This is a genomic window from Pseudoalteromonas peptidolytica (genome assembly GCF_012641745.1).
Classification (GTDB): domain Bacteria; phylum Pseudomonadota; class Gammaproteobacteria; order Enterobacterales; family Alteromonadaceae; genus Pseudoalteromonas; species Pseudoalteromonas peptidolytica.
Map to the genome: position 1 here is coordinate 1 of NZ_WEHZ01000005.1, position 194,806 is coordinate 194,806.

Consider the following 194,806-nt stretch of genomic DNA (forward strand, 5'->3'; position numbering starts at 1 on the left):
CGCTAAGACTATTTAAACTGCCACCTAGAAGAGAAGATAGGCAGTATCCAAGAGCGATAAAGCCTAAGCCATCAAAGTACCCATATAAAAAAAGAAATGCCAGTCAGCTTAACTGACTGGCATTGGGCCATTTGGCCTCTTTTACTTAAATTTGAGAGTGAGTGTCATTTTTATAACACAAAGTTGGCATGCTATGTGCTAAATTTAACGTGTTCATTGTTTAAATGAACGCAGTTGGATTTTAAGCTCCTCCGCTTTATTATCCAATTCGGTGTCTAGGCAAATACCCCATTCGGCCTAGGCACCTTTACCTTCCTATATTATCCTAGAAGGCTTAAAGCCGCCTGAGGACGCTGGTTAGCCTGACTCAAGATTGTTTGGCTAGCCTGTTGAAGGATCTGCATTTTTGTTAAGTTTGCCGTTTCTTGCGCAAAGTCTGTATCTTTGATACGAGATTTAGCAGCAGATAAGTTTTCAGCAATATTCGACTGGTTACGAATTGTTGACTGGAATCGGTTTTGTACCGCACCTAGCTCAGCGCGTTTCTTATCAACTACTGCAATCAAAGCATCCATACCAGCCATTACTGCTTGCGCATTTGCTTGTGATGATACTGATATACCTGTCGCTGTGAAAACACCAGAGAAACTAGTTGCATCAGCAGATGCTCCTACTTGACTACTAATAGTGCCAGCAGTTGCACTCAATGAAGCTCCGGTTACACCACTTGCAATACCTGCGATACCTGAAAGCGTAAAGCCGCCATTTGATACTAAGCTGTTCGTCGTTGCTCCTACCGTTTGCATACTAAAGCTGATAGTCTGCACTGCATCAGCACCTACTTGGAAGTTAGCAGCATAAGAGCCGTCAAGTAGGTTTTGACCACCAAACGTTGTATCTGCTGCAACACGGTTTACTTCTTTTGATAGAGATTGGATTTCTTCTTGAATTGCCAATCTATCTTCATCAGTGTTAGAGCCGTTTGAAGCTTGTTGTGCTAGCGTACGGATACGCTGGAACATTGAGGTAACTTCGTCCATCGCACCTTCAGCAGTTTGTGCTAATGAGATACCGTCGTTTGCGTTACGATTACCTTGGTTTAGACCGTTAATTTGTGATGTTAAACGGTCTGAAATTTGTAGACCTGCCGCATCGTCAGCTGCGCTGTTAATACGGAAGCCTGAAGATAGACGCTTGAATGAGGTATCTAGTGAGTTACCAGAATTCATTAATTGTCTTTGTGCGTTCAATGAACTTACGTTAGTATTTACATAAAGTGCCATGATGGTTCTCCCACTTTAAATCGAGTCTTTCACTCTCAAACTTAGATTCTTTTCCAACCTTTGAATGTTTTTCACTCTCCGGCTTGGTTAATTAAGTTATCGGTCGGCAAAATATTTCCTTTAGTGTTTTTTTTAAAAAAAAATTATCATCATGATTAGTATAGATTTTTATCTTAAAACCAAACTATTTGACAAAGTTTTGACGGCAAGACATTACCAGCCTTAAATAATTACTAACTATATATAATTCAGACTGTTGGGTGAGAAAGGTAAAGTTTTAGTAGTTGTAGGGGAAGCAGCCTATAAAGGCTGCGTTTTAACGAATGTAGTCCAGTAAAGAAAGGTTAGTTAAACGACCAAATGTAGCTTGAGAGGCCTGCAAGGCGGTTTCATGCTTAGTAAGCTCAGAAATCGCAGAGTAAAAATCAACTTCCATCAGCGCTGCTTTATTAGCTTTGTTATCCACGTCAAGATCTGAGTTAGCCTGTTCGACCAATTTTGCAGCATTAAGTCTGCCACCAAGTCCTGCTTGAGCCTGTGATACCTTTATCTTTGCGTTATCCAAACCCGTAATGCCATCCGCAAGTGCCTGTTTGTAATCTTCACCCGTAATGCTTGGGTCTCGTAAAGAGGTGATCATAGATTCCAACGTGTTAAGAATATTTTCTTTCTGAGGCTTTTCTAAATCAAAGCTGATTTGCCCGGGTGCTGCGCCATCATACTTAAACTCCATCCCTGCTACTTTTACCGCATTACCTTCAAAGGTACCAGTCGAGATAACCGTACCGCCTTGCTCCAACTGATAGGTGTTTGGTGTGCCTGCAGCTATGACTAAATCAAAAGTATTCGCTCCTGCAGGAGCGGCAGGGTCTGCGTTGTAGTTTGCTTTGTGAAATTTATCAAATACTGCTTGCTCATCAACATAGACAGATGCCGAAGTCACCCCGCCAGATACAACCCCTGTATTTGAAGTGATATTGAGGCGTTTGTCTGCACTCTCAAAAACGTCAAAGCCATTGTCACTTGAACGAACTTCAACACTTTCTGCTATTTTTATTTTATGTTGACCTTGGTCGCCGTTGTAAACATACTCTCCGCTCGCTGAATCGAAGCTATAAGTTTGCGTATTGTCTTGATAGCCAGAAAATATAAACTTTCCATCTTCGCTTTTGGAGTTCATCAAATCCAAAATTGTGTCTTGGATTGATTCTAGCTCATCAGCAATTGACGCACGGTCAACATCCGACAGGCCACCATTACCCGCCTGAATGGATTTTGCATACGCACTATCTATCGCTGTTTTAATATTTTCCAAAACCGACTCTTGGGTATCCAACCGCGATGACAACATCGTTAAATTTTTTGTGTACTGATCGTTTGCTTGAATTCTATCGTCAAACAACATTGCTCTGGCGGTCGCGGAAGCGTCATCTGACGCACTCAATACCCGCTTTTGAGTATTAAGCTGTTGTGTGGCTTTATTAACATCTTGCTGATTACGCAAAATAGAATTGAGATTTGAATTAAAAATTTGATTTTGAGATAAACGCATAATTACCTCGCGGCACTTAATAAGGTATCAAATACAGTTCTAGCTGCAGATATCACCTGCGCTGATGCTGAATATGATTGTTGAAAACGTAATAGGTTTGCAGCTTCTTCATCCAAGTTTACGCCAGATAAAGATTCAAACCAGGCACTGGATTGGCTAGCAAGCGCCTCAAATGCTGCACTATTTGTTTTTGCCTGGTTGGTGATAACACCAACACCCGTCACAATATCGGCATACGCCTCGTTAAACGTTTTATGACTTTCGGTGCTGCCGGTAGACTCCACATTCTGTCTCACTAAATCTGACGACTTCAGGCCATCTAACGCAGCACCATTACGGTTATCATCAAAACCACCTGTATTAAAACTAATCTTGAAGCTGTCACCTGCATTCGGCGTTCCTTCAATGTCGAATGTAAATCCAAGATTATTAAACGGTGCAGGAGCTGCGCCAACTGTCGATAGTATATCTTTACCATTAGCAGGCGCGGTAAAGGTGTGATTCACCCCCGACGCACTAGTCAATGTGTACTCATCAGCATTGGCTGTCTTAGTTAACGTATACGGGCCATCATTTAATGTTGGCGGCGTTGTGGCCGTAAATGCACTCGTTGTTGGATCGGTATCCGTTACCGTGCCCGCTGATATTGTCGCCGTTCCGTTATTATCAGCGGATTTTTCAGTGCGAATAGGCGATGCCAATGCCAGCGCTTCAGGCCTTTGCGTTGCTAGTTCTAGACTTGTAGCCGCTTGTTGATTTAGTTTTACTAGAAATTTATCTCCGGTTGCCCCAGCACCAGTGACATTCATTTGCAAACCAAAATAATCCCCAGTACCCGTTATGACACCAGCAGCAATGGTACCAGTCGTTGGGTTACCAACAGGGTTACCTTTTGCGTCTACTGCGGTAATTTCTACCGTTGTCGGGCTGGTGTAAGTGACTTGGAAGTCCGTCGCAGGCAACTCATTGCCGCGGCCAGGTTCGAGCGTTGCCGTTAATGTAGCGGTACCGGTATTATCGCCATAAGCAAAACCACCTACAGTCGGGATTTTAAACAAGTCTCCACCTATATTACCGTCTAAGTCCATCCCTAACTTATTTTGTTGATTAAAGGCGTCCGCTAATGCAAGTCCTATCTGACCTAGTTGATTTTGTGCTGGAATTAATACTTCATCTCTAAAAGCAAGTAACCCACCTATTTTTCCTTTCAAACTGCCACTATCTAACTCTAACTGAACAACATTTTTATCTTTGATGTCCAGAACAAGTGATTTGTGGTTGGGGTCAGGGTCTCCTTTGTTTGCAAACAAGTTAAACGCACCTCCTTGCATAACAAGGGCATCACCCGTGCCAAGAAAAACAAGCTTTTCGCCATTTTCACCATCGAGTGTCTCAATATCTACCAGTTCAGCTAGATCTTTAATTGCTTGGTCTCGCTCGTTGAGTACACTGTGATCAACACTATTAAGATTAAGCGCTGACTGACTTGCAACTTGCTTGTTCAATTCACTGATTTTTTGTACTAAGTTGTTTGCCTCTTGCGAAAAAATATCGAGCTGGTCATTCACAATACTACTTTGATCAACCACAATACCTGACAGCCTGTCCATTTGATCAATTAATCCCTGTGCACCTGTCATAAACAAAGAGCGATTTGTGGTAGATGATGGTAAATTTACTGCGCTCTGAAGATTATTAAACATTGCGTTAATGCTTTTACTCAGGCTGTTAGACTCCTGAGCAAATAACGTATCAACACGACTGGATTCAGTCACAAACTGCTCGTAATAGGATTGGTTTGAAATATCTCGGTTCAACTGTTGCTGTGCGAACTGATTAAGTAGGCGCACGGTTTCACCACGGCCAACCATACCACCTATCATCGTACCGTGTTCTGTTCTCTCACGGATATAACCTTTGGTATTTAGGTTTGCGATGTTTTTACTGGTAGTTTGCAGTAATTCTGAGTTTGCTCTAACTCCTGCAGCTCCAATGTTTAATAGATCAAATGACATTTCATCTGACTCCCTTTGTTAACGCACCAGATACCAAATCGGATATATCTATGCGTTTTAAAACAGACTTAATTTTGTTGGCATAATTTGGGTCAGTCGCGTAACCCGCATTTTGTAGTTCATCAAGATAGGCATGACTGTCTTCGGCTTTGGCGAGCGCCTGTTGATATCTCGGGTTATCTTGGAGAAAACTGACATAATCATTAAAACTTTGCTCTAATGAATGATAAGCACGAAAATGTGCTTGCTTCTTCACAGGCAACCCGCCTTCAAACTCAAGCGTCGATTTTTTGGCACTCTCTCCATCCCAACGGCTATCAGCCTTAATATTAAAGAGATTAAAACTGCTGCTACCATCATGTTTGCTAATAATGTGTTTGCCCCACCCTGTTTCTAATGCTGCTTGTGCAACCATTACCGCAGGATTTAACCCCAGCTTTTTCGCAGCTGACTGCGCATAGTTCCAGACACTTTCGACAAATTCTTTAGGCGAACCAAACCCTATTTGTTCATCACTATTTTGTGTGCTCAAAGCATCTGACCGCTTTATTGTTGTTGGAGCTGGTTGGTTGGTCGCAATGTCAGCGTCAGCACGTAGGACAGAAGCTGGCTTATACTTCTCAGAGTTAGGCGATAGTTGTTGCACGATAAGGTCTGCAAGTCCTAAGCTACCTTTTTTAGATAAGTGCATAGAAAGTTGCTGGTCGTGCATTTCTTCAAAGAATTTCACGCCACTAGAGTTGAAAGGGCTATCTTTATCTTCCAGCGCTTCATTCGCTTTTCTCATACTTTGCAATAACATCTGTGTGAAAATCGATTCAAACTGCTGTGCAGCTTTTTTCAGTGCTTGATCTGACGCTCCCTGATCACCAGCTCCCTTGAGTGCCTCTTTACGGATCGAGTCAAGGTTCCCTAAATCGAAAAAGCTTTGATTTTTTAACTGATCGGTATTCATAACACTACGCACTATTTACAATTCTATAGTTCAAACAATGCAATATACGAGCCAAAAAAAAGCCTCACTATTGTGAGGCTAACTAATTGATTAATAATAAAACACTATATGACGACTAATTGACCATTTATAGCACCAGCCTCTTTTAATGCTTCTAGAATCGCCATTAAATCACCCGGAGCGGCCCCGACTTGATTAATCGCTCTTACTAAATCGTCAAGACTAACACCTGGGTCAAATACAAAAGCACGAGAGTCATCCTGATCCACATCAATGATACTTTGCTGTGTAACCACGGTTTCACCATTTGCGAGCTCATTCGGTTGTGAAACATTTTGCTGTTCAGCAATCGTCACTGTCAGTCCACCATGAGTAATAGCCGCTGGTTGAAGTTTGACATTTTTTCCTATCACAATAGTCCCAGTTCTTGAGTTGACAATAATTTTAGCGGCGGTGTCCGCAGGTTTAAACTCAAGGTTTTCCAATGTCGAAAGGTAGGCGACACGCTGTGATGGGTCGCGCGGTGCAATTACTCTAACAGAGGCAGCGTCCATCGGCTTTGCACTATTTGGTCCCACCAAATCGTTAATGGTATCAGCCAGACGCTTTGCAGTTGTGAAGTCAGGTCTATTAAGGTTGAAGGTAATATAATCGCCTTGTGTAAATGGACTTGGGACTGCTCGCTCAACAGTTGCTCCATTAGCCACTCGTCCAACTGTAGGCGTATTAATAACGACCCGGCTGCCATCAGCACCGTCTGCACCTAACCCGCCAACAATCAAACTTCCTTGGGCAATAGCGTATACGTTACCGTCAACCCCCTTTAGGAAGGTTTGCAATAAAGTACCGCCGCGCAAGCTACCAGCACTACCAATCGATGAAACCGTCACGTCAATGGTTTGACCAGGCTTCACAAAAGGAGGTAAATCAGCATGTACTGCCACCGCAGCCACATTCTTGATTTTCGGCTTAAGCGATGCGGGCATAGTGATCCCAAAGCTATTAAGCATTGCTTTGAAGCTTTGCTCTGTGAATCTGGTTTGCTCCCCAGTTCCAGGAAGACCAACCACTAGTCCATACCCCACTAGTTGGTTCGAACGAACACCTTCAACCATACTGACGTCTTTTACCCGCTCTGCAGCAGCGAAGGATGGATAAAGTATTAGTGATGCAGTAACGCAACTAAAGAGAAAATACTTAAGAAATTGAATCATTTTCTGCATCCTTAAAATGGCATGATGGCACTCATGAAGAAACTAGTTAACCAACCCGCACTTTGTACTTCTTGTTGATCGCCTTTACCGGAATATTGGATCCTCGCATTCGCAACTCGATTAGATTCGACCGTGTTATCGGCAGTCACATCTTGCGGTCTAACCAGCCCTTCCAGTCGAATAAACTCTTCTCCGGTATTAAGTGTTAACCACTTCTCCCCACGGATCACCAAATTTCCATTAGGTAGAACACGCGTCACATTCACAGAAATATTGCCAAACAGACTATTTGACTGATTCGACTTCGAATCGCCTGAAAATGACGAGCTAGATTTCGCACCAAACTGAATTGCTTCATTACCTATGTTTATTGCGTTGGCACCCAAACCAATAATGGGATCTAAGCTTGAGTCACTTGACTTATCTAACTCTGAATTAGCTGCTTTTGTTGCCTGAGTCGTCTCGCGCAGCACGATCGTAATAATGTCCCCGACCCTCAACGCTTTTTTATCTGCATACAAATCATTTGAAAATTGTGTATTAAACAGTGATCCTGTGGCTACTATCTGTACTTGGTTATCTTCAGGATAAATCGGTGCATAATACGGGTCATCACGCACCACACTTTTGTTTTGGGTCGTACTACATCCAGACAATGCAGCTACCGTTACTATGGCCAAATATAATGCACGCATATTACCCCCTACCCAGTTACAACTGCTGGTTAATGTAGCTCAACATCTGGTCAACAGATGAGATAACTTTAGAGTTCATTTCATAGACACGCTGCGTTTCAATCAGATTAACTAATTCTTCAGTAACGTTTACGTTCGATGTCTCGAGTGCTCCTTGAACAATTTTACCAAGCCCTTCTACACTTGGGTTACCTTGCACTGGAGCACCACTTACCGCTGTCTCTGTATATAAGTTCTGCCCTATCGGCTCTAGACCTGAAGGGTTAATGAAGTCACTAATAGTCAACTGGCCAATAACAACATTTTCAGCTTGACCAGCAACACGGACTGATACTTCACCGTCCTGCGATATAGTGATTGATTGAGCATCATCTGGCACGTTCATCTCTGGCAACACCGGGAAGCCGGCACCTGATGTGACGACGCGACCTTCTTCATCAGTGGTAAATTGTCCGTTGCGAGAATAGGCCGTCGTTCCATCCGGCATTTGTATTTCAAAAAAACCTGGGCCTTGGATCATCCAGTCTAAAGAGTTTTCTGTACTCAACATGTTGCCTTGTGAGAAATTCTTTTGGTTCGCCACCACTTTAGCACCGGCCCCAAGCATCAGACCTGAAGGCAACTCTGTATCCTGAGAGCTTCTTCCTCCTGGCTGGTTAATATTTTGGTATAACAAATCTTCAAAAATCGCACGACTCTTTTTATATCCAACAGTACTGGCGTTAGCCAAGTTGTTAGAGATAACTGAAATATCGGTTTGTTGTGCATCCAAACCGGTTTTACTTATCCACAATGCAGGATTCATAATTTCTACCTCACTCTTAAACTATGCGTAGGAGCGAAGTGTGTCGCTCATCTATTTCTTCAGCTGTTTTCATCAGCTTAATTTGCATTTCAAATTGCCTTTGATGATTGATCATATCAACCATCTCGTGAACTGGATTTACATTAGACATTTCTAGGAAGCCGCTCATCACTTTGGCGGTAGGTGATACCTCACAAAAACCGCAGAACCCATCTTCCAAAGTGTCTTCTTTGGGCCTGAATAGACCGTCATTTCCTTTTTCTAGTTTGTTGCTGTCAGCCTTTATAATCTTCAGCCTATCAACAACCTCTAGAAAATTAGCAGGCGCTCCTTGTGGACGAACTTGAATGGAGCCATCATCGCTAAACACCACTTTATCTACAGGTATGGGTAGAACAATCGGCCCACCTTCGCCAATAAGTTGACGCCCATGAGCAGTAACTAACGCACCGTCATTACGAATATTCAACGTACCAACTTTGGTATATGCTTCTTCGCCTGATGCGTCAACAACACTGATCCAAGACTTATCATCAACAGCTATATCTAGCTCCCGACCGGTTTCGACTATTGCCCCACCAGTCATATTAGTTCCTGGGCGCTCTTGCATTGCAAACACACGGGTAGGTAACCCTTCACCAAATGCCTGCATTGAACGAGCCTGTGCAAAGTCCGCTTTGAAGCCAGTCGTGTTGGCATTTGCTAGGTTATTCGCTTTTAACGCCACACCACGTAAGCTTTGCTTAGCGCCTGACATCGCGATATACACCATTTTATCCATGACGATGACCTATAAAATTCTAACTTGGTATATGTAATGCAAACTCAATGCCAAAATGGTGAAGTGTTTTTGACGGGAATAAAAAAGGCTGCTTGAGAAGCAGCCTTTGGAGGGCATAATATATTATCGTATCTGTAATATATTCTGTTGTAATGTTGAATTAACTTCGAGTGCTCGCGAGTTAGCCTGGAAATTACGCTGTGCGCTTATCAAGTCAACCAGCTCATTAGTTAAGTTTACGTTTGACTGCTCTAAGGCTGAAGAGCTAATACTGCCTAAAGTACCAGTGTTAGGTTCCCCTGCCAGTGGTTCACCAGAGGATAGACTCTTCTTCCATTCAGTATTGCCTATCGCTTGTAGGCCTTGTGAATTTGGAAAACGTACTAATGCAACTTGACCTAAATAAGTGGAGTCGCCATTAGTGTAAGATGCAACTACCTTACCATCAGAGCCAATATCAATTCCCGCCAAACGGCCAACTGTGGCACCATCTTGTTCCAATGCTTTTACTTCAAATCGACCTGACGAGTATTGAGTCGGCAGCTTTTGCGCTGTGTTTGCTTCATCGCGCCAGTTTACGACAATATCATTGGGAAAAGTCGCACCATTATCAAGCAAATTCGACATACCAATTGTCGGATCCGTTGCGTCTTGTGGGCCTGCCAGACTGAGCGGGTTAAAAGTCGAACCGGTATTATTATTAAAAACTAGCGGCGTTGCTGATGGGTCAGCAGCAGTCTGTGATGGAATACCACTGGCATCAAAGCGAAATACACTGACAGGCGTATACGGAATTGGTGGCGTTGCCGTCGGATCAATCTGTCTGGCATTATGGTTAAACGGTTTGTCATCTAACGTTGCATAGGTAGACCATTCATTGTCAGCTGTTTTTCTGAAAAATAGCTGTAGCGTATGAGACTCACCAAGCGAATCATACACGGTAATAGCCGTTCTGGAGTTATACGACGCGCGTTGCTCTGGGTCAAACGCAATCGTCGGTGGCTGAACCGTTGCATCAAGGTTGAACGACGTATAAATCTGAGATGTGGCACGAGGCGAGCCTGACGCGTCTGGGATTTGTACTGGCGACGTGGTACTCAAACTCAATGATGTGGTATCACCTGTTGAGGGGTCAACTGGGAACCCCTGCAAATAGTCACCTTTGGCGTTTACAATAAAGTTGTCTTTATTGAGTTTAAACGCGCCAGCTCTAGAATACGTGAAGTCCTGTGACTGTAATGAGTTTGACATGGCAAAATAGCCCTCACCCTCAATCGCCAAATCAAGTGAATTCTGTGTAAACTTGAGTGAACCTTGGTGAAATTGCTGCGCAACCATAGTGGTTTGCACACCATCACCATTTTTCGTTTTACCTGAACTAAAAACAGACGAAGCGTATACATCAGCAAATTCTGCTCGAGACTCTTTAAAGCCTGTGGTGTTTACGTTAGCGATGTTATTTGCCGTTACATCCAAGTCTTTTTGCGCGGCCGCAATACCTGTCAATGCTATGTTAAAACTCATACTCTCACCTCTAATTTCTTAAGGTTAATTCTCTAAAACTATTATGCTATTTCAGCAATGTCAGTTAAGCGCACCGCGCCTTCTTTCGTGTTAATAACGATGCCATTTGCACCATTAACATTCACACTATCTATATTTCTGAATGTCGCTGATGGAAGTGTCTGGTACTCACCTTCAATCATCCCTTCAGCTTTGATGGTGTACTCACCCGGAGGCATTGTTTCACCGTCTTTATTTTTACCGTCCCACGTAAACCTCACAGCACCGGCGCTTTGCTCACCGAGCTCTAATGTATTCACCAGGGCACCAGCTTCGTCATAAATTCCTACGGATAAATTCTGTACCGGCTCTTGAACAATAACAGAGCCTTTAGATAAGGAATCTCCACCATGCTCTAGTGTCGTAGACTCCAGCAACGCCTTTTTACCAATTAATGTTGACGCTTGTAATGCCGAGTTTGAAGTCATGGATGCTGCTAACGAGTCAAAGTTCTCATTAAGCTTCGAAATCCCCTCAGCCATTGTAAAACTCGTCATTTGCGCAATCATCTGGTCATTATCAGCAGGTTTACTCGGATCCTGAAAGGACAGCTGTTGAGTAAGTAGCGAGAAAAAGTCTTCTTGCGACAACTCATCTCTGGGCTTTTGCTCCTCGGCCTGCTTTTGCCTGTCCCAGTAGAGTGAATCTACACCCGTTGATGTGGCATTTACGTTATTACTCATCAGCTGTTACTCCCAATTAGCGCTGGCCTAGTTGCAGCGTTTTTGTCAGCATCTGTTTTGCTGCATCTGCAACTTGTACATTGGTTTGATATGAACGGGACGCTGAAATCATATTTGCCATCTCTTCCACCACATTCACATTCGGTTTATAAATGTAGCCATTTGCATCTGCACTGGGATGATTGGGGTTATACTCCACTTGAAGTGGCTTATCACTCTCAACTACACCCAGCACTTTAACTCCTACAGATGAACCGGCAGCATTGCTTTGAGACGCTGCGGCCTTGGTAAGTTCAGCGGCAAAAACGGGATGTCTAGCTCGATATACTTTATCTTGGCTAGAGCTAACGGAGTTTGCATTAGATATATTACTCGCGGTCGTATTCAGGCGCACATTTTGTGCACTCATGCCAGAACCTGCTATATCAAAAACGTTATATAAACTCATCGTTATGCCCCTTGACTACCTAGAGCTTTTTTAAGCCCTTTGAACTTACCAGATAGGAACTGCATACTGGCTTGGTACTCTAATGCGTTTTGTACATACAAGTTTCGTTCCACCTGTATATCAACTGAGTTACCATCACCTGTATCTGCTTGATTTGGCGAACGATATAGCTCAGATGAATTACTCATTTTAGTACCACCACTTAGGTGCTTGGCATCTGTTCTGACCATATCATTGCCGCTTCTTTGCGATGACTTTGCCGCTTTCAAGGCACTCGCAAAATCGATATCTTTCGCTTTATATCCTGGAGTATCTGCATTTGCGATATTGCTTGCTAAAATTTCAGCACGTTGAGAACGAAGTAGCATTGTGTGCTGATGTACACCCAACGCTTTATCGAAACTGATTGCCATTATCTCACTCCAAAAATTTGACTCATTAGGTAAAAGCAATATTCAGGCCAATTAGAGATTCATTTTAAATCCTTACAATTCAACAGGATAGGAGCGTATCAATAGCAGTTAATATTCTTTGCACCAGTTTACACAGTACAATATAGGGAATTTGTATCGGCATTAAAGGGATGACTTTCACGATTGTGACAATCTCAAGAGTATGCCTATGTGAATAAAATAACGGCAGAGCGTTTAAAGTAACTTGGCGGAGTGGTACTGGTTTGTACAATGCCGACTCAATTTGAAGGAGTAAATCTGATGCGAACTGCGTTAAAAGTGTCTTGTTTATTTAGAGCAACTCAATAGCGAAATTTTTGCCTGCCTACAGAGCGTAGGTACCTCAGCGTAAGCAGGGTTATTGACAAGATTTTCTCGCCTCAAAATAGACCACTTAATTAAGGTAATTGGTATTAGGGATCACAGCGGCTGGATAATAAGTTATTATTTCGAGCTCAAATTGGTTAAGTGGATTAATATTATCAGTAAGAATTTAGAGTCTAAAAATAGCTCACTAGATGAAAGAGGCTGTTACAGTTAGTGAAGTTGTTGTCAAAGTTTAAGGCACCTGCTGGGTACAGCGTTTTTGTACCGCAATAAATCAACAGGCAAGCTTCCCTGCTGCCATTATTGTGTTAAGTTTTTTTCTGATAAATGATACCAGGATTACACCTGATCATGTTGAAGTCATCGCTTAACCCGGCCATTGACTCTGAGGCTCCCAAAAACAAATACCCATTTGGATTAAGTGATTGCGCAAACTGCGAAATTATTTTTGCCTTCACCTCAGGTGCAAAGTAAATCAGCACGTTGCGACAGAATATCACATCAAACTTTCCCATCAGCGCATAAGAATCAAGTAGGTTCAAATGCCTAAAGCTCACCATTTTGCGGATTGGCTCAACCACCTTTGCCATGCCATTACCACTATCAGTGAAAAATTTCTTTCTGCGCTCTGGGGATAAGCCTCTGGCTAGTGCAAGTGCATCATATTCCGCGTTCTTGCACATATCTAACATAGTGTTAGATATGTCAGTGCCTACAATTTGTACACCCATTTTCAGCGAGCCTGGGCTCTTGCTTGTATATTCATTCGCCGACATCGCTATCGAATACGGTTCCTGTCCTGACGAACTGGCAGCAGACCAAATCTTTACCGGTCGCCTTAAGTCTTTAAACTCTGGCAAAATTTTGGTTTTGATTAGCTCAAATGGGTAAGTGTCGCGGAACCAAAGCGTTTCATTTGTGGTCATTGCATCAACCACGGCGGCACGCAGTTGCCGCTCATGTGGACTAAGCGTTTTAGCCACTAAAGATGAAAGCGTTTCCACACCGAAACGAGCCATAAGAGGGGCTAACCTACTTTTAACCAAGTATAACTTATTGTCACCCAGCACAATACCGCACTGTTGTTCCAAAAAAGTTCTAAATTGATCGTACTCTTTTTGCTCTAAATGCTTATTTTCCAAGTGCTACCACCAGCTTTAATCACAGTGAACCCATTTTTTAACCGCTGCTGCCAACTCATCAGGGTTAAACTTTGCAATAAAATCATCTGCGCCGACTTTTTCTATCATCGCTTGATTAAATACACCACTCAATGAAGTATGAAGTATTACATGCAATGGCGCTAATTTCGGATCCGCTTTTATTTCTGCTGTTAATGTATAGCCGTCCATTTCAGGCATTTCAACATCAGAAATTAATAATCCAACGCGCTCAGTGACATTATTTTGACAGTCTACTTCTGCTATCTCTCGTAATCTGATTAACGCCTCCTTACCATTTTTAGCCAGCTCGGTTTGAACACCCAGAGGCTCAAGCGCACGTTTTACCTGATTACGAGCAACAGCTGAGTCGTCAGCAATGAATACTATACGTTCACCAAGATCTTTTTGCATCTCACCATCAGATACAATATCGGCACTCACTTCTGTATTGATTGGACAGATCTCATTGAGAATCTTTTCTACATCTAAAATTTCAACTAATTCATTTTCAATTTCAGTTACCGCTGTCAGGTACGAATAACGGCCTGCACCAGACGGTGGCGGCATTATTTTTTCCCAGTTCATGTTGACGATACGCTCAACAGCGCTAACTAAAAAGCCCTGAACGGAGCGGTTGTACTCAGCAATAACAATAAAACAATTGCGAATATCCTGAATAGGTGGCCCACCTACTGCAAGTGACATGTCTATCACAGAAATAGTTTGACCACGAATATGGGCTACCCCCCTGATTAGAGGGTTTGACTTTGGCATACTCGTGAGTGCTGGGCATTGCAGCACTTCCCGGACTTTAAACACATTGATGCCGAAGCGTTGTCGACCTTGAAGCCGAAAAAGTAATAGCTCGAGACGGTTTTGACCAACCAGTTGTGTTCGTTGGTTAACCGAGTCTAAAATACCTGCCATTTCAATCTCCTACTGTATAAACCGCTAATCGGAACGATCTTTGCTTCGACTCTGATATGGTTTACCACCCTTGATTAGGTGCAGTTATTAAAGCAGAATCTTTATACCTTGTTTCACCCCATAAGCATAGTCGAAACATCATGAGTTTGTTAAAAAAAACCCGTTACATTCAACTTTTTTGTTTGTTCGCTCATTTTATAAGCATAGGATATGGCCACTGTCAGCAATATGACAACAAAGCCTTGGAACAAACTGCTGTCGATTTTGTTGCTCCACAGGTAGAACTTGACCCTGATAGCCAACTATCAATATTTGCTATACCACTTGACTCAAGAATCCCCACTAGAGTGTGTCAAGCACCACTGGTACACAGCACAGCAGCGACACCACCATTTAATACCCAAGTTACTGTTCAAATAAAATGTGATGATTTACAAGGGTGGACACAGTATGTGCATGTGCGCATTGAACACTTGTTTCCAGTGTTAGTTAGCGCGACCATGCTAGAAAAAGGTAGAGTGATAACGGAAGATGACATTAAAGTCGAAATGCAGCCTAAACGGTTTCGCCGAGTTTCATATATAGAAGATCGAACCTTATTAATTGGTAGTCGCAGTAAAAGAAACATCCGTGAAGGGCAAGCATTTACACAGTCACATATTTGTATGGTTTGCAAAGGCGACAATGTAACTATTTTTGCCAAATCAGGGGGGCTTGTTATTAAAACTCAAGGTGAGGCAATGCAAGATGGCAACAGGGGTGAACTAATTACTGTGAAAAATACTCGCTCAGGCAAAACCTTACGTGCTAGAGTAATAGAAGTGGAAACAGTAGAGGTGAATTTATGAAAAATTTGCTAAAGTAATACTGTTTCGCGCCGATATTATGGCTGAGAGTATAATATTATTGGGTCTATAATCATGGTCAATCAAGTTAACGGTCAAAATCAGTCCTCCACCGTTGCAAACAACGTTAAACAGCAAAAAGCTGAATTGCAACGAAATGAGGTCAGTGCTACAGCGGCTAAAGCGCCCGCTACCCCAAAAGCTGCGGCAGATTCCGTCAGTCTAACACCACAAGCACAGCAATTAAAAACAGTGAATGAAAAGGCACAGCAGTCTTCAGGCTTCGATGACAAGAAAGTCGAAGAGCTGAAAAAAGCGATCGCTGAAGGCAAATACCAAGTTGATGCCGAAAAACTGGCGAAGAACATAGCTGCATTTGAGTTTGAAATATATGGATGATTTGGTTCGGCTTTGCCACCACAAACTTTCTGAACAAATTGTAACGCTAGAAGCGATGACCCAGCTTCTGGCGCGTGAGCTTGATGAACTAGCCTCTCGCCGTGGCGACCACCTCAAAGAGGTTGCACGGGAAAAACTCTCTTATATATCCAAACTTCAAAAGCTCGATAAGGAGCTAGCGCAGACAGACCCTAAAGTATTTCAGCACGCTGAGATAGTGCCCTTGGTGAGTAAAGTACGCGCGTTACTTGCCGAATGTCAGACCAAAAATGAAGTTAACGCCAAAACAGCTCATCAAGCCAACGTCAGCACAAGAGAGCTAAAGAGTATTTTAATTGGTGCACCAACATCCGTCACTTATGGTCAAGATGGCAACGTCAAGAGCAGTGATGGTGAACTGGTAAGGAACCTTAAAGCTTAATTGGCACTTTTTACCTAAACATGCCTTATGCTCTAATTTAACGTCGCCCCGCTCCTATAAACAGTTGCACGCCGTATTATTAGAACCTTGTCCATGTTCTAATAAAAACAGTAAAGCACTTGGCTATAGGTAGTTAACCCGAACTTCAAACAATTAATTCGTTTCTAGCGGCTAGTTTTAGCGCTAGCTGTACGCTGAGTTCACTTCCAATAGCCAGCGATTGGTGCGTAAATTTATACCAATTTTCTTAATTAAGTAGTCTATTTTGAGGCAAGCAAATCTTGTCGATAACTAGGCGAAAATTTCTTATTTAGTTGTTCTAAATAAGAAATTTTTAAAGCTGTTAGCGTCAAATTGGTATTACCTTGCCTTCAAGACGTAGGGATCTTAGCGAGAGCAGGACACGGAAGCGATGCGTTTGCCTAGAACCCTCTGGCTAGACAAGAGAAATATTAAGTTGTGCGTTAGCAGCAACGAGTTAGAACATCCCTTATCCAAACCTCAGGGTAGTTACACGCAAATTTATGCTATTTGAAGCTATACGACACTTTTTTAATCTTTTGCGGCTTAACTTGCGTGATGTATAGATCATACACCCGCTTCATATCCAGCTCGAGTTCGGTAGCGTATGTATCTCCCACTGCGTAACTCTTCAGCACTTTTGCCCCTCTCACTAACCCATTTACTTGGCTTTTTAAGCCATCATTTTGTGCTATGGCACCTTTGACAGTCGTAGTTGATGTTAACTTTTGACCGTACAACTGTTCGGCAAGCTCTCGATATGCTTCTAGCTTTGAAACTTTAATCGCCATTAACTGTTTTTCACCAGCAGTATTCCCAGGCTGGGCACTTAACGGCGCATACCCAACAGCACGTAGCACTGGGAAAGTATCAGGCTGGACTGTCTCATATTCAATATGCTTATCGATCATGCTTGAACAACCGCCAAGCAAAACCAGAGCACAAACCATAATCCAAGCATTATTAGGACTGATGATACGCATTTTGCTTCTCTCCACTATGTATCGATGTGCTACTACTGCCCTGATACAATTCTTATTACCATCTGCTAGCATGGTAATAGTAGCAATCATTGATATGAATAATTCACTGATAAGTATTATGCACGAATCTTGCCACAATTTGGCATAGGTATTGCTGTTGTAATAAGTAGTCTTAACACTGAGTATCTGAGTATGAAAACGCAATTCGCACTGAGCCTTTCATTTATATGTATGGTATTCCACATTCCATCTCACGCAGAATGGTTTGAGGTGACTGGGGTGGCTGATATAAAAAATGGCGACCATCAGAAAGCAAAAAAGCAGGCTGTTAATGATGCCATCACCCAAGCACTACTTTTTTCTGGTGCAACCGTAAGCAGTGTGCAAACCGTCACCGACGGTGTGCTTACGCAAGATCAGTTGAAAATACGCGCTAATGGTGAAATTCAGGGTGCTAATGTAATTGCAGAATCAAGAGTGGGTGATGCTTGGCAAGTAACACTACATATAGATATCACCCCACAACAAAGTCAATGCTCTACCAGTGCATACAATAAGCAAATTGCAATAACACAAAGTCAACTCAAAAATAAGCATCAAGCTACTTTGGGTCAAATTTTTGACATTAACAAGATTGTCAGCGAGCGCCTTTATCATACCCTATCAGATCAGAATCAAAGCGTTGAACCGGTGCCCTATTTTGCTCAAAAAATAGATGTAAATCGGTTTTTTAGTCAACGATTCGATTACAACGAGCAGTTAATCGAAACAGTAACAGCAAACACAAATAGTCAGTATGTATTATTTAGTCAAATTTCAGATATTTCTAGCGTCAACAAACTCAACAACGACCTTGCATTTTGGCAAAGCGATAAGTATCTAAGGAGCTTTAAAATAGAGTTTATACTGTTTGATGCTCTTTCTCATGAAAAGGTCTGGCAACAAAGGTACGGTACTCAAGGAGTATGGCCTTTTAAAAAGACCAAATTAGTTGATGTATATAGTGAACAGTTTTGGCAAACTGATTATGCGGCTGAAATTCAAACTGTGTTGAACCAAGTCAGCGTCGATCTGAACTCGGCCATCGCCTGCTTACCCACCCATGGTAAAATACTGCATATTGATGACGAGCAAGTTGTGATTAACTTAGGCCGTATGCATGGGCTGGAAGAGGGTCAAGTGTTGAGCATTGCACATAGCAGCCCCCTTACTGACGCTGGTGGTAATGTCTTTATGCGTCAAGTTAAAACGTTGAATAAATTGCAAGTCATCCAAGTCAACGCCCAGACAGCTATTGCTGTAAACCAAGAACAGCGACCGCTTAACAATGTTCAAATTAATGATTTAGTTGAAATTCACATAGAGAAAGACGACCTGTTTGCCCTGTGATACCAATTTTTCAATTACGTGATGTACCTCCGGACAGGAAAGTAATATCAGTGATCTTAATTAAGTGGTCTATGTTGAGACAAGAGAAGCTTGTCGGTAGCCAAGAGAGTTTTTGCTATTTAGTTGCTTTAAATAAGAAATTCTTAACGCTGTTAGCGTCAGATTTACTCCTTCTAATTGAGCAAGTTTTAAGTCAAATTGGTATTATTCTGCCATAAGATATTGTTAACTCAATTAGGGTCAGATTTACCCCTTTAAATTGAGCATGTCATCCTTTTGGTTCAGACACAGAGCGGACGATAACGAGTGGAGAAAATTGTAACAGATAAGCCACTATTGAGATGGCGTCCCCAGTAGGAATCGAACCTACATCTAAGCCTTAGGAGGGCCTTGTTTTATCCATTAAACTATGGGGACAGCGAAGACTGTGGCGCAAAATGTACCAGCAAAATTCCACTGACTGAAACTTAGTATACTGATTTTTATGAACTTTTAAAGAGTAAAATCATGCAATTATGATGCACTGCTCGATAACACCTAATTTTTAATTATCACGCTTCTAGCCACACTTCAATAAACACAATCTATAATCGTATGCAATGAATAAGCTTAATTACAATGCCTTCATCTGAAGGCATTAATAATCGGAAGCTAAAAGCGGTACACCTATCTTGATGCCGTAGCCCCACCATCTAAAATAAAGTAAGGGATCGTGACTGCCGTTGTCGCTATCACTAAGTTTGTTGAAAATTCAAGAAGTCGCGCATTAACTTCTACCCCACGGGGGCGATAAATCATGGTACCAGACAGAATATGACTTGGTGCTTTGACGCTCTTTAATCTTTGCGCTTCCCGTGAAAATACTAAGTCACCACTTGGCGCTACCTCTATTTTTCCCAGTGCTTTAAAGTCCAGAGCTTGATAGCCTAATTTTTGCATCTGATGAATGAGAGATTCAGCAATTTGATTACCCAGTTGATTGGTGTCACGCAAAGACTGATTGAAATTCACAAAGCTTGCCACAGCTATCGATTCAGGTTTTTGCCCCAGAATGGTGTCTGATAATTCCAACGCAATTTGACTCGCATAGTTTGCGACAGCTTTACGATGACGATAGCTAATAAAACCCATGTCTTGTGTTACTGGCGACAGGGTCGCGTCATCATTTGACTGTTCTTCCATCAGCGCATACAAAAGCTCCATATCACTGGGCTTGGTTTCAATCGGTGCAGGAGATTGCTCTTGTGTCATTTTGCACCCACCTAGCAGTGCCAATGTGGTTGCAAAAAGTACTACATTTTTCATGTTCTGCCTCCAAATTAATTGGCTTGCTCTAAGCGAATACCATCATATGAAGCACCATCTTGCAGCGCATTTACCACACTTTGTGGTAAAAACCCTTGGGCAGAACCGACAACACTCTTACTTCTCAAACCAACAACCCTGGCGTTTACCATTACCCCACCTTGGTGATTAACTAGCGTGCCACCAAGTACATATAAAAATGGATGATCATCTGATAATTCAAGAAAGTCTCTGCTAAAGATAAAATCCCCTTCAGGTGTTACGCGAATGTAATCTGTCGTTTTAAAATCAACAACAGGGATCCCAAAAGCATGTAATTCGTGAATAAAACTCTCAGCTAACTGATTACCGAGAAGCGACCCTTTATCGAACTCTTTGTCTAAGAATACAAAACTAGTTACCGCGACAGGCGTCTTTTCATTTACATGCTTCAGGTTCGTGACCATATCTTGCATGATACTTTGGACATAATGGGTCACATTCTTCCCAGCCATTTGCTGAGATATAGAAAACTGCTTTAATCCATTTGGATTACTCTGAAACATGGACGATTGTTCAAAGCCATTTCTCACTGGCTCCGTTTGTGCTGTATCTACAGCGAAAAAGTTACTCTGAGTACAGCCAACCATCAATGAAAGAGGCAAAGCCAGACTACATATTTTTTTCATTACACTCATCTCCATTAATATTGACTGCGTATGATAAGACCATCTCGAGACGTGGCTCTCTCAGAGCCCCATAATGCCGATTTAGGAATACTAAGCGATGCCGCGGATAGAGCCCGACTGTGAAGTGTTTCTACAAGCCTAGCATTGACCAAATAGCTGTCACGGCTCTCAACTATCGTACCAACTACAACCAGGTCAATTTTCTGACGTTGATTTATCGCTTTTAACTCTCTGCTTAACATACTATCGGCAGAGTCACTCAAAGATAAAGCGCTTCTTAATCTGTACTCAACAACATCAGCTCCCATTTGGCTCAAATGGGTTATTAATGACTCTTGTAGCGCCACACCAAGTCCACTTCCTTGCCCCACTATGACGTCATTTAATTGGTTTGCCCTAAAAAAGCTAGTCACTGCTACTGTTGAGTTCGGTTTGAAAGGTCGCACATATTGCCCAAGTTCAGCCGCTAGTTGTGCACCAAAGCCATCAAAATCTGGTAATATTTCTCGCTGCTGGGTTAGTTCTCTTTTGCCTACTTGCTCACTGCTCGTGCACGCGGTAAGCCAAAATACAAAAATGAATACAAGATATTTCATTGTCGTCAGCCATCGTTGATCTTACTTACGATTAAGCAAAAATCGCGCCACATGGACGGCGAGATTTTACGAACTGTAGGAATAATTAATACCAATTTTCTTAATTAAGTGGTCTATGTTGAGGTGAGAAAATCTTGTCAATAACACCGCTTCCGCGTCCTGTTCACGCCGAGATACCTACGTCCTGTAGGCAAGGCAAAAATTTTGCTATTCAGCTGTTCTAAATAAGAAATTTTTAACGCTGTTAGCGTCAGACTTACTCCTTCAAATTGGTATAAGGATGCTGGTTGTTCATTATCGTTGGTATTTCACATAAGCTTTGTTATCGCAATTGGAACCAGCGCTTGTTTCTGGTTTTCGTGGACAAGAAAGTGGCAACTAATTACCGGCTCATTTTCAGCGACTCAAAGACGAGAAAGTTTTTCTCCACCAAATGCAGTAACAAAACATGCTCGACGATGCTGTTTAAATTTGTCGCACGCATCCAGTGCTGCCGCTTTGTTCTCGAAAGCTCCCCACTTAACTCGGTATCGCGTAACGCCTTTACCATCAACTGTCTCAATCGAAAAAGTTTCTTTGCTCTTTATCAATTCAGGGAGGGTTTGTTCTAGTGTCGACGTCAACTCTAATACTTGTGTTTTGCCGTTTAACGAAGCTAGCTGAACGGCATATTTGTATTCTACTTTTTGACTATTTGTATCAATTGAGTCGTCCACACTAACCGGTTGAGCTTGTGTTTTTATTGGTTGATAACTATTTTGTGTGATGACTTCTTCTACTGCTGCCTGAGACTTGTTGGCTTGTGTAATCAAAGGAGTCTGTTTTTTAGTGGTAGTTACTTGAGCCGGTTTTGCATTTGACACGTAACCGGACAGCGCTTGAATGAGTTTTTGCAAATCTTTTTCCGCATCCAATAGCCTAGCAATTGCTACTTTATCCTCTTGCCACTGGGCAATGGCCTCTTGCATCTGCTGATATTCTTCCACTGTAATCTTTGCATAATTAACTGTTGTTTCTTCTGGCTTTGTACTCTGACACCCAGATAGAAGTGCAAGCACGCATATTATGCTGGTGATGGAAAATACTGGTTTTATCATTTAGTGTACTACCTCTAATGCTTTAACATCACAATTAATACCCTGTTCGAGCACCTGCGAACATAATGCTGTCAAGTCTTGTTTTGGATCTGAGCTAAATGCTACCCCAAGCAGATAGTGCGCTTGATCTTGAACATAAAATGGTTGGATTGATTCTATAGCCATCAATCGTGGTTTGATAAGTTGAAGATACACTTTCAAAAAATTAAGTTCATTGAATTTACCAAGACTTGCAACCTGTAACTGCTCTGTTTCTTTTGGAATAACGTTAATATCAACACCACTGACCACATCCCCTCGTAAAGGTAAAGTCACCAACGTTTTTTGCGCACTTTTCAGGTTTCTTGCCTCTGTTATTTCTTGGTCTAGTTTTACCTCATAGTTGCCAGGCTTTACATCTGTGAATACATAAAAGCCATCAAACTGCGTTCGTGTTGTTGCAACTTCTTCTCCCTGCTCATCAATCAGCGCCACTTCAGTAAACGCAACTTCTTCTTTACCTTGTTTAAATACCTTACCTTCTACTTCACTAGAATAAACAATCGGGAAATCCAACCGCTCTATAAAACCAGCGCGAGGTACAATAGACTTGCCAGCATGCGCTGGGATCATAAAAGGATCGGGCAGTGAAGTCGATTGAAGCTCAATATCTGTGGCTCTATATTCGGTCAAGCCAGTTAGCAATGCAACGCCATTTTCGTCCGTAACAGCACGGCGATACGCGTGTACGGCCCTCACTTCGACATCAGGTAGTAATTCATCTGTACCGTCGAGTACACTGTTATTATTTTTGTCTAAAAAGACCCGAACGACTAGCGAGCCTCGATTAGATAAAGTGTTTTTAGTGGAAAATACACTGCTGGATAGACTATTGTATCCAAGACTAAACCTTCCAGCGACAGCAACTTGCCAATGTTGCTCACTTGAATAAGAAGCGGTGCTAAACAGACTAAAGCGTTCAAAGTTAAAGTTTGAACCAAACTCTATAGAGTCGCTATCGTCAAGCAATGAGTGAGCAAATCGCACCCGCGCTTCAATATCGTCATCTATTTGATGGGTAACGGTAGCATATATATCAGTGAAATCCGCTTCAGGATTAATCTGATAATCTGCACCAAGTCGATACCAAGTCTCGCCATGACTGCCACTAATTTGCGTCGCGCCGAATAGAGCTTCTGATTGCAGACTTTGTCGCCACGTAAGCTGATTACCAATATTCCAACGACCCAACCCATAATTTAATCGATTTACAACCTGCGTAAACCGGCCTGCAGCCGTGTCATTGACACTAAATTGTGTTCTGTGACGCAAACTCCCAAACGAGCTGTTATGTAGCCGGCCTGAGAGGTTTAGTTGATATACATTGTTGGAAACGCTATCCCCTTGAAAATTCGATCGCGTATTACGACTTATACTTGCAGTCAACGCTTGACCTAACACTCGAGTATTGCCTGAAATTTGACTTTTACTTTCACCTTCAGTGGTTGCTTCATGCTCGATATTCAACAGCCAGTTTCGAAATCCGTTATAGTAACTTCCAACAGAATAAGTAGCGGTATCATCATCGCTCCCCATATGAGATTCAGCGCCAATATAGGTCGATAGGCCATCAGTAATACTGGTGCGATAAGTGCCTGCAACTCGCCATCCGTTATCGCCACTATTACTTTGGTTATCTAAAAGACGCTGCCCAACTTTATTTAAAGAGAATTCATACTCACCAGAGTGGGAGGACAAGTTTGGATCAAACTGGTAGACCTGCTTGGCACGAGTTAATTGACCTTGTGGGCCATATTTAACGATTTCAAATTCATTTTCACCATATTGTAGTTCAACGTCACTAAAGTCATATACACCACTCTCAATGTCTAACTCTTGCGCAAGCAACACGCCATTTTGGTATAGTTCAACATCCCACCCTTGTTGAATTTCTCCAGTGATATTGACACTACGCTTCGCTGATGAAGCGCTCATCGGTCTATTCGATAATTTAATGCCAGCAGAGAAGCCTGCTGTACTCAAACTACTGACATTAACTGGAGTGATATCACCTACTCGCACTTCAGTTGCACCAATACCTAGGAGCTCTCCCTTTTCACTTTTACGGCTAAATGTAAGGCGGTTACGTTTAAAGTGGTCATCATATTCGCCAAAGGTATAGTAATCAGCTTTCATATACGCAAACTCATGTGAGCCAAGTACGGAATAAGTCAATTCATTCTGATTTTGATTATGCCTAAAGCTTGCTTGTATATCGGCAACTGGCGCGGATAACATTTGGTAATCCGATCCAGACCTCGGGTAAAGTATCGCTCGGTCTGATTTTTCTCTGGATAACGCCCTTGACTGGCGTGCAATCTGCGCCTCAACAGGATAGGTAAACTGACTCTGCACTTGCAAGCTTTGACGTCCATAATCTATAGTGTGTGAGAAACCAAACCATTCATTAAGTCTGTTAGACTCTATGAAAAGCTGATCTTGGTCTATATAAATATCTTCTGTCTGCAAGCTGTATTCTTGCTCATTTACAAACACAACTTGGCGAGCCAAATCAATAGCAAAGCGGTTGTCAGGATCTTTTAGCCAGCCAGATGCCCCCGCCTCATTTATTTCTATAGCAAGGCCTATCATCTGGACAAAGCTTTCCAACTCTATCCAAAAAGAGTGTTCATTTTTTATCGCGATAAGTTCGCCAATATAATGACGCTCATTTAAGTGTGTAGATAAAAATAAATATTCGCCGACAGGAATATATAGCTCAGCTTGTGCCGCCTGTACTGGTTTCTTAATATCAGACAAGGTACTTTCGAGTTGACTAAGCACCCGCACTACCGCATTGACATCAATGTCTTGCTTCGCCTGCAAGGGGGTTACAGTAGCAATACAGCACAATGCCATTACTAGCTTACTTCCGAAATGCATCGCTATTAACTTTTCATCATGTGATACAACAACTATGAATAACTGCGTTTATTTCAGTATTACTGTCTTTTCGGCAAAGACATGGCGCTTGTACTCCCCTGAACCAGTAAAACGGATCTCTAATATTCCTGGAGCATTTATTCGAGCGCGAGGTAATAGTGTTAGCTGTGCTTGAGCGCGTTCCAGTTCGGTATGTACCGTATAATCTGCAGTAATGGCCACTCGCTTTGCAGAAGCAACTCCTTGGGGCTTAAAAAATGCCTCAATGGTACCAAATGCACTTGCAACACCGGTTTTGGACAATCCAACGGTCACCTTATCGGTTACATCCACTGTGGTAATCGTTATGTTAGGTGTGTCGATTTTATGTCGGGCCATAATAGGCAAAGAATAATTTAACGCGATATCTAATTTAATTGTTCCTTGATTACCATTTCCGTCATTTCCATTTGGTAACGCTTGAAACAGTAGATGTGAGCGATACTCTCCAGCGCCAAGTGCCCTCGGCTTTCGCAGTGCAATTTTGACTACCTGTCTTTGCCCTGGTGCCAGCCTCATTTGGCTTGGGCTGACTCTCGCCATTGAACTCAGATTTATCGCATTTTCCTCTTGGATTAGCTTATAGCCACCACTGGGTAAGGCTTGTTTTTCTTCCCATGATAAACGATAACTTTGATATACACTGGAGTTATTGAGTACGACGATTTCGGCTGTACGAGTACGCTCGTCAAATACCACTCTTGTTGGAGAAATTAATAAGTTAGCGTAAGAGAAAGTGCTAAATACAGACACAAAAACACTGAACAAAAAAACGATATACTTCATGATATTCTTTTATTTAAAACCAAATTATTAAGTAATGTATGCGTTGTATAGCTGATGCCAAAATGGCATCCATTTTAGATACGCGCTACCTTGTGTTCACCATTAAGCCCATATTATTGGCACATTACCTCTGTAGTATACCTATTCGCCTAATTAACTGTTCTTCATGTAGGCGATAAAACCTTCCCCATGGCTAAGCAGAAATTTTCAACACAGCTATCGCAAGATTTTCCCTTTTAAGTCAGCGACATACATAGTTCGTTAATACTCAATTACTATACTCACTTTACCGGTATAGCTTCCATCTACATAAGGTTGGCCATTGCCAGACGTTGCGAGTATTGCGCCTATTTTTATTTCCGCTTCCCCATATACATCGGTGAAAGCCTTATCAACTAAATTCAGACGCTTTATCAAAAAGAAGTTACTACTGTGCTGGTTTTGTATTTTTACTTCACAACGACAGTCAGAGATATAAATTTGCTTATTGGCTGGAAAGCCTTTGAGTTGCACAACCGCAGGTTCACCACGCTTGAAAATATACAACTCATTGGTGCTCGACACTTCTCCATAAGGGGTCATATTGAGTATGCTTTCCCGCGAATTTTCATAAGCAACAATAATGCCAAAATTAAGATTCTGAAGAACCTCAATTGAGCTTGCATGGCTCATACCTGAGAGCATTGTAGCAAACGCGAAAAACTTTAATCCTTTCATACCACTCAAAAAAGGCGATAAACATCATCGCCTATATCATAACTTAGTAAGATACTGTAATGGCTACCGTAGCTGAATATGTATCATCTAAATAGCTTCCACCATCTTTATCAGTGCCAATAGATGCACCAACGTTGAAAGTAGCTTTACCTTCATTATTCGCTGCAATCACATATTCGTCGTCACCATTTTTTTCAATCGCCGCGTTTGGTGTCTGGCCCTCAACCGCATATAAGGATAAGCTTAAAAGCTCAAATTTAGCCGTGTCACTCGGGCCTTCAGCTGAAACAAGCTCAATTGCTGCTACTTCTGGTGTTCCTGCATCACCATCATGGTCAACCGTTAAGGTTGGTAGTGATATTTTCATGTTGGCATAGCGAGTTACACCTGAAATTGTAAACTGCGCTGGAGAAGAGTCATCTGTTAAAATACCAATTTGAGCACCATCTTGAGAGGTTGCAGCTAGTGCTTCTGTAGAATCTGCTGGACGCGTTAAAGTTGCTTGTTTGGTGCTTTCAGCCATCGCTCGAATCGTACCAAACTTAAGATCGTTTACTTTTTCCAGTGTAAACGCATTCTGAACCGTAACACTGGCATTAAACGTTTTGTTTTGAGACGCAACAGCAACGGAAGTCACACTTAGCAAAGATAGCGTGATTAAACTAACCTTAATTTTATTTATCATTTACCTTTCCTTTACCTTCAGGTTTATTATTAGGATTTCCATTATATTTATCGGTACGATACTAAGAAACTTTAGTTATTTTTATATATATTTTACGACCCATCTAACCAACGGATAAATAAAGAACAAAAAGTTCAAGATTTAATCACGCGACATTTTTCATTATACTTTTCTAAGATTTTACAAAGCATGCTCGCAGCCCTATTTGATTCCAACGGTCCCATTTGAACAAAAAAACGCTCCCCAAATGCCTTTTGCTCTGCTTTAACACTAACACCTGTAATTGTATTTAACGAGGGTAATAATCGATTTAACTTTAATACAATTTTCTCAGCAGCAGTTCGCGTAAGCCTTGGTGTTAACTCCGCATAAAAGCGCAGCATTGTGCTATCTTCAGCATGATGAGAAACCACCGATGGGTTGCCATTCAATAGCGCATCCGAAGATGGGAGCGGCTGTTGTGCAGCTAATAGTGTAATGAGTTTATTTAAGTCGTTTTCAGACTGTAATAAGCGTTTAATTTGCTCTTTCGATTCATTCCATTCCTTGATGACTTGCTCAATTTCTTCCTGTGAATATTCAGAGGTTTTTTTGCCGATGGTTAACTCACTACTTTGTGAGCTGCAACCCAAAATCAGAAGAAAAAAAAAGCGAGCACTGAGTGTTTTTTAACCATTAATATCTCATAAAATAAAAAAGGGAGCAAAGCTCCCATAATTAACTCACTATATAAAAGAGTATTAATTTCACACTCATTTTGCAAGCTTTGTTATAAATTGCATCAGTTCATTGGAAAATTCATCTCGACGAACAGCATGCTCTATAATCGCTTTCAAATAACCAATCTTGCTGCCACAATCATGGCTTTTACCACAAAGCGCATACGCTTGTACTTGCTCAGTTTCCATCATCATTGCTATCGCATCGGTCAATTGGATTTCTCCTCCTGCCCCTTCTGGCGTTTTTGCCAACAATGGCCAAATAGACTTGTTTAAAACATAGCGGCCAACGATGGCAAGGTTTGAAGGTGCCGTGCCAGGTTTGGGTTTTTCAACCATGTTGTGCATAGGTTTAGATTCACCAGCAGCCAACATTTCACCGCCGATATCTACAATACCAAATTGCGACACAACCTCTTCCGCCACAGGCTCAACCATAACTTGGCTACAACCTTGCTGCTCAAAACGTGCAATCATCTGGGCCAGATTTTCCTGTCTTAGATCAGCAGTAGCAGCATCTATTAACACATCAGGTAGCATGACAACAAAAGGTTCATCGCCAATAACCGGTGCTGCACAATTGATAGCATGTCCAAGCCCTTTGGCTTCACCTTGACGGACCTGTATCATCGTTATTCCTTTTGGACAGATAGATTGCACTTCTTCTAATAACTGTCTCTTTACCCGTTGTTCTAGCGTCGCTTCAAGTTCAAAACTAGTATCGAAATGGTTTTCAATCGAGTTTTTACTGGAGTGAGTAACCAAAACGATCTCTTTGATCCCTGCTGCTGCGGCTTCGTCAACCACATATTGAATAAGTGGCTTATCCACTATGGGTAGCATTTCTTTTGGTATTGCTTTTGTTGCAGGCAACATTCTAGTGCCTAAGCCTGCGACTGGAATAACGGCTTTCATGTTAACTCCTAAATAGCGACTGGTGCTTTAATATGAGGATGGCACTGATAATCAACTAGCTCAAAATCCTCAAATTTAAAGTCGAAAATATCCTTAACTTCAGGGTTAATTCTCATTGTTGGTTTAGGGAACGGCTTTCGGTTTAACTGCTCGTCTACCTGATCCATGTGATTCAAGTATAGGTGAGCATCGCCAAAGGTGTGAATAAAATCACCGACCTCTAGCTCGCACACTTGCGCTATCATCATAGTCAACAGCGCATAGCTCGCAATATTGAAAGGCACACCAAGGAAAATATCTGCGCTACGCTGATATAATTGACAGGATAGCTTGCCATCTAGAACATAAAATTGAAATAACGTATGACAAGGTGGTAACGCCTGCTTGCCCATAGCAGCATTATCTTTTGGTGAGTATTGTGTGTCGGGTAACAACGCTGGGTTCCAAGCACTCACAATTAAGCGCCTAGAGTCCGGGTTGGTTTTTATTTGCTCAACCACATCTTTGATTTGATCTACAACCTCTCCGTTTGGTCCTACCCATGAGCGCCATTGACTACCATATACTGGCCCTAAGTCACCTTCATCTGTGGCCCAACCGTCCCATATTCTTACCCCATTATCGTTTAGGTATTTTATATTCGTATCACCGTTTAAAAACCATAGTAACTCATGAATAATTGAGCGTAGATGACACTTTTTGGTAGTAACTAATGGGAAGCCTTCTTGTAAGTTAAAGCGCATTTGATAACCAAACACACTGACTGTGCCAGTGCCTGTTCTGTCTTCTTTTTTAGTGCCATTGTCACACACATGGCGCATCAGTTCTAAATATTGTTTCATTATTGCTACTCTTTAACTTTTTGCTTGTCCGGTAGGTGTCATTTTACTGTCGCGCTTGTATGCCCACACCATGAGAATGGTACCAGCTATTACCATAGGTAGTGATAGGATTTGGCCCTGCGAAATTATGCCGCCATATAAGCCAATATGGGCATCCGGCTCTCGGAAGTACTCAATAGCAAAACGAAATACACCGTATCCGGCTAAAAATAATCCTGCAACGCTGCCTGCTGGGCGAGGTTTTTTTCTGAACCAAACTAGCATAATAAATAACACTAACCCTTCAAAAAACGCTTCATATAACTGTGATGGGTGGCGCGGTTGTGGTCCACCGGTTGGAAATACAAACGCCCACGGCACGTCTGTAACTCGCCCCCATAATTCACCATTAATAAAGTTACCAATACGCCCTGCTAAGAGTCCAACCGGTACCATAGGTACCACAAAGTCACCAACTGACAAAATAGAGCGATTATGTTTAACTGCATAAATAACAATAGCTGTAATTACACCAAGCGCGCCGCCGTGGAATGACATACCACCTTGGTCAACTCGAAATAGATAAAGCGGATTCTCTATAAAGTGAGAAAATTGATAAAATAATACATAGCCGATACGACCACCTAAAATAACCCCAAGCATAGAATAAAAGACAAGATCACCAACTTGGTCTTTGTTCCAGCCAGAATTCGGCTTTTTCGCCTCTTTTGCCGCCCACCACATAGCGAACATAAAGCCGATTAAATACATTAGTCCATACCAGCGCACACTCAGCGGTCCGATGGAAAAAATCACAGGGTCTATCTGTGGAAACTGCAAAGCCATAGCCTTTCCTTAATTTATTAACATATTGCCAGCGATAATAATCAGTAACGCCGCAAACACTTTTTTAATCGTTGCCACTGGTAAATGATGCGTTGCTTTTGCACCAATAGGCGCCATAAACCAAGACGTGGCTACTATACCGACTAAAGCGGGTAAGTAGACAAAGCCTAAAAAGCCGTGTTCAATATCCACATGTTTTGCACCAGAGGCAATATAACCAAAAGAGCCGAAAATTGCGATGACGATGCCGCTCGCTGAAGCGCACCCAATCGCTTTTTTCATATCAAGTGAAAAAAAAGTCAATAGTGGAACAATCAACGCTCCCCCACCAATACCTATCATAGCGGATAGTGCCCCCGTTACAGAGGTTAACACCGAAAGGATTGGCCCTTTTGGCATTACTCTGGTTGATTGTGCCGGTTTCCTGGAGCTCCAAGCCATTTTCATCGCAATACCGATAACACTAACCACAAAAATGATTCTAACGATTTTTTCTGGTAACAATACCGCCGCAAAACCACTTCCCAGCGCGCCGAATGCAACTCCCAACATCACCCAAGGCGCAATATGCCATGGCACATTGTCATTTTTATGATGGGCCTTTGCAGAAGATGTCGAAGTAAAAATAATTGATGCAAGTGACGTCGCCACCGCGACTATGACAACTTGCTCATTGGGAATGATTGCGAACTTAGTAAGTATGACTGATAAAATCGGAACAATTAGCAAGCCTCCGCCAATTCCAAGGAGACCTGCAAGAAAACCAACGGCACAGCCAAGTAAAGCGCATAGTAAAACGATGAGTAAAATAGTGTCCATCAAAAGCTCTTCTTCTTATTGCGCGCTAATGGTAGCGTAAATAGCGTTAAGAAGCACCCTTTGCTTGATGACTGGTGTAGAGTAATTCTGCAAAGCTATGTTCAATCATAAACTCCTTTATCACTCGACGAACTTGCTTTGAAGAAGACTGTGTCAAACAGGTCTGCAACAGCGTTTCCATATCTGTTACATTGAGCCGGCGAAGTACCCACTTCACTTTGTTCAAAGATGAAATATTCATACTTAAACGGCGATATCCCATCGCTACCAGTAATATCGCACCTTCAGGCTCACCGCCGAGTTCGCCACATAAACTAAACGGCAGCTCGTGCGCTTCACATTCCTGAGCAATATGATTCAGCACTCTAAGTACGCTAGGGTGATATGGGTCAAAAAGATCTGCCACTTGAGCATTTGTCCTATCGACGGCTAGCAGGTATTGAGTTAGGTCATTACTACCAACAGAACAGAAGTCAATTTTTGTTGCCCAGTCAGGTAATAAGTATATACTTGAGGGCACTTCGAGCATTACACCAACTTCTGGTCTATCGATTGTGTAAAATGGATCTGCCCATTCATCTTGTAGCTCAAAGCAGGCTTGGTCAATTAATGCTATCGCTTCATCAATTTCTTCACTGTGGCCCACCATAGGCAGCATAATTTGCAAATTCCCAAGACCGGCATTGGCTTTTATCATGGCTTTGATTTGGTCTAAAAATAATTCGGGATGATCGAGGGATACGCGAATACCTCGCCAACCCAGAAATGGGTTATCTTCACGTATATCGAAATAATCTAAAACTTTATCACCACCAATATCCAGCGTTCTCATCACGACAGGCTCAGGATGGTAACGCGTTAGTACCTCACGATACCAAACTTCTTGTTCTGCTTGAGTAGGAAACTGCCCTTTTTGCATAAACCACGACTCGGTTCGATATAACCCTACTCCATCACAATAGCTTGCGCTCATGGTTTCTGTAGAGAGATCAAGGCCCGCGTTTAAGAGCAGGTTAATACGCTCTCCGTCAAGTGTAATTGGCGGTAAATCATGCTCCGCTTCAAACTTATCATGGAGCATATTGTCTTTACGCTTTATTTCCACATATTCATTAACAAGCATTTGAGAAGGTGAGATATAAAGACGGCCGGAGTACGCATCCATAATCATGGACTTACCATCAAACTGTAGTAAGGGAATGTCTTCGATCCCCCAAATAGCAGGCACTCCCATGGCACGAGTTAAAATAGACGCATGTGAATTGACTGAACCGTGAACACTCACCACGCCTTTTAGTTTTTCTTTTGGTACTTGGGCCAGCATTGTTGGTGTTAAAGTGTGTGCAATTATAATCGTATTGTCTGGATACTGCTTGATGACTTGTTCTGTTGACACCAAATGTTGAAGTACCCGTAAACCAATATCTTTTACATCTATCGCGCGCTCTTTGATATAAGGGTCGCTCATCCTATCAAACTGTGCTACCAGTTTTTCAATCACTATTTTTAGCGCTGTTTTGGCATTCCAACCTCGCTCAATCTCGGACTCAACCTGTGTCCCTAAACTTCTCGCGTCTAACAGTTGTTGGTACACTTCAAAGACAGCGACAGCTTCTTTGGGGATATCGTCGCTCAGTGTTTTCGCTAAAATATGAAATTCTTGACGAGTAGCCGCTACAGCTTGATGAAATAACTGAATTTGCTGTTGGCTATTATCACAATGCTGCGCTTCGATACTTTTGAAGTCTATGTGAGGCAACACAACATAACCTGACCCCAGAGCAATGCCCGGGGCACTAGAAACCCCTTTCAAGACAGATGTTCGATGACTACTTGCATCTTGCTGTAATAACGTCTGAATTTCTGCGTTTGCGAGCACAGAGGCCAATTGTGCTGAGAGCGTGATCAAAAAAGACTCTTCGTCGTGGCTAAATACGCGAGCGATTTTCTGCTGCACCACAATGACTCCAAGCACTTTACGTTGATGAACCACAGGAACAGACAAAAAAGCGTTGTAGCCTTCTTCATTTACTTCGGGGGAGAGTTTAAATCTCGGGTGAGATTGAGCATGCGCAACATTGATAGGTTCTTCACGCTGAGCAACAAGGCCAACCAGGCCTTCTGTAAATCCCATTCGGAATTGCCCGATTGCTTCAGGATTTAACCCATCTGTAGCCATCAAGATAAAATTGTCTTGACTATAATCTGCAAAATAAACTGAGCAGCACTCAGTGTGCATAGCCTCTTTAACCATAGTAACAAAGCAATTTAACGCGCTTTGTAGGTCACTTTGCTGTGCCACTGATTCAGCAATCGATCTCAACGTTGCTAACACTTGCTGCTCCTTAAGTTTACCGCTTATTGCGCCAGAACTCTTTTTGCCCATGTGATTCACGCTTGCCAAATGGCATTGCGAATGGAGCAAACTCTTTCATAACACGTCGATAAACATCACGTTTAAACGATACTACTTGGCGGACTGGGTACCAATAGCTCACCCAGCGCCAGTCATCGAACTCAGGATGATGGGTTCGTAATAAATCTACATCCTCATCCTTGCACCTCAGCTTCAACAAAAACCACTTTTGCTTTTGCCCAATGCAGACCGGACTTGAATCTCTTCTAATTAACCTTTTCGGTAGTTTGTAACGTAACCAATGTTTAGAACTTGCTACAATTTCAACATCTTCTGGCCTAAGCCCAACTTCTTCATGATGTTCACGATACATCGTTTGCTCAGGCGTTTCCCCTTGATCTATTCCACCTTGAGGAAATTGCCAAGAGTGTTGTCCGTAACGACGGGCCCAAAATACCTGCCCCTGATTATTACAAATCACTATTCCGACATTGGCACGAAACCCTTCGGCATCAATCACCTTAGTGCCTCATTTATAAGTCGATTTCTAATGATTGTTCCACAACTCCTGCGTCACGGCAAATTTAATTCCTTACTATACCTAAATTATCTCAGCATATTCTCAACTTACCCACAACTTGTGCATAACCCAATCAATTATCGTTTAAATTACCAACAAAAACATAGTTACACACTTTAAATCTTATGTTTTCCACATATTCTGTGGATAATTATGTTTATAGCCCTGTATTTATCCAAAGAACTGACAATTCTACTAAGTTGACAACCTACAACTTTAAAAATAATCCTATATTTATCATGGTGATAGCTATTATACACACAGAAGTTCATGCGACTATTTAAATCCACAATCAAATTGAGTGTAAATTGACCAACTTACTTCGTCTTATGATTTCATTTATAATGATGCTTTCACCACATATTGGAGAATCACTTGTCATTCGTTACGCCACCGCACTCTGTAGCGGAGCTTATGCAGCGTGTTGATAACATCGCTGGCTTAACATTAGGTGAGCTTGCTGAGCAATTATCCTTTAAAACACCTCAAGACTTACTTAGAGAAAAAGGATGGGTTGGGCAACTGGTTGAAGCCGCCTTGGGTGCCAGCGCTGGCTCCAAACCTATTCCCGATTTTGAATATATTGGTGTCGAGCTGAAGACATTACCAATTAGTTATCACGGTAAACCTCTAGAGACAACCTACGTCTCCGTTGTACCACTCACTCAGTTAACCGGGCTAACATGGTACAACTCAACAGTAAAAAAGAAGCTTTCTCACGTCCTTTGGTTACCTATATTAGCTGAGAGAGATATTCCTGTGGTGGAACGAGTTATCGGGCAAGGTTTTTTGTGGCAACCAAGTCCAGTTCAAGAACAGCAGATTCGTAGAGACTGGGAAGAGCAAATTGAATTAATCGCAACGGGCAACGTAGATCAAATATCTGGACACCTGGGCGAAGTCATGCAAATAAGGCCAAAGGCAGCGAACGCAAAAGCACTTACAGATGCTATTGGTCCGAATGGAAAGTGCATCCAAACACTCCCTAGAGGATTTTACTTAAAAACTAATTTTACCCAATCAATACTCGCTCAAGAGTTTAGTGCTTAAGCAGCTGCATTTGCTGACCGTTCAGATTATACCAATTTTCTTACTTAAGTAGTCTATTTTGAGGCGAGAAAATCTTGTCGATAACCAGACAAAAATTTTGCTATTTAGTTGTTCTAAATAAGAAATTTTAACGCGGTTAGCGTCAGATTTACTCCTTCAAATTGAACAAGTACTAAGTCAAATTAGTATTATGCTCGAGCGCCTCAAGTCAAAATAGTAATAGACTACCTGAAACTCATATCGAGCATACGACTGTTGACTTTTCGAACAAAAAATGAAAGTGTAAAAATTAATCGAGCCTTGATCGCTAACCTGTAAATTAAAATAGCATTACAGCCTCGATTGACGCTTATATTTTTATTGAAGGAAAACGATAATGAAATTAAAGTTCAACAAGAAATCAATTAAAGAACTCAGTGTAACTGGCACAATGTCAAAAAAAATGACACCTATGGTCGCAGGAGGTAATGATCTCGGGATGACAGATGGCGCCTGCAACTCAGACCAAATATGTTGGACGTTTAGAAACGGTCAAGCAAATTGTCAAATTTGGAATGACGAGCGTTAGAAATAAAAACGCCAGTCCTGTGACTGGCGTTTTTAAAATTAACAGAGCAGTTGCTACTTACTGCCCTTTGATTTCACTACGACCTTTATAAATGGCTTTTTCACCTAGTGCTTCTTCAATACGTAGTAACTGGTTGTATTTCGCTACGCGATCTGAACGACAAAGTGAACCCGTCTTGATTTGACCAGCCGCTGTAGCTACCGCTAAATCTGCAATCGTCGCATCCTCTGTCTCACCAGAGCGGTGTGAAATGACAGCAGTAAAGCCTGCATCTTGTGCCATTTTGATAGCATCAAGCGTTTCAGACAGCGAACCGATCTGGTTAAATTTGATCAAGATTGAGTTACCAATACTTTCTTCAATACCACGCTTTAGGATCTTAGTGTTAGTAACAAAGAGGTCATCACCTACTAGCTGGACTTTATCACCAATTTTATCCGTGAGAATTTTCCAACCAGCCCAATCGCTTTCATCGAGGCCATCTTCGATTGATACAATTGGGTAGCGTGCAGCAAGATCAGCCAAGAAGCCAGCAAAACCTTCTGAGTCGAATGTTTTACCTTCGCCTTTTAAGTCATACTTGCCATCTACATAAAACTCAGATGCAGCACAGTCAAGTGCTAGCGTGACGTCTTTGTTCATTTCATAGCCAGCCGCAGCAACCGCTTCAACAATCACTTCCAGCGCTTCTTCGTTTGATTTAAGATCTGGTGCAAAACCACCTTCATCACCAACCGCTGTGTTTAGACCACGAGACTTAAGTACTTTTTTCAGGCTGTGGAAAATTTCGGCGCCCATGCGTAACGCTTCACGAAAGCTTTTTGCACCGACAGGTTGAACCATAAACTCTTGAATATCAACGTTGTTATCCGCATGCTCACCACCATTGATGATATTCATCATAGGAACTGGCATTGAGTATTGGCCTGCTGTACCGTTAATGTCTGCAATATGCTCGTATAGTGCAACACCTTTATCTTGTGCTGCAGCTTTTGCTGTTGCTAGAGATACTGCAAGAATGGCGTTAGCACCTAGTTTTTCTTTGTTTTCAGTGCCATCTAAATCTAACATAATTTGGTCGATTGCACGTTGCTCAAGCGCATTTTGACCTTCAAGTGCTGCCGCGATTTCGTTATTTACGTAGTTTACCGCAGTTAAGACACCTTTACCTAAGTAACGAGTTTTATCTCCGTCACGTAGCTCTAGTGCTTCACGGGTACCCGTAGATGCACCTGATGGCGCACATGCACGACCCCATGCACCTGATTCTAGGTGTACGTCCGCTTCTACTGTTGGGTTACCGCGTGAGTCCATAACTTCACGGCCAATCACTCTAACGATTTTTGACATCTTGATTCCTCTTATTCCCAAAGTGGTGTGTGTTGCACTGCTTTGTTGCAGGCGAATATTAGGGTCAATAAACCCACTTTACAGTTTGCCCTATCTCTGCTGCGTCGCAAAGTGAAGAATTTACACGTATCACATTGAGGCGCGGGCAGATAAGAAAAGGCTTGGCGACAAACACTTAATTAGTGCCTGTGGCAAAACCTTCTGCTACAAAAAAGCCGTGCAAGAGCACGGCTTTTTCTTAGTTATGAAGACGCCTTTTGGTGGCTGTGTGCCGCCGCTACAAAGCCTTCAAATAATGGGTGACCATCTCGAGGCGTTGATGTGAACTCAGGGTGGAACTGAGCTGCAATAAACCAAGGGTGATCTTTATTTTCGATGATTTCAACTAGCTTTTTGTCTTCTGAAAGACCGGTGAATTGCAAACCTGCTTTTTCAAGTTCGCTAACATAGTTGTTGTTCACTTCATAGCGGTGACGGTGACGTTCAACGATTTCAGCATTACCGTAAACTTCGCGCACTTTAGAGCCTTCTTTCAAGTGACAAAGTTGTGCACCAAGACGCATTGTACCGCCCAAGTCAGAGTTTTCGGTACGCACTTCAATCTTACCATCAGCATCTAACCACTCAGTAATAAGGCCAACAACTGGGTGCGGACTTTCCAGATCAAACTCTGTCGAGTTAGCACCGGTAAGACCCGCAACGTTGCGCGCATATTCAATCAGCGCAACCTGCATACCTAAACAAATACCTAAATATGGTACGCTGTTCTCACGGGCATATTTAGCAGCTAAAATCTTACCTTCTACACCACGGTTGCCAAACCCACCAGGGACTAAAATGGCATCAAGGTGCTCAAGTAATTCAGTACCTTTGCTTTCGATATCCTGTGAATCAACATATTCAATGTTAACCGTTAAACGGTTTTTCAAACCCGCATGCTTTAATGCTTCGTTTACAGATTTATAAGCATCTGGCAATTCGATGTATTTTCCTACCATTCCGATAGTCACTTCACCGGTTGGGTTAGACTCTTGATATAATACTTGTTCCCACTCAGATAAATCCGCCTCTGGACACTCAAGATAGAAACGACGGCAGATAATATCATCTAGCTCTTGCGACTTTAAGAGCGCTGGGATCTTATAGATACTGTCAACGTCTTGCAGAGAAATAACTGCCTTTTCTTCAACGTTCGTGAACAGTGCAATCTTCGCACGCTCATTCGCAGGTAATTTACGGTCTGAACGACAGATCAAAATATCAGGTTGAATACCAATTGAGCGAAGCTCTTTTACAGAATGCTGTGTAGGCTTAGTTTTTACTTCGCCCGCAGGGCCTAAGAAAGGCACTAACGTTAAGTGCATAAACAAAGCACTTTCACGACCAAGCTCAGTCCCTAATTGGCGAATTGCTTCTAGGAAAGGTTGTGATTCAATATCACCAACTGTGCCACCGATCTCAACAATAGCAACATCATGGCCTTCTGCACCTTCAAGTACACGGCGTTTAATGTCGTTTGTGATGTGAGGAATAACCTGAATAGTAGCACCTAGGTACTCACCTCTGCGCTCTTTACGTAACACATCTTCAAATACACGGCCTTGTGTAAAGTTGTTACGCTTGGTCATTTTGGTACGAATAAAACGCTCATAGTGGCCAAGGTCAAGGTCTGTTTCCGCGCCGTCCTCGGTTACGAATACTTCACCGTGCTGGATAGGGCTCATTGTCCCAGGGTCAACATTGATGTAAGGATCTAACTTTAAAATCGTTACTTTTAAGCCACGTGCTTCTAAAATAGCGGCCAAAGAAGCAGCTGCAATACCTTTACCCAAGGAGGATACTACTCCGCCCGTTACGAAGATAAATTTTGTACTCATGCGAACCCTAGAAATTTCAGGAAAATTGGAATTTAAATAAGAATCAAGACGGGGCGATAGTATAGCAAAAGGCCCCAAGTCATTCCAGCTAAAAATGACTCAGGTCTACAATATATTTAGCCAAAGGTACTACGACTCTGCGATCGACATCCTATTTACAACCGCGTTGACGGCGCTTCACCGTTTCCCATGCAGCATCCATTTGTGCTAAATTCGCTTCTTCTAGTGTAAGTGATGACTCATTAAGCACCGATTCTATTTGCACAAAACGGTGTTTAAATTTTTCATTTGCTTGGCGCAGTAATTGTTCAGGGTCTCTCTTAATGTGGCGGCTTACGTTTACGGTAGCAAACAGCAAATCCCCTATTTCTTCAGCCGTATGTTCAGACAATGGGTCAACCTGCAGAGCTTCATTTACTTCAGCAATTTCTTCTTGCACTTTGTCCCACGCACCGTGATAACTCGGCCAATCAAATCCAAGCTTAGCAGCTCGTTTTTGGGTTTTATAAGCTTTGGTTAATGCCGGCAGGCTACTTGGAATATCAGCCGCAAATTCATCAGTTGGTCGCCTTGATTTCTCTTGCTGCTTTATTTTGTGCCATTGCTCCTCAAGTTCCGCATCTGTGAGCTTTTCTTTTTTTGTAAACACGTGAGGATGACGTCTGACTAACTTTTCATTCAGCGTCTGCACTATATCTGCAAAATCAAATAGCCCCTGTTCTTTACCCAACTGCGCATAGAATATGACTTGAAATAGTAAATCACCCAGCTCTTCTTTTAGGTGAACAAAATCATCACGCTCAATAGCATCAGCAACCTCATGTGCTTCTTCTAATGTATGAGGCACAATAGAGTTAAACGTTTGCTGTTTATCCCAGTCACAACCTGTGTCAGAGTCGCGCAGCTGCGTCATAATCTGCAACAGTTTCTCAATATCAGGGACAACATTGGATTTAGAGTCGCTTGGCATCGAATACCCCTTCAATCTGCATCAACTTGGTCAGCAACCGGTGCATCGCGGACAAATCATCTACTTCAACTTTCATCATAAACACAGCAACATTCTTATCATCTTGTGTTTGTACATTCATGTTAAGTACGTTAACTTTTTCATTTGCAAGCACTGAGCTGATATCTCTGATCAATCCTTGGCGATCATGTGCTTCTATCTTCAAAGTAATAGAATAAGCGGCTTTAACATTATCAGACCAACTTACTGCGATCTCTCGCTCAGGATGCTTATCACTAATATGCGCGAATGACTCACAATCTGAACGATGTACCGCGATGCCGCGACCTTGAGTAATGTACCCAACAATGTCATCTCCTGGAACCGGCTCACAACACTTAGCCATATGACTCATCAAACTTCCCACACCATCAACTACGACCGCATTTTTGTCACCTTTGCTTTGCTTTGGTGAGGAAATTTTTAATTTAGGAGTATCTTCAGGTTTGTCCTGTACATAATTAAGAAATTGATTGATCCGAACGTCACCTGCACCAATCGCTACCATCAAGTCATCTAATTCTTTAAAATTAAAACGTGCAATAGCAGGTTCTAAGTCTTTATAAGTAATATCTAACTTTTGTAGGTGACTATCTAAAAGCTCTTTGCCCGCTTGAAGGTTTTTATCTCGATCTTGCTGTTTAAACCAATGATGAATTTTACTGCGTGCTCTTGAAGAATGAATATAACCTAGCGATGGGTTTAACCAATCTCGACTTGGTGACGCATTCTTTTGAGTGAGGATCTCGACTTGATCGCCAGTACGTAGGGTGTAAGTGAAAGGTACGATTTTGCCAAATACTTTTGCTCCAATACAGCGGTGCCCCACATTTGAGTGAATATAATACGCAAAATCAAGAGGCGTCGCCCCCAGTGGTAAATCAAAGATATCGCCTTTTGGCGTAAAGACATAAACACGGTCTTCAACAACCTGGTTTTTCAATTCATCCGCAATTTCACTGCCATCAACCACCTCTTCTTGCCACTGCAACAATTTGCGTAGCCAGCTGATCTTCTGCTCATATCCTGAATTTCGACCTGGCAACGCGCCTTCTTTATACATCCAGTGCGCTGCAACCCCAAGCTCAGCATCTCGATGCATGGCTTCAGTTCTAATTTGAATTTCTACAGTTTTGCCTTCTGGCCCAAACACGACGGTATGGATTGATTGATAACCATTTTGCTTTGGTGTCGCAATATAATCATCAAACTCTTTGTTTAAATGCCGCCAACTGGTATGAACAATGCCCAGTGCTGCATAACAGTCTTGGATCTCATCAACCACGACACGCATTGCTCTGATGTCAAACAGCTGCTCAAATTCGTAGCTCTTTTGTACCATTTTTTTATAGATACTATAAATATGCTTCGGACGACCATACACCTGCGCTTTAACACCGGCATCCGCAAGCTTTTGCGCCACCGAGCTGACCATATTTTCCATATAGGCTTCACGGTCTAAGCGCTTGTCCGAGAGCTTTTTGGCGATCGATTTATAAGTATCAGGGTGCAGGTATCTGAAAGATAAGTCTTCGAGTTCCCACTTCAGCTGTCCAATCCCTAACCGGTTAGCGAGAGGCGCAAAAATATTAGCAGCTGCTTTGGCTGCAACCACTCGCTCTTCTTCAGATGCTTTTTTTACCGCACGTAAATGACAGATTTGCTCCGCGAGCTTGATGACCACCGCTCTGACATCTTCAACCATAGAAAGTAACATACGACGAATGTTATCTACTTGCACTTTCCCTGAGCTTTGATGCGCAAGCGTACTAATGGTTTCCATATTTTCGACTCCCTTTAACAGGAGGGAAATATTATTTCCTAATTCTTCTTCAACCTGCTCAACAGAGAGCGTACCTGCAACAAAATAGGGAGTTAAAAACGCAGTTGCTAAAGATTCACTATCAAAGTTTAAATCAGCGAGGATCTCAACCATTTCAATGGCATTATTGAGATCCTCATTAGATTCATCAGTGGGGCATAGCTCATAAGCTCTTTGTAACCATGCTCGTTGATCCGATGATAAATTTAAGATAGTGAGTCGTGCATCAAACTCCAGTGGTAGCGTGGTTTGATGCGACTGCCGAGTAGCAACCATGTTTTGATACCTCCTTAAAATTTCTTACCCATGTGATAAAACCATCACTGAGGGTATCGCCGTACCCATTTCATTTTTAGGTACTCATGTCATTGCGATTACATTCTCTTTTTCGACCATACGCTTATTCGCGAGCGAATAAAAACGTTTACTAAGAGCCTAAACCCAATTGCCATCACTTAATCTATGTATCATGATGATTCAAGCTATTTTTGCTGTTTTACAAACAGTGCCATGGTTTCAATATGTCCTGTGTGGACAAACATATTCATTAAGCCCAGCTTTTCTAGCGTAAACCCAGCACGATGGATCACTTGCGCGTCACGAGCTAAGGTAACCGGATCGCATGAGACATATAAGATCCGTGAAAACTGTCCTAACGGTAATTGCTCTAACACTTCAAGTGCCCCAGTCCTGGAAGGGTCAAGTAGTAATACGTCTACACTTGGATCAAACCAAGTGGCTTCACTGATAGCGCGAGTTAAGTCAAAACAATGAAACTGAACATTATGGATTTGGTTAGTTTGCGCATTTTGTCTTGCCATTGCAACTGATTGCGCTTCGCCTTCAACACCAATCACTGCATTTGCATATTTTGCGAGCACTAAGGAAAAATTTCCCACGCCACAGAAAAGGTCAAGTACCTTCTCATCAGCACGTGGTTTTAACCAAGTAACTGCTTGATGCAACATAGCATCATTGACGGCTTGATTAACTTGGATAAAGTTATTTAGCTGAAATTCTAATACGAGGCCAAATTCAGGGAGTCGATAATTTGGTAGTTGCTGATATTCAACCGCATTTTCCCCATCGTCAAACACCACTTGATAATTCTCAAGACCAGCTCTAATTGCTTGATAAGTCGTTTGCGAAAGCGCCTTGGTGTGTCGAAATAGCACATAGTTATGATTGTCCGCTTGGCATAACTGAACGTGGCTGATGAACTTAAATTCATTGAGCGCTTGAGACAGCGCATTTAACGTGATGAAAATATCAGCAAAAGGAGCAGCCAACACATTACACTGTTCAATATCCACTATCTGTTTTGACTGACTGGCTCTAAAGCCCAGTTTTACCGTGTTACGTTTCTTATCATAAATACTGGCTATGCGAGCGGCACGACGATAATGAAGTGGTGCAGAGGTAATAGCAGCTTGCCATGGTAACTGTGTTATTTTAGCAAAGCGCGCAAACAGTTTTTCTACGGCTTGTTGCTTTTCGATGAGCTGATTGTCGACGCTTTGATGTTGCAAATTACAACCACCACACTGTTCATAATGCTCACAAAACGGCTGAGTGCGATACTCAGAGGCCGTCATTACTTTGATAAGTTTTGCCTCAAGTAATTTAGACTTTGCTTGAGTTACTTGCGCAGTAACATGTTCATTGGTCAATGCACCAGCTACAAAACATACTTTACCATCGTGACGCGCAACTCCCCTGCCTTGGTGATCCATAGATTCTATTTGAAGGGCAAGGTGTTTTGACGGTTTGGTTGCTTTTTTAGCACGAAAAATCTGTGCCATTGGGTTCCTCATTTGTTTGCTTATCACGTCGGTAAAAGATAATCTTAGTTACAGATTTCTCTGCACTTTTTTGACCCTATGACAAAATTAAACCTGCGTGACAGTATTTTACTACTCACTCTTTTGCCAACCCTACTCGGTGGCTATTTTACTATAAATCGCTACGTAGAGCTTGAGGAAATTCTGATTAGTCAGGGGAATCGTATTTCAGAATCACTAGCCATGTCGGTAGAGTACCCGATAAAAAAACAGGATAAGTCCCATCTGCACAGGATCTTAAGCCAAGCTCACAATAAGCATGCACCTTTGGTAAAAAGTATTGCTCTATTTGACGAGCAAAACCAGCTTATCCTAACCAGCAATTACCATAGTGAATTTGACAAGCTGCACTATTTTGGCGAAGTGCAAGCATTGCAAACGACGGTTGTGACGACTCTTAAAAATACATTTGTCTTTTACTCACCAGTAAAAAATCACCTAGCTAAAAAAACAGACTGGCATAGTGCCGAACCTGCAACGCTAGCAATCTTGGTCGTCGAGATCAGTAAAGACCAAGCACTCATTTCTCAGCAGCGGGCATTAATTTTAAGTGCAATTGTTATTATTTTCTCTTTTTTACTCAGTATCATGTTAGCTATGCGTTTATCTCGTATGCTTACCAAGCCCATTGCCAGCTTAATATTAGCCACTGATAAACTCAATGAGGGTAAGCAAGACATCGCTATTAACGAGCCAATGCGAGGTGAGTTTGAGCTACTACGCCAGGGGCTAATTGTCATTGGTAAAAAAATGGCGAATCAAAAAGACGAAATGCAAAAGCACATTGACCAAGCAACCAGTGACTACCGAGAAACATTAGAGCAATACGAAACACAAAATATTCAGCTCAACATTGCTAAGAAAGAAGCGCAAGATGCCAACCGTGTAAAATCTGACTTTTTAGCGAAGATGAGTCATGAACTTAGAACGCCACTTAATGGCGTCATCGGCTTTACTCGTCAGCTCTATAAAACACCTTTAAATAAACACCAAAAAGATTATTTAGATACCATAGAATTGTCGGCAAACAGTCTGCTTACAATCATCAGCGATATTCTCGACTTCTCAAAGTTAGAAGCCGGAGCAATGGAGCTTGAAAATATTCAGTTTGAGCTGCGTGATGCCGTCAATGAAGTAATGACATTATTGGCTCCAAGTGCCCATGACAAGCACTTAGAGTTTTCTATTTCGGTGAACAGACAAGTACCAGATAATTTGATTGGCGATCCAACACGTTTTAAGCAAGTACTTACCAACCTAATCAGCAATGCCATTAAATTCACTGAAAAAGGGGCAATTAAAGTTGATATTAATCATCGATTAATAGATGAATCTCAATCTTCATTACTGGTGTCAGTCAGCGATACCGGCGTGGGTATCGCACAGGATAAGCAAGACGCCTTATTTACCCCATTTGCTCAAGCGGATACCAGTATTACAAGAAAATTTGGAGGCACAGGACTCGGTTTAATCATTACCAAACACATAGTCGAGGCAATGAATGGCCGTATTACGCTCAACTCAGCACCAGGTCATGGTACATGCTTCTCCTTTAATGCCGTATTTGCATTACCCAATCGGCTTTATAACGATGACTTACCAAGTAAACCTCTTGAGAATAAGCGAGTACTGTATTTTGAACCACAAGAACATACTCACTATGCGGTTGTTTCGCAGTTACAGGCTTGGGATATGCAGGTGACACGCTGTCTCAGTGAAGAGGACTTTGATGACGCACTAGCAAAAGATTTTAATTATGATATTTGTTTAATCGGCTCAATGGCCAGCGTTGATCAAATGCAAACTGTAAAAAGCTACATCAAACAAGCAAGGCAGTCCGCTGATTATTTATACCTAATGGTGAACACGATTTCTCACAACATGCGTGAAGCACTCATTGGTAGCGGTGCCGACGCTTGCCTAAGTAAACCATTAAACCACAGAAAATTGTGTGAAATGTTAGCTGCTCCTTATCGCCTAGACCATCCCGATATGAGCGCCAACGAAATTGAAACTACCAACCTACCATTGAAAGTGCTAGTGGCAGATGACAATGACGCAAACTTAAAGCTGATATGTACGCTCTTAGACGAGCAAGTAGAAGCTATAGACACTGCCCACAATGGTGCTCAAGCCGTGAGTCTATGTAAATCAAGAAAATATGATCTGATATTTATGGATATTCAGATGCCGATTATGGATGGGATCAGTGCTTGCAAAAGTATTCGTGAATCATCTCTCAATGAAGATACTCCCATTATTGCAGTCACGGCTCATGCCTTAGCAGGTGAAAAAGAAGAGTTACTAAAAAATGGTTTTAGTAACTACATGACCAAGCCAATTGATGAAGATATGTTAAAGCAGATCATCTGCGACCATAGCACCTCATCTCCCATTGCAAGGCAAAAAAATAATGAACATGAACGGCACAGCGTCCCTCCTTTTGAAAGCCAAGTACTAGACTGGGGGTTAGCATTACAACGCGCTGGCAACAAACCAGATCTGGCGCTTGAGATGTTGAATATGCTGCTCTCTAGTGTTCCCGAGACACTTCAACAACTAGAATCTGCGCAACAGGCTGAAGATGGTGCGACACTACTCAAGGTCATACATAAGTTTCATGGTGCATGCTGTTATACCGGTGTACCAGCGCTTAAAAAGTTAGCTGAAACCATAGAAACAAGTTTAAAACAGGCTAAACCTCTCAATGATATTGAGCCTGAGCTATATGAATTAGTAGACAGTTTAACAATGCTATTAAACGATGCTAAGCCTAATCAAGTACTATCTTAATGAGGCTGAAGTGAGTGGCATTTGCACCAACCAGCTAGCTAAGTACTTAATTTTTTAAGAGAAGAGCATGACGATAACACCACCTACTCTGCTATCGTCATGGTATGTACATGCAAACTTTGCTATCGAGTCGTTATAGATAAGAAATTTTTAACGCAGTTAGCATCAAGTTTACTCCTCTAAATTGAGCAAGCATTAAGGCTAATTGGTAAAACACGAAAAAGCCCAAGTATCACTTGGGCTTTTTTACGTTAACGCTGATGGCTGAACATCCAGCGCATTTGGGAGTAAGTTTACTACTCGCCTTCTGTGCTTTCAGTTTCTTGATTATGTAACTCAAGACTTGCGGACATAGCTGCTTCACGCGTTGACTTGGCAGAATCATTACGAAGCTCATCGATATGATTCAAATAGTTTTGGTCAACATCTCCGGTGATATATTGGCCATCGAATACTGACGTCTCAAACCTTGATACTTCTGGGTTTTCTTGGCGAACCGCCGCAATCAAATCACTCAATGATTGATAAATAAGACCATCAGAGCCGATGCTTGCATTAATATCTTCCACTTCTCGACCATGTGCAATTAACTCAGAAGCAGATGGCATGTCGATACCATACACATTTGGAAATCTCACTTCAGGTGCCGCTGAGGCGAAGTAGACGTTTTTAGCGCCAGCTTCACGCGCCATTTCAACGATTTGTGCTGAAGTTGTACCGCGTACGATAGAGTCATCTACCAACAGCACATTTTTACCAACGAATTCGCGGTCTATTGCGTTCAGTTTACGACGCACTGACTTTTTACGCATTTCTTGACCAGGCATGATGAATGTCCGACCAATATAACGGTTTTTTACAAAACCTTGGCGATATGGCAAACCTAAAACAGAAGCAATTTCTAGGGCAATGTCACACGAAGTTTCTGGGATAGGAATAACCACATCAATGTCTTTATCGCCCCATTCACTGGCAATTTTCTCTCCAAGCTTAGTGCCCATGTTAACGCGCGTTGCATAAACTGACATCTTATCGATATTCGAATCTGGACGAGCAAAGTATACAAACTCAAAAATACACGGTGCTAGAGTCGTTTTCGCAGCGCAGATCTGTGAGAAGAATTCGCCGTTTTCAGTGACATAAATTGCTTCGCCAGGGGCAACGTCGCGGACAAACTCAAATCCGTCAATCGACAATGCCACACTCTCAGAGGCAAACATATACTCTGTGCCACGCTCGGTTTCCTTCTTACCAAACACCAGCGGTCGAATACCATGAGGGTCTCTGAATGCCAAAATACCGTGTCCAATAATCATCGCGATACTTGCGTAACCACCAGATACAACAGACACCACCTCTGTTACCGCGGTAAACATATCTTCCGCATCTAGCTTCATTTTGTCTGTTTTACCGAGCTCATGGGCTAGGATATTCAGCAAAATCTCTGAATCAGAAGTCGTGTTGACGTGACGGCGAGCTTGAGTAAACAAACGCTCTTTTAGCTTTTCAGCATTGGTTAAGTTGCCGTTATGAGCAAGCGCAATACCAAATGGAGAGTTGACGTAAAAAGGTTGTGCCTCTGCTGAGCTTGAAGAACCCGCTGTAGGATAACGTACATGACCAAGGCCGATGTTGCCTTGAAGTCGTTTCATGTGTCTAGTATGAAATACGTCCTTCACTAGACCGTTTGCTTTTCTCAAGCTAAACGTATTGTTGTCAATGGTAATAATGCCAGCCGCATCTTGGCCACGGTGTTGCAAAACAGTTAAGCCATCATAAATCGCCTGATTAACAGGTGATGTTCCGACTATCCCAACGATACCACACATTAAAAATTTCCTCGCCGATTAACGGTTTACCGAATTTAAAAAACTGGAACTATGCTCAAGGTAGGAAAAAAACCACTCGATCACAAAACCAAATTCAGGAATTAAGTTTGATGATTTCCACCATTGCGTACTTGGCGCGTTGGTAAAAGCATCAAGGAAGAAGAGTAAGGCGCTAACGACTAACACGCCTCGAAGTGCACCGAATACGATCCCGATGATCCTATCGGTACCCGAGAGACCAGTTCTTTGAACCAGTTCACTCAAGACATAGTTAACAAGCCCACCTAGCATCAAGGTCGCAATAAAAAGTATGGCAATTGCGGCTGCATTTCTTAAAAGGGGTTCTGAAATGAATGTTAGGAAGGTTGAGAGATATTGATAGAACATGCTGGAGATGAAAAATGCGCCGATCCAAACAACAAGTGACATCGCTTCTTTGACGAAGCCTCGAAGCAAGCCAAAAAGTGTCGATAAACCAACAATGCCTGCAATGGCGTAATCAACCCAGATCATAGTAACCAATAAGTCGTTAATGTGGGGCGCATTCTAAAAGGTTTGGCAGCTAAATACCAGATCATTTTGTTACTTCAAATTGCGTTAAGCGGCCATTTAATTTAGTTAATTTCTTTAGTTCTGGTAACTTAGCTTCAAGTTCTGCTTTATTTAAAGAAGGGCCTACAAACACTTTTGTTAGTGTTCCATTTGGTGTTTTGACTGGTTTTGTAAACGCTTTAAAACCATTTCCGCGTAATTTGTTAGTTAACGCATCTACATTCGATTTGTGAGAAAAACTACCTAACTGAATTACGTACGCCATCCTTGAAAAGTTCGATGTCTCTGGTCGGGTAAGTTTAGCCACTTCTATTTTATCATTGCTAAGCACTCGTTGTGGCTCACTTTGCTTCAGAGTATTATCCGCTTGCAGCTCTTCTGCGCGCTCTTTCGCGCCACTACTCTCAAGCTTTTCATCATCTGCAGGAACATTCTCAATATGCTCCTCAGTTAGCTCAGGTGCTAGTGCGGCTTGCATATCGAGCTTTTCTTGTAAATCTATGGTTTTGAACTCAGGCCTGTCAGGGATCGCTTGAAAGCCCTCTTTATAATGGACTTTTTCGCCGTCTAGAATATTTGGAATAAATATTATCGCCGCAACCACAACAATACTCGTCCCTACCAAGCGATTTATAAATACTGAGTTCACTACTATACTCTCTACTAAGTGTTAATTCTCGAATGTTATTTCAAGTTGTTTTGCCAATATGTCATTGCCTGAGCAACGGTCAAGAAGGAACCAAATATGACTAAAGCTTGATCCTGTTTTAGGCCGTGAATTTGCGCGTTCAATGCACCTTCCACATCATCATATATTGTAATTTGCTTATCCGTATCAAGTAATGGCTTAAGGTTTTCTGCGCGCTCCCCTCTGGGACCGTGCAACGACGCTAGACTCCACCTGTCGACATAGGGGGTTAGCGTTTTTAACACACTGGCTTTATCTTTATCCGCAAGCATAGCCGCTAAGGCATGAATTTTAAACCCTTTTTGCCGAAGATGTTGTAACTTAGTCGCTAAATACCTAGCCGATTCAGGGTTATGTGCGACATCGACGTACACTAAAGGAAAAGTACTAAGCTGTTGAAAGCGCCCTTCAACCTGAATTTCACTAAGACAACATTGCACAGATTCAAAACTGGGTAGTAAATCAAGTGTCGCTAAGACAGTGAGCGCAGTTGCCACATTCTGGGCGGGAATATTGGGGTTATCAAAGTACCAATCATTGTCAAAATATTGCCACCTAAATTGCGACTCTAGCTGCGTAAAGTGAAAGTCTTTGTTCGCAAGTACCATTTTGGCTGCTATTTCTGTACCGTAGTCAGTAACCGAATCAGGTATATTAAAATCACCAACGATAGCTGGCGTATTGGCACGAAAGATCCCTGCTTTATGGTAACCAACAGACTCTCGGGTGTCCCCTAAAAATGCTTTATGGTCTAAGTCAATGGTGGTAATGACCGATGCAACAGGCATCACGATATTTGTAGCATCATTGCGCCCACCTAACCCTACCTCTAACAGTATATAATCAACATTACAACGCTTAAAAATACTTAACGCACCCAAGGTGCCAAACTCAAACTGAGTGAGCGAAGTATCGCCACGCGTATCGTCAATTTGCTTAAAGGCATCGATATGATATTGCTCGTCGAGCTCGACACCATTAACTCTGACACATTCTGTATATCGAATTAAATGAGGAGAAGAGTAAGTTCCAACAGAAAAGCCTTGATTAAGCAACAAAGCTTCCAAACAACGCGCTGTGGTACCTTTACCGTTTGTACCACCAATCAAAATGATTTTACTGAATGATTCAAGCAGACCGACTTGCTCAGCAACTTGAGTAATTCGCTCAAGTCCCATGTCAATCGTGGCGGGGTGAATAGCTTCTAAATAACAAAGCCAATCATCAAGGCATGATGATTGGCTAGGCTGTTTAACTGTCATGGTTTGAATAGCTCAATCTGAAAAATTTACGCTACTCTATGCTCTTGTTCAGTAGAAGGCAAGTCCATAAACTTAGCTAAGATACGCGCTAACGTATCACGCATTTCACGACGGTCAACAATCATGTCGATGGCACCGTGCTCAAGTAAAAACTCACTACGTTGGAAACCTTCTGGTAGCGTTTCTCGAACCGTTTGCTCAATAACGCGAGGGCCTGCAAATCCTATCAATGCCTTAGGCTCTGCAACGTTAATATCCCCAAGCATAGCAAGTGATGCAGAGACTCCACCCATTGTAGGGTCTGTCAATACAGATATGAATGGCAACCCACGTTCACTCATCTTAGCCAATGCAGCACTCGTTTTAGCCATTTGCATAAGCGACATCAACGCCTCTTGCATTCGAGCACCACCTGAGGCTGAAAAGCAAATTAACGGCATATTGTGTTCAAGACAAACGTTAACTGCGTCAACGAATCGAGCACCTACCACCGATGCCATAGAGCCACCCATAAATGAGAACTCAAAAGCAACCGCTGCTACAGGAATACCTTTAACTCGACCTTTCATCGCCACAAGTGCATCTTTTTCGCCACTGGCTTTTTGCGCTTGAACAATTCGATCTGAATACTTTTTGGAATCTTTAAACTTGAGCACATCTTTTGGTTCATGCTCTATTCCCAACTCTTGACGATCTGCATCATCTAAAAAGCTTTCAAGGCGCTTACGTGCTGTGATACGCATATGATGATCACACTTAGGACACACACTTAACGACTTTTCTAATTCTGCTTTGTATAGGATTGAATCACAATCTGTACACTTCGCCCAAACCCCTTCTGGGATCTCTTTTTTACCAGAAGATTTCGTGGTTTTAGGTAAGATCTTTTCTAACCAACTCATTTGCAACTCTCTATCGTGCTTTATTCTGTTCCGTCAGCAAAGACAGACATCTTTTCCCAATTAAATCATGATTTAGCTATAGGTGATATAAAAAACTGGTCTTAAGAGTATAAGGTAGTACCTAAATATGACCGTTATACTAGCGCTTCCGGCAAAAATAGAGGCCCTAAAGGCATTTTTTCTATCTGCCACTGCTCAGGGTAATCTACGTCAACCAAATAAAGACCATTAGGTTTTGCCGTCGCACTTGCTAGCGTACGATCTTTTGCAGCCAATAATTCAGCCATCCAACCTGGCTCTTGCTTGCCAACACCAATATCCAGCAAACACCCTGTTATATTACGCACCATATGGTGTAAAAACGCATTGGCTTTAATGTCAATAACGATATATTTACCTACGCGTTCCACTTCTAAGTGATGGATATTACGAAATGGCGTATTAGATTGGCAATGTACTGCCCTGAAGGATGTGAAGTCTTGTTCTCCAATCATGGCAGGACATGCCGCTTTCATTCTTTCTACATCAAGTTCATGATGGAAGTGCGTTACACCGCTGCGTAAAATACCTGGTCGATATGTATGATTATAAATGACATAACGATAACGACGAGCAGTTGCAGAAAAGCGTGCATGGAACTCTGGGTGTACCTCTTTAGCAAACCGAACGGCAATATCATCAGGGAGCTGTGAGTTCATACCCAATGTGAATGCACTCATGTCTCGAGCCGACTCAGTATCGAAATGAATGATCTGCCCAGTAGCATGAACACCAGCATCTGTGCGCCCTGCGCAAGTGATCTCAACCGGATGATTACAAATATTCGAGAGCGCTTTTTCTATTTCTTCTTGGACACTGCTAACGTGGCTTTGTCGTTGCCACCCACTGTAATTTGCCCCATTGTATTCAATGCCTAACGCTACTCGCATACTATTTCTATCGCAACCTATAACAAAAACACCATTTTATGCGATTGCTGGCTTTAATTAAAGCGCTGAAGTGAAAACCAGTACCTGCCAAAAACACATCTTGTTATTTGGCAGGCCTTAAGGTGGCAGCCTAATCACCGTTTCCGCTAACTAGTAAGGCTAGATTTAAGCGCTTTAGCTTCTGCTTGAACAGAGTCAGGACCATTGTCTATCACGTCGTCCAGCGTAGAGATTGCAGAATCATAATCTTGGATCTCAATATATGCTTTGGCTAAGTCCAGTTTGGCAGAAAAGCCCTCGTCTTCTAAATCAACATCAGTGGTGTTTTCACCCGCCAGTAACTCATCAAAGTCACCTAGCCCAACATCCATATTCGCACCAACATAAGGCTCTTCATCTGAGACTAAATCATCGCTTTGCTCCAGCAACTCCTCTATTTCCAAGTAGTCACCCTCACCAATCTCTTCCGTAGGGGCGTCTTGAGGGTCATGGGCTTCGAGTTCATCTTGCAATAAGCTATCAAAATCAACTTCAAAATCTTCACTATCATTGGTGTCGAAGGTAGCTGGTTCATCAAGTTCACTCAATAGTGCATCAAAGTCCTGTTGAGTAAAATCGGCCATAAATTCTTTTTCAATTTCGGCTTCATCAACCTGCGGCACTTCAACTTCCGAGTCAGACTCACTTAGCAATGTATCAAGTTCGTCCCCATCAGCCAGTTCAGTGATCACCTCTTCAAACGGAGCAGTTTCGTCATTTATGAGGTCTTCTTCGTCAAGCGTGTCTGACGCTAACTCAACTTCGTCTTCAAGTAACGTGTCTTCATCAAAGTCAGCTTCTAGCTCTGGGAGTAGCTCCGCCTCATCGTGCGCTGCGTCTTCGTCAAGTGCAGTTGGCACGTCAGGTGCTGGTGCTTCTTCGGCTTCGTCCTCAAGTAAAGTATTTTCATCAAAGTCAGCTTCTAACTCTGGGAGTAGCTCCGCGTCATCTTGCGCTGCCTCTTCGTCAAGTGCAGTTGGCACGTCAGGTGCTGGTGCTTCTTCGGCTTCGTCCTCAAGTAACGCCTCGTCTTCAAGTAAAGTATCTTCATCAAAGTCAGCTTCTAACTCTGGGAGTAGCTCCGCGTCATCTTGCGCTGCCTCTTCGTCAAGTGCAGTTGGCACGTCAGGTGCTGGTGCTTCTTCGGCTTCGTCCTCAAGTAACGCCTCGTCTTCAAGTAAAGTATCTGCATCAAAGTCAGCTTCTAACTCTGGGAGTAGCTCCGCGTCATCTTGCACTGCGTCTTCGTCAAGTACAGTTGGCACGTCAGGTGCAGGTGCTTCTTCGGCTTCGTCCTCAAGTAACGCCTCGTCTTCAAGTAAAGTATCTGCATCAAAGTCAGCTTCTAACTCTGGGAGTAGCTCCGCGTCATCTTGCGCTGCGTCTTCGTCAAGCGCAGTTGGCACGTCAGGTGCTGGTGCTTCTGCGGCTTCGTCCTCAAGTAACGTTTCGTCTTCAAGTAAAGTATCTTCATCAAAGTCAACTTCTAACTCTGGGAGTAGCTCCGCGTCATCTTGCGCTGCGTCTTCTTCAAGTGCAGTAGGTACATCAGGTGCTGGTGTTTCTTCAGCTTCGTCCTCAAGTAACGTCTCGTCTTCAAGTAAAGTATCTTCATCAAAGTCAGCTTCTAACTCTGGGAGTAGCTCCGCGTCATCTTGCGCTGCGTCTTCGTCAAGTACAGTTGGCACGTCAGGTGCTGGTGCTTCTTCGGCTTCGTCCTCAAGTAACGCCTCGTCTTCAAGTAACGTGTCTTTGTCGAAGTCAGCTTCCTGATCTGATAATGGTTCAGCTTCACCCGGTGAGGTCACTTCTTCAAGCTCTGGAAATGCGTCTTCGATTTCAAGATCTGCATCACTCGTTAGCTCATCATCAAGGTTTCCCTCAATATCAAAGTTTGAATCGCGTTGCAGCGCTTCAGAGAGCGCTCTTTCAGTCTCTGTTTCAATATCTGTTGTAGCATCTTCCCCAAGCTCTAACTCAGGATAGCTATCTAACTCAACGCTTGCTTCGAATTCCTCTTCTGAGAGATCTTCATCTTCATTCAAATCAACTTCATCAGAAAGCGGATCATCACCAAGTTCGATTTCTACTTCATTATCAACAAGTTCATCATCAGCGCTTGGATCTAGATCTAATTGTTCCTCGGCTTGAAGCTCTTGAAGTAATTCGTCAACGCTCTTTAGCTCTGGATCTTCAAATTCACTGTTGTCATCAGCTTCAGCGTTTTCTTCATTAAACGCCTCTTCGTTAGCCAAATCAGATAGCAAATTATCTTCGCTTTCTTCAGGAGACTCGGGAATTACTTCTTCATCATCAAGTATACCACTTAAGTGACCTTCCTCTGTCCTGTCAACAGGCTCATCTAGTAAGTCGTCGATGTCATCGTTTGCATCAACCTCTGATTCATCTTCAAGCTCAGGTTGAGGCTCTGCTAATGGCTCGTCCAACAAGTCGTCGATATCATCGTCTGCATCAACCTCTAATTCATCTTCAAACTCAGGTTGAGGCTCTGCTAATGGCTCGTCCAACAAGTCGTCGATGTCATCGTTTGCATCAACCTCTAATTCATCTTCAAGCTCAGGCTGAGGCTCTGCTATAGACTCGTCCAACAAGTCGTCGATATTATCGTTTGCATCAACCTCTAATTCATCTTCAAGCTCAGGCTGAGGCTCTGCTAATGGTTCGTCCAACAAGTCGTCGATATCATCGTTTGCCTCAACCTCTAATTCATCTTCAAGCTCAGATTGAGGGTCTACTGATGGCTCGTCCAACAAGTCATCGATATCATCGTTTGCATCAACCTCTAACTCATCTTCAAGCTCAGGTTGAGGTTCTACTGATGGCTCGCCCAACAAGTCGTCGATATCATCGTTTGCTTCAACTTCAAGTTCATCTTCAAGCTCAGGTTGAGGTTCTTCTATAGGCTCGTCCAACAAGTCGTCGATATCATCGTTTGCTTCAACTTCAAGTTCATCTTCAAGCTCAGGTTGAGGTTCTTCTATAGGCTCGTCCAACAAGTCGTCGATATCATCGTTTGCAAGTATATCCGGTTCTTCTTCTAGCTCTGGTTGTGATTCATCTTGTGCTTCGTCCAACAAAGCATCAATGTCATCGCCTGCGAGCATATCTAGCTCTTCTTCCAGCTCTGGTTGTGATTCATCTTGTGCTTCGTCCAACAAAGCATCAATATCATCGCCTGCAAGTATATCCGGCTCTTCTTCTAGCTCTGGTTGTGATTCATCTTGTGCTTCGTCCAACAAAGCATCAATATCATCCCCTGCAAGTATATCCGTTTCTTCTTCTAGCTCTGGTTGTGATTCATCTTGTGCTTCGTCCAACAAAGCATCAATGTCATCCCCTGCAAGTATATCCGGCTCTTCTTCCAGCTCTGGTTGCGATTCATCTTGTGCTTCGTTCAACAAAGCATCAATATCATCAGCATTGATTAAACTTTCGTTTTCAAGGTCACCATTGAATTCAGGCTCTTCATCCAATGCACCATCTAAAATGGAGTCAATGTCATCGTTAGTTTCTGCACTGACTTGTTCATCAGCTAGTTCTTCACTCAATGCAGCCAGCGCATCATCACTAACGTCGACCTCCTCATCCTGAGGCTCATTAAAGAGATCGTCTAAATCACCGTCACTCAAGATATCGTTGCTATCGTCAACATCTAGAGGGATCTCATCGCTAGAGTCCTCGAAGCTTTGCTGCATAAAGTCTTCTTCATGACTGTCGTCAAACGAAATGTCTTCATTTAGTAAGCTATCAAGTTCATCTTGATCTAGTGTATCGTTGCCATCTTCAAAATCATCGTCGAGAGAGTCAAATGTGATCTCATCATCCTCTGGCAGTATGTCATCATCGAGTTGTACACTACTTCCTAAAGTATCCTCATCACCGACACCAATATCTAGCGGATCCGGCTCTGCTGCAAATGTCGCAGCAGTTGCTGCGGCTGTGGCTCCTGCCGCAGCAGGTGTGCTTGGTAAAAACTCATCATCATCTTCAGCTTGAGGTGCTTGATTTTTTCTGCGCATAAACATGATGAACCCAGCAAGCGCCAGTAGTGCTGGTAAAGTCGCTAACAACGCAATACCTGGCATAGAACTGAAGAAATCTCCCAAACCGTCGCTTTCCTCAGCTTTTGCCTGCGCGGCCTGTTGTTCAATCATTTCATTTTGCAGGTCGATTACCGCTTTAAGTTGTTGTTGTATTTCACTATCTTTACCAAGCTGAGTTCGTACTGTTTGAAGTTCTGTGGAAATCGCACCAAGTTGCTGCTTCAACTTATTATTTTCTGACAGGATCTCTTCTACATTGCGCACTGAAGATTTGAACTCTTTTTGTAAGTCCATCAACCGCATATCTTGCTCCATTTTTAAAGAGCGTAATTGGTTGGTTAGGTCTTCTTTTGCTTCTTCAACGTCGACTTTGCGCGCTTGTGTGACTTTTTTATCCGCTTGCTCTATCGCATTAGGGTTTAGCAGCCCTTTGCGTTTCATGTCCCACAGCCTATCGTCCTGATCGGATTTTTGCTTGGCAAGCGTAGGATCTACGCTGCGGATTTCATTAATGGTTGGAATGCGCAGGTAGGTACCGTACTGCATGTGGTTGAGGTTTTTATCTAAAAATGAGTTCGGATTCTTGTCATAGAGGGCCTTCATCACTTGATAAATAGTGACTGAATCGTCCGGACGCACTTTTTGTGCTATTCGCCATAGTGTATCCGTGGGTCTGATAGGCCCTATAGATCGACCTTGAGCCCCGTAATCAACCCCTTTAGGGCCCTTTAACACTACCCCCTCTTGGGTGTATACCGGTGTTGCAAGTAGTGCGAATACAAAGATACTAAAAAAGGCTAAACCGCGCATGCCGATCCTTTACTCAAATGTTTAACACTCGTTAAACGACATTTTATTATTATGGCTTTGAAGCAAGCTCTATTCCAAATGCAAACTATAAACCAGTTACACCTGAATATCCATTGCAACGTATTGAAAGTTAACATGGTTGTAATGCTTTTTGCTGATGTAGAAAAAGCATGATATAGAAGAAGAATAGTCAACTAATTGACTTTTCGGCAAACTTATTGGCATAAGTTTGCCGCAATGGTCAGCTATTTTTAAAACTTTAAGGGGGGACCGGCTTAACAAAGCACCTTAAAGATAACTTTCAATCAATGCTTCAGCTATTTGAATACTATTGGTTGCCGCACCTTTTCTAGTATTGTCAGAAACAACCCATAGATTAAGCCCTAGAGGATGCGAAATATCTTGTCTTACTCGACCCACGTATACAGTATCATTACCGCTTGCGTCGCTGACCGGTGTTGGGTAATCGGTTTCATCTTCAATTAACTCAACACCAGGTGCATCCGCCAGTAACTGCTTTACATGCTCTAGATCAAAAGGCATACGTGTTTCAAGGTGAATAGCCTCGGCGTGACCAAAAAATACAGGGACACGAACTGCTGTTGGGTTTACCAACACGCTAGAGTCACCTAAGATCTTTTGAGTTTCCCACACCATTTTCATTTCTTCTTTGGTGTAGCCATTTTCTTGGAAAGCATCAATCTGTGGAATAACGTTAAACGCAATTTGTTTCGTGAAAACTTCATTTTCCATTGGTCTTGCGTTCATTAAGTTAGCTGTTTGCTTGGCTAACTCATCAACAGCTTCTTTACCTGCCCCTGATACCGCTTGGTACGTTGACACATTTATTCTATCGATGCCATACGCATCATAAATTGGTTTGAGTGCAACCAACATCTGAATTGTAGAGCAATTTGGATTAGCGATGATGTTACGATTTCTAAAGTCAGCTAAGCTTTCCTTATTAACCTCGGGAACAACTAATGGTACGTCAAAGTCATATCTAAAGTGAGAAGTATTGTCTATCACAACACACCCAGCTTCCGCTGCAATCGGCGCGTACTTTTCTGATACCGAACCTCCGGCAGAAAACAGTCCAATATGCGCATTCGCGAAATCAAAAGTTTCAACATCAATGACTTCTACTTTTTCACCTTTAAAGTCAATCTCTTCACCCGCACTGCGACTGCTCGCCAACGGATAAAGTGTATCCACTGGAAACTTTCGCTCTGCTAATAGTTCTATAATCTGCTTACCAACAAGACCTGTTGCCCCAAGCACCGCAACATTAAATTTTTGCGACATTGTTCTTCCTCAATTCTGTAATATACCAATCAAGTTATTAGCTGCTGCACTTTGAAAAGCCAAGCTGATAAAGCTTGTCACTGATTGGAGAGTCATCATTTAATTCAATTGTACTAAATTCTCGGCGCACAGGATATGCTTTACGCAAAGCATCAAACCCTTGTGAAGTTAAGTTAGCTCTCATGATGCCATCATCGCGACGGACGTCATACACCAGATGTACCAAATTTAGTAAGTCGTTCTCGTTTGCTGTATCTTGCAGCTTACATGCAGTAACACTAGGCTTAGGTAAAAAGTCAGTTATCGTTTTTTGTGGTTTAAGATTTAGCGTATTACAAACCGCTTCATATAGCATTTGTGTACCACGCGCTTTGCCTTCGAGTGTATGGCCAGCAATATGTACAGTGGCAAAACGTACGTATGGTAGTAGTGATTGCAAAATATTAGGCTCATTCTCCCACACGTCCAGTACCAACTCTAACGCCTGCCCGCCTTCTAGCGCCCTTAATAAAGCTTGGTTATCAATAACATCACCACGACTTGCATTGATTAACACCATACCAGGCTTTAATGACGCAATTCGTGCTTCATTCAATAAATGTATGGTTTTATGCTCACCATTTTTTACAAGTGGAACGTGAAATGAAACAAAATCTGCGGCCTTGAGTGCATCATCAAGCTCGATATGAGAGTCCAAACTGCCGTCTTGGTATCTTAGCGGGTCGCACAGCAATACTTTGAGGCCCAACGCGCCAATTTTTGCAGCTAAACATTTACCAATATTCCCAACCCCGACAATAGCAATGGTTTTCCCTTGCAAGGAAGTGCCGCTTTCTTGTGCATAGGCCATGATAGCGCTAATCACATATTCTGCCACTGCAATCGCGTTACACCCAGGTGCACTACTAAATGCGATACCTGAGCTTGCCAGTAATTGTGTGTCGATGTGGTCAATACCGATAGTTGCTGTACCAACAAACTTAAGTTGCTTGGCCTTTGCCAACAAGGCTTCATTCACCTTAGTCACTGAACGAGTAAGGAGAATATCTGCATCGCTTAATTCTTCTGGGCGCAGGTTGCGGCCGTCAAAACGGATAACTTCACCAATATCTGAGAAAAAAGACTCTACCAGGGGCATATTTTGATCGGCTAATATACGCATCGGGGTTCCCTATAACCAATTTTATCAAGTTCAAGTGCGAAAACTGTTCACTGACGGAAGTCTAACATGGCAAGGTAGGTAACTAATAATAAAACCTTTTATTCTGAGCTACTTCCTTATTGCATCCAAATGCGATCGCAAAAAACATCACACAACATACAAACACCACCGCACCTTTAAGACTTAACCAACCACCAGAGTCAAGTAAGGGACAAAAGGTCATCGCGAGTACATTGATACAGCATAACAAAAGTGCCCATCGAGTGTATGAACGATAGCCAATCAAGGCTGCAAATAAGCTACTAAAAACATTAAAAATTACAGCTTCTGGAAGTAAATGAAAAGCCGCTAACATCGCAACGAAGGCTAAAATAATAATGAGGCAAAATATACTTTGTTGCATCTTGTTTCTCCTTAACATAGACAACAACTATTACCACTTTACGCGAGAAATCAGTGGCAAAATGAAAGATAAATCAGTTACCAACTGCTCTAGCAAAAGTGAGCATGTAATACCAACACCGAAAGAGTAGATGACACTATTTTGCTGTTCCTTTGCAGTCCATCAATACATTACTTTTCAGATAAGGCACTCCAAAGTGTAGAAGCTTTATAATAGATTTCAATATCAACCTTAGATGAAGTTTTGGCAATTATAGTGGACAGAACTAGGGATTTTTTAAAAGAAAATTCATGTGCATTTTCGCCACATTGCACTACGTTACTTACACTTTTAAGGTATCTAACACCACTGAAGTTACAAATACTGCTGGTTTCACGGTGATTTTCAATTATGTGTGGCACACGTAAATAAATTGTCACAAACAGACTGCAATTAATTAATCGTGATGATATCAAGACGCTTGAAATATCAGCGTTAACCAGCTAGTCTAACTGGGTGGTCAGACCTCTTATAAGGAAGAACAACATGACACTTATATTTGTTCTCGCTTTGATTGTCTTGCTCAGTGCAGCAAGTTATCATCGCGCAAGCTGGAATACCGCTATCGGGATTGCAGCAGTTACTATGCTCGTTGGCACCTTTGCGGGTGCATTCGGCATTATCTCTTGGTTAATTTTCTTAGCGATTGTTATTCCGCTTTCAGTAACGAATCTGCGTCAGCAGTACATCGTGGCTCCGGCATTTAAAGCGTTCAAAAAAGTTACGCCAACAATGTCAGAAACGGAAAAGTCGGCGATTGATGCTGGTACTACGTGGTGGGAAGCCGACCTATTTTGTGGTAACCCAAACTGGGATAAACTTCATCAGTTTCCAAAGCCACGCTTGAGCGTTGAAGAGCAAGCGTTTTTGGATGGCCCAGTTGAAGAAGTGTGTGCCATGCTTAACGATTGGGAAGCTACGCACGAGCTGACGGACTTACCGCAAGACGTGTGGCAATACTTAAAAGACAACAAGTTCTTTGCGATGATCATCAAAAAGCAATACGGTGGTCTTGAGTTTTCAGCTTACGCGCAATCTTGTGTATTACAAAAGCTTACTAGTAAATCAACTTTACTATCGTCTATCGTGGGCGTACCTAACTCGTTAGGCCCAGGAGAACTACTTCAGCACTATGGTACTGACGAGCAAAAAGAGCATTACTTACCTCGCCTAGCAGTGGGTGATGAAATCCCTTGTTTTGCATTAACCTCACCGGAAGCAGGCTCTGATGCTTCATCTATCCCTGACTTTGGTGTTGTGTGTAAAGGTGAATGGGAAGGCAAAGAAGTGCTGGGTATTAGCTTAACGTGGAATAAGCGTTATATTACCTTAGCGCCCGTTGCGACTGTACTTGGTCTGGCGTTTAAAATGCGTGACCCGGACGGCTTACTAGGCGATAAAGAAGAGCTAGGTATTACTTGTGCCCTGATTCCTACTAACACACCAGGTGTAAAAATTGGTCGTCGCCACTTCCCTCTAAATGTGCCATTCCAAAATGGTCCAACACAAGGTGAGAACGTATTTGTACCACTCGATTTCATTATCGGTGGTGCAAAAATGGCAGGACAAGGCTGGCGCATGCTAGTTGAGTGTTTGTCAGTTGGTCGTGTTATTACGCTTCCTTCAAACTCTGCCGGTGGTATTAAATCTCTTGCAGTGGCAAGTGGTGCGTATAGTCGTATTCGTCGTCAATTCAAACTGCCTATTGGTAAAATGGAAGGGATTGAAGAGGCACTTGCGAAACTGGGTGGCTACGCGTATAGCTCTGATGCTGCGGTTACCATGTCAACTGGCGCGGTAGATTTAGGTGAAAAACCTTCAGTAGTTTCTGCCATTTTGAAGTACCACTTAACCGAGCAAATGCGTGCTTCGACTATCCATGCTATGGATATTCATGGTGGTAAAGGGATTTGTCTAGGTCCGAATAACTATGTTGGCCGTGGTTACCAAGGTGCACCAATTGCGATTACGGTAGAAGGTGCAAACATCCTAACCCGTAACATGATCATCTACGGTCAAGGCGCTATTCGTTGCCATCCATTTGTACTGGCTGAACTTGAAGCTTGCTCTATCAAGGATAAACAAGAAGCGCTTGACAGCTTCGACAAATCCCTGATGGGTCACATCGGTTTCACCATTTCGAACTTGGTAAGAACTAAATGGCTAGCACTGACCGGTGCACGTTTCACCAAAGTACCGTTTAACGATGAAACCGCAGTTTATTACCGTAATGCTGCCCGTTACAGTGCATCTTTGGCATTAATGTCTGATATTTGTATGGCTGTATTTGGTGGTTCACTTAAGCGCAAAGAGCGTATATCTGCACGTTTAGGCGACTTATTAAGCTACCTATACTTAGTTTCAGCAACGCTTAAGCGCTATAACGATGAAGGTCGTCGTAAAGAAGACTTACCGTTTGTGCAATGGTCTTGTCAAGAGCACCTATATCTTTGCCAACGTGCCCTTGCTGACTTAATTAATAACATGCCTTCTGCTGCATTACGTGGCTTATTGAAAGTGGTATTGTTCCCATTTGGTCGTCCGGTTCGTAAACCAACCGACAAAATGGAGCATAAACTTGCTCAGCTACTTCAAGTACCTAGCGAAACCCGTGACCGTCTTGCAACACACATCTACTTAAAAGACGAGCCTCTGTGCTTGCTTGGTAAGCAAGAACAAACGCTAAAAGACATTCTTGCCGTAGAGCCTTTATTTGAAAAAGTATGCCGTGGTACTGGTAAAAAGTTACCGTTTATGCAGCTTGATAAAGTGGCAGCAATGGGGCTTGAAGCTGGCGTACTAAGCGAAGACGAAGCAGCGAAATTAACTGCCGTTGAAGCAAAACGTCTTGCCGTTATCAACGTTGATGACTTTGACCCTGAAGAATTACTTGCTGGTAAAGCGAGAACCAAAGAGTCAGCTAAGGCAGACGCAGCATAACTATTTTTGTTTAGGTAGTGTTACCCATACTACCTTAGCAATTAGCGTGGATATAAAGGTCAGAGTTTTCTGACCTTTTTTCTTGGCAGATTAGAGCTGGGGGAACACAGCTCTAGTGATTTAGCGTTAGTGTTTTAAAATAAATATCGCACCTTAAACGTCACTAAGTCTTGCGCTGGCTGTTGCCATAAATCGGCAACACTACCAAACCAATCTCTGCGCCCGACCTGCGACTTTTCAAATGTCGAAAAGTTTGCTCCTCCTCGTTGATACACTAAAAAAATGTCTGAATATGCACCCATGCGATAACGCAGTTTTATCTGGCTCGCCAAGCGCCTATCGTCAAAACTCGTGTCACCATGAACTTCGCGAAGATCACCATTGGTTAGTTGATAAATCGTCTTACTTCGCGCTTCAAGTACCGTCCACTGTAGTGAACCACTGAGTTCAAGGTTGTCAGTGATCCGGCCATTAAATTCAAATTTATTGGAAAACTCATCCCTGTCGTATTCACTCAAGCGGTTTTGCCCGTTTGCCATTAGCCAGCCATCACCGCTTCTAAAGAAATTACTCAACTTAAGGTTCCAGTTATAATGTGGCATCCACGTCAAATCCACGGCGTACTGCTGTGCTGAGCCTGATATTCCTTCTTGGTCAAGCTCTATACTTGCAGCCCAAGAAAAATCTCCCACATAAGGGCTTTGATAAAATACCCGAGACTCCACGCGGCTTGGCATCTCAAACATCTCTGTGCCTCGCCCTAAATTATCTTGTTTACCGCTGGTGTAATAATCTAGACCGAGATTGAGCTGACCACCATTTGCCAGCAAAAACTGCGCTAAATATGCTTGTCTGGCCGCTAAGCCTGTTCCTGCATTATTTTGCTCATGTCTTAATGTGAGTGACTGCTTTAATCTGGTAAACCAGCTGTCTTTTGGGTGCATTGAGTATTCACCATAAAGCTCACTCACCTGCCAGTCGTTTCGTTTCATATAGCCGAGATCACGATTATCAAATTCGTCATCCACTGCAAAGTAGCGCGCAGCGAACTTTGTCTGTAACGACTGTTGATACTCCGCCTCTAGCGATACACCTTCACCTGTAACACGTTGCTTTTGTGTTTCTACCTCAGTTTGTAATAGCGCACCTTTGAAAGACCAAGTATCACTACGATACTGGCCATCAAGGGCATAACTTGTGGCATCACGCTCAAGAAACGGTCTGTCTGTTTTGGTTGCAAGCACACCAGCTTGCCAATCTTGCGTGCGATAATTAGCTCTTGCGGCAAAAAACTGCTTACCGATATCATCCGAAAAGTCCGACTCAGACACAGCAAAAGTACCAAATTGTACCGACTTACCTTTATGTACAAATCGTAGCGCCGCATCTATGGGGGTGATTGTACGTGTACCATCATCACTTGAAGCCCCTATACGACGAGTATGAATAAGCTTAGTGCTTTCAAGTGCAGCAACTTCAAACAGGCTGATATCTTGGGTGAAAAATGGACGTTTATCGGTGCGAAGCGTTTCCACGGCCGAATAATTCACATCAACATCATCGATATCCACCTGCCCAAAATCAGGATTCACAGCAAGACTTACCTTCTGATGATGAGAAGGTTTGTAGAATAAATCAAACCCAACATCGGACTGGTGCTGGCGCTCGGAAGGCGACGTGCTTAGAGGTGCAAATTGAGCTTGATGCGCAAAATAAGGCACAAATGCCAATTGAGAATGCGCGGGAATGTGTGCTGCGATCTTTGGCATAGACAAGAAAAAGTCGTTATTTGCTGTTGTATCCTCATGGTTTGCATAGATAAAATTACTTTTAAGCTCATACAACTGTACCGAAACCCCAATGTTTTTAAGCCCCTGCTCATCTCCCGGTTGAAACGATACAGTATGCCAAGGGATCAGTAATTCTGTGGTCCAATACGTATGGTCAATGTGATTGGCATAGTGCCAATCCCCATCCCAATCGTAATCCACGTTTAAGCTCGGAGTTACAACACCATCTTGCGATCCGCCACCTAATGTCACCGAGAATTGATATGCGCTGCTGCCGTCCCCTGAAAAGTCCACAACTACCCGATTGAAGTCAGCTTGCATAAAGCGGTCATGGATATTGAATTGTCGCTTACGCTCGGCTTTATGCTGGAAGTTTTTAATACCAATATAAACACCGTCGGTGGTTGCAAAGGCTTTTGCTGTAATTTTGTCATTGGCAGATGCCAAAGTTACAGGCACAACCTGAACAAATTGTTCAAAGTGCGTAGCAGAGCCCCACTGCGCTTCATTTAACTTACCATCAATCACAATAGGGTCCGCAAGTACAGCTCCTGCCATCATGGGATAACTTAAACCAAGCCAAAATTTATTGCTTTTATTCATACATACTTTCCTCAGAGTTATGCCTGCTATTGCAACAAACTTTGCCGTAAAAAGTTCTTAACTTTTTCTGAAGAAAGCTGACTTAACCTTTATAAACATTGACTTAATCTTAAGAAACGCTAACGTTATAGGAACAATTGGCTTTGATTATTGAAATTGGTACTCAGCGTGCAGGCACAGGAAGTAGAGATGGTTTGTTTTGGACATTGGCAGTTTGATCTCCAGCAAGACTGCCTAACACATAGGCAAAGCCAAGAAACCGTAAAACTTGAACCACAAATGGCAAGGTTACTCGCACTTTTTATTGAGCATCATAACGAAGTACTAGAGAAATATTGGCTTACTGAGAAGCTATGGCAACACGCGGTTGTCGAACCTAATAGCCTTTATCAGCTACTGACTAAACTGCGAAAAGTGCTTGGGGATGACCCTAAAAATCCGATTTATATCAAAACTATCCCCAAACGGGGTTATCGCTTTATCGCGCCACTTACAAGCCATGATAAGGTGTCTCAGCATACGATAAAACCCGTAAAAACAATAACCAAGTCCCGTTTTTTCTCTTTTAGCGCCGTCGTTATGGCAGTGTTATGCTTTGGCGCAATCGCCTTTTTTAATCAAACACCGACTGAAAAAACACCATCACGCTACGAAACCTCGAGCCTTAGCCATGATCTAGGCCTTGAATTTGACGTTGATGCACACCAAAGCCAAGATCTCATCGCCTACATTAAAGATTTTACTCACCTTGTGATTGCCAACAAGCAAGGTTATCAATTAAATGCACATCATTTCGACTCTCGTATTAGTTTTCCAAGTTGGAGCCCCGACTCAGATAAGCTGGCGTTCTGGCAATATCAAGGTAGAGGCTGTCAACTTCACGTGATGACTGCTGCGGGGCAATTTTTCCACAGCTCTCAAATTATCCCCTGCCAGGTTGGTACTAAACCTGTTTGGAAAAATGATAAGGAACTTATTTTAACGTTCGGCCAATACAATGCCAAAGCAGCGCACCTTTACCGGCTAGAGTCCCATCAAATGGTCAAACTGCCACTCGCTTTGGCAGCCAATGAGCAGTTAAAAATGGCAATTCGAGGTTGGGGAGGCAAAACCTATTATTTAGTGCAAAATAAACAGAGGCTGGCAAGACTTCAAACACTCGATGGCACGGTTCATATAAAATGGCAAACCCCTGTGACTTCCGTGGCATTTGATATTTATCATCAAGCCGTGATTGCGAGTCAATATGGTAGCCTGTCACGACACTTTAGAGACGGTGACATTCAAGCGATAAAAGAAACGGAGATTGGCCTTTATACAAGCTTTTCAAGCGATCAACATGGGGATATTTTTGCCGCATTAGAAAGCTTCCAAGTTAATATTAAAGACCGAGACAACCTCCCTTTATTTTCAAGCTCAAGCATCGATTACCTGCCACTGACAAACAGCTTGGGGGAAACCGCATTTATGTCTAGGCGCAGCGGCGTATGCGAGGTGTATCTTTATCGCGATGATAAAATCAGCCAGCTTTCTTTTCATCAGGGACATGAGTACGTTGGCTTTTTAGTATGGAGCCCAGAGCTAAACTATTTGGCCTCAAACCGTGATAACGATTTAGTGATATACGACCGAAAACGTCCACTCACCCAGTTCGACTCTCAACTGAGTCAGCCTGTCAAAAGCATGGGCTGGATTGATGAACAGACACTATGGGCTTATGACGGTGAAACTTTAAATCAATACAGTTTGTCTGGGGCGCTTATCAGTAGCCATCAAAGCGCAGCGGATTTTGTCTTTTATCACCCCACAAGACAAACTTGGTTTGTGCTACAACAGCCCCTACTGCTTGAGTACGAGACGCTCTTCGAAAGCGACTCAGAAGCAATAAATAAATACTCGCTAAGTCAAAAACAAACTAATCAATTTAGTAACTTAAGAATTCGTGACAACGACATCTATTGGCAATCTGCTTGGTCAAAAGAGGACTACATTTGGCAACTCACATTGATGCCAGCGCAACAGCCTACACTTAAAAAAGTAGGCCACCTGATCTGGCACTACGATATCGACGCCCTTGGCAATCTGCTCATCGCGAAAATGGAGAGTATCGAAGGCGATATCAAAAAACTGACTCGCCTTTCTGAAGCTGCAAATTAGCAGTTGGTATTATACCAATTTGACTTAATACATACTCAATTTAAAGGAGTAAACCTGACGCTAACAGCGTTAAAAATTTCTTATTTAGAACAACTAAATAGCAAAATTTTGCCTTGCCTACAGGACGTAGGTACCTCGGCGTGAGCAGGACGCGGAAGCGGTGTTATCGACAAGATTTTCTCGCCTCAAAATAGACCACTTAATTAAGAAAATTGGTATTAAAAAAGCACAAACGCTGTATAGCTAAGTACTAAAGTACTGAGCCAAGTCATGGCTAAATGTTGTGGACCTTTTAATGCACTTAAAACCAAAAGTGGTAGAAAAACGTAAGGCAATAAACTGACTACAGTCATCCCTAACAAAATATAAACCGGTACGGAAAAGCCAATGGCTGCCGTCAGGACAATTATCCAAACGCTCTGCTTAGCCGATTGCAGTTTATCGAGACTCAACCAATATGACACACGACCGTATATCTCAGGTTTTAGATCGATAGCCAGGCTCGACCACCACAATAAAATTAAAGTCACAAGCCCCGGCACATAATTGGCAACTAAATCTGGACGTTCAGTTTCTAAAATTACACCAAACCACAGCACCAGAGCACTCAACACAATCCGCCAAAGCAGCACAAAGTAGTGGTTATAGGCAAAACTTAGCCAAAATGTCGCTAACCCCGTAACGGATATTGACCTCAAGAGTGTGCGTGGCAGCAGCGTTGAACATCCCAGTATAATTAGGTTTAAAGCAACCAAATACCACGTAATGTTAGTCGCATATAGCGCTATGGCCGCCGCAAGTAACAACCCACTTCCAGTACCAAGCGGACGATAAATAAAACAAAGTGCGACAAAAAACTGCGTTACGACAAACAATATTAGCTGCCATGCTTGTGTCAGTTTCTCAAGTCCCATCGAATAACAAATAATCAAACTCATCAATAATAAAGGATGAACAATAAGTAGAGATACGCCATCGGCTAGCTTTTGATGAATCGTTTGGGTCAATATGGTGTGATGATAGCGACGATGTGTCGAGTCCAGCACGGCATCTCGAAATACCAACAAAATAAAGCTCTGCGCTGCAAGTAATCCCCACGCAATTTGCACCTGTGTCGCGGGACTATCGCTTTCAACTATTTTACCTATCCCCATAAATAATATCGCAATAAAGCCTAGTAAATAGATTTGGAACAGCGCCGCAATCATAAGACCAAATTGTTGTATCTGTTGGCCAATCCCTTGGAGAGATAAAACAAAAGATGCTTTTCTGTAACGGTAATAATAAAGCATATCAGTTGCTCGGTTTTGGAATTAGCGGCACGCAGTGAAAACCTACTTGTAGAAATGGCTCTGGTTCGTGACTTGTCATCAGCACCATGCCTTCATAATTGCTGACCACTTCGACGATATATTCGCAACCTGCTGCATCCAAAGCTGCCGTGGGTTCATCCAATAGTAGATAAGGTGTATTACGCATCAACGCATTTATAAGCTGAAGCTTCTTTTTGTTACCAGAGGATAGGTCTTCGTAACGCGTGTTTAAAAATGGGTCAAATTGAAAGTCGTGAATAAGCTCGGCTGGAAAGTCACATTGCCATGCTGTCGACGTGAGATTTAGTAACTCTTTAGCAGGTAAGAAACTAGGATAAGGAATATTATCCGAAGCTAACGCGACACAGTTTTGTCGTTTTTTCACTTCTTTATTTTGCAACAAGATCTGTCCGCTGAACGCAATGTCTACTCCTGCAATCATACATAACAATGTTGTTTTACCAATACCATTAGGCGCAGACAGGCAGGTTTTATCATGAGTAAATTTCTGAGAGTAGTTTTTAAATAAAGCATTTTTAGAAAAATACTTATCAATATTATTAATTTCTATCATGTTACCTTTTATTCCATTAAAAATTTGGAATTTATTATTTTGTTTAAATTTGTAGCAAATTAAAAATCTAACATATAACAAATCTCAATAATAATCACTGAGTTAAAAGCGTATCTCGCAAATACAACGTACCACTTTTTGTTACAAAGTCTTTCTACTTACAGTTTTTAACATATTCCGAACATCATTAAGCAACGTTTCATTTGGCCATCTTATATTCTTTCTTCGCAATCTGATTAAGTTCGTAATTCAACACATTGATTAAGGAGATCAATAATGAATTTTCGCCCGCTTGCTATTACTACACTTAGTATTTTAGCTGTTGCCTGTTCATCAGAAGATATTGAGACTGCCAACTTTGGTTCTGATCTATACAAGAATGAATACAATTTAGTGAATGCCACCGATTATGAAATTGCATTCCACCTTGCTAATACAAAATTAGATGGCGATGAGCGTAATGCCGCAGATGAAAAATATCGAGTCAAAGTCTTACCCTCCAACTCTGCGCCGACCCGCATTACACATGAGCACAATGTTAATAGAGAAATTAGCTTCTATGCCGAGTCTATTAATAAGCTGGGAATGATAGAACAAAAGAAGGTCAAAGTAAGCAATAACAAAGATTATCATTTTGTAGTCATGCAGCAGGCTAATGAAACTTTGGATATCCAACTAGTACGCAAATCTAAAGAGGATCATGATAATCAATTTACCGTTCGTATCTTAGCCACATCATCAATGAAGCTGAGCATAAATGAGCAGGAAGTGGAAGTAACAAAAGGTGAAGTAACTGGTTGGTATCAAGTCAATGACTGTAACGAAGATATAATGATGGGCGACAAAGTACTGAGTCTATGTAACGCCTCTTTAGATCGCTCATACCTTTTAGTGGTTGGAGAAGCTGGTCTAATAAGTACGGTACTAGAGTATTAAAAAAGTCTAACGCTTTTGGTTGCTGGATACGGGTACGCTTCTCAGCGCGGTATAACTTCAATCCATGCAACCTCAATAATCACAGAATAAATCATACCTTTTTACGGGACTCTACATCCATAAAAAATTCACTTTTTTGACCACTTTCATCAATTTTATCTATTCCCTCATCCGACCATTGAAAATAGTGACATTTGTCATAAGTCAGTTTTATTAAACTTTTTACCCCTTCAAAAAATAGAGCATTCACTTTAATAATAAATTAATTCTTTATATCTCATTAAGATATAAAATAGTGATTAACAACTCTTCCCTGCCACCAAAACTTAACATTTCAATTATCTTAATGTTAGGTTTAATTAACATTAAAATGGCAAATTTTCAGTGTTGACACCCCAAAATCTCAGACTTAACCTAGCCGCCATTCTTAAAACACAACAATCAAAAAATCACATTTAATAATTTTTATTTACAAACAAAATAATTATGTAACAAAAATAGTGACAATAGTATCGCGATAGAATTGAACATATAAACAGGTTTAGAACTCACGGGACGTTGGTTAAGTAGTACTCGCCTATAACAGGGTGTAACTCACATTCATAGGTATGTCAGTTACAGCAAAAATAAACATTGTGCACAACACAATCAGAATCATTATTTTAGTCAGAGTAGGAAAGTCATGAACCAGTACAACACAGAAAAGGAAACAATTCAGGTCGAGAAGCAGCTCGGTAGTATTGTTTTTATCTCGCAAGATCAATCACTTTCTCTAGAGTCAGTACAAGAGTATGCAGGTCAACCAACTTCTAAAGTTAAACTAGATGAGTTAGCACTTAAGGCAAGAATCGATCAGAATCGTCAATACCTTGATAACAAACTAACCAATCAAGAAGACATTTATGGTGTAACAACTGGTTTCGGTAACTCAGCAAGCAACCGAATTTCAACTTCACTTTCCGAAGAGTTGCAACAAAACCTTATCGCTTATCATGGCTGTGGTGTAGGCGATTATCTGTCAGAATCTGACTGTGCGGCCACATTGTTAATTCGCATGAATTGTAATGCCAAAGGGTTTTCAGGAGTAAGCTGGGCACTGCTATCTCAAATGGAAACCTTTTTAAACAACCGTATTATTCCTGCGATTCCTGCAATGGGTTCTGTTGGTGCTAGCGGCGACTTAACACCACTTTCATATATCGGTGCTGCACTTGGCGGCAAGCGCAAAGTCTATTATCAAGGACAAATTCGTGATACCGCTGAGGTGTTGGAAGAACTCAATATAACGCCTTATAAACTCAAGCCTAAGGAAGGCCTTGCAATTATGAATGGCACCTCTGTGATGTCAGCCATCGCAACCAATGCACTCAAAGACATTCAGCGTGCAATTGACCTTAGCTGTAAGCTAATTGCCCTGTATGTAGAACTGATAGAAGGTCGTGCTTCTCCGTTCCATAAACGTGTACACGAATTAAAACCACACCGTGGCCAACAAATTTGTGCCGCAAAAATACTCGAGCGCCTAACCAATGTTGATCAACGTTTAGGGCGCAGAAATCGTACCGACGACAATATCGAGTTTGGTAAACAGGAAACTTTCAGACTACAAGATAGCTACTCAATTCGTTGCTCACCACAAGTATTGGGGCCATTAATTGACGCGCAAATGTGGGCCTCACAAATTCTCACCACAGAGATCAACTCAGTAAATGACAACCCACTTTTTGATGATGAAAATGACCTTATCCTCAATGCCGGACATTTTTACGGCGGCCACGTTGCAGCGGTATGCGATACCTTAAAGCCACTGGTTGCAAACATGGGGGCATTACTTGAGCGCGAGCTGGGCATTTTAGTTGACGATCGTCTAAATGGCGGCATTTCTAACAACTTAGTGGCCCGCGATGACTTAGGCGACAAAGCATGGGTACATCACGGCTTCAAGGCAATGCAAATCACCTCCTCTTCGCTTGTTGCTGAAGCGCTAAAAAATGCAGGCCCAATGTCAGTATTTTCACGCACAACAGAAGCACTAAACCAAGATATTGTGAGCATGGGAACCATTGCTGCACGAGATCTGCGCCGTATTACCGACCTTATCAAGCCAGTTATTGCCATTCAGGCAATGGCAATCAGACAGGCATTTTATGTTGATGGAAAAGATGCGAAAGCGGAAAAACTCAACCAGCTTTCTCGTGAGTTTTTCGACGAAATTAGCAGCAACTTCCAGCCTGTAATCGAAGACAGACCGATGGATGCTGAAATCAACAACATGGTTAATGCCCTTTTTAACGAGCAATAAACCTCTCTGAGCCGTTTTTTGAGCTGACAGACTTACTTGGCTGACGTGTGAATACGTCAGCCACAGGTTGCTGTTGCTCCAAAACTCTCAAAGAGTCGCTTAACACACACCGCACAAAAATCAAAAAGGATATAAAAATGAGCAACTTAGAGTCAATAACACAATTTATTAAGCAAGATATCATTGTTGATAATTTGGAAGTAGTAGACAGCATTGAAGAAATCGAGGATGACGCCCCGCTTATCGGTGATGGCTTAGATTTAGATAGCATTGAAGTGCTAGACCTTGTGGTATCGATTGAGAAGCAATACAGCCTCAAGTTTAAAGATTACCCAGAACAAACCATTCAGGAAAAAATGAAAAATGTCGCTACATTAGCTCAATTTGTGCACGAGCAAGTTGCAGCTAAAGCGACTGCCGAAGCTTGTTGATCTACTAGTAACCATTTCGCTTGGAAGGACACCATGCAAACAAACAGTGCCATTCGTTCAACACTCATACAGCTGATTGAAGCTGAGTTAGAAGTAGATATAGAACAATTAAACCTATTAGATGATGATGCCAACTTGCTAGAGGCGCCACTATTTCTCGATTCGGTCGACCTCATGCAGTTATCCGCAGCATGTAAGAAAGCATTCAAGCTCAGTGACTTGGGCGAATTGAGCACTGTTACTCTGAACACACTAGCAGAACAAATCATCACCAAGCTTACACAGCAAAAGCACGCTAGCCTGTTAGATACTTGGACAGATCAACATTCCGCACTAGGTGAACAGGCACTATTAACACTTATTCAGGCAAGCAAAGATACTGAGATTACCGGCACAGTAAGAGTAATAAAAGATAGTGCACCATGCGATATTATTAAAAGTGTGATGATCTTACTTGCACATAACATCACACCTGTACTCTGTGCCACCGCTACAACCTCACAAGATGCTTTTAGTTGGAAAGACTTAGTCATCACACCTCAACATGAGGTAGTACAACCAGGCTCCATTACCCAATTCTTACAACAATATAGCGATAAAACCATTGGCTTTGAAACCTCGGGTAGTACTGGTAAACCGCAAATTTGGCAAAAGTCCATCGCTTCTCTTCATGCTGAGGCTGTTACCTTTGCCGATACCTTTGGCTTTGGCGACGTCGATTACTTTTGTGCGTGTGTCGATATTCGCCATATGTTTGGGTTTATTTGGGCATTTATGCTCCCACTCCAGCTTGGTAAGCCTGTTTGCTATGAGCTGGGATCGACACCGGACTTACAACCTATCAAAAACAAGCATATTGCCGTGATATTAACACCAACCATGTTTGATTTTGTTGCAGATCAAATCAGTTACCAACACCATTACTTGATTAGCTCTGGTGCCCCCTTCAAAGGTGAGAAGGAGCAAAAGCTAACTCAATTGACTGAGCAAAAAGCGTTATCAATCCGTGCTTTTGAGGTACTAGGAAGTACTGAAACTGGCGGTATTGGGTATCGGCCACTTGCTTGTAACGAAACCTTATTTACCAAATTTAGTGTCGTCGACATCTATCAAAATGCTGAGCAAAAAACGATGCTCCGCTCCCCATTTTTAGTGGTTGATTGTGAAGCATTTGAACTCAAAGACAAACTGGTCTTTAGCAGCCACCAACAGTTTTCTCACGCGGGTCGAGCTGATCAGATTTTTAAATATGCCGGTAAGCGTTTCTCATTACAAAGTATCGAAAAAGTCCTCACGGAGCATTTTGCCGGGCTGCGCCACAAGGTCTTTTTTATTGAAGATAGTAATAACAATAAAGGAGGCGAGCTAGTCGCCTTTGTCGAAGGATTGTCACACACACCAGCACTTCAAGATATTAGGAGTTGGTTTAAAGACTTACCCACGCCACAAGTTCATTTTCTCGCGCAGTTTCCTGAAAACGAACTCGGCAAAATCACCCTCTCGGCACTACAGGAAAGCGTACATGAATAATAAACAAGAAACTTTCATCACTGGATATGGCGTACTCTGTGCTGCTGGCGAAAATCGCCAAGCGATGCTGACTTGCATCAAACAAAACCGTACGGGGATCGGCCGTATTCACCGTTTTGACACTCAGGGGCTTGCACATAATGTGGGAGCGCTCGCCGTCAATTTTGAAGCATATGTTGCGGATAATTATGAAATGGATCTGGCAAGTCAGTATGCCATCCATGCTGTAGAAGAAGCACTAACACATGCAGATTTAGTATTAGGCGAGGTCGACAACACTAGGGTTGCTTTTATTTTAGGTAATGCTAACTGTGGCATGTTTTCATTAATAGAGAGCATAAAAGGTAAACATCAAAAAGGATTTAAGTTTTACCCTCCACATCAGATAGCAACTGATGTAAGCCGTCACTTTGGTATTCAGGGGCCGATAATGACGTTTACCTCGGCCTGTACAGCAAGCAGCAGCGCCATAGCTTTTGCCAAACAACTTATTGAGAACGACCAAGCTGATGTAGTGATTGCAGGTGGCGCCGACGCGCTAAGTGAGCTGGTCTATGGTGGCTTTCAATCGGTGCAATCACTGAGTCCTGAACCTTGTGCCCCGTACAGTGAAAAAATGGGCTTGAGCCTTGGTGAAGGCGCTGGTTTCTTAGTCTTCGAGTCAGCACAACATATCAACAAACGCGGGGGGGCGGCACGCTATCAATTGCTGGCTACAGGTTCTAGTTTAGATGCGCACCACGCCACCGCTCCCAACCCTGAAGGCGACGGTGTGCGCCGAGCGCTATTACAAACACTCTCTTTTGCGCCTGTTACAGCCAGCAATATTGAATACGTCAATAGTCATGGTACCGGTACTCCTGCAAACGATGGCGCAGAGCTCAATGGCATTCAGACGGCAATTGGCACTCAGGCAATGCAAAAAACATGGGTTTCCAGCAGCAAGTCTTATTTTGGCCATACTCTAGGCGCAGCCGGTGCGGTAGAGCTTATCTCAACACTTGTTAGCCAAGATGACGGACTATTACCCGCAACACTTGGGGTTGATTCAGTTAGACCATGCTGCAAAGAATATCAATTAGTCACTAACCAGCCAAGACCTCACGTTGTTGACGTCTTTGCCGTGACTAACTCAGCATTTGGTGGTCATAACACTAGCATGCTGCTTAGTCACCAAGAAAAGCCCATACCCAGTCAATCGCTACAACCAGTTTATTTACTAACCGCCACCAGCCTCTGTGATGAAAAAGTCTACCTCGCCAGAGAAAACAAAACCGATGGCTTTAGTGAGTTTAACTTGAAAAAGCAATTCCCATCGCTATTTCAGCGTCGTACGCCAAATGTAACCCAATTTGCCTTGGGCGCCTGCCAGTTTGCATTGCAAGACAGTGAACTTGACCTAACTCAATTACCACTTGCCGAGTTCGCCGCGTACTACGCTAACCCCATAGGCTCGTCAGAAACACTCAATAAAAACTTAGCGTCGTTCTGTGAAGGTATTGCAGAGCTTAAAAGCACGCATTTTCCAAACACAGTCGTCAATGCCACTTTGGGGCAGCTAGCTTTGGGGTTTGGTTTCAAAAACTCCGCTACGTGCGTGAGTGACTTAGGTAACGATTTTTTACATGCTTTATGGAGTGCAACGCTTGATATGCGTGAAGGCCGTAGCCGTTACGCAATGGTATGTGGGTCACAAGATGACACAGCACTGTCAAAGCAAGTGTGGGCTGCCCATCAGTTCAATGCGGATATTGGCCATTTTGCTAGCGCAGCACTACTTGCCACCAGCGCAGTATTGCCTGCAGGTTACCAACCCCTTGCTGAAATAATCGAGTTTATTCAAATCAATGATACACAACAGCCTAATTCACTAGATAAGCTGCTGAAAGCTCACGCTAGGAAACTGAGTCGAGTCGGCAATATCGTGTTAAGTGCCCATCACGACAGCGCCTTTGGTGCAATCGCAGCCAGCTTAGATTGTCATTTACCACAAGCGCAACTTATCAAGTATCAACCTCAATGCGTACCACGACATAGTACTGAGTTAGCGGTGCAAGCTTTAATGCACGCGCTAAATACACCAACGAATAATACCGAGTTAGATCAAACCCTTCTCCTGAGCGTTAATCTCGCGGGAAGTATGACGGGATGTATTTTACGAACAGTAAGGAAATAAGATGACAACCGTGATTGAAGTGAAAAACTTAAGGAAGGTCTATAAAAGAACACGCAAAGTCGCTGTAGACGATGTGTCGTTCAGCGTGAGCGAAGGAGAATGCTTTGGACTGCTTGGCCCCAATGGCGCAGGTAAAACAACCACGCTGGAAATACTTCAAGGGCTACGCAGTGCCACCGCTGGTGAGGTGACCTTGTTTGGCCTCAATTGGAAGCAGGATGAAACGAAATTACGCGGCCTGATGGGTGGTGTGATGCAGCACAATAACCTCTACGAAAAGCTCAAAGTAAAAGAATGCGTTGAGTTATTTGCTAGCTTTTACCCAAGTTACACACCAATTGACACTCTGTTAGCGCGCTTCAATTTGAGCGAGAAAAAAGATGCTTGGCTGAGCGAGCTCAGCGGCGGGCAAAAGCAACGAGTATTTCTCGCCATGGCTGTTGTGGGTAACCCAAAACTGGTGTTTTTAGATGAACCAACCACAGGACTTGACCCCACCAGCCGCCAAGAGTTTTGGCATATCATCAAAGATCTTAAAGCAGCAGGAACCTGCGTGATGTTAACCACCCATTACATGGATGAAGCTGAGTTTTTATGCGACAACTTGGCCATTATCAACTCAGGACAAATTATTGAGTCAGGTACACCAAGCGCCATCATTAATCGCACCTTTAAAACACCAGTGCTCAAAGAGCCCAGAAAAGCCACGCTCAACGACGTATTTTTAAAACTTACAGGTTCCACAATGGAGGCGCAAAGCTATGCCTGAGTTAAGTCAGACTAAGTTAAACCAAACGCAGCCAAGTCAAACAAAGCTATATCCTTTTTGGCAATTAATGATGGTCAATATTCGGCCTTTCTTCCGTGATAAAGCGGTATTGCTATGGACGTTCGGCCTGCCTATTTTCATCGCTTTATTGCTCATTCAGGCCTTCTCTGGCGGACCAAAAATGTCACCAATGAATGTGGTCGTAATACATGGTGAACAAATTGAACAAAAGTGGTTAAAAGCCATGGAGGAAGACCCACTGATCACCGTTACCCGCCTGTCGCAAACGGACTCAATTGTACTCGAAGACAGTTTTGCATCGGCACAATTGGCTGAAGTGATTAGCTCTCCTGGATCCGTGTTGCGTAAATTGCAAAATGAGATAAGCCCTGAAGTATATCTCGCACCAAATGCGATGTTTTCTACCCATAACTCCGATGAGTCATTAATGGCACGTAATTATTTATTGCGCCTAAAAGAGCAAGCTAACGGTCAAGTGATGCAAAGTAATGTGGTTAGCGTCAAAGGCTACCGTTATACAGATTGGTTGATCCCTGGGATCATCGTTTTGCAGGTTCTGGGTCTGGCACTAGTATCGATTGCCAATAGCCTAGTATCTGATAGGCAGAACGGCTTTTTCAAACGCCTTCGCCTCTCCCCTTTTAAGCGTCGCGATTACATTATTGGGATCGTGCTTGCACGTTTGTTCTTGCTGGTATTTCAAATGGCTATCTTGTTTGTGGCATTTCACTTTTTATTTGGCTACACGCTACAGGGCAATGTTGTCGACATCATTTTAGTCATGGCGTTAGGCTCATTTTGTATCTGTATGCTCGGTGTTTTAGTTGGCGCACGCAGCCAACGCGTCGAAGTATCTTCTGGTATTGCCAACCTACTTTATTTTCCATTGATGTTTTTATCAGGCATTTACTTCGACACCGTCAACTTCCCTACTGTGTTACGGGAAATTGTGTCGCTCCTGCCCACTACTGCTTTTTTGGATGCCCTGCGCTTAGTAGCCAACCAAGGTGTTGAGCTTGTGGCTGTCAGTCGACAATTGATTATTTTAGGTGTCACCAGCGTGGTGTTTTTTCTCATTGTTTACTTTTGCTTTGACTGGGGAGATGAAAAATCATGATCACCGACAACTTGCCACATCAGGCACCATTTAAATTCGCCGACAAGATCATTGAACACTCACCAGGTGAGATGATTGTTGGGCTTAAGTTTATCTCACATAACGAGCCGGGGCTTCAAGGGCACTTTCCCGATGAGCCTATTTTCCCTGGGGTACTCATTATTGAAACCATGGCGCAAATAAGTGGCCTTTGCTGCAACAATTCCCATACAGGAGGCATGCTGTCTTCAATTGAGAAGGCTAAGTTTAACCGCCCTGTACGCCCGGGCGAGATCATAAAAGTGACTGCGAAATTAGAGACCGAGTTTGGCGCGCTGGCTCGATTCAAAGCGCAGGCACATGTTGAAGATGAGTTGGTCGCCAAAGCCGAACTCACCATTGTTTACACGGATTAAGGAATTAGCTTGTGTTTACTGGAAAAACAGTCGTAGTAACTGGCGTATCCAAAGGGATAGGCAAAGGCATTGCACTGGCCTTTTTACAAGGGGGTGCTCGCGTATACGGTCTTTGCCGCACACAAACCCCGATTACAGAATTACATCAGCCTGAGTATGAAGCTCGCTTTGTCCAGCAAAGTGGCAATATTATTGATTGTGAATTTGTAAATGCAGCTATTCGCCGAGCAGTTAACGACACAGGTCGAGTCGACGTGCTGGTGAATAATGCTGGCGTCACCCAAGATAGTTTGTTTTCGCAAATGTCTTACGACGCATTTCACGACGTGTTAGACATAAACTTTAAAGGCACGTTACAGTGCTGCCAGGCCGTGTTGCCTGTAATGACAAAACAAAGCGCTGGCAAAATTATCAACATGGTGTCGCAAAGCGGGATCAGCGGCCGTGAAGGACAAGCCAACTACGCCACTTCAAAAGGCGCAATCATTGGGTTAACTCGGACAATTGCTCGCCAATATGGGCACTGTGGCATTTATTGTAATGCCCTCGCGCCAACCTTTATCGCCACCGATATGATTGATGATATTCCTGCCAGTATTATCAACCCGGTGTTAAAACACACCGCCCTTGGCCGCGTTGGGAGCGTAAAGGAAATCGCGGATGCCACGCTTTATCTCGCTTCAAGTGCGTCAAATTATCAAACTGGAAATGTCCTCCGGCTAGACGGAGGGCTTGCGGTATGAATGCTCAAGCGTTTATTTTGCTCTATCCAACTGGTGAGTTTGATAACCACTTTATTGCCCATTTATTATCACAAAAACACCCGATACTGCTGATTAATGCCAGCCCTTTGGTTGTTGCACAAAACCCAGAAGCTACATATCTATCTTTAGATGCGCCGCTCAGTACATCTGACACCGCAGTACTATTAGACTGGTTTGAAACCCACAACAAACAACAAGAAGTGATGGTGTTACATTGTGCCAATCGCCTCGATGAGAGCAAGTTGCTTGAAGACATCAGCGTCGGTGAGCAAGTGATAGCTCGGCTGGAAAATGCCTTTGTTGTGCTTAGAGTAATCGCCGATAGCTTACGGATGAGTGGTGGTAATCTGGTGTTTTTGACCCAATCAGACACGCTAAATTACGAATTAGAAGCCACTGCTAGTGTCTGTAATCACGCCCATAATGCGCTGATGATGACACTCGCTCGAGAGTATCAAGGCAGTAAGCTTGCGGTAAATAGTTTTGTGCTCCCATTGCTTGCAACTGATAGCAAAGCCGCAAGAATGCAAAAGCGCAATCTTAAAGGCGGTGTACTTGGGGCCCGCCCTGCGGTGTTTAGCCATCAAGATCTCGTTGAATACCTTGTCAACTTTATGAGAACCAACACCATGCTAACCGGCCAGTCGATAGCATTTACCCCTACGTTGGAGCTCAAGCTATGATGCCAGTTGATCTCTATTGCTTTCATCACGCTGGCGGCTCATCACTGTTTTTTCGAAAGTGGGCACAATATTTACCTGACCATTGGCAGCTGCACGGTATCGACTTACCCGGTCGCGGTACTAAAGCAGGGGTACAATCTCAGCAGGATTGGCAAGAAGTACTTGATCACTTAAGTAGAAATATGCAAATTCAGTCACGCAGTGAGCGGCTTTGCGTATTCTTTGGTCATAGCCTCGGTGGCATGGTGGCGTATAAGCTCGCTGATCACCTCCGTAAACATGCCTTGGCAACCCCAGATTTAGTGTGTCTATCAGCCTGTCGTGCTCCTTGTATTCCATCAGTGACACAGTACGCGAAACTGAGTGATAGCGACCTACTCGCTACTTTGTATCAGCTTGATATGCTGCCAGCGCACCGCCTAAGCCAAGAAGTGGAAACCGTAATCACAGGTATGTTTAAGGATGATTTTACCCTCGCCGAGCAAACCGTAAGCACAGATATTACCCTTACCATGCCTGTAGAGCTTATTTTGGCAACACAGGATCATTTAGTAAGCCCCGAGTCTTATCGCGCTTGGTATCCCTACTGTGAGAACCATTTTCAGCACCATCATGTTGTGGGCGATCACATGTATTTACAACCTCATCCAACGCTTGCATGTGAGGTGATCACCCGTGCAGTAACACGGCATCTAACCCGCATACAACAAACCAAATACCACAAAGTAAATTGGCAAAAGCCGCTGTGTTAGAGCGAAAAAAGGATAACGTAATGAACTCACTGTCTATTAACGCCAACTTCAAGCCTCTTTCAACAAGACAGCTTCACGTATGGCAAGCGCAACAACTTGATTTGGCCAACCCGGTTTATAATATCGCTTGTGCCGTGACATTTACCGGCGAGCTTAACAAGCCGGTATTACAACAAGCTCTCGATCTTTTATTTTTACGCCACCCTATCTTGTCAAGCTGCATCAATGACACAAAAAATGAGCCGCAACTGGAGTTACTCACCACGCCACCTTTATTACTTGATATTGCGCCAGAATTCATTTCACACACTGATGCTGACACCGCTAAGACAATAATTGAACAGGCTATCAATATCGAAAAAGAAACCTTTCAGTTTTATGTTTGTGGATCTGACACTAGACTGTTACTGATCATTAAAGGTCATCACATCAATTGTGACCAGTGGGCGCTGCAAGTGCTCATGAGTGACTTACTCGCTTGTATTGAGGCGGTGCTTGATAACACGGAGCTTAACCTTGCACCACTTGATTACAACGTGATGTTTGAAAAGAAGCCATCCCGCGACAGCAAATCAGAAAACCAAGCGCTCTATCCAATCGACTTTTATCAAAGTAATACCGAGGCACTCAAACACCATTACGACGGTATTGCCTTTCGCGAAGAAAATCCGCAGGCATTGAAACAAGTAAAGCAGGCCGCCGCTCAAGCTGGCGTGACCAGCTTTAGCGTGGTGCTCGCCAGTGTCTTTTTGACTTTATTTCATACTACCGGACAAACCGACTTAACCATTGGTATTCCAATGGCTCGTCGTACCCGAAAAACGCGAGCAATTTTGGGTCACTACTCTGACGTGGAAACGGTTTCTATTTGCGATATTGAGCAATACAGTGGCGCGTCGCTTATCAATGAAGTCAGTAACCAGCTGACGCAGTTATTACTCTCTGGTAACAGCAATAAAGACGCTGCAAAACATATTAATGTCACCTGTAACTACTTAGCCAGACTAAAAAGCAATGGTATTCGTCCGGGGATCACCCCGTTGATGATTGGTCGTCAGGGGTATGAACTGACTCTAGGTGCGACAGGTAACACTCTCGTTAAAGGCGTATCTATTGAGCCTGGTGTTTCTCAATTTGATATCGAGTTTACCCACTTTGAAACAGAAGGCGGCCTGTGCCGCAAAGTGGTCGCGGCAAAATCTGTGTTCTCTCGTGTCGCCATGACACGGATCACCGATATTCAAGCACGCTTTATTGAATTACTTACCCACTCAAGTGATATAAATGTGGCCGAACTTCCCGTACTTGATGAGGCAGAGCAACAGCTTATTTTGGCACGCAGCAACCAAGAAAATAAAACCTTCTTCTCAGATATCACCCTAAATCAATGGTTTGAGAAAGCGGCAATCGAGCACCCGCATCGGATTGCACTACGAACCCAAACGCAGTCTATTGATTATCAAACCCTGAACGCCAGAGCCAATGCCCTTGCTCTGTATTTACGAGACCAATACCAGTCTGAGTATCAACAACCACTTAGCGCAGATACGTTAATTGCGCTGTATATGCAGCCTTCTATTGAGATGCTAATTGCAATTATCGCGGTGACTAAAGCGGGTGCGGCTTATGTGCCAATATCTCCTGATCATGCCAGCGAGCGAACAACCTTTATTTTGAGCGATACCAACCCAAGTCTATTACTAGTCGATGAACAGCAGTACGCGGCAGCGCAAGATAAATGTCATGTGGCGCAGGTGACTTGTCCATTAGTTACACCACTTGCTCCCCAGCAACAGTGCAATGAAGCGCCAAAAATCAATCAGTCGCCGAAAGATTTGGTCTATATCATTTATACCTCGGGTACGACAGGCAAACCAAAAGGCGTAATGCAAACCCACGAAAATGTTGCCAGGTTGTTTAGTGCAACCGCAAAAGACTATGGCTTTAACCACCAAGACGTATGGGTCTTATATCATGCCTATACCTTCGACTTTAGTGTTTGGGAAATGTGGGGGGCACTACTGTATGGCGGCCAACTGTGTATTCCTGACAACCGCCTTATTCGTGATTTTGAAGCATTTGCACAGTATTGCTCAACCAATCACATTACCGTACTCAATCAAACGCCTGCAGCCTTTTACGAATTTAGTGCCGCCGCCCTTCGTGCCAAATTAAACTTTAACCAATTGAGATATGTGATTTTTGGTGGCGACAAGCTTAACCCTGAAATGCTCAACCCATGGTGGCATCACTATGGCGATGAACAGCCTCTACTAGTCAATATGTATGGGATCACAGAAACCACCGTCCATGTAACTTATAAAGCATTGCAACAGCACTCTAGCTCTAAGGCGTCACACATTGGCAGACCGATTGCTGATATGAAAGCCTACGTATTAAACAGCAAATTGCAATTAGTCGAACCCGGCGCAAGCGGAGAGTTATATATTGGCGGAGCCGGTCTAGCTCGGGGATATTTAAACCGTGAAGAGTTAACCCAAACACGCTTTATTAGCAACCCATATGCAACCGAGCAAGATGTTCAACAAAACCGTGCCAGACTCTATAAAACAGGCGATTTGGCACGGCGCTTACCGGATGGAGAACTGGAGTATATTGGTCGCAACGACAACCAAGTGAAGATCCGAGGCTATCGCATCGAGCTTGGTGAAATCGAAGGCGTACTCAACCAACTGCCTGAAGTCGCCCAAGCTGTAGTTATTGACCGCACCTTACAAAACATCCCATACCTGGCCGCTTACTTGAAGTTTAACCCTGAATTTATCGGCCAAATTGAGCAAGTCAAAGCACAAGTATCACAAGCGCTTCCTAATTACATGCTACCGAAAACTTGGACAGAACTGGCTGAAATTCCACTAACCGGTAACGGTAAGTTAGACCGCAAAGCCTTGCCTGAGCCCGTGCTTACAAGCCAAAACGAATACGTTGCGCCAGAGGATGAAACCCAAGCCCTGCTATGCGAGGCATTTAAATCATTACTGGGGATTGAAAAGGTCAGTACCAAAGACGACTTTTTTGCCATCGGCGGCGACTCAATTTTGACAATTCAGCTCGTTGCCTCACTCCGAAAGCAAGGTATTGAGCTACAAGTTAAAGATATTTTTGACTGTCCAACAGCATACACGCTGAGTAAACGCATTCTCAGTGTGCAGGCAACTCAACGCGAAGTCATACAAGAACAGGGGCTATTAACTGGGCGTTTTGATTTACTGCCAATACAACAGTGGTTTTTCAATAAGGAATTACCTGATGAAAACCACTGGAACCAAGCCTTCGCCATTCGAATCCCAACTGGTTATAGCCACGCTCAACTGCAAGAAGCATTACATAGTTTGAGTGAACAACACGATATGTTGCGCACAACTTTTATGGAATTTGAAGGCCATATTAGCCAAGAATATCGCGATACTAGCACGATGGCAGCGCTTGATACCCTGGGTGGCCAGTCTCCTATACTTGTTACCGAACTAAACAAACGACAAAGTCAGTTTGATATTTGTCACGGCCCGCTTTGGCACGTCACGCATATCCAAGCATTTTGTGAAGAATATGACCTACTTCACTTTGCGCTGCATCACTTAATTATAGATGCCGTTTCTTGGCGGATCATTGCCCAAGATCTGCAAACACTGCTAGAGCGTGGAGAGCTGCTCGCTAAACGTACCAGTTATCGTCAATGGGTTGAGATGATGCAGTCTTATCCTGCGGCACACCCTCAAGAAATGACATTTTGGCAACGTGTAGCAACCAACTTGCCTAGCTATCCACCAGTTATGGCAGCCACTCCTTCAACAGTTTGGTTGGAATTAGACGCAAAAGCTACGACTCACTTACTGCGTAACGCCAACGCTGGGTTTAATACCCAAAGTGAAGAGTTACTACTAGCGGCATTATGCCAAGCGTTGAGTAAAACATTTAGACAAACTCAGCACGCCGTTACCCTTGAAAGCCATGGCCGTGAAATGTGGCGCGATGATGTTGACATTAACCAAACTCTCGGTTGGTTCACCTGTTTATATCCACTACGGCTGACACAACAGCGCACCCTGGGCGACACCATTATTGATGTCAAAGAGGCCCTGCGCCAAATCCCGAACAAAGGACTTGGTTTTGGTTGTGCACAACTGCAAGACACCAGCTTAACATTGCCAAGCATCAGTTTTAATTACCTAGGTCAAATGGGCAGGCAAAGTGATGCGCTATGGCAGATAGACAACCAGCTACAAACTGAGACAAGTTCAGCTCAGAACAGCTCAAATTTACTTCTCGATATCAATGCACTAGTTCAAGGGGAACTGCTGAGAATAAAGGTAGATTCCTTGCTTGATGGCAATCTTACCGAGGCATTTTCACGTCATTTAACACACGCATTACATGAAGTGATTGAGGTAGCGCTTGAGGCTAAAGCCCACGGTGGAGTAAGTACACCGAGTGACTTTGGTGCCGAGTCCCTTTCACAGGAGCAACTCACCGCATTGCAATCTCAGCTACATGAAACACCACAAGAACACACCTCAACTCAGTCTGAAAAAACACAAGAATTAGAGATATAAACCATGTTGAATTTATGCCAATCACTTGCAAAGGATAATATTGCGCTTTGGGCCAACGTAGACAAGTTGAAGATTGTCCACGGTGAACAAGGACTCAGCCAACAGTGGGTTGACTACCTCAAAGCAAATAAGACCGTATTACTTGACTATCTTAAGTCGCAGCAGGTTTTTTCCGAGCAGGACTTTGAACAACTCCTCGCGACAGAGCGCAAAAGAGCCTCTGAGATCCGTGCTATTTATGATGCCAACAGCATGCAAAAAGGCTTTGTTTATCATCACCTTGCCCAGCCTAACGACGATGCTTATCGCGTCCAATTAGTGATTGATTACCATCAAGCGCTCGACATTGATGCTTACCAACAAGCTTGGATACTGGCTTCAATGCGCTACCCAGCACTACGTACCGCATTTAACTGGGATAATGAAATTATTCAAGTGATCAAAGGAGGAGCTGGGTTCACTCCAGATCACTTTGGCTTTTACGACTTCAGTACATTAGGCCAAATCGAGCAACAAGCACGTATAGATAAATTAATACACGATGATCGCCATACGCCATTTGACCTCACTAAACCTGGATTAATGCGCTTTGCTATCGTTAAACGCAGCGCTACACACTTCACCTTGATTAAAGCAGAGCACCATAGTATCAGCGATGGTTGGAGCTTTCCGGTAATGTTACAAACCGTGCACCAAAACTATGGCAAGCTCGTTAACGGCGAGCCGGTGATAGTAGAAGAAGAAACTGCGTACCTACAAACGCAGGCGCTGTACCAGCAAAACCAAAAATCTAGCGACGCGTATTGGCAGACTCAAAAAGCAAAATTTGCTGAGCCCAATGATATCAATCGATTATTAAGCAAAAATATTGACCAATCCGGCTCTTCACAAATCAAACAAGCAGCGGCAAGGGAGTTAAAGCTCTCCTCAGAGCGTTATCAGCAACTTAAATCGTTTGCTAAGCAACAAGGACTAACATTGAATGTATTGATGCAGTTTGCTTGGCATAAATTATTGCAATACTACTGCGATGCTGAGCAAACCATTGTCGGTACGACAGTTTCTGGTCGTGAGTTACCGGTTGATGGGATCCATGCCAGTGTTGGCTTATACATCAACACCTTGCCACTGGCACTGGAATGGCAAGAAGACGCCAGTATTACCACCCAGCTGAGCGCTTTGAAAGACAAAATTGCTGAGCTTAACGGCCACAGTAGCGTTTCACTGTCACAGCTACAGGAGCCAAATACTCGCCTGTTCAACAGTCTATTTGTATTTGAAAACTACCCAACGCCAGCGGGGCAAGATGTACTCAAGTGGTCATTCGATAAAATGATTGAGAAAGTAGACTACCCGCTCACCATCAGTGTCGTTGAACAGCAAGACATTTTATTACTCAAATTAAGCTTTTGCGAAACCATGCTAGCACCGAGTAAAGCACAGCGATTGCTCTGCCAGATGACATTGGTGTTAGATGCCATGATTGCTGATGAACACCAGCCGCATAGTCAAATTTCTTTGTTAAGTGCTGATGAGCGAGTGCCAATGGTTGAAGTAGATGAGCATGCGGATTATTTGCACGCGACAATCCATGAATTGGTTACTCAGCAAGCACAAAAAACACCGATGCGAATCGCGCTGGTTGAGAACGAAACACAGCTGACATATCAAGAATTAGAACAAAATGCGAATAGGCTTGCCGCCTACATTAAAGATCATGTAGACCTTAGTGCTAGCCAGCGCTTTGTTGGGCTATTCTGTCAGCGCTCTGTCGATATGGTTGTGGCGAAGCTCGCGATTTTAAAGGCCGGATGTGCATATGTGCCGCTGAACCCTGATTACCCAGATCAGCGCATCGAATATATGCTCAGCGATACTCAACTCGGCCTTATCTTGACCCAAAGTGAACTGCGCCCACGCATTGCGGCGCTGGTTTCAAGTTGTCAAGCTCACCCACAAATCACCTGTTTGGATAGCCTAGTGCTCGCTGACGCACAACCTGTATTAACAGATGCAAACGCACACACTGAAGCTTATGTGATCTACACATCGGGCACAACGGGCGAACCAAAAGGTGTGGTCGTACCCCATCGTGGTGTTGTTTCTTTGGTGCAAAATACCGACTTACTAAATACCTCTGAAGACGATGTATTTATTCATCTATCTAATCCAAATTTTGATGCCGCCACGTTTGAAATCTGGACACCGCTGATAAACGGCTGCAAATTGGTCGTAGCAGGTGCACAACAAGGTGCTGAGCCTGACAGCCTATCGAGATTAATCAAACAGCACAGCGTAAGTGTGCTTTGGTTAACGCGAACATTATTTGATTCACTGTATTTACAACAGCCAACTATCTATGACCATGTGCGCTGTGTTATCACAGGCGGTGAAGCTATCACTCCAAGCATAGTGAAGAGTATTCTTGCCAGAAGCGCTCGACCAGAGCTGATTGTTAATGGTTATGGGCCAACTGAAAGCACCACATTTACTGCGTTTTATCCGTGTGCCGAGGTTGACGGTCCAGTCCCCATTGGTCAAGCCATCAATCATCGCCAAGTACTGTTGTTAGACAAATACCAAAACCCTGTACCTCATGGAGCTACAGGCGAGATATTTATCGCAGGTGCCGGACTTGCGTGCGGTTATCTGAATAAACCAGAGATGACGGCGTCGCGCTTTATCGATAATCCATTTGCAAGCGAAAAGGCCAAACAACTTGGGCTGGATAAACTTTATAAAACAGGGGATTTAGCACGTTGGTCTGAATCAGGGGCGTTAGAGTTTTTAGGCCGTAATGACCACCAAGTGAAGATCCGCGGGTTTAGAATTGAGCTTTCTGAAATAGAAGCACAACTGAATGAATTGGCACAAATCAAAGTGGCTGCCGTGGTGGTATTCGAGCAAGCTGGCAACAAGCAGCTTGCCGCTTATATCGTGCCGGAGAACGGCGAACTAGACTTAACTGCCGTAAAGCAGGAGCTGGCTCAGGTTTTACCAAGCTATATGATCCCAAGCTACTTTGAAATCATGTCGGCATTACCGGTTAATAACAATGGTAAGCTTGATCACAAAAAACTGCCTACTCCCACCGTAGTGGATGAAGACAATTATCAAGCACCCAGCAGCGAATTAGAAAAGCAACTATGCAGTATTTGGCAGTCAGTACTGGGATTAGAACAGGTGGGTGTCAACGATGACTTCTTTAGAGTCGGTGGCGACTCTATTGTCAGTATTCAACTTGTGTCTGCGCTACGTAAAGCTGGTTTTAACCTCCAGGTTAAAGACATCATTGATGCCCCAAATATCGCAGCGCAAGCTTATCTCATTCAACATGTTAGTAACGACACCATTGAGCTACGTACAGAGCAAGGCGCGTTAAGTGGCGAGTTTGCACTACTGCCAATCCAACAGTGGTTTTTTGATTTGGCGCTACCAGATCCAAATCATTGGAACCAAGCATTTACTCTTAACTTGCCGAAGCACATTGAACATTATGCACTGACACAAGCAATTCAAGCGCTGAGCGCACATCATGACATGCTACGTTGTCACTTTGTTCAGACCAGCAACGGGATAAAACAAGCGTACCAAGAGGCAATTGAGTTTGAAGTGCCATTACTTGATGCAACCGAGCTAAGTAACAGTGTATTGTTTGACGAACTGACCAAACTGCAAAGCCACTTTGATTTATTTAATGGCCCATTGTGGCAAGCAGCGTTAGTAAAAACTGCACTGGGCAATCAGGTGTTTTTTGCCTTCCACCACGTCATTATTGATGTCGTATCGTGGCGCGTGCTAAGCCAAGACTTACAAACCTTATTGAGTGGCAAAGCACTAACAGACAAGCTTACCAGTTACCGTCAATGGGTAGATGCCATTGCCGCCTACCCTGCAACTCACCCAGAGCAGGCGTATTACTGGCAACAAGTACAACAAGGATTTACCAGCCAACCTACTTACTCAGCACACTCACAGCACAGCATCATGTTAGAACAAGAAACAACCGCTAAGCTGCTACGAGAGGCCAATCTGGGTTTAAACACTGAGATAAACGACTTGCTGCTGGCTGCCCTCAATATTGCTCTGTGCAGCACATTTGAAAGTAGCGTCAATCACATTCAACTTGAGGGCCATGGCCGAGAAAATATCGACCCCTGCTTGGATGTGTCACAAACCTTAGGTTGGTTTACCAGTATGTATCCAGTGCGTCTTGAACACCACAGCGACGTTATTACAACCATCGCAAACACCAAAGAAATACTGCGCCATATTCCAGATAAAGGCGTAGGCTATGGCGCTTTTGTACAAGCAGATAAAGTCAGTGCAATCCGCCCGCAAGTGAGCTTTAACTACTTAGGTCAATTGAATCAGCAGCAGCAAAACCAAGACTGGCAGCTCGATGATACTCATGCAGGTTATGTGATGACTAAGGCGAACGCTCAGGCTGATAACACACTACTACTCAACATCAATGGTGCAGTTCGCGGTACTGCGCTTCACTTTGATGTAGTTTCAAGGTTAACCCCATCGCAGTCGTTGGCATTTGTTGAGCACTTTGAAATGGCGCTTCGCCAGGTCATCAATGCAAGCTGTGAACTAGCCGCGCAAGCGCCGCAGCAAACCCCAAGCGACTTGGGGTTAAATGATTTGTCTTATGACCATTATCAAGCGCTGAGCAAGCGCTATAATATTGAAGCGCTTTACCCTGCTAATAGTTTACAGCAAGGCTTTATCTATCATGCCGTAAACTTCCCAACGGATGACGCCTATCGGGTGCAACTCGTCATGGATATTGAGCAAGCACTAGAGGTTGAGCATTTTATTCATGCTTGGCGCTTAGCGTCGGTTCGCTTTCCAATTCTTCGCACCGCTTTTGATTGGCAAGAGTGCCTACTTCAAGTGGTGTGTCGCGATGCCAGTATTGACGACAGTCACTTTACCATCACAGATCTGTCATCTCTTGACGAGCACAGCCAACAGCAAGCTATTCAAGAGGCACAAGCCGCAGACAGACAAATACCGTTTGACCTAAGCCAACCGGGGCTTATTCGCTTTAGCTTATTTAAGCGTGGTGAAAACCTCTACACGCTTATCAAAACCGAGCACCATGTCATTAATGACGGCTGGAGTGGACCGTTAATGCTGCAAGCGGTTGCGGGATATTATCGCCAACTTTGTGATGGCAACACGCCTGAGGTGCAAACGCAGCAAACCTATTTAGAAGCGCAAGCTTATTATCTTAAAAATGCAAAGAAAACGCAGGCTTACTGGCAGCAGCAACAAGCTGACTTTAATACCGCAAACGATATAAACTTGTTGCTTGGTGGCCAGTATGACTTGTCGCAAAGTCGAATTGTTGAGCAAGTGCAATCGGTACAGTTTAGCCTTCAAGGTGAGGCATTTAGGTCACTACAACATACTTGTCAGCAAGCTGGCGTCACCCTCAACGTGGCACTGCAATTTGCTTGGCATAAGTTACTGCAAACCTATTCTGGTGATAACCAAACGATTGTTGGCAGCACCGTATCTGGCCGTGAAATTCCAGTCAATGGGATTGAACAAGCAGTCGGTTTATTCATCAACACCTTACCTTTAGTGGTGAATTGGCAAGCAGACGCAAGCTGCAATGACATCCTCAAAGCGATTCAAAAAGGCGTGGCTGCACTCAATAGCCACAGCGACATGAGCTTGTCGAAATTACAGCGTGATGGTCAGCGCTTGTTCCATACCCTCTTTGTATTTGAAAACTACCCGACTCCAGAAAATACTGGCAGCTGGAAGTTCAGAGAATCAATAGAAAAAGGTGACTATCCACTTTCTGTGGTGGCTCAAAGCGAGTCAGACCGCTTAGACTTTGTAATGCACTACAACGCTGAGTGGTTAAGCGCGGCGCGGGCAGAATGGATCCTTGACCAAGTGCAAGCCATTTTGATTCAGCTGGGGGAGCGGCTAACACAACGCCATCAAAGCATTAGCTTGGTTAATAAGCAAATGCAGGCAACGCTCAGTCAATGGCACGACAACGCCGAGTTATTTGCCACCGATACAGATCTGGCAAGCATCGTGGAGCAGCACGCCGCGAGTCACCCTGAACACACAGCCATATTAACCAGCAGCGGTGACGCGCTGTCTTATGCCGAGCTAAACGGTAAAGCCAATGCCCTTGCCAACCACATCATTGCTCAGCATCCCAAAGCCCAAGCTGGCCTATTGCCTGCCGATACCCCTATCGCGCTTTACTTTTCTCGCAGCAGCGAGATGCTCATTGCTATGTTGGCTGTGCTCAAAGCCGGTGGTGCCTATGTCCCTGTTTCACCAGACTACCCCGAAGCTCGGGTTGAATTTATTTTAACCGACACCAATACCGACTTAGTGCTAACGCAGGAAAGTCACTTACCCTCGCTTAACCCTATGCTTGGAAAAGCAGCGGTGCTCGACGCGAAGGCGCTGTGCGTAAACACCCATGCGCTGGCAGTGGAGCATGAGAATTTAGTGCGTCCAACGGCTTTGGCTAACTTGGCTTATATCATCTACACCTCAGGAACAACCGGACAACCAAAAGGCGTGATGCTTACTCAGCACAATGTGCTTTATTACCTTCATGCCTTAACCCGCCAGTTAGGGGATAAGTATCGCAACATCGACTTTTCGTCTAACTACTGTTTTGACCTGTCAGTCACGACTACCTTATGTCCGCTCCTCGCGGGGCAAACCGTGTGTGTCTATGAAGGCGATATTCTTGATGCTGCCGCCTTTAGAGCTCATCTCAGCGCCGCGAATATTGGTTTTGTAAAAACCACACCGAGTCTTGCCATGGCACTCTTACCTGGTAGCGATGCTCACGTTGATACCCTAATGCTTGGTGGTGAAGCACTGACTGAGCAGGCCATTGACGCCTTGAGCGGCCATGTTAATGCTATCTTCGACGAATATGGCCCCACGGAAACCACTGTCGGTGCGATGCTAGCACAGGCGTACCCTCGCCTTCATCAAGGCATAGGTAAAGCCTATCCTAACGTTAATCTTCATGTATTATCTGAGTCGCTCCAGCCCATGCCTATTGGCGCACCGGGTGAGTTGTATATTTCAGGTCTTGGGGTTGCCCGTGGTTACTTAAATCGCCCTGAGCTTAATGCCGAGCGCTTTATTGATAACCCGTTTAGTCATGACCCCGGCCATAACAAACTCTACAAAACCGGTGACCTTGCCCGCTTCCTAGACAACGGCGACTTGGCGTATCTCGGTCGTAACGATGAGCAGGTAAAAATCCGTGGTTATCGCGTTGAATTAGGCGAAATTGCCGCTGCTATTGCCAATCAGCAAGGCGTACAAAACGCCGTGGTGATTGATGTGCCTGCACCGCAAGGCAAAGCATTGGCTGCTTACCTTGTTGCAGAGCCTACTCTTGAAATTACCGAGTTAAAGCTTGCCCTAAGTGCTGCGTTACCTGAGTACATGGTACCCAGTCACTTTATCCTAGTTGAACATATTCCACTCACCGGTAACGGCAAGCTTGACCGTAAGGCTCTGCCCGCACCAGAGCTTCAAGCCGATAACCTCTATGTGGCACCGCGCAGTGCTTTAGAAACCCAGCTTTGTGAGATTTGGCAGCAGGTACTTGGTCTTGAGCAAGTCGGCATTGAGGATAATTTCTTCCAAATCGGCGGTGACTCTATCTCGGCTATCCGGTTGATGAATGCGTGTAATAAGGAGCTGGATTTAAACATCCCAATTTCGGCTTTGTTTGAGCATACCCATATTGCCGCAATCGTCGACAACCTAGAAACACTGAGCGCCGATATCGAGATCAAAGCAGGCTCGGGATCACAACAAGAACAAACTAATAGCATGAGGATTTAGCCATGTTGTCATTGCTCGCTGAACTCAAAGATCACAATCTCTCAATCTGGTTGCAAGATGGTGGACTAGAGCTGTCATTTGGCGCGCAAGCGCCAGATGCAGCGCTTATTGCAAAGTTAAAATCAAACAAAACGCAGTTAATGGATTACCTTGAAGCAAAAGCAGTTTTTTCAAAGGATGCGTTTAACACATTACCAGAATTAAACCGCTATCCGCTTTCGTTTGCGCAAGAGCGGTTACTCTTTATCGAACGCTTAGAAAGTGGCACCAGCGCTTATCATATTCCCTTTTTGGTGAGACTCTCTGAGCACACCGAACTGACACATTTAGCAAACGCGCTAAGTATCGTGTTAGATAGACATCAAGTACTTCGTAGTGTCTATCGTCAAGATGAGCAAGGCCATGACTATCAAGAGGTATTGAGCGCCAGTATTGATATTGCGCCGAGCTCAGTGGCTGACTTAGCGGCGCTTAATTCGGCTGTGAAAAAAGCGATCAGTACACCATTTAACTTAGCTGATGAGCCTATGTTCAAGGTTTGCTGTTGGACGTTGGGCGCTGAACGTTACGTGCTATTTATGTGGCATCACATTGCGTTTGATGGTTGGTCTACAGAAATTTTTATGCGTGAACTACATCAAGCCTATTTTATGTTAGCTTCAGGCAAAACGCCTGAGCTACCAACGCTTGAGTTACAGTACAAGGATTACGCCAAATGGCAGCGCGAGTACCTCAGCGGCGATACCTTAACTACGCTTTTAGCGCACTGGACTGAGGCGCTCTCAGGCGCTGAGCAGCTCGAATTACACTCACCCCTACCACGGCCAAAGGAATACCAATATCGCGGTGCCGATCATCGTATTCATTTGGGTAAGGAAAGAAGCGAAGCCTTAAAGACCATAGCCAAAAAGCAGCAAACTAGCCTTTATGTTGTGCTGCTTAGCAGCTGGGCACTGACCTTACAGGCGACCAGTGGTCAGTCAGACTTAGTCATCGGCACCCCATCTGACAACCGCCATCTAAGTCAGACGCAAAATCTTATTGGCTTTTTGGTCAATAGCTTAGCCCTGCCAGTTCATATTGATAACGCACTCGACTTTAATGCCTTAGTGCAACAAGTGCACCAAACTCTAAAAGCGGCCAAAGCACACCAAGATTTACCATTTGATAAATTGGTCGACGCTCTGAAATTACAACGAGATCCGTCTCGCCATCCGCTATTTCAGATGATGTTTTCACTTGAGCAGTTTAAAAATAATAGTGATGACAACAGTCAACAGCTATTTACGCCTGTGGATGAGTCACAAATAAAAGCGCTCCATAAAGTCGCGAAGTTCGACATTAGTTTACTGCTACAAAATGGTGACGAAGAAGTATTTGGTGATATTAACTACGCCACCGCACTATTTCCCAGTGACTGGATCGCAACCCTTGCTGAGCGCTTTATTAATATTATCGATCAGGTAATCGCCAGAACCGCACAGCCACTTGCAAAAGTAGCGCTACAAAATAAATTGGAGACTGACACACTTCGTACTTGGCACGACAACGCCGAGTTATTTGCCAGCGATACAGATCTGGCAAGCATCGTGGAGCAGCATGTCGCGAGTCACCCTGAACACACAGCCATATTAACCAGCAGCGGTGACGCGCTGTCTTATGCCGAGCTAAACGGTAAAGCCAATGCCCTTGCCAACCACATCATTGCTCTGCACCCCAAAGCCCAAGCTGGCCTATTGCCTGCCGATACCCCTATCGCGCTTTACTTTTCTCGCAGCAGCGAGATGCTCATTGCTATGTTGGCTGTGCTCAAAGCCGGTGGTGCCTATGTCCCTGTTTCACCAGACTACCCCGAAGCTCGGATTGAATTTATTTTAACCGACACCAATACCGACTTGGTGCTAACGCAGGAAAGTCACTTACCCTCACTTAATCCTGTGCTTAGAAAAGCAGCGGTGCTCGGCGCGAAGGCGCTGTGCGTAAACACCCATTCATTGGCGGTAGAGCACAAGAACTTAGTGCGTCCAACGGCGTTGGCTAACTTGGCTTATATCATCTACACCTCAGGAACAACCGGACAACCCAAAGGCGTGATGCTCACTCAGTACAATGTGCTTTATTATCTTCATGCCTTAACCCACCAGTTAGGGGATAAGTATCGTAACATCGACTTTTCGTCTAACTACTGTTTTGACCTGTCAGTCACGACCACCTTATGTCCGCTCCTCGCGGGGCAAACCGTGTGTGTCTATGAGGGAGATATTCTTGATGCTGCCGCCTTTAGAGTTCACCTCAGCGCCGCGAATATTGGTTTTGTAAAAACCACACCGAGTCTTGCCATGGCGCTATTGCCTGGCAGCGATGCTCACGTTGATACCCTAATGCTTGGCGGTGAAGCACTGACTGAGCAGGCCATTGACGCCTTAAGCGGCCATGTTAATGCTATCTTCGACGAATATGGCCCCACGGAAACCACTGTCGGTGCGATGCTGGCACAAGCGTACCCTCGCCTTCATCAAGGCATAGGTAAAGCCTATCCTAACGTTAATCTTCATGTATTATCTGAGTCGCTCCAGCCCATGCCTATTGGCGCACCGGGTGAGTTGTATATTTCAGGTCTTGGGGTTGCCCGCGGTTACTTAAATCGCCCTGAGCTTAATGCCGAGCGCTTTATTGATAACCCGTTTAGTCATGACCCCGCCCATAGCAAACTCTACAAAACCGGTGATCTAGCCCGTTTCCTAGACAACGGCGACTTGGTGTATCTCGGTCGTAACGATGAGCAGGTAAAAATCCGTGGTTATCGCGTTGAATTAGGTGAAATTGCCGCTGCCATTGCCAATCAGCAAGGCGTACAAAACGCCGTGGTGATTGATGTACCTGCACCGCAAGGCAAAGCATTGGCCGCCTACCTTGTTGCAGAGTCTACTCTTGAAATTACCGAGTTAAAGCTTGCCCTGAGTGCTGCATTACCAGAGTACATGGTGCCCAGTCACTTTACCCTAGTTGAACATATTCCACTCACCGGTAACGGCAAGCTTGACCGTAAGGCTCTGCCTGCACCAGAGCTTCAAGCCGATAACAACTATGTGGCACCGCGCAATGCTTTAGAAACCCAGCTTTGTGAAATTTGGCAGCAGGTACTTGGTCTTGAGCAAGTCGGCATTGAGGATAACTTCTTCCAAATCGGCGGCGACTCTATTGTCAGTATTCAGCTGGTTTCACGCTTAAGAGAAGCTGGATTAACGGTACAAGTTAAAGAGATATTTGCCGCCCCAACTCCGGCGCGGCTGGCAAAACTTATCAATGCCAATGGCGATAAGCAGGTTGAGATAAAAACCGAACAAGGCCAGCTTGAAGGCGAGTTCGATCTGCTGCCTATCCAGCAGTGGTTCTTTGCCAATCAGTTTGCTCATCCCGCACATTTTGCCCAAACTTTTGCCACTGTAATGCCAAATACAATCAGTGACGAGCAATTAGTCGAACTCTTGTCCGCATTGGCTGAGCAACACGATGTGCTTCGCCTAGTGTTCAATCAAAAGACAGCGCACTTTACCCAACAGTACCAACAAAATAGCACCATGGCGCCTTTGGCTAGGCTCGATGCAGATACACTCAGTGACGATGAACTTGCCAAACAGTTAACCCGTTTGCAATCACAGTTTGCGTTAAATTCAGGCCCGTTATGGCAGCCAATTCGCGTCAAACGCCAAGGCCAAGATGTATTGGTACTGGCCTTCCATCACTTGATCATTGATTTTGTCTCTTGGCGGATCCTAATTGAGGATTTAAATAGCCTTTATCAAGGCAAAAAATTAGCACAAAAAACCTCAAGTTATCGCCAGTGGGTTGAGACCTTAGCCCAATATGCACAGGTTCAATCTGAACAAATTAACTACTGGCAGGAAGTACTTGATACTTGCCAAACGCACTTAACAGCCAAGAGCACACCGAAAAACCGAGTGATTAAACTAGATTCTGCATTCACGCAACCGTTGCTATTTGAGGCTAATCAGGGTTATCACACCGAGCCTAGGGATCTTGTTGTTGCCGCGCTATCACTGACACTTGCTCATATTACTGGTAGTAACAATCAGGTTATTGCCCTTGAAGGGCATGGTCGTGAGCACATTGCAGAAGACATTGACCATTCACGCACTGTTGGTTGGTTTACATCATTATATCCACTGGCACTCCATGCAGGTGAAAGCCTCGAAAACGCTATCGTCAATGCTAAGGAGCAGCTGCGTTACTTACCAGATAACGGCGTTGCTTTTGGTCAGTTTTATTTTGCCAAACAGGTAACCGGTGCTTTGCCAAGCGTTGCATTCAACTATTTAGGCCAAATCGGTGGCACAAAAGCGCAACAACCTAGTGGCGACTTCTACTTAACCGAGGCCATTACTGGTCAACAAGTCGCCGCCGAGAATAACGGTCATTATGTGTTGGATATCAACGCAGCTATTATTCATGGTCAACTTGTGTTGAATTGCACCACAGCATTATCAGATGAACAATTTGCTCTGTTCCAAAGCCAATTCACCGCCAGCCTTAAAGCGGTGATCGATAAAGCATTGAGCACCAAAGCGCTTGGTGCCAAACACACACCGAGCGACTATAACCTGACGGGTATCAGCTTCAGCCATTTAGATGCACTTTGCACACGCTACGACCTAGCCGCAGTTTATCCTGCAACAAACTTGCAGCAAGGCTTTATCTTCCACCAGCTTAACAACCCCGCAGACACCGCTTATCGCGTGCAGTCACAGATGCAGTATTTCGACAAAATTGACTCCTCACTCTACTTACGAGCATGGCAGCTAACCTCACTACAATATCCAGCACTGCGCTGCGCCTTTGATGTTGAAGAAACCATGCTACAGCTTATCGTTAATCACACTTGTGTTGATGATGATAACTTTAGTGTGATTGATATGAGTCAATATGCTCAGGATGAACAAGAGCAGCACATCGCAGCGCTGGCAAAAGAAACGCTCGCCCAGCCGTTTAATTTTGCAAGACCGGGACTATTTAACCTGCATTTGGTCAAACGCGGTGAAACCCATTATCACTTAATAAAGACTGAGCATCACAGCATTTGTGATGGCTGGAGCGGCCCACTCGTTATGCAGACCGTTCACCAGAACTACACGCAATTACTACAAGGTCGAGCCCCTGTTTTTCAGGTGGATAATGCTTATTTAGATGCCCATGCTTACCTAAGAGACAACCAAGCCGCCACCAAAGCTTTTTGGCAAAATCATGTCGCTGATTTATCACAGGCAAACGATCTGAATACCTTGTTTAGTCACTCAACAGATTTAGAAACACTGCGTCATAACCACGACCCACAGACACGACATTTTACTTTGCCAAACGAAATGTTAAGTAAGTTGCAACAAGTGTGTCAACAACACTCGGTCACACTCAATGCTGCGGTTCAATTTGCTTGGCATAAGCTTATCCAAATTTATACGCGCGACGAATTTACGCTGGTAGGTACAACTATCGCAGGCCGTGACTTACCAATTGACGGGATCGCGCAAAGTGTTGGTGCTTATATTAATACGTTACCGCTTTATCTTGATTGGCCTACCGATACCACCATCGCGCAACAACTTGAGAAGATCCAAACGGCCATTTTAGACTTAAATAGTCATGCGAATGTGTCACTCGCGTCGCTACAACAAGGCGGAAACCGCCTATTCCAAAGCTTGGTCGTTTTCGAAAATTACCCCAGTCTTGAAAACGAACAAGCTGAGGCACAGCAAGCTCGCTGGCAGTTTGACGCTGCGCCAGAACACGTTGAGTACCCATTGGCGTTAATCGCAAAAGAGCAAGGCACCTTACAACTTGAACTAATGTATGACGCCAATTTTCTCAGCGCTCAGCGCATAGAGCAATTACAAAACCAACTACTGCTTATCCTTGAGCAGATTGCTGTAGATCCTCACCTACTACACAATCATATTGAAATAATTACTGCTGAAGAAAAAGCTCGTATTCTTAATGAATGGAACCACACTGAGCGTGCACTATGCAAGTTCAATAGTTTCAATGATTTACTGCGCAATCAGGTCGAGAATACCCCCGATACAGTCGCTGTAGTTTGCCACGATAAACACTTAAGTTATGAAGCGCTCAATCAGCAAGCTTGTCAGCTGGCGCAGCAGCTGTTGCACTACAAGGCTGAGATATATGGTCATGAGTACCAAGGGGATTTTCCAGTATTGTTGATGCACGAAAAACAGCTGGACTCGATTGTCGCTATCCTCGCTATTCTCAAAGCTGGCGGTGGTTACGTTCCAATCTCACCGGAGTTTCCTGACTCAAGAATTGACTATATTGCCAAAGACTGTAATGCAAAAATCGTGATCACTCAGTCTCAGTGGCTAAATAAACTAGCAAGCTCACCATTAGCTGCTCTGGACTATCTAGTCAGTGACACGCCATTACATGAAGCCACCGTAGAGCCCAATATACCTGTTCAACCATCTGATCTGGCATATATTATTTATACCTCAGGAACCACTGGCAATCCAAAAGGCGTAGAGATAAGCCACGAAGCATTGTTAAATTATGCTACTGATGACCACTTTATCGACGCTACCTTGCTAAACAATGTGCTTAGCCTGTCAAGCATTACCTTTGATGCCTTCATTTTTGATTGCTTTGTAACGCTTTGTCATGGAGCAACGTTACATCTGATAGACAAACATACCCAACTTGATCCAACCAAACTCGTAAACTATTGCCTGCAAAATCAAGTTGATACCTGCTTCGTCACAACTGCACTATTCAACCGTTTAGCCAACGAAGATTTTTTTGTGCACGCAGGACTGAAACAAATTAACTTTGGGGGTGAAGCTGCTGACTTGACTATGGTTGAGCAAGTAAAAAGTCAAGCCCCCAATCTCAGTCTCTATCACGCTTATGGCCCTACGGAAACAACCGTCTATGCAACATGCTGTTTACTCAATGACACCACTCAAGGCGCGCCTATCGGCCGTGCTACAGCTAATAAATCTGCTTACGTGTTGTCACCTACAGGTAAATTACTGCCGCCAGGTGTCGCAGGAGAGCTGTATATTGGCGGTGCAGGTATGGCGAGGCGCTATTTACACCGCCCAGATTTAACTGAACGAGCATTCTTAATTAACCCATTCGCATCGACTAAGTATCTCGCAAATGGTTGGAACAAAATGTATAAAACGGGCGACTTGGTTAAGTGGCGGGAAGATGGCCAACTTAACTACGTTGGCCGAAGCGATTTTCAGGTTAAAATTCGCGGCTACCGTATTGAGCTTGGGGAAATTGAAGCTGCCATTAAACAGCATCCACAGGTAAAAACAACCTTTATAAAGGTAAACGAGCAAGATGGAATTAAACGTATTGTCGCTTACTTAGTACTCGCAAACACTGAGTCATTCAATGAAGCTGCACTGGAGCAATCGCTGTGTCAACTATTGCCAAGTTATATGCTACCCAGCGCCTATATGGTGTTAGATGCGCTACCTGTAACAATGAATGGTAAAATTGATGCTCGTGCGCTGCCAGAGCCAGAGTTTTCTCACGCACAGCACCGCCGAATACCACACACAGCACAAGCAAAACAGATTGCACAGATTTGGTGTGCGGTACTTGGACTCAAGCAAGTGGGGCTGGATGATAACTTTTTCCATATTGGTGGCGATTCCATTATTAGTATTCAGTTGATGTCCGCGCTAAAGCGCGCAGGTTATGCCTTATCCACCAAAGACATCTTTACTTATCCCACACTCGACGCACTATGTCAGTTTTTAGCAACGAGTGAACAGGTAATAATCAATGCAGAGCAAGGCGAACTTGAGGGTAAGATCCCTCTTCTGCCAATTCAGCAGTGGTTTCTTACCTCTCATTACCAACATAAAGCGCATTTTAATCAATCTATAATGCTGGCGCTGCCACATGATATTACACTAGATGCACTAGAAAATGCCCTTGCTCAGCTTCATTGTCACCATGACATATTACGAGCACAGTTTAGCCAAGGTGAAACATGGCAATCTCAGTATCAAAGCACCAAAAGCTGCCCTGTGCCAAAGCTGATCCACTTAGATACGACTTCCCTTGATGCTGAGCAAACGGCACAAGCACTGACCAATATACACGGGCGCTTTGAATTAGGGAGTGGCGCCCTTTGGCAGCCTGTCCTGCTGAACAGTGAAACCTGTGCGCCTAGACTGGCCATAATTGTCCATCACTTAATCATCGATGGTGTTTCATGGCGGGTGTTTGTTGAAGATCTCAACAATTTGCTCCAAGGAGGCATGCTTGCAGATAAAACAAGTAGCTATCGTCAGTGGTCAGAAGTATTAGCCCAACATCCGTTTGAGCCACAAATCCCATACTGGAAAAATGTGCTACATACCCACCAGCCACTCAATGCAACAGCTCCACAGCAACACTTTACACATCGCTTCGATAGGCATTTTACCGAGCAGCTTTTACGCCATGCGCCTGCTGGTTTCAATACTGAAATCAATGACTTGTTACTGAGTGCATTTGCCAAAGCATGGTGTCACAGCTTCACCACAGACTATTGTCACCTGACATTAGAAGGCCACGGCCGCGAACATTTGAGCAATGAGATTGATACTTCCAGAACACTTGGCTGGTTTACCAGTATGTTCCCCGTTGCGTTAAAAAATGAGGACGACTTGTCTACCTTGATTATTAGTAGCAAAGAAACGCTTCGGGCTATTCCAGACAAAGGGCTTGGCTTTAGTGAGCTGGTAAGACGTGGCGAGTTTGCTTTTAGCCAACTGCCCAAAGTAAGCTTCAATTATTTGGGACAGCTTGACAACAATAGCGATACTCAGGGTAATGGTATAAGTATGCTAAGCGCTGACTCTGGTAAAGCAAGCAGTGAAGAAAACCGAGACGAGATGGCATTAATAGTCAATGCGCAAGTGCGTCAAATGCAGCTGCAACTTACCTTTGCAAGTCAGTTAGGTGACAACCAAACGCAAAAATTTATCACTGCATTTGCAGCGGCGCTAACACAAATTGTTGAACATTCACTTGGCGCGTGTGAACAAGGTAGTCTAAAAACCCTAAGCGATATAGAAGTCGGTGCATTAGTGAATGGCACGGATACCCCTATTGAGTGGTTTTTATTTCCACCTGGAGGTGGAGGCGCTGAGAGTTACTTACAATCGCTTGCCCCGAAACTTTCGTCACCCTGTTATTGCTTCAACAACATTTATGCTGCGCAAGACAAGTGCGAAGGCTCATTGGCTTATGAATACTACCAGTTCCAAACGCTAGCCCTGCAATATGTTATCCACCTTAAAAAGTTAAAACCAAGTGGCCCTTACCGACTTTTTGGTTGGAGCTTTGGGGCAACACTGGTACTAGAGGTCGCAAAGTTATTACAGAAAAACGGCGACACGATTGAGCACATTGTGTTTGTTGACCCATGTTTTGACTACGCAAAAGTTAATGATGAAGCTTTTACTTTATACCCCGAATTTGCAGCGCTAGCACCTGATAGTATTAATTACAATTACTGTGCTGAACCTCGATTTGTATGCGATGCAAAAGTGACCCTGTTTAGTGCCGGATCAGAGGTAGAGATCTCCCCCTCGGACAGTTTAGAACTACAACTATCCAATCGTATTATCAACTTATATCTCAACAAAAAACATAATCTTATTAATACAGTCATGGATATTAAACAGCTCCAAGAAATCGTGATGACAGGCTCTCACAATAGCTGGATTAAAACCCCTGATGACTTAATAAAAATGTCAGAAATTATGAACACTATTTAACAATTTCACTGTTAATATAATGTTAAATTAAAATCCTAGTGTGATGCTTAAGTGTATCACTCTAGGACTAACTCAATGCCACATTTCTCACAATATATGATTAAGGAATTACAAAATGGCTAAGGAAAATGTAGATGTACTTATTATCGGTGCTGGACCCGCCGGCACCATGACCGCAGCAAAACTTATCAAAGCTGGACTCACGGTAAAAATTGTTGAGCGTAGCCACTTCCCTCGCTATGTCATCGGTGAAAGTCTTCTACCACAAAGTATGCAGCACTTAGAAGATGCGGGATTTATGGAAGCCCTTGTCGCACGCAATTACCAGAAAAAAATTGGTGCCAATTTTAAGCAAGATGATTTCCACGAATTTTTCGACTTTTCAAAAAATTATACTGATGGCTGGACTTGGACTTGGCAAGTACCTAGAGACGATTTTGATAATGTACTTGCAGAAGAAGTACAAAAAATGGGCGCACCTATTGCGTTCGGTACATCAGTTGTTGATGCTAATATGGAGCTTGAATCACCTATTGTTAAAGTAGTAAACGAGGCCGGTGAGCAACAAGAAATCCAAGCAAAATTCGTAGTTGACTCCAGTGGTTATGGCCGTGTGCTAGCTAACTTATTGGACTTAAACGAGCCTTCTTCTTTACCTACACGTGCAACACTGTTCGCACAATTTAAACCAGCAAACGGTGTCAATACAGGCGCTGAAAACAATAAAGTCACTATTTTAGTTCACGAAGAAGAAGTTTGGGCGTGGCTGATCCCTTTCTCAGATGGCCGCGTTTCCGTTGGTTTTGTTGGTGATCCGGTTTATTTAGAGAGCGCAGAAGGTGATACCAAAACACGCTTTTTAACTTATCTTGCTCGTGATAAACATGCCTCCGCGATGCTAGAGGGAATGGAGCTTTGCATGGAGCCTAAGGAGATTAAAGGTTATTCCAAAGGGATTAAGCAGCTTTATGGCAAAAACTTCGTGCTAACTGGTAACGCTAGCGAGTTTATTGATCCTGTTTTTTCAGCGGGAGTTATGTTTGCGATTGAGTCCGGAGCTAGAGCCGCAGACTTAATAGTCAAGCAACTTGAGGGTAAAGCCGCAGACTGGCAACAAGAGTATGAACAGCACATGCTTGATGGTATCGCAGTGATGCGTACCTATATTGAAGGCTGGTATGACGGTCGTCTGCGCCGTTTATTCTTTTCAAATAACAAGCCGGAAAAAATAAAAAGCCAAATCACTTCTGTTTTGGCTGGTTATGTTTGGGACGACACCAACCCATTTGTGAAACGTAGTGAAAAAACATTAAATTTACTTTCGGATCTTCACAACAACCCAGAGGTAGCGTAAGTTAACCTGACGTGAATATAATGATGCACGTCAAATTATACTAATAAGATGCGTTTCAGTAGTAGTGAAAGTAGTTGTGCGAACTCTAAGAGCTCACGAGATTAATACTCGGTCTTAGGCTCGTTATAGATGTGTCACTTGGCGCTTTAAAGGACGAAGACAATGAAAACTAACTTTGTATACACTGCTGTTATTTCAGCGTTATTATCCGGCGTGGCACTTAGCACTCCGGTGCAGGCCGCAGACTATAAAACCATTCTTATCCATGGCTTTCAAGCGGATCAACTAAACCGCCCAACTAGCACGAATGTTGAGCTTGAAGGTCAAGAGTACTGGTCATCTTTTTGGATAAACCATGCTGATGCTCGCATCGATTGGCCTTCTTATGAGCGCCTAGAAGGTAAAATTGCCACTGACTTTATTTGGCCAAAATTAAAGTCATTTGCCGAGAATGGCACCTGTGATCCAGGGTGTGTGTTTGTGACTCACTCAACAGGTGATCTAGTCGCACGTTATATCTTAGATAACCAAGCAACTTGGTTGCAAAATGCAGGCCTTTCTCCTTTGAATATTGTCGCTACCTTTGATTTAGCAGGTGCCGGTGGGGGCAGTGAATTAGCTGACACCGCAATTAACGCGGCAACTTCTGGTGGCATAGTCGGTGGACTAACACGTCAAGCTATTGAAGCGTGGCTAGGCAGTATGCCCGAAGAGTTTGGGATAATGTGGGATTTAAAGGTAAATAATGCCAGACAAGTCTCGCAATACCCGAGTGACAATGCGCCACGCCTGCGATTTGTTGCTGATGCAAGTGACTATTTTGGTCTCACGTCAGGCTTTTTACCTGGCAATGACGATGGTGTGGTATCTACTCATTCCTCTTGCGGTGCGTCGGCAAAAGGCAGTTTTGGAAGCTGCAGTAGCAGTGTTGCTATCAATGGTCAGCTCACCGCACAAGATGATGCAGTAACAAGCTTTATGCCCTATCACTACCCACTTCTCATGAGTGCTGAGTATAGTCACGGCAATCTTCCTGATAGAGACTATCAAGGCAAAGTAACCGCAGCACGCACCCAGTTCAATGCTGGATATAAGACTATTCGCTTCAACACTTACGAAGAAACAACTGGCAGTTGGTTTTGGAAAAAAACCTATCGCTACGTAAGCGAGTCTGACTCTCAAAGCTTTTCACAATTGATTTTAAGTTCACTGTGATCACAGTGTCACTTTGCTAATTTCTATGTTGAGGAACTGACTTGCGCAGTTCCTTGTATTAACAGAGTAAGTTTATGAAAAAGTTTTTCTTAATCAGCACGCTTTTAGTCATCGTCTGTATTGCGGCAGTTTTTTTTGCCTTGCAGCGCCCAATGCCTCCCTCACCTACACCCGCCTTGCTGGCAACTCCTCCCCTTAATGCAAGTGCGATAACACCAACTCCGAAGGCGGCTACAGCGCAAGCCACAGCGTCAAAAAAACAACCTCTCATCGATGCCCTGCCCCTTGCACAAGCAGCGCAATCTGCGGCAGCACATTATGAGTACAGCATCTCCTTGCCACCCTATTCACAACCACTTGGGAAAGGGGATTTTGACAGACTCAACCCCAACCATTTTTACGCCGTTACTATGTTATTAGAAGATACCAACCAACAGGTGTCTTTGGCATTAAATCAATATCGCTTTATTCATCCAGCAACCATCGAAGTTAGTTTATCTGGCAGTCAGTTTTCCAGTGCGGTTGCTACAGTCGTTGATCCAATGACACAACAGGCCATCGCAACCTCTCGATTAATAAAAAAAACAGAGGTTTGGCAAGGAGAAATTGCAGGACAAGCAGACTGGCCACCTGAGTTAAATATCCAAGTTAGAGCAAACCCAACTAATGCAAAGCCCGTAGCACTGACCGCCAATGCTCGTTACTATCAACCCAGCGCAACTTTACTAACGATTGCGCAGCCATATCCCCATAAAAGCGATTTAGTCATTCCGCTTCAACTTGAGGTAAAACAAAGCGGTAGCTATCGGATCCGCGCAAACCTGTTCACACCTGATGGCACTCCCGTAAGTCATCTAGTAGAAAAGCAAAAGCTCAGCGAGGGTAAACAGGTCTTTCATTTAAAAGCTCATCACTCAGTGCTTGAGCCATTTTCAGCGAAGTCAGGCCCTTCACGATTTACACTAAAAACCTTTGTTATTGAGAAAATGTCACCCATGCCAGGAAAACGGGCACAATTTGGCGACAGTAAAGTCTCTGAGTATGAGATCACCGATTTTTACTTTGACGCATTGGAGCGTCAGCCATATCAGCCAAGCGCAGCGGAGCAACAGCGCCTTAGCTACTTACAGAAAATGGCTGGTAATTAATACCAGTTAAAAAGGTAAGCGGTGATACAGGTTCGAACACCGCATATATTGTGAGCGCGAGATATTTAAGAAGCTTCAGCGGCCACGCTTGGTTTTACCTGAGCAATACGATAAAAACCAAGCGCCGTGATTGATACTAATGTCATTACTATAAACAACATCATCCCTGAGTGCAGATCCAAGATAAGTCCACCTATTACTGGTGCCACAGCATATCCTAAGGAACAAAGTCCAGCGGCACCAAAGTAACTAGCTTTTAAATTATCAGGAGCTAACCTATCGATGTACACATTGATATTTGTGAACATAATCGCCTCGCTTAAACTCAACACCATCATTGCTGCTATCCAACCCCAGACATTTTGTACATCATTGATAGCCATCATCAATTGAGATATCACCAAAACTATCCCGCCTGCATATAGTCGATGTTCAATTCGCCAATTTTTCATCAAATGGAGTAGCGGAAACTGGCAGATAATAATGACACTTGAGTTCGCTATTATGAGGCTTGAGATCAACCATGCTAATTCAGGTACTTGAGCACGGGTAAGGTATTGAACTAAGCTCGAATCACACTGAGCATATACTAAGTACACCAAAGTCGTGGCGACAAGCACTATCAGAAATACTTTATCTTTACGTAAAATCCCAAGCCACTTTGAAAACTTTGGTACAGATTTAGCTGCTGACTGAGCAGTTGCAAGCTGTGCTTCACTCAACTTAGGTCGAAAATAAAGCAGAGCAAATAGTAGACCAATATAAGATATACCGGTGTAGATAAAACTAAATTGCTCCCCATTGAGCCCCGCCCATAACCCATAAAGAGGCCCAAGCGCTGCTCCCACATTGACTAAGAAATAGAGAAGGTGAAGCGCTAGTTCTCTGTCTTTTACATCTGCCAGTTCTTCGGTAAGTAACGCCTTACTAGGTGCATCCCAAAGCGTTCTGGGCAAACAGGCCAAAAATACCGATGTTGCGAATAGCCATAATGACTCTGCCACCGCTAGCATAGAAAAAGAAATCGCACCTATGCTGACAGCAATGTATAACATTTTGGTGCGACCAAAACGATCAGCCAAATTACCGGTGTAAAAGCCTAAAAAGACTGCGACCGTCGCAGATACCGTCAGCAGCAAGCCTACCTCAGTAGCGCTCAGCCCATAGTTTTCATACAGTATTACGGCTAAAAATGGCCACACCATGTAATAGCTGGCACGAACAAAAAAGTTGCCAATTAGCATCACCCAAACTAATGGGGTGAAACGCGTTAATCGTGTAGTTACAGAGCTTATTTCCATGGTTCTTCCTTCTTTATTATTGTTTGGAAAAAGACCTTAATTCCTAAACCTAAGTTTAGGTCAAACTTTTGTTCGCAGTATTCCACCTGAACTCAAGGTAAAAGGTTATAAAATACCCAAGCTCAAAAGGCATAATATAACGCTAGTCAGAAGTTATTTGTCGATACAGCTGAACACTGCGGCCAAAACATCCCTAAAGCAGCAACATCAGCTGGTAGATTCTAACGCGTTACGAAAGGAAAATAATCGTGAAATAAGTAAGAAAAGATTTCATCCTTGAAATCATAAAAGGGAGAAAAAACCGTTGTGCAAACCGGATCCGACCTGTTTGCAAAATCACGCTAAGGTTGAGCAATAACAGCCAACCTACTGTTTGAATACGAAAGTTGGTTTAGTAAACCGTATTAGAACCGCCTAACGTAAAATAAGTTAAAGAAATCCAGACCTGGATTATGATCACTTAGACCAGCATTTGAGTAATGTAAGTACCTCATTCCCACTCTGCTATATGGTGTTACGCTTAAATTGATACCAATTCGGTCTTCAAATTGATAATGCACACCAATATCTTTACCGGCAAAACGTGTGTCACTGACGTATGACATGCCAATACCAAATTCAAAATTAACAGGCATCGTGCCGAGTTTGGTTATTGGCACATTGAGCACAGGCGATAAAGCAATTGCAAAACTAGTGTCTGAACGTTTTGGGTCGCCATACTCCCAATAGTTCGTACTCAACTCAAAGTAAATGTACGAACCTTCACTGAACCCATATTCTGAAATACTAAAGTATGCTGGCCGATAACCAAGCCTTAAGCCTTTAACGTCACCCTCTCCCATCACATAATCCAGTGCAACTTCACTACTATATGAAGGGATAGACACCAATAAGAAACCTAGCCAGACCACTATCAATGAAACAAAACGCATAACAACTCCTCAACCACGGAGACTAGTTTACGTCATTATTTAATTCTATAAATACACCAAAATGCACTTTAATGATGCCATAATGACACCAAACGAAAATTATCAAGGCACAAGTAAAACCAATACCAAATTATGAGTTATACTACCTAAAACAACCTTGAGAACGTTATATGCAGTATTTCATTGGGAGCGTTATCGCTATATTCAGTGCTTTTTATACACACGCTGGCATACCAAAGAAAATAGATATCTACACCGAGCATCTTCCTCCTTATCAAGTCAAACAAAAAAATGGCGCCATCGGCGGTTTTGCTAGCGAAATTGTCAGACTCATTATGTGGGAAGCCGATTTAGGCTATCAAATCTATATGTTGCCATGGGCACGAGCCAAGTCATATGCCAGTAAATCGCCTTACGCATTGCTGTACTCATTAGCCAAGACCAGTGATCGAGAAGCGAATTACACTTGGATTGCACCGCTGTGTGAATTGAACGTCGCGTTTTATAAGCGTGCCGATGTAAACACCCACTCTCAGTGGAGTATAGAAAAAATAAAACAACATGTTGTTGCCGTTGGTGCCGACCAACTCTCAGAGAATTACCTGAAACAGCACGGTTTTAATCCTGACAATAATCTTCGGTGCGGAGAATTTTGTTGAAAGAATGGCAACTAGAATGGGCGCTCGTGCGCAATGGGATAAAGTCTTAGAAGTCCCCAACTTGAGTAAAACACTTTACCTCACTGCTCGTAAAAATGCGCCAGAAGCTTACGTACAAAAATTAAAAAAAGCAGCAGCTCAAGTACTTGAAAAACGTCATATGACTGACGTTGGCTGTCAAGTTAGGCCGTAACACCCAGCTGATCATTTTACTCGCAATCTCGATATGATAAGTCTACAGTACAGACTGGAGGTATTAATACCAGTTTGACTTAAAACTTGCTCAATTTGAAGGAGTAAATCTGACGCTAACAGTGTTAAAAATTTCTTATTTAGAACAACTAAATAGCAAAATTTTTGCCTAGTTATCGACAAGATTTTCTCGCCTCAAAATAGACCTCTTAATTAAGAAAATTGGTATAACCTTACAAATTTTACCGCGATTTAATTGGTATTGGGCTGTAGTCTGCGTCATACAGCTAACACAGCCTTACAATGCTTCATCTTACCAATTTCGCGCTCTTATTCTCAGTTATAGGTAGGTAACTATGAATTGGTTCTATCGCATTTACCATTTTGCACTCAAATGTATTGTGATTTTTATTGGTATTCCAAGCCCCAAACTACATCAGGGTAAACAAGGATTAGACAGTGCGATACAAGCACTGGGATTGCAAAAAGGGGACAACGTTCTGGTTGTCACAGATAACGTCCTATTACAGCTAAACCTCCATAACATCGTTGCAGAGGCATTAGAAAAAGCCAATCTGGTCGCGCATTATTACAGTGAGGTATTACCCAACCCTACCATAGACAACATTGAAAATGGTGTCGCGACATATCATCAAAAACACTGTAAAGCTATTATTTCTCTTGGCGGTGGCTCGGTATTAGACAGCGGCAAACTCATTGGTGCAAGAATTGTCAGGCCTCACAAGCAAGTTACCCAGCTAAAAGGCCTGTTTAAAGTACTCAAGCGCTTGCCTGCCAATATTGCTATTCCAACCACCGCAGGAACTGGATCAGAGACTACCGTTGCAGCTGTGGTAAACGACCCACAGAGCAATACAAAATACGCTGCAACAGACTTCTGCTTGGTGCCCCATCACGCTGTGTTGTTGCCAGAATTAACCACCAGCATGCCTGCACATATTAGCGCAACCACTGCGATTGATGCCTTAACTCACGCAATTGAAGCGCTCCTCAGTATCAACTGTTTGAAATTCAGTCAAGAGCGCGCGCTTTGCGCATGTAAAGCCATTTTTGAGTTTTTACCTAAAGTGCAACAGACCCCTAATGATTTAAACGCAAGAGCGCAGTTGCTACTCGCTTCTCATTACGCTGGTCAAGCCTTTACCAGAACATCTGTAGGTTATGTACATGCTATTTCGCATCAATTAAGTGCGCAGTATGGCACGCCTCACGGCCTTGCCAACGCAGTGTTATTGCTACCTGTACTCAAATGGTATGGTGATAGAATAAACCAGCAGCTAGCCTTAATCGCCAGATACTGTGGCCTTACTTCGTTGGACTACCCAATAGAACGACAAGCAGACGACTTGCTTAACCACATAGAAAACTTGCTGCGCGAGCTAAATATTCAAACCAAGCTTCATGAAGTTCTACAAAGCGACGTGGCATATTTAGCAGAGCTTGCATTAAAAGAAGCCCACCCAGATTATCCGGTACCACACTTTATGGATCCTTGCGCATGTCAGGGAATTATAAAAGACATTGCTTGTTAGCTGAATACGGTAACGATGACACTGCACTTCGTAATGGGCGTTGTCATCATCACTGATATTACAATTTAAATCGCTCAACTAGTGTAGCAAGGCGATGCGAGAAACTACTTAAAGACTCGCTGCCCCTTGCTAAACTTTGCATAGCTTGAGCGTTCTCGCTTGCAGTGCTCTGTGCGTCTAGCATCACTTGCTCTATTTGTTGACAGTCTGTCGCTTGATGTCCCGCAGCTTGATTTACTTCTTCACTTAGCGTAGTCACTTGTGCAATCGCGGTAGCTATCTCATCCATTGCCAGTGCAAGCGCTTCGCTTTGTTGGACACTGAATTCAACATCTCGTTGGCCAGAGTTAATCGCCTCGGCGGCAGTATGTGTATCTTGTCGCAGTGCAACAATTTTTTGATTGATTTCATTAGTTGATTCTTGCGTGCGAGACGCAAGTGTTCTTACTTCATCAGCAACCACTGCAAAGCCCCGCCCCTGCTCTCCAGCACGCGCAGCTTCAATAGCAGCATTTAACGCCAGTAGGTTAGTTTGTTCAGCAATAGAGACGATAGTATCTAAAATACTGCCAATACTTTCACTGTGTGAGGTCAGCTTGGCCATACTCTCGACCGCCTCTGACATACGTGTACTCAAAGACAAGATATGCTGCTTATTTTCTTGTGCATTTTTGCTCACTTCGGTTTTGTGTTGGTTGGCAGTGTGAATGCTTGCAAGACTCTCAGAAGAGCGCTCAGACACAGATAAGGCACTGGCTGAAATACTTTGTGATAGCCGGTTTGCATTGTCCATTCGTCGCATCTGCTCTGTGGCATTCCCTGCTATTTGCTTACTTTCCCGCAGTGAAGCTTGTGATAATGCTTCGAGCTCATGTACCTGCTTGTTAATCGACTCTAACAACTCCCTTAAGTTGTCTTTTACTTGGTTGATGTTATCAATTAACTGTCCAAACTCATCGTCATTACGTTTGCTCATTTTTTTTGAAAAGTCACCAGCCGCTAAGTGCCTCAACATTTTATTTACCGCAGCCAAAGGCCCTAACATCGCACGGCTGGTTGATACAGAAATAAACGCCCCCAACACAATAAACACCACAACCAGAATCATGGTCACATTTTGTGCCCGCTCGATTAGTACACTCACCTCGCTTTGTGCACGATTAAAAGCAGCATTGGCATTTTGCTGCATTTTTTCAAGCTCAGCTAAAATAGTAAAACCATGTTCCTCAGATTGTTTATATAGTGTAGCTGCCTGCTGTTGCTTATTGAGCTTCTCTTTTACTGCGCTATAAAGGTAACCCGGCGCTTCTAGCTTTTCCCTCAGCCTGCCCATTCCCTCACCAAACTGCGCCAGCAGCGGCTCTGCATTCATTCCTATAGCTTGGCGCTGTAAAAATGCCACGTTATTATCAATATTATCCAGTAAAAACAGCATATCTTGTTGATGGGGTGTCAGCTGTTGAAGAGATAGCCCACTGATCCTCTCACTGTTATTCTCAAGGGTAAAAAGCATGTCATCAATACGGACACCTGTACCTATCATTTCCTCTAGTTGTCTCGTATTGCTGGTTTCTAATAACTCAAGATCCAGCATCGCATTACTGGCCAGTTCTTTATCTTTTTGCAATGTTTGATATTGCTCATGAATACGTTGTTGTGCTTCTACAGCATCGGCTTTAGCCTGTAGCATTTGCTCTGCTGCAAGACTTAGTTTACGGCCAAGGTTAAGCGTGCGTTTTAGCGGCTCTGCAAACGTAGGCATGGATTCCGTTAATGATGTCAAATGCTGTTGGCGCTCAACATACAACGCGTTTCCAGCAGCGAATCGCTGCTTTGCGTCACTTATCTCGGCTGCACTTTCTAATGTGTAAGCTTGGGCAATAAGCTTGCTGAGTTTAAGTTGTTCAAGCTGCAGAGCATCAGCACTGCGCTGAATTGGTAGTGTGACCTCGCCCATATCTTGATTGGCTGATTTAATTTGCGCTAACGCTAAGTAGGCTAGGATACCTGCAAGTAGCAGCAGCAAGCCTAATGCACTAAAGCCTAAAGTAATTTTTTGTTTTATTGTTAGTTTACTTAGCATAATGTCATTGCTCTAATTTGAGTAACCAAACTATGTTACAAACGGAATAAAAAACCAAGTAAATACTCTAAATTTTATGAACTCAACTATTAAAAAGGTAGCTACAAAACCTCTCTTTTGCTTACTTACTTTTTGATTTTATTTTTAGTTTTAGCGATCATAGTGGAAAACCACCTGATGATTTATGAGCATATTACAATGAGAAAAACTGCTATCAAAGAAGCTAAGGACTTGTGTCAAAAACATAAGAGCGCGTTTTTATCTACCCTATCAAGCAATCAAAAAGGGTTTCCTTTTTCCTCTATCGCCCAATATATCTTTCTTGATGATAACCACTTTTATTTTTTTATCAGCGATATAGCACAGCACACGAAGAATTTAATTAAACACTCTGAGCTTTCTTTTATGATTTTAGACGATGGTGATGTCGCAGACGTTGAAAATGCTCGAGTCACTATTTTAGGCCATGCCCATAAATTATCGAGAGATGAAAGCCGCGCGCAAATTGACCAGTTTATTGCCACCCATGAAAAGGCACAGCAATATGCCATGCTCGGCGATTTTAACCTTTGGCGAGTGGTTGTTACACGAGTACGGTACGTTGGTGGTTTTGGACGCGCATTTTGGCTTGAAAAAGGTGAGTGGTATTAAACGGCGAAGTCGAATGTATTTTGACTTTGCTTCGCAGACTTGCCTTTGGTATTCAAAACAGCATGCCAAAATGCACGAGAGCTGGGTGTATCGCCCTCTTTCTTGACCTTCCAGCACCCTTTATAAATAGACCAGATATGCGCCATAAACTGGCTGGCATACCCTTTTCTGCGTTCTGAGGGAATAATATAGAGTGCACAGACCTCAAACTCTCTGCGGCGTGAAATACATATCGCAATGAAGCCCACCAACTTGCCATCTACATATAATAAATATGCCATGTTCGTTGCACAGCATAACTCAAACAAGCCAAGTTGACGCGGATAATCGCTCTGCTCCAACAGATGTGCCATTGTCTGTTCACTGTATTTATCAACTCGAATAAGTTCTAATTCTGCCACGCTCGCTCCCCCTAAACAGTAAGCCTATATCATCCGCAACGTTTGTGGGTAAATTGTGAAGTTAAATAAAATTGTTCGATTTGCACTTAATATCTGAAATTTGGTTTGCGTGATTGTTTGTCGTAATGCAACAAATCAGCCTGGTATCAATACAAGCTTTGATTAAGACGCAGGGCTTATATGTCCCAATCAGCGTAACAAATTAACCTGCCATAATTACACTCTTTTACACTTCCATCCTGTACCTAAGTTAGTATATTTTCTGACCTTAATTGATACCAATTTTCTTAATTAAGTGGTCTATTTTGAAGCGAGAAAATCTTGTCGATAACACCGCTACCGCGTTCTGCTATCGCCAAAGTACCGACGTCCATGCAGGCAAGACAAAAATTTCTTATGTCGTTGTTTTAAATTAGAGATTTTTAACACAGTAAACGTCAGATTTACGCCTTCAGATTGAGCAAGTATTAAGGCCAATTGGTATAAAAGGTTGCTCTACTTATTATGAATTACAGATTCGCTAACCCGTTTCACTATTTTGACTCAGCACTTGAGCTGTTTGAGGAAGTACATAACTAAGATTGCGTTAATAGCCTCTTTCTAACATCACCAGATGGAGTCCCCCATCACCCATATAGGTACTTTGTTAGATGGAAACGTAATGTCATTGCCTCAATATAGAGTGCTGAGTAAAGCAAATGGTGTTACTTTTGAAAGGATTTTATTATGCGTGTAATACTGACTATACTCGTTTGCGCTACCACATCGCTGGTAGGCTGCGGTGGAAGCGCTTCAGACTCAAACACTGTGCCTCCCCCAAAAAATATTGCTCCCAACCCTGCGCCTAACCCTCTGGAAAATAAACTCAACCTCAGCGCACTTGATCAACAAAATAGCCTGTACTCCAGCGATTTGGGTTACACCACAGCTTTGGAGCGCGTCTTTAACTTAAAAAATGACAAGCTATTAGTGCTAGGAGAAACGTCAAGTGTTGAAGAATCGGGAAATAAAGAAGGTTTTTATGCCATCACTGATCCTAACGGTCAAACTTATCAGTTCGAACAATCGACTGAGGGGTTTGTTGATGCTTGTGTATTCGATTCGGGTGAATATATTCTTGGTCGATTTATACAAGAAGGCGACGATATATTCAGTGTGCAACTAGAGCGTTATGATGAAACTGGCGTACAGCTAAAAAGCGTACCAATGCAAGCACTATCAATGGATGTCAAATATGATATACCCACTGACAAAAACGCTTGGCTTCTCAATCCTTTCACTATCATCCCGACAGATGATCCTCTTAGCGACACAAAATACACTCAAACCAGTATCACGTGGTGGCGCTTTAATAATGCTAAGTTCACCTGCCATGATGAAAACTTATATGTTAGTTATAATAATGGCGGACGAAAAATTGCAAAATATGACGCCAATTTACAACTAATGTGGCAAAAACCTATCGATATTCGGTATTGGGGTAATAGCTCTCGGGCTTCAGAAGCAATAGAAATTGCCATCTCTGATAATGGCTACCTTTATAGCGCTCAAAACATCAGCACAGATGCAATCCCCGCATATAACCATAAATTTTCGACGGTTCATGCAGTCCCCCAAGATGTTGCGCAAAGTGACATGCACGTCATTGTAAAAACATTTGACCTCAATGGCGAGTTGCTTAATGAGCAGTTTATTAGCGATGAACACTCTTCTTTGATTGACGATATCAAAGTGCATCAAGATACCGTGTTTATCGGTGTATCAGCGCGGCGAAGCAAAGCAGATAGTACGCGCTATTCGAGTGAATGGGATGTTGGTTTAATACAGGTTTATCATGGTGAACGAATACCTCAGCGGTATTGGTATAACATAGACAAAGAAGATGTGCTGAGAGGGTTGGCAATAGCTGATAATACACTTTATCTTTACGGTCATATCGGTGGTGTGCAAGTAGACACAAATAGCTGGGTTGAACACACCAATGGGTTTATCGGACAACTGGACATAGAAAACTTGTCTGATCTATCCATCGAAACATACCACACCGAGCGCTCTGCGAGTATTCAAAGTTTATCGGTACATGACACAGGTACTATTACCGCTGTTGGTATTGAAAATGCACCGATGACGCACTCCGCAGATACCTCTATGGCGGGACTGTTTATAAAAGTGAACAGTAACCCATAATGTTACTCTCGCGAAGCGCTGTATAAATGAAATACTTAATCTGAGGTTTAGGGATAGCGATGCAACTTCATTGGCAATAACTGGTTGCCAGCAAAGCTTTAATCACCCCAAACCCAGATCTGGTAATATCAATTATTTTAATTAGGTGGCCGATTTTGAGGCGAAAAAACCTTGTCGATAACTCGGCAAAAATTCTGCTATTTAGTTGTTCTAAATAAGAAATTTTTAACGCGGTTAGCGCCAGATTTACGCCTTCAAATTGAGCAAGTATTAAATCTAATTGATATAACAGACGCTCTGTACAATTAGCACAAGGGGAGCGTGATCAGCGCTTTAGCCCCTTGATTGTCCGCTAAATTACTCAAGTACAGCTCGCCTTGTTGATTGCGAATGATTTCTCGACTGAGTACTAAACCAATGCCCGAACCGTTCGGTTTAGTTGAATAAAATGGGACAAAAAGATTATCTAAATTATCAATGCCACCGCCATTATCTTGTAGGCAAAGTTGCCATTGTTGCCGTTTTTCAATGGTGAGTGTAATACCTTGCTTCGAAGCTAATTGATTTGCTTGTAGTGCGTTATTCACGAGATTAATCATGGCTTGTGTGAGCTGCGGTTCATCACAATACAGTACACCTGAACTCAGTACGTCTATTTGCACTTCAGGAAAGAGCGCTTGCCAGCGGTTAGCTAATACTTCAACCGCTATCGTTTGTTTTTCTACCGCAGGTAATTGAGCAATTTGCGCATAATTTGCAACAAATTGCTGTAAGTGTGCCGCACGACTCTCTATCACCCCTAGCATTGTTTGCTGCGTTGCCAATGGAATTACGTCTCTGTCTTGTTGTAATGATTGCGCCATGGAAGACACGGGAGTAAGGGAGTTACGAACCTCATGGTTTAGCACTGAAAGTAACTTTTGCCAGACTTGTTTCTCGTTGTCTCTTAGCGCTTGCTCCACCGATACAAAAACCAGCAATTGATAGACACGCTGCCCGCGATAAAGTGGGTGTGATGCTATCTTGTAGCGCGAAGAGTGTTGTTGTAACTGCCACTGTTCATCGACCTGATTTAATGCCAATTTTGACGCCGGTATCCCATCTAGGGTCATATTTGGATATATGTCCGCCATAGCACGATTGGCAAAATAAACCTGTTGATGACCATCAAGCACAAGTACTGGCAGTGTTAACTCACTGATAAAATTAAAGACAAAAGCCTCGTTTTGACCATATTCTTGCCGCTTTTGCTGTAATCGTTCCACAACTAACTGAATTTCGGCTTTTAGCGCTGCGACTCGACCACCTTGATAGCTAGATAATTGCCATACAGTTAGCTCCTCGTTGGAGATGCTATCTAGCTGCACAGCAAGGTTATCAAGTACTGACATCACCTTGTTGTAGCTATACCAAAGTGACAGTAAAGAAGGCACTAGTAAGGCTAAAAGTAAGGTTATTGCCCCCAATAAAGTCAGCTCAAAATAAATAATGGTCGCAATTAATACCGCAACAAGAATGACTAAAGGGACCGCAAAACCAAGCCATAGTTTTTGCTCAACGGATGTGAGCTTAGCCACCTTGGTTGCCCTTTAATTTGATTTCATGTTTTTCTACACGTCGATAAATTGCAGATTTACTCAGCCCCAAAAACTCACCAGCGGCAACCACATTTCCCTCAAAGTGACGAATAGCATTTTCTATCATCCGCTTTTCAGCCTCTTCAAGGCTTAGCAACGGCATATCTTGCTCGTGAAAATCTTCATCTAACTCAAGATCTTGTGCACCTATCACAGAGTGCGCCCCTAAAATCACTGCACGCTCAATCACATGGGATAATTCTCGAATGTTGCCAGGCCACGAGTATGCTTTCATTTTTGCAATTGCTGCATTACTTAAGTTGCGTTCACCACCGGTGTCATTGCCATGGCGCTTGGTATGTAGCGCTAATAAATGAGTCGCTAAACTGGGTAGCTCATCGACTCGCGCTCTAAGTGCAGGGACGGTTAAGATAACCGTATTTAAACGATAGAGTAAATCTTGGCGAAATAGTCCAGTTTTCACCGCGTCGCTTAGATCAACATTAGTAGCCGAAATTATCCTCGCATTACTGTTACTGGTTTTTGAGTCGCCGAGCACTTCATACTCTCCGCTTTCCAGCACTCTGAGCAGTTTTGCCTGTTGTGCTACCGGCAAACTGCCAATTTCATCCAAGAATAAAGTCCCATTTTGAGCCATTTCAAAGCGCCCTGTGCGATTCGCTTTCGCATCAGTAAACGCCCCTTGGCGATGACCAAACAACTCACTTTCAAATAGCTCTGTGGGAATTGCGGCCATATTAACACTAACAAAAGGCTGCTCACTACGTAGACTATTGTTATGGATGTACCTTGCTAACTGGCTCTTACCACTACCATTTTCTCCCAATATCAATACATTTGCATCGGTTTTTGCAACCCTTAGTGCCTGTTGTAGTAAACGACTGGGCATTTTATTTTGCGTGTTATTTGTGGGTGGCTCAGTAGTTGTTTGCCTTGTTTCAATGTGGCGTTTAACGGTTTTTAACAAGCGCTGGTTTTGCCATGGTTTTTCGATTAGATCACACGCACCTAGCTGCATTGCTTGTACCGCCAACTCGACTTTGGCCCAAGCCGTGATGACTACCACAGGCACCTCTATCGACACTTGCCGAAGCCACATCAAAAATTGCAGCCCTTCTTTTCCCGAGGTAGTGTCTTTATTGAAGTTCATATCCAGTAAAATCAGTGCAACAGGTTGCTCTGCAAGTATGACTTTTGCCTCGTCAGGGTGTGAAGCTTCGATACTCTGATAACCGTGGCTTTGCAGCAAAATAGTTGCAGACATACGCACATCAGGATTATCTTCAATGATTAAAACAGCTGTCATCGTTTCCTACTTCTTGTTTGTTTATACCAATTCTCTTAATTAAGTGGTCTATTTTGAGGTGAGAAAATCTTGTCGATAACAACGCTTCCGCGTCCTGCTCACGCCGAGGTACCTACGTCCTGTAGGCAAGGCAAAAATTTTGTTATTTAGTTGTTCTAAATAAGAAATTTTTAACACTGTTAGCGTCAGATTCACTCCTTCAAATTGGTATTAGGTTCTTACCCACACTTTTATTGCCTTATTGCGCTCATTGGAGCGGAATTGATGAGTTGTCTCATCGGATATACTGCACAGAAAAGTGCAAAAGTAAGTAGTGTCATCAGCACTACCAAAAACCAGCTTGGCTTGACTAAAACCCACTCAGATGATGGCGCGCTCAAGTACAGCCCAACTACGACTGTCACAGCGACAAAAATTGCCGCACAAACTGGTATCAGCGTGTCTGATATTAACAAGCGATATAAACGATGTTTTTTCGCACCCAGCGCCATGCGCATACCAAACTCATATCGTCGTTGCTCAAAGCTATAGCTGAGCACGCCGTATATACCTACACCGCATAACAATAAGCTAAAGCCACATAGCCCAAAGCTTAACAACAATGTGAGACGTTCTAAATATGTAAGCTTATGATATGTTTGTGTTAGGTCTAAAAACCGCCATATACCAGCCTGACCTGCTACGGATTGAATAGCCGATTGAACTTGAGCACGCGTCAGTGTTACATCAGGTTCCATTTCAATAATAAATGGGTAACCAAAAGGAAGCGCAGGCAACCAAGCCGTCTTGCCTTGAAGCTCGGTATACCGTTTTGGATGGTTGAAATTTTGTGAGATCCCGACCACTTCAGCTGGGACATCGGGGTTAAATATAAAGAATGTATCTCCGAGAACATTGCCCCCCGGCTTTAGCGCATGTGCGGCTGCTTCTGATACAATGACTTCTTCTTTGTCCCCCCTAATCGCCGCTTCACTAAATGTGCGCCCAGCAATCAGCGAAAGCCCTGTTAATGAAAAATAATCTGGACCTACATTTGCTCGGATCATACTTGGCATCCATTCACCAGCCAGATCCCGCATCGCAACCACCGCTAAGTCGTTTTGTAATGGGCTTTCACCATGTGCTACCCCCACCACACCAGGTATTTTTCTGAGTGCCTGTTTAAAGTCTTCAATGTGTGTGTAGCGCTTGGGAAATGGCGTCGAGTCATTTGGTATATGTAGCATCACACTGTACATATTATCTACCTGAGTTCCAAGGGGTCGCAACAGTGTATCCGCACTTTTGCTCAGCACAAGCGTTGCACCAAGCACCAGCACGGTGGTGAAAAATAGCTGAACCGCAACCAGTGTTTTGGTCATCTGCATGCTGAGCGCTTTCACACTCCCTTTGCCCGAAGTACGTATGCTTTGACTGAGTTGATTAAAATTAACCATACGCGAGGTTACAAAAGCAAACAATAACGCCAACAACAGCACTATCAAAACTGCGCTAAGCAACACAGTAGAGTCCAGAGAGAGTGTATCAATAAGCGGTAAGTAACTGTGAGTCAGGGATTGTACTAGCCGCAGTTGCCACGCCGCAAAAAATAGCCCAACCACCACGGCACTTGCAACTAGCAATAACGCTTCGAGGAAAATGCCACGAAACAATACACCACGCTTTGCACCAAGCATTGCCTGCAGCACAAGCTGTTGTTGAAGCGTGTGAGCGCGAGAGATGAATAAGTTACTTACATTAAAAATGGCAATGAGCACCAAACACATCACACTGAGTAGCACAACAATAGCCAAGGTATCATGGCCTGCTACTTCTACATCCCGGTATAGACGTATGATAGGTTTAATATCCTGTAATTCTTGCTCTGCTGATTGCCATTCTCCTCGATGCCTGAGACTGTTTTGATAAAGCTGCTGCGCTAAAGTGCTGTGTGTGCCTTGCTCGGTAAGTATCGCCAATAACTTGAGATTTTCCTGCCTACTTGTCCATGGATGATATTCACCACGCTTGGTACCAAAAAATCGTTCATTCTCTGAGAAGCTTAACCATAGCTCTCCCTTACCTTGGTTTAAAAAATAAGGGTCTGAATAGGCCTGAGCAGCGACACCGACCACGGTATATAGCTTATCAACAATCCGTAAGCTCGCGCCCAGCACGCGAGCTTCACCATTGAAATACTTTTGCCACAATGGATAGGAAATAATCACTTCAGGGTTTTTCTGATTAATATCTTCAGTCGTAGTCAAGTATCGACCCAGCGCAAGTGGCATTTTCATCATAGTGAAGTAGTCATCACTTACAAAACTCAGCGTCAGTTTAGGTGAGCCTGGTAGGTTTTCGACGACATCCGAAAAACTACTGATCAAAGCACGCTTTTGATAAAGCGCCTCGGTTTGTCGCCAATTAAGCATGTTTTGAACACTTTGCATGCCTTCAAATACCCGATCTTGATAGATATTGTTTTGCTCAATGACCACAAAGCGTGACTCACTCTCTATATCAAGAGGTTTAATAAAAAAGCCGCTAAACAGGCTCAGCGCAACAAAAAAACAGCTTAGTGTCAGCGCCAAGGTCAACACTAATGTAATACAGAAACTAGGCACTTGAAGTAAGCTTTTGATGGCAAGTGTGGTTTGCCGTTGGAGCTGCATCAAAGTCATCACATAACCTCCGATAAATGAGCTGAGTGAGACACTTTGCTTTTTGACACCAATACTCCATCCAGCAGTTGAATTTGCTGTTTTGCGTAGCCTGCATAGCGGGTGTCATGAGTAACCATACAAATGGTAACACCTTGTTCATTGAGGCTGTTCAGCAAGGCCATCACCGCATCACCATTCTTAGAATCTAAGTTACCTGTGGGTTCATCCACCAGCAAAATACTTGGCTCGCCCGCAAGCGCTCTGGCAATAGCTACGCGCTGTTGCTGACCTCCTGATAATTGACTCGGTTTGTGATTGGCTCGGTGGGACATCTCTACTTGCGTTAACGCTCGTATCACGCGCTGTTCGATTTCTTGAGCTGTGAGAATTGGCTCTCGGTAGTGTAGCGGTAACGCAACATTGTCAAATACGGTTAACCCATCGAGCAGATTAAATGATTGAAATACGAAACCAATATGTAAATTCCTCAGTTCTGCCTGAGTATCTGCATCGAGTGAACGGGTTTCAACACCTTGAATGCAATAGCTGCCTGAGGTGATCTCCTCTAGTAGCCCTAAAACACTGAGTAACGTCGACTTACCCGAGCCGGATGGCCCTGTAATTGCGAGATAATCACCTGCTTTGATGTTTAGACTGATGTTACTAATCGCATGGGTTTCTACATCCTGACCGTAGTATACCTTGCTTACTTGGTGCAATGCCAAAATTGTATTATCCATTTGCTTTTCCTTTACCGATTGAGTGATGTAATTGTTATTTTTTTTAAGTGTTGATGAGCTGACATATCTGACATCACCACTTGCTCACCGGCTGAGCCGCCTTCAAGTATTTCAATGGCATTGCCGGCTAGTTTACCAAACTTGAAACTTTTTTTGATGAGTACATTTTCTTGTTTATCTAAAACAAATAAGTCGCTATTGGATTGTGGAGACAGCCACGGTAATTGGGGGATTGAGAGCGCGTCCTGTATCCTTGCAGTAAAGATTTTACCCTCGATGTTCAGCGCCGGACGCGCGTTACTTGGCAGTGCCCCCGTTAACGCCAGCTCAATGGCGATACGACCATCTTGAACAACCGGTACAACACGATTCACCGTTGCAGCAACTTTACCGACAAAGGTATTGATCATCGCCGGCTGCCCTATCACTACCTCACTTGCCTCTCTTTCAGGTACTAACAAATCTGCCACCAGCAGACGTTCACTGCCCACCACCGCAAGAGTTTGCCCCGGTGTAATTGCTTGCCCTTGACTCACATTCACAGCTTGCAACATCCCTGCGATCCCAGCTTTGACGTTCAGTTGTTCCACTGCTTGTTTTGCTATGTCATGGCTCAGTTCATATTCTTTTAGCAACTCCCGCTCAATCTCAATACTTCTAATATGTAGTGCTTGCATTTGTGTAAGTTGTTGCTCACTGAGTAAAACGCGGGTTTTTAGCTGTTCAAGAGTCAGGACGGAGCGCTTATGATCAAGTTCTGAAACAATGCCTTGTTTCACTAACAGTCGCTCAGCTTGCTCTCGGAGTTTGGCACTCTCACACTCACTATGGAGCAGTGCTATTTGCCCTTGCAAGGTAAGTAATTCACTTTGCTGACTGAGCTTCAATGCGTCAACACTGGCGCGTTGCCTAGCAAGTGTTAACCGTTCACGCTGCAATCTTTGCGTCAGCTCAGGATTAATCAAGCGCATAATAACGGTATCTGGCTCCACTTTTGTGCCTGCAAGATACTCGACCGTGCTTACTTGAGCGGAAAATGTTGTGGTGATTTCTCGGCTAAGTTTCGAACGTAATTTTCCATACCCAGAAACGCTATACTGTATCGAGCTTTTTTGAATTGGTGCAAAGGTAATCGTATTCGCATCAAGCTGATTATGCTCTTGAGATAGCAAAAAACTCAGTGCCACAAACACACTAAGCGTTATACCTAGCCACCGCCAAATGGGTGACTGACGAGAGGATTTATTGCGGCTGATTTTAATGTCCATAGTGTTATCGCACTGTTTTTTGATTTCATAAAGCGAACACCATGCCAAAAGTAACCTGTTGATATATAGTCAATTTAACAGTCTCCTTTTCGTTTACTCTCCCAATAATGGGACAATATTCAACAGCGCTGGGACAAGCATGTAGTGCGCGTCGCCAAAGTCTGTAGTTTGTGATTGCAGTTGCTAATTTTTTGAGCTAAGTTAGTCCCTGATACATTAACGAAGGAAAGTAATAAAATGCACCGCTTACTCATCTGCTCTGTTAGTGCAGTACTGGCGCTTTCAGGCTGTAATTCAACTCCACATAACGACACACCCGCTGATAAAAACCTGACTGTTGGTGTGGTTCAAAAAGAAATCAAAAATGGCCTTCCGGCCAGTGACGTCGCTATTGCATTAGGCAGCCCTAATATTGTCAAGACCGATCCTGATGGCAAAGAAGTGTGGATCTATGACAAATTTACCAAAGAGCAAGTGTTTCAAACGAACTCGGGAACATTGGGCTACTTTTCAGGGAATGGCGGTGGCATAGTGTCAACGGGCTATGACAAAAGTAAGGTTAGTACTAAGACGCTCACGGTTGTCATCAAGTTTGATAAGAGAGATACAGTCGAAAAAGTAGCGTATCATACCAGTTCGTTCTAGGAGCAATAATCAATGAACGCCCTAGTAACAGCAACCGTTAAAGGTGTCGTACTTGCGACAACACTGCTTATGCTGAGTGGATGTAAAAGTTCCGCGCCACAAATGTCAACGATGGAAGTGCGTAGCTTACAAACCAAAGAATATAGCGATGCAGAGTCTATTTTGGTTTACCGTGCACTTGTCAACGCACTGCTGGATAGAGAGTTTACTATCAGTGCGTCAGACTCATCTTCAGGTGTGCTAATAGCAAATTACTCCACCACCCAAACCAATACCACCGAAGCGGTCACCAAAGCACTGGCAACCTATTTCACCCTCGGCTTAAACTGGATATTTGGTGACAACAACATGGATGATATACTTACTGTTGATGTCTCTGCCAATGTTGCCCCAATAAAAAGCGGTAGTCGACTTAGGATTAATGCGGTGGCTAAACGCCTAAATAGCGATGGTGAAATCGTCGAGTCGCAAATGATAGTCGACCCTAATTATTATCAGGGTATCTTTGAACAAATAGAAAAGTCGGTGTTCTTAGAGCAAAACATCAACTAAACCCAAAAGCTGAGCCTACTACTCAGCTTTTTGATACCCTTTACGTTACTGCGTTCTGATCTTTAAGCAAAGCTTACATTATACCAATTCGCTTAATTAAGTGGTCTATTTTGAGGCGAGAAAATCTTGTCGATAACGAGGCAAAAATTTTGCTATTTAGTTGTTCTAAATGAGAAATTTTTAACGCTGTTAGCGTCAGATTTACTCCTTCAAATTGAGCAAGTATTAAGTCAAATTGGTATTATGCTCATGAAGCAGTGCGATGATATCGCCAAATTCCCTTAAAGGCTTTACTCGCTAAATAGAAAAATAACAGTGGCATGAGTACTAATTTTAATATTAGTAGCGAAACCACATTCAAAAAATCAATAAATAAAGACTCTGCGGCATTAAGCATATCGGTAATTCCACCAGATACCGCTTTAATTGCTCGACTGAGTGTGCCTTCTGTATCACCTTGAAGCTGCTCATTTAATTCATTAATAGCTTGTTGATGTTGGTCTTTCTCTCTATTAATGAGTGCGATTTGGTTATCTAGCTTTGCCTTTTTACTGTCTAGTTGTTGCTGCTTCTCTATAAGTGGCTTAGCTTCTTCACTTTTAGTAAATGTTAGCCACTGTGACAAACTGCGATTAGCTTGCGCTGCTTCAATGTCTTTTGATAGTGCTTGAAGTTGTGCGCTGAGCTCAGTCGCTTCACCGTGCAGCTGAACTTGTTGATTGGTTAGTTGTTCAATATGCCCACGATGTGTTTGTTTTTGCTCAGTGACCTTGGACTTTAACCTAGCACTTTGGCTGCTGGTCTGCGTCGCCTGTGATTGAAATACATCAACACTACTAGAGACAACTTGGTTTTGTTTATCTATTTCATTATCTAACAACAACTGACTGGTGACGCCTGTCGATAAAATAACGAAAGGTACTAAAAACCGGATCAATATCATAGTCGCTAGTATTTTAGTTCGCACATGTTGCCAAAGCCCCATGTACGAGCACACTATGTAACCAACCACGGTTACCGTAAACGCGATACTAAACATAACATGGGTTGAAATAGAGTATAGAATTCGTTGAATAAACAGTGAGCCTATCGCCAGCTGCATTACATTAGATATGTATTCTGCTAAGTCATTGATAGGATCGAGCAACTGAGCTGGCTGAATACTCGCTACGCCTATGCCGAGTTCTGCCGATTGCAGCAAAGAAATCGCACCATTCACGGTACGAGCAGAAGCATAGACCAATGAAGACTGAAGTAACGCTTCGTCAATAAACGCCATCATCGCAGCGTTAAATGGCGGCAGCCAACTGGCCAACACCAGCATTATTAACAATAAAAAAATAACTAGCTGCCTGCTTTTTATTTGCATCTATTTCTCCCCCTCAACTATAGCCACGCGTTTTATACCAATTTTCTTAATTAAGTGGTCTATTTTGAGGCGAGAAAATCTTGTCGATAACTAGGCAAAAATTTTGCTATTTAGTTGTTCTAAATGAGAAATTTTTAACGCTGTCAGCGTCAGATTGACTCCTTCAAATTGAGCAAGTATTAAGTCAAATTGGTATTACATCAAGCTTAACGAGTAACCGCGTTTGTTGCGAGCGAAGTTTTCCGATAGACTTAAATACAAAGCAGGCCATTTTCAATCATGTCTAATACTTCTGCATAAAAGCTAGATATAAGCCTCTTTACAGCATTAATTTGTGCAGACAAGAACAAGATGGAGTTTTTCCTACCACTCGCCTTTCGTCAACTAATGAGATTTAGGTTTTATCGAGCGACCAGGCTTTTCTTCTAGCGGCTTATCTGGCCAACGGTGCTTGGGGTATCGGCCACGCATCTCTTTAGCTACATCAAAGTAAGAGGTGCGCCAAAAATTTCCTAAGTCACTGGTAGTTTGAATAGGCCTTTTGGCTGGCGACAATAATTCGAAGCGTACCGCAACCTTACCACCAGCCAACATGGGTGACTCTAGCTGTCCAAACATTTCTTGCAGCACCACGGACACCGTCGGACCTTGATGCTCGTCGTAGCGGATCAAGACACGTTTTTCACTGGGTGTAATATAAAATTCGGGAGCCTGTGACGCTAATTGTTGCTGTTGATCCCACGTCAGTGTTGCCTGTAGCAAATTAAAGATGTCCAATTGTTTTAATTGCTTAATAGTATTCACACCGCTGAGATAAGGCAGCAACCACGTATCTAACTGCGCGATTAAATGGGCTTCTGAGATACACGGAAATTCATCCACATGTTCGCCAAGCCATTTCGCTCGTGCAAGCCAAGCTTGACTTTTTGCGGACCAGTTTAATAGCCCAAGTCCTTGTGAAGTTAAAATATCCTTCACACATGACTCAAATTCACAAGCAGGGATCTGACTTAGGTTTTGTTCTTTTAAGATAAGTGCCTGGTAACATAGACGGCGACGCCCAAGTATCGCTTCTTTTTTATTGTCTAGCTGATAATGGGTTTCCTCGCTTAACTGCGAGGCTAACTGTTCAAGGAGTAGGCTCTGGCTCACCGCACAAGCCAGATATACTAGGCCATCTTTGTTTTTCCCATCCACATCACATACCACTAAATATTCCTCACCTTGCAGCGTATCTGCTTCGCGTAGCGTTACGCCTCTACCATTGGCAAGTAAATAACGATTGTCACCGTGAGCACGCTTTTGCGCAGCGCGATCAACAAAGGCATGCAGCAGCAAACTAGCAGTATGGTTATGTATATCAGTAAGTGAGAGGCGTTCGATGTTTAACACAATGCCCAGCTTTTTAGCAAAAGACTTGGCTAAAGTAAGTACAACTTCAGTGGTCGCACGATGTAGGCGGTAAGCACTAGTGGCGGCCTTTTTGTCTTTACTATACTCAACTAATGCCAACAATCGCCGAGCAATATCACTGTTTTTGGCTTGTATTTGAATATCTCGTTCACTTAACATCGCCGCTAACAAGCAAGCAATTTGCTGTTCTTGTAATGTGCTACTTTGCAATAGCATGCTTGCCAACCTTGGCGCAACCCCCAGCGCCAATGCCATTTGCCCAGCGGTTAAAATTTTATTTTGTTCATCAACGAGGTTTAGCGCGTGATTAAGTTGACGGGCAACCGTAAAGTGTCGTTCTGGCGGTGCACTTAGCCAATTAGCATCTTGGTATTGCGTTATACCCCAAGCACTTAACTCCAACGCTAGCGAGCAAAGATCGGTGGTCGTTATCTCTTCTGGCTGAAAGTCACCCAAGGTATTGTGCGCACTTTCTTGCCATAAACGTAAACAGTACCCTGGCTGTAAACGTCCTGCTCGTCCTGCCCTCTGAGTGGCAGAAGCTTTAGATATCATTACCGTATCCAACCGAGAGAGGCCACTTTTCACATCATAAGTCAGACGCTTTTCAAGTCCTGAGTCAATCACACCCGTGATCCCTTCTATGGTCAGACTGGTTTCAGCAATATTTGTGGCAAAAATTACGCGTCTCACCGCGGCACTTTGTTTGCTCAATACTTTCTCTTGCTCTGCCAATGGTAAACCACCGTATAGCGGCAAGCATATAATGTCCTCTCCAAGTGTGGCTTTGCAGGCTTCTATACAGCGTACAATCTCTCCTTGACCTGGGAGAAACACCAAAATATCGCCACTCTCTTGCACCCTAAGTACCTGTTGCAATGCACGCAGAACATGATCAGACAAATACTGCGACGGTTTACCAAAATAGGCGACGTCAACGGGGTAAGTTTTTCCTGGACACGTCAGTATCGGGGCATCATCGAGATAGCGAGATAACAGTGCGGTATCTATGGTTGCCGACATGACTAGCAGCTTTAGGTCATCTCTGTAAGCTTGTTGTACTTCATATGCCAGCATCAACGCTAAGTCAGCATGAATAGAGCGCTCATGAAATTCATCAAAAATAATCAAGCCAACATCCACCAGCTCAGGATCCGCTTGCAAACGGCGTGTTAATACCCCTTCAGTGACTATCTCTAACCGTGTTTTAGCCGACAGACGTTTTTCGTTGCGAATTTGGTAACCCACCCGCTCACCAACGGTTTCTCCTAGCTGCTTTGCTAAATAATGCGCAATAGATTTAGCCGCAACTCGACGTGGCTCTAGCATGATAATTTTTTTATCACCGAATAAGCCTGTCTGTAATAATCGCAGCGGTACTAGGGTAGATTTACCTGCACCCGGCTCCGCTTGTAATACCAAACGACTATCTGAGGCAAGTGTTGAAATAATATCGGGAATAACAGCTTCTATGGGTAACAAAACGGGTCGTACTTTTTAGGTTGTTTTACCCTACATAATACACTTAAATGGCGCCATAATGTATGCTATTGCCTGCACAGCTTGTTACCCCGCTTTTCGAGAATAGATAAGATCAGCAAGATTTGAGAGCGTGCTCAGTCTCCCTGTTTGTAAATACGTCTGTAGGTTATGTGCAAGTGGACTGCTGCCGCTAAGCGCCTCACCCTCTCCTGCTAAAACACCGACCCACGCGTTTCTGCGCGATGCTTTTGCAAGATATAGCCCACCATCAGCCAATTCTAGTACGTGCTCCCAGCCAAGCTTTTCAGGCTCACTAGGGTAAAAAGGAAAAGGAGCGAAGCCGATTGAGCAAGTACAATTGATAACTTGGTCATTGACGATAAAAGGGTAAATTTCCACTTGCCGCCTGATCCGCTCCATCACTTCCTGTGCTGCCACATAGTCTAAATCAGGCATCACCAACAAAAACTCTTCTCCACCCCAGCGAACTATCGTGTCTGACTCACGGGTGCACTGCTTTAAAATTTCAGAAAAATCTTGTAAAACTATATCACCAGCGGCATGACCAAAAGTGTCATTGATCCCCTTAAAGTGATCAATATCTACAATCACAAAAATAAGATCTGCACTGCCTTTTGGCTGCGCACCGTGCCAAACTTGACGGCATGCTTCAATTTTACTGTCAATCACACTAAAAAAATGATGGCGATTATTAAGTCCTGTCAGGCTGTCTGTAAAGCTCAAGGTTTGCAGGCGTTTGTTGCGCTCAGCAAGCTCTTCTGTTCGTGCTGTGACTTGGCTTTCAAGTCGTTTGGTGTACTGCCTATTTTGCCAGCGCCAATAAATCACGGTGATAAGCGTAAAGGTAAGTAGTGCAATTAACAGCCAACGCTGCTGATTGAGCCTTGCATTCTCAATCTGCTGTTGGTGAGCAATAATAAGCTTTGCCTGCTGAGCATTATCACGCTCAAGTGCATCAAGCGCTTGTTGTTGCTGCGCAAGCGAATACTGCGCTTCGAGTTTCAAAAGTTTGCTATTACGCTTTTGCAAATTTAACGACTTTTCAGTCACAGTATATCGCTTTAGGTATCGATGCGCTTGTTGATAGTTACCTTGCTGGGCATACGCTGCCGCTAATATCCATTGAAGCTGAGACTGAAACAGCAAAAATCGCGTACCTAATGTGATTTCTAATCCCTGTTGAGCAAGTGTTATCGCATCTTGATATTCACCGGCTTGTAACGCGATCCGCGCTCGCTGCACCGCAGCCATAATGCGCATCCGCTGATTCTTCATCAGGTAGTTTTGTTCATCCAACTTTTGGATAATTGCTCTTGCTTGTGGGTACTTACCGAGCTGCAAATACGCCCATGAACGCGTTAAGCTTAACTGTGCGATAGTTTCTTGACGAACAGAGGAAGCTAACGGCGTGGCTGCGGTTTTAAGTGCCAATCGATATGCGCCTTTATCCATATATAGGCGTGCTTGCCAGAGCATAATCTCAGCATGTATCTGCGCGTTATCGTCAATTGTTTCTATCAATTGTAACGCTTTGTCTAAATACCGCTGTGCAAGATCAAAACTTTCAAGGTCGATATCTAGATGTGCAATGGCAAGATAAGTCGTGGCCTTAAGCATAGTGTTAGCTTCAGATCCAGCGAGTTGCAAAGCTTGTTGATGCAGATCCAGCCCAGCTTCAAACTCACCAAAGTGTTGCACTACACTCCCCTCAAGCAATAGGGTTTTAATTTGCAATTCTTTATCACCCTGCCCTCGTGCTTGCTCTTTGAGGGCACGAATACTGGGCAATAGCGACAAATCATAGTCTTCTTCCACTGAAAGTAGCAAAGCATCGTACATCTGCTGCATGTGTGCTTTAGATTCATAAGCCAACGTACCAAAGGACGGCAAAAGTGCAAAAACGACACCAAACACCATAAGCAAAAATTGCATCAATCTACCTCAACTACCATTTTTGCATTAGCCACCTGCCAATTCGCAACCCTTTTGTTAATAAAGCCAGACTCAGTAAGTGCTCGCTTTATGATCCCCCTTTGCTTTAATACGTGTAAACCACGATTTAGCGCTGCAAATATTTGCTCACCTTCAGGGTGATTTTTACTAACAACGAAATGGCGAGAATCGGGTAATACAACTTTAATGTCTTCTATAGGAACATATTCTTTCCCCTCAAAGGTTAACACCAAAGAATCGCTCACACTGAAGTTGATCAACATGGTATCAACCACATTGCTTTCCACCATCTCTAACATAGTTTCCCATGGACCTATAAAACTCACCATGTGTAAATCTGTATTCATCAGGGCTCGCCAATCAACTGCCCATCTCGGGTTAGAAACCACATCAAGCTGCCTCAATTGGGACAGTGGAGTCTGTTGCAACGCGACATTGCGCTTTGTAACATACAAACCCGCCTCATATTCACCAACCTCAACAATAGGCTCAGAAATAAATAATGCGCCTCGATAATCTACGATACTTTCATGCCAAACACTGCGGGCCAGAATTAAGCTCTCTCCTGCTATCAGATCGGAAAACTCTAAAATATTGACAGATGGTTTTGGGTTGAATACAACTTGGCGGGTTTCGCCACCGAGAAACAGCGCTTGTTGCAGTAACACCATTTCGATGATTTCGATATGAGATCCCTTGGTTGTGGGATGAAAGGTGTCAACATCTAACACATGACGACCTGCAAGAAAGTCTTCGTAGCGTTGACTGAAATTTTCACTGCTAATGATGTCTACAACAAGCTGGTTGCTTCCCCAGCTAATGGGCGAAATAAACAAAAGCCAACATACCCACTTCATTTTCATTGTTGACGAAAACCTTATTATTAACAGTTATTCAATCTAGTATACGTTAGTTTAGTCTCCATTGTTAACCACAAAACAACATTATCTAATAAATTTGGATGCTTAATTTATCTAGCTCAAGGTTTGAATTTGGAGCTATGTTAATTATTTTATTTAAGTGGTTTATTTTGAGGCAAGAAAATCTTGTCCGTCACATCGCTTTCACGTCCTGATCACGCCGAGGTAACTACATCTGTAGGCAAGGCAAAACCTTACTATTTAGTTATTCTAAATAAGAAATTTTTAACGCAGTTAGATTTCTGCCTTCAAATTGAACAAGTATTAAGGCTGATTGGTATCAGTCATAGGATGTGTTGTTTAGCGCAATAAAAAGCCCTATAGAAATAGGGCTATATCATCATCCAGTTTATGTCGTTTCGTAGCCGAGGTTTGGGCTGAGCCAGCGCTCAGCTTCCGCTAATGACATCCCTTGGCGCGTCGCATAATCTTCAACTTGATCTTTTTGAATAGTCGCAACGGCAAAGTACTTAGAATCTGGATGCGAGAAGTACCAACCCGACACCGCAGCTCCCGGCCACATGGCGTATGAACTAGTCAGCTTCATACCGATACGGTTTTCGACATCTAACAGTTGCCAAATTTTTTGTTTCTCGGTGTGTTCAGGGCACGCAGGATACCCTGGCGCCGGACGGATCCCTTGATAGTTTTCACGGATAAGTTCTTCGTTGCTGAGCGCTTCATCCGCAGCAAATCCCCAGTGCACTTTACGCACTTGTTCATGCAAGTATTCGGCAAATGCCTCGGCTAAGCGATCTGCAACTGCCTTAATCATAATCTTGTTGTAGTCGTCTTGCTTAGCATCAAATGCCTCTGCTAAGTCATCTTCTTCAAGACCACCGGTGACGGCAAATGCACCGAAATAATCAGGAGTGCCTTTAGGTGCAATATAATCCGACAAACAATAGTTAGGAAAATCAGTTTTTTCGGTTTGCTGGCGCAGCTGACATGACGTAACCAAGACTTCACTTCGTGACTCATCTTTGTAAATCTCAATATCGTCACCCACGCGGTTAGCCGGGAACAAACCAATCACACCAAGTGGCTGCAAACTACCATCTCGCTCTAGTTGATCTAACATGGCATTGGCATCATGAAACAGTTTTTGCGCCTCTTCACCAACCACTTCGTCTTGCAGAATACGTGGATATTTACCAGCCAATGACCAAGTCATAAAAAATGGCGTCCAGTCGATGTAATCGCGCAGAGTTTTGATGCTCACATCTTTAAACTCAGTGATCCCCAACTTACTTGGTACCGGTGGCGTATAGTTTTGCCAATCAAGTTTTGCAGCATTATCCCGAGCTCGCGCTAAGGTAACCGGTTTTGAGCGTGGCTTTTTACGCGCTTGTTGCTCTCGCACTTTGACGTATTCATCCGCGGTTTTTGCCAAAAATTCGGGCTTTTGGGTTTTACTTAGCAGGCTAGATACCACACCAACCGCGCGACTGGCGTTATTGACGTAAATCACACCTTTGTCGTACTGAGGTTCAATTTTAACTGCGGTATGGGCTTTCGATGTGGTAGCACCACCAATAAGCAATGGAATATCAAAGCCGCGGCGTGTCATTTCTTTAGCGACATGCACCATTTCATCAAGAGAAGGCGTAATAAGGCCAGACAAGCCAATGACATCAGCATTTTCATCAATGGCCGTTTGCAGGATTTTTTCTGCTGGCACCATCACCCCTAAGTCCACAACTTCGTAGTTATTACATTGCAGTACCACGCCCACGATGTTTTTGCCGATGTCGTGTACATCGCCCTTAACTGTGGCCATGATCACTTTACCGTTACTTGAGCCCTCTTCTTTTTCTGCCTCAATGTAAGGGTCGAGGTAGGCCACCGCGCGCTTCATCACTCGAGCAGATTTCACCACTTGTGGCAAAAACATTTTGCCCGCGCCAAACAAATCGCCAACCACGTTCATACCATCCATCAGAGGCCCTTCAATCACTTGGATTGGCTTATCAAACAGCTGACGACAGGCTTCGGTGTCTTCGTCAATAAACTCTGTGATCCCTTTAACTAGCGCGTGTTCCAAGCGTTTTTCAACTGGCCAAGAGCGCCACTCTAGATCTTCTTTTTTGTCTGCTTGCGCCATACCTGAATATTTGGGCGCTATCTCAACTAATCGCTCGCCAGCACCAGCGTCGGTATTGAGGATCACATCCTCAACGGCATCACGGAGCTCTTTTGGAATATCGTCATACACTGCAAGCTGACCGGCGTTAACAATCCCCATATCCATACCCGCTTTAATCGCATGGTACAAAAATACAGAGTGGATAGCTTCACGCACGGGATTGTTACCGCGGAATGAGAAGGATACGTTCGATACGCCCCCAGACACTTTACAGTGCGGTAAGTTTTGCTTGATTCTGCGCGTGCCCTCGATAAATTCAACGGCGTAATTATCGTGCTCTTCAATCCCCGTGGCGACCGCAAAAATATTTGGGTCAAAAATGATGTCTTCTGGCGGAAACCCAAGCTCATCAACCAAGATTTTGTAAGAGCGCTGACAGATCTCAAACTTTCTATCTGCGCTCTCCGCTTGACCAACTTCATCAAACGCCATAACTACCACGGCTGCACCAAAACGTTTGATAATTTTAGCTTGATGAATAAATGGTGCCTCACCCTCCTTTAAGGAGATTGAGTTTACGATGGCTTTACCTTGAATACATTTCAGGCCCGCTTCAATGACTTCCCATTTAGACGAGTCAACCATGATGGGAACTTTTGAAATATCTGGCTCTGACGCTATCAGATTGAGAAACTTTACCATCGCTGCTTTTGAGTCCAACATGGCTTCATCCATGTTGATATCAATTACCTGAGCACCATTTTCAACTTGCTCTCTGGCAACATCTAATGCAGTTTCGTAATCCTCTTCTAGAATAAGGCGCTTAAACCTTGCTGAACCCGTTACATTGGTACGCTCACCGACGTTAGTAAATACTGCTGTTTGTGTCATGGTGAATTCCTAATTTAAGTTACAGGCTTCAAGTCCTGCCAAACGCATCCGCACTTCGATGTCAGGCAAGCTACGCGGCGGGGTTTGTGCAAGACCACGTGCAAAGGCGCTAATATGCTCAGGTGTGGTGCCGCAGCAACCACCAACTATGTTGATAAATCCTTCTTTACCCCAATCGATAATTTCTTTTGCCATGTCATCGGCTTCTAAGTCATATTCACCAAACTCGTTGGGAAGCCCAGCGTTTGGATGCACAGAGGTAAACGTTTCACATACCCGTGATAGCTCTTCTACATATTGTCTTAGTAAATCTGGGCCTAGCGCACAATTCAGACCAATGGAAATGGGTTTAATATGGCGAATGGAGTTATAAAACGCCTCTGTGGTTTGCCCTGACAGCGTACGCCCTGACGCGTCGGTTATAGTACCTGAGATCATCACAGGTAATCTCACCCCAGCTTGCTCAAAAGCTTCCTCCACGCCATAAGACGCGGCTTTGGCATTCAGGGTATCAAAAATAGTCTCAATCAAAATAAGGTGCGCACCGCCTTCAATAAGGGCAAGCGTTGACTCGACATAAGCTGCAACCAACTTGTCGAAAGTGATATTGCGAAAACCAGGGTCGTTTACATCAGGAGAAATGGAGCAGGTTTTTGATGTTGGACCAAGTACACCTGCCACATAGCGAGGCTTGCTGGGGTCTTGGGCGGTAAATTCATCGCACACCGCACGTGCAAGCTTCGCCGATTCGAGATTAATCTCTCGACTCAGGCTTGCCATATCATAATCTTCCATTGAGATAGTGGTGGCATTAAAAGTATTGGTTTCAATGATATCCGCGCCAGCAGCGAGATAATCACGATGGATCTGCTTGATAATCTCAGGTTGTGTCAAGCTTAGCAGATCGTTGTTACCTTTGATAAGGACATGCCAATCTTTAAAACGTTCACCACGATAGTCCTCTTCTTCTAATTTGTGCTTTTGGATCATTGTACCCATCGCACCGTCTAAGATCAGAATACGTTGCTGCATTGCTTGCTTAAGCTGCGCTGCAATTTGCTCACCGTTTACGGCTACATTATTCGGCATAATTGTTAGTCCTTACATCTTGGCTAACTAAGTTAATATCATAAGGTGTGGTTTGGTAAACATAGTAGTTTAACCAATTTGAGAATAACAAAAACGCGTGACTTTGCCATGTTTTGGAGGGGCGCTTTGTGGTGTCATTCTCAGGAAAATAGTTCTCGGGCAGTGGTGCATTAGCCATTTTCTCACAGTCACGTAAATATTCTTTTTGTAACGTGTCAGCATCATACTCTGGATGACCGGTGATATAGACTTGGCTGCCGGAATGGTTTTTTATTAAGTAAGCACCCACTTTTTCTGAACCAGCTAAAATTACAAGGTCTTTACATGTATTAATTTTGTCGACATCAATATGGCCATATCGAGAATGAGGCACTAAAAATTCATCGTCAAAGCCGCGAGTCAGCGCCCCGTGGTCAAAATAACAGTGGTGCTTAAACACACCGCACAGTTTGTCCTCTTTGAGTTCCCGTTTTAAGCCATAGTGATGATACAAACCGGCATGCGCTGCCCAGCAAGAAAAGAGCGTTGAAGTAACATGGTGCTCTGCCCAATCAAAAAACGCCTGTAACTCTTGCCAATACACCACATCGTCATACTCAAGATGCGCCAGTGGTGCGCCAGTGACGATCAAGGCATCATAGTTTTGCTCTTTTACATCTGAAAAATAGCGGTAAAACATGTCTAGGTGTTGCTCTGAATTTTCAGAACTGCGGTGAGTGTCTAGCCGTAGTAAATCGACATTCACTTGCAAAGGCGTATTGGCCAATAGCCTAATAAATTGCACCTCAGTTTCCACTTTATTTGGCATCAAGTTTAATATGGCAAGTCGCATAGGGCGGATCTCTTGCGTTGATGCACGGCTTTGTGGCATCACAAAAACATTTTCATGACGCAGTTGGGCAATGGCTGGGAGTTCGTCGGTGACGGTGATTGGCATGCGCTGCTCCAGACTAATCGAATGGCATTATTATGGACAAAAACAGGAAAATTTCAACCTCTAGATGTATGGACGTCCAAAACCCCATAATAACGATTTGATCTCGCTCCCTCCCCATTTTTTGTTCAATGTATGTATACTTGCCACCAAATTAATAAGCACAAGCAGCGTGGTATATATGATTGGCATTGGGGAAGCGGCAGCAATTGCAGCAGCCGGAGTATGGGCTGGTTCAACAATTTTATACAAGCGATTTAGCCATCACCTCAGTCCGTTTGAGCTAAACGTCAGCAAAGGCGTTATTGCTTCTGCTCTGATGATATTATGTTTACTCGTCACCGCTGATACCATGTACCCCACCTTACTCTCTAGTTGGGGCTGGCTGATTGCCAGTGGCATACTGGGCATAGCGATTGGTGACAGCGCCTACTTTGCTGCACTTAGAAATATTGGCCCTGCACGCACTTTGGTGATTGAAAGCCTAGCACCTGCCATTGCTGGGATCTTAAATATTATTATTCTTGGTGTTTATCTTAGCACATCAGCTTGGCTTGGCATTGCTATCACGACAGTAGGCGTAATGCTCGCAATCAAACCGAGTCGTAGCCAACCAGTAGTAGACAACAAGCACTATATACTTGGCGTTTGCTTCGCGCTTACAGCGGCTGTTTGCCAAGCTGCGGGTATGGTACTTTCCAAAGGCGCATTAACTAACGAAAGCATCAGCAGCTTGTGGGCAGCACTTATCCGTCTCGCCTCAGGTACCTTATTTGTGGCCTTTATTGTCACCTATCTGCGTTCACAAAGCCTACTTAAGGCACTCACGCTGAAACAAATTCAAGGCAAAAACTGGCTGTTTGTTGCGGTGTTTTTTGGTACTTTTATCGGCCTATGGCTACAGTTGATATCCGTTAATCATACCGACCCAGCCATCGCGCAAACCATCTTTGCAACGGCACCGCTTATGGTGATGACGATTGGGCTTTTACGCAGAGAAACTATCACTAAATCAATGCTATATGGTGGGTTAATTGCGTTAGTTGGGGTATTTTTGCTACTAAGAGGATAGAGTATCGGTGTGATCACAGATATTTGCATTGAAGGCTCGCAAACTATTAACAATCAATTAAACTTCCTTCTACTACATTAAAAAAGGAATGAAGTCATGCGCGTTATCATTGCCATTGCTGCGCTCAATTTAATAGCTTGCAGTAGTACACTTGCTGTACAACAAGCAAATACCAAAGTGCTCGGCGCTTACACTATGTTTGCGCCCTCAACTACTGAAACCCCCAATATTTATGCTCGAGTGATTGTCGATGGTGTACTAACCGACGCCAGCCAATGTCCCTCTCTTATCTCAAATAAAGCTGTCACACCAATGACATTAAGAGCAAAGCGCCCAAACCCGGCGCACTTTCCTGTTACCGTATGTGAAGCAAAGCTAAGATCAAACACTGCCTATACAGTCACCAATAGCGCATTTTCGTTAGCACCAGTCACCTTTGACCCTAAGAAAATCGCGGTTTTCGGCGATACCGGCTGTAAATCGTCAGTGTGTAAAAACAACAGCGCTGCTGAGCCGTTTAAAAGCCTTACGGCGCAAGGAGCACAACAACGACCACAGCTACTGCTTCACATGGGAGATCTCAATTATCGCGGTACTGGCGGCGCAATCTCTGGGGATACCTACGCCTATGACGCAGGTGACGGCGGCTACGGTGGTGCAAGCTGTGGCTTAAATGACACTTACTACAGCCAAAACGCGCTAAATAGCCCCAGGCCAGACACATGGAGTAATTGGCAAGCCGACTTCTTTTTTGCGACGCGTCAACTTTCAACTACGGCACCATGGATTTTTGCACGGGGAAATCACGAGTTGTGTAGTCGAGCTGGCGTTGGCTGGTTTTACTTTTTTGGCCCAGGGGCAGCCCTCCCTGATGCTGTAGACCAACAACAATGCCCAGCACAAGGTGATTATACTCAACCACCAAAATCTGCAAGCGCGCATATCATTGTGCAAAACTCCTATACCATCAATTTAAAGCCGCTCAGTATTTGGGTAATGGATAGCGCGAATGCGTGTGATGCCAGTGCCGATAATGGGCTAACTAAAGTTTACCAGCAACAATATCAAAGACTAAATGTCAGAAGTGAATTACTAAAAACCAAGCCCATGTGGATCATGAGCCACAGACCCATTTGGGGCGTTGAGAACCCAACAACCAAAGATACCCTAAACGTAATGCTACAAACTGCATTGAAACGCACCAAATCTGGCCAACTGCCCGATCATGTAAAATTATCGCTCGCAGGACATATGCACATTTATCAGTCTTCAACTTTTGCAACAAGCACCGCTAGGCCGCCGCAAATTGTCGTAGGTAACAGTGGTGTTAGTTTAAGTAACACCAATGCCTTTAGTGAATATGATTACAACTTGGATGGTGAAAATGCGGTGGTGAATACACAAGGCAAATTTGGCTTTTTATCAATTGAACTTGGTAAAGGAGGAAAGTGGCAAGGACAGTTTTTGGATGAAAATGGTGCAGCCTTTTTAACTTGTGATAGTGAAATTTCAGACAAAAAAGCGGTGTGCTTAGCAAAATAAAAACGAATATTTCTTAACTAACCTAAGGTTTGGATAAACAATAGATTGGCAGGTTTTGCTTTCAACTTATAACCTTGTGGCATTTGCTAGACTAGGGGCTACTACGCCCCTATTCCATTTACTCTAGACTGAGGTGAGAAGTGAGTTAATATCCTACCGCAGCACTGTCAGCTCGTCTTGGATCTGAGGAACCAAATAGCCCTTTATCGGTAAGCATGATTGACTGGGTCGATCCCATGGCGTTTTTTTCTGAAAGCCTATGCCCTTTACTTTCGAGTAGGCGTCGGGTGTCACCATTTAAACTACGCTCTATCCGAATTTCATCTGGTAACCATTGATGATGAATACGCGGAGCCACGGTCGCTTCAGCGATATTCAAGCCATGATCGATAACATTCATAATGACCTGTAGCGTGGTGGTGATAATTCGTGAGCCACCCGGACTACCTGTTACTAAAAAGGGTTTACCCTCTTTCATGACGATGGTCGGGGTCATCGAACTTAGCGGACGTTTCTTACCTTCAACAGCGTTGGCTTCACCACCGACTAACCCAAAGCCATTAGGACTACCGGGTTTGGCCGAGAAGTCGTCCATTTCGTTGTTGAGTAAAATCCCCGTACCTGCCGCTACAATACCCGAGCCGTAGCTAAAGTTTAGAGTATAAGTGTTACTAACTGCATTCCCCCATTTATCAACGACGGAATAGTGCGTGGTTTGGTTACTTTCAAACGGTAGCAATTTACCGGGCTTAATTTCACTACTTGGCGTTGCCTTATCTGGATGTATCTTTTTACTGCGTTGCTTTGCAAACTGCTTATCAACTAACGCCTCAACTGGTACGTCATAAAAATCAGGGTCGCCTAAGTATTCACTGCGATCAGCGTAGGCACGCTTCATAACTTCAGCCATCAAATGGATAGTTGCGGCGCTGTTATGACCCAGTTCACCAATTGGGTATTGCTCCAACATATTTAACATCTCTATGATGTGAACTCCACCTGATGAAGGCGGCGGCATAGAGATGATTTCGTAGCCTCGATATGACCCTGTTAGCGGCTGACGCTCCAGCGCTTTATATGCTTTTAGATCGTCAAGTGTCATAATGCCACCAGCCGCTTCTACTGCCGCAACGATTTTCTTAGCCGTCTCACCTTGGTAAAAACCCGCACTGCCCTTTTCTGCGATTAGCGTTAAAGAGTGAGCAAGATCAGTTTGTACCAACCATTCATTTGGTTTGTAACTACTGCCATCTTCTTTATAAAATATTGCCTTAGACGCGGGTACATCTAGCATTCGCTGCTTAATGTAATTATGAGATAGTGAGTTGGCTAGATCAGAGGTCACTTTAATGCCATCACGCGCCAGCTTTATCGCCGGTTGCATAACTTGGCTAAGGGTCATGGTGCCATACTTTTTTAGTGCTAACTCCATCCCCATAACAGTACCTGGGACACCCACAGCAAGGCCATGTTGAAGGCTAAGTTTAGGGTCTACTTCACCGTTTTCATCAAGAAAAATACCTTTATGGGCGCTACTTGGCGCCATTTCGCGATAATCAATAGCGATGGTTTTATTTTCTTTTGCTAAATGCACTAACATAAAGCCACCACCACCAATGTTTCCAGCCCTTGGTAAAGTTACCGCCAGACTAAACCCAACCGCAACAGCTGCATCAACGGCATTACCACCTTGCTTAAGGATCTCTACACCTATCTGACTGGCAAGTGCTTCTTGACTCGACACCATACCATGCTCAGCCCAGATTGGTTGCGCCGTAGCTTTAGAGCTAAATATGGGTGACTCGTCAGCATGCGCCGTGTTTCCAAGCGCAGCACCTACGCACAAGGAGACAGAGCAAGACCACACCAGTGCTGTTAATTTTCGCATCTTCATTCCGTTTTCAATTATTCTCATGATGCAGTGTTGCATGAATAAAAAGACCAAACAATCTCAATGCGTTGGGCTACTGACAATACAAATTAATCTCACACCCTAGTAGAAAAATTTGTCGCTAGAGAAAGGTTTATTAGAGAGAGCTAAAGCTTAATAATGTTAAAGCGATATGATTAATACCAATTTGACTTAATACTTGCTCAATTTGAAGCAGTAAAGCTGACGCTAACGTTAAAAATTTCTTATTTAGAACAACTAAATAGCAAAATTTTTGCCTTGCCTACACGGATGTAAGTACCTTGGCGATAGCAGGACGCGGTAGCGGGGTTATCGACAAGGTTTTCTCTCCTCAAAATAGACCACTTAATTAAGCAAATTGGTATTATTTTAAAGGTCAACGCTGGTTAAAATATTAGCCCCAACTCACGCAGCTGACGCTCAGCTTGCGCTGCGTTAAAAAATTGAATGCCGTGTAAACCAACCTGCTTTGCACCTTCAACGTTCGCCAGGACATCATCGAGGAACACACAATCACCCGCAGCGAGTTGATAGTGCTCCAGTAGATGAGTAAAAATAGCTTTGCCAGGCTTCATGCAGCCAAGTTCAGCAGAAATAATTTCACCGTCAAAGTATTGCCAGAAAGTATGACGTGCTTTTAAGTGGCTTACAATTTCATGTACGTTGTCTGTTAGGGCATAAGCACTATAGCCAGCCGCTTTTAGGCGCTGCATTAAGGAAAGCGTGCCATACAGCGGGATCAGTGATTCTTTGATATAAAAGAACAACTCCTCCGCTTGCTCTGAGGTTAATCTGCAGTGCTGTATAAAGGCTTGCTTCGTCTGTGCTTCGCTCAGCTCCCCTCGGTTAATCGCAAACCAAGTCTCACTATGGAACAACTGTTTAGATAACCCCACAACATCACATTCACTGCCAAAAGTAAGGCGTATAATCTCCTCAGGCGACCACCTAACAAAGACATTACCCACATCAAAAATTACGTGCTTAATACGACAAATAGCCATCCTTGAACCTCATTAATTATACCAATTTGACTTAATACTTGCTCAATTTGAAGGAGTAAATCTGACGCTAACAGCGTTAAAAATTTCTCATTTAGAACAACTAAATAGCAAAATTTTTGCCTCGTTATCGACAAGATTTTCTCGCCTCAAAATAGACCACTTAATTAAGAAAATTGGTATTACGTTAAACTTGGTATTATTATGCACAGTTTTTATGCTGATGCACGACCAATTCGTTTAACTGCAATGACGTAAAACAGTGCCATGTATTTATAGTACATTACTGATAAAACAGGTTAGGAATACTTTGATTTTAGGAGGCCAAGCTCACTTCAGTGCTTATCATGAGTTAGGCAATACAAACGCCATGCTGGAGTTTACATGTGGCATTTATGTCACTTAGAGGTTCACGTTGGATAAGTAAAAAGCTGCAGGTGTCCTGCCAACAAGCAGTATAAGCGCTAGTCGCTCACGCACGCTAAAATTAATTTAACATCGCAATCAATTGCCGACCCGCAGCAATCATGTTGGTTTCACCATTATAAATATTATCGCACTGCTTGGCGTCAAATACTTCTTTTATCCACACAAACAAATCTTTATTGAACATCACTAACATTTCAATTGGAATATCGCTATCACTCAAGTGTTGCGTCAAACATACTGCAACCTCATCGATAATTAATGCACCATCATTAAACTCAACACAAAAGTATAAACTGTTAGCCAGCTCCTTATACAGTTTGATGATCAGCTCAATACGTTGCTGCGAATAACCATTCGCCTGGATCAAGCCAACTTCCGCGTCCACCTCATCCACAGCTTCGAGTAAACAAGCAACGTCATCTTCTTCAATTGGACATTCTAGCCAAAAGCCTTCCGCTGACTCAGGGCCCTTTTGCTGTTTGCTAGAAAAAGCACCTAGATCATCTGGCCCCATGTCAAAAAACGCATCTTCAAATAGTTCCTCGGCCGCTTCAGAGCGCAGGTTACCATTGAGAAGCTTTTCATTTTTTTTAAGCTCAGTTAGTGTTTCATCGAATAACTCTATAGCATCTGGTGTTGATTTACCTTTGCTGCGAAAGCGGCGAGCTTCTGGCCCTACAAATGCTTGATTGTGGGTCGCATTAAAGTAAAAACGCTTAAATACTGTGGTTGATTCTTGAATTTGCTCCGCGAGTCGTCGCAGGTTGGTTAGGTCTTTTTGCATTGATATGTAATGAGTCGCAACACCTTGTTCATTGCGCACCGCAGATATGTTCCACTCTACAGGATACATGCTGCCATCTTTACGATAATTAATAGAAGAACCATAGAAAAAGCCATCACGCTCTAATGCCGCACTGAGCCTGGCAATAACACGCTTATTACTCTTCGGGCCTTGCAAAATAGCAGGCGAGTTACCAACCAGCTCAGCTAATTCATACCCTGTGTGAGTACAAAACTTTTTATTTGCATAAACAATGCGATAGCCATTATTGCGATCAGCATCAGTGATAACCACCGCATGATGGGAGTGCATCAATACTTGTTTAAGTAATTCAATTGCGGACGTTTGCTTCAAAAGCTGACTAAAAAAGAGTGTCTCTTCGACATTTTCTTGCTGGATAGGCATAGTACACCCAAAGACCAAAGCCGATTAACCGAACCTCATTTAACATTAGCTCAAATCCACAACTGTGCTAATTTATTGACGCCCAACTTACAACATTAATTTGATACCAATTTGATTTAATACTTGCTCAATTTGAAGGAGTAAATCTGACACTAAAAGCAAGATAACGACCGACGACTAGGGCAAAGCCATTTATTTCTATTGCGTGGGTTCAGCACTCAGGCTAGTGTTGTACCGTGGTAAAAATATTGTCGATGTTCTAGATATCTGGCCCATACTCTATCCATTTGTGACTGATAAAGCTCAGTAGCAAGTGTTGATCTCAGTCCATGAGCGACGAGAATTTCTGCTAACTGCATACTGCTATTCATAGCATGCAGCATTCCCTGCGACGAAAGCGGGTCAAAGCTCATACCAGCATCACCGACTGCAAACCAACCGTCAGCGGCACAACGCTCCAATCGTGCAGAGTTAGCACTCACCATAGGATGCAGCCTAGCACCTTGACGATTAACTAAATCAACCAAAGTACTAAAACCTTTCACCTGACGTGCTCTTGTCAAAAATCCATCTACATCAGCTATGCCGCTGCGTTTTATGATTTCGGCAGGTGCTTGCCACGAAAACACTCGTGTCTGCATGCCCGTATTTTGTGATAGATACGCGGCACTTGGTGCACTATACCACCAGCCGTGTGTTTCATCACTGATCACCGCAAGCTGTTTTGAGGTAGCCACTGGTGCCGTCAGCCAAAGCGCCATTTGCTTGTCGCTTAACACTAATTTGGCACCCAGCTGCCTAGCAATATGGCAACTTCGTCCGGTTGCATCAATCAAAAGTTGGGTCGTCAATTCACTCTGACTTTTTTGACTGGTAACCTGTACCTGCCAGTCCATATCCGCTTTGGTTATCCCTGCTACTTTAGCCGAAGATAACAACGAAATACCACGGCGTGCCAACTCATCTCTGAGTTGCTGTTCAAAGTGTTGCCGATGAAGATGCCAGCCAAGACCATCTGGATTTTTGACGTTATCCACTATCGTTGGATAGTCGCTGCCCCAAAAAGAAACCATTCCATGACTGGTTGTATGTTCAGAGCTTTGTAGCAAGTGCGATAAATGCAGTTTTCTAAGCACCCTAGATGCGGTTGGAGGTAGGCATTCGCCTACCTTTTCTTGTGCCTGTGCCTGCTTATCAATTACGACAACATGGTAATGTGGGTGCAGTGCTAATGCTAGTATGCACCCAGCAATACCGGCTCCCACAATAACAATGTCTGACTTCCTTTTCGTCATGTTCAACTAGCGCTTGCGACTACGACGGTGAGCTTTGTCAGTTTGTGATAGGTCAGGACGTACACCCTGTTTGCCATGCCCACTGGTCATCAACTTCTCTGTTTGCGGTACTGGCGTGTGCGGCGCGATCCCAACTTGCATGGTCGTTGGAAAACCTGTTACACCTGGCTCGCTTTTCGGCAATACGACTGCTAAGTCTGCAAAATTCGAGACCATGCTGTTTATCTGAGCTTGATACAATTCTTTTGGTTTTGTATCCGGGGGGATAGGTAAGTCATCTAACCAAAGCGCTCGGTCATTAAAAGCAGCCTGACGTACTTCTGGTGACAAACACTCATCAATCACAGCATGGTAGTTTTGCTCGGTTAACACATTATTTGGTACGCGAGCTGGCCAAAAGGTCGGCAAATATGGGTCATATGCAGCATTGTAACCATCTCGACAGCTAGCTGTATCCGTTTGCCAAGGTATAGCCATCCACCGTGTTATCCCTCCTGCAACTTGTCCTGTTAATATCGGGCCGCTCGAATGTAATGCTATTGCAGGTGTCATTTCTACACCATAATTTGTGCCATGAGTCGGCGCGGTGTTTTGTGCATGGTTAAGGCGAAATGCTTCACTATACAATCCTGCTGTACGCATCGGCCATGTCATTTCACACCCGGGATGAAAAGCATCTGCGAGGCAAAACTCCATCGCGGCTTTGGTTAACATATCGGGCTGTTGCGCCAGCGGAACATCATCAAGATCCATGGGAGGCTGGTACTTGGGATCATAATCAGACTCAAAGTCGCCGTTCGACCACTGCTGTAGCATGTGCAACTGAATATCTGTCAACGTTACAAACTGTCTTGGAGAATCATCGGCATCAACACTCATTGCATCGCCATATAACCACGGCCACAGCTGTGGCGCGGAGGCTGCAAATTGTGGATCCCACACATTCTTTTTACCTTCAGGTGTTATTTTTTCAACTTTTTCGACTTGCCTGAAATTGTTAAATAAGTTGCGTCTCGCTTCTCTCCACGTGTCAGAGTTATCATTCAGTCGGCTTATCCATTCCTTTGACGTAAAATCAAATGGGCTATGCCAACCAAACCCAGCGGCAAAACCGGCATTAACCCACTGTAGGTTTGTCATACGTTGAAAAATTGGCAGAATATCTTTGCTGAAAGAGGGTTTTCCTGAAGGCGCAGGCAACATATCTGCATCAACAGCCACTTGACGCATTAAGTCCCACATCGTACGAGGTGACTTTTGCATCGGAGCATAATCCGGTGGCGCACAAATTACCCATGCAGGTTTTACTGTTAAACACTTGCCTTGATATTCGACAGATGCCATAACCGGGCCGTCTGAGGTATCGTCGTACCAACCTTCGTTATTGCCAAAAGTAACCGCTTCGTGACCTTGGGGGTTTTCAGAAACACCATGACCACCGAGCATTATCAACCTGCCCTGTTCATCCGTGCGCATTTCACCAAGATATACTTTTTTACCCTGAAAGCGGCCTTCAAAACGACTACAGCCACAACCAGAACTAGTACCACTTATCTGACATTCACCTCCGTCGATCAGCAACGCGTTACGGTCTTCCACGTTTAAATTGCGCAGTAAACTAGGATCTGCTTCTGCTGCTTCAGGAATGTCTAATGCTAACTGAAATTCGTACCAAGAGGCTTTTTGATTTGCAAGGCGTGCACGCCAAGTGATTGATGTTTGCTCATCAGAGACTAACTCTTTGACGACATTTCCCTCTGCATCCAAACCATAAATACGAAAACGTGCCGCTTGACGTTTTAATGCACCGGTGCGGTCGCGATAATATTGAGTATCTCGCGGGATTAAAGTATCAACTTCAGGGCCAATGAAAAACTCATCAGGACTGTTTCCGACACGCATCACGCCAATAGGCGGATAGATAGCTGCCGACACAATGGGATTTTGATTGCAGTGGTGTGACATGTTGTAATCCTTTTTTGCAGTTGTTAAATCAAAAAGCATTACTGAGTGTAGAAGTAATTGATACCAGATACCATTACAGCGAATTACAGCTTATGTCATAAGAGGAAAGAGGCCAGAGCCTCAAAATAAGGATGGCCCACATGGAGAAAGGATTATATCTTGCACTTTACGTACATCGGACAATTGCTACCGATTTGCTAAAAAAACACTCAACACGGTATAACTACTTCGCCTGATATAAAAACACCCTATTCGGGACATAGGGAGAAAGGAGACATACCAACTAAGATTCAAACCACGTGGCATGCCTTTTTAATATTTATTTGTCTTCGTACTTGCTCAAATTGGTATAAGGGCTTCACAAGTCAAGTGACTGGCAAAACCTGAATGATTGATAACGTGTTTAACCTCACTAATAAACCAATCACCATCAAGGCTGTCATCAACTTCCTTAATGGTGATCACACCTCCAGCAACCAAAGCAGGATCACCAACAACGCTAAGCGCGACCACACGGTGCGCTCGGGCGAGCCTGCTTAGCATCGCATCAGCAGCCGCTTGCGCCTGTGCTTGTGTGTGGTGCACATAGGTCAGCGCTGTTTTTGGTGTGCCGCTGCCCGCACTCACTTGCTTTTTCTGTGCTAATGCTTGGTCATAAAAGTAAGCATCAACCGATTTTATCAACTTATGGTGATTGGCGTTGAGCTTCCAAGCGGTGAGCTGCTTTTTACCAATAGTTGCACTGGGTAGGGCTTTGCCTGAGAGCGACTTCCCGGTACCTTTTGCCATAAAAATGAGCTTGTCGTCTGCAATTTTCATAATGGCATCAAACTGTACTGCCAGTTTACTCAGCAGCTGCATGTCACTTTCACTTTGCTCAATGTGAGGAATTTCTAGTCCTTGAAAAGTATCTCCAATCTTTGCTTGAAGACCATATTCTGCAGCTATCTCTTTAATGAGTTTATCCAGTAATACCGGTTCATCTTTACCATTTTCAGGCCAAGAGCGCACCTTAAGCGCCTTAAAGTCTTTATCCCACAGCACTTTATTGCCGAAAAGGGTTAAAGAACGATTTGGCCCGGTCAGCTCATAAGCTCCCACTTCAAAAATTCCTAACTTAGTCGATGGTGCACTTTGATCTTTCGTCCCCTCTTTATACCCCATCGCAATTTCTAGCTTGTCGCTCGGGGACGGGAGCGCAATGGGAGCTTCAGCTAAGTTGTCAAAACGTACGTAGCAGGTATCACTTGCCAGCCCTGTTCGAGTCGTGACGCTTACTTCAACTAAGCGGTTTTTGAGTGTGTTTGCGACTTCACTCCCATTGGCTTTAATTGAATAGTGTGGCTGTAGGTTCATATTAGTCCCAGATATTAATCACTTTAGATGCCGCTGGTTTTGCAATCTCAGGTAAAAAAATACTGACCTGTTCAGGATAAAGCGGGCCAAGCTCAGCCAGTCCATGATTTGCTTCTAACACTTTTTCCACCATACCGCTGCTGCGCCCGTAGTGTTTAAAGCAGATTAAATCGAGACAATCTCCATCTCGAGTAATATAGGTCACACCTTTGTTCATGTTCACTCCTTAGGGAAAATTGCCGCTAATAGCGGCTAAGCTCCATCGTAAATTGTATTTCTCGCGGGATCCCATCGTTAAAAAACAGAGTACGAGTTTCCGCTATCCGCGTGATCACCCACTTTCCCATAACTCGACCAACACTGGGACTCGACTTACCACTTTCTTCTACATATCCAAGGGTCATTGGCTCCCCTTTGGCCGCCTCGTCTCGCATCATGTCTAATTGCTTTAGGCCGTTGTCTACAATTTGTGGAAATATTACGCCTTCTATCGTGAGTCCTTGCTCGCCAACACCGATGAACTGCATTGGAGGCGAATCTTTGTCAGTTTGCGAATCATGAGTTTCCCAACGATATGTAGACTCATATTGGAGCTTATCAAATGCCGCCGTGCTCACTGAAAATTTATACTTTCCTAGCTGCATCATATGCTTAGCATGGTTTACCTTGCTCATTTAGCCCTCTTTTTGTTTATGCTACATGGTTGTAATAGCGCGCACTGAGCGCCTGCTCAGCTTGTTGTTGCTGTTGCTCTAAGATGCGTTTCACTTGTTGTGCGATTTCTTGCGCCTGCTGAGCTTCTTTTGCATTCACGGTGATGTTTGCATTCACAGTAACAGAGCCGCCATGTCTGGTTGGTTGTAAGGTACTGTTGGCCGCACTGTCACCGCTGGTGGGCTGCGTACTTAAGCTGTTTGGATCGAGTATCGCATCAGGAGCAACCGTTTTAGACTTTTCATCTGTAAACCACCCTTTAATCGCAGATCCAACTATGTTATTGGTAAGATACCCCGCCATAGGTGCTGCCATTTTCACATACGGGTTTTTACTTTTTGACATCGCCCCAGTTACAGCATCAGCTGAAAACATCCCACCTAAGGTGCTACCAATTACGCCTGACTTTTGCTGTAGTGAAAGGGTGTCATTATTCATCGTCTCCCACACGGTATGTGCGTTAAGCGCTCTGCCTACCATGTCGCCGGCTTTACTCACCCCGTGCACTTTAGTGTTGGCGACTCCATGCTGGGACGCCAATGCCGCAGCGGTACCCGTTGCTAAGTTCAGCTCGTTAATAACATTGTTCTTAACAAAATCGAGCGCTTCGCTAGCGGCCGAGCCTGCATTAGGTGTAGCTGGCTGAGCCACAACTTGTGGGCGACTGTGATCGCTACCAACCGATGTAGATGTCGTTTCGCCAGATTGTCCCTCACTTGAAAATAAACCACCCAGTTTATCTCCAAGCCACCCACCGATTGACTCGCCACCCATTGCTCCAAGTGCACCTCCCACTAACCCGCCAATAGCAGTGCCAACCACTGGTACTACCGAGCCAAGCGCCGCACCAGCAGCCGCGCCAGCTAGTGCGCCACCAGCACCACCTGCAGCAGCACTCACTTGGGTGGTTTTTTCTTTTGCGCTAAGGGCAGGATCGGTGAGCGCCGTCATCGCATCAAATGCGCCTAAAGCCACACTCAAAGGAGCTGCCACGCGCCCTAGCAGTCGCTTGGAGCCTTTAAATACGCTGCCAAGTTTACCGCTTTTGACTGCTGAAAAACGCCCCAACTTTTGTACACTGGGATCATTTGCAGCTGCCATAGTTTTGATTTTTTTAGCTTTTCCTTTTGCTTTTTTTGGTTGCTCCGCGTCAGCATTTAGCTGTGCTGTTGCACTTGGTGCTTTGCCCCCGTCAAGCAAACGAAGAAAAGGCTTATTGCCTTTACGCTTGCTTGCCTGCTGTGGTGGTTTAGCAGAACTACCTGAAAGGTGAGTTTTGTTTTTGCGCTTTTTACCGCGTTTTTTGCGACCTTTCTTTGCTTTAGGCTGGTTATCTTTTATATCGGCTTCAAGTTCAGAGAACGACTCCGACAAGTCATCTGCCATTCCTTCAAAACCAAACTCACCAAATAAGTCTGGTAGGCTTTTAGTTAATGAAGATAAATCTCCTTTGAGTACACCTTTTATATCAATATTGGAGAGCAAATCTGCGTGCTGCTCCAACACACTCGCGGCATCTTGCAAACCAAATGCGTTTAGTAACTGAGGCCCAGCACTCACTAAGGACTGAATATCGCCACCTAAAATCGCATCCACATCAAGCTTTTCTAATGCTGGTAATGCGTTTTCCAGTACACCTGCCGCGCCATCTAGCTCAAACGCTTTGAGCAATGATGGACCCGCAGCCATCAAACTCGACACATCGCCGCTGGCTATTTGCTTTAAGTTCAGCTGTTTTAAACCAGGTACTGCGGCTTGTAACTTGTCTGCGGCATCTCCAAGCTCAAATGCCCGAAGAACTTCTGGTGCAGCATCAACCAAACTGCCAAGCTCGCCACTCATTAACCCTTTGAAATCGAGTTTTTCAGCAATTGGTAGTGCCGCACCAAGCGCCTGTGAGGCACCTTGCATATCAAATGCGTCTAGCAATGCGGGGCCATTTTGCAGTAATGATTGTACATCACCCTCTGCTATCGCCCCCAAATCCAGCTGTTGTAGTGCAGGTAATGCCGCTGACAGCGTATCCGCTGCCCCATCCATTCCAGCTGCATCCAGCAAATTAGGTAAAGTGGTAACAAGCGATCCCAACTCACCTTGGGCAAGCCCCGCTAAATCTAGCTGTGCCAAGGCTGGGATTTGTTGAGCTAATGTCTGGTTTAGCGCACCTAAATCAACCGCATCAAGTAAACTAGGTAATGCTTGTTGTAGACTTTGTAAGTCACCTTGTACGATACCCTTGAGATCAAGCTGCTCCACCGCCGGGGCAAACTGGGTCACTACATTTGCAGCCTCATCGAAACCAAACTGAGTTAATAGGGTTGGTGCCGCAGCTGTTAGTGAGCTAAGGTCGCCTTTAAGCACCTCAGTGAACTGTATATCACTCAAGGTCTTGCCGGTTTCAAGCAGCTGAGTTGGCAATGCGGAAACATCTAAATTTGTCATCAATGCCGGCAAAGCTTGACTTAATGACTCAACATCCACACAAAATTGCTGCTGTGGCTCGGCGGCTCCCTGGACTTGCTTTGAAGCTTGCTCTACTACATCCACAGCAGAGGCGACAGAAATACCATTAAAAATCGATGGCACCTGCTGCGCCAACGCCTCTAGCTCAACATCTACGGTTTGCGCCGCACGGCTAAAATCAAGCCCTGACACTTTGTCAGACAAACCATCTATTGCATGCTTAAGTGAATCAGGCAGTGCCAACATCACTTGGTCGACTTGCTCTACCAGTTGAGAGCTTTCGCCTGCGCTTGCGCCGGTTTGGCTTTTAGGTATTTGAAATTCAGGGAGAGAAAATGACGCCTCAGGATGCAACACCGCACTGGCATTTAGCTGGGTCATAATCGTGATTAACTGTTGAACTTGTTCACTGGTTGCTGTGGCTGAATTTGCATTTAGTTTGGCAACTATACTGCCTAACTGTGCCACTTGGTTTGCAAGAGAAGTTACCTGTGGCAACTTATTTTTGACTTTGTTCGCCTCGCGCGAACGAGCCTGTTTACCTTTTTTTGTCATGGCGTTACCTGAGGAAAATAAAGAAAAGTGAAACGCTTTAGCTTAGGCTGCTGAGTAAGTAGCCTAAGCTAAAGCGTCTAAAAATATGGAAATACGCCCCTTAAAGGGTTAAGGGGCGATTGCGGTCATCGGTTTAGCCCGCTTCTGTCGCTTGTTTATGATCAAGCGCTGCTTCGAACCATTCAATGAGTTCATCTTCTGTCAGCGCGTTCAGCTCGGCCAAGCCCCAGCCGGTGTACTTGGCAAGGGCAATGACCATCGCTTTTAAGCGCTTTGGCGGGACACGAGAAAAGCTTGTAGCGTTTCTCGCAACTTAACAAAATCACTCCAATCAAGCTCTTCGATAATGTCAGGAGAAACTTCGCACAAGTGCGAGAAATAACGAATTTCGCTTTCAGACTCGCTAATATCCGCTTTATCCACCATTAACCGATCGCGTACTTTTGGTCGTCTCATTGTCAATTCTGCATATTCATGCCCATCGACCGTAATTGGGAATGCTAAGGTAATGATTTCTTTCATGGATTAAGCTCCGATTGCTGCGCGAAGTGCTGCCATTTGATCCTTACCGTTAACGGTACGAACGTCGTTGTATAGGTCAATTTCATAAATCACATCTTGACCGATTTGTAGTTTGTACTTCTGAATTGCATATTGCAGAGTTAGCTTGGCTTCTTCGCCATCTTTCCAGCTGCCCATATCCACTTCTTTGAAGAAGCCTTCAAGCGTTACCACTACAGGAACAGGCGCTTCGCCTTGTGCTTGGATTGCGCCACGAGCAGTCAGAGGTGTTGTTGCACCACTCCAATCGCCAAGTAGCTTCATCATGTCTGCGTTATATTCAAGTAGCGTAATAGTACCTTCTAGCTTTTCAAGTTGGCCTACATCTAACTCAACTGGCGCTTGGAAACCTGATGTCACTTCACGAGTTTTTACCGTGACTTTTGGTAGCTGAATTTCATCAGCGATACCTAGATAGCCTTTACCGTCTACAAACAGCTTGAACTTTTTAAGAATTTTTGGAGAGATTGCCATTATACGATTTCCTCTAGGTAGTTGTTAGTTAAAATGCTCTTGAAGGTGATGTGCTCAGCCGGTGTTGGCGGCGTGAAATCAAAGCTAAAATACACTTTACCCGCTTGAATATTGGCCGGTGTGTTTAGCTCTTCGTCAGCCCAAATTTGACCGCCCAAAATTGCACCTTGTGCTTTTAGGCTATCCAGATACGACTGCACACTTTGGGTAACATCTTCGATGTAAGTTTTGGTGATATTGCGGTCAACCGCCCACATGTGCGCACGCAGTAGTGAGTCGTTGATCATATCTGCGGTACGTACCACTGACAGGAATGCCCATTTCGGGTCGTCAGAACAAGTACGGTTACCCCAAAGCTTAAAGCCGTTTTGACGAATAATGGTCGATACTTCTTTTTCGTTTAGCATATTCGCACGTGCGTTGGCATCGCCCAGCTGGAAGTCGATAGGACGTGCAGTTGCCACAATACCGTTCATATTGGTGTTACTTGGGCTCCACCAAAAACCTCGGTCGTTATCCGATTTGGCAATCATGCCCGCTACACGAGCACTGGCTGGTTCAACTTCTGTTTTACCATCGCGGAATACTTTGACATGAGGGTCAACAACATAAACACGTCGCGAACCAAAATCTGCACGATATGCTTTTGCATCTTCATCATTGGTGTTTGGGCCATCTGCGATAATCACCGCACGAAGGCGCTCAGCCACATTTACAAGCTCTGTAACAACCGGGTTGCGATTACCTTCAGGGCGCTGATGTGCATAACCTGGCGCTACAAGAATACGTGGTGTTACGCCAAGTACTGACTCCGCACCTAAGAAAGCTTGCACACCCTCATAAGAACCGTCTGCTGCCACACCGCCAACCATGTTTGACATGATTGCCGCTTCATCAGCACCATCAACACGCACTACAACCACGACTGCACCAGCTTGGTCAAAAATACCGTCCATTGCCGCAGGTAGTGTTCCTTCGTTACCAAGCGGCGCTGCTTCAGCACGTTTGCCAGCAACCAACACTGGAGTATTAAGCGGAAACTTATCAGGATCTGCACTTGGCGCTGTACCAATTACACCAATTACTGAGCTTTTTACTGTTTTGATTGGACGCGTGCCGGATTGCGCCTCAATGACTTCTACACCGTGTAGAAATTTTGACATAGTTATCTCCTTTAAAGACATGTCAGTTAGAGAATAAAAAAGGCCATACAAGCTGCCTTGTATGGCCCTAATAACTTCATATAAATTAGAGTTTGTTGACCTTATCCCTAACGGATAAGGTGGATAAAAAATAACTTAGATTTGGATACCCTCAATGGTGACAGGCTCCCCGTTGATTAAGTACAGTCCTTTAATTTCGATGGACAGTTTGCCCTCTCCTGCTGGATGTACCGCAACACCATCAAGTTGAAAACGTGGCTCCCACTTTTCAAGTGCTTCGGCTATGGTCATGGTAATGTCTCCGACCAAAGTGTGCGAAAAAGGTCTATCGACAAGTTCGTACAAACCGCAGCCGTAGTCGCGTCGCATCACGCGACTACCAAGCGGTGTGGTGACGATATCCCTGATACTTTGTTTTAGATGCTCAACGCCACCGAGTGCTTTACCAGTTTTGGCGTTCATTCCTATCATGTTGAGTTACCCTCCTACGGTAAATGACGCCACACCAGCCGTTGCAAGCTTGCCGCCACAACTGGTGGCATCGCCTATTCTGGCGACGGCTTTACCCGCAATAGTAAAGCTGCCAGCACCAGCGCTGATGGTCGCACCTGCATGTTTTACTTGTGGGTCTGGTGCAAAAACATGGGTGCTAATTGGGTCGCCAACACGTAATATCGGTTTGCCCGCTGCGGTAAAACTCGACTGCGTCGCACTGGCCGTCCCCGGTACAAATTGCGCGTGAACATTCGTGATGTCGCCATCCACTGCGATGACTGGCATAACTCCTTACTCCTGCGCACTAATATTGGCGCCGTTAAGTTTTAACGTGGCGCTGGCTGCAACCTCAATATTGCCCGAGGTTGAACGCATGCTAATGGTGCTTCCCTCAAGCGATAGCGCATTGGCTGCGGCCACATTAATATTGTTGTCTGCATTTACTACCGCGTTATTACCAATATTGGCGGTTAAGTTATTTGCAACTTGTATATTGGCGTCGTTTCCAACAATAACAGTGGCATCTTTGCCACATTCAATATGTACATTGCGTGCTGAGTGCACCTTAATTTGCGCCACATCATTGCCGCTAGTGTTGGGCACGTATAAGTGATAAATATGCTGCTCACGATCATATTCCACCATCGCACCATCTTTATATTTAGTACGACTAACCGCTTCTTTATCCGCTATTGCCCCATACGCTTCCCCGCCATCCAGTACATGCTTTTGGTGATGATGAGGCGCAGCATTGGAATATAAACTACCAAGGATCACCCCCTGTGCAGTATCTCCGTATGGTGCTAGCACCACCACTTGCTCCCCAACCTCTGGCGCTTGCCATGTCATGTCTTGAGCAGCCTGTGCTGTTAACCAAGGTAGCTTAGCGGTGATCCAATCACCCATTTTGACTTTTGCAGTCGCCGTTTCATAATCGACCTCATGTACCGTACCTAAGCTAATTAATTTGTTGACTCGTTGCTGTAGATCAGACATCGCTAGGTCAGAAAAGTGTTGATTTACAATCATGTTGCCACCTCAGTTGCTGGTACTTTGGCGATCAAACGATGTTCACCACCGCGAGGGCCAAGGTAAACCTCTGTGATTTCGACTCCCGGCTCTTCAGGATAGTGAACTTGATAATAAAATTGCCAAACCAACGTCGCCTTGGCGAGCATAGAACTGACTTGGTCACTGTAATCAATACTGACGTTTTCAAAAATACAATGTTGCCAAGGGGTGGGCGTTTCGTCCTTTATAATTGCAGCTTCAGCAGCACTGACCACATTATCTAATCGCGTGACAAGGGCGATAGGATCAGCCTCTTCTAGCGCCAGTTCGAGCTGCAAGGTCAACACCCTTCTGTCGAGTGCATTTGGGCTCAGGTTTTTATTGGACGCAGGCCCATAGGTGACGCCTTTATCGGCGCCTTTTGCTTGCAATTCACTGGCTTGTCGTTCAGCGATTGGGATAAGGGTAAGCTGTGCACGCTCTGTTAAGTCAGGCTGCTGGCTTGCTTTTAGTAAATTTACTGTTGCAAGCTCAGACAAGCCATCACTCAGACACGTCAACACCTTAGCTATCAAGGTTTGTCGATGCATAGTTGTGCTCTCAAATTATAAATTGGCTAGATGAACAGCCGAAGATGGACGAAACGCCCGAAGGGATTGAAATTAAGCAGCAGGCAGAGGGTATCGTGCCTTAATTTCTGCGACTTTATCTATCCAAGCTTGCTTTGACTCAGGTGTTTGATCGTATTGCCATTCCATATACAAAGGGTCGGATTCCTGCAAATAAGATAACTTCCTATATTGCAACGCTTCTTCCCTTTCGTAAATAAAGTCTAATTGATCCATTGGTAATTCAACTGAGTTTTCAGCCAAGTAACTCTCAATCTGTGATAGTGATAAATTACCACCAATCGTCGCTATCAACCTTCCTTCATGCATCACTTTCATAATTAACTCCTTAATTAAAAACCTTATACTCGTGAAAGCTCTGGGAATATACCCCAACCAGCTTGCTCAAGGTTGACAAAACCTGAAACAGTCCCAAAGAGACAAATCAAAATTTCTCCCTCTTGGGAATGCAGATCTAGTTTCGTGTGGGGTGCGTAAAAACGACTCGCCTGACTATTTGCCGCTTGCTGGTGCGCTAGTAGTTGCCAATTATTTGGAAACGCCTTAACCTCAGACATTGCCCCTTCAACCTCACCGTTAAGCACTTTGATATAACATGCCGAAGTTAGTGCTCCTTGCTGAAAGTTACTACTCCAATTATTATCAATTCTAGCAGGGTGGGTGTTACTATTTCGCTTCCATTTAACACGTAGAATATTGAAAAAGCCATTTACGTAACCACTAAACACGCTACTTCTAAAGTCTGATACCGCTCCCGCCCCTGTCAAATCCACATCATTTTCTGGACGAGCGTGAATAACCCCTTCTTTAGTGACTTCAAACGACTCCATTCCTATCGTATTAAACCCCTGTATGCTCGATGTTCCGCTTGGCTCCATTTTTTGGTTTCGACTTAGCAATATATGTGACTGCTCGCCCCTCGCATTTGACAAATAGCTAGTTACAGTTTCTTCAGCTAAGTCGATTGCTTCAGTCGTCGCTTGGCTGTTTGTAGCCAATTCAGCTTGAATAATCCCAACCTGATCTTCAACAGTTTGGCACAGTGCATTGGCACGTGTGGCAACCTGACTCAGGCGCTCCGTCATGGTTAAATTGTCATTTGACATAGTGTTTCCTTATTGATGCTCAAGAGTGGTTAATCTGATTTCTTGATTGGTTTGGCGGTTCATCGTATCTAGTTGCACCCGAGTTACATTGGCGAGCTCACCGTTAAAGACACCATAAATAGCTTCAACCCTATCGTCTAGTCGCGTCATGTGTGTTGTATCTAAACGTGTAATTTCACTGGTAAGCAATTGTTGCAGCTCACTTAGGGCGGTTTCCTGTTGTTGCAAACGAAACTCCTGCTTAATTTGCCGGTGCATGGTATCGAGCTGGGTGAGCGTCATCTCAGCCAGCTCTTTGTCGACGATAAGGTTTAAGTTATCGACACTCAATTTAACTTCGATACTTTCACTGGGTAACTGAGCAAGGCTGAGTGTCAGCCACTGCAACACTTTTACGTCAGGTGTACGATAGCCTAGGGTGGTGTTGGCTTTTGAATAAACCCCAAGCAAAATAAGCTCCGGCTCACCACTTGCATCCACTTCACCGCTATCTAAATACACACCGATTTCTCTAATGGCATATTCCAGTGGGGCGTCAAACTTGCCTGCAACTTTAAGGCTTGTGCTTTCACCATCTTGATAATCGCTGTCGGCAATCGCAACGCGCTCTTTTAGGCTGCGCAGCTCGGTTTGATTTTGCGATGGCGTGTACGCCGCATCACCAAATGCCATGTGACTAATTTGCCCTTTAAAACCACGCGCCTGGGCACTTAAGAGCGCATCCAGTCCAGCGTGGGTAAATTGAAGCGTTAGTGCTGACATTATGTCGCTCCTTGTAATTGATAATGTTGATAATGAAGTCGTTGCATAGCACTGCCCAGCGCGACTCCTTGCGCCATTTGATCAGGCTTTATTCCTTTTCCCTGGCAATCATGTTCATGCGCATTCAAATGTAAAGCGCCAGCCGCAACCGCTACTCTTGCCTTGCTTTCATCAGGTAAAATACCACCACCAGCAACCTGTAAAGCTTGATAGCCATACTGATTAAAGTGACCACATGCCGCCAATCCCGCTACACCTTGAGCGGGCTTAACTCCCAAGCCCAATACCTTGGTACTGCTCAGTCCCAGTGGCGTATTACCAAGTGCGGAAATTCCTATTTGCTCTCTAAGCGAAATACCCAGCTGTAAATCAACATGGATAGCGCCGCGCTTGACTGCATTTACCACACGGCGAATGCGTTTAAGCATTTGGGGGGTCAACAGTCCCTGTTGTCGGTCGTCCAAATTTTGATTAATGAGTGCCCAGATCTGTACCGTTCCCGGTGTACGGTGGGTTTCCCACCACTCTTTGATTTCAGTTTCAATGTTTAAACTGTCTAGCGCCTTTTGCAGCGCAAACGGTGTGCCTTTATACTGATGTACTGTAAATGCGTCAGCCACCACTTGGCGTTTCACCTGCAAAGGCCAGCTTTCATCCCACTCATCCACAGAGTAGTTCCACGCCACAAATGGCAATAAAGGCTCAGGGCAAAGTGCGGGTTGCCAAAGACTCGTCAACAGCAGTCGTGTATCGTTCAATACACAAGCATCACGCAATTGAGTTCGTGCTTCATCATCCTTTAGGGAGAGCCCAATTAATCCAATACTTGTGGCTAGGCGCTCAAGTGCATCTCTTGGGAAAAACACTTGAGAATAAATAATTGGCAGCAGCTTATCGCTTGATAAGCGTTTAAGTGCGCTGCGTACATCAAGGTAACTGACCTCCGTCAACGAGAGGTAACGCGCAATTTCAACGAGTTCATCATCGCTGCGCTGCTCAAGTGTTAAGGCCGCTAATAACCTCGCTCGAATAGTTCGAGGCTTGGCTTGCAGCGCAGCTAACCACTGCTCAAGCTCCGACGCATTATGAGGTAAAAGCTTAGTCATCCTACCCCCTCACCTTTACCCGCAAATCCATTTGATCACAATACGCCACCTCAATATCTAGAGGTATAATGTCTTCACTTGGCGACTCCAACCTGATGTTCTCGACACCGGACAAAAACAAAGCGTTGCTAATGCCCGCTCGCGTGATCTGCCGACCAAGCCGTCGCCTTTCTGTTAAGTAAGCGTCGAGCGCGGCTGAGGCACTGTCCACAATCACCTCAGGCGACGGGCCAGGTAAAATTTCAAGTTCCGCTGTAATGTTAAATGTCAATATCTGTGGCTGCTTGATAGTGACTCTATCGCCAAGCGGCCTCACTTTAGAGACTTGAGGCTGAGTTGATAATTCAGGAGTAAAGGCGTCGTGTAATTTACTTAGCAGCTCCGCGCTTAGTGTACCTTTTCCAATGCGACTCAAGGCGGTTAGCTCTATTTCACATGGCCTCGGACTATGAACTTGCACATCGCAAATCTCATTACTCACCGACAAAGCATGAAAGCAATAAGAGGCCGCACTCCCTGCGGTATTGAGTCCATCAAACGCTAATTGCGTTCTCGCTCTTAAACACTCATCATCCTCATTCCCAAGTCTTGCAACATTAAACCTTGCAGCGATTGCATCTAAATCACTCCCTGACGCACTGGCAAGTAAATTGGCATTCACCGCGTCGTTTAGCATGCTCTGCTGCTCTAGCTCACGATACGCCATAAGTTCAAGCAATTTAGTGAGTGGTTCACTCTCAAGTGCAAGCACAGGGTGTAATGCCTCATCTTGCGCGACTAACGCTTGCTTTAACGCTGTTAAGCGCTGCTCAAAGTCTAATTCCTTGATTACTTTTGGGACAGGCAACTGCGATAAGTCCAATTGCTCAAATGCCATGGTCAACTCCTTTTATAAAAAAACCCACCGCAATAACTTGCTTGTGGGCCTTGGAGGTTGGAAGCTTATTTGCTTGTTAACTTTCTCAAGCATAGGTGTATCTTACTGATTTTTAGGAAGTAAAACAGGTCAATTATGACCGCTTTAGAAAATACGCAGCTTTTAGAAAATACGCAGCTTTTAGAGCACTGAGAAACGATACTCTTCTAGTTCAAACACCGGCTTTGGCAAATCAGCGTTAATCAACGCTTGATCCACTATCCAAATACCGTTTGTTTCAAATCTAAGCGGTATGGAAAAATGACCATCTTTTACTTGTGCAGGCATTAACTGAATGCGGCCAGTATCGATACGCTTAAATGGTACTTTAAATTTACAGTCGCCTATTGCCAATTGCCCTGTGGCTATTACATCGTTTGATTGTTGTGGAACGGTAAATTCGTTAGTGTTGTTTTCATAACCACTCAATGTATTTGTAACGCTCTCTATATTAATAGGCGTCAAATCTAACGGTTGTTCATCATCATTTGCAACACGTTCGAACTCAGATGTTTCCGCGTTATAAAAAGAACCTATTTCTACATCTTGATTTTTATCACATAAAATATACTCATCAATAGACATCAGCGAATCTAAATCGTAAATACCTATCACAATACCTTTATGATCAATATGTGCATATCTCATCCTTCTATGATCTCCCAGTGTATTTCTAAGTTTTGGTACGATACTGTAGCGCGATCGCCACCGATTATCGCTATTTTGTTTCGTATATTTAGTTGTGTCTCACTCTCTAGTGTCACTGATACCGTACCTGCTTCGCCTCTTATAATCTGCAAATAATATGCATGGGTAGAACCAGCGTTAGCAGTCCATGGGATTGATGTAATATTCACATGTGATTTACTAATATCCACAGGAGGGATTTGTATAACACCCGGTTCTCCTGCATATTTACCGCGTATAACTCGTTTAGATGAACTACTACCCCAATCAGTTAACGCCATATCTGCCATCCTCCATCAATAAAAATAAATGTTCTTTCAATCCCTGATATTGTCATGTGATATTCAGTATCTGCATTTCCTTCATCGTCTGAAATCGTTTTAGACACAGGTGCCAACACCCGAGCCGGTAACTCTTGAGTCGCCCCGGCATGGGGGCTTAACATGACGCTTAAGGTTGTACCATTTTGTGCTTCATCCGGTAATTGCAGTGTAGTTACCGCTTGAAATAAATGACGAGCACCACAAGCGGCAACACTTGGAGCGGCTACCTCAATAAACTTAGACATCAACACTGGTACGCCGCCCAGTGTTTCGCCATCACCGACATAAAGCTGCTTTGTATCTGTTGAAAACCCCGGTTCGCCGTTACCAAGTACAGTCTGTAATCGTGTTGCTTCTGGGCCTCTTCTAAATTGGATCCGTCGCCCCATTAAAATACCCCCCCGTCAATATCACCGCCTTCAACCGCAAGGCCTAATGAATTAACCCAGTCTCGCACCCACGCGGTGGTAGCAATATTGGTGCTATTATCTGAGCGTGCTCGTGTGGGGGATTTTGGCGTACCGGTGAACATCGGCGAGGTAAACAGCTGCGATTTCGATAAATTATCAACTTGGTTTAGGCCAACATCTGCTTTGTTAACCGTTACAGCGCCTGTTTTACCATTTACAGATAATACATTATCTGTTGGTGTGCGTAGCAGCACCCAGTTTGCCAAGACATTTGCAGGCGTCGACTTGAGAATATAAGACTTGTTCTCATCAGTGCGAATTGCCAAGTCGCCGGGCTGCGCATGCAGCGCCAACATAGCAGATTGGCTAGCGACCTCAAATGGCTCACCGATAGCAAGGCTCGGAAGCACATTTTCAGGAATTTTACCGGCACTGTCTAGCAACAGAACATGGTTGGCACCACTGCCTGCATCACGATGAATAGCACTGCCAAGAGTGGTAAAAATATCTACGCCGCCTGGGGTGGTGCCATCACCAATAAATAATTTTTTGCTGTCGGTCAACCATATTGGTTCACCATTACTCGGCGTAACATTGGTGCGGTTTGCTGCAGGCCCGCGCCTAAATTGAATTTTGTTCGACATTAAATACTGCCTCCGTCTAACGAGGGAACATTAGGGTATGAATCGGAAAACGCGCCACCATCAAGCGATAGCAAGCCTACAAATTTATTAATTTCACTATTTACATAGTTTTGTGTGGCATACACCATAGAGGGATCAACTTTTAAATTCACCATCTCTGACTGCACCACATCAATTACCGCTTTTATGCCAAGCTCGGCACTGGCATTATCTTCAATATTTGGCTTATACGTTTCAGGGTATTTAACAATGGCAAATGCCTGGTCGTCTTCGGTGTAAAAAGCCGCTTCACGAACATAGAACCCCCCCTCTGTAGCAGGCACAATACCGATAACCTCAAGCATCGCGGGATTGTTATCTAACGTTTTGGAGCTATTGATCAGTCCTCTAAATCGCTCACTCGTGAGATGTTCTGAATCAGGTAAAATATTGCCATCGCCCACAGCAAATTTGACTAAGTTGATTTTAACGCCTGTGCCAATGGCATTGGCTATTTTAGCGCGACCCGCTGGTGTCAGCATGGTCCAGTATTGTGGTTGGGGCATAACTACTCCGAGGGTTAATATGGGTATAACTGCAAGACTGACTGGCTGCGACAAGACGTACTTGGGCATCGCTTACAATTTCGCTGGCATAATAAGGGTACACCGTGACAGAAGAACCAAATAGCGTGGCTGACGCTAGCTGAATCTTTGCTGTGGATAATAAACTGAGCGATAAATCAAACTGAATACTATGGCGCTTATTCGCGGAAATAGTTTGAAATATCTGCTGATATAACGACTCATCAAGCCCTCTATCAGATACCGCAACATCTATCGCGATAGTTCCTACTGGGCCTTTCGGTACTTGTTCAAACCATTCTGTGATACGGGTGTCATAGCCAAAAGGCGCTAATGCGTTAATAATGGCAAAACGCGTCCCAAGGTGTTTATGTTGCTCATAGCTTTGCGCAATGATCTGGCGTTTTATAGGCTCTGGCCACTGTTCATTCCACTGCGTAACACTTTGACTCCACGCCAACCAAGGTAGTAATGCAATTGGACAAGTATCTGGTTGCCATAATGCCTCGAGGCAGCTTGCCGCGTCATTCAGTACTTCAAAAATTGGGGATTGAGCGGCTTGTATGTGCTCAAGTAGCTCAGCACCGCGGTGCAAAAGTTGACTCTCACTCACACGTCACCTTCAAATATCACACCTGCGATGTCATTTTCACACCAAGGGATCTCATGACCTTCTACTGTGACATTCTCACTCGGTGCAGCGAGTACAACATCTTCCACACCACTACTATATAAAGTGGCAAACAGTGCTGATCGTTTTATCGCTTTGCCCATTACACCCGTTTGTGCAAAAAAATCTCTCAACTTGGCCAGCACTTGTGCCTTAACTTGTGCTTTGCCGGGTCCTGGGGCTAATTGCACTTGAGCGTGAAGAGTATAGGGCTTCACTGTCACTGGTTTAATTTCAACTCTGTCACCTATTGGCCGCACTTTTTGTAATGCAAGCACATCAGATACGGTATCAACTGTATCCGCTTTCAGTCCAAACGTTGCTTTAAGCTTGTTTAGCAATCCATCTGAAGGTAAGCCATTAGGCGATTCATAGCTTAAAATTGTCAGCACAACATGACAAGGTGAAGGACTCGCAACATGCACATCTTTAACACGACTATCAGCAGAGAGTGCATGATAGCGATAACTTTCTGCGGTTCCTGCGGTATTTAAACTATGAAAAGACTGTTGAATACGACTTCTAAATCTATCATCCGGCTCTTGTGGCAAACGACTTACCCCATACCGTACAGCGATATGATCAAGGTCCGTGCTCGTCGCTGTTGCCAATAAATTACCTTTAACCGCATCGTTGATCCGCCCTTGCAATAACATGCTGTGATAGGCAAAAGTATTGAGCAATTGTGTAAGTGGCTCCGACTCAAGTTTGAGTACCGCGCTAATATCCGGGTTTTGCTCACTGAGCGTACTTTTAAGCTGCTCCACCAGATGTTCATATTCTAGATTGTCTAGCAACTGTGGCAGAGGAAGCGCAGATAAATCAATCAACTTAGATGATGCCATAACGTCCTCCTGTGAAATATAAAAATAAAAAAACCCACAGCAAACACTTGCTTGTGGGCCTTGGAGATTGGAAACCTGTGCTTGTTAACTTTCTCAAGCATAGGTGTATCTTACTGATTTTTAGTGAGTAAAACAGGTCAATCCTGACCTGATTAGTATTTAAAACTCAATCACATACGCTAGTAATTCAGCTTTAGTGGTCAAACGCTGTACCTCAGCCTCTAGCTCATCGCTTTTTACTCGCAGTGCTTCTCGCTGCGCCAAAATGGATTTTAAATTGTCGCGTTGCTGAGTCGCCTCTGCGTCATTACCACTTAGCGTCGCTTGAAGCTCACGCTCCTTAGCCCGCTCCACTCGCCATTGCTGCCCTTGCAATTGTTGATAGGCAAGCAGCTTAACTCGTGCAATTACTTGTTGCTTTAACTGCGCTACCCCGTCGTCGTTATCCGTCTGTGCCTTAACCTTATCCATAAAGTCAGCTACCGAGTCTGTATCCCATGGCTTACCTGTTTCTGGGTGCACTTGCCAAAAGTTACCGTTAATACACATGCCCTGTTGTTCATCATAATACGTTTTCATTTTCACTCCTTAAATTGCACGGCATGTTCTGGCGAAACCATACACGGGGTTATTCGCTGAGTTATAAGCTAATACTTCATCTATAATCCCAATCTGCGAATATGGGTTCATCACTTGTATTGCCGTGGCTACAATACCACCATAGCGCCCTTGCCTGTCCGTCGTAACCCGATAGTGATAAGTGCCTAGTACCTCACCATTTACAGATTCAAGCGCTACCACTACCTCTCCCTCTGAGTTAACCGTCCCGTTAGCATCAGGGTGTCTGGCAGGATCACCATGACTGGTAAAATGATAGTTTATCGGTGCTAGTTTCTGCTCTGCTGTAAACACATAGTGGGCGCTATAGCTATTGCCAGCTATTTTAGTTTCACCTGCAAATATGCCGAAAAATCCATAATAATCTAGCGCATAGCTCGAAATACTGTGCTCATTGACTTCATACTTAATTCTACCTTTTGGCTGCGCCAATGTATTGGCGATAAAAGCCAATGTGGTAAAGTCACCGCTGTCGACATAAGCCTGGTATTCATTACTATTCGCTATGGAAATATTGGTTACATGATTGCCATCACGGTATTTTTCTACCACCAAGTTTGTGCCAGCATCAATGACGACTAAACAATGTTTTTGGTTGTTATACAACACAGCCACGTCGTGGTGTTGATGGCTTGTACGGGTAGCGATGCCAAATTGGTCTACCGCGTTTAAGTCTTGTTTAGGTAACGTCCTTGATGTGAACCCCTGCTCAGATACAAAAATCCCACCATACTCGGTTACGTTAGTCGATTGAGATTTTTGTGTACTAAACACCACTTGATACTCGATATCATTCGGCTGGTCTTTTAATCCTAAAGGCACCAGTGCGCTCGCGCCATATTGATACACTTTTGTTGTTGGGTTTTGCTCAAATGCGTTGTTATATACAAAACTGGTTTTGATTCTGTTAACGCCACTGCCAGTTTCTGTTACCTCAACATGCTCTAATCGACAGGCGTCATTAGCACTATTCGCCGTGTAACTTGGTCGCGTTAGATACGACTTACCACTGCTATCGTATATTGCTAACACGGCTGTGGCGCGGCGGTTATTGGTTGACGTACTCGGCGTATCTATTAATTTGTTTGCAAACAACGTTTTTGGCGCTGCGGCATTGGCTTGGTTAACCGCGGTGCTAATTTGTTGTGTCAGCGGCGCTATTTGATCCAATAAAGCGAGCTTTGCTGCCCTTGTTACCAACTCCGCAGTTGCACCGCCTAGCTCTGCTTTTGCGGTGTCGATATTGTGCAGTGCTGAGGTTGCCACTTGCTGTAAAAGTTGAGTTGACTCATCTAAATGCTCCTGTGCAACCGCAACGACGGCTTGCTCTAGTTTGGCGTTATCGGTAAGGCGGGTTATTGCATTGCTGACTAAGGTTTGCTCTTCTGCGCTTAGGGGGGTTGTGCCATTCATATCTGCGACAAGTTTGTCGACCATTACTTGAACGGCTTGTTGAATTGTTGCCATGATTTCCTCTTAAAGTCCTTTAAATTGGTAGTACAGATTCACCCAATACTTGATTAAGTCGAAGCCTGTTAAAGCGTTTATTGATGTCGTGTTGCGCTTGTGCACTGGCAAGTTGTTGTTGGTGAATATCACCGTCAATCGCATGCAGGGCGTTAATCAAACGCTGGACATCTTGCTCAAGTAAGTTTTCTGGGTGAGGGAGTGGATAGTGCTGATAAGGCGTAAATTGATTAATGTCCAATGCGCCTCCTACAAGGTAAATGCACGTAAATTACGCACCCTTGGGCGCTGTGAAGGTGTGCCTTTTAAAACCAGTTTGACTCTTGTTGTGGCAGTATCAACACCACTAAAGCGATACGTAAACTGCTGCCAGCCGTCGGTTAATACACTGCTACTATCAAGCTCAAGCGCTAACCACTGCGCTTCTTTTTGCAGTAGTACCTGCACTTCAGAGTGGCTTTGAATATTGGCTTCAAATGTCACCATTACATCGCCACCGAGTCGGCACGGTAATTCACGAGAGATATAGTCACCAGCGTCAGCAACCTGCCCATGTACACATTGGGTTCCTGCAAATAGCAGCGGGGTTAGCGTTTGCGTACCAGTCAGTAAAGCACTGACTTTCACTTTGCCAGTGATAGTCTCGCCCAGTGAGCTCGGTTGCCACTCTTGTACATTGAGCACTTTTTCTTTATTACCAGATGGATAGGTAAGCTCAAAAGCAACTTGAGTTTCAGCACTTGGGCGCTGCACGACTGCAAGCATCATTAAATCGGTTACTTGTTCAACGTCCACAGAGCCTAACTCCACACGTAGGCTTGGCGCAGTAAACTTAGCGGCTTTTAACCTAAAGGTGAGATCTTTATCTTGGTGTGGCGTCCACGTACTTGCGTTACTTGAAGACAACAGCACTCCAACCTGATAAGGTTGTGACGTAACCCAGTTATGCCCTTGGTCAAGCTTGCCCAGCTCAGCAATCGCCACACTATGCTCAGCACCATCGGTGAGCACAACCAAAGCATATTCTTGATCTGCATTTAAAAAGGTTGGCGTAAAAGTAAAAGGCGTTGGCTGATCATTTAGCTTTATCTCATCGCTACTTACCTTGCTACTGGCCAGCACAGTTTGGGTAGGAATACCTTGTACCACTTCACGAATTTGTACTTCAACGGCTTCTGGCCCTTTGGCGGTAAACCACAGTTCAACCCCCGCAATAAAGCGTGACTGCTCCAAAATAAAGGTTTGTGCAAGTGGGTCAAAGCGCTGAGTAATAATGTTATTGACGCGGCGTAGCGTTTCGACTTCTATGATGCCGCTACCGGTATAGCTGGCGCTGCCTGCGGAGCCTTGCTTGCCAATAAAACGCACCAACTTAGTACCTGCGGGCACGTTATTTGGTACTTTAAATCGACCAGTTAACTCACCGCGCGTATTTGCTTGGATCATGCTTGTACCTCTGAAATAATTTCAATCCCATCAAACAGTAAAGAGTCAAGTTGCTCACCAGAGTCAAACCCTGAGATAGCAAAATCAACCCAACGAGAACGCAAAAACTCAGCTTGTTGACGTCTCACTCCCACTCGCTCGGTTGTGGTATGTTCAACAACACGGCGTACGCGCCCCCCACCTTGAGTTAAGCGGCGTGTAATAGGGCTTGTCCATTGCGTTTGAGTTTGTGTCCAGTGATCAACACTGGGGGTTAAGGTGACGTCCGCTGGAATAGGCTCAAATGCCATATAAGGGTTGATTTTCATCTCCCCGGTACGGCTTTCTTGTACCAACACATCTTCAAGTTCAAATGGTAACGACAGGGTCTGTGTTTGCGCCAGCTGGGTGACATCAGCGCTCATCGGTAACATCAATTCACCATCCACTATAGAGCCACTTTGGCTTAGCCCCACATCACGCATGTCATCATCTAAAAACGGATCAACAAACACCCCATATTTGCTGGCTGGTGTTTGTGCCGTGGTGTCGTTACGAAGCCGCTCAATAGCCAATAACTGATACAAATCGGATATTTGCTGCTGCATCAGTGCCAAATCGGTCATTTGTACGGCTTCAATTGCAATATTTTGAATTTGCGGTGGTGCACTACCCCAGTGCTGATGCACTTGTGCAAGACCTAAATGCTGATGAGGCACCAAAGGCGCTTGCGGGTTAATTCTATCTGGTGCGCCTTTGATCCGCTCAACGCTACCACTTGGCGTTAACACCAATAAATCAATCCGTGGCATATACCAGTGGTAATCCACCACGATCAGGCCATTTTCCAGCACTTCTTCTGCATCATTTAAATGCTGTTCAAGCCAAAATCCAGTTTCATCTGCATTGACCTCCACCGCGCGGCGGTATGTGTAAATCACATCGTACGTTGTGCCTGAGGCAGGTTTATCTCCGCCGTCACGCCAGCTAATGTGATTACGGACGAAAATAAAGTCGATACCTTGGCGGTATTCCACACCGTTTTGCGAAATCGCCATAATCTCAATCACCGAGTCATCATCAAATGGGTCGGTGTTTTGTCCGGTCTGTGCATGTCCTCGGGTAAGTTCAGTGCGCTTTTTCACCTCAGCGGTCACTTGATCAATACGCTGAACCGGCGCAAAGTCCAGATCGATACGCATTTTCCCTTGGTCATTGGCAATAAACCGGCTCGGCTCATTGATCACCTCTCGCACATCGGGATCATTGGCCAGTGCAACTGGTAATGCGGTATTAAATGCGATTTCATAGCCATTAATATGGGCTTTACCTTCTTGCACATTAAAATGCTGGTGGGTTGCACTTGTCTGGCGATAACTGACATTTAAACCGCTAACTACATAACTGCCACCGTTCGACTCACGGTCGTAACGGGCAAGGGCACTGGTGATGGAGTCAAGCTGCGGTGGCGGTTGCTTAACAATGAGCGTGCCGTGATCTATCTGATAAACAGGGAAAAAGTCACTGTCAGGGTAGTCGAGGCTATCACTTAGTCCCCATACTCCCGATATTTTTAACCGTGCTGCACCGGCCTCATCAAAGTTGTGGGCGCCAATGGCAGGATCTCTAAGCGCGGGGTCGTGAAGCTCAGTAACAACAGACTTTGCCAGCCACACCCCGACAACTTCTAGTTTATCGAGCCTAATGGCAAGCTGCGCCGTTGGCACATCATGTACCGCACCTTGTAAATACACCGACGATGCCCCTATGGTCGCACGCTGCTGGGTGTTATCGACGACAACATCACCGCCTTTTACTACATCGCCATCTTTCATCAAGACATCAGCAATGCCTTTTACATGGTGCTGAGACTGTAGCTGTAAATCGTTTAACTCACGGCTTTGTAAGCCTTTGCTTGCCCGAAACAACAGCTGACTATATTGTTTGGCGGGATCAAATTGTTGGTAATAATCTTTTATCATTGCCTTCTTCTTAAAAACTGATCACAAACTCAAAGGTCTCGCGTACCCCTTGGTCGCGAAATAACGCCGTACGATGCTCTAATAAAATGAGCTCGCCGGGCTGCGCCACTTCGTCGGGTGCGAGGTAATACTTGCCTGCTGGCACGTTGGCTTTTGCTGTTGTGCCCAGCATTAAGCCCAGCTCGCGAATATGCTCACCTAAGCCATCTTCAAAGTCATAGGTAAACTGGCAATACAGATGCTGGCTGGGCGTGTCGGTCAAGCTGAACTTGCCGCTCGGCACTTGGATCTCCCCTTGCTCATCAGGTTCACAAAAGCGAATTTGCTTTGCCTTGCGATAACCAATAAGACTGGTGAGTTGAGTGGTATTGGTTGGGGTTGGCGACAGGGTGTCGTCCCAGCTTGGGTCGCCTTTACCCCATGCCAAATAAATAGCTTGCTGGCTCAAAAGCCGCGCAAGCGCCTTGCGGCCTTGTTGTGTTAAAGTGGCCAAGGAATACTCCTTATAATTTAATTGTTTTATCTTCGGTAAATAATAGAAACTTTAAAGCTTCCAGCCGCTTGGAGAATTGCATTTGTTGCTGAAGTCACTTGGCTATGTTTCAAGCTGACTTTACACGGCATTCCTCCAGCGACATCATGTACACCCCAGCGCTGTTGCCATTTACCCTGCCACGAGCGTGTTGACCACACTCGATGCGATGATAAAAGCCGCACTCTTGCGGTGCTTACAGGCAGGCGTGACGGGTCTTTGTCGCTAAGCTTATATGCACTCAAACGCTTGGCGCTAAAGTAGTGGTTGCGCTGGCTATGGGTGCGGCTCAACTGTGTTGCAGCCTTGATCTGCCCGGGTGCGACACCGTGCTGATGACGCCGACCAAAACTGGCTTTGCACAAGACCTGCTCACCATCATAAAATGCCACTCCAGAGACATCCGACAACAGTTGGCCAAATGCGCCCGTGGATAATCGCAGCTCTCGCACATCATAATCATGATAGACACGCGAGAGCTTGGCTCTGACGGGCGCAGATAACCCAAGCAACTGATGAATATCTTTAAAGGCTTTGTCACCGGGAATTTTTCCAGCGCTGAGTTGATAGCGATAAAAGTGACGACCGGGAGGCCTGAGCTCTAACTCAGCATCTTCAAAATTAAGCCAGTTCAGCGCCATGTCTAGGCTTTTAGGAGTGCCACGCAGGCGCTGCCATACCAAACCTTGCTTGAGGGTTTCTCGTAGGTCTTGGGAGTATGGCAAAATAGCTTCTAAGCCATATTCCCATACGAGCCACATTAACAAATTAATGTGTGGCTCTGCCTTAAACCCAGAAAGAGATGAAATACCCGGGTCAATGTCGTCGCTCACCGTCACACTTTGCTGTAAATGTTGCTGTAGCTCGGTGTGATTAGGGGGTAATAAGGTCATATTACCCCCGCTTTAGCACAAGCGAGATTGCACTTGGGATCACGTATTGGTGTGCGGCCACATCAATTAACTGTGTGGGTGTTAATAGCTCGATATGTCGCACCCCTGTGCCATGAAGCTGAGCATGTAGCCAGCTTGGTGTTAAGTCCCAACCAAGCGTAGTAGCTTGCAGCCATTTTTCTTGTAGCGTGTGCTTTAACTTATCGACAATCAGCTCCGAAGCATGGGTGTTTAGGTATAGCTCTGCGTTCACCTCAACCAACACCGGCTCTGCCAAGTTGACCTCTAAGGTATCGGTTAACATTTTTACTGAGTCATCAAACAGGCGGTTTTTAACTTGCGCTAACACCTGCTCGGCGTCAGCGTCCAACTTTGCCAGTACCGTGACAACCACCAGCCCATCCCCTGGGCTTTGTACCGATACGTCCTTGATTAACCCCGGTGCTGCTTCGATGGCTTGATGACGATAATGTGCTGCGCTGCCTGCGGTACTTGACGCGATGGTGCTATTACGAATACGCATTCTAAGTGTTTCGTCTTGCTCATTAGGCAACCGCGATACCCCATAAAATGCCCCAAGATGCTCAAGATCTGCCCCTTTGCTGGTGGCCAGTAAATTTGCCGCTGCGGCCTCATTAACACGCTGTCTTAGCAATAACTCACGATAGCTTTCCACTTGCAAACATATCGCCAGCGGCGAGCTTTCTAGTGTTAACGCATCGCTATACTCAGGTGCAAGCTCAATAAAGCGCTGTTTACGCGCTTGAAATAGGCTTTCAAAGTCAAGTGGTTCGAGGATGTTAGGCGCAGGCAAAGTCGTAAGATCAATAGTTTGATTTGCCATAAAAAGCCTTATTCTGAAGAAGTGAGTATGGTGGTTACGCCCGTCGCGCGCGCTGCTATCTCTTGATACACACGCTCAATGTTTTTACCTTGATAGGGAAATTGAATTTCACGGTTTAGTACTTTATTCGCCAATGTGCCTAGACGCGTTTGACCTTGTGATGCCACCGCGCGCATCTCTGCCAATGTGGTTGCTTTACTCAAGCCATCAATCAATGTAATAAGCTCAACCAATAAAAGGTGGCTGGTGTCTGATGTAGTACCAACAATCGAGTCTGCGTCTGCGACTTCTCTGGCAATTTGCCCCCGTTTTACTTGCTTGTCTAAGTAGGCGAGCGTCGCTAAATGGTCTTGTTGTGAAGGAATTTGCTCTTGCATCATTACACCTTAATTCTTGGATAGTTAATTACACGGTCTACGGCAAATGTTGCATTACCGCCAAATTCAACGATGTTTTGTGGTGGATTTGAAGTATTAGCAGCATGAAAGGTATGGTTAACAAACCTGACAAACAATCGAGAATATGGGTGGTGGTGCTCAAGTTTTAACACCGGAATAGTGCCCGTTGATGAACCATTCCACCAGCCACCAAAGCGTGTTAAATCAAGCGTTGACGCATTCAGTTGCTCATTAATTTGCGCACTTGTTGCCGATGAGTTTGCAAACACAAACTGCAAATAAGTAATGCTCCAGTCACGTTCATATTGTGGTGTTTCACTGTGCCCCGGCGCGTATGAGTACCCATGAGCGAGATGAATTTTAGTAAGTGCACCGACGGTTGGATAAATATGGTAACCACTGCTCGTCGTTGGCACTAACATCCACTCAGAGCGCGATTCATCTTCTGGATCCGGTGTTATTTCTAGTGAAGCCTTTGAATGAGCGATTTGATCGTAATAACTGATGTTTATATCCGAATGGCTATCTGCAAAATTAAGGATCGCTTGATCGGTTTTGGACTCTACGCGAGCAATCGCTTCATTAACATCTTGCTGCGCGTCACTCAGCGCATGGTTAATCTCCCCCATTTTACCCACCACGGTTTGGGTAAGGGCATTATTTGAATCTATTAGTTTGCCGTTTTCGGCTTGCAGTGCGCCGATGCGCTGCTCTAATGTCATTGGCTGATAGTCGGCCATTTTACACTCCTAGCTGTAGTAATCTGTCGTTAAATTGAATTTGCCTATGGTTGGCTTGAATATGTGCATTAATTTGCTGGGTTTGTGCCATGAGCATGTCGAGAAATTCTGCTGCATAAAAAAGCCTTAAGTCGCCGGTCGTGTTAATCGTGACTGCCTCTGCTGGCACGGCGCTGAGCAGTAAGTCAAACCCTTGAATAATTTGTGCGATAGGTGTTTGATAAAATAGTACGTTTTGAGGGTGAGACCACACTGCGAACAAGGTGCCATCGGCAAGGTAAAACCCGACCTCTCGCACCGCATACTCTTCATCGTCCTGAAAATGACCGGTAAGATGAAATTGACCATCTCCCACAACCTGCCCACCAGCAATCACAACGCGGTTTTTTTCTTGTTGCAACTGAGTTTGGCTGCGTGAAGGTGCATAGCCAGCCGTCCCCACCGCAATGGCACTTATATCAATGGTAAAGCCATTGGCCTTGGCATTAACGGCCGCATTTAATCCCGCCTGTGTGATAAGCGGCGTAAAGTGTTCCATAAATCATTCCTTAAAGATTAGGGTTTACTTATCTCTCAAATTTGCTTTTGTTCATCTGAGCAAGCTTGGTTTATTGTTGCTCAACTTTTACTTAGATCACTTGGCGGCAGGTCGAGCGCCGCGACCAAAACACACTCAGGAAAACAAAACGCAAGCAGCAAAGGCTTTAGTAACAATAAAATTGTTGGCGCTGCATTTGGATGGTAAAAGGTGCCGCTTGGATAAAAATACTCGACGCGGAGGTGAGATCTGAACTTACCTTACCTGATACTTTGGCCATACTGTGTGAAGCCGCTGTCGTGGCAACCACAAGCGCAGTCATATTCTCAACATTATCAGCATGTTGGGGCATCCAGCTACGTTGTAGGCTTAGCGATTGACTTGCCGAAGTAACGAGCAAGCTGGCACTTTGCTGTACCCCGACGCTCAGGCTGATTTGGCTGCGACATGGTTTGGTCATCACCACCGCTTGCCATAGCTGCGCCTGTAGTTTTGGCGTGAGCAGCGTATTGCCTGCTGGGTCTAAGTTTTGCGCTGCCAATGCGATTATCTGCGCCGAATGCGGCGCAAAGTCACTGGGGTTGTCTTGTTGCCACCACTCTTTTAGCTCAACTTTTGCCGCTAACGTGGAAAGCGCGCTTTTGATTGCACTGACTGTCCCTTTGATACGGTGATCTGGCACGCTATTGGCGATGATTTTACGTTTGACCTCAGCAGGCCAAGTACTGTCCCAAAAATCCACACTAAGCGCGTCGGCAAGCCAAGGTAAAAAGTGCTCAGGACAGCGCCAAGGATCCCATAAACTACCGAGCGGTACTGGGGTTTTGGAGACTTTGCATAACGCTTTTGCCAGCCCGTGCTCAAGTGGTTCGCTCGTATGTGGTAGTAAGGTATTAAATATCTCGTCCTGCAATTTCTACCTCCACTTTCGTACAATACGCTGCCTGCCAAGGCGCATTGATAATATCTTCGGTTGGCGAGACCAGCTCAACACGTTGCACGCCCGTTTGATGTAATGCGCCATACAGTCCAGACATACGAATATCGTGATTAAGCTTATGATGCGCCTGCAACCACTGCTTCACGCTCTGCTCGACCAACGTTTTGACTTTTTGCTCATCAGGGCCGGGATATAAATACAGTTTGGCATGAAGCGTAAATTCCTTTACCTCAGCGGCGAGTATCCTTGGTCTATCGGTCAATGGCCTAATTTCTTCTTGGAATAAATAGTCTGTTATCGCTGTTATTTCGTCTTGGCTGGGTATGCCATTACCGCTATCTGTGAGCACCGTTATCGCCACATCCCCTGGCGCTGCATCTTGAAGTCGAGCGGCATGGGTACAGTGCAGCAATTTCGTTTGCGCTGGAACGAGCTCTGATAATGGCGGTTCGACTTGCAGCAGCGCAAATTCGGGGGACTCCACAAAAACATCTTTTACTTGAGGCAATGCTTTAAACGCATGAAAACAATATGCGCCAATTGGCCCTGCGGTGCTAAATCCTTCAAGTGCCAGCCGGATCCGCTCACGAAAACGAGCATCACTTTCATCGACTTCACGAGTGACTAAAAAGCGATTGCCTAGATAATCAAGTTCACTGCTCGTTGCTTTTGCCAACAACACTTGCTGCGCGCCCTCATTAATTTGCTGACGTAAGAGCAACTCTCGATAAGCAAACACCTCCATCAACTTCGCTAATGGGTCGCTTGGCAAGGGCTCGCCAAGATCAGGGCAAGCCGCCGCTAGTGCTTGCTTGAGTTCATTGTATAAAGTGTCAAATTGGACCGGCGCAAGTAAATCAGATGCCGGTAGTTGGCCAAGATCAACGGCACTAAAATTGATTAAAGACATAAGGAACCTATTTATAGTAAGGCTCTCTAATTGAGCCTTACCATTTGAGACTTTAAAGAGTTGGTAATGTTGACTTGATTGCAGCTCGCTTACTCATCCAAGCTTGCTTAGCTGCTGTGGCTTTTTCTGATTCTTCGCCGTATTCAGTAACCGCAGCTATATAGTCAAAGAATAAGAAATCGGTGTTGGCGCTGTAATGTTTGCGTCTTAACTCGCTGATTTCTTTAGGACTGTATTCAATTTCACATAAAGCGAAATCAACTTCAGCTTCTTTTGCAAGGTGTGCTGCGTGTGCATCATCAACAATACCACCAGCTATCGCTTTACCTGTTGTTTTTAATTTTAAAATCGCCATGTTTATGCTCCTTCATTTAAAGTTGGACCTACGTGAGTGTATGGATGGCCGACACTATCAGCCCAGATCATATTGTTACCATGATCGCCCGTACCAACATAAGGCAACGCAATGGCCACTTTCATGCTACCAAGCCCTTTGAAGAGTGGCTGATGATACCCTCCCCAACCAGTTCTTCTACTCGATTTATATTGCCAACCTTTACCTACATCTGAGCTTTCAACAGAAATTAAAGCTGAGCGATTTTGGGATGGGTAAAATCGTAATGTACCTGTTTGTTCTAACACATTGACCCAGCAACTTGCTTGCGTTAAAAATTCCCCTTTACTCCAACCAATATATCTTTCACCCCCTTGATTCAACAAAAATAGATTACCTTCAGTGGGCTTATCGTCTCGCCCTTTATTCAAAACGACATCCATTAGAAGAACTTTATATTGGCTTCCAGAGTAGCTCTCATGATGGGGATATTTCGCTCCCAAGCCCCGCCTTAACAAATCTTCATTTGGTGTTAGCCCAAATTCTGAAAGTTGACTCAGCGATAGCTTAGTGATTGTTCCCGAACCTTCAGTTCCCCGATAGAAGAAACTTGCCCATGGTTCCGCATGCGCAGTCAGTACATCCACAGCAGTGCCATTTGGCACATCAGCACAAATATTATTAAAGTGCTTAGTATCAGAAAGTGCATTAGGGGCTAAAGGTAAAGCTCGCTGGAAACTGGCAATTTTTGCGTCCACAGCCTGCTCTTTAGCTTGCAAGCGGGCGTCTACCTCAGCTCTTTTTGCATCTAATTTTGCCGTAATATCTTGAATTTTATTATCGACAGTTGCGGTGAGGTCATTGGATGCCTCGATGAGGTTGGCAATATCTTGCTCTAGTGCCATATTTTTTCTCCATATGGTTAAAGTTGTTTATTAAAACGATTGAGCGTTAGCTCTGTGGTAAATCAGGCACAAAAAAGCCCACCAAAGGGTGGGCTTTGTAGCCTAACGTGGTTGTAAATATTCGTTATTCAGGTTTTGGATAGCGAGCCTTAATTGTGGTTCTTGCCTGTAACCACGCGGCTTTTGCCTCCTGAGTCGCTTCGCTGTTTTCGCCAAACTCCGCTAAGGCGGCTAAATAATCAAAGGCCAGCCCGTCTGACTCGCTTTGATAAGAAAAGCTTCTGGCGTGCATGCACTGTGATAGTAGCTGCGCCTGTTTTGCCTCGGCTAAAATAGCGGGAATATCAGCGCTAGCAATGCCCAAATCCGCCAGCGTTTTTTCATCCGCAGGGACATTAATCAGCTCATCATCGCCAATTCTTAACGTTTTTATTTCCATGTTTACTCCTTTAGGCTGTCGGTGGTGTATAGGGGTGGTTTGCGTATGGAATGGTACTTAGTGTTGGCGCTAAACGCTCAGCAAATGGAATTGGCTCTGCGTACCAGCGAACAGAGCTATTGGCAAAACTAGCCTCTGTTAACTCTCTTCGCAAATTATCATTTCCATCATGATAAGATACATCTCCTTTCCAATTCTTGATAAATCGGTATTTAAGTCCACCACCTCTTAAGTACATACCATTGTAGCGATAACACCAGGCACCCACTGAACCGTCATCACGGCCGACATACAGAGGTTTATCAGCATCTACTTTTTCCACTTTTGAATACGCGTAGAAGCTTAAATGACTTACTGTTGGATTATAACGTTCATGAAAACGCTTAATTTGCATAAAGTTAGCATCGCCATGCCAAGCATAAGCATTACCTTCCAGCTCAAGGAGAAGTGCCGCTTGGTGAGGGCTCGCGGTGTTTAAGGGTTTTGTGTCACTATTCCATGAATACTGGCGAGCAACCGTAAGCTTGCCCCCCCCGCGGCATTATCTGGAAAACGCCACCACACCGGATAAAAATAATCCTTTGAACCACCGATAAAAATATCTTGTACGTAGCGTGTTTCTGGCATCGCTTCTTGGATAAATTCATCTACATCTTGCTCTTTTTTTGCGATACGCACGTCAAATGCTGCCATTTGGTTGTCTAACTGCTGTGCCTTGTTGTCAACCACTGCGGTTAACGCGTCCGTGGACTGTATCAGGTTTGCAATATCTTGTTCTAATGCCATAAATTGCTCCTATAAAATTCCTTTAGCCATCAGTTCAAACTTTTGTTTAAGATGACGGGTCATATTATTGATTTGTGCAGCGCCGAGCTTGGCAAGCTCTGGGGCGATAAGAATATTGAGATTAACGCCATTATCGACAATGGTCACCGAGTCCGCAGGAACCCCTGTTAAGACCAAATCAAACGCCAGTAATAAGTCGACTTCCGCCGACTTATACGCAATGGGTCTATCTGGTGAAGAGTACACCGCAAAGAGTACTTCTTCGGGTTGACCATTTGCTTCACTTTCGATGTAAAAGCCAACTTCATTGACCCAAAAGTTGTGATCTGTGTCGTCAATCACACTCATGTGGATTTGGGCATTGCCCTTGTCTTCGCCGCTGGCCACCATAATGCGGTGGATTTCTTGTTGCAGCTGGCTACGCCCTTGATCTGGCGTGTAGTTGCCTGTGCCAAGCCCTACTCTGCTGATCTTCGCTTGAAAGCCATTTTTTTGGGCGTTAAATACTGCTTCCAACCCTCTGGTGGTGATCGTCGGCCGTAAAATCGTGCTCACAGCACCTGTCTCCTTTTGTTGAGTGATACCAATTTGCTTCAATAACCTGAGGTTTGGATAAGGAGTGCTCCAACTCATTGCTGTTAAAGCACAACTTAGCTTTTCCTTGTCTAGCCAGAGAGTTTTAGGGAAAACACCGCTCCCGCGTCCTGCTCTCGCTAAGGTACCTACATCCTGTAGGCAAGGCGAATTTACGCACCAATAGCTGGCTATTGGAAGTGAATTCAACGCAGTTAGCACTAAAACTGGCTGCAAGAAGGCATTAATTATCCGCAGCTCAGGTTTTATACATATCGGTACGAAATAACAGCAATGGGTTATACCAATCGGTATTACCGCTGGGTAAACGCTGATGACATCAATTGAAGTAAAGTAGTCGCTATTCCAATAACGGTTGTTGATTGCATTGCTGCGATGATTAGGCGTGGCAGTAGAATCTTGCCACTTGAAAACGTTGATTATTAATATGTAAGCTGGTTGCAAATGCACAGCTCAAGTCAATCTTGGTAGCTGGCAGCTTTTGCTCGTTGGTAAAATAAATACGGCTTACAGCGTGACGGCGGTTATTAAGGTGCAGTGCCAGTTGTGCTCGTGTATGCATATTTGCATTCACAGGTATGCTTTTCATGTACTGGCTTGTTGCCGCAACGGGTTTGGTGCCTGCCAAGGCCAATGCCGCCGACACTTGCGCTGCTGGCGCTTTGACAGCTTGGGTGTGCGCCGTTTTTCTCGCAACTTGCATGCCACTGGCGATCGCCGCACTTTGCACCCCTAGCTGCATTTTTGCCCCAACTAAAAAGTCAAAGTGTGCACGCTGTGGCTTGGTGCTGTGTGTAACATCTCTTACAGCTTGGTACAGCTCAGGGCTGAGCACCACAGCATCGCTGGTGTAGGGAACTTCATTCGCCCATGCAATAAACATAAACGTATGCGGCTGCTTTGATTGATATGGCGCAATGGCAATATCATCAATCTCTTGAAACCACTCAAAAAACTCTACACTGACGCCAAGTGATGTCAGTGCTCGTTTCACCGCGCCTACAGTCCCTTTATGTTTATGTACTTTAACTGAGTTGGTGATAAATGCGCGTTTAGTCTGAAGCGACCAATTTTCGTCCCATTCATCCACTGACAGTGACCAAGCAAGCCAAGGCAATAGCGCCTCTGGACAGGTTGCAGGGTGCCATTGCCTACCAATGTATTCTGGTATGGTTGCCTGCACTTTGAGCTCTTCAGGTACACGCTCTACTGCCTCAGCCATGTTACAAACCAGTGGGGATGTACCTGGCGGTAGTAATTTATGATAATTCGCCATAAGTCTCCTTACTCTGTTGGAAAGTGCAGCTGTATAGTGCGACAAAAAGCAGCCTCTTTCACAGTAGATACAATATCGTCATTCATTGTGTGCAATTTGACTTTTCTGACCCCTCCTTGGTGTAGCGCATCAATGAGACCTGAGCTTGGTACTTCTTTACCTAGTAAATAATGAGACTGAATAAACGCATTAACCGCTTGGTTAATCGCTACCTTAACCTGCTTTGTATTAATTCCTGCGTTAAAGTAAATATCAGCTTCAATCGTGTATTGTGTTGGCTCTACCAAATGGACTCTGACCAAATCAGTAAGCGGCCTAACATCTTCATTATTTAGGTATCGCAATACCTCGGTACGTAGCGCTTCTTTTTCGTGCAGTGTCTCAACACTTGCTACTGGCAAAATATACACCTCGACAATACCGGGTAAGCTTGACTCAACATATACGTCTTTCACTTGCGCAGAAGCGGTAAAAGCATGATATTGATAGGCGCCGTTTGTCCCAGCCATTGAGTGGCTTTCTAACGACAATGGGATCCTGAGTCGATAACGCTCGTCAAGCTCATTTTCCTCTCGCGGCACACCAAATAAGACGCCCAAGTGATCTAGGTCTGACCCTTTAGCATAAGCAACCATAACTGATTGCGCTGCATCATTTACGCGTTGCCTAAGTAGCACTTCTCGGTAGGCAAACAGCTCCATCAACTTAATTGCTGGATCTGAAGGCAACCACGGGTAATCAGGGAAATGCTGCTGTAGCTGCGCCTCTAATTGCTGGTAAACAGCCTCATAGCTAACAGTCTCAAGCACCTCGGGTGCAGATAGGCGCGTCAGATCAATAGCATTATTCATGCTACTCTCCTTGTAAATTAAGTTGGATATAAAAAGCTCTGCCGAAGTAGCTTTGCTGCTAAGATTCTTTGCGCCGCGCGCTTAATAAGGTATCAAGTTTTTTGTCTATGGAATCTAAGCGTTTTTCTATACGCTTTTGATCTTCCTTGCGAATTTGCTTGAGATGATCAAGCGCTTGAGAATTGGTCGTGATCCGTTTATCTAAATCCCCCAGATAAATAATGCTAGACACCAGCAAGACGATGGTGGTTAAAATATGAGCCAGATTCAACTCTTTTTTCATCTGCCATTGTTCTGGGTGATTCACTTACTCACTCCTTTTACTTTTTCCACCGTGCGTAACCCTGCAAGCCCCAACATGGCAAGTGTTAATTCCAGCATGACATCCAACGGTAAATCGGGTGTGCCCTTCTCCGGTACTAACCACTGCAAGATAGGATTAACAACAAATGAAAATAAAAAGCCAAACCCACATACCCACATCAAAAAAGGTCTAGCACCGGCAACAAAAACACTGCGATGTGAGGCTTGTACTTGGTTGATCTGCGCTTGTACTAGCGCATGCTTTGCTATCAGCCGCGCTTTGAGGTGCTCTTGTTTTAACACCTCTTCTTCGCTGGTAAATAACTCATCCAAGATATTACCAATGGCCTCGATAGGTGCCACGGTTTTAGCTGAAAACAGACTTGCCAGTAGACTCATGCTTGCCACTCTCCACAAATCATTTGCTGTGCTAATTCTTGTGCTCGTATCGGCACTTGTTTTGCCCAGCGACTGTCTAGCATTTCAAGCGCAGCGGTTTCAAAGTCACCTTTTTCTACTGCTTGCAGCATCCGGCGAAAATTAAGCAAACCGGTCACTCCGAGATTAAACGCCATATTGACTAACACCGCTATCCTTGCTTCATTGCAGTGCTGCGTATTAATTCTGCGTGACACTGCCGCTTTTGCGTTTTCAACATCACTGGCAAGCAATGACTCAGCTTCATCTTCATTTATTCCGCTATCGTCTAGGTTGCGTCCGTAGCCTATGGTTAGCTTTCCTGCTGTACACAAATAAGGAAATTGCCGAAATCCCTCATGTTTTTTGATTTGCTCAACTGTATTCATCACTGACATACAATCCCCCTCCTTTTCTATTGTGCAGACAAGTTAACCATTAAACTCTGCTCGGCCTTAAGTAACCAAAACTCCATAGAACGCTTACTATCAAAGCCCAGTAGTTTGGCTGCGTTTACGGCGCTACTGTGCATCATATATTTTGCTCGAATGGCTCGCTTACACTCTGGTCTTAGCAACTCTATAGAGGCGCTTAGCTGCGCTATTTCATCTGGGACATGGATCTGCTCTGCACTCATGTTACGACTCGCTACACTTCCTATTGCTTCTGTCGCTGCCTGACGGCTAAACCCCTTACCTAACTCTTTGGCACACCAAAATTTCCCCCAACGTTTAAGCGCGGTACGAACTTGTTTAATTGTCACTTGTTTGTTCATCGTGAATTTTTCCTATCACTTCTAAAATATCGAGTAAGTAAACATCTTCAACTAGGCCAATCACGTCATTCCAGCGAGGGCTATATTCCCTATTTTCCCAGCGTCTTAATGTGCGCTCTTCAATACCGTAGTGAGCCGCTGACTCGGCTTGTGTATAGCCTCTGAGCCTGCGTGCTACACGCAGTATTTCTGCTCCTGTAGGTGCAGGCTTGATTTGACCCACCAGTCTGGATGTGGCTGTGTTTATAAGTGTCATAGTTCTCCTTACCTCAAAAAATAAACACGACTAGTGAAATTTTGTTCTGCTTAGCTGAGTTAATACCAATTTGCTTAATTAAATGGTCTATTTTGAGGCGAGAAAATCTTGTCGATAACTAGGCAAAAATTTTGCTATTTAGTTGTTCTAAATGAAAAATTTTTAACGCTGTTAGCGTCAGATTTACTCCTTCAAATTGAGCAAGTATTAAGTCAAATTGGTATAACCTTTACTGAGAAGCGAAAACAACGTAGTCGTTCATCCTTGCCAACAGGGTTTAATTCCAATAACCCCACAACGCTGTTAACATCTTCATCCGATAACTTTCTTCAGCGTAGTGATATAATAGCGATTTTAAGGTTGCGAAACAGGTCAAAAATGACCTACTAATGAGAAACTTACAAACATCAGCTGGATATATACACAGTACGATTGTTTAACTTATTAAAAGGTAAATAAAAAATTACAACAGTTAACTAAGCTGACGTTCACTGTGGTTTTTTAAGCGTTATGACCTATCAACATTGCAGCCCGTCAAGGCTTTCTCTAAAATACGTCTAAATCAAAAAAGAGATTGGAAACTCATGGCTCAATATATTTATACCATGTCGCGGGTGAGCAAAGTTGTGCCGCCTAAGCGCACTATCCTCAAAGACATTTCTTTATGCTTTTTTCCTGGCGCTAAAATTGGTGTGTTAGGTCTAAATGGTGCGGGTAAATCAACTTTACTACGTATTATGGCAGGGGTTGATACAGAGTTCGAGGGCGAGGCACGTCCGCAGCCAGGTACTAAGATTGGCTACTTACCACAAGAACCTGTATTAGATGAAAGCAAGACCGTTCGCGAAACAATAGAAGAAGCAGTTAGTGAAGTTAAGCGTGCATTGACTCGATTAGATGAAGTATATGCTGAATATGCGATGGAAGATGCCGATTTTGATGCACTAGCAAAAGAGCAAGGCGAGCTTGAAGCAATTATCCAAGCACATGATGGTCATAACTTAGACAATGCACTAGAACGTGCTGCTGACGCCCTACGTTTACCTGAGTGGGATGCTAAAATTGAGCACCTATCAGGGGGTGAAAGGCGTCGTGTTGCTATCTGCCGCTTGCTACTTGAAAAGCCTGATATGCTACTTCTTGACGAGCCAACTAACCACTTAGATGCGGAGTCTGTCGCGTGGCTTGAGCGCTTCTTGCATGACTATGAAGGCACTGTGGTAGCAATTACCCACGACCGCTACTTCCTAGACAATGTCGCAGGCTGGATTTTAGAGCTTGACCGTGGTCACGGTATTCCATGGGAAGGAAATTACTCTTCATGGCTTGAGCAAAAAGATGCACGTTTGAAGCAAGAAGAAAAATCAGAAAAAGCACGCCAAAAGTCGATTGAAAAAGAACTTGAGTGGGTGCGCTCAAATCCGAAAGGTCGCCAAGCTAAGTCTAAAGCACGTATGGCGCAGTTTACTGAGCTTCAGCAAAACGACTATCAAAAGCGCAACGAAACCAATGAGCTATTCATTCCACCTGGCCCTCGCTTAGGCGACCAAGTGATTGAAGTAAGCAACCTACGCAAGAGTTTTGGAGATAGGTTGTTGATTGATGATTTGAATTTCAACGTACCAAAAGGGGCAATTGTTGGGATCATCGGTGCAAACGGCGCAGGTAAATCAACACTATTTAAAATGTTAAGTGGCCAAGAGCAGCCAGATAGCGGCGACATCACAATTGGTGAAACCGTTGAGATTGCTACCGTTGAGCAGTTCCGTGATGATATGGATGGCAACAATACCGTTTTCCAAGAGATCTCAAACGGCCAAGACATTTTAAAAATTGGCAACTTTGAAGTACCAAGTCGCGCTTATGTTGGCCGCTTTAACTTTAAAGGTAATGACCAGCAGAAATTTGTAAAAGAACTTTCTGGTGGTGAGCGCAATCGTCTTCACCTAGCAAAACTACTAAAAGCTGGTGGCAACGTACTGCTGCTGGATGAGCCAACCAACGACCTAGACGTAGAAACGTTGCGAGCGCTGGAGAATGCGATTTTGGAATTCCCAGGCTGTGTTATGTGTATCTCGCACGATCGTTGGTTCTTAGACCGCATCGCGACGCACATCTTGGATTACCGTGATGAAGGCCAAATCAACTTCTTTGATGGTAACTACACTGAATACGAAGCGTGGTTGAAAAAAACCTACGGCGCTGATGCCGCAGAACCCAAACGTATCAAGTATAAAAAAATTGGCTAATCAATATTGTAATAAGGCTCCTCATTGCAGGGGCCTTTTTTATAGCACCAAAAAATTTTCAACTTCGGGCTGCATCATGAGCTTTATACCAATTTTCTTAATTAAGTGATCTATTTTGAGGTGCGAAAATCTTGTCGATAACCCCGCTAACGCGTCCTGCTATCGCCAAGGTACCTACATCCGTGTAGGCAAGGCAAAAGTTTTGCTATTTAGTTGTTCTAAATAAGAAATTTTTAACGCTGTTAGCGTCAGATTTACTCCTTCAAATTGAGCAAGTATTAAGTCAAATTGGTATTATGCTTAAGAGCAACAAAATACAGCTATTAATTATCACTTTTTAGTAGCGAGTAACGTGATATACGCTATTATTTTAACTATATGGATTATTGGGTTAAGTAATGAAAGAGCGTAGAAGGTTTTCTAGAGTGATTTTTTCAAATGAGGCGCAGTTTATGGCTTCTAGTGGCGACTTTAGCTGCAAAATCTTGGATCTATCCTTGAACGGAGCGCTGCTCACCCTACCTGAAGGTTATGTTCCACTTAAAAATGACCCTGCAAGCTTAAATTTCTACCTGCCCGGCAGTGATATTAAAATTACCATGGAAGTTGAAGTTCGCCATGTTGAAGAAGGACATCTCGGCGTCCACTGCCGCCAAATAGATTTAGATAGTGTTACCCACCTTAAGCGCCTTATAGAGCTTAATCTAGCCGATGAAGATATACTTTATCGCGAACTCGAGCAGTTGACCCACGAAGAAGACTAGCCCACCGAAGCGTTTAAAATAAAAGAAACCGTCCGTGTCAGCAATACCGATTGTCTTAATTAAGTGGTCTATTTTGAGGCGAGAAAATCTTGTCGATAACACCGCCTACGCGTCCTCTATCGCCAAGGTATCAACATCCGTGTAGGCAAGGTAAAGATTTTGCTTTTTACTGGTTCTAAATAAGAAATTTTTAACGTACTTAGCGTCAGGTTTACTCCTCCAAATTGAGCAATTATCGGGGCTAATTAGTACACCCCTTCTTGTAAAAACAAACCTACTTACAAATTAACTAACGCAATACTGATTCGCTTAACTTTACAAACTTCTCTCGAGCACCAAGCTGGGTGTACCGTGATAAACATGATGGTATTTTGTGATGAAAATGTGATAATTCCGTGAGCCCCTCTCAATAACTCCTTGCCATGATAGGTTTACTAACAATACAAAATGAGAAGACCACATCATGAAAGCCAAGATCCTTACCACCCTAGTAGCCACTTGTTTTGCCAGTAGTGCCCTTGCTCAAGATCTCGAAGTGAAAATAACCAACCTTACTCATGGTATTTACTATACGCCCTTGCTTGTGACTGCACACGCCCCTGGCACAGCATTATTTTCATTGGGTGAAACTGCTTCAGAGCCACTTCAAGCGATGGCCGAAGGAGGTGATATTTCTGGACTGAGTAATGTGTTAGAAAGTATCAACGCCGATATGGTAATGAACCCTGCTGGTGGGTTACTCGCCCCGGCAAGCTCAACAATGGCGATGCTCTCAACGAGTAATGGAAACACATATCTATCGTTGGTTGCCATGATGCTACCAACGAATGATGGCTTTGTCGGCTTAAATAGTTGGCCCATACCTACTGAAGCAGGTACATATGAAGTATACCTTAACGCGTATGATGCAGGTACCGAAGCCAACAATGAGTTGGTTGTCGATGGTTCTGGTGCGCCAGGTATGGCTGGTATTCCCGCTTCTCCGGGCGTGACTCCGGGTAGCCAAGGGCTAGGCGTTACCACCAGCGAAGAAAACAACACGATCCATATTCACAGAGGCAATGTTGGAGATGATGAACAAATTGGCGGGGCAAGTGACCTACATAACACTGTACATCGCTGGTTAAATCCAGTTGCTAAACTCACAATCACCGTAAAGTAACAGGAGCCTGAGATGAAAACCAAATTAACACTCGTTGCCATATCAGCGCTCTTACTGAGTGCATGTGGAGACAATGACAATAACAGCACAGTGGTAACAGACACACCAACACCACCGGTGGTAGACTATGAGTTTTCCGTAAGTATCACCAACCTCACTCAAGCACAGCCGATGTCACCTATTGCTGTTATGCTACATCAATCAGGTCACTACTTCGAAGTTGGTACCGCCGCCTCTAACGAACTTGAAAAGCTCGCAGAAGGTGGCGATAACAGTGCACTTTTAGCACAAAGTATGACTATGTCGTCAAGCACAACAGAGACCCCAGTTGGGCCAGGCTCTACGTCAACCATTTCGATTAAGTCTGAGACTCTCGCCAATTTAAAATTATCTTTATTGACCATGATGGTGAATACAAATGATGGATTTTCCGGTCTTAATGCCATAGATGTGTCCACTATGCCCATCGGTGAAAAAAAAATGTATCGCACTTCAGCGTATGATGCTGGTACAGAGCTAAATACTGAAGCCCAGGGGAGTATCCCCGGGCCTGCTGATGGTGGAGAAGGATTTAATGTGGAACGTAACGATAACCAGAATATGGTAACCATGCATAGCGGAGTCGTTGGCAACGATGATGGCTTAACAAGCTCTACGTTAACCAGTAAACATAAGTTTGATAATCCGCTGTTGGCAATAACAATTGAGCGAATCAAGTAGCCCATGAGCAAGCGCCTGCCCATAGGCGCTTTCGCTCCACTAAGGGCTGCATATGTTAGACAGTGTGTTGTTAGTTGAAGATGATGAAGATATAGCTAGATTGCTTCAAGTTCATTTAGAAGAGCTGTCATTAACCGTCACCCATATCGCGGATGGTGTAGACGCTTTGAATATGGCAAAAAAGAAGCAACACGCAATATTTATGCTCGATTTAATGTTACCAAATATGGATGGACTCAGCTTGTGTAGAGAACTTAAATCTTTGTACCCAATGAGTAGCGTGATTATTGTTACCTCGAAAAGCAGTGAAATAGACAAAATCATTGGGTTAGAAGTCGGAGCCGATGACTACATTTGTAAACCATTCAACAGCCGAGAACTTCAAGCTAGAGTAAAAGCCCAATTGAGACATGTACGTCAATTAAATGATAAAAGCTCTATTCCCACCTCTTCAGACGATAAAATTCAAGTTGGCGCGCTAACTATCGATACCGATTGTCATGAAATCTTACTTGGTGATATAAAGCTAGAGCTCACAGCGACTGAGTTTGAGCTATTACAGTTTTTTGCTAAACATCCTAATCATGTGTTTTCGCGATCTCAATTACTTGAGTCCGTTTGGGGCTATCAACACTCAGGGTATGAGCATACCGTTAATTCACACATTAATCGCTTACGCGCAAAGCTAGATCCCATTTCCAATCATATTGTCATAGAGACCGTATGGGGCGTCGGATACAAGCTGAACGCAAGCTCCCTTCAAGGAGTGAACGCATGAGACTCACATTATATAAAAAGCTAGCAGCCATGCTATTTGTCACATTTTTACTGATTTGCATGCTTTTTATATGGTGGACTCAAGCATTATCACAAGTGTCAAAATCGCAGGCAGAGCAACAGCTTCACTTATCTTTAGCTCAACATTTAGTTGCGGATAACCCACTTATCAGGGAGGGGGTTTATGACTATGAAGGGCTAAGCAACTTGTTCCATACGCTGATGATCTTAGGACCTGCCTTTGAATTCTACTTTGTATCTCCAGAGGGAAACTTGCTCACATACAGTGCAGAGCCAGGAGAAATCAAACGAGAGAAGATTGATATTACCCCATTACAGCAGTTACTTATCACAAACAATACGCTACCAATTTTAGGTGACGACCCAAGAAGTACACATGGCAGTAAAATTTTCTCTGTAGCACCTGTTACTAACAAAGATATACTTCAAGGCTATTTATACATCATTATTGGATCTTCAAAATACAACAACATCATTGAGCAACTGAAAAGCTCCGAAAAGGTCATGCTTGGCACATTATGGTTACTTGGCACCTTATTACTCCTCCTTGCAATAGCCTTATTTTTACTCAACAAGATAACCAATCCGATTGCTCGTCTTACTAGGTATATTGACAGAGTGAGTCAAAACCAATTTGACATCAGCCCTGATGCGCAAATCAATTGGCCTGCAAAAAATGACGAGATACACCGCCTAGGGCGAAGTGTGAATGCGATGCTGGATAAAATCCAATATCAACTAACCACATTGAACGATAAAAATGAACAACGTAAGAAATTTCTATCTCAGCTTAGTCATGATCTACGCACTCCTTTAGCATCGCTAAAAGGCTATATAGAGCTCACCGAAAAGCAAACCACAGATAAAACCATCATGGAAAACCTTAAAGTTGCCAGTAAAAATATCAATCAACTAAATCACCTCATTGACCAAATCTTTGAACTTGCTCATCTAGAAGCTGGGCATGCAAAAATGAATATAGAAACTTTTAATTTACTGGAGGTTATTTATGACGTTGCTGCAAAATTCAAATTAAAAGCTGAGGCTAACCAATTACAGATAGTCATATCCCCTATTCAAAGTACTATAGCTATTACCAGTGATATAGGTAAATTGGACCGAGTTCTGTCAAACTTAATTGATAATGCAATAAGGCACACACAAGCCGGAGGGAAAATTAGCTTGATACTAGAAGAGCATGAAGGTTATGCACATGTCAAAGTTAATGATACGGGCATAGGGATCAGTGAGATGGATCTACAACATATTTTTGATGCCAGTTTTCAAGGCAAAAACAGCAATAGCAACCGCAAACACAATGCAGGTCTCGGTCTTGCGATAACCAGTGAGCTAATCAGAATACTGAAAGGTCGGATCAGTGTAGCAAGCATGATCAATGAAGGTACCCAATTCAAAATCATTTTGCCTTTAAATAAGTGAATAAAGTTTGTGATCAACCTTTATGGTTTGGTACTTTCTACTTAAGATAACCTCTCGGTATACCTTCGATATAAATATTTCTGGCTTTCTACTTAAGTAAACTATATTTTAACTAAAAGTAAAAATTATACTTCATTGATTTGTAATACAATACGGAAAGTTTACTATGCCAATAGTCTCAATGCGTAACTTTATGAACCACGTTGGAACCGCCAATGATGGCTTTCGCCAGAGTGCCTCCTCTCTAAACAATATCATTCTCCTGCTAGGTGGTAATGCGCAGAACAGCCCAAATAATCGAAATATCAATAATCGAACGGCCGAAAATATAGAGGGTGAGATACACAGCCTGCCAGTAGATAAACTTCTAAAATACCAAACAGCATTAGTTTACTTAGGCAACGCATTAAATATCGACAGCTTTGCCCGCCCAACGAATTACAATATGGCTTTTCATGATTTTGAATTACAATGGTATCAATTTCGAGATCCCACTCATGGTATGATAAGAATTGATAACGCACGGTATATTTTTAAACATCAATTCACATTTGATAGTACCAATGGTGATGTGAACACCTTTACACACTGCCTAACAAGGGAGCATGTATGGTATCCAACCGCTAGGGCTTATGACCCTCCTTTTAACCAATTATTAAGTAGAGTACCTCAAAGCTTTTTTATGCCACCAAATGGCTCTCAAAGCGCCTCGGTCACTGACGACCACTCAACATTTAACCCTGATTATATTGTCAGGCGCCCCCTTACTATGGGAAGAACCATTGATATCCGTCAGCGCTATCAATACAGACAACCAGGACGACAGTGGCAGAATATTCCAGGTGCTTCATATATTTTGAAAAAGGGTGTCCGCTGGGGTGTTGGTGGTGATCCGTGCTTTTTCTTCTCTAAAGAAAACTATGCTCCAGAAAACCCCAAGGCATTTCACTTTGAGGTAGAAATCGCGCTAGGGAATGCACCACTGGCTACTTTTAATAGACTCCCATCACGAGGAGCTACATCCCATAATTCTATGAACAGGCAACGGGAGATAAGGGTGATAGCTGACGGATCATAGCTATCGTTACATTACTCATGCCTATTGCATTAAATAAATGATCTATTTTGCAATGAAAAACACTTATCACAAACGGATCAATTCTATCGAGAGTCATAAGCTGTAAGGGCTCTCGAGCAATAATCCCCCCCAGAAACCATCGACGGGTAAACCGCCTCCTACCAGTGCTGCACTTTGTTGATATTGTGGTGGGAGCGAGTTTACCTCGCGAGGTCATGATTTATTTTCAAATCCCACATAGCAAAAAACCCGGTGCATTACTGCAACGGGTTTGACGCACTTGGATGTACTAATGTCGATTAGGTTAATGGATGAATGCTGTTAATCGACCTTTAATAAGGCCCTGATCGCTACAAAGTAGGATGTTTTTATTCTTTTTTGAAGCCCAACAGCTCGGCGGGTAAACCGCCTCCTACCAGTGCTGCACTTTGTTGATGTCGTGGTAGGAGCGAGTTTACCTCACGAGGTGTTGATTTATTTTCAAATCCCACATAGCAAAAAACCCGCTGTATTGCTGCAACGGGTTTGACGCACTTGGATGTACTAATGTCGATTAGGTTAATGGATGAATGCTGTTAATCGAGCTTTAATAAGGCCCTGCTCGCTACGAAGTTGGATGTTTTTATTCTTTTTGTTTGAAGCCCAAAAGCTCGGCGAGTAAACCGCCTCCAGCAAGTGCAGCACTTTGTTGATGTCGTGGTAGGAGCGAGTTTACCTCGCGAGGTGTTGATTTATTTTCAAATCCCACATAGCAAAAAACCCGGTACATTACTGCAACGGGTTTCTCTAATAAGGCCCTGACGATGTTCTACTTTCACATGGGAAGCCCACACTATCATCGACGCTGTTTTGTTTCACTTCTGAGTTCGGCATGGGGTCAGGTGGTTCCAAAACGCTATAGTCATCAGGAAAATTCTTTTTTTAGTTTTTGTTTTTATATAAAATTTGGCCCTGGCGATGTTCTACTTTCACATGGGAAGCCCACACTATCATCGACGCTGTTTTGTTTCACTTCTGAGTTCGGCATGGGGTCAGGTGGTTCCAAAACGCTATAGTCACCAGGAAATCTGGGTGCAAATGTATAATTACATCGTGCCTCGCACGAACATTCCATTTGCGCAAGGTGAACCGATTTCGCTATATCGCTGAGGTTGGTCACCTTGTTTAATTCTTAAATCTGGAAAAAGCTATTAAATTCTTTTGTCTACTTCAGTCTATTAACTTCTGTCGCTAAACCACTTTGGCGTTGTATGGTTAAGCCTCACGGGTAATTAGTACGAGTTAGCTTAATGCCTCACAGCACTTCCACATCTCGCCTATCAACGTTGTAGTCTTCAA

The 194,806-nt window shown here is 43.9% G+C and carries 160 protein-coding genes, 1 tRNA gene and 3 rRNA genes; 42 read left to right on the top strand and 122 right to left on the bottom strand.

All coding sequences use genetic code 11. The annotated features are described in order from the left end of the window. Nucleotides 1–320 precede the first annotated feature (320 nt). From F9Y84_RS04510 to F9Y84_RS04575, 14 genes are all read right to left on the bottom strand, one after another. Nucleotides 321–1,283 carry a flagellin N-terminal helical domain-containing protein gene (locus F9Y84_RS04510; protein WP_147390769.1) on the bottom strand — a complete coding sequence of 321 codons (963 nt, stop codon included), beginning with the start codon at nucleotides 1,281–1,283 and terminating at the stop codon, nucleotides 321–323. A 316-nt stretch (nucleotides 1,284–1,599) separates the two neighbouring features. Then, nucleotides 1,600–2,835: a flagellar hook-associated protein FlgL gene (gene flgL / locus F9Y84_RS04515; RefSeq protein ID WP_147390770.1), complete on the bottom strand. Its 1,236-nt coding sequence runs from the start codon at nucleotides 2,833–2,835 to the stop codon at nucleotides 1,600–1,602. A 2-nt stretch (nucleotides 2,836–2,837) separates the two neighbouring features. Beyond that, nucleotides 2,838–4,850 (bottom strand): FlgK family flagellar hook-associated protein, encoded by a 2,013-nt coding sequence (locus tag F9Y84_RS04520; protein ID WP_147390771.1) that lies wholly within the window; start codon nucleotides 4,848–4,850, stop codon nucleotides 2,838–2,840. Nucleotide 4,851: 1 nt separating this feature from the next. Beyond that, the gene (gene flgJ, locus F9Y84_RS04525) at nucleotides 4,852–5,805 is read right to left on the bottom strand and encodes a flagellar assembly peptidoglycan hydrolase FlgJ (RefSeq protein ID WP_147390772.1); all 954 of its coding nucleotides are present in this window, start codon (nucleotides 5,803–5,805) and stop codon (nucleotides 4,852–4,854) included. 104 nt (nucleotides 5,806–5,909) lie between these two features. Further along, nucleotides 5,910–7,028, bottom strand: a complete 1,119-nt coding sequence (locus F9Y84_RS04530; RefSeq protein WP_373865591.1) for a flagellar basal body P-ring protein FlgI — start codon at nucleotides 7,026–7,028, stop codon at nucleotides 5,910–5,912. Nucleotides 7,029–7,030: 2 nt separating this feature from the next. Further along, nucleotides 7,031–7,714 (bottom strand): flagellar basal body L-ring protein FlgH, encoded by a 684-nt coding sequence (gene flgH, locus F9Y84_RS04535; protein WP_125252066.1) that lies wholly within the window; start codon nucleotides 7,712–7,714, stop codon nucleotides 7,031–7,033. A gap of 16 nt (nucleotides 7,715–7,730) precedes the next feature. After that, on the bottom strand, nucleotides 7,731–8,519 hold the full coding sequence (gene flgG / locus F9Y84_RS04540; protein WP_099640599.1) for a flagellar basal-body rod protein FlgG: 789 nt from the start codon (nucleotides 8,517–8,519) through the stop codon (nucleotides 7,731–7,733). 16 nt (nucleotides 8,520–8,535) lie between these two features. Further along, on the bottom strand, nucleotides 8,536–9,300 hold the full coding sequence (locus tag F9Y84_RS04545) for a flagellar basal body rod protein FlgF (RefSeq protein WP_147390773.1): 765 nt from the start codon (nucleotides 9,298–9,300) through the stop codon (nucleotides 8,536–8,538). Nucleotides 9,301–9,423: 123 nt separating this feature from the next. Continuing rightward, entirely contained in the window at nucleotides 9,424–10,824 is a 1,401-nt protein-coding gene (gene flgE / locus F9Y84_RS04550) for a flagellar hook protein FlgE (RefSeq protein ID WP_128729610.1), read from the bottom strand. Nucleotides 10,825–10,865: 41 nt separating this feature from the next. Further along, a complete protein-coding gene (locus F9Y84_RS04555; RefSeq protein WP_147390774.1) occupies nucleotides 10,866–11,546 on the bottom strand; it encodes a flagellar hook assembly protein FlgD in 681 nt (226 codons plus the stop codon). 16 nt (nucleotides 11,547–11,562) lie between these two features. Then, on the bottom strand, nucleotides 11,563–11,994 hold the full coding sequence (gene flgC, locus F9Y84_RS04560; RefSeq protein WP_125252070.1) for a flagellar basal body rod protein FlgC: 432 nt from the start codon (nucleotides 11,992–11,994) through the stop codon (nucleotides 11,563–11,565). Between the two features lie 2 nt (nucleotides 11,995–11,996). Further along, nucleotides 11,997–12,407 carry a flagellar basal body rod protein FlgB gene (gene flgB / locus F9Y84_RS04565; protein ID WP_125252071.1) on the bottom strand — a complete coding sequence of 137 codons (411 nt, stop codon included), beginning with the start codon at nucleotides 12,405–12,407 and terminating at the stop codon, nucleotides 11,997–11,999. A gap of 674 nt (nucleotides 12,408–13,081) precedes the next feature. Continuing rightward, entirely contained in the window at nucleotides 13,082–13,915 is an 834-nt protein-coding gene (locus tag F9Y84_RS04570) for a CheR family methyltransferase (RefSeq protein WP_128729607.1), read from the bottom strand. Nucleotides 13,916–13,930: 15 nt separating this feature from the next. Next, nucleotides 13,931–14,863 carry a chemotaxis protein CheV gene (locus tag F9Y84_RS04575; protein ID WP_125252073.1) on the bottom strand — a complete coding sequence of 311 codons (933 nt, stop codon included), beginning with the start codon at nucleotides 14,861–14,863 and terminating at the stop codon, nucleotides 13,931–13,933. Nucleotides 14,864–15,003: 140 nt separating this feature from the next. Here F9Y84_RS04575 and flgA point away from each other — a divergent pair, with 140 nt between their 5' ends. From flgA to flgN, 3 genes are all read left to right on the top strand, one after another. Beyond that, entirely contained in the window at nucleotides 15,004–15,711 is a 708-nt protein-coding gene (flgA, locus tag F9Y84_RS04580; protein WP_128729606.1) for a flagellar basal body P-ring formation chaperone FlgA, read from the top strand. 72 nt (nucleotides 15,712–15,783) lie between these two features. Beyond that, nucleotides 15,784–16,107 (top strand): flagellar biosynthesis anti-sigma factor FlgM, encoded by a 324-nt coding sequence (gene flgM, locus F9Y84_RS04585; protein WP_147390775.1) that lies wholly within the window; start codon nucleotides 15,784–15,786, stop codon nucleotides 16,105–16,107. Continuing rightward, complete coding sequence (gene flgN, locus F9Y84_RS04590; RefSeq protein ID WP_125252076.1) at nucleotides 16,100–16,528, top strand: flagellar protein FlgN; 429 nt, start codon at nucleotides 16,100–16,102, stop codon at nucleotides 16,526–16,528. The genes flgM and flgN overlap by 8 nt, the downstream gene beginning before the upstream one ends. A 527-nt stretch (nucleotides 16,529–17,055) precedes the next feature. Here the strand turns inward: flgN and F9Y84_RS04595 are convergent. Continuing rightward, entirely contained in the window at nucleotides 17,056–17,532 is a 477-nt protein-coding gene (locus F9Y84_RS04595) for an LPP20 family lipoprotein (RefSeq protein ID WP_128732337.1), read from the bottom strand. 192 nt (nucleotides 17,533–17,724) lie between these two features. Here F9Y84_RS04595 and F9Y84_RS04600 point away from each other — a divergent pair, with 192 nt between their 5' ends. Continuing rightward, entirely contained in the window at nucleotides 17,725–18,921 is a 1,197-nt protein-coding gene (locus F9Y84_RS04600; RefSeq protein ID WP_147391403.1) for a flagellar assembly protein T N-terminal domain-containing protein, read from the top strand. Between the two features lie 342 nt (nucleotides 18,922–19,263). On the opposite strand, the gene F9Y84_RS04605 is transcribed toward F9Y84_RS04600, so the two are convergent. The 16 genes from F9Y84_RS04605 to rppH form a co-directional block, all read right to left on the bottom strand. Continuing rightward, a tRNA-Arg gene (locus F9Y84_RS04605) sits at nucleotides 19,264–19,338 on the bottom strand. A gap of 249 nt (nucleotides 19,339–19,587) precedes the next feature. Further along, nucleotides 19,588–20,226 carry a FlgO family outer membrane protein gene (locus F9Y84_RS04610; RefSeq protein ID WP_128732340.1) on the bottom strand — a complete coding sequence of 213 codons (639 nt, stop codon included), beginning with the start codon at nucleotides 20,224–20,226 and terminating at the stop codon, nucleotides 19,588–19,590. A gap of 14 nt (nucleotides 20,227–20,240) precedes the next feature. Beyond that, nucleotides 20,241–20,894 carry a FlgO family outer membrane protein gene (locus F9Y84_RS04615; RefSeq protein ID WP_128732341.1) on the bottom strand — a complete coding sequence of 218 codons (654 nt, stop codon included), beginning with the start codon at nucleotides 20,892–20,894 and terminating at the stop codon, nucleotides 20,241–20,243. Nucleotides 20,895–20,908: 14 nt separating this feature from the next. After that, nucleotides 20,909–21,490: a FlgO family outer membrane protein gene (locus tag F9Y84_RS04620; protein ID WP_128732342.1), complete on the bottom strand. Its 582-nt coding sequence runs from the start codon at nucleotides 21,488–21,490 to the stop codon at nucleotides 20,909–20,911. A gap of 404 nt (nucleotides 21,491–21,894) precedes the next feature. Next, a complete protein-coding gene (locus tag F9Y84_RS04625) occupies nucleotides 21,895–22,587 on the bottom strand; it encodes an SPOR domain-containing protein (protein ID WP_147390941.1) in 693 nt (230 codons plus the stop codon). Next, nucleotides 22,588–25,509: an SdrD B-like domain-containing protein gene (locus tag F9Y84_RS04630; protein ID WP_147390942.1), complete on the bottom strand. Its 2,922-nt coding sequence runs from the start codon at nucleotides 25,507–25,509 to the stop codon at nucleotides 22,588–22,590. A 48-nt stretch (nucleotides 25,510–25,557) separates the two neighbouring features. Next, nucleotides 25,558–26,334 (bottom strand): fimbrial biogenesis chaperone, encoded by a 777-nt coding sequence (locus tag F9Y84_RS04635; RefSeq protein WP_147390943.1) that lies wholly within the window; start codon nucleotides 26,332–26,334, stop codon nucleotides 25,558–25,560. 261 nt (nucleotides 26,335–26,595) lie between these two features. Continuing rightward, nucleotides 26,596–27,051 (bottom strand): DUF4402 domain-containing protein, encoded by a 456-nt coding sequence (locus tag F9Y84_RS04640; protein ID WP_128732346.1) that lies wholly within the window; start codon nucleotides 27,049–27,051, stop codon nucleotides 26,596–26,598. A 43-nt stretch (nucleotides 27,052–27,094) separates the two neighbouring features. Next, entirely contained in the window at nucleotides 27,095–27,736 is a 642-nt protein-coding gene (locus F9Y84_RS04645; RefSeq protein ID WP_147390944.1) for a DUF4402 domain-containing protein, read from the bottom strand. Nucleotides 27,737–27,870: 134 nt separating this feature from the next. After that, nucleotides 27,871–28,368, bottom strand: a complete 498-nt coding sequence (locus F9Y84_RS04650; RefSeq protein ID WP_147390945.1) for a hypothetical protein — start codon at nucleotides 28,366–28,368, stop codon at nucleotides 27,871–27,873. Between the two features lie 120 nt (nucleotides 28,369–28,488). Next, nucleotides 28,489–29,370 (bottom strand): UTP--glucose-1-phosphate uridylyltransferase GalU, encoded by an 882-nt coding sequence (gene galU / locus F9Y84_RS04655; RefSeq protein WP_147390946.1) that lies wholly within the window; start codon nucleotides 29,368–29,370, stop codon nucleotides 28,489–28,491. A gap of 8 nt (nucleotides 29,371–29,378) precedes the next feature. After that, nucleotides 29,379–30,212, bottom strand: a complete 834-nt coding sequence (locus F9Y84_RS04660; protein ID WP_147390947.1) for a thymidylate synthase — start codon at nucleotides 30,210–30,212, stop codon at nucleotides 29,379–29,381. A gap of 12 nt (nucleotides 30,213–30,224) precedes the next feature. After that, nucleotides 30,225–31,037, bottom strand: a complete 813-nt coding sequence (gene lgt / locus F9Y84_RS04665) for a prolipoprotein diacylglyceryl transferase (RefSeq protein ID WP_125254280.1) — start codon at nucleotides 31,035–31,037, stop codon at nucleotides 30,225–30,227. A 9-nt stretch (nucleotides 31,038–31,046) separates the two neighbouring features. After that, a complete protein-coding gene (locus tag F9Y84_RS04670; RefSeq protein ID WP_147390948.1) occupies nucleotides 31,047–31,856 on the bottom strand; it encodes a sulfite exporter TauE/SafE family protein in 810 nt (269 codons plus the stop codon). A gap of 46 nt (nucleotides 31,857–31,902) precedes the next feature. Further along, nucleotides 31,903–34,191, bottom strand: a complete 2,289-nt coding sequence (gene ptsP / locus F9Y84_RS04675; protein ID WP_128732351.1) for a phosphoenolpyruvate--protein phosphotransferase — start codon at nucleotides 34,189–34,191, stop codon at nucleotides 31,903–31,905. A gap of 16 nt (nucleotides 34,192–34,207) precedes the next feature. Beyond that, nucleotides 34,208–34,732 carry an RNA pyrophosphohydrolase gene (rppH, locus tag F9Y84_RS04680; protein WP_147390949.1) on the bottom strand — a complete coding sequence of 175 codons (525 nt, stop codon included), beginning with the start codon at nucleotides 34,730–34,732 and terminating at the stop codon, nucleotides 34,208–34,210. Nucleotides 34,733–35,167: 435 nt separating this feature from the next. On the opposite strand from rppH, the gene mutH reads away from it, so the two are divergent. Together mutH and F9Y84_RS04690 are read left to right on the top strand one after the other, a co-directional pair. After that, nucleotides 35,168–35,842 carry a DNA mismatch repair endonuclease MutH gene (gene mutH, locus F9Y84_RS04685; protein ID WP_147390950.1) on the top strand — a complete coding sequence of 225 codons (675 nt, stop codon included), beginning with the start codon at nucleotides 35,168–35,170 and terminating at the stop codon, nucleotides 35,840–35,842. 376 nt (nucleotides 35,843–36,218) lie between these two features. Beyond that, a complete protein-coding gene (locus tag F9Y84_RS04690; protein ID WP_128732353.1) occupies nucleotides 36,219–36,410 on the top strand; it encodes a hypothetical protein in 192 nt (63 codons plus the stop codon). A 57-nt stretch (nucleotides 36,411–36,467) separates the two neighbouring features. On the opposite strand, the gene eno is transcribed toward F9Y84_RS04690, so the two are convergent. The 5 genes from eno to rlmD all read right to left on the bottom strand — a co-directional run bounded on the left by eno (nucleotide 36,468) and on the right by rlmD (nucleotide 44,270). Then, nucleotides 36,468–37,760, bottom strand: a complete 1,293-nt coding sequence (gene eno / locus F9Y84_RS04695) for a phosphopyruvate hydratase (RefSeq protein WP_125254274.1) — start codon at nucleotides 37,758–37,760, stop codon at nucleotides 36,468–36,470. 242 nt (nucleotides 37,761–38,002) lie between these two features. Continuing rightward, nucleotides 38,003–39,637 (bottom strand): CTP synthase, encoded by a 1,635-nt coding sequence (gene pyrG / locus F9Y84_RS04700; RefSeq protein ID WP_147390695.1) that lies wholly within the window; start codon nucleotides 39,635–39,637, stop codon nucleotides 38,003–38,005. A 151-nt stretch (nucleotides 39,638–39,788) separates the two neighbouring features. Then, on the bottom strand, nucleotides 39,789–40,607 hold the full coding sequence (gene mazG, locus F9Y84_RS04705) for a nucleoside triphosphate pyrophosphohydrolase (protein WP_147390696.1): 819 nt from the start codon (nucleotides 40,605–40,607) through the stop codon (nucleotides 39,789–39,791). Continuing rightward, nucleotides 40,591–42,744: a GTP diphosphokinase gene (gene relA, locus F9Y84_RS04710; RefSeq protein WP_125254271.1), complete on the bottom strand. Its 2,154-nt coding sequence runs from the start codon at nucleotides 42,742–42,744 to the stop codon at nucleotides 40,591–40,593. The genes mazG and relA overlap by 17 nt, the downstream gene beginning before the upstream one ends. A 206-nt stretch (nucleotides 42,745–42,950) precedes the next feature. Next, nucleotides 42,951–44,270, bottom strand: a complete 1,320-nt coding sequence (gene rlmD, locus F9Y84_RS04715) for a 23S rRNA (uracil(1939)-C(5))-methyltransferase RlmD (RefSeq protein ID WP_147390697.1) — start codon at nucleotides 44,268–44,270, stop codon at nucleotides 42,951–42,953. A 78-nt stretch (nucleotides 44,271–44,348) separates the two neighbouring features. Here rlmD and barA point away from each other — a divergent pair, with 78 nt between their 5' ends. After that, nucleotides 44,349–47,102: a two-component sensor histidine kinase BarA gene (barA, locus tag F9Y84_RS04720; RefSeq protein WP_147390698.1), complete on the top strand. Its 2,754-nt coding sequence runs from the start codon at nucleotides 44,349–44,351 to the stop codon at nucleotides 47,100–47,102. A gap of 296 nt (nucleotides 47,103–47,398) precedes the next feature. Here barA and purF read toward each other — a convergent pair whose 3' ends face one another. From purF to F9Y84_RS04770, 10 genes are all read right to left on the bottom strand, one after another. Further along, a complete protein-coding gene (gene purF / locus F9Y84_RS04725) occupies nucleotides 47,399–48,931 on the bottom strand; it encodes an amidophosphoribosyltransferase (protein WP_128730347.1) in 1,533 nt (510 codons plus the stop codon). An 18-nt stretch (nucleotides 48,932–48,949) separates the two neighbouring features. After that, complete coding sequence (locus F9Y84_RS04730; protein WP_125254267.1) at nucleotides 48,950–49,444, bottom strand: CvpA family protein; 495 nt, start codon at nucleotides 49,442–49,444, stop codon at nucleotides 48,950–48,952. Between the two features lie 61 nt (nucleotides 49,445–49,505). Then, nucleotides 49,506–50,132: an SPOR domain-containing protein gene (locus F9Y84_RS04735; RefSeq protein ID WP_147390699.1), complete on the bottom strand. Its 627-nt coding sequence runs from the start codon at nucleotides 50,130–50,132 to the stop codon at nucleotides 49,506–49,508. 35 nt (nucleotides 50,133–50,167) lie between these two features. Further along, nucleotides 50,168–51,433 (bottom strand): bifunctional tetrahydrofolate synthase/dihydrofolate synthase, encoded by a 1,266-nt coding sequence (gene folC, locus F9Y84_RS04740; protein ID WP_147390700.1) that lies wholly within the window; start codon nucleotides 51,431–51,433, stop codon nucleotides 50,168–50,170. A gap of 26 nt (nucleotides 51,434–51,459) precedes the next feature. After that, on the bottom strand, nucleotides 51,460–52,335 hold the full coding sequence (accD, locus tag F9Y84_RS04745; RefSeq protein WP_125254460.1) for an acetyl-CoA carboxylase, carboxyltransferase subunit beta: 876 nt from the start codon (nucleotides 52,333–52,335) through the stop codon (nucleotides 51,460–51,462). Between the two features lie 134 nt (nucleotides 52,336–52,469). Further along, nucleotides 52,470–53,264 carry a tRNA pseudouridine(38-40) synthase TruA gene (gene truA / locus F9Y84_RS04750; RefSeq protein WP_125254459.1) on the bottom strand — a complete coding sequence of 265 codons (795 nt, stop codon included), beginning with the start codon at nucleotides 53,262–53,264 and terminating at the stop codon, nucleotides 52,470–52,472. A 146-nt stretch (nucleotides 53,265–53,410) separates the two neighbouring features. Beyond that, entirely contained in the window at nucleotides 53,411–58,177 is a 4,767-nt protein-coding gene (locus F9Y84_RS04755; protein WP_168756743.1) for a FimV/HubP family polar landmark protein, read from the bottom strand. Between the two features lie 288 nt (nucleotides 58,178–58,465). After that, complete coding sequence (locus tag F9Y84_RS04760) at nucleotides 58,466–59,482, bottom strand: aspartate-semialdehyde dehydrogenase (protein WP_125254197.1); 1,017 nt, start codon at nucleotides 59,480–59,482, stop codon at nucleotides 58,466–58,468. 37 nt (nucleotides 59,483–59,519) lie between these two features. Beyond that, nucleotides 59,520–60,644: a 4-phosphoerythronate dehydrogenase gene (locus F9Y84_RS04765; RefSeq protein ID WP_147391040.1), complete on the bottom strand. Its 1,125-nt coding sequence runs from the start codon at nucleotides 60,642–60,644 to the stop codon at nucleotides 59,520–59,522. Nucleotides 60,645–60,726: 82 nt separating this feature from the next. Continuing rightward, a complete protein-coding gene (locus F9Y84_RS04770) occupies nucleotides 60,727–61,047 on the bottom strand; it encodes a DUF6419 family natural product biosynthesis protein (protein WP_125254195.1) in 321 nt (106 codons plus the stop codon). Between the two features lie 525 nt (nucleotides 61,048–61,572). On the opposite strand from F9Y84_RS04770, the gene fadE reads away from it, so the two are divergent. Further along, entirely contained in the window at nucleotides 61,573–64,026 is a 2,454-nt protein-coding gene (fadE, locus tag F9Y84_RS04775; RefSeq protein WP_147391041.1) for an acyl-CoA dehydrogenase FadE, read from the top strand. Nucleotides 64,027–64,160: 134 nt separating this feature from the next. Here the strand turns inward: fadE and F9Y84_RS04780 are convergent, their stop codons facing one another. Beyond that, a complete protein-coding gene (locus F9Y84_RS04780) occupies nucleotides 64,161–66,419 on the bottom strand; it encodes a DUF5916 domain-containing protein (protein ID WP_147391042.1) in 2,259 nt (752 codons plus the stop codon). A 189-nt stretch (nucleotides 66,420–66,608) separates the two neighbouring features. Between F9Y84_RS04780 and F9Y84_RS04785 the strand changes: the two genes are divergently transcribed. Beyond that, complete coding sequence (locus F9Y84_RS04785) at nucleotides 66,609–68,576, top strand: winged helix-turn-helix domain-containing protein (RefSeq protein ID WP_147391043.1); 1,968 nt, start codon at nucleotides 66,609–66,611, stop codon at nucleotides 68,574–68,576. Between the two features lie 218 nt (nucleotides 68,577–68,794). On the opposite strand, the gene F9Y84_RS04790 is transcribed toward F9Y84_RS04785, so the two are convergent. Next, on the bottom strand, nucleotides 68,795–69,868 hold the full coding sequence (locus F9Y84_RS04790) for a DUF6136 family protein (protein ID WP_147390322.1): 1,074 nt from the start codon (nucleotides 69,866–69,868) through the stop codon (nucleotides 68,795–68,797). Nucleotide 69,869: 1 nt separating this feature from the next. Continuing rightward, the gene (locus F9Y84_RS04795) at nucleotides 69,870–70,463 is read right to left on the bottom strand and encodes an ATP-binding cassette domain-containing protein (RefSeq protein ID WP_125254189.1); all 594 of its coding nucleotides are present in this window, start codon (nucleotides 70,461–70,463) and stop codon (nucleotides 69,870–69,872) included. Nucleotides 70,464–70,739: 276 nt separating this feature from the next. Here F9Y84_RS04795 and F9Y84_RS04800 point away from each other — a divergent pair, with 276 nt between their 5' ends. The 17 genes from F9Y84_RS04800 to F9Y84_RS04880 all read left to right on the top strand — a co-directional run bounded on the left by F9Y84_RS04800 (nucleotide 70,740) and on the right by F9Y84_RS04880 (nucleotide 108,308). Then, nucleotides 70,740–71,399, top strand: a complete 660-nt coding sequence (locus F9Y84_RS04800) for a hypothetical protein (RefSeq protein WP_147390323.1) — start codon at nucleotides 70,740–70,742, stop codon at nucleotides 71,397–71,399. Nucleotides 71,400–72,081: 682 nt separating this feature from the next. Then, nucleotides 72,082–73,701: an HAL/PAL/TAL family ammonia-lyase gene (locus tag F9Y84_RS04805; RefSeq protein ID WP_128731137.1), complete on the top strand. Its 1,620-nt coding sequence runs from the start codon at nucleotides 72,082–72,084 to the stop codon at nucleotides 73,699–73,701. Nucleotides 73,702–73,838: 137 nt separating this feature from the next. Further along, nucleotides 73,839–74,132, top strand: coding sequence for a phosphopantetheine-binding protein (locus tag F9Y84_RS04810; protein ID WP_125254186.1), 294 nt, complete (start codon nucleotides 73,839–73,841; stop codon nucleotides 74,130–74,132). A gap of 33 nt (nucleotides 74,133–74,165) precedes the next feature. Further along, nucleotides 74,166–75,662: an AMP-binding protein gene (locus tag F9Y84_RS04815; protein ID WP_147390324.1), complete on the top strand. Its 1,497-nt coding sequence runs from the start codon at nucleotides 74,166–74,168 to the stop codon at nucleotides 75,660–75,662. Beyond that, the gene (locus F9Y84_RS04820) at nucleotides 75,655–77,838 is read left to right on the top strand and encodes a beta-ketoacyl-[acyl-carrier-protein] synthase family protein (protein WP_147390325.1); all 2,184 of its coding nucleotides are present in this window, start codon (nucleotides 75,655–75,657) and stop codon (nucleotides 77,836–77,838) included. Before F9Y84_RS04815 ends, F9Y84_RS04820 begins: the two co-directional genes overlap by 8 nt. A 1-nt stretch (nucleotide 77,839) precedes the next feature. Continuing rightward, nucleotides 77,840–78,607: an ABC transporter ATP-binding protein gene (locus tag F9Y84_RS04825; RefSeq protein ID WP_147390326.1), complete on the top strand. Its 768-nt coding sequence runs from the start codon at nucleotides 77,840–77,842 to the stop codon at nucleotides 78,605–78,607. Then, a complete protein-coding gene (locus F9Y84_RS04830) occupies nucleotides 78,600–79,745 on the top strand; it encodes an ABC transporter permease (protein ID WP_147390327.1) in 1,146 nt (381 codons plus the stop codon). The genes F9Y84_RS04825 and F9Y84_RS04830 overlap by 8 nt, the downstream gene beginning before the upstream one ends. Continuing rightward, nucleotides 79,742–80,140 carry a 3-hydroxyacyl-ACP dehydratase FabZ gene (fabZ, locus tag F9Y84_RS04835; RefSeq protein WP_147390328.1) on the top strand — a complete coding sequence of 133 codons (399 nt, stop codon included), beginning with the start codon at nucleotides 79,742–79,744 and terminating at the stop codon, nucleotides 80,138–80,140. The genes F9Y84_RS04830 and fabZ overlap by 4 nt, the downstream gene beginning before the upstream one ends. 11 nt (nucleotides 80,141–80,151) lie before the next feature. Continuing rightward, nucleotides 80,152–80,883, top strand: a complete 732-nt coding sequence (locus F9Y84_RS04840; RefSeq protein WP_125254180.1) for an SDR family NAD(P)-dependent oxidoreductase — start codon at nucleotides 80,152–80,154, stop codon at nucleotides 80,881–80,883. Then, entirely contained in the window at nucleotides 80,880–81,587 is a 708-nt protein-coding gene (locus F9Y84_RS04845; RefSeq protein ID WP_147390329.1) for a hypothetical protein, read from the top strand. Before F9Y84_RS04840 ends, F9Y84_RS04845 begins: the two co-directional genes overlap by 4 nt. Next, the gene (locus F9Y84_RS04850) at nucleotides 81,584–82,339 is read left to right on the top strand and encodes a thioesterase II family protein (RefSeq protein ID WP_128731142.1); all 756 of its coding nucleotides are present in this window, start codon (nucleotides 81,584–81,586) and stop codon (nucleotides 82,337–82,339) included. Before F9Y84_RS04845 ends, F9Y84_RS04850 begins: the two co-directional genes overlap by 4 nt. Before the next feature lie 20 nt (nucleotides 82,340–82,359). After that, nucleotides 82,360–86,913, top strand: a complete 4,554-nt coding sequence (locus tag F9Y84_RS04855) for a non-ribosomal peptide synthetase (protein ID WP_147390330.1) — start codon at nucleotides 82,360–82,362, stop codon at nucleotides 86,911–86,913. Between the two features lie 3 nt (nucleotides 86,914–86,916). Continuing rightward, nucleotides 86,917–94,776, top strand: a complete 7,860-nt coding sequence (locus F9Y84_RS04860) for a non-ribosomal peptide synthetase (RefSeq protein WP_168756744.1) — start codon at nucleotides 86,917–86,919, stop codon at nucleotides 94,774–94,776. Between the two features lie 2 nt (nucleotides 94,777–94,778). Further along, nucleotides 94,779–104,591 carry a non-ribosomal peptide synthetase gene (locus F9Y84_RS04865; RefSeq protein WP_168756745.1) on the top strand — a complete coding sequence of 3,271 codons (9,813 nt, stop codon included), beginning with the start codon at nucleotides 94,779–94,781 and terminating at the stop codon, nucleotides 104,589–104,591. A gap of 115 nt (nucleotides 104,592–104,706) precedes the next feature. Further along, nucleotides 104,707–105,945 (top strand): NAD(P)/FAD-dependent oxidoreductase, encoded by a 1,239-nt coding sequence (locus tag F9Y84_RS04870; RefSeq protein WP_125254421.1) that lies wholly within the window; start codon nucleotides 104,707–104,709, stop codon nucleotides 105,943–105,945. 162 nt (nucleotides 105,946–106,107) lie between these two features. After that, nucleotides 106,108–107,160 (top strand): hypothetical protein, encoded by a 1,053-nt coding sequence (locus F9Y84_RS04875; protein WP_147390958.1) that lies wholly within the window; start codon nucleotides 106,108–106,110, stop codon nucleotides 107,158–107,160. A gap of 74 nt (nucleotides 107,161–107,234) precedes the next feature. Beyond that, nucleotides 107,235–108,308, top strand: coding sequence for a hypothetical protein (locus F9Y84_RS04880; RefSeq protein ID WP_147390957.1), 1,074 nt, complete (start codon nucleotides 107,235–107,237; stop codon nucleotides 108,306–108,308). A 65-nt stretch (nucleotides 108,309–108,373) separates the two neighbouring features. On the opposite strand, the gene F9Y84_RS04885 is transcribed toward F9Y84_RS04880, so the two are convergent. Both F9Y84_RS04885 and F9Y84_RS04890 read right to left on the bottom strand, forming a co-directional pair. Continuing rightward, the gene (locus F9Y84_RS04885; RefSeq protein WP_125254418.1) at nucleotides 108,374–109,609 is read right to left on the bottom strand and encodes an MDR family MFS transporter; all 1,236 of its coding nucleotides are present in this window, start codon (nucleotides 109,607–109,609) and stop codon (nucleotides 108,374–108,376) included. Nucleotides 109,610–110,013: 404 nt separating this feature from the next. Next, nucleotides 110,014–110,541 carry an acyloxyacyl hydrolase gene (locus F9Y84_RS04890; protein ID WP_147390956.1) on the bottom strand — a complete coding sequence of 176 codons (528 nt, stop codon included), beginning with the start codon at nucleotides 110,539–110,541 and terminating at the stop codon, nucleotides 110,014–110,016. A 170-nt stretch (nucleotides 110,542–110,711) separates the two neighbouring features. On the opposite strand from F9Y84_RS04890, the gene F9Y84_RS04895 reads away from it, so the two are divergent. The 3 genes from F9Y84_RS04895 (at nucleotide 110,712) to F9Y84_RS04900 (ending at nucleotide 112,945) form a co-directional block, all read left to right on the top strand. Beyond that, nucleotides 110,712–111,200: a type 2 periplasmic-binding domain-containing protein gene (locus tag F9Y84_RS04895; protein ID WP_225740741.1), complete on the top strand. Its 489-nt coding sequence runs from the start codon at nucleotides 110,712–110,714 to the stop codon at nucleotides 111,198–111,200. A gap of 4 nt (nucleotides 111,201–111,204) precedes the next feature. Next, a complete protein-coding gene (locus F9Y84_RS22060) occupies nucleotides 111,205–111,393 on the top strand; it encodes a hypothetical protein (protein WP_225740742.1) in 189 nt (62 codons plus the stop codon). A 355-nt stretch (nucleotides 111,394–111,748) separates the two neighbouring features. Then, the gene (locus F9Y84_RS04900) at nucleotides 111,749–112,945 is read left to right on the top strand and encodes an iron-containing alcohol dehydrogenase (RefSeq protein WP_147391293.1); all 1,197 of its coding nucleotides are present in this window, start codon (nucleotides 111,749–111,751) and stop codon (nucleotides 112,943–112,945) included. Nucleotides 112,946–113,003: 58 nt separating this feature from the next. On the opposite strand, the gene F9Y84_RS04905 is transcribed toward F9Y84_RS04900, so the two are convergent. Continuing rightward, nucleotides 113,004–115,028: a methyl-accepting chemotaxis protein gene (locus tag F9Y84_RS04905; RefSeq protein WP_147391292.1), complete on the bottom strand. Its 2,025-nt coding sequence runs from the start codon at nucleotides 115,026–115,028 to the stop codon at nucleotides 113,004–113,006. A 198-nt stretch (nucleotides 115,029–115,226) separates the two neighbouring features. Here F9Y84_RS04905 and F9Y84_RS04910 point away from each other — a divergent pair, with 198 nt between their 5' ends. Further along, nucleotides 115,227–115,679, top strand: coding sequence for a pyridoxamine 5'-phosphate oxidase family protein (locus F9Y84_RS04910; RefSeq protein WP_147391291.1), 453 nt, complete (start codon nucleotides 115,227–115,229; stop codon nucleotides 115,677–115,679). On the opposite strand, the gene F9Y84_RS04915 is transcribed toward F9Y84_RS04910, so the two are convergent. After that, the gene (locus tag F9Y84_RS04915) at nucleotides 115,676–116,080 is read right to left on the bottom strand and encodes a GNAT family N-acetyltransferase (RefSeq protein ID WP_244297443.1); all 405 of its coding nucleotides are present in this window, start codon (nucleotides 116,078–116,080) and stop codon (nucleotides 115,676–115,678) included. The genes F9Y84_RS04910 and F9Y84_RS04915 overlap by 4 nt on opposite strands. A gap of 726 nt (nucleotides 116,081–116,806) precedes the next feature. On the opposite strand from F9Y84_RS04915, the gene F9Y84_RS04920 reads away from it, so the two are divergent. Next, nucleotides 116,807–118,267, top strand: coding sequence for a hypothetical protein (locus tag F9Y84_RS04920; RefSeq protein WP_147391290.1), 1,461 nt, complete (start codon nucleotides 116,807–116,809; stop codon nucleotides 118,265–118,267). 305 nt (nucleotides 118,268–118,572) lie between these two features. Here the strand turns inward: F9Y84_RS04920 and F9Y84_RS22515 are convergent, their stop codons facing one another. The 5 genes from F9Y84_RS22515 to F9Y84_RS04945 all read right to left on the bottom strand — a co-directional run bounded on the left by F9Y84_RS22515 (nucleotide 118,573) and on the right by F9Y84_RS04945 (nucleotide 125,821). Next, the gene (locus F9Y84_RS22515; protein WP_147391457.1) at nucleotides 118,573–119,844 is read right to left on the bottom strand and encodes a sensor histidine kinase; all 1,272 of its coding nucleotides are present in this window, start codon (nucleotides 119,842–119,844) and stop codon (nucleotides 118,573–118,575) included. Continuing rightward, a complete protein-coding gene (locus F9Y84_RS04930; RefSeq protein ID WP_147391458.1) occupies nucleotides 119,837–121,171 on the bottom strand; it encodes a sigma-54-dependent transcriptional regulator in 1,335 nt (444 codons plus the stop codon). The genes F9Y84_RS22515 and F9Y84_RS04930 overlap by 8 nt, the downstream gene beginning before the upstream one ends. A 230-nt stretch (nucleotides 121,172–121,401) precedes the next feature. Continuing rightward, entirely contained in the window at nucleotides 121,402–123,831 is a 2,430-nt protein-coding gene (locus F9Y84_RS04935) for an ABC transporter permease (RefSeq protein ID WP_147391342.1), read from the bottom strand. After that, a complete protein-coding gene (locus tag F9Y84_RS04940) occupies nucleotides 123,831–124,553 on the bottom strand; it encodes an ABC transporter ATP-binding protein (protein ID WP_125254408.1) in 723 nt (240 codons plus the stop codon). The genes F9Y84_RS04935 and F9Y84_RS04940 overlap by 1 nt, the downstream gene beginning before the upstream one ends. Nucleotides 124,554–124,564: 11 nt before the next feature. Further along, the gene (locus tag F9Y84_RS04945) at nucleotides 124,565–125,821 is read right to left on the bottom strand and encodes an efflux RND transporter periplasmic adaptor subunit (RefSeq protein WP_147391341.1); all 1,257 of its coding nucleotides are present in this window, start codon (nucleotides 125,819–125,821) and stop codon (nucleotides 124,565–124,567) included. 237 nt (nucleotides 125,822–126,058) lie between these two features. Between F9Y84_RS04945 and F9Y84_RS04950 the strand changes: the two genes are divergently transcribed. Both F9Y84_RS04950 and F9Y84_RS04955 read left to right on the top strand, forming a co-directional pair. Further along, nucleotides 126,059–126,466: a hypothetical protein gene (locus F9Y84_RS04950; protein ID WP_125254406.1), complete on the top strand. Its 408-nt coding sequence runs from the start codon at nucleotides 126,059–126,061 to the stop codon at nucleotides 126,464–126,466. Nucleotides 126,467–126,478: 12 nt separating this feature from the next. Further along, complete coding sequence (locus F9Y84_RS04955) at nucleotides 126,479–127,018, top strand: hypothetical protein (RefSeq protein WP_128732846.1); 540 nt, start codon at nucleotides 126,479–126,481, stop codon at nucleotides 127,016–127,018. A gap of 247 nt (nucleotides 127,019–127,265) precedes the next feature. Here F9Y84_RS04955 and F9Y84_RS04960 read toward each other — a convergent pair whose 3' ends face one another. The 7 genes from F9Y84_RS04960 to F9Y84_RS04990 form a co-directional block, all read right to left on the bottom strand. Continuing rightward, on the bottom strand, nucleotides 127,266–128,387 hold the full coding sequence (locus F9Y84_RS04960) for a hypothetical protein (RefSeq protein ID WP_147391499.1): 1,122 nt from the start codon (nucleotides 128,385–128,387) through the stop codon (nucleotides 127,266–127,268). Nucleotides 128,388–128,771: 384 nt separating this feature from the next. Continuing rightward, entirely contained in the window at nucleotides 128,772–131,282 is a 2,511-nt protein-coding gene (gene hrpB / locus F9Y84_RS04965; RefSeq protein ID WP_147390858.1) for an ATP-dependent helicase HrpB, read from the bottom strand. A gap of 84 nt (nucleotides 131,283–131,366) precedes the next feature. Continuing rightward, on the bottom strand, nucleotides 131,367–133,235 hold the full coding sequence (locus tag F9Y84_RS04970) for a tetratricopeptide repeat-containing diguanylate cyclase (protein ID WP_147390859.1): 1,869 nt from the start codon (nucleotides 133,233–133,235) through the stop codon (nucleotides 131,367–131,369). Beyond that, a complete protein-coding gene (locus tag F9Y84_RS04975; RefSeq protein WP_147390860.1) occupies nucleotides 133,235–134,119 on the bottom strand; it encodes a hypothetical protein in 885 nt (294 codons plus the stop codon). Before F9Y84_RS04975 ends, F9Y84_RS04970 begins: the two co-directional genes overlap by 1 nt. Nucleotides 134,120–134,525: 406 nt before the next feature. Continuing rightward, nucleotides 134,526–137,153: a methionine synthase gene (gene metH, locus F9Y84_RS04980; RefSeq protein ID WP_147390862.1), complete on the bottom strand. Its 2,628-nt coding sequence runs from the start codon at nucleotides 137,151–137,153 to the stop codon at nucleotides 134,526–134,528. Between the two features lie 9 nt (nucleotides 137,154–137,162). After that, nucleotides 137,163–138,242, bottom strand: a complete 1,080-nt coding sequence (locus tag F9Y84_RS04985; protein ID WP_147390863.1) for a homocysteine S-methyltransferase family protein — start codon at nucleotides 138,240–138,242, stop codon at nucleotides 137,163–137,165. Beyond that, nucleotides 138,232–139,179, bottom strand: coding sequence for a homoserine O-succinyltransferase (locus F9Y84_RS04990; RefSeq protein WP_147390864.1), 948 nt, complete (start codon nucleotides 139,177–139,179; stop codon nucleotides 138,232–138,234). Before F9Y84_RS04990 ends, F9Y84_RS04985 begins: the two co-directional genes overlap by 11 nt. A 178-nt stretch (nucleotides 139,180–139,357) precedes the next feature. Here F9Y84_RS04990 and F9Y84_RS04995 point away from each other — a divergent pair, with 178 nt between their 5' ends. After that, nucleotides 139,358–140,248 carry a DMT family transporter gene (locus F9Y84_RS04995; protein ID WP_147390865.1) on the top strand — a complete coding sequence of 297 codons (891 nt, stop codon included), beginning with the start codon at nucleotides 139,358–139,360 and terminating at the stop codon, nucleotides 140,246–140,248. 96 nt (nucleotides 140,249–140,344) lie between these two features. Next, nucleotides 140,345–141,790, top strand: a complete 1,446-nt coding sequence (locus tag F9Y84_RS05000) for a metallophosphoesterase (protein ID WP_147390866.1) — start codon at nucleotides 140,345–140,347, stop codon at nucleotides 141,788–141,790. Nucleotides 141,791–141,935: 145 nt separating this feature from the next. On the opposite strand, the gene ggt is transcribed toward F9Y84_RS05000, so the two are convergent. The 54 genes from ggt to F9Y84_RS05260 form a co-directional block, all read right to left on the bottom strand. After that, nucleotides 141,936–143,678: a gamma-glutamyltransferase gene (ggt, locus tag F9Y84_RS05005; RefSeq protein WP_147390867.1), complete on the bottom strand. Its 1,743-nt coding sequence runs from the start codon at nucleotides 143,676–143,678 to the stop codon at nucleotides 141,936–141,938. Nucleotides 143,679–144,088: 410 nt separating this feature from the next. After that, complete coding sequence (locus F9Y84_RS05010; RefSeq protein WP_147391514.1) at nucleotides 144,089–144,706, bottom strand: HAD family hydrolase; 618 nt, start codon at nucleotides 144,704–144,706, stop codon at nucleotides 144,089–144,091. A gap of 484 nt (nucleotides 144,707–145,190) precedes the next feature. After that, a complete protein-coding gene (locus F9Y84_RS05015) occupies nucleotides 145,191–146,321 on the bottom strand; it encodes a PAS domain-containing protein (protein ID WP_147389590.1) in 1,131 nt (376 codons plus the stop codon). Between the two features lie 218 nt (nucleotides 146,322–146,539). Further along, entirely contained in the window at nucleotides 146,540–147,616 is a 1,077-nt protein-coding gene (locus F9Y84_RS05020; protein WP_147389591.1) for an NAD(P)/FAD-dependent oxidoreductase, read from the bottom strand. 6 nt (nucleotides 147,617–147,622) lie between these two features. After that, the gene (locus tag F9Y84_RS05025) at nucleotides 147,623–149,581 is read right to left on the bottom strand and encodes a LodA/GoxA family CTQ-dependent oxidase (protein WP_147389592.1); all 1,959 of its coding nucleotides are present in this window, start codon (nucleotides 149,579–149,581) and stop codon (nucleotides 147,623–147,625) included. Nucleotides 149,582–149,920: 339 nt separating this feature from the next. Next, a complete protein-coding gene (locus F9Y84_RS05030) occupies nucleotides 149,921–150,937 on the bottom strand; it encodes a phage late control D family protein (RefSeq protein ID WP_147389593.1) in 1,017 nt (338 codons plus the stop codon). 1 nt (nucleotide 150,938) lies between these two features. Then, nucleotides 150,939–151,154, bottom strand: coding sequence for a tail protein X (locus tag F9Y84_RS05035; RefSeq protein WP_125253363.1), 216 nt, complete (start codon nucleotides 151,152–151,154; stop codon nucleotides 150,939–150,941). A gap of 25 nt (nucleotides 151,155–151,179) precedes the next feature. After that, nucleotides 151,180–151,611: a phage tail protein gene (locus F9Y84_RS05040; RefSeq protein WP_125253364.1), complete on the bottom strand. Its 432-nt coding sequence runs from the start codon at nucleotides 151,609–151,611 to the stop codon at nucleotides 151,180–151,182. 16 nt (nucleotides 151,612–151,627) lie between these two features. Further along, nucleotides 151,628–154,669 (bottom strand): phage tail protein, encoded by a 3,042-nt coding sequence (locus F9Y84_RS05045; protein ID WP_147389594.1) that lies wholly within the window; start codon nucleotides 154,667–154,669, stop codon nucleotides 151,628–151,630. A gap of 133 nt (nucleotides 154,670–154,802) precedes the next feature. Then, a complete protein-coding gene (locus F9Y84_RS22380) occupies nucleotides 154,803–154,928 on the bottom strand; it encodes a hypothetical protein (RefSeq protein WP_263972633.1) in 126 nt (41 codons plus the stop codon). Between the two features lie 5 nt (nucleotides 154,929–154,933). Continuing rightward, nucleotides 154,934–155,191, bottom strand: a complete 258-nt coding sequence (locus F9Y84_RS05050; RefSeq protein WP_125253366.1) for a phage tail assembly protein — start codon at nucleotides 155,189–155,191, stop codon at nucleotides 154,934–154,936. Nucleotides 155,192–155,194: 3 nt separating this feature from the next. Then, nucleotides 155,195–155,704, bottom strand: coding sequence for a phage major tail tube protein (locus tag F9Y84_RS05055; RefSeq protein WP_010378397.1), 510 nt, complete (start codon nucleotides 155,702–155,704; stop codon nucleotides 155,195–155,197). Then, entirely contained in the window at nucleotides 155,704–156,867 is a 1,164-nt protein-coding gene (locus F9Y84_RS05060; protein WP_128732082.1) for a phage tail sheath subtilisin-like domain-containing protein, read from the bottom strand. Before F9Y84_RS05060 ends, F9Y84_RS05055 begins: the two co-directional genes overlap by 1 nt. Before the next feature lie 135 nt (nucleotides 156,868–157,002). After that, nucleotides 157,003–157,338, bottom strand: a complete 336-nt coding sequence (locus tag F9Y84_RS05065) for a GPW/gp25 family protein (RefSeq protein WP_125253368.1) — start codon at nucleotides 157,336–157,338, stop codon at nucleotides 157,003–157,005. Nucleotides 157,339–157,344: 6 nt separating this feature from the next. Continuing rightward, nucleotides 157,345–157,647, bottom strand: coding sequence for a PAAR domain-containing protein (locus F9Y84_RS05070; RefSeq protein WP_147389595.1), 303 nt, complete (start codon nucleotides 157,645–157,647; stop codon nucleotides 157,345–157,347). A gap of 6 nt (nucleotides 157,648–157,653) precedes the next feature. Continuing rightward, a complete protein-coding gene (locus tag F9Y84_RS05075; RefSeq protein WP_147389596.1) occupies nucleotides 157,654–158,391 on the bottom strand; it encodes a phage baseplate assembly protein V in 738 nt (245 codons plus the stop codon). Then, a complete protein-coding gene (locus F9Y84_RS05080) occupies nucleotides 158,388–158,963 on the bottom strand; it encodes a hypothetical protein (protein WP_147389597.1) in 576 nt (191 codons plus the stop codon). Before F9Y84_RS05080 ends, F9Y84_RS05075 begins: the two co-directional genes overlap by 4 nt. Before the next feature lie 72 nt (nucleotides 158,964–159,035). Next, nucleotides 159,036–159,320, bottom strand: coding sequence for a hypothetical protein (locus F9Y84_RS05085; RefSeq protein ID WP_147389598.1), 285 nt, complete (start codon nucleotides 159,318–159,320; stop codon nucleotides 159,036–159,038). Nucleotides 159,321–159,343: 23 nt separating this feature from the next. Continuing rightward, nucleotides 159,344–160,108 (bottom strand): hypothetical protein, encoded by a 765-nt coding sequence (locus F9Y84_RS05090; protein ID WP_147389599.1) that lies wholly within the window; start codon nucleotides 160,106–160,108, stop codon nucleotides 159,344–159,346. A gap of 9 nt (nucleotides 160,109–160,117) precedes the next feature. Next, nucleotides 160,118–160,870, bottom strand: a complete 753-nt coding sequence (locus tag F9Y84_RS05095; RefSeq protein WP_147389600.1) for a phage tail-collar fiber domain-containing protein — start codon at nucleotides 160,868–160,870, stop codon at nucleotides 160,118–160,120. Then, nucleotides 160,870–161,976: a phage tail protein I gene (locus tag F9Y84_RS05100; RefSeq protein ID WP_147389601.1), complete on the bottom strand. Its 1,107-nt coding sequence runs from the start codon at nucleotides 161,974–161,976 to the stop codon at nucleotides 160,870–160,872. The genes F9Y84_RS05095 and F9Y84_RS05100 overlap by 1 nt, the downstream gene beginning before the upstream one ends. A gap of 1 nt (nucleotide 161,977) precedes the next feature. Beyond that, a complete protein-coding gene (locus F9Y84_RS05105) occupies nucleotides 161,978–162,853 on the bottom strand; it encodes a baseplate assembly protein (RefSeq protein WP_147389602.1) in 876 nt (291 codons plus the stop codon). Nucleotides 162,854–163,033: 180 nt separating this feature from the next. Then, nucleotides 163,034–163,540 (bottom strand): hypothetical protein, encoded by a 507-nt coding sequence (locus tag F9Y84_RS05110; protein ID WP_147389603.1) that lies wholly within the window; start codon nucleotides 163,538–163,540, stop codon nucleotides 163,034–163,036. Between the two features lie 310 nt (nucleotides 163,541–163,850). Beyond that, a complete protein-coding gene (locus tag F9Y84_RS05115; RefSeq protein ID WP_128732093.1) occupies nucleotides 163,851–164,291 on the bottom strand; it encodes a hyaluronate lyase N-terminal domain-containing protein in 441 nt (146 codons plus the stop codon). After that, entirely contained in the window at nucleotides 164,291–164,956 is a 666-nt protein-coding gene (locus F9Y84_RS05120; protein ID WP_125253380.1) for a hyaluronate lyase N-terminal domain-containing protein, read from the bottom strand. Before F9Y84_RS05120 ends, F9Y84_RS05115 begins: the two co-directional genes overlap by 1 nt. Next, on the bottom strand, nucleotides 164,956–165,501 hold the full coding sequence (locus F9Y84_RS05125; RefSeq protein WP_167508249.1) for a phage tail protein: 546 nt from the start codon (nucleotides 165,499–165,501) through the stop codon (nucleotides 164,956–164,958). Before F9Y84_RS05125 ends, F9Y84_RS05120 begins: the two co-directional genes overlap by 1 nt. Next, nucleotides 165,452–166,132, bottom strand: a complete 681-nt coding sequence (locus F9Y84_RS05130; protein ID WP_147389605.1) for a phage tail protein I — start codon at nucleotides 166,130–166,132, stop codon at nucleotides 165,452–165,454. The genes F9Y84_RS05125 and F9Y84_RS05130 overlap by 50 nt, the downstream gene beginning before the upstream one ends. Beyond that, nucleotides 166,129–167,034 carry a baseplate assembly protein gene (locus tag F9Y84_RS05135; protein ID WP_147389606.1) on the bottom strand — a complete coding sequence of 302 codons (906 nt, stop codon included), beginning with the start codon at nucleotides 167,032–167,034 and terminating at the stop codon, nucleotides 166,129–166,131. The genes F9Y84_RS05130 and F9Y84_RS05135 overlap by 4 nt, the downstream gene beginning before the upstream one ends. A gap of 159 nt (nucleotides 167,035–167,193) precedes the next feature. Beyond that, a complete protein-coding gene (locus tag F9Y84_RS05140) occupies nucleotides 167,194–167,613 on the bottom strand; it encodes a hypothetical protein (protein WP_147389607.1) in 420 nt (139 codons plus the stop codon). A 9-nt stretch (nucleotides 167,614–167,622) separates the two neighbouring features. Further along, nucleotides 167,623–169,119 (bottom strand): hypothetical protein, encoded by a 1,497-nt coding sequence (locus F9Y84_RS05145; RefSeq protein ID WP_147389608.1) that lies wholly within the window; start codon nucleotides 169,117–169,119, stop codon nucleotides 167,623–167,625. Between the two features lie 19 nt (nucleotides 169,120–169,138). Continuing rightward, entirely contained in the window at nucleotides 169,139–169,360 is a 222-nt protein-coding gene (locus tag F9Y84_RS05150) for a hypothetical protein (RefSeq protein WP_125253386.1), read from the bottom strand. Between the two features lie 8 nt (nucleotides 169,361–169,368). Further along, on the bottom strand, nucleotides 169,369–170,565 hold the full coding sequence (locus F9Y84_RS05155) for a hypothetical protein (RefSeq protein ID WP_147389609.1): 1,197 nt from the start codon (nucleotides 170,563–170,565) through the stop codon (nucleotides 169,369–169,371). After that, the gene (locus tag F9Y84_RS05160) at nucleotides 170,562–172,526 is read right to left on the bottom strand and encodes a DUF4815 domain-containing protein (protein WP_147389610.1); all 1,965 of its coding nucleotides are present in this window, start codon (nucleotides 172,524–172,526) and stop codon (nucleotides 170,562–170,564) included. Before F9Y84_RS05160 ends, F9Y84_RS05155 begins: the two co-directional genes overlap by 4 nt. 10 nt (nucleotides 172,527–172,536) lie before the next feature. Continuing rightward, nucleotides 172,537–173,019, bottom strand: coding sequence for a hypothetical protein (locus tag F9Y84_RS05165; RefSeq protein ID WP_128732103.1), 483 nt, complete (start codon nucleotides 173,017–173,019; stop codon nucleotides 172,537–172,539). Nucleotides 173,020–173,045: 26 nt separating this feature from the next. Continuing rightward, nucleotides 173,046–173,951 carry a phage tail protein gene (locus F9Y84_RS05170; protein ID WP_147389611.1) on the bottom strand — a complete coding sequence of 302 codons (906 nt, stop codon included), beginning with the start codon at nucleotides 173,949–173,951 and terminating at the stop codon, nucleotides 173,046–173,048. Between the two features lies 1 nt (nucleotide 173,952). Then, nucleotides 173,953–174,795 carry a baseplate assembly protein gene (locus F9Y84_RS05175; RefSeq protein ID WP_147389612.1) on the bottom strand — a complete coding sequence of 281 codons (843 nt, stop codon included), beginning with the start codon at nucleotides 174,793–174,795 and terminating at the stop codon, nucleotides 173,953–173,955. An 8-nt stretch (nucleotides 174,796–174,803) separates the two neighbouring features. After that, nucleotides 174,804–175,172 carry a hypothetical protein gene (locus tag F9Y84_RS05180; protein ID WP_147389613.1) on the bottom strand — a complete coding sequence of 123 codons (369 nt, stop codon included), beginning with the start codon at nucleotides 175,170–175,172 and terminating at the stop codon, nucleotides 174,804–174,806. 2 nt (nucleotides 175,173–175,174) lie between these two features. Beyond that, nucleotides 175,175–175,933: a hypothetical protein gene (locus tag F9Y84_RS05185; RefSeq protein WP_147389614.1), complete on the bottom strand. Its 759-nt coding sequence runs from the start codon at nucleotides 175,931–175,933 to the stop codon at nucleotides 175,175–175,177. 1 nt (nucleotide 175,934) lies between these two features. Continuing rightward, complete coding sequence (locus F9Y84_RS05190) at nucleotides 175,935–176,471, bottom strand: phage tail-collar fiber domain-containing protein (RefSeq protein ID WP_147389615.1); 537 nt, start codon at nucleotides 176,469–176,471, stop codon at nucleotides 175,935–175,937. Between the two features lie 166 nt (nucleotides 176,472–176,637). Beyond that, entirely contained in the window at nucleotides 176,638–177,384 is a 747-nt protein-coding gene (locus F9Y84_RS05195) for a phage tail protein I (protein ID WP_147389616.1), read from the bottom strand. After that, entirely contained in the window at nucleotides 177,365–178,321 is a 957-nt protein-coding gene (locus tag F9Y84_RS05200) for a baseplate assembly protein (RefSeq protein WP_147389617.1), read from the bottom strand. Before F9Y84_RS05200 ends, F9Y84_RS05195 begins: the two co-directional genes overlap by 20 nt. A gap of 52 nt (nucleotides 178,322–178,373) precedes the next feature. After that, nucleotides 178,374–178,676: a hypothetical protein gene (locus tag F9Y84_RS05205; RefSeq protein ID WP_147389618.1), complete on the bottom strand. Its 303-nt coding sequence runs from the start codon at nucleotides 178,674–178,676 to the stop codon at nucleotides 178,374–178,376. Nucleotides 178,677–178,678: 2 nt separating this feature from the next. After that, nucleotides 178,679–179,560 (bottom strand): hypothetical protein, encoded by an 882-nt coding sequence (locus F9Y84_RS05210; RefSeq protein ID WP_147389619.1) that lies wholly within the window; start codon nucleotides 179,558–179,560, stop codon nucleotides 178,679–178,681. Nucleotides 179,561–179,684: 124 nt separating this feature from the next. After that, nucleotides 179,685–179,999, bottom strand: a complete 315-nt coding sequence (locus tag F9Y84_RS05215; protein WP_147389620.1) for a hypothetical protein — start codon at nucleotides 179,997–179,999, stop codon at nucleotides 179,685–179,687. 10 nt (nucleotides 180,000–180,009) lie between these two features. Beyond that, nucleotides 180,010–180,393 carry a hypothetical protein gene (locus tag F9Y84_RS22070; RefSeq protein ID WP_225740743.1) on the bottom strand — a complete coding sequence of 128 codons (384 nt, stop codon included), beginning with the start codon at nucleotides 180,391–180,393 and terminating at the stop codon, nucleotides 180,010–180,012. Between the two features lie 80 nt (nucleotides 180,394–180,473). Continuing rightward, nucleotides 180,474–180,785, bottom strand: coding sequence for a hypothetical protein (locus F9Y84_RS22075; protein ID WP_225740744.1), 312 nt, complete (start codon nucleotides 180,783–180,785; stop codon nucleotides 180,474–180,476). Nucleotides 180,786–180,794: 9 nt separating this feature from the next. Continuing rightward, nucleotides 180,795–181,340, bottom strand: a complete 546-nt coding sequence (locus tag F9Y84_RS05225; RefSeq protein WP_192503269.1) for a phage tail-collar fiber domain-containing protein — start codon at nucleotides 181,338–181,340, stop codon at nucleotides 180,795–180,797. A gap of 418 nt (nucleotides 181,341–181,758) precedes the next feature. After that, entirely contained in the window at nucleotides 181,759–182,655 is an 897-nt protein-coding gene (locus F9Y84_RS05230) for a phage tail protein I (RefSeq protein ID WP_147389622.1), read from the bottom strand. A gap of 8 nt (nucleotides 182,656–182,663) precedes the next feature. Further along, nucleotides 182,664–183,506: a baseplate assembly protein gene (locus tag F9Y84_RS05235; protein ID WP_147389623.1), complete on the bottom strand. Its 843-nt coding sequence runs from the start codon at nucleotides 183,504–183,506 to the stop codon at nucleotides 182,664–182,666. 58 nt (nucleotides 183,507–183,564) lie between these two features. Further along, a complete protein-coding gene (locus F9Y84_RS05240; RefSeq protein ID WP_125253405.1) occupies nucleotides 183,565–183,813 on the bottom strand; it encodes a hypothetical protein in 249 nt (82 codons plus the stop codon). Then, entirely contained in the window at nucleotides 183,810–184,208 is a 399-nt protein-coding gene (locus F9Y84_RS05245; RefSeq protein ID WP_192503270.1) for a 3TM-type holin, read from the bottom strand. Before F9Y84_RS05245 ends, F9Y84_RS05240 begins: the two co-directional genes overlap by 4 nt. Next, nucleotides 184,205–184,624, bottom strand: a complete 420-nt coding sequence (locus tag F9Y84_RS05250; RefSeq protein WP_147389625.1) for a glycoside hydrolase family protein — start codon at nucleotides 184,622–184,624, stop codon at nucleotides 184,205–184,207. The genes F9Y84_RS05245 and F9Y84_RS05250 overlap by 4 nt, the downstream gene beginning before the upstream one ends. A gap of 17 nt (nucleotides 184,625–184,641) precedes the next feature. Beyond that, complete coding sequence (locus tag F9Y84_RS05255; RefSeq protein ID WP_125253408.1) at nucleotides 184,642–185,001, bottom strand: hypothetical protein; 360 nt, start codon at nucleotides 184,999–185,001, stop codon at nucleotides 184,642–184,644. After that, nucleotides 184,979–185,257, bottom strand: a complete 279-nt coding sequence (locus tag F9Y84_RS05260; protein WP_125253409.1) for a helix-turn-helix domain-containing protein — start codon at nucleotides 185,255–185,257, stop codon at nucleotides 184,979–184,981. Before F9Y84_RS05260 ends, F9Y84_RS05255 begins: the two co-directional genes overlap by 23 nt. Before the next feature lie 584 nt (nucleotides 185,258–185,841). On the opposite strand from F9Y84_RS05260, the gene ettA reads away from it, so the two are divergent. The 7 genes from ettA (at nucleotide 185,842) to F9Y84_RS05295 (ending at nucleotide 193,468) form a co-directional block, all read left to right on the top strand. After that, a complete protein-coding gene (gene ettA / locus F9Y84_RS05265) occupies nucleotides 185,842–187,506 on the top strand; it encodes an energy-dependent translational throttle protein EttA (RefSeq protein WP_147391478.1) in 1,665 nt (554 codons plus the stop codon). 398 nt (nucleotides 187,507–187,904) lie between these two features. Beyond that, entirely contained in the window at nucleotides 187,905–188,270 is a 366-nt protein-coding gene (locus F9Y84_RS05270; protein ID WP_128732611.1) for a PilZ domain-containing protein, read from the top strand. A gap of 463 nt (nucleotides 188,271–188,733) precedes the next feature. Next, entirely contained in the window at nucleotides 188,734–189,432 is a 699-nt protein-coding gene (locus tag F9Y84_RS05275; protein WP_147391337.1) for a spondin domain-containing protein, read from the top strand. A gap of 12 nt (nucleotides 189,433–189,444) precedes the next feature. Continuing rightward, on the top strand, nucleotides 189,445–190,152 hold the full coding sequence (locus F9Y84_RS05280) for a spondin domain-containing protein (protein ID WP_147391336.1): 708 nt from the start codon (nucleotides 189,445–189,447) through the stop codon (nucleotides 190,150–190,152). Between the two features lie 52 nt (nucleotides 190,153–190,204). After that, nucleotides 190,205–190,930, top strand: a complete 726-nt coding sequence (locus tag F9Y84_RS05285) for a response regulator transcription factor (RefSeq protein WP_128732613.1) — start codon at nucleotides 190,205–190,207, stop codon at nucleotides 190,928–190,930. Beyond that, a complete protein-coding gene (locus F9Y84_RS05290; protein WP_147391335.1) occupies nucleotides 190,927–192,390 on the top strand; it encodes a sensor histidine kinase in 1,464 nt (487 codons plus the stop codon). Before F9Y84_RS05285 ends, F9Y84_RS05290 begins: the two co-directional genes overlap by 4 nt. Nucleotides 192,391–192,556: 166 nt before the next feature. Then, nucleotides 192,557–193,468 (top strand): hypothetical protein, encoded by a 912-nt coding sequence (locus F9Y84_RS05295; RefSeq protein WP_147391334.1) that lies wholly within the window; start codon nucleotides 192,557–192,559, stop codon nucleotides 193,466–193,468. A gap of 795 nt (nucleotides 193,469–194,263) precedes the next feature. On the opposite strand, the gene rrf (F9Y84_RS05300) is transcribed toward F9Y84_RS05295, so the two are convergent. The 3 genes from rrf (F9Y84_RS05300) to F9Y84_RS05310 all read right to left on the bottom strand — a co-directional run. Further along, nucleotides 194,264–194,377: ribosomal RNA gene (gene rrf, locus F9Y84_RS05300) — 5S ribosomal RNA — on the bottom strand. Nucleotides 194,378–194,417: 40 nt separating this feature from the next. Then, a 5S ribosomal RNA gene (gene rrf, locus F9Y84_RS05305) occupies nucleotides 194,418–194,531 on the bottom strand. Between the two features lie 187 nt (nucleotides 194,532–194,718). Beyond that, nucleotides 194,719–194,806: ribosomal RNA gene (locus tag F9Y84_RS05310) — 23S ribosomal RNA — on the bottom strand; the annotation flags it as partial.

What these genes read in the sequence shown, in the direction of transcription:
- F9Y84_RS04510 (WP_147390769.1), bottom strand. Translation starts at nt 1,283, where the DNA reads ATGGCACTTTATGTAAATACTAACGTAAGTTCATTGAACGCACAAAGA.
- flgL (WP_147390770.1), bottom strand. Translation starts at nt 2,835, where the DNA reads ATGCGTTTATCTCAAAATCAAATTTTTAATTCAAATCTCAATTCTATT.
- F9Y84_RS04520 (WP_147390771.1), bottom strand. Translation starts at nt 4,850, where the DNA reads ATGTCATTTGATCTATTAAACATTGGAGCTGCAGGAGTTAGAGCAAAC.
- flgJ (WP_147390772.1), bottom strand. Translation starts at nt 5,805, where the DNA reads ATGAATACCGATCAGTTAAAAAATCAAAGCTTTTTCGATTTAGGGAAC.
- F9Y84_RS04530 (WP_373865591.1), bottom strand. Translation starts at nt 7,028, where the DNA reads ATGCAGAAAATGATTCAATTTCTTAAGTATTTTCTCTTTAGTTGCGTT.
- flgH (WP_125252066.1), bottom strand. Translation starts at nt 7,714, where the DNA reads ATGCGTGCATTATATTTGGCCATAGTAACGGTAGCTGCATTGTCTGGA.
- flgG (WP_099640599.1), bottom strand. Translation starts at nt 8,519, where the DNA reads ATGAATCCTGCATTGTGGATAAGTAAAACCGGTTTGGATGCACAACAA.
- F9Y84_RS04545 (WP_147390773.1), bottom strand. Translation starts at nt 9,300, where the DNA reads ATGGATAAAATGGTGTATATCGCGATGTCAGGCGCTAAGCAAAGCTTA.
- flgE (WP_128729610.1), bottom strand. Translation starts at nt 10,824, where the DNA reads ATGAGTTTTAACATAGCATTGACAGGTATTGCGGCCGCGCAAAAAGAC.
- F9Y84_RS04555 (WP_147390774.1), bottom strand. Translation starts at nt 11,546, where the DNA reads ATGAGTAATAACGTAAATGCCACATCAACGGGTGTAGATTCACTCTAC.
- flgC (WP_125252070.1), bottom strand. Translation starts at nt 11,994, where the DNA reads ATGAGTTTATATAACGTTTTTGATATAGCAGGTTCTGGCATGAGTGCA.
- flgB (WP_125252071.1), bottom strand. Translation starts at nt 12,407, where the DNA reads ATGGCAATCAGTTTCGATAAAGCGTTGGGTGTACATCAGCACACAATG.
- F9Y84_RS04575 (WP_125252073.1), bottom strand. Translation starts at nt 14,863, where the DNA reads ATGGCAGGTATTTTAGACTCGGTTAACCAACGAACACAACTGGTTGGT.
- flgA (WP_128729606.1), top strand. Translation starts at nt 15,004, where the DNA reads ATGAGTTTGTTAAAAAAAACCCGTTACATTCAACTTTTTTGTTTGTTC.
- flgM (WP_147390775.1), top strand. Translation starts at nt 15,784, where the DNA reads ATGGTCAATCAAGTTAACGGTCAAAATCAGTCCTCCACCGTTGCAAAC.
- flgN (WP_125252076.1), top strand. Translation starts at nt 16,100, where the DNA reads ATGGATGATTTGGTTCGGCTTTGCCACCACAAACTTTCTGAACAAATT.
- F9Y84_RS04595 (WP_128732337.1), bottom strand. Translation starts at nt 17,532, where the DNA reads ATGCGTATCATCAGTCCTAATAATGCTTGGATTATGGTTTGTGCTCTG.
- F9Y84_RS04600 (WP_147391403.1), top strand. Translation starts at nt 17,725, where the DNA reads ATGAAAACGCAATTCGCACTGAGCCTTTCATTTATATGTATGGTATTC.
- F9Y84_RS04610 (WP_128732340.1), bottom strand. Translation starts at nt 20,226, where the DNA reads ATGAAAAATGTAGTACTTTTTGCAACCACATTGGCACTGCTAGGTGGG.
- F9Y84_RS04615 (WP_128732341.1), bottom strand. Translation starts at nt 20,894, where the DNA reads ATGAAAAAAATATGTAGTCTGGCTTTGCCTCTTTCATTGATGGTTGGC.
- F9Y84_RS04620 (WP_128732342.1), bottom strand. Translation starts at nt 21,490, where the DNA reads ATGAAATATCTTGTATTCATTTTTGTATTTTGGCTTACCGCGTGCACG.
- F9Y84_RS04625 (WP_147390941.1), bottom strand. Translation starts at nt 22,587, where the DNA reads ATGATAAAACCAGTATTTTCCATCACCAGCATAATATGCGTGCTTGCA.
- F9Y84_RS04630 (WP_147390942.1), bottom strand. Translation starts at nt 25,509, where the DNA reads ATGCATTTCGGAAGTAAGCTAGTAATGGCATTGTGCTGTATTGCTACT.
- F9Y84_RS04635 (WP_147390943.1), bottom strand. Translation starts at nt 26,334, where the DNA reads ATGAAGTATATCGTTTTTTTGTTCAGTGTTTTTGTGTCTGTATTTAGC.
- F9Y84_RS04640 (WP_128732346.1), bottom strand. Translation starts at nt 27,051, where the DNA reads ATGAAAGGATTAAAGTTTTTCGCGTTTGCTACAATGCTCTCAGGTATG.
- F9Y84_RS04645 (WP_147390944.1), bottom strand. Translation starts at nt 27,736, where the DNA reads ATGATAAATAAAATTAAGGTTAGTTTAATCACGCTATCTTTGCTAAGT.
- galU (WP_147390946.1), bottom strand. Translation starts at nt 29,370, where the DNA reads ATGAAAGCCGTTATTCCAGTCGCAGGCTTAGGCACTAGAATGTTGCCT.
- F9Y84_RS04660 (WP_147390947.1), bottom strand. Translation starts at nt 30,212, where the DNA reads ATGAAACAATATTTAGAACTGATGCGCCATGTGTGTGACAATGGCACT.
- lgt (WP_125254280.1), bottom strand. Translation starts at nt 31,037, where the DNA reads ATGGCTTTGCAGTTTCCACAGATAGACCCTGTGATTTTTTCCATCGGA.
- F9Y84_RS04670 (WP_147390948.1), bottom strand. Translation starts at nt 31,856, where the DNA reads ATGGACACTATTTTACTCATCGTTTTACTATGCGCTTTACTTGGCTGT.
- F9Y84_RS04690 (WP_128732353.1), top strand. Translation starts at nt 36,219, where the DNA reads ATGAAATTAAAGTTCAACAAGAAATCAATTAAAGAACTCAGTGTAACT.
- eno (WP_125254274.1), bottom strand. Translation starts at nt 37,760, where the DNA reads ATGTCAAAAATCGTTAGAGTGATTGGCCGTGAAGTTATGGACTCACGC.
- pyrG (WP_147390695.1), bottom strand. Translation starts at nt 39,637, where the DNA reads ATGAGTACAAAATTTATCTTCGTAACGGGCGGAGTAGTATCCTCCTTG.
- mazG (WP_147390696.1), bottom strand. Translation starts at nt 40,607, where the DNA reads ATGCCAAGCGACTCTAAATCCAATGTTGTCCCTGATATTGAGAAACTG.
- relA (WP_125254271.1), bottom strand. Translation starts at nt 42,744, where the DNA reads ATGGTTGCTACTCGGCAGTCGCATCAAACCACGCTACCACTGGAGTTT.
- rlmD (WP_147390697.1), bottom strand. Translation starts at nt 44,270, where the DNA reads ATGGCACAGATTTTTCGTGCTAAAAAAGCAACCAAACCGTCAAAACAC.
- barA (WP_147390698.1), top strand. Translation starts at nt 44,349, where the DNA reads ATGACAAAATTAAACCTGCGTGACAGTATTTTACTACTCACTCTTTTG.
- purF (WP_128730347.1), bottom strand. Translation starts at nt 48,931, where the DNA reads ATGTGTGGTATCGTTGGGATAGTCGGAACATCACCTGTTAATCAGGCG.
- F9Y84_RS04730 (WP_125254267.1), bottom strand. Translation starts at nt 49,444, where the DNA reads ATGATCTGGGTTGATTACGCCATTGCAGGCATTGTTGGTTTATCGACA.
- folC (WP_147390700.1), bottom strand. Translation starts at nt 51,433, where the DNA reads ATGACAGTTAAACAGCCTAGCCAATCATCATGCCTTGATGATTGGCTT.
- accD (WP_125254460.1), bottom strand. Translation starts at nt 52,335, where the DNA reads ATGAGTTGGTTAGAAAAGATCTTACCTAAAACCACGAAATCTTCTGGT.
- truA (WP_125254459.1), bottom strand. Translation starts at nt 53,264, where the DNA reads ATGCGAGTAGCGTTAGGCATTGAATACAATGGGGCAAATTACAGTGGG.
- F9Y84_RS04755 (WP_168756743.1), bottom strand. Translation starts at nt 58,177, where the DNA reads ATGCGCGGTTTAGCCTTTTTTAGTATCTTTGTATTCGCACTACTTGCA.
- F9Y84_RS04760 (WP_125254197.1), bottom strand. Translation starts at nt 59,482, where the DNA reads ATGTCGCAAAAATTTAATGTTGCGGTGCTTGGGGCAACAGGTCTTGTT.
- F9Y84_RS04765 (WP_147391040.1), bottom strand. Translation starts at nt 60,644, where the DNA reads ATGCGTATATTAGCCGATCAAAATATGCCCCTGGTAGAGTCTTTTTTC.
- F9Y84_RS04770 (WP_125254195.1), bottom strand. Translation starts at nt 61,047, where the DNA reads ATGCAACAAAGTATATTTTGCCTCATTATTATTTTAGCCTTCGTTGCG.
- fadE (WP_147391041.1), top strand. Translation starts at nt 61,573, where the DNA reads ATGACACTTATATTTGTTCTCGCTTTGATTGTCTTGCTCAGTGCAGCA.
- F9Y84_RS04780 (WP_147391042.1), bottom strand. Translation starts at nt 66,419, where the DNA reads ATGAATAAAAGCAATAAATTTTGGCTTGGTTTAAGTTATCCCATGATG.
- F9Y84_RS04785 (WP_147391043.1), top strand. Translation starts at nt 66,609, where the DNA reads ATGGTTTGTTTTGGACATTGGCAGTTTGATCTCCAGCAAGACTGCCTA.
- F9Y84_RS04790 (WP_147390322.1), bottom strand. Translation starts at nt 69,868, where the DNA reads ATGCTTTATTATTACCGTTACAGAAAAGCATCTTTTGTTTTATCTCTC.
- F9Y84_RS04795 (WP_125254189.1), bottom strand. Translation starts at nt 70,463, where the DNA reads ATGATAGAAATTAATAATATTGATAAGTATTTTTCTAAAAATGCTTTA.
- F9Y84_RS04800 (WP_147390323.1), top strand. Translation starts at nt 70,740, where the DNA reads ATGAATTTTCGCCCGCTTGCTATTACTACACTTAGTATTTTAGCTGTT.
- F9Y84_RS04805 (WP_128731137.1), top strand. Translation starts at nt 72,082, where the DNA reads ATGAACCAGTACAACACAGAAAAGGAAACAATTCAGGTCGAGAAGCAG.
- F9Y84_RS04810 (WP_125254186.1), top strand. Translation starts at nt 73,839, where the DNA reads ATGAGCAACTTAGAGTCAATAACACAATTTATTAAGCAAGATATCATT.
- F9Y84_RS04815 (WP_147390324.1), top strand. Translation starts at nt 74,166, where the DNA reads ATGCAAACAAACAGTGCCATTCGTTCAACACTCATACAGCTGATTGAA.
- F9Y84_RS04820 (WP_147390325.1), top strand. Translation starts at nt 75,655, where the DNA reads ATGAATAATAAACAAGAAACTTTCATCACTGGATATGGCGTACTCTGT.
- F9Y84_RS04825 (WP_147390326.1), top strand. Translation starts at nt 77,840, where the DNA reads ATGACAACCGTGATTGAAGTGAAAAACTTAAGGAAGGTCTATAAAAGA.
- F9Y84_RS04830 (WP_147390327.1), top strand. Translation starts at nt 78,600, where the DNA reads ATGCCTGAGTTAAGTCAGACTAAGTTAAACCAAACGCAGCCAAGTCAA.
- fabZ (WP_147390328.1), top strand. Translation starts at nt 79,742, where the DNA reads ATGATCACCGACAACTTGCCACATCAGGCACCATTTAAATTCGCCGAC.
- F9Y84_RS04845 (WP_147390329.1), top strand. Translation starts at nt 80,880, where the DNA reads ATGAATGCTCAAGCGTTTATTTTGCTCTATCCAACTGGTGAGTTTGAT.
- F9Y84_RS04850 (WP_128731142.1), top strand. Translation starts at nt 81,584, where the DNA reads ATGATGCCAGTTGATCTCTATTGCTTTCATCACGCTGGCGGCTCATCA.
- F9Y84_RS04855 (WP_147390330.1), top strand. Translation starts at nt 82,360, where the DNA reads ATGAACTCACTGTCTATTAACGCCAACTTCAAGCCTCTTTCAACAAGA.
- F9Y84_RS04860 (WP_168756744.1), top strand. Translation starts at nt 86,917, where the DNA reads ATGTTGAATTTATGCCAATCACTTGCAAAGGATAATATTGCGCTTTGG.
- F9Y84_RS04865 (WP_168756745.1), top strand. Translation starts at nt 94,779, where the DNA reads ATGTTGTCATTGCTCGCTGAACTCAAAGATCACAATCTCTCAATCTGG.
- F9Y84_RS04870 (WP_125254421.1), top strand. Translation starts at nt 104,707, where the DNA reads ATGGCTAAGGAAAATGTAGATGTACTTATTATCGGTGCTGGACCCGCC.
- F9Y84_RS04875 (WP_147390958.1), top strand. Translation starts at nt 106,108, where the DNA reads ATGAAAACTAACTTTGTATACACTGCTGTTATTTCAGCGTTATTATCC.
- F9Y84_RS04880 (WP_147390957.1), top strand. Translation starts at nt 107,235, where the DNA reads ATGAAAAAGTTTTTCTTAATCAGCACGCTTTTAGTCATCGTCTGTATT.
- F9Y84_RS04885 (WP_125254418.1), bottom strand. Translation starts at nt 109,609, where the DNA reads ATGGAAATAAGCTCTGTAACTACACGATTAACGCGTTTCACCCCATTA.
- F9Y84_RS04890 (WP_147390956.1), bottom strand. Translation starts at nt 110,541, where the DNA reads ATGCGTTTTGTTTCATTGATAGTGGTCTGGCTAGGTTTCTTATTGGTG.
- F9Y84_RS04895 (WP_225740741.1), top strand. Translation starts at nt 110,712, where the DNA reads ATGCAGTATTTCATTGGGAGCGTTATCGCTATATTCAGTGCTTTTTAT.
- F9Y84_RS22060 (WP_225740742.1), top strand. Translation starts at nt 111,205, where the DNA reads ATGGCAACTAGAATGGGCGCTCGTGCGCAATGGGATAAAGTCTTAGAA.
- F9Y84_RS04900 (WP_147391293.1), top strand. Translation starts at nt 111,749, where the DNA reads ATGAATTGGTTCTATCGCATTTACCATTTTGCACTCAAATGTATTGTG.
- F9Y84_RS04905 (WP_147391292.1), bottom strand. Translation starts at nt 115,028, where the DNA reads ATGCTAAGTAAACTAACAATAAAACAAAAAATTACTTTAGGCTTTAGT.
- F9Y84_RS04910 (WP_147391291.1), top strand. Translation starts at nt 115,227, where the DNA reads ATGAGAAAAACTGCTATCAAAGAAGCTAAGGACTTGTGTCAAAAACAT.
- F9Y84_RS04920 (WP_147391290.1), top strand. Translation starts at nt 116,807, where the DNA reads ATGCGTGTAATACTGACTATACTCGTTTGCGCTACCACATCGCTGGTA.
- F9Y84_RS04930 (WP_147391458.1), bottom strand. Translation starts at nt 121,171, where the DNA reads ATGACAGCTGTTTTAATCATTGAAGATAATCCTGATGTGCGTATGTCT.
- F9Y84_RS04935 (WP_147391342.1), bottom strand. Translation starts at nt 123,831, where the DNA reads ATGACTTTGATGCAGCTCCAACGGCAAACCACACTTGCCATCAAAAGC.
- F9Y84_RS04940 (WP_125254408.1), bottom strand. Translation starts at nt 124,553, where the DNA reads ATGGATAATACAATTTTGGCATTGCACCAAGTAAGCAAGGTATACTAC.
- F9Y84_RS04945 (WP_147391341.1), bottom strand. Translation starts at nt 125,821, where the DNA reads ATGGACATTAAAATCAGCCGCAATAAATCCTCTCGTCAGTCACCCATT.
- F9Y84_RS04950 (WP_125254406.1), top strand. Translation starts at nt 126,059, where the DNA reads ATGCACCGCTTACTCATCTGCTCTGTTAGTGCAGTACTGGCGCTTTCA.
- F9Y84_RS04955 (WP_128732846.1), top strand. Translation starts at nt 126,479, where the DNA reads ATGAACGCCCTAGTAACAGCAACCGTTAAAGGTGTCGTACTTGCGACA.
- F9Y84_RS04960 (WP_147391499.1), bottom strand. Translation starts at nt 128,387, where the DNA reads ATGCAAATAAAAAGCAGGCAGCTAGTTATTTTTTTATTGTTAATAATG.
- F9Y84_RS04970 (WP_147390859.1), bottom strand. Translation starts at nt 133,235, where the DNA reads ATGCAATTTTTGCTTATGGTGTTTGGTGTCGTTTTTGCACTTTTGCCG.
- F9Y84_RS04975 (WP_147390860.1), bottom strand. Translation starts at nt 134,119, where the DNA reads ATGAAAATGAAGTGGGTATGTTGGCTTTTGTTTATTTCGCCCATTAGC.
- metH (WP_147390862.1), bottom strand. Translation starts at nt 137,153, where the DNA reads ATGACACAAACAGCAGTATTTACTAACGTCGGTGAGCGTACCAATGTA.
- F9Y84_RS04985 (WP_147390863.1), bottom strand. Translation starts at nt 138,242, where the DNA reads ATGCCGAATAATGTAGCCGTAAACGGTGAGCAAATTGCAGCGCAGCTT.
- F9Y84_RS04990 (WP_147390864.1), bottom strand. Translation starts at nt 139,179, where the DNA reads ATGCCAATCACCGTCACCGACGAACTCCCAGCCATTGCCCAACTGCGT.
- F9Y84_RS04995 (WP_147390865.1), top strand. Translation starts at nt 139,358, where the DNA reads ATGATTGGCATTGGGGAAGCGGCAGCAATTGCAGCAGCCGGAGTATGG.
- F9Y84_RS05000 (WP_147390866.1), top strand. Translation starts at nt 140,345, where the DNA reads ATGCGCGTTATCATTGCCATTGCTGCGCTCAATTTAATAGCTTGCAGT.
- ggt (WP_147390867.1), bottom strand. Translation starts at nt 143,678, where the DNA reads ATGCGAAAATTAACAGCACTGGTGTGGTCTTGCTCTGTCTCCTTGTGC.
- F9Y84_RS05010 (WP_147391514.1), bottom strand. Translation starts at nt 144,706, where the DNA reads ATGGCTATTTGTCGTATTAAGCACGTAATTTTTGATGTGGGTAATGTC.
- F9Y84_RS05015 (WP_147389590.1), bottom strand. Translation starts at nt 146,321, where the DNA reads ATGCCTATCCAGCAAGAAAATGTCGAAGAGACACTCTTTTTTAGTCAG.
- F9Y84_RS05020 (WP_147389591.1), bottom strand. Translation starts at nt 147,616, where the DNA reads ATGACGAAAAGGAAGTCAGACATTGTTATTGTGGGAGCCGGTATTGCT.
- F9Y84_RS05025 (WP_147389592.1), bottom strand. Translation starts at nt 149,581, where the DNA reads ATGTCACACCACTGCAATCAAAATCCCATTGTGTCGGCAGCTATCTAT.
- F9Y84_RS05030 (WP_147389593.1), bottom strand. Translation starts at nt 150,937, where the DNA reads ATGAACCTACAGCCACACTATTCAATTAAAGCCAATGGGAGTGAAGTC.
- F9Y84_RS05035 (WP_125253363.1), bottom strand. Translation starts at nt 151,154, where the DNA reads ATGAACAAAGGTGTGACCTATATTACTCGAGATGGAGATTGTCTCGAT.
- F9Y84_RS05040 (WP_125253364.1), bottom strand. Translation starts at nt 151,611, where the DNA reads ATGAGCAAGGTAAACCATGCTAAGCATATGATGCAGCTAGGAAAGTAT.
- F9Y84_RS05045 (WP_147389594.1), bottom strand. Translation starts at nt 154,669, where the DNA reads ATGACAAAAAAAGGTAAACAGGCTCGTTCGCGCGAGGCGAACAAAGTC.
- F9Y84_RS22380 (WP_263972633.1), bottom strand. Translation starts at nt 154,928, where the DNA reads ATGGTCATTGCCCTTGCCAAGTACACCGGCTGGGGCTTGGCCGAGCTG.
- F9Y84_RS05050 (WP_125253366.1), bottom strand. Translation starts at nt 155,191, where the DNA reads ATGAAAGAAATCATTACCTTAGCATTCCCAATTACGGTCGATGGGCAT.
- F9Y84_RS05055 (WP_010378397.1), bottom strand. Translation starts at nt 155,704, where the DNA reads ATGGCAATCTCTCCAAAAATTCTTAAAAAGTTCAAGCTGTTTGTAGAC.
- F9Y84_RS05060 (WP_128732082.1), bottom strand. Translation starts at nt 156,867, where the DNA reads ATGTCAAAATTTCTACACGGTGTAGAAGTCATTGAGGCGCAATCCGGC.
- F9Y84_RS05065 (WP_125253368.1), bottom strand. Translation starts at nt 157,338, where the DNA reads ATGATAGGAATGAACGCCAAAACTGGTAAAGCACTCGGTGGCGTTGAG.
- F9Y84_RS05070 (WP_147389595.1), bottom strand. Translation starts at nt 157,647, where the DNA reads ATGCCAGTCATCGCAGTGGATGGCGACATCACGAATGTTCACGCGCAA.
- F9Y84_RS05075 (WP_147389596.1), bottom strand. Translation starts at nt 158,391, where the DNA reads ATGATTGTAAATCAACACTTTTCTGACCTAGCGATGTCTGATCTACAG.
- F9Y84_RS05080 (WP_147389597.1), bottom strand. Translation starts at nt 158,963, where the DNA reads ATGCATCGACAAACCTTGATAGCTAAGGTGTTGACGTGTCTGAGTGAT.
- F9Y84_RS05085 (WP_147389598.1), bottom strand. Translation starts at nt 159,320, where the DNA reads ATGAAAGTGATGCATGAAGGAAGGTTGATAGCGACGATTGGTGGTAAT.
- F9Y84_RS05090 (WP_147389599.1), bottom strand. Translation starts at nt 160,108, where the DNA reads ATGTCAAATGACAATTTAACCATGACGGAGCGCCTGAGTCAGGTTGCC.
- F9Y84_RS05095 (WP_147389600.1), bottom strand. Translation starts at nt 160,870, where the DNA reads ATGTCAGCACTAACGCTTCAATTTACCCACGCTGGACTGGATGCGCTC.
- F9Y84_RS05100 (WP_147389601.1), bottom strand. Translation starts at nt 161,976, where the DNA reads ATGACTAAGCTTTTACCTCATAATGCGTCGGAGCTTGAGCAGTGGTTA.
- F9Y84_RS05105 (WP_147389602.1), bottom strand. Translation starts at nt 162,853, where the DNA reads ATGGCATTTGAGCAATTGGACTTATCGCAGTTGCCTGTCCCAAAAGTA.
- F9Y84_RS05110 (WP_147389603.1), bottom strand. Translation starts at nt 163,540, where the DNA reads ATGAGATATGCACATATTGATCATAAAGGTATTGTGATAGGTATTTAC.
- F9Y84_RS05115 (WP_128732093.1), bottom strand. Translation starts at nt 164,291, where the DNA reads ATGGGGCGACGGATCCAATTTAGAAGAGGCCCAGAAGCAACACGATTA.
- F9Y84_RS05120 (WP_125253380.1), bottom strand. Translation starts at nt 164,956, where the DNA reads ATGTCGAACAAAATTCAATTTAGGCGCGGGCCTGCAGCAAACCGCACC.
- F9Y84_RS05125 (WP_167508249.1), bottom strand. Translation starts at nt 165,501, where the DNA reads ATGCCCCAACCACAATACTGGACCATGCTGACACCAGCGGGTCGCGCT.
- F9Y84_RS05135 (WP_147389606.1), bottom strand. Translation starts at nt 167,034, where the DNA reads ATGGCATCATCTAAGTTGATTGATTTATCTGCGCTTCCTCTGCCACAG.
- F9Y84_RS05140 (WP_147389607.1), bottom strand. Translation starts at nt 167,613, where the DNA reads ATGAAAACGTATTATGATGAACAACAGGGCATGTGTATTAACGGTAAC.
- F9Y84_RS05145 (WP_147389608.1), bottom strand. Translation starts at nt 169,119, where the DNA reads ATGGCAACAATTCAACAAGCCGTTCAAGTAATGGTCGACAAACTTGTC.
- F9Y84_RS05155 (WP_147389609.1), bottom strand. Translation starts at nt 170,565, where the DNA reads ATGATCCAAGCAAATACGCGCGGTGAGTTAACTGGTCGATTTAAAGTA.
- F9Y84_RS05160 (WP_147389610.1), bottom strand. Translation starts at nt 172,526, where the DNA reads ATGATAAAAGATTATTACCAACAATTTGATCCCGCCAAACAATATAGT.
- F9Y84_RS05170 (WP_147389611.1), bottom strand. Translation starts at nt 173,951, where the DNA reads ATGACCTTATTACCCCCTAATCACACCGAGCTACAGCAACATTTACAG.
- F9Y84_RS05175 (WP_147389612.1), bottom strand. Translation starts at nt 174,795, where the DNA reads ATGGCAAATCAAACTATTGATCTTACGACTTTGCCTGCGCCTAACATC.
- F9Y84_RS05180 (WP_147389613.1), bottom strand. Translation starts at nt 175,172, where the DNA reads ATGCAAGAGCAAATTCCTTCACAACAAGACCATTTAGCGACGCTCGCC.
- F9Y84_RS05185 (WP_147389614.1), bottom strand. Translation starts at nt 175,933, where the DNA reads ATGGCCGACTATCAGCCAATGACATTAGAGCAGCGCATCGGCGCACTG.
- F9Y84_RS05190 (WP_147389615.1), bottom strand. Translation starts at nt 176,471, where the DNA reads ATGGAACACTTTACGCCGCTTATCACACAGGCGGGATTAAATGCGGCC.
- F9Y84_RS05200 (WP_147389617.1), bottom strand. Translation starts at nt 178,321, where the DNA reads ATGTCTTTAATCAATTTTAGTGCCGTTGATCTTGGCCAACTACCGGCA.
- F9Y84_RS05205 (WP_147389618.1), bottom strand. Translation starts at nt 178,676, where the DNA reads ATGGCGATTTTAAAATTAAAAACAACAGGTAAAGCGATAGCTGGTGGT.
- F9Y84_RS05210 (WP_147389619.1), bottom strand. Translation starts at nt 179,560, where the DNA reads ATGGCACTAGAGCAAGATATTGCCAACCTCATCGAGGCATCCAATGAC.
- F9Y84_RS05215 (WP_147389620.1), bottom strand. Translation starts at nt 179,999, where the DNA reads ATGGAAATAAAAACGTTAAGAATTGGCGATGATGAGCTGATTAATGTC.
- F9Y84_RS22070 (WP_225740743.1), bottom strand. Translation starts at nt 180,393, where the DNA reads ATGCAAATTAAGCGTTTTCATGAACGTTATAATCCAACAGTAAGTCAT.
- F9Y84_RS22075 (WP_225740744.1), bottom strand. Translation starts at nt 180,785, where the DNA reads ATGGCATTAGAACAAGATATTGCAAACCTGATACAGTCCACGGACGCG.
- F9Y84_RS05230 (WP_147389622.1), bottom strand. Translation starts at nt 182,655, where the DNA reads ATGGCGAATTATCATAAATTACTACCGCCAGGTACATCCCCACTGGTT.
- F9Y84_RS05235 (WP_147389623.1), bottom strand. Translation starts at nt 183,506, where the DNA reads ATGAATAATGCTATTGATCTGACGCGCCTATCTGCACCCGAGGTGCTT.
- F9Y84_RS05245 (WP_192503270.1), bottom strand. Translation starts at nt 184,208, where the DNA reads ATGAGTCTACTGGCAAGTCTGTTTTCAGCTAAAACCGTGGCACCTATC.
- F9Y84_RS05250 (WP_147389625.1), bottom strand. Translation starts at nt 184,624, where the DNA reads ATGTCAGTGATGAATACAGTTGAGCAAATCAAAAAACATGAGGGATTT.
- F9Y84_RS05255 (WP_125253408.1), bottom strand. Translation starts at nt 185,001, where the DNA reads ATGAACAAACAAGTGACAATTAAACAAGTTCGTACCGCGCTTAAACGT.
- F9Y84_RS05260 (WP_125253409.1), bottom strand. Translation starts at nt 185,257, where the DNA reads ATGACACTTATAAACACAGCCACATCCAGACTGGTGGGTCAAATCAAG.
- ettA (WP_147391478.1), top strand. Translation starts at nt 185,842, where the DNA reads ATGGCTCAATATATTTATACCATGTCGCGGGTGAGCAAAGTTGTGCCG.
- F9Y84_RS05270 (WP_128732611.1), top strand. Translation starts at nt 187,905, where the DNA reads ATGAAAGAGCGTAGAAGGTTTTCTAGAGTGATTTTTTCAAATGAGGCG.
- F9Y84_RS05275 (WP_147391337.1), top strand. Translation starts at nt 188,734, where the DNA reads ATGAAAGCCAAGATCCTTACCACCCTAGTAGCCACTTGTTTTGCCAGT.
- F9Y84_RS05280 (WP_147391336.1), top strand. Translation starts at nt 189,445, where the DNA reads ATGAAAACCAAATTAACACTCGTTGCCATATCAGCGCTCTTACTGAGT.
- F9Y84_RS05285 (WP_128732613.1), top strand. Translation starts at nt 190,205, where the DNA reads ATGTTAGACAGTGTGTTGTTAGTTGAAGATGATGAAGATATAGCTAGA.
- F9Y84_RS05290 (WP_147391335.1), top strand. Translation starts at nt 190,927, where the DNA reads ATGAGACTCACATTATATAAAAAGCTAGCAGCCATGCTATTTGTCACA.
- F9Y84_RS05295 (WP_147391334.1), top strand. Translation starts at nt 192,557, where the DNA reads ATGCCAATAGTCTCAATGCGTAACTTTATGAACCACGTTGGAACCGCC.